Annotated in this window: 196 protein-coding genes, 1 tRNA gene and 5 pseudogenes (2 of these 202 running past the window's edge); 114 read left to right on the top strand and 88 right to left on the bottom strand. The window is 63.9% G+C overall.

Annotated features, from left to right (window positions below):
* A protein-coding gene (locus BLU88_RS14395; RefSeq protein WP_092015349.1) for an arylsulfatase crosses the window boundary here: on the top strand, positions 1 to 1,445 show its 3' portion. Its footprint begins 880 nt before the window's first position; 1,445 of the gene's 2,325 nt are visible here — the last part of the coding sequence; its start codon lies off the left edge, out of view; its stop codon occupies positions 1,443 to 1,445.
* A 366-nt stretch (positions 1,446 to 1,811) separates the two neighbouring features.
* On the opposite strand, the gene BLU88_RS14390 is transcribed toward BLU88_RS14395, so the two are convergent.
* The 3 genes from BLU88_RS14390 to BLU88_RS14380 all read right to left on the bottom strand — a co-directional run bounded on the left by BLU88_RS14390 (position 1,812) and on the right by BLU88_RS14380 (position 5,048).
* Entirely contained in the window at positions 1,812 to 3,440 is a 1,629-nt protein-coding gene (locus BLU88_RS14390) for a SulP family inorganic anion transporter (RefSeq protein ID WP_092015346.1), read from the bottom strand.
* Positions 3,437 to 4,393, bottom strand: a complete 957-nt coding sequence (locus BLU88_RS14385) for an HAD family hydrolase (protein WP_092017534.1) — start codon at positions 4,391 to 4,393, stop codon at positions 3,437 to 3,439. The genes BLU88_RS14390 and BLU88_RS14385 overlap by 4 nt, the downstream gene beginning before the upstream one ends.
* A gap of 235 nt (positions 4,394 to 4,628) precedes the next feature.
* Entirely contained in the window at positions 4,629 to 5,048 is a 420-nt protein-coding gene (locus BLU88_RS14380) for a DUF7144 family membrane protein (RefSeq protein ID WP_092015342.1), read from the bottom strand.
* A gap of 295 nt (positions 5,049 to 5,343) precedes the next feature.
* Here BLU88_RS14380 and BLU88_RS14375 point away from each other — a divergent pair, with 295 nt between their 5' ends.
* Together BLU88_RS14375 and BLU88_RS14370 are read left to right on the top strand one after the other, a co-directional pair.
* On the top strand, positions 5,344 to 5,628 hold the full coding sequence (locus BLU88_RS14375; RefSeq protein ID WP_167356896.1) for a hypothetical protein: 285 nt from the start codon (positions 5,344 to 5,346) through the stop codon (positions 5,626 to 5,628).
* Between the two features lie 220 nt (positions 5,629 to 5,848).
* Complete coding sequence (locus BLU88_RS14370; RefSeq protein ID WP_231939442.1) at positions 5,849 to 5,989, top strand: type II toxin-antitoxin system YoeB family toxin; 141 nt, start codon at positions 5,849 to 5,851, stop codon at positions 5,987 to 5,989.
* A gap of 693 nt (positions 5,990 to 6,682) precedes the next feature.
* On the opposite strand, the gene BLU88_RS14365 is transcribed toward BLU88_RS14370, so the two are convergent.
* A complete protein-coding gene (locus BLU88_RS14365) occupies positions 6,683 to 7,063 on the bottom strand; it encodes an acyl-CoA thioesterase (protein ID WP_092015332.1) in 381 nt (126 codons plus the stop codon).
* A 421-nt stretch (positions 7,064 to 7,484) separates the two neighbouring features.
* The gene (locus BLU88_RS14360; protein WP_092015329.1) at positions 7,485 to 8,087 is read right to left on the bottom strand and encodes an HIRAN domain-containing protein; all 603 of its coding nucleotides are present in this window, start codon (positions 8,085 to 8,087) and stop codon (positions 7,485 to 7,487) included.
* Positions 8,088 to 8,318: 231 nt separating this feature from the next.
* On the opposite strand from BLU88_RS14360, the gene BLU88_RS14355 reads away from it, so the two are divergent.
* Positions 8,319 to 8,660: a histone-like nucleoid-structuring protein Lsr2 gene (locus BLU88_RS14355; protein WP_157689131.1), complete on the top strand. Its 342-nt coding sequence runs from the start codon at positions 8,319 to 8,321 to the stop codon at positions 8,658 to 8,660.
* Between the two features lie 149 nt (positions 8,661 to 8,809).
* Here the strand turns inward: BLU88_RS14355 and BLU88_RS14350 are convergent.
* Positions 8,810 to 8,886 (bottom strand) — tRNA-Leu (locus tag BLU88_RS14350).
* Positions 8,887 to 8,976: 90 nt separating this feature from the next.
* On the opposite strand from BLU88_RS14350, the gene BLU88_RS14345 reads away from it, so the two are divergent.
* Positions 8,977 to 10,263, top strand: a complete 1,287-nt coding sequence (locus BLU88_RS14345) for an MFS transporter (protein WP_092015323.1) — start codon at positions 8,977 to 8,979, stop codon at positions 10,261 to 10,263.
* Positions 10,264 to 10,330: 67 nt separating this feature from the next.
* The gene (ppk2, locus tag BLU88_RS14340) at positions 10,331 to 11,233 is read left to right on the top strand and encodes a polyphosphate kinase 2 (RefSeq protein WP_092015320.1); all 903 of its coding nucleotides are present in this window, start codon (positions 10,331 to 10,333) and stop codon (positions 11,231 to 11,233) included.
* Positions 11,234 to 11,418: 185 nt separating this feature from the next.
* Here ppk2 and BLU88_RS14335 read toward each other — a convergent pair whose 3' ends face one another.
* The 5 genes from BLU88_RS14335 to BLU88_RS14315 form a co-directional block, all read right to left on the bottom strand.
* Positions 11,419 to 12,594: a TIGR01906 family membrane protein gene (locus BLU88_RS14335; RefSeq protein WP_092017531.1), complete on the bottom strand. Its 1,176-nt coding sequence runs from the start codon at positions 12,592 to 12,594 to the stop codon at positions 11,419 to 11,421.
* A gap of 165 nt (positions 12,595 to 12,759) precedes the next feature.
* Positions 12,760 to 13,686, bottom strand: coding sequence for an AEC family transporter (locus BLU88_RS14330; RefSeq protein ID WP_092015317.1), 927 nt, complete (start codon positions 13,684 to 13,686; stop codon positions 12,760 to 12,762).
* A gap of 63 nt (positions 13,687 to 13,749) precedes the next feature.
* Positions 13,750 to 14,067 carry a hypothetical protein gene (locus tag BLU88_RS14325; RefSeq protein WP_231939441.1) on the bottom strand — a complete coding sequence of 106 codons (318 nt, stop codon included), beginning with the start codon at positions 14,065 to 14,067 and terminating at the stop codon, positions 13,750 to 13,752.
* A gap of 120 nt (positions 14,068 to 14,187) precedes the next feature.
* Entirely contained in the window at positions 14,188 to 14,535 is a 348-nt protein-coding gene (locus BLU88_RS14320) for a DUF202 domain-containing protein (RefSeq protein WP_092015310.1), read from the bottom strand.
* Positions 14,535 to 14,927, bottom strand: coding sequence for a YidH family protein (locus BLU88_RS14315; protein ID WP_092015307.1), 393 nt, complete (start codon positions 14,925 to 14,927; stop codon positions 14,535 to 14,537). Before BLU88_RS14315 ends, BLU88_RS14320 begins: the two co-directional genes overlap by 1 nt.
* A gap of 51 nt (positions 14,928 to 14,978) precedes the next feature.
* Here BLU88_RS14315 and BLU88_RS14310 point away from each other — a divergent pair, with 51 nt between their 5' ends.
* The 3 genes from BLU88_RS14310 to hrpA all read left to right on the top strand — a co-directional run bounded on the left by BLU88_RS14310 (position 14,979) and on the right by hrpA (position 21,422).
* A complete protein-coding gene (locus BLU88_RS14310) occupies positions 14,979 to 15,566 on the top strand; it encodes a DinB family protein (protein ID WP_092017529.1) in 588 nt (195 codons plus the stop codon).
* A 186-nt stretch (positions 15,567 to 15,752) separates the two neighbouring features.
* Complete coding sequence (locus tag BLU88_RS14305; protein WP_092017527.1) at positions 15,753 to 17,075, top strand: Nramp family divalent metal transporter; 1,323 nt, start codon at positions 15,753 to 15,755, stop codon at positions 17,073 to 17,075.
* 51 nt (positions 17,076 to 17,126) lie between these two features.
* A complete protein-coding gene (gene hrpA, locus BLU88_RS14300; protein WP_092015304.1) occupies positions 17,127 to 21,422 on the top strand; it encodes an ATP-dependent RNA helicase HrpA in 4,296 nt (1,431 codons plus the stop codon).
* A gap of 38 nt (positions 21,423 to 21,460) precedes the next feature.
* On the opposite strand, the gene BLU88_RS14295 is transcribed toward hrpA, so the two are convergent.
* A complete protein-coding gene (locus BLU88_RS14295) occupies positions 21,461 to 21,829 on the bottom strand; it encodes a hypothetical protein (RefSeq protein WP_092015301.1) in 369 nt (122 codons plus the stop codon).
* Positions 21,830 to 21,954: 125 nt separating this feature from the next.
* Here BLU88_RS14295 and BLU88_RS14290 point away from each other — a divergent pair, with 125 nt between their 5' ends.
* The 11 genes from BLU88_RS14290 (at position 21,955) to BLU88_RS14240 (ending at position 34,748) form a co-directional block, all read left to right on the top strand.
* Positions 21,955 to 23,547, top strand: coding sequence for a peptide chain release factor 3 (locus BLU88_RS14290; protein WP_092015298.1), 1,593 nt, complete (start codon positions 21,955 to 21,957; stop codon positions 23,545 to 23,547).
* Between the two features lie 153 nt (positions 23,548 to 23,700).
* The gene (locus BLU88_RS14285; RefSeq protein ID WP_092015295.1) at positions 23,701 to 24,786 is read left to right on the top strand and encodes an inositol-3-phosphate synthase; all 1,086 of its coding nucleotides are present in this window, start codon (positions 23,701 to 23,703) and stop codon (positions 24,784 to 24,786) included.
* Positions 24,787 to 25,088: 302 nt separating this feature from the next.
* Positions 25,089 to 26,672: an AbgT family transporter gene (locus BLU88_RS14280; RefSeq protein ID WP_092015292.1), complete on the top strand. Its 1,584-nt coding sequence runs from the start codon at positions 25,089 to 25,091 to the stop codon at positions 26,670 to 26,672.
* Between the two features lie 196 nt (positions 26,673 to 26,868).
* On the top strand, positions 26,869 to 27,663 hold the full coding sequence (locus tag BLU88_RS14275) for a Bax inhibitor-1/YccA family protein (RefSeq protein WP_092015287.1): 795 nt from the start codon (positions 26,869 to 26,871) through the stop codon (positions 27,661 to 27,663).
* Between the two features lie 230 nt (positions 27,664 to 27,893).
* Positions 27,894 to 28,790, top strand: a complete 897-nt coding sequence (locus BLU88_RS14270) for a dihydrodipicolinate synthase family protein (protein WP_092015284.1) — start codon at positions 27,894 to 27,896, stop codon at positions 28,788 to 28,790.
* Positions 28,787 to 30,277 (top strand): aldehyde dehydrogenase family protein, encoded by a 1,491-nt coding sequence (locus BLU88_RS14265; protein ID WP_092015281.1) that lies wholly within the window; start codon positions 28,787 to 28,789, stop codon positions 30,275 to 30,277. The genes BLU88_RS14270 and BLU88_RS14265 overlap by 4 nt, the downstream gene beginning before the upstream one ends.
* A 75-nt stretch (positions 30,278 to 30,352) precedes the next feature.
* Positions 30,353 to 30,679, top strand: coding sequence for a hypothetical protein (locus BLU88_RS14260; protein WP_092017525.1), 327 nt, complete (start codon positions 30,353 to 30,355; stop codon positions 30,677 to 30,679).
* Positions 30,680 to 30,698: 19 nt separating this feature from the next.
* Entirely contained in the window at positions 30,699 to 32,255 is a 1,557-nt protein-coding gene (locus tag BLU88_RS14255; RefSeq protein ID WP_092015278.1) for a molybdopterin-dependent oxidoreductase, read from the top strand.
* 159 nt (positions 32,256 to 32,414) lie between these two features.
* Positions 32,415 to 32,627: a hypothetical protein gene (locus tag BLU88_RS14250; protein WP_092017523.1), complete on the top strand. Its 213-nt coding sequence runs from the start codon at positions 32,415 to 32,417 to the stop codon at positions 32,625 to 32,627.
* Complete coding sequence (locus BLU88_RS14245) at positions 32,624 to 34,162, top strand: sodium/proline symporter (RefSeq protein ID WP_092015275.1); 1,539 nt, start codon at positions 32,624 to 32,626, stop codon at positions 34,160 to 34,162. Before BLU88_RS14250 ends, BLU88_RS14245 begins: the two co-directional genes overlap by 4 nt.
* A 1-nt stretch (position 34,163) precedes the next feature.
* Positions 34,164 to 34,748: a hypothetical protein gene (locus BLU88_RS14240; protein WP_092015272.1), complete on the top strand. Its 585-nt coding sequence runs from the start codon at positions 34,164 to 34,166 to the stop codon at positions 34,746 to 34,748.
* Positions 34,749 to 34,776: 28 nt separating this feature from the next.
* On the opposite strand, the gene BLU88_RS14235 is transcribed toward BLU88_RS14240, so the two are convergent.
* A complete protein-coding gene (locus tag BLU88_RS14235) occupies positions 34,777 to 35,199 on the bottom strand; it encodes a VOC family protein (RefSeq protein WP_092015269.1) in 423 nt (140 codons plus the stop codon).
* Between the two features lie 18 nt (positions 35,200 to 35,217).
* Between BLU88_RS14235 and BLU88_RS14230 the strand changes: the two genes are divergently transcribed.
* Positions 35,218 to 36,117 (top strand): helix-turn-helix domain-containing protein, encoded by a 900-nt coding sequence (locus BLU88_RS14230; RefSeq protein ID WP_092015266.1) that lies wholly within the window; start codon positions 35,218 to 35,220, stop codon positions 36,115 to 36,117.
* Here the strand turns inward: BLU88_RS14230 and BLU88_RS14225 are convergent.
* Positions 36,104 to 37,485: pseudogene (locus tag BLU88_RS14225) on the bottom strand (malate:quinone oxidoreductase). The gene BLU88_RS14230 and the pseudogene BLU88_RS14225 sit on opposite strands and share 14 nt — an antisense overlap.
* A gap of 163 nt (positions 37,486 to 37,648) precedes the next feature.
* Here BLU88_RS14225 and BLU88_RS14220 point away from each other — a divergent pair.
* Positions 37,649 to 38,560, top strand: coding sequence for a LysR family transcriptional regulator (locus tag BLU88_RS14220; RefSeq protein WP_092015263.1), 912 nt, complete (start codon positions 37,649 to 37,651; stop codon positions 38,558 to 38,560).
* A gap of 70 nt (positions 38,561 to 38,630) precedes the next feature.
* On the opposite strand, the gene BLU88_RS14215 is transcribed toward BLU88_RS14220, so the two are convergent.
* A complete protein-coding gene (locus BLU88_RS14215; protein ID WP_092015259.1) occupies positions 38,631 to 39,551 on the bottom strand; it encodes a LysR family transcriptional regulator in 921 nt (306 codons plus the stop codon).
* Between the two features lie 113 nt (positions 39,552 to 39,664).
* Here BLU88_RS14215 and BLU88_RS14210 point away from each other — a divergent pair, with 113 nt between their 5' ends.
* Both BLU88_RS14210 and BLU88_RS14205 read left to right on the top strand, forming a co-directional pair.
* Entirely contained in the window at positions 39,665 to 40,798 is a 1,134-nt protein-coding gene (locus tag BLU88_RS14210) for a PrpF domain-containing protein (RefSeq protein ID WP_092015256.1), read from the top strand.
* Positions 40,799 to 40,868: 70 nt separating this feature from the next.
* Entirely contained in the window at positions 40,869 to 42,233 is a 1,365-nt protein-coding gene (locus BLU88_RS14205; protein WP_092015252.1) for an SLC13 family permease, read from the top strand.
* Positions 42,234 to 42,436: 203 nt separating this feature from the next.
* On the opposite strand, the gene BLU88_RS18415 is transcribed toward BLU88_RS14205, so the two are convergent.
* The 4 genes and pseudogenes from BLU88_RS18415 to BLU88_RS14185 form a co-directional block, all read right to left on the bottom strand.
* Positions 42,437 to 44,008 carry an alpha/beta fold hydrolase gene (locus tag BLU88_RS18415; RefSeq protein ID WP_197678142.1) on the bottom strand — a complete coding sequence of 524 codons (1,572 nt, stop codon included), beginning with the start codon at positions 44,006 to 44,008 and terminating at the stop codon, positions 42,437 to 42,439.
* A 51-nt stretch (positions 44,009 to 44,059) separates the two neighbouring features.
* Positions 44,060 to 46,131 (bottom strand): annotated as a pseudogene (locus tag BLU88_RS19185) (iron ABC transporter permease).
* Between the two features lie 66 nt (positions 46,132 to 46,197).
* A complete protein-coding gene (locus BLU88_RS14190) occupies positions 46,198 to 47,241 on the bottom strand; it encodes an ABC transporter substrate-binding protein (protein WP_092015249.1) in 1,044 nt (347 codons plus the stop codon).
* Between the two features lie 86 nt (positions 47,242 to 47,327).
* The gene (locus tag BLU88_RS14185) at positions 47,328 to 48,152 is read right to left on the bottom strand and encodes an ABC transporter ATP-binding protein (protein ID WP_092015246.1); all 825 of its coding nucleotides are present in this window, start codon (positions 48,150 to 48,152) and stop codon (positions 47,328 to 47,330) included.
* Positions 48,153 to 48,274: 122 nt separating this feature from the next.
* Between BLU88_RS14185 and BLU88_RS14180 the strand changes: the two genes are divergently transcribed.
* The 3 genes from BLU88_RS14180 to BLU88_RS14170 all read left to right on the top strand — a co-directional run bounded on the left by BLU88_RS14180 (position 48,275) and on the right by BLU88_RS14170 (position 52,366).
* Complete coding sequence (locus BLU88_RS14180; protein WP_092017519.1) at positions 48,275 to 49,408, top strand: metallophosphoesterase family protein; 1,134 nt, start codon at positions 48,275 to 48,277, stop codon at positions 49,406 to 49,408.
* Positions 49,405 to 52,008: an ATP-binding protein gene (locus BLU88_RS14175; protein ID WP_092015243.1), complete on the top strand. Its 2,604-nt coding sequence runs from the start codon at positions 49,405 to 49,407 to the stop codon at positions 52,006 to 52,008. Before BLU88_RS14180 ends, BLU88_RS14175 begins: the two co-directional genes overlap by 4 nt.
* Positions 52,009 to 52,114: 106 nt before the next feature.
* Positions 52,115 to 52,366 (top strand): hypothetical protein, encoded by a 252-nt coding sequence (locus tag BLU88_RS14170; RefSeq protein ID WP_092015240.1) that lies wholly within the window; start codon positions 52,115 to 52,117, stop codon positions 52,364 to 52,366.
* 99 nt (positions 52,367 to 52,465) lie between these two features.
* On the opposite strand, the gene BLU88_RS14165 is transcribed toward BLU88_RS14170, so the two are convergent.
* From BLU88_RS14165 to BLU88_RS14150, 4 genes are all read right to left on the bottom strand, one after another.
* On the bottom strand, positions 52,466 to 54,196 hold the full coding sequence (locus tag BLU88_RS14165) for a class I adenylate-forming enzyme family protein (RefSeq protein WP_092015237.1): 1,731 nt from the start codon (positions 54,194 to 54,196) through the stop codon (positions 52,466 to 52,468).
* 85 nt (positions 54,197 to 54,281) lie between these two features.
* Positions 54,282 to 55,487 carry an acyl-CoA dehydrogenase family protein gene (locus BLU88_RS14160; RefSeq protein ID WP_092015234.1) on the bottom strand — a complete coding sequence of 402 codons (1,206 nt, stop codon included), beginning with the start codon at positions 55,485 to 55,487 and terminating at the stop codon, positions 54,282 to 54,284.
* A gap of 84 nt (positions 55,488 to 55,571) precedes the next feature.
* Positions 55,572 to 56,363, bottom strand: a complete 792-nt coding sequence (locus BLU88_RS14155; RefSeq protein ID WP_092015231.1) for an SDR family oxidoreductase — start codon at positions 56,361 to 56,363, stop codon at positions 55,572 to 55,574.
* The gene (locus BLU88_RS14150; protein WP_092015228.1) at positions 56,360 to 57,382 is read right to left on the bottom strand and encodes a phosphotransferase family protein; all 1,023 of its coding nucleotides are present in this window, start codon (positions 57,380 to 57,382) and stop codon (positions 56,360 to 56,362) included. The genes BLU88_RS14155 and BLU88_RS14150 overlap by 4 nt, the downstream gene beginning before the upstream one ends.
* A gap of 176 nt (positions 57,383 to 57,558) precedes the next feature.
* On the opposite strand from BLU88_RS14150, the gene BLU88_RS14145 reads away from it, so the two are divergent.
* Positions 57,559 to 58,530 carry an NADPH:quinone oxidoreductase family protein gene (locus BLU88_RS14145; RefSeq protein WP_092015225.1) on the top strand — a complete coding sequence of 324 codons (972 nt, stop codon included), beginning with the start codon at positions 57,559 to 57,561 and terminating at the stop codon, positions 58,528 to 58,530.
* A gap of 182 nt (positions 58,531 to 58,712) precedes the next feature.
* Here the strand turns inward: BLU88_RS14145 and BLU88_RS14140 are convergent, their stop codons facing one another.
* The 7 genes from BLU88_RS14140 to BLU88_RS14110 form a co-directional block, all read right to left on the bottom strand.
* On the bottom strand, positions 58,713 to 59,570 hold the full coding sequence (locus tag BLU88_RS14140) for a nuclease-related domain-containing protein (protein ID WP_092015222.1): 858 nt from the start codon (positions 59,568 to 59,570) through the stop codon (positions 58,713 to 58,715).
* A gap of 131 nt (positions 59,571 to 59,701) precedes the next feature.
* Positions 59,702 to 61,084 carry an MFS transporter gene (locus BLU88_RS14135; RefSeq protein ID WP_092015219.1) on the bottom strand — a complete coding sequence of 461 codons (1,383 nt, stop codon included), beginning with the start codon at positions 61,082 to 61,084 and terminating at the stop codon, positions 59,702 to 59,704.
* Positions 61,085 to 61,443: 359 nt separating this feature from the next.
* Positions 61,444 to 62,166, bottom strand: coding sequence for a DeoR/GlpR family DNA-binding transcription regulator (locus tag BLU88_RS14130; protein ID WP_092015216.1), 723 nt, complete (start codon positions 62,164 to 62,166; stop codon positions 61,444 to 61,446).
* A 68-nt stretch (positions 62,167 to 62,234) separates the two neighbouring features.
* Positions 62,235 to 63,281 carry a 4-hydroxythreonine-4-phosphate dehydrogenase PdxA gene (pdxA, locus tag BLU88_RS14125; RefSeq protein ID WP_092015213.1) on the bottom strand — a complete coding sequence of 349 codons (1,047 nt, stop codon included), beginning with the start codon at positions 63,279 to 63,281 and terminating at the stop codon, positions 62,235 to 62,237.
* Positions 63,282 to 63,342: 61 nt separating this feature from the next.
* Positions 63,343 to 64,752 (bottom strand): four-carbon acid sugar kinase family protein, encoded by a 1,410-nt coding sequence (locus tag BLU88_RS14120; protein ID WP_231939438.1) that lies wholly within the window; start codon positions 64,750 to 64,752, stop codon positions 63,343 to 63,345.
* A complete protein-coding gene (locus BLU88_RS14115; protein WP_197678141.1) occupies positions 64,749 to 66,194 on the bottom strand; it encodes a GntP family permease in 1,446 nt (481 codons plus the stop codon). Before BLU88_RS14115 ends, BLU88_RS14120 begins: the two co-directional genes overlap by 4 nt.
* A 362-nt stretch (positions 66,195 to 66,556) precedes the next feature.
* Positions 66,557 to 67,618 carry a 2,3-butanediol dehydrogenase gene (locus BLU88_RS14110; protein WP_092015205.1) on the bottom strand — a complete coding sequence of 354 codons (1,062 nt, stop codon included), beginning with the start codon at positions 67,616 to 67,618 and terminating at the stop codon, positions 66,557 to 66,559.
* Between the two features lie 213 nt (positions 67,619 to 67,831).
* On the opposite strand from BLU88_RS14110, the gene BLU88_RS14105 reads away from it, so the two are divergent.
* A complete protein-coding gene (locus BLU88_RS14105; protein ID WP_231939437.1) occupies positions 67,832 to 69,922 on the top strand; it encodes a heavy metal translocating P-type ATPase in 2,091 nt (696 codons plus the stop codon).
* 92 nt (positions 69,923 to 70,014) lie between these two features.
* Here BLU88_RS14105 and BLU88_RS14100 read toward each other — a convergent pair whose 3' ends face one another.
* Positions 70,015 to 70,974, bottom strand: coding sequence for a VOC family protein (locus BLU88_RS14100; RefSeq protein ID WP_092015199.1), 960 nt, complete (start codon positions 70,972 to 70,974; stop codon positions 70,015 to 70,017).
* A gap of 102 nt (positions 70,975 to 71,076) precedes the next feature.
* Complete coding sequence (locus tag BLU88_RS14095; RefSeq protein ID WP_092015196.1) at positions 71,077 to 71,829, bottom strand: IclR family transcriptional regulator; 753 nt, start codon at positions 71,827 to 71,829, stop codon at positions 71,077 to 71,079.
* Between the two features lie 157 nt (positions 71,830 to 71,986).
* On the opposite strand from BLU88_RS14095, the gene BLU88_RS14090 reads away from it, so the two are divergent.
* From BLU88_RS14090 to BLU88_RS14025, 14 genes are all read left to right on the top strand, one after another.
* Positions 71,987 to 73,348 (top strand): RraA family protein, encoded by a 1,362-nt coding sequence (locus BLU88_RS14090; protein ID WP_231939436.1) that lies wholly within the window; start codon positions 71,987 to 71,989, stop codon positions 73,346 to 73,348.
* A complete protein-coding gene (locus BLU88_RS14085; protein ID WP_092015190.1) occupies positions 73,345 to 74,766 on the top strand; it encodes a TRAP transporter large permease subunit in 1,422 nt (473 codons plus the stop codon). Before BLU88_RS14090 ends, BLU88_RS14085 begins: the two co-directional genes overlap by 4 nt.
* Before the next feature lie 28 nt (positions 74,767 to 74,794).
* Positions 74,795 to 75,073: a hypothetical protein gene (locus tag BLU88_RS14080; protein WP_092015187.1), complete on the top strand. Its 279-nt coding sequence runs from the start codon at positions 74,795 to 74,797 to the stop codon at positions 75,071 to 75,073.
* Complete coding sequence (locus tag BLU88_RS14075) at positions 75,060 to 76,031, top strand: cyclase family protein (protein ID WP_092015184.1); 972 nt, start codon at positions 75,060 to 75,062, stop codon at positions 76,029 to 76,031. The genes BLU88_RS14080 and BLU88_RS14075 overlap by 14 nt, the downstream gene beginning before the upstream one ends.
* A gap of 67 nt (positions 76,032 to 76,098) precedes the next feature.
* Positions 76,099 to 76,893, top strand: coding sequence for an IclR family transcriptional regulator (locus BLU88_RS14070; RefSeq protein ID WP_092015181.1), 795 nt, complete (start codon positions 76,099 to 76,101; stop codon positions 76,891 to 76,893).
* A 276-nt stretch (positions 76,894 to 77,169) separates the two neighbouring features.
* Complete coding sequence (locus BLU88_RS14065; protein WP_092015178.1) at positions 77,170 to 78,438, top strand: cytochrome P450; 1,269 nt, start codon at positions 77,170 to 77,172, stop codon at positions 78,436 to 78,438.
* Between the two features lie 11 nt (positions 78,439 to 78,449).
* Positions 78,450 to 79,547 carry a PEP/pyruvate-binding domain-containing protein gene (locus BLU88_RS14060; RefSeq protein ID WP_092015175.1) on the top strand — a complete coding sequence of 366 codons (1,098 nt, stop codon included), beginning with the start codon at positions 78,450 to 78,452 and terminating at the stop codon, positions 79,545 to 79,547.
* Between the two features lie 70 nt (positions 79,548 to 79,617).
* Positions 79,618 to 81,498, top strand: coding sequence for a PEP-utilizing enzyme (locus BLU88_RS14055; protein ID WP_231939435.1), 1,881 nt, complete (start codon positions 79,618 to 79,620; stop codon positions 81,496 to 81,498).
* A 3-nt stretch (positions 81,499 to 81,501) separates the two neighbouring features.
* A complete protein-coding gene (locus BLU88_RS14050) occupies positions 81,502 to 82,248 on the top strand; it encodes an SDR family NAD(P)-dependent oxidoreductase (RefSeq protein ID WP_092015169.1) in 747 nt (248 codons plus the stop codon).
* Positions 82,249 to 82,311: 63 nt separating this feature from the next.
* Positions 82,312 to 82,632: a 2Fe-2S iron-sulfur cluster-binding protein gene (locus BLU88_RS14045; RefSeq protein ID WP_092015166.1), complete on the top strand. Its 321-nt coding sequence runs from the start codon at positions 82,312 to 82,314 to the stop codon at positions 82,630 to 82,632.
* Between the two features lie 28 nt (positions 82,633 to 82,660).
* Positions 82,661 to 83,977 (top strand): NAD(P)/FAD-dependent oxidoreductase, encoded by a 1,317-nt coding sequence (locus tag BLU88_RS14040; protein WP_092015163.1) that lies wholly within the window; start codon positions 82,661 to 82,663, stop codon positions 83,975 to 83,977.
* Positions 83,974 to 84,735, top strand: a complete 762-nt coding sequence (locus BLU88_RS14035; RefSeq protein WP_092015161.1) for an HD domain-containing protein — start codon at positions 83,974 to 83,976, stop codon at positions 84,733 to 84,735. The genes BLU88_RS14040 and BLU88_RS14035 overlap by 4 nt, the downstream gene beginning before the upstream one ends.
* Positions 84,732 to 86,249, top strand: a complete 1,518-nt coding sequence (locus BLU88_RS14030) for an aldehyde dehydrogenase family protein (RefSeq protein WP_092015158.1) — start codon at positions 84,732 to 84,734, stop codon at positions 86,247 to 86,249. The genes BLU88_RS14035 and BLU88_RS14030 overlap by 4 nt, the downstream gene beginning before the upstream one ends.
* Before the next feature lie 94 nt (positions 86,250 to 86,343).
* Positions 86,344 to 86,859, top strand: a complete 516-nt coding sequence (locus BLU88_RS14025; protein WP_157689129.1) for a hypothetical protein — start codon at positions 86,344 to 86,346, stop codon at positions 86,857 to 86,859.
* A gap of 12 nt (positions 86,860 to 86,871) precedes the next feature.
* Here BLU88_RS14025 and rraA read toward each other — a convergent pair whose 3' ends face one another.
* The 5 genes from rraA to BLU88_RS14000 all read right to left on the bottom strand — a co-directional run bounded on the left by rraA (position 86,872) and on the right by BLU88_RS14000 (position 90,852).
* Positions 86,872 to 87,339: a ribonuclease E activity regulator RraA gene (gene rraA, locus BLU88_RS14020; RefSeq protein ID WP_092015152.1), complete on the bottom strand. Its 468-nt coding sequence runs from the start codon at positions 87,337 to 87,339 to the stop codon at positions 86,872 to 86,874.
* A 37-nt stretch (positions 87,340 to 87,376) separates the two neighbouring features.
* The gene (locus tag BLU88_RS14015) at positions 87,377 to 88,399 is read right to left on the bottom strand and encodes a D-cysteine desulfhydrase family protein (protein WP_092015149.1); all 1,023 of its coding nucleotides are present in this window, start codon (positions 88,397 to 88,399) and stop codon (positions 87,377 to 87,379) included.
* 83 nt (positions 88,400 to 88,482) lie between these two features.
* The gene (locus BLU88_RS14010; RefSeq protein ID WP_092015146.1) at positions 88,483 to 88,923 is read right to left on the bottom strand and encodes a hypothetical protein; all 441 of its coding nucleotides are present in this window, start codon (positions 88,921 to 88,923) and stop codon (positions 88,483 to 88,485) included.
* Positions 88,924 to 89,134: 211 nt separating this feature from the next.
* A complete protein-coding gene (locus tag BLU88_RS14005; protein ID WP_092015143.1) occupies positions 89,135 to 90,442 on the bottom strand; it encodes a dicarboxylate/amino acid:cation symporter in 1,308 nt (435 codons plus the stop codon).
* Positions 90,443 to 90,609: 167 nt separating this feature from the next.
* Positions 90,610 to 90,852: a hypothetical protein gene (locus BLU88_RS14000; RefSeq protein ID WP_092015140.1), complete on the bottom strand. Its 243-nt coding sequence runs from the start codon at positions 90,850 to 90,852 to the stop codon at positions 90,610 to 90,612.
* 188 nt (positions 90,853 to 91,040) lie between these two features.
* On the opposite strand from BLU88_RS14000, the gene BLU88_RS13995 reads away from it, so the two are divergent.
* Positions 91,041 to 92,867, top strand: a complete 1,827-nt coding sequence (locus BLU88_RS13995) for an acyl-CoA dehydrogenase (protein WP_092017515.1) — start codon at positions 91,041 to 91,043, stop codon at positions 92,865 to 92,867.
* A gap of 7 nt (positions 92,868 to 92,874) precedes the next feature.
* Here BLU88_RS13995 and BLU88_RS13990 read toward each other — a convergent pair whose 3' ends face one another.
* The 3 genes from BLU88_RS13990 to BLU88_RS13980 all read right to left on the bottom strand — a co-directional run bounded on the left by BLU88_RS13990 (position 92,875) and on the right by BLU88_RS13980 (position 95,908).
* Positions 92,875 to 93,609 (bottom strand): phosphatase PAP2 family protein, encoded by a 735-nt coding sequence (locus BLU88_RS13990; protein ID WP_231939434.1) that lies wholly within the window; start codon positions 93,607 to 93,609, stop codon positions 92,875 to 92,877.
* Positions 93,610 to 93,717: 108 nt separating this feature from the next.
* Positions 93,718 to 94,383: a response regulator gene (locus BLU88_RS13985; RefSeq protein ID WP_092015135.1), complete on the bottom strand. Its 666-nt coding sequence runs from the start codon at positions 94,381 to 94,383 to the stop codon at positions 93,718 to 93,720.
* A 103-nt stretch (positions 94,384 to 94,486) separates the two neighbouring features.
* Positions 94,487 to 95,908: a sensor histidine kinase gene (locus BLU88_RS13980; RefSeq protein WP_231939433.1), complete on the bottom strand. Its 1,422-nt coding sequence runs from the start codon at positions 95,906 to 95,908 to the stop codon at positions 94,487 to 94,489.
* Positions 95,909 to 96,068: 160 nt separating this feature from the next.
* Between BLU88_RS13980 and BLU88_RS13975 the strand changes: the two genes are divergently transcribed.
* Positions 96,069 to 96,884, top strand: coding sequence for a DUF4352 domain-containing protein (locus tag BLU88_RS13975; protein ID WP_092015129.1), 816 nt, complete (start codon positions 96,069 to 96,071; stop codon positions 96,882 to 96,884).
* A gap of 2 nt (positions 96,885 to 96,886) precedes the next feature.
* Here BLU88_RS13975 and BLU88_RS13970 read toward each other — a convergent pair whose 3' ends face one another.
* Positions 96,887 to 97,675 (bottom strand): fructosamine kinase family protein, encoded by a 789-nt coding sequence (locus tag BLU88_RS13970; RefSeq protein ID WP_092015125.1) that lies wholly within the window; start codon positions 97,673 to 97,675, stop codon positions 96,887 to 96,889.
* Positions 97,676 to 97,775: 100 nt separating this feature from the next.
* Between BLU88_RS13970 and BLU88_RS13965 the strand changes: the two genes are divergently transcribed.
* The 5 genes from BLU88_RS13965 to BLU88_RS13945 are packed head-to-tail and all read left to right on the top strand — an operon-like array spanning position 97,776 to position 102,111.
* Positions 97,776 to 98,789: a zinc-dependent alcohol dehydrogenase gene (locus BLU88_RS13965; protein WP_092015122.1), complete on the top strand. Its 1,014-nt coding sequence runs from the start codon at positions 97,776 to 97,778 to the stop codon at positions 98,787 to 98,789.
* A gap of 22 nt (positions 98,790 to 98,811) precedes the next feature.
* Complete coding sequence (locus tag BLU88_RS13960) at positions 98,812 to 99,267, top strand: 6-pyruvoyl trahydropterin synthase family protein (protein ID WP_331712440.1); 456 nt, start codon at positions 98,812 to 98,814, stop codon at positions 99,265 to 99,267.
* Entirely contained in the window at positions 99,264 to 100,343 is a 1,080-nt protein-coding gene (locus tag BLU88_RS13955) for a glycosyltransferase family 4 protein (protein WP_092015119.1), read from the top strand. Before BLU88_RS13960 ends, BLU88_RS13955 begins: the two co-directional genes overlap by 4 nt.
* The gene (locus tag BLU88_RS13950; protein WP_092015116.1) at positions 100,340 to 101,245 is read left to right on the top strand and encodes a class I SAM-dependent methyltransferase; all 906 of its coding nucleotides are present in this window, start codon (positions 100,340 to 100,342) and stop codon (positions 101,243 to 101,245) included. Before BLU88_RS13955 ends, BLU88_RS13950 begins: the two co-directional genes overlap by 4 nt.
* Before the next feature lie 20 nt (positions 101,246 to 101,265).
* Positions 101,266 to 102,111, top strand: a complete 846-nt coding sequence (locus tag BLU88_RS13945) for a lysylphosphatidylglycerol synthase transmembrane domain-containing protein (protein WP_157689125.1) — start codon at positions 101,266 to 101,268, stop codon at positions 102,109 to 102,111.
* On the opposite strand, the gene ribA is transcribed toward BLU88_RS13945, so the two are convergent.
* Both ribA and BLU88_RS13935 read right to left on the bottom strand, forming a co-directional pair.
* Positions 102,026 to 103,414: a GTP cyclohydrolase II RibA gene (gene ribA, locus BLU88_RS13940; protein WP_092017511.1), complete on the bottom strand. Its 1,389-nt coding sequence runs from the start codon at positions 103,412 to 103,414 to the stop codon at positions 102,026 to 102,028. The two genes, BLU88_RS13945 and ribA, sit on opposite strands and share 86 nt — an antisense overlap.
* A 28-nt stretch (positions 103,415 to 103,442) precedes the next feature.
* The gene (locus BLU88_RS13935) at positions 103,443 to 104,189 is read right to left on the bottom strand and encodes a CDP-alcohol phosphatidyltransferase family protein (RefSeq protein ID WP_092015110.1); all 747 of its coding nucleotides are present in this window, start codon (positions 104,187 to 104,189) and stop codon (positions 103,443 to 103,445) included.
* Positions 104,190 to 104,448: 259 nt separating this feature from the next.
* Here BLU88_RS13935 and BLU88_RS13930 point away from each other — a divergent pair, with 259 nt between their 5' ends.
* Entirely contained in the window at positions 104,449 to 105,450 is a 1,002-nt protein-coding gene (locus BLU88_RS13930; protein ID WP_231939432.1) for a formylglycine-generating enzyme family protein, read from the top strand.
* Positions 105,451 to 105,468: 18 nt separating this feature from the next.
* Here the strand turns inward: BLU88_RS13930 and BLU88_RS18815 are convergent, their stop codons facing one another.
* Positions 105,469 to 105,960, bottom strand: coding sequence for a LysR substrate-binding domain-containing protein (locus BLU88_RS18815; protein ID WP_231939736.1), 492 nt, complete (start codon positions 105,958 to 105,960; stop codon positions 105,469 to 105,471).
* On the opposite strand from BLU88_RS18815, the gene BLU88_RS18810 reads away from it, so the two are divergent.
* Positions 105,959 to 106,678 carry a hypothetical protein gene (locus BLU88_RS18810; protein WP_231939431.1) on the top strand — a complete coding sequence of 240 codons (720 nt, stop codon included), beginning with the start codon at positions 105,959 to 105,961 and terminating at the stop codon, positions 106,676 to 106,678. The two genes, BLU88_RS18815 and BLU88_RS18810, sit on opposite strands and share 2 nt — an antisense overlap.
* Positions 106,679 to 106,688: 10 nt before the next feature.
* On the top strand, positions 106,689 to 108,194 hold the full coding sequence (locus BLU88_RS13915; protein ID WP_092015100.1) for an acetyl-CoA hydrolase/transferase family protein: 1,506 nt from the start codon (positions 106,689 to 106,691) through the stop codon (positions 108,192 to 108,194).
* Between the two features lie 39 nt (positions 108,195 to 108,233).
* Here BLU88_RS13915 and BLU88_RS13910 read toward each other — a convergent pair whose 3' ends face one another.
* Positions 108,234 to 109,499 carry an SLC13 family permease gene (locus tag BLU88_RS13910; RefSeq protein ID WP_092015098.1) on the bottom strand — a complete coding sequence of 422 codons (1,266 nt, stop codon included), beginning with the start codon at positions 109,497 to 109,499 and terminating at the stop codon, positions 108,234 to 108,236.
* A gap of 314 nt (positions 109,500 to 109,813) precedes the next feature.
* On the opposite strand from BLU88_RS13910, the gene BLU88_RS13905 reads away from it, so the two are divergent.
* The 4 genes from BLU88_RS13905 to BLU88_RS13890 all read left to right on the top strand — a co-directional run bounded on the left by BLU88_RS13905 (position 109,814) and on the right by BLU88_RS13890 (position 114,531).
* Complete coding sequence (locus BLU88_RS13905) at positions 109,814 to 111,187, top strand: purine-cytosine permease family protein (RefSeq protein ID WP_231939430.1); 1,374 nt, start codon at positions 109,814 to 109,816, stop codon at positions 111,185 to 111,187.
* Between the two features lie 124 nt (positions 111,188 to 111,311).
* Positions 111,312 to 112,604 (top strand): sensor histidine kinase, encoded by a 1,293-nt coding sequence (locus BLU88_RS13900; protein WP_092015096.1) that lies wholly within the window; start codon positions 111,312 to 111,314, stop codon positions 112,602 to 112,604.
* Entirely contained in the window at positions 112,601 to 113,251 is a 651-nt protein-coding gene (locus BLU88_RS13895; protein ID WP_092015093.1) for a response regulator, read from the top strand. Before BLU88_RS13900 ends, BLU88_RS13895 begins: the two co-directional genes overlap by 4 nt.
* A 104-nt stretch (positions 113,252 to 113,355) precedes the next feature.
* Complete coding sequence (locus BLU88_RS13890; RefSeq protein WP_231939429.1) at positions 113,356 to 114,531, top strand: fatty acid desaturase family protein; 1,176 nt, start codon at positions 113,356 to 113,358, stop codon at positions 114,529 to 114,531.
* 82 nt (positions 114,532 to 114,613) lie between these two features.
* On the opposite strand, the gene BLU88_RS13885 is transcribed toward BLU88_RS13890, so the two are convergent.
* Entirely contained in the window at positions 114,614 to 115,441 is an 828-nt protein-coding gene (locus BLU88_RS13885) for an MBL fold metallo-hydrolase (protein ID WP_092015089.1), read from the bottom strand.
* Positions 115,442 to 115,546: 105 nt separating this feature from the next.
* On the bottom strand, positions 115,547 to 116,731 hold the full coding sequence (locus BLU88_RS13880; RefSeq protein WP_092015086.1) for an ABC transporter permease: 1,185 nt from the start codon (positions 116,729 to 116,731) through the stop codon (positions 115,547 to 115,549).
* Between the two features lie 91 nt (positions 116,732 to 116,822).
* Between BLU88_RS13880 and BLU88_RS13875 the strand changes: the two genes are divergently transcribed.
* Entirely contained in the window at positions 116,823 to 117,425 is a 603-nt protein-coding gene (locus tag BLU88_RS13875) for a TetR/AcrR family transcriptional regulator (protein ID WP_157689119.1), read from the top strand.
* Between the two features lie 31 nt (positions 117,426 to 117,456).
* Here the strand turns inward: BLU88_RS13875 and BLU88_RS13870 are convergent, their stop codons facing one another.
* Both BLU88_RS13870 and BLU88_RS13865 read right to left on the bottom strand, forming a co-directional pair.
* A complete protein-coding gene (locus BLU88_RS13870) occupies positions 117,457 to 118,173 on the bottom strand; it encodes an MgtC/SapB family protein (RefSeq protein ID WP_092017503.1) in 717 nt (238 codons plus the stop codon).
* Positions 118,174 to 118,316: 143 nt separating this feature from the next.
* Positions 118,317 to 120,707 (bottom strand): ABC transporter permease, encoded by a 2,391-nt coding sequence (locus BLU88_RS13865; protein ID WP_092015083.1) that lies wholly within the window; start codon positions 120,705 to 120,707, stop codon positions 118,317 to 118,319.
* 133 nt (positions 120,708 to 120,840) lie between these two features.
* On the opposite strand from BLU88_RS13865, the gene BLU88_RS13860 reads away from it, so the two are divergent.
* Complete coding sequence (locus BLU88_RS13860; RefSeq protein ID WP_092015080.1) at positions 120,841 to 121,497, top strand: TetR/AcrR family transcriptional regulator; 657 nt, start codon at positions 120,841 to 120,843, stop codon at positions 121,495 to 121,497.
* Positions 121,498 to 121,607: 110 nt separating this feature from the next.
* On the opposite strand, the gene BLU88_RS13855 is transcribed toward BLU88_RS13860, so the two are convergent.
* From BLU88_RS13855 to BLU88_RS13845, 3 genes are all read right to left on the bottom strand, one after another.
* Positions 121,608 to 122,342: a DsbA family oxidoreductase gene (locus BLU88_RS13855; protein WP_092015077.1), complete on the bottom strand. Its 735-nt coding sequence runs from the start codon at positions 122,340 to 122,342 to the stop codon at positions 121,608 to 121,610.
* Between the two features lie 46 nt (positions 122,343 to 122,388).
* Positions 122,389 to 123,465, bottom strand: a complete 1,077-nt coding sequence (locus BLU88_RS13850; protein ID WP_092015074.1) for an Rv2578c family radical SAM protein — start codon at positions 123,463 to 123,465, stop codon at positions 122,389 to 122,391.
* Positions 123,466 to 123,526: 61 nt separating this feature from the next.
* On the bottom strand, positions 123,527 to 124,057 hold the full coding sequence (locus tag BLU88_RS13845; RefSeq protein ID WP_092015070.1) for a flavin reductase family protein: 531 nt from the start codon (positions 124,055 to 124,057) through the stop codon (positions 123,527 to 123,529).
* Between the two features lie 294 nt (positions 124,058 to 124,351).
* Between BLU88_RS13845 and BLU88_RS13840 the strand changes: the two genes are divergently transcribed.
* From BLU88_RS13840 to BLU88_RS13815, 6 genes are all read left to right on the top strand, one after another.
* Positions 124,352 to 125,683: an MFS transporter gene (locus BLU88_RS13840; protein ID WP_092015067.1), complete on the top strand. Its 1,332-nt coding sequence runs from the start codon at positions 124,352 to 124,354 to the stop codon at positions 125,681 to 125,683.
* 57 nt (positions 125,684 to 125,740) lie between these two features.
* Positions 125,741 to 127,120, top strand: coding sequence for an LLM class flavin-dependent oxidoreductase (locus BLU88_RS13835; protein WP_092015064.1), 1,380 nt, complete (start codon positions 125,741 to 125,743; stop codon positions 127,118 to 127,120).
* A gap of 89 nt (positions 127,121 to 127,209) precedes the next feature.
* Positions 127,210 to 128,493 carry an MFS transporter gene (locus BLU88_RS13830; RefSeq protein WP_092015062.1) on the top strand — a complete coding sequence of 428 codons (1,284 nt, stop codon included), beginning with the start codon at positions 127,210 to 127,212 and terminating at the stop codon, positions 128,491 to 128,493.
* Positions 128,494 to 128,591: 98 nt separating this feature from the next.
* A complete protein-coding gene (locus BLU88_RS13825) occupies positions 128,592 to 130,082 on the top strand; it encodes an MFS transporter (protein WP_231939428.1) in 1,491 nt (496 codons plus the stop codon).
* Positions 130,083 to 130,437: 355 nt separating this feature from the next.
* Positions 130,438 to 131,955: an NCS1 family nucleobase:cation symporter-1 gene (locus BLU88_RS13820; protein ID WP_092015058.1), complete on the top strand. Its 1,518-nt coding sequence runs from the start codon at positions 130,438 to 130,440 to the stop codon at positions 131,953 to 131,955.
* A gap of 13 nt (positions 131,956 to 131,968) precedes the next feature.
* Complete coding sequence (locus tag BLU88_RS13815) at positions 131,969 to 132,760, top strand: aspartate/glutamate racemase family protein (RefSeq protein ID WP_092015055.1); 792 nt, start codon at positions 131,969 to 131,971, stop codon at positions 132,758 to 132,760.
* Here BLU88_RS13815 and BLU88_RS13810 read toward each other — a convergent pair.
* The gene (locus BLU88_RS13810) at positions 132,685 to 133,443 is read right to left on the bottom strand and encodes a GntR family transcriptional regulator (protein WP_092017501.1); all 759 of its coding nucleotides are present in this window, start codon (positions 133,441 to 133,443) and stop codon (positions 132,685 to 132,687) included. The genes BLU88_RS13815 and BLU88_RS13810 overlap by 76 nt on opposite strands.
* A gap of 13 nt (positions 133,444 to 133,456) precedes the next feature.
* Positions 133,457 to 135,130 carry a DUF885 domain-containing protein gene (locus BLU88_RS13805; RefSeq protein WP_092017499.1) on the bottom strand — a complete coding sequence of 558 codons (1,674 nt, stop codon included), beginning with the start codon at positions 135,128 to 135,130 and terminating at the stop codon, positions 133,457 to 133,459.
* A 118-nt stretch (positions 135,131 to 135,248) separates the two neighbouring features.
* Between BLU88_RS13805 and BLU88_RS13800 the strand changes: the two genes are divergently transcribed.
* From BLU88_RS13800 to BLU88_RS13790, 3 genes are all read left to right on the top strand, one after another.
* Entirely contained in the window at positions 135,249 to 136,445 is a 1,197-nt protein-coding gene (locus tag BLU88_RS13800; protein WP_092015052.1) for an MFS transporter, read from the top strand.
* 122 nt (positions 136,446 to 136,567) lie between these two features.
* Complete coding sequence (locus tag BLU88_RS13795) at positions 136,568 to 137,365, top strand: carbon-nitrogen hydrolase family protein (protein WP_092015049.1); 798 nt, start codon at positions 136,568 to 136,570, stop codon at positions 137,363 to 137,365.
* A gap of 60 nt (positions 137,366 to 137,425) precedes the next feature.
* Positions 137,426 to 138,121, top strand: coding sequence for a TetR/AcrR family transcriptional regulator (locus BLU88_RS13790; protein ID WP_092015046.1), 696 nt, complete (start codon positions 137,426 to 137,428; stop codon positions 138,119 to 138,121).
* Positions 138,122 to 138,156: 35 nt separating this feature from the next.
* On the opposite strand, the gene BLU88_RS13785 is transcribed toward BLU88_RS13790, so the two are convergent.
* Both BLU88_RS13785 and BLU88_RS13780 read right to left on the bottom strand, forming a co-directional pair.
* On the bottom strand, positions 138,157 to 138,531 hold the full coding sequence (locus BLU88_RS13785) for a hypothetical protein (RefSeq protein ID WP_231939427.1): 375 nt from the start codon (positions 138,529 to 138,531) through the stop codon (positions 138,157 to 138,159).
* Positions 138,528 to 140,108 carry an acyl-CoA carboxylase subunit beta gene (locus BLU88_RS13780; protein ID WP_092015043.1) on the bottom strand — a complete coding sequence of 527 codons (1,581 nt, stop codon included), beginning with the start codon at positions 140,106 to 140,108 and terminating at the stop codon, positions 138,528 to 138,530. The genes BLU88_RS13785 and BLU88_RS13780 overlap by 4 nt, the downstream gene beginning before the upstream one ends.
* Positions 140,109 to 140,175: 67 nt before the next feature.
* On the opposite strand from BLU88_RS13780, the gene BLU88_RS13775 reads away from it, so the two are divergent.
* Together BLU88_RS13775 and BLU88_RS18805 are read left to right on the top strand one after the other, a co-directional pair.
* Positions 140,176 to 141,048 (top strand): biotin--[acetyl-CoA-carboxylase] ligase, encoded by an 873-nt coding sequence (locus BLU88_RS13775; RefSeq protein WP_092015041.1) that lies wholly within the window; start codon positions 140,176 to 140,178, stop codon positions 141,046 to 141,048.
* Positions 141,048 to 142,763, top strand: coding sequence for an adenylate/guanylate cyclase domain-containing protein (locus tag BLU88_RS18805; protein ID WP_231939426.1), 1,716 nt, complete (start codon positions 141,048 to 141,050; stop codon positions 142,761 to 142,763). The genes BLU88_RS13775 and BLU88_RS18805 overlap by 1 nt, the downstream gene beginning before the upstream one ends.
* A gap of 61 nt (positions 142,764 to 142,824) precedes the next feature.
* Here the strand turns inward: BLU88_RS18805 and BLU88_RS13765 are convergent, their stop codons facing one another.
* The 3 genes from BLU88_RS13765 to BLU88_RS13755 form a co-directional block, all read right to left on the bottom strand.
* Positions 142,825 to 145,587, bottom strand: coding sequence for a DNA gyrase/topoisomerase IV subunit A (locus BLU88_RS13765; RefSeq protein WP_092015038.1), 2,763 nt, complete (start codon positions 145,585 to 145,587; stop codon positions 142,825 to 142,827).
* A gap of 147 nt (positions 145,588 to 145,734) precedes the next feature.
* Entirely contained in the window at positions 145,735 to 146,289 is a 555-nt protein-coding gene (locus tag BLU88_RS13760) for a TetR/AcrR family transcriptional regulator (protein WP_092015035.1), read from the bottom strand.
* A 277-nt stretch (positions 146,290 to 146,566) separates the two neighbouring features.
* Positions 146,567 to 149,239 (bottom strand): bifunctional acetate--CoA ligase family protein/GNAT family N-acetyltransferase, encoded by a 2,673-nt coding sequence (locus tag BLU88_RS13755; protein ID WP_092015032.1) that lies wholly within the window; start codon positions 149,237 to 149,239, stop codon positions 146,567 to 146,569.
* An 80-nt stretch (positions 149,240 to 149,319) separates the two neighbouring features.
* Here BLU88_RS13755 and BLU88_RS13750 point away from each other — a divergent pair, with 80 nt between their 5' ends.
* From BLU88_RS13750 to manA, 8 genes and pseudogenes are all read left to right on the top strand, one after another.
* Positions 149,320 to 149,907 carry a DUF5998 family protein gene (locus BLU88_RS13750; protein ID WP_039212707.1) on the top strand — a complete coding sequence of 196 codons (588 nt, stop codon included), beginning with the start codon at positions 149,320 to 149,322 and terminating at the stop codon, positions 149,905 to 149,907.
* Entirely contained in the window at positions 149,907 to 151,097 is a 1,191-nt protein-coding gene (locus BLU88_RS13745; protein WP_092015029.1) for an alkaline phosphatase family protein, read from the top strand. Before BLU88_RS13750 ends, BLU88_RS13745 begins: the two co-directional genes overlap by 1 nt.
* A gap of 14 nt (positions 151,098 to 151,111) precedes the next feature.
* Positions 151,112 to 152,314 carry a 5-(carboxyamino)imidazole ribonucleotide synthase gene (locus BLU88_RS13740; protein WP_092015026.1) on the top strand — a complete coding sequence of 401 codons (1,203 nt, stop codon included), beginning with the start codon at positions 151,112 to 151,114 and terminating at the stop codon, positions 152,312 to 152,314.
* An 84-nt stretch (positions 152,315 to 152,398) separates the two neighbouring features.
* Positions 152,399 to 152,926: a 5-(carboxyamino)imidazole ribonucleotide mutase gene (gene purE, locus BLU88_RS18410; RefSeq protein ID WP_092015023.1), complete on the top strand. Its 528-nt coding sequence runs from the start codon at positions 152,399 to 152,401 to the stop codon at positions 152,924 to 152,926.
* Between the two features lie 37 nt (positions 152,927 to 152,963).
* A pseudogene (locus BLU88_RS13730) lies at positions 152,964 to 154,111 on the top strand (acyl-CoA dehydrogenase family protein).
* A gap of 332 nt (positions 154,112 to 154,443) precedes the next feature.
* Positions 154,444 to 155,964: an LCP family protein gene (locus BLU88_RS13725; RefSeq protein ID WP_092015020.1), complete on the top strand. Its 1,521-nt coding sequence runs from the start codon at positions 154,444 to 154,446 to the stop codon at positions 155,962 to 155,964.
* 265 nt (positions 155,965 to 156,229) lie between these two features.
* A complete protein-coding gene (locus tag BLU88_RS13720; RefSeq protein ID WP_231939424.1) occupies positions 156,230 to 158,989 on the top strand; it encodes an NlpC/P60 family protein in 2,760 nt (919 codons plus the stop codon).
* Positions 158,990 to 159,279: 290 nt separating this feature from the next.
* Positions 159,280 to 160,599 (top strand): mannose-6-phosphate isomerase, class I, encoded by a 1,320-nt coding sequence (gene manA, locus BLU88_RS13715; protein WP_092015013.1) that lies wholly within the window; start codon positions 159,280 to 159,282, stop codon positions 160,597 to 160,599.
* 361 nt (positions 160,600 to 160,960) lie between these two features.
* On the opposite strand, the gene BLU88_RS13710 is transcribed toward manA, so the two are convergent.
* From BLU88_RS13710 to BLU88_RS13695, 4 genes are read right to left on the bottom strand one after another with little or no spacing between them, the layout of a single operon-like run.
* The gene (locus tag BLU88_RS13710) at positions 160,961 to 161,623 is read right to left on the bottom strand and encodes a CoA transferase subunit B (RefSeq protein WP_092015010.1); all 663 of its coding nucleotides are present in this window, start codon (positions 161,621 to 161,623) and stop codon (positions 160,961 to 160,963) included.
* A gap of 12 nt (positions 161,624 to 161,635) precedes the next feature.
* Positions 161,636 to 162,406, bottom strand: a complete 771-nt coding sequence (locus BLU88_RS13705; RefSeq protein WP_092015007.1) for a CoA transferase subunit A — start codon at positions 162,404 to 162,406, stop codon at positions 161,636 to 161,638.
* Positions 162,394 to 163,086, bottom strand: coding sequence for a hypothetical protein (locus BLU88_RS13700; RefSeq protein WP_092015005.1), 693 nt, complete (start codon positions 163,084 to 163,086; stop codon positions 162,394 to 162,396). Before BLU88_RS13700 ends, BLU88_RS13705 begins: the two co-directional genes overlap by 13 nt.
* A 35-nt stretch (positions 163,087 to 163,121) precedes the next feature.
* Positions 163,122 to 164,249: a coenzyme F420-0:L-glutamate ligase gene (locus BLU88_RS13695; protein ID WP_092015002.1), complete on the bottom strand. Its 1,128-nt coding sequence runs from the start codon at positions 164,247 to 164,249 to the stop codon at positions 163,122 to 163,124.
* Positions 164,250 to 164,597: 348 nt separating this feature from the next.
* On the opposite strand from BLU88_RS13695, the gene BLU88_RS13690 reads away from it, so the two are divergent.
* The 3 genes from BLU88_RS13690 to BLU88_RS13680 are packed head-to-tail and all read left to right on the top strand — an operon-like array spanning position 164,598 to position 169,587.
* Positions 164,598 to 165,038 (top strand): WhiB family transcriptional regulator, encoded by a 441-nt coding sequence (locus BLU88_RS13690; protein ID WP_407922834.1) that lies wholly within the window; start codon positions 164,598 to 164,600, stop codon positions 165,036 to 165,038.
* The gene (locus tag BLU88_RS13685; protein ID WP_092015000.1) at positions 165,035 to 168,133 is read left to right on the top strand and encodes a glycosyltransferase family protein; all 3,099 of its coding nucleotides are present in this window, start codon (positions 165,035 to 165,037) and stop codon (positions 168,131 to 168,133) included. The genes BLU88_RS13690 and BLU88_RS13685 overlap by 4 nt, the downstream gene beginning before the upstream one ends.
* Complete coding sequence (locus tag BLU88_RS13680; protein WP_092014997.1) at positions 168,130 to 169,587, top strand: DUF5719 family protein; 1,458 nt, start codon at positions 168,130 to 168,132, stop codon at positions 169,585 to 169,587. The genes BLU88_RS13685 and BLU88_RS13680 overlap by 4 nt, the downstream gene beginning before the upstream one ends.
* A 62-nt stretch (positions 169,588 to 169,649) precedes the next feature.
* Here the strand turns inward: BLU88_RS13680 and BLU88_RS13675 are convergent, their stop codons facing one another.
* Positions 169,650 to 170,012 carry a metallopeptidase family protein gene (locus BLU88_RS13675; protein WP_092014995.1) on the bottom strand — a complete coding sequence of 121 codons (363 nt, stop codon included), beginning with the start codon at positions 170,010 to 170,012 and terminating at the stop codon, positions 169,650 to 169,652.
* Between the two features lie 88 nt (positions 170,013 to 170,100).
* Between BLU88_RS13675 and BLU88_RS13670 the strand changes: the two genes are divergently transcribed.
* The 3 genes from BLU88_RS13670 (at position 170,101) to ahcY (ending at position 173,494) form a co-directional block, all read left to right on the top strand.
* Positions 170,101 to 170,457, top strand: a complete 357-nt coding sequence (locus BLU88_RS13670; RefSeq protein ID WP_092014992.1) for a DUF3499 domain-containing protein — start codon at positions 170,101 to 170,103, stop codon at positions 170,455 to 170,457.
* Entirely contained in the window at positions 170,454 to 171,938 is a 1,485-nt protein-coding gene (manB, locus tag BLU88_RS13665; protein WP_092014989.1) for a phosphohexomutase domain-containing protein, read from the top strand. The genes BLU88_RS13670 and manB overlap by 4 nt, the downstream gene beginning before the upstream one ends.
* A 95-nt stretch (positions 171,939 to 172,033) precedes the next feature.
* Positions 172,034 to 173,494 (top strand): adenosylhomocysteinase, encoded by a 1,461-nt coding sequence (gene ahcY, locus BLU88_RS13660; RefSeq protein WP_092014986.1) that lies wholly within the window; start codon positions 172,034 to 172,036, stop codon positions 173,492 to 173,494.
* A 59-nt stretch (positions 173,495 to 173,553) separates the two neighbouring features.
* Here ahcY and BLU88_RS13655 read toward each other — a convergent pair whose 3' ends face one another.
* Positions 173,554 to 174,378, bottom strand: coding sequence for an RDD family protein (locus tag BLU88_RS13655; RefSeq protein WP_231939422.1), 825 nt, complete (start codon positions 174,376 to 174,378; stop codon positions 173,554 to 173,556).
* A gap of 113 nt (positions 174,379 to 174,491) precedes the next feature.
* On the opposite strand from BLU88_RS13655, the gene BLU88_RS13650 reads away from it, so the two are divergent.
* Positions 174,492 to 175,490: a stage II sporulation protein M gene (locus BLU88_RS13650; RefSeq protein ID WP_092014983.1), complete on the top strand. Its 999-nt coding sequence runs from the start codon at positions 174,492 to 174,494 to the stop codon at positions 175,488 to 175,490.
* Positions 175,491 to 175,502: 12 nt separating this feature from the next.
* Here BLU88_RS13650 and BLU88_RS13645 read toward each other — a convergent pair whose 3' ends face one another.
* Genes BLU88_RS13645 through BLU88_RS13625 form a run of 5 tightly spaced genes read right to left on the bottom strand, consistent with a single transcriptional unit; the run spans position 175,503 to position 180,905 of the window.
* Positions 175,503 to 176,789, bottom strand: a complete 1,287-nt coding sequence (locus BLU88_RS13645) for a DUF58 domain-containing protein (protein WP_092014980.1) — start codon at positions 176,787 to 176,789, stop codon at positions 175,503 to 175,505.
* Positions 176,790 to 177,818 carry an AAA family ATPase gene (locus tag BLU88_RS13640; RefSeq protein WP_092014977.1) on the bottom strand — a complete coding sequence of 343 codons (1,029 nt, stop codon included), beginning with the start codon at positions 177,816 to 177,818 and terminating at the stop codon, positions 176,790 to 176,792.
* On the bottom strand, positions 177,815 to 179,071 hold the full coding sequence (locus tag BLU88_RS13635; RefSeq protein ID WP_092014974.1) for a DUF4350 domain-containing protein: 1,257 nt from the start codon (positions 179,069 to 179,071) through the stop codon (positions 177,815 to 177,817). Before BLU88_RS13635 ends, BLU88_RS13640 begins: the two co-directional genes overlap by 4 nt.
* Positions 179,068 to 179,859: a DUF4129 domain-containing protein gene (locus BLU88_RS13630; RefSeq protein ID WP_231939421.1), complete on the bottom strand. Its 792-nt coding sequence runs from the start codon at positions 179,857 to 179,859 to the stop codon at positions 179,068 to 179,070. Before BLU88_RS13630 ends, BLU88_RS13635 begins: the two co-directional genes overlap by 4 nt.
* A complete protein-coding gene (locus BLU88_RS13625) occupies positions 179,856 to 180,905 on the bottom strand; it encodes a hypothetical protein (RefSeq protein ID WP_092014971.1) in 1,050 nt (349 codons plus the stop codon). The genes BLU88_RS13630 and BLU88_RS13625 overlap by 4 nt, the downstream gene beginning before the upstream one ends.
* A gap of 284 nt (positions 180,906 to 181,189) precedes the next feature.
* On the opposite strand from BLU88_RS13625, the gene mtrA reads away from it, so the two are divergent.
* From mtrA to secA, 8 genes are all read left to right on the top strand, one after another.
* Positions 181,190 to 181,870 (top strand): MtrAB system response regulator MtrA, encoded by a 681-nt coding sequence (gene mtrA, locus BLU88_RS13620; RefSeq protein WP_062861422.1) that lies wholly within the window; start codon positions 181,190 to 181,192, stop codon positions 181,868 to 181,870.
* Positions 181,867 to 183,843: an MtrAB system histidine kinase MtrB gene (mtrB, locus tag BLU88_RS13615; RefSeq protein ID WP_231939420.1), complete on the top strand. Its 1,977-nt coding sequence runs from the start codon at positions 181,867 to 181,869 to the stop codon at positions 183,841 to 183,843. The genes mtrA and mtrB overlap by 4 nt, the downstream gene beginning before the upstream one ends.
* Positions 183,840 to 184,655: a GerMN domain-containing protein gene (locus BLU88_RS18800; protein ID WP_231939419.1), complete on the top strand. Its 816-nt coding sequence runs from the start codon at positions 183,840 to 183,842 to the stop codon at positions 184,653 to 184,655. Before mtrB ends, BLU88_RS18800 begins: the two co-directional genes overlap by 4 nt.
* Complete coding sequence (locus BLU88_RS18795) at positions 184,652 to 185,563, top strand: LpqB family beta-propeller domain-containing protein (RefSeq protein WP_231939418.1); 912 nt, start codon at positions 184,652 to 184,654, stop codon at positions 185,561 to 185,563. The genes BLU88_RS18800 and BLU88_RS18795 overlap by 4 nt, the downstream gene beginning before the upstream one ends.
* Positions 185,564 to 185,642: 79 nt before the next feature.
* Entirely contained in the window at positions 185,643 to 186,365 is a 723-nt protein-coding gene (locus BLU88_RS13605; protein WP_092014968.1) for a ComF family protein, read from the top strand.
* Between the two features lie 66 nt (positions 186,366 to 186,431).
* Entirely contained in the window at positions 186,432 to 187,094 is a 663-nt protein-coding gene (gene hpf / locus BLU88_RS13600; protein ID WP_092014965.1) for a ribosome hibernation-promoting factor, HPF/YfiA family, read from the top strand.
* 86 nt (positions 187,095 to 187,180) lie between these two features.
* Entirely contained in the window at positions 187,181 to 188,422 is a 1,242-nt protein-coding gene (locus BLU88_RS13595; RefSeq protein WP_092014962.1) for a winged helix-turn-helix domain-containing protein, read from the top strand.
* A 54-nt stretch (positions 188,423 to 188,476) separates the two neighbouring features.
* A complete protein-coding gene (secA, locus tag BLU88_RS13590) occupies positions 188,477 to 191,167 on the top strand; it encodes a preprotein translocase subunit SecA (RefSeq protein WP_092014959.1) in 2,691 nt (896 codons plus the stop codon).
* An 18-nt stretch (positions 191,168 to 191,185) separates the two neighbouring features.
* On the opposite strand, the gene BLU88_RS13585 is transcribed toward secA, so the two are convergent.
* Together BLU88_RS13585 and BLU88_RS13580 are read right to left on the bottom strand one after the other, a co-directional pair.
* Complete coding sequence (locus BLU88_RS13585) at positions 191,186 to 191,590, bottom strand: Rv3235 family protein (protein WP_231939417.1); 405 nt, start codon at positions 191,588 to 191,590, stop codon at positions 191,186 to 191,188.
* A 62-nt stretch (positions 191,591 to 191,652) separates the two neighbouring features.
* Positions 191,653 to 192,492, bottom strand: coding sequence for a LysM peptidoglycan-binding domain-containing protein (locus tag BLU88_RS13580; RefSeq protein WP_092014952.1), 840 nt, complete (start codon positions 192,490 to 192,492; stop codon positions 191,653 to 191,655).
* Between the two features lie 149 nt (positions 192,493 to 192,641).
* Between BLU88_RS13580 and BLU88_RS13575 the strand changes: the two genes are divergently transcribed.
* On the top strand, positions 192,642 to 193,157 hold the full coding sequence (locus tag BLU88_RS13575; protein WP_092014949.1) for a hypothetical protein: 516 nt from the start codon (positions 192,642 to 192,644) through the stop codon (positions 193,155 to 193,157).
* A 37-nt stretch (positions 193,158 to 193,194) separates the two neighbouring features.
* Here the strand turns inward: BLU88_RS13575 and BLU88_RS13570 are convergent, their stop codons facing one another.
* Entirely contained in the window at positions 193,195 to 193,416 is a 222-nt protein-coding gene (locus BLU88_RS13570; protein WP_025780784.1) for a helix-turn-helix domain-containing protein, read from the bottom strand.
* Positions 193,417 to 193,575: 159 nt separating this feature from the next.
* On the opposite strand from BLU88_RS13570, the gene BLU88_RS13565 reads away from it, so the two are divergent.
* From BLU88_RS13565 to BLU88_RS18785, 4 genes are read left to right on the top strand one after another with little or no spacing between them, the layout of a single operon-like run.
* A complete protein-coding gene (locus BLU88_RS13565; RefSeq protein WP_092014947.1) occupies positions 193,576 to 194,223 on the top strand; it encodes an SAF domain-containing protein in 648 nt (215 codons plus the stop codon).
* Complete coding sequence (locus tag BLU88_RS13560) at positions 194,223 to 195,500, top strand: AAA family ATPase (RefSeq protein ID WP_197678140.1); 1,278 nt, start codon at positions 194,223 to 194,225, stop codon at positions 195,498 to 195,500. The genes BLU88_RS13565 and BLU88_RS13560 overlap by 1 nt, the downstream gene beginning before the upstream one ends.
* A gap of 10 nt (positions 195,501 to 195,510) precedes the next feature.
* Entirely contained in the window at positions 195,511 to 195,780 is a 270-nt protein-coding gene (locus BLU88_RS18790; RefSeq protein ID WP_231939416.1) for a DUF6912 family protein, read from the top strand.
* Positions 195,781 to 195,818: 38 nt separating this feature from the next.
* On the top strand, positions 195,819 to 195,986 hold the full coding sequence (locus BLU88_RS18785; RefSeq protein WP_231939415.1) for a hypothetical protein: 168 nt from the start codon (positions 195,819 to 195,821) through the stop codon (positions 195,984 to 195,986).
* A gap of 114 nt (positions 195,987 to 196,100) precedes the next feature.
* Here the strand turns inward: BLU88_RS18785 and BLU88_RS13550 are convergent, their stop codons facing one another.
* Positions 196,101 to 196,565 carry a DUF2505 domain-containing protein gene (locus BLU88_RS13550; RefSeq protein WP_092014944.1) on the bottom strand — a complete coding sequence of 155 codons (465 nt, stop codon included), beginning with the start codon at positions 196,563 to 196,565 and terminating at the stop codon, positions 196,101 to 196,103.
* A 141-nt stretch (positions 196,566 to 196,706) separates the two neighbouring features.
* On the opposite strand from BLU88_RS13550, the gene BLU88_RS13545 reads away from it, so the two are divergent.
* Together BLU88_RS13545 and BLU88_RS13540 are read left to right on the top strand one after the other, a co-directional pair.
* Entirely contained in the window at positions 196,707 to 201,587 is a 4,881-nt protein-coding gene (locus tag BLU88_RS13545) for an NAD-glutamate dehydrogenase (RefSeq protein WP_231939414.1), read from the top strand.
* Positions 201,588 to 201,721: 134 nt separating this feature from the next.
* Positions 201,722 to 203,235: pseudogene (locus BLU88_RS13540) on the top strand (sensor histidine kinase).
* Between the two features lie 225 nt (positions 203,236 to 203,460).
* Here the strand turns inward: BLU88_RS13540 and BLU88_RS13535 are convergent.
* Positions 203,461 to 203,709: a WhiB family transcriptional regulator gene (locus tag BLU88_RS13535; protein WP_009374875.1), complete on the bottom strand. Its 249-nt coding sequence runs from the start codon at positions 203,707 to 203,709 to the stop codon at positions 203,461 to 203,463.
* Between the two features lie 284 nt (positions 203,710 to 203,993).
* Between BLU88_RS13535 and BLU88_RS13530 the strand changes: the two genes are divergently transcribed.
* The 4 genes from BLU88_RS13530 to BLU88_RS13515 all read left to right on the top strand — a co-directional run bounded on the left by BLU88_RS13530 (position 203,994) and on the right by BLU88_RS13515 (position 207,835).
* Positions 203,994 to 204,545, top strand: a complete 552-nt coding sequence (locus BLU88_RS13530; RefSeq protein WP_092014938.1) for a gamma carbonic anhydrase family protein — start codon at positions 203,994 to 203,996, stop codon at positions 204,543 to 204,545.
* Between the two features lie 125 nt (positions 204,546 to 204,670).
* Entirely contained in the window at positions 204,671 to 206,095 is a 1,425-nt protein-coding gene (locus tag BLU88_RS13525; protein ID WP_092014935.1) for an NAD(P)H-quinone dehydrogenase, read from the top strand.
* A 121-nt stretch (positions 206,096 to 206,216) separates the two neighbouring features.
* Positions 206,217 to 206,558 (top strand): YciI family protein, encoded by a 342-nt coding sequence (locus tag BLU88_RS13520; protein WP_092014932.1) that lies wholly within the window; start codon positions 206,217 to 206,219, stop codon positions 206,556 to 206,558.
* Entirely contained in the window at positions 206,558 to 207,835 is a 1,278-nt protein-coding gene (locus tag BLU88_RS13515; RefSeq protein WP_092014929.1) for an RNA polymerase sigma factor, read from the top strand. The genes BLU88_RS13520 and BLU88_RS13515 overlap by 1 nt, the downstream gene beginning before the upstream one ends.
* Positions 207,836 to 207,909: 74 nt before the next feature.
* On the opposite strand, the gene BLU88_RS13510 is transcribed toward BLU88_RS13515, so the two are convergent.
* From BLU88_RS13510 to BLU88_RS13500, 3 genes are all read right to left on the bottom strand, one after another.
* Positions 207,910 to 209,721 (bottom strand): acetyl/propionyl/methylcrotonyl-CoA carboxylase subunit alpha, encoded by a 1,812-nt coding sequence (locus BLU88_RS13510; RefSeq protein ID WP_092014926.1) that lies wholly within the window; start codon positions 209,719 to 209,721, stop codon positions 207,910 to 207,912.
* A 123-nt stretch (positions 209,722 to 209,844) separates the two neighbouring features.
* Entirely contained in the window at positions 209,845 to 210,573 is a 729-nt protein-coding gene (locus tag BLU88_RS13505) for a Maf family protein (protein ID WP_092014924.1), read from the bottom strand.
* Positions 210,570 to 211,577 carry an SGNH/GDSL hydrolase family protein gene (locus BLU88_RS13500; RefSeq protein WP_231939413.1) on the bottom strand — a complete coding sequence of 336 codons (1,008 nt, stop codon included), beginning with the start codon at positions 211,575 to 211,577 and terminating at the stop codon, positions 210,570 to 210,572. The genes BLU88_RS13505 and BLU88_RS13500 overlap by 4 nt, the downstream gene beginning before the upstream one ends.
* Before the next feature lie 63 nt (positions 211,578 to 211,640).
* On the opposite strand from BLU88_RS13500, the gene BLU88_RS13495 reads away from it, so the two are divergent.
* Complete coding sequence (locus tag BLU88_RS13495) at positions 211,641 to 213,065, top strand: AI-2E family transporter (protein WP_092014922.1); 1,425 nt, start codon at positions 211,641 to 211,643, stop codon at positions 213,063 to 213,065.
* 66 nt (positions 213,066 to 213,131) lie between these two features.
* Here BLU88_RS13495 and greA read toward each other — a convergent pair whose 3' ends face one another.
* Both greA and BLU88_RS13485 read right to left on the bottom strand, forming a co-directional pair.
* Positions 213,132 to 213,626, bottom strand: a complete 495-nt coding sequence (greA, locus tag BLU88_RS13490; RefSeq protein WP_092014920.1) for a transcription elongation factor GreA — start codon at positions 213,624 to 213,626, stop codon at positions 213,132 to 213,134.
* 188 nt (positions 213,627 to 213,814) lie between these two features.
* Positions 213,815 to 214,240 carry a DUF4307 domain-containing protein gene (locus BLU88_RS13485; protein WP_092014918.1) on the bottom strand — a complete coding sequence of 142 codons (426 nt, stop codon included), beginning with the start codon at positions 214,238 to 214,240 and terminating at the stop codon, positions 213,815 to 213,817.
* 123 nt (positions 214,241 to 214,363) lie between these two features.
* On the opposite strand from BLU88_RS13485, the gene mca reads away from it, so the two are divergent.
* Complete coding sequence (mca, locus tag BLU88_RS13480; RefSeq protein ID WP_092014915.1) at positions 214,364 to 215,374, top strand: mycothiol conjugate amidase Mca; 1,011 nt, start codon at positions 214,364 to 214,366, stop codon at positions 215,372 to 215,374.
* 56 nt (positions 215,375 to 215,430) lie between these two features.
* Positions 215,431 to 215,748 carry a hypothetical protein gene (locus tag BLU88_RS18780; RefSeq protein WP_231939412.1) on the top strand — a complete coding sequence of 106 codons (318 nt, stop codon included), beginning with the start codon at positions 215,431 to 215,433 and terminating at the stop codon, positions 215,746 to 215,748.
* Positions 215,749 to 215,854: 106 nt separating this feature from the next.
* Here the strand turns inward: BLU88_RS18780 and trhA are convergent, their stop codons facing one another.
* Complete coding sequence (gene trhA / locus BLU88_RS13470; protein ID WP_092014913.1) at positions 215,855 to 216,640, bottom strand: PAQR family membrane homeostasis protein TrhA; 786 nt, start codon at positions 216,638 to 216,640, stop codon at positions 215,855 to 215,857.
* A 103-nt stretch (positions 216,641 to 216,743) separates the two neighbouring features.
* Here trhA and BLU88_RS13465 point away from each other — a divergent pair, with 103 nt between their 5' ends.
* On the top strand, positions 216,744 to 217,505 hold the full coding sequence (locus tag BLU88_RS13465) for an isoprenyl transferase (RefSeq protein ID WP_092014910.1): 762 nt from the start codon (positions 216,744 to 216,746) through the stop codon (positions 217,503 to 217,505).
* Between the two features lie 234 nt (positions 217,506 to 217,739).
* Complete coding sequence (locus BLU88_RS13460; protein WP_092017488.1) at positions 217,740 to 219,047, top strand: PhoH family protein; 1,308 nt, start codon at positions 217,740 to 217,742, stop codon at positions 219,045 to 219,047.
* A 171-nt stretch (positions 219,048 to 219,218) separates the two neighbouring features.
* Here BLU88_RS13460 and BLU88_RS13455 read toward each other — a convergent pair whose 3' ends face one another.
* From BLU88_RS13455 to glpX, 3 genes are all read right to left on the bottom strand, one after another.
* Entirely contained in the window at positions 219,219 to 220,622 is a 1,404-nt protein-coding gene (locus tag BLU88_RS13455) for a class II fumarate hydratase (RefSeq protein WP_092014907.1), read from the bottom strand.
* 89 nt (positions 220,623 to 220,711) lie between these two features.
* Positions 220,712 to 221,338: a carbonic anhydrase gene (locus tag BLU88_RS13450; RefSeq protein WP_092014904.1), complete on the bottom strand. Its 627-nt coding sequence runs from the start codon at positions 221,336 to 221,338 to the stop codon at positions 220,712 to 220,714.
* A 60-nt stretch (positions 221,339 to 221,398) separates the two neighbouring features.
* Entirely contained in the window at positions 221,399 to 222,523 is a 1,125-nt protein-coding gene (gene glpX / locus BLU88_RS13445) for a class II fructose-bisphosphatase (protein WP_197678139.1), read from the bottom strand.
* Between the two features lie 198 nt (positions 222,524 to 222,721).
* Here glpX and BLU88_RS13440 point away from each other — a divergent pair, with 198 nt between their 5' ends.
* Positions 222,722 to 223,291 carry a DUF4245 domain-containing protein gene (locus BLU88_RS13440; protein ID WP_231939411.1) on the top strand — a complete coding sequence of 190 codons (570 nt, stop codon included), beginning with the start codon at positions 222,722 to 222,724 and terminating at the stop codon, positions 223,289 to 223,291.
* A gap of 19 nt (positions 223,292 to 223,310) precedes the next feature.
* Here the strand turns inward: BLU88_RS13440 and BLU88_RS13435 are convergent, their stop codons facing one another.
* Both BLU88_RS13435 and xseA read right to left on the bottom strand, forming a co-directional pair.
* A complete protein-coding gene (locus BLU88_RS13435; protein ID WP_092014894.1) occupies positions 223,311 to 223,550 on the bottom strand; it encodes an exodeoxyribonuclease VII small subunit in 240 nt (79 codons plus the stop codon).
* Between the two features lie 52 nt (positions 223,551 to 223,602).
* Positions 223,603 to 224,910, bottom strand: a complete 1,308-nt coding sequence (gene xseA, locus BLU88_RS13430) for an exodeoxyribonuclease VII large subunit (protein WP_092014890.1) — start codon at positions 224,908 to 224,910, stop codon at positions 223,603 to 223,605.
* 91 nt (positions 224,911 to 225,001) lie between these two features.
* Between xseA and BLU88_RS13425 the strand changes: the two genes are divergently transcribed.
* A complete protein-coding gene (locus BLU88_RS13425) occupies positions 225,002 to 226,018 on the top strand; it encodes a 4-hydroxy-3-methylbut-2-enyl diphosphate reductase (RefSeq protein ID WP_092014887.1) in 1,017 nt (338 codons plus the stop codon).
* Positions 226,019 to 226,024: 6 nt separating this feature from the next.
* Here the strand turns inward: BLU88_RS13425 and BLU88_RS13420 are convergent, their stop codons facing one another.
* Positions 226,025 to 227,221: a DNA recombination protein RmuC gene (locus tag BLU88_RS13420; protein WP_092014885.1), complete on the bottom strand. Its 1,197-nt coding sequence runs from the start codon at positions 227,219 to 227,221 to the stop codon at positions 226,025 to 226,027.
* Between the two features lie 72 nt (positions 227,222 to 227,293).
* On the opposite strand from BLU88_RS13420, the pseudogene ychF reads away from it, so the two are divergent.
* Positions 227,294 to 228,378, top strand: a pseudogene (ychF, locus tag BLU88_RS13415) (redox-regulated ATPase YchF).
* A 273-nt stretch (positions 228,379 to 228,651) separates the two neighbouring features.
* Here the strand turns inward: ychF and BLU88_RS13410 are convergent.
* A complete protein-coding gene (locus tag BLU88_RS13410; RefSeq protein ID WP_092014883.1) occupies positions 228,652 to 228,999 on the bottom strand; it encodes a VOC family protein in 348 nt (115 codons plus the stop codon).
* A gap of 227 nt (positions 229,000 to 229,226) precedes the next feature.
* Here BLU88_RS13410 and BLU88_RS13405 point away from each other — a divergent pair, with 227 nt between their 5' ends.
* Both BLU88_RS13405 and BLU88_RS13400 read left to right on the top strand, forming a co-directional pair.
* A complete protein-coding gene (locus BLU88_RS13405) occupies positions 229,227 to 230,456 on the top strand; it encodes an alpha/beta hydrolase (RefSeq protein WP_092014880.1) in 1,230 nt (409 codons plus the stop codon).
* Positions 230,457 to 230,559: 103 nt separating this feature from the next.
* Positions 230,560 to 230,686, top strand: partial view of a YtoQ family protein gene (locus tag BLU88_RS13400; RefSeq protein WP_092014877.1) — the 5' portion only. Its footprint extends 314 nt past the window's final position; 127 of the gene's 441 nt are visible here — the first part of the coding sequence; the start codon lies at positions 230,560 to 230,562; the stop codon falls past the right edge of the window.

The raw sequence follows: 230,686 nt of genomic DNA, 5'->3' as shown, positions 1-230,686 counted from the left end.
AGCCTTGGGATGAGCTGTCAGAGGAGGAGAAACGCCTTTTCAGCCGCATGGCTGAAGTCTTTGCTGGCTTCAGCGAATACACTGATGCGCAGATCGGTCGGTTGATCGATTACTTAGAAGAAACGGGGCAGCTCGACAACACCCTGATCTTCTACTGTGCGGACAACGGTGCCTCAGGTGAAGGGTCTCCCGACGGATCGGTCAACGAGAACAAGTTCTTCAACGGGTTTCCGGATGACTTGGCGGAGAACCTATCAAAGATCGATGTCCTTGGTGGGCCGGAAACGTACAATCACTACCCCACAGGATGGGCAGCGGCATTCTCTTCACCATTCCAGATGTTTAAACGCTACTCGCAGTTCTCCGGTGGAACATGCGACCCGATGGTCATCCACTGGCCGGCGGGGATCAAAGCCAAAGGTGAGATCCGGCACCAATACCATCACTCGGTGGATGTCGTGGCCACTGTGCTGGACGTCATCGGAATTGAGATGCCCGAAGAGTTTCGTGGCATTGAGCAGCGTCCACTTGACGGTGTCTCGATGAAGTACTCTTTCGATGCTGAGCCTGATGGGCCGACCCAGAAGAGTGTCCAATATTACGCAATGCTCGGGACCCGTGGCATCTGGAAGGACGGATGGAAAGCCGCCGCAATCCACGCACCTCTGACCGGCCACGGTCGATTCGACGAGGACCGGTGGGAGTTGTATCACACAGACGAAGACCGGTCGGAATCCAAGGATGTGGCTGCAGACTACCCAGAGAAGCTACGGGAACTTGTCACCGCGTGGAACGAGCAAGCTGAAAAGAACCATGTTCTTCCGCTCGACGATCGTTCAGCTCGTGACCAGCTCACGATCGAACGACCACAGTCCGAACCGCCCCGTAATCGATACATCTACTATCCAGGTACCACTCCCGTTCCTGAGAGCGTTGCTGTCAATGTTCGGGGCAGGTCCTTTAAGATCATTGCTAATGTCGAAATAGAAGCTGATGCACAAGGAGTGATATTCGCTCACGGTTCACGGTTCGGAGGGCATGCTCTATTCATAAAAGACAATCGCCTCAACTATGTGTACAACTTCCTCGGCATACCGCCCGAGCAGACCTACACATCGGGAAAGCTCGAGCCCGGTAAGCACTCGCTCGGCATGGAGTTTAACCGGCTGAAGTCTGGCGAGCATGGTGAGTCCGTCGGTCAATGCACACTGTTCATCGATGATCTCGCCGTCGCAGAAGGGCCGATGCGTGCGCAAGTCGGCAAGTTCACGCTTTGCGGCGACGGTTTGTGCGTTGGATATGACAGCGCCGACACAGTCAGCACCCAGTACACGAATCCTTTCCCATTCACGGGCGGGACGATTCAGGGGGTCGGGATCGACGTCAGCAGCGAACAGTATTTGGACTTCGAGCTTGAAGCACTCGGTGCGTTCGCCCGCGAATAGAATCATCGAGGTACGAGATGGGGCAGGTCACGTCGATCCTGCCCCGTTTTCGTGTCTGTCACAAGGAGCGTCAAAGCACAGAAGTCCCGTACCGTTGAAAGCCTCCACGAGTCAGTGCGAACCTGCTGTCAGGATCCAGCGCACCACTAATTGTCGGACAGAGTATCGCAGTTTCAATCGGAGACAAGCGCAGGAGTGCAATTCCCAAGGTGACAGATTCCCGTAGATTCTGAAAGACAAAGACGCCACTATGTTGCTGAGCACAAGTGTGAGACGTTTCAACCGAATTGCGAAGCTTGCAGGATTTCGAAGGCAGGCGAGCACCTCATGAGCGTTGGCTGGACTTCACCTAGGCTAGTCCGACGCTTACTGATTGGCTTCAAATGCCTCATCGACATCGGTGTGAATGCGACCAGAAGCAACCAACTGCCGAAACCAGGAAGTCTTTGCTGCGAGCGTGGTCGCTCGTACGGGTAGCCCGGCAAGGTGCAGGCAAATTCCCTTGTCGGCCAACTCGTGGTCGAGATCGGTGAGTGTGTCAAGGACGGTGATGGTCATGACATTTATTCGTCGGACATCGAGAATCAGCTGAGAGACTGGGTCGGCCTCTTCAGTGGCCAGTTCGATGATCGCCTGTTCGTTGCTCCGTGCGTTCGCAGTGTAAAGGCCCAGCCCGAGATGGAGGGCGAGCGTGTTACCTCTTTGTTCAACGATTTCGATCCTAGGCGTGTTGATTTCTCGTAGCACGAGGAAGAGCGTGACGATCACTCCGGCCCCCACCGCTGGAAGCAGGCCTGCAGTCAGTCCAATCGCGGCCACAACGAGAGCGATCCAGAAATCGGTGGGGCTAATGTGTGCCCAGCGGATTAATGTGGGTACATCGATCAGGCTCGAAACAGCGACCACGACCATAGCGGCAAGTGTCGCTTGCGGAAGCATCGAGATCACGGGTGCGAAAAGTATGGCAATGAGAACGGCAAGCGTTACCGTGACTAGTCCGGCAAGCTGCGTTCGAGCACCTGCAGCCCGATTGACCGCGCTCTGCGATAGCCCGCCAGCGGCAGGCAGTGTGGAGAAGAATGCGCCAGCGATATTTGCTACTCCGGCCGCTAGCAACTCTCGATCTGCCTCTATCGGTGGTTCGGATGGCTTCCGAATACCCCGCGCGACAGTTGCCGACTCGAGGAACACCATCATTGCGATTGCCAATGCGCCAGGTACTAGTGCTATCAAGTGCGAAAGATCGGGAATCGCGGGAATCGGCAAACCTGAAGGCACTGGATCAATGAGAGCGACTCCGGCTTCGTCAATTTTGACGAATCCAACCAGTGCTATTCCTGCTACAGCCACGACGAGGGTGCCCGGGATCCTGGGCGCAATTCGGTCTAACAGGACCATAACGAGGATCGATCCGACCGAGAGCATTACAGTAGGAAGGCTAATACTCTCGAACGATTTCACTGCGGCGGATAGAACACGAATGAAGCCTTCGCCTGAGGGCTCTGTGTCCTCGCCAAGCAATTTCGGAAGCTGTCCAATTGCTACTGTGCCGCCTACGCCGATCTTCACACCCAGGACTGTGGCAACGCTGATGTTCTCGACGAGGGAGCCGAGGCGAAGAATCCAAGCGCCTAACAGAATCAGACCGACCATCAAGGAGAGCGCCATGAGTGTCCCAGTAGCATCTTGAGTTCCCGATGCAATGCCGGCTGTAACAAGCGTTGTTGCTGTTAGAGTGGCAACTGTAGAGGTCGTGGAAACGCTCATTGCTCGAGACCCACCGATGAGAGCGTATGCCAACATGGGAACGATGCATGTGTAGAGTCCGATTTGGACGGGGAGCTTCGCGATCGTTGCATACGCCATCGCTTGAGGAACGACAACAGCGCCTGCAGTCAATCCGGCGACGATGTCGGGACTCAGCCATTCTCGGCGATAGCCGGCGAGCGTGGGCAACAACCAGCGGGATCCGTCCGATGCTCTCAGCGCAGTCATTGGTCTCGCCGCTGTTGGACGGTAAACGGGAACAGTGTCGTCCAATCATTCTTCACGCTCACCCGGATATAAGGACGGTCGGCTGCCGCCGCAAGAGCACTTTGAGCCCCAGCGTCGTAGGGAGGGTCTCCTCGGTTCGTGTCGTCGTCGTGATGAATTAAAAGCGAGAGCCCACGCCGCGGGCCGAACTTTGTGAAATCGAGCATCGGGACGTCGCCGTTGGAATTGCCCACTGCGAGAAGGGGGCGTCGTCCTATTCGGCTCCAAATGCGTTTGGGCTTTTCCTCTCCGTCGTCGAAGAAGCTCAACGAAGCGGCATATCGCAGGGAGGACGACTCCCAATCGTAAGTCAGGCCGTACGCTGAACCAATGACTCGCTCCGGCGGAATACCGTAATACTCTTCGGTTATTGAACGCATGAAGTCACGTTCTCCGCCGGAGACTATATAGCACGTGAAACCGTGTGCTTCGAGATACCGAAGCAGTTCGACCATCGGCTGGTAGACGGTCTCCGCGTACGGCCTTTTCAGGCTCGGATGCTGGGCTGTTCGATAGAATTCCTCGACCGATCGCGCATAGTCTTCTACCGAGTTGTGTTCGACAAGACCCACAATCGCTTTGACCAGCAGTTCTAGATCGGAATCGTTGCCGTCATAGTGCTTGTCAATCGCCCGTCCCAGCCAGGCGAGATCACCGTCCTTCACTGCGCGGTATGGCTGTCGCTTGGCCAGCGACGGATCAGCTTTGATCGCATCCTGCCACTGTTGCACCACGTAGTGCAGCTGAGTCGGCATCGGCTTCTCCGACCAAAGCGTACCGTCGTTGTCGAAAACGGCGATGCGCTCCGGCAGGGGGACGGCTTCTGGCCCGTCGACGGCCGAAGCGACGAACTCCTCGATTGAGTGCTTGGCAACCGACTCCTCCCAGGAAACCAACTGAAGATTGAGTGACATCTCTTTTACCATCCTTCGTATTCGTTGACAGGCAGTCTGCTGGTTAGCGCGGGGGCTGGTGACGACGCTGAGGTAAAGGCGCTCGTGGTCCGCGGTTCTTGAAATCGGGGGCAGAGCCAACCGGAGGATGGACGTGACTGCCTGTGGACTCGGCTGATTGTCGCAGCCAACAGTTCTTGTCAGTGTCTGCGGCGGACAACGTGTACGTTCTGCTCTTTGGTCAGCCCGACGGCAGTCAGACCCAGTCGCCCAGCAAACCTGATTTGGTCACTGCCCAGAGTGCGAAGAAATCAATCCCCAGAAGCACTATGGACCACAACGGATAGATAGGGAGAAACAAGAAATTGGCGCTCGCTCCGAGACACAAGAAGAAGATTGACGCCCAAGCGGCTACTCGGTTCCGGGCCGCCAACGCGATGCCGGTCGCTATGAGCACAACACCGAGTGTCAGATGAATCCATCCCCACACGGTGAAATCAAAGGCGAACAGGTAGTTAGGGAGGCTGACGAGTAATTCGTCGTTGATGAGCGCAGCAAGCCCTTGAACGAATTGAAGTACACCAACAAGAGTTTGTGACACTACCGCAAGTGCTATCCCTCCGGTCACCCAGTCTGAGGCAACCGTGCTGCGTCTGGACTCAGTGTATTCTGACATCGTATTCACCCTTCAAGCACCGTTTTGGGTTGGCCCTGACGGCGATATTCAAAGAATGTGTGACGAACAGTTATGCCGTAAGAACCGTAAAACCGACAATTCCACAATCGTCGTGCTGAAAATCGTGAAGGTCACCCGCGAAAGGTGATAATTAATGCGTCTGTGTGCTCGTGCCCGATTCGGGAGGGGGCGAGAAGTAGCGAATCTGTGGCTCGCAGGTATCAGGACTGCTGACATCTTGCGAGGAGAAAGATTTCTCATGAACAAAGGTGGACCCACCAGTTTGGGTAACGACATGACTGATTTCATGTCTAGCATCGACTACCTGCCAGCGCCCATGGCAAGGACTACCGTCAAACGGACAGAGACGTACAAGAATGGGAAGACGAGCATGGAGGCCGCCAGCCCATTTGACGGTGGACTCTACTTGATGGTGCTCATGGCCCGGGGGTCGTCCCCGTTGGTCGAGAACTGCCACCGACGCGTTGGTGACCTACCGGACGGCGACGCCGGGAAAGCTACCGGTGATCTCGAGTCCGTGCTCGTCACGCGATTGACGGCGCTCAACAACGATGCCTGATTATAGGGAAGGGATCGGGATGGCGCTGAGCCCACGGAGGCTTTCGAACGCAGATGCGAGGTGCGTGGGACGACCGAGATCCTGACGTTCGAGGACGACTATACACAAGTGTGGGACTTTCCGCCGCGCATGCTGCAATGGAGTGCCATTAGTCCACGTAAAAGTCGGAAGTGTCCGGTGAGACTTACCTCCTGGTGGGCAATGGCTATGAATGGTCACTATGCCAGACAGCTTAACCCCGACCAACGGGAAGTGCGGGGCGCAGGGACCGTGGTCGCGGCGGATCAATGAGGAGCACCGGCATTTCTACCTCGTGGACGCCTACGACAACGTGATCCGGCGGGCCCAATACCACTACTGAGCAAGACTGCCCTACGTATGAGCAGGTGGTGGAATGGAGCTTTTCACTCCATCTACTGGCGAAGCAGGTGCCTGATTCCGGCTTCAGTGCTTGCGGAGTTCAGTCGCGCAGGTAGCAGTCAACGTCGCGAAGAGCAGCATCCATTCCAGGGCAAGGGAGTTGGGTTTGGCTATGTCGACAGGTTGATGGGCGGCGCGACGTCGAGGGAGAGTTCCTCGAAGCCGAGGGTAGGCTCTCAGACCCGGTTGCGGCGGGTGGCCAGGACCTCCCGCACATTCTCGTTCTTCAGCGTAGATTCCAAAGACTTCTGCTAGCATCGATCTACTGCACCCATGCTGTCGGCCTTGCGACTCTCGCAATGCGCTTTTGGTTGAGTCGCAAGGATGTTCCTATTCGATAGCTTCCAGGTTTCGTGGCGTCATCGACTGAAGATTTCTTCTGGTCGTGCATTTCTCATAAGCGAAAGCATCAACGCGCCGTCCCGTTTACTCACAGTCATCTTGGCAGCTCGAACCATGGACCGTCGGAGGGGCTTCATTCGGCGCAAGGAGGTCTGGGAGCAGATTTTAAGTTTCGTTTTGCGGGGCTGTGGCCGCGGTGATCGTGTCTGGCGACGGAGTAGTGCCATCGCCATCCGTGAGGTGCAGGCCGTCTGGAGCTGGGCAGAGAATTATGTAAACGCCATTCCTCGAGCTAGGTTGGCAACTTGAGGCCAGACGGCGGCGAGCCGAACACCTTAATCATCTCGTCTTTGGCGATCGTTCCAGCCTCAGAGATGATTTTAGTGGCGACGGAGGCGCGAGCGTAGATCTCTCCGTCGACGACGATCCGGCGCTCGAAGCACACAGCACGCTCATCAACCCCGGAGATCTTGGCTCCGATGCAGTAGCGTTGCCCGAGTTTGAGCGACTTACGAAAACGGATGCTCTCCTCGCTGACCACTCCGCTCCGACGTCTGGCTCTGAGGGCGTCCCAGACTCCGCTTCGGACCATCATGTCGAGCCGACTAAGGTCCATCATCGTGAAGTACATACCGTTGATCACGTGCGTGTATATGTCGATCTCGTCTGACAAGCGAGTAGTTCTCCCAAATACCTTGTCCTCCGCGATGACGAGATTTCAACAACTGCAATATCATTCGTGCGAAGTGCGTGCAGGCAATGTTGTTGGTTCGTAGCAAGTTGCGAAACATCGCCAACCATGCTGTTCATTGCTTGATGGCAATCACAGGCATCTGATTGAGCGGGTGCGCCCGCCCTCTACGGCGAGACAGTTAGCACGCGCTCCATTCGGCTTCCGACTCAGTTCGAGGCGTGCTCGTCAGTGATTTCTCGAACGCTGACGTCCGTGTAATCGAATCTATCTGTGTGAATCGTCGCTCGTCAGTCCAGGGCGGGTAAGGTCATCCGGGGCGTGGCCGACTGAAGCCGCCGGTGTTGACAAGCAGTAACATGACCATCCTCGAAAAGGTACGTTAACAGAGCATCAACGATTGCTACAGGTCTAGTTCCTCAGCGACCGCAACAGGCATGATCGCGATCGTTACGCCAGCTCGACCCATGACCACACCGACGAATTCTCTGCCGGAGTCGAGGGGTTTCGCGAGGCGACGAGCGAATCCTTTGTTGACGTATCCGTAGATGTGTTTCGAGCCGGGACGAGCGACAGCTATCGCATGGGGGTCGTGCTTGTTCTCAAGTTCCCGGCGAAGATCAATGCGATCTCCGACCTTCAGTCGTGCAGCGGGGTAGTTCTTCCATCCTCGAACGTTCAAGTAGAAGATCCCAAGTCGTGCCAGCGCCAGGTTGCCAGGGGCGGGCTGTTTTCCGGATTCTTGGCTGACAAATCGGAACTCGCCTTCGCGCCGCTCGACGCGGAAGGCAAGGGTGCCGCGCTCGTCGCGAACCAGCTCGGAATCGGCTTCTTCCTTCGACAACCACGTCTGGCTCGTGGGCGCAACATCGTTTGTCGGGGCCTGACCGGGCACGTTGGAGAGCGCATCGTCTGTCTGCGGCTTATGGGCAACCGACGACACCACCTTTGCAACCAGCCAACATCCAAGTGCTATTGCCAAAAGGATGCCGACTGCGACCCACATGAGGTGACCTCCATGTCCACCGTTACCAGAATCTTAATCGAACCGGCGATCAGTAGGGGCCAGCTAGTGCGAAAGAACAGACACTCAAGCCCTGACGCATCACACGAGTAGCTTGACGCGCTGGTTGAGAAGTGCCCGCCGTCTGGTCGGATCGGGGGCTCGTCCTTATGGACCGCAAGCTAACGGTGACGTCCTACCTCACACAGCCCGCGAACTCGATAGAATATGTCGATGGCGAGAAGACTCATTGAGCACATCTACGACGACCTCGACGGCACACTCATCTCCGATCCCAGTGAGGGCCGGACCGTCACTTTCGCGATCAATGGAACCAGCTATGCGATCGACCTCACTACAGCTCACGCTGAGGAGTTGGAAGAGAGCCTTCGACCGTTCACGAGAGTGGCTAGAGCGGTAAAGAGTTCGCAGTATAAGAGGCGTACCCGTGACTCTCGGCGAGGACAATGCGACCTCGAAGAGATTCGGAAGTGGGCGCGAGAAAACGACTATGACATTTACACTCGTGGCCGCATCCCAGCAGCTGTTGTCAAAGCCTACGACAACGCTCATTAACGCCAATCTCGCGCGAAAGCCCGGCAAGCTCGCCATCGAATCGGCAAGAACCGAAACGAAGAAGATGGGTAACCGTGGGGTTCGCGACTCCACATCGGAATCGGCCAAACGATGCAGAATGTGTAATTGCAGGTCAGAGGTGATTCCTATGGTCCCCCCAGTGGGACTCGAACCCACACTGAATCGATTTTAAGTCGACTGCCTCTGCCGATTGGGCTATAGGGGGAATGCTCAGAACACACTTTATCGGCAAAGCCCGGCCACCGCGATCTGAGACATTCCGCGGACGATCCGGGCACGTGGCTAACCTGGAACGATGACGACGAACGGACCCACCCGGCAGGCCTGGGTGATCCTCGTCGTCGGCGTTCTCACGCAGATGGCGGCGACCATCGCGATCGCCGGACCCGCCTTCCTCATCCCCTATATGCACTCCGACCTCGGGTTCACACTCACCCAGGCCGGCACCGTCGCTGCCGCACCGAGCTTCGGACTCATCCTCACCCTCATCGCCTGGGGCGCATTCGCCGACCGTTTCGGCGAACGCCTGGCCATGACTTTGGGGATCGGGCTGACCGCCGTGTTCTCGGCCGCCGCCGTCCTCGTCGTCGACTCGCCGATCTGGATGGTCATCGTCATCGCCGCCTCCGGTGCCGCAGCCGCCTCCGTGAATTCGGCGTCCGGCCGCGTCGTCATGGGCTGGTTCCCCCGCCACCGCCGCGGGCTGGCCATGGGCATCCGCCAGATGTCCCAGCCACTGGGCACGAGCGTGGCCGCCGTGACCATCCCACCGATCGCCGCGGCCGGCGGATTCCCCGCCTACCTCTGGTTCGTCGCCGCCGTGACCGGCGTACTCGCCCTCGTCTGCTTCGCCCTCATCCGCAACCCACCGGACCCGACCCCCACTCGCGCCGAGGTGGCCGACCCCGACCGCGACACCGAACCGGAGACGGAACGCCACGGACAGAACGAACCGGGCACCGCCTCGGCGGGGGAGGGGAAGCCCAGCGCCGCCTCGGCGATCAATCCCTACCGCAGCGATTCCTTCCTGTGGCGCATCCATGCGGTCTCCGCGCTCCTCGTCGTCCCGCAGTTCGCGTTCTCCACCTACGGGCTCGTCTGGCTCATCGTCGTCCAGGGGGTCGGCGCGGGCGCCGCCGGAGCGATCGTCGCGATCGCGCAGATCGTCGGCGCAGTCGGCCGCATGGTCATCGGCGCGCTCTCCGACCGCACCGGATCCCGCGTCGGCCTCATGCGCATCGTCGCCGTCGCTGCCGTGATCGTCGTGGTGGCCATCGCCATCCTGTCGCTGACGGAGCTGCCAGCCGTCGCCGCTGTCGTCTTCATCCTCGCTTCAGCCGTGTCGGTGGCCGACAACGGACTGGCCTTCGCCTCCGTGGCAGAAGCCGCCGGCCCGCGGTGGTCGGGCAAAGCGCTGGGAGCCCAGAACACGGGACAATTCGTCATGTCGGCCCTGCTCGGCCCCGGATTCGGTGCCCTGGTGACCGCCTTCGGCTATCCGATCTCCTTCGGAATCATCGCACTTGCCCCATTGCTGAGCTTCGGAATCATCCCGCGGCGTGACGTCGATCGCATAACCTGATATTCACCTCGGCACATTATCGTGCACGAGGCGCAACCTCGTGCCGACAGCGAAAGGGAAGGATCTCGTGAACAACCTGTTCCAAGAGAATCTGCGGGAGTACATCGACAAACTCCGCCTCGAAGGGTACACGGTCGAGGACAGCCAGACCACGGATCCGCACCTTATCGACCCCATGGGCCGAGCCGTCGAAACGTGGCGGGAGGGGTACCCGTATGACGAACAGATGGACCGCGAAGAATACGAACTCGAGAAGTACAAGCTGCAGGTCGAACTGCTGAAGTTCCAATACTGGGGTCAGGACACCGACGCCAAACACGTCATCGTCTTCGAAGGCCGTGATGCCGCCGGCAAGGGCGGAACGATCAAACGCTTCACCGAACACCTCAACCCGCGAGCCGCCCGCGTCGTCGCCCTCAACAAACCCTCCGACCGCGAGGCCGGACAGTGGTACTTCCAACGCTACATCTCCCACCTGCCCACGAGCGGAGAGATCGTCATGTTCGACCGGTCCTGGTACAACCGGGGCAACGTCGAGAGAGTCATGGGATTCTGCACCGACGACGAATACGAGACTTTCATGGAGCAGGCTCCCGTGTTCGAGAAGATGCTCATCGACTCCGGAGTCCACGTCACGAAGTTCTGGTTCTCTGTGACCCAGAGAGAGCAGCGCACCCGATTCGCGATCCGGCAGATCGACCCGGTGCGTCGGTGGAAGCTCTCACCGATGGACCTCGAATCCCTCGACCGATGGGACGACTACACGAAGGCGAAGGAAGAAACATTCCGCCGCACCGACACCGACCACGCTCCGTGGATCACGATCAAGAGCAACGACAAGAAGCGCGCCCGCCTCAACGCGATGCGCTACTTCCTCAACCAGTTCGACTACGAGGACAAAGACACCTCCGTCGTCTATGACGCCGACCCGCTGCTCGTCCGCCGCGGCCGCGACGCCGTCGACGACTGATCAGCGTTCGTTCGCCGTCGCCGAGGCGGTGGACCGACAGTCCGGTCCGTGTCTGATTCCGGGAAGAAATTCGGCCGGGTGGAAGGGGAAAGACCACCCGGCCGGAACCGTGGAGCGGGACCGCAACCCGCTGTGCAGTGCTGCGCGGCTGTGCGCCTTGGTGTCAGACTCCGGGCAGCGGCGAATCAGGAGTGTTCTTCGGCGTTCCTGCGCGCCTTGCGCAGCGCCCGGCGCTTCTTATGACCGGCGAAGCTCCAGAAGAAGAGGACGATTGCCAGGAGTACGAACAGTCCGCCGCCGGCGATGCCCGCATCGACCCAGAACTGTGGCGGGAAGAGGCGGATGAGCGAATCATCGGCGTAGAACTCCCAGGTCCCATCGGCGAAGAACACCTTGTGGAATCCGCGGAAGAAGCTGTCCCAGCCGAGCACGGCGACAACGGCGACAGCGGCCATGAAGACGATGCTGAAGATCGAGCCCAGGCGCACGCCGGCGTGGATGCCCGAACCGCCCTTGCGGCACATGTAGATCCCGAAGAGCACGGACCCGATGATGCCCACCAGCGCCACAAGGTAGAGCAGCGAGATCAGACCCTTGACGTCGGCCATATGGCTGAGCTCATCGGAGATGAAGATCGGCTCTCCATTGGGCATGACGATGTCGGCGAGGTAGCGCCGGGAATCGAAATTGTGCAGGTAGTCGATGACATAGGTCCCGTAGTGCTCGCGGTCGGCGGCACTGAAACCGAACTGGTCGGCCGGGAATCCGGGCCGGAAGTACTCGAATTTGAGGAAGATCCCTGAGGCGACGAAGCGCACCGCCAGAGCCAACAGAACGAATGGTGAAGCGAGCATGATCCAGATCGTTCCGATGACATCGAGGACCGACCGGCGCCGCTCGGGCACCTCGGGATCACGGACATCGGTCGACGTCGCTGCCTTCGACACCGCCGCCCAGTCTGCTTCGCTCATCACCGCGGTGCGCGCATCCTGCGGCACCTCACGGGTGGCTCCGGTATCTGTCGAGGTCGACGATGCGGCAGCCGAATCCGTGCCGGCGGACTTCTGCGCGGCGTTCTGTTCGGCGGCACGCGTGCTCGCCGTCGCGGGCTGAGAATGCGGATTCGACGAATGGGCGGGAGTCACCCTCACCGGGCCGGTCGAGGGCTTCGCATCCGCGGAATGCTTGGGGGCATCCTCGGCGATGGGATCCGTGATCGGATCGAATGCCTCGGTGTCGGTCGAGGGATCATTGGCCGCCTCCAGAGGAGCCTGCGACTGCTTTTCGGCAGCACTGGCAGACCCTGAACTCATCCGCCTGCTCAGGAGGTCTTCGGTCTCGTTCTTCTCGTCTCTGGACACATCCCCATTGTCAGTGACCACGGGGTCCAAGCGGGGGAGGACACGCCACAGCGGCCGATTTCACCGGGCCCCTCGCCGAGGCGGCGCTGCCGTCATCGTTTCCATGACGGTGGGTGCGGGGTCAGGTGCGGGCCGTCGTGGAGGCAGCGGTCGGAGGTTTCGGAATCAGCCGAGCAGGGCGGCGATGATGACGAGAGCCGGAACGGAGAGCACAGTGGTGATGAAGACGGCATCGCGCATGAGCGCCTCCGACTGTCGATACTGCATCGAATAGATGTAGACGTTCTGCGCGGTCGGCAGGGCGGAGGTGACGACTATGGCGAACAGGTCGATTCCGGAATAGCCGAGCAGGGGACCGCCGATCGCCCAGGCGATGACCGGTTGAGCGATGAGCTTGGCGCCGGAGATGTAGCTCAGCTGTGCGCGGCTGCCCTTGACGGGGATTCCCCACCCGTCCTTGAGCGAGATGCCGAAGGCCAGCAGGGCACCGGGGACTGCGGTCGCACCGATCATGTCGATAGGTTCGAAGACGAACCGCGGCAGTTCGAAGCCCGTCGCCGAGGCGGCCACTCCGGCTGCGGCACCGAGGACGATGGGGTTCTTGAGCACTTGGAGGGGCGCGGAATACCAGTGCGAATCATGCTGCTTCTTCCCGGTGCCGTCGAGCACGGCCATGCCGATGGGAGCGAGGACGAGGAGTTGGAAGAGCAGGACCGGGGCGACGTAGCCGATGTCGCGGAGGACGTACGCGGCGATCGGGATGCCGAGATTGCCGATGTTGACGTAGCTGGTCGCCCACGCGGAGAACATCGCTTCACCGGTGCTGCGCCGCCTGATCCATTTGGTGAGGACGAAGAGAGCGGCACCGACGATGAGCGCCGAACCGCCGGTGGCGAAGAGAGCGGTGTTGAAGATCAGCCCGAGGTCGGTCTCGGCGACCGTGACATAGAGCAGGGTTGGGGTGCCGGCGTAGAAGACGAGCTTCGCGATGACCTGCTGGCCGTGGGGTCCGAGAACGCCGGAGCGGCCGAGGATGAACCCGACCAGAATGACTCCGGCGATGACGGCGAAACCTTCGAATACGGCCAGCATGGGCTGCTCGGGTCCTCGCTTCCTGCAGCTGGGAGGGTCGGTGCCTGAGTGAGGCGGACGGTGTCAGTCCGTCTCGGCGATATCGGAGACGATATAGGACGCCGCGGCGCTGATCGCACTGACGGTGAACACAGCCGGCCATGCACCGATCTTCTTCGCCAGTGGGTGGGAGGCGCCGAACCCGCCTAGGTAGGCCAAGCTCAGTCCGGTGGCGGCCGGCCAGCCCTTCTTCACATACCAGGAGCGGGCAGCGTAGGCACCGGCTGCGGCGAGGACGACTCCGCCGAGTGGGCGGATGCCGGTTTCGCGGGCGGTGAGGAAACCGCCGATGAGGCCGACGGCGACGAGTGGGGCGGTGGAGACTTCGCGTGCATCCTTCATACGCACCAGTTTAGGCGTGCAGGTCAGCGGACCGGACGGCGGTCTCATAACGCGGTTTGCGCGGCGGGCGTGCGCGGTTCCGACCCGCGGGGGCCTGCGCGGTCGCGGCGGTGGAGAGGCTCAGAGCAGGCTGATCTTGATGACCGAGGCGATGCTCAGCACCGCGATGAGACACACTGAGGTGGTGAGGAAGATGACGGCCCACGGGGTCGGGCGGCCGCGTTCGATTCGGATCGAGGCCGAACCGAGCCGGTAGCGTCTGACCTGCATGGCGATGGCGACGATGGCCATGCCCAGGCAGACGACGAAGATCGCCACTGACCAGCCTTGGAAGACGTTGATGTAGCGCATGAAGACGAGGCTGACGACCGTCAGTGTCAGGCTCGTGCGCAGCCATGATTGGACCGTGCGTTCCGGCTGCAGAGCCGGATCGTCATGCGGCTGCGGTCGCGGTGAGCGGGTCGGCATCACAACAGGCCGGCGAACACCAGGACGAGCAGACCTGCACCCAGCGCCGAGGCGAGGCTGACGATAGGAATGATGAGCGGCAGCGGCAGCGAGGTCTTGCGTCGCATCGCCGATTCGATGCGATGCCAGCGGACGGCGGCGCCGCCGGCGAGGATGAAGCCGATGACCATGAGGACGATCGACAGGGTCGCCCGCAGGCCGGGCGTGAATATCTCCGAGGTGAAGGCCTCGACGGCGATTCCGCCGCCGATGAACGCCAGAGCGGTGCGGATCCAGGACAGGAACGTCCGCTCGTTGGCCAAGGTGAAGCGAGGATCGGGATCGACGCCGTCGGGAAAGAGCCGACGGGCGATGCGGCTGCGGGATTCCTGCGAAGAATTGTTCTCACTCACCCTTCGAGGATAACCGTAGACGGAGCGGGGCAGGTATGGAACTCTATGCTGATGAGCGACGATGAGATGATGAAGTCCGTTCTGCGGCAGTCCCTGCACCGGGGGCGGAAGAACCTGCGATGGAAGCTGTCCGGACTCGATGAGAGGTCCCTGAGATGGCCGCGCACCCCGACCGGATTCAACCTCCTCGGCGCACTCAAACATATGGCGCAGGTCGAGATCGTCTACTTCGGCGATACTTTCGGCCGACAATGGCCGAATCCGGGGGAGCTTGTCACCAACGCCGATATCGACCTCGACCCGCAGGCGGACTGGTGCGCGACCGAGTCCGAGTCAACCGAATATCTGTTCGACCTCTACACCCGCGTCGCTGACTTCGCCGACGAGATCATCGATTCGCTCAGCCTCGATTCGCCGGGACGCGTGCCGCACTGGCCCGACGGGCGCGACGAGACCACGCTGGGCGGCATCATGGTCGACGTCCTCGTCGAGCTCGCCAGGCACCTGGGGCAGTTCGACATCGTCCGAGAAGGCATCGACGGCGCCGCCGGACTCTCCGAGGCGGCTCCGAACCTGCCGGAGGACTTCGACCACGACGCGTATCTCGAACGGCTGCGAACCATCGCCGACCGATTCTGAGGCGCGGCGGGCCGGGGCCGGCCGTCGCGAAGTGTGGTGACCGATGACGCGACAACGCCGTTGTCACCTATCATGACTGTGGACATACGGTGACCGCTGCGCCGCCGATGCGCGGGAGAACCCGATGGAGGATCCCCGACCACATGGTGAGTCCGTGCGCGGCCGAAGATGAAAGCGAAGAACACCATGAGTGAGCAGCCGAACGGTTCGAGTTCCGGAAACGCGAGCGACCCCGAGGCCGTATCCGGAGTCGAAGAGGCTTCGGGTCCCGCCAAATGGAAGGTCATCGGTCCCGGTCTCGTCGTTGCGGCCACCGGTGTCGGTGCTGCCGATATGGTGGCAACCCTTGTGGCCGGCAGTCAGTTCGGCTATGGACTGCTGTGGGCGGTGATCGTCGGCGTCATCCTCAAGATCGTCCTCGTCGAAGGTGCCGGCAGGTTCAGCCTCGCTACGGGCAAGACGATCTTCGAAGGCTGGCGTTCTCTCGGCCGCTGGACCACGTGGTACTTCGGCCCCTACATCATCATCTGGGGCTTCGTCTACGGAGCCACGGCGATGAGCTCGGCGGCACTGCCGCTGGCAGCGCTGTTCCCCGGGGTCAGCCTCACCGTGTGGTCGGTGCTCATGGGACTGGCCGGATTCGTCATGGTGTGGTTCGGCAAGTACGGAATCTTCGAGAAGATCACTGCCGCGCTCGTCGGCATCATGTTCATCACCGTCGTGGGTCTGGCGATCATCGCCCTCCCGAACATCCCCGACATGCTCACCGGGCTGATCCCGATCATCCCCGAAGGCGGAGTGATCTACACGCTTGCGCTCGCCGGCGGCGTCGGCGGCACGATCACCTTGGCCGCATACGGCTACTGGCTGCGGGAGAAGGGCTGGCACACTCCGAAGTGGATGCGGGTGATGCGCATCGACAACTCGATGGCCTACGTCATGACCGGCATTTTCGTCATCGCTATGCTCATCGTCGGCGCCGAGGTCGTTCGCGCCGCCGGAGTCTCCATCTCCGCCGAAGACAAGGGACTGCTCGACCTCGCCGACGTTCTCAAGGCCCGCTACGGCGAGGTCGTGGGCATCGGATTCCTCGTCGGATTCTGGGCGGCTTCGTTCTCCTCGATCATCGGCGTCTGGAACGGAGTGTCCTTGATGTTCGCCGACTTCTGGGGTCATATGCGCAAGAAGCCAGGCGGACACCCCGACACCCTGACCGGCGGCAAGTACTTCAAGTTCTACGTGCTGTGGCTGACGTTCCCTCCGATGCTGCTGTTCATCCTCGGCAAGCCGATCGGCCTCATCCTCGCCTACGGTGTGCTCGGTTCGCTGTTCATGCCGTTCCTCGCCATCACCCTCCTCGGTCTCCTCAACGGCAAGAAGATCCCGAAGGAATGGGCGAACAAGCTGCACACGAACATCGCCCTGGCGATCACTGCGCTGCTCTTCATCATCCTCGGTCTCCAGCAGCTCTACTCGGCGCTCGCGCCGCTGTGGGGCAGCGGGGAGTGAACCGCCTCGGCGGGGCCGGACACCGACATTGCCGCTAAGCTGGGACACGCAATGTCAGATCAGAACCCGACCCCGTCGACCACTCCCTCGGATCAGAATCCGCAGCGGCCGCCTCGGCGACGGAAGAGCGGACGCGGACGCACGCAGCAGCGGCGTGCGAACACCGCCGCCCAGCATCAGCAGCGAAGTGCCCGCCTCAAGGAGGCCCGCGCGGCCCATCCGGTGACCGTCTCCTACCCCGAAGATCTGCCGGTCACAGGGGCGAAGGACGAGATCACCGAGGCGATCCGGGACAACCAGGTCGTCATCATCGCCGGAGAGACGGGATCGGGTAAGACCACCCAGCTGCCGAAGATCTGCCTCGACCTCGGCCTCGGGGTCGACGGACTCATCGGCCACACCCAGCCTCGGCGAATAGCCGCTCGGACCGTCGCCGAGCGCATCGCGGACGAACTCGATGAAGAACTCGGCAGCACCATCGGCTACCAGGTGCGGTTCACCGCGCAGGTCGCCGACTCCACCCGGGTGAAGGTGATGACCGACGGCATCCTGCTGTCCGAGCTCTCGCGTGACAAACTGCTGCGAGACTACGAAGTCATCATCATCGACGAGGCGCACGAACGCAGCCTCAACATCGACTTCCTCCTCGGCTATCTCAAGGAAGTCCTCGACCGACGTCCCGATCTCAAGGTCATCATCACCTCGGCGACGATCGACCCCGAATCGTTCTCCGCTCACTTCGATGACGCTCCGATCATCTCCGTCGAAGGCCGCACCTTTCCCGTCGAGGTCCGTTACCGGCCGCTCGGGGATGATCCGGCCGATGACGATGTCGACGGGCCCGGCGAATCCGGGAACTACGAAACCGGAGTCGAGGAGCAGACCGATGGAATCATCTCAGCAGTCGACGAACTCGCCGCCGAAGACCCCGGTGACATCCTCGTCTTCCTCTCTGGCGAACGTGAGATCCGGGACACAGCCGACGCCCTGACCGACCATCTGCGCAGACGTCCGCGGATGAGCAATTGGGAGGTCGTTCCGCTGTTCGCCCGGCTCTCGGCGGGGGAGCAGCAGAAGGTCTTCCAAGCTCACTCACGACCCCGCATCGTCCTGGCCACGAACGTCGCCGAGACCTCGCTGACAGTGCCCGGGATCAAATACGTCATCGACGTCGGCACTGCCCGCATCTCCCGCTACTCCAACCGCACCCGGGTGCAGCGTCTGCCGATCGAGCGGATCTCCCAAGCCAGTGCGAACCAGCGCAAGGGCCGCTCCGGGCGCACCAGTGACGGCATCTGCATCCGCCTGTACTCGGAAGACGACTTCGACTCGCGTCCCGAATTCACCGATCCGGAGATTCTGCGAACGAACCTCGCCAGCGTCATCCTCCAAATGGCCTCACTGGGATTCGCCTCGAGCGATCAGGAGATCCTCGACTTCCCGTTCCTCACCCCTCCTGAAGCCAGGGCCGTCCGTGACGGACGCACGATGCTCACCGAACTTGGGGCGCTGAACAGCGATTCTGCAGGCAGGATCCACGTCACCGAGATCGGTCGGAAACTCACCGTGCTGCCGATCGACCCCCGCCTGGCCCGAATGGTCATCGCCGGTGCAGAGGCCGGCTGCGGGGGAGAGGTCATCGTCATCGTCGCCGCCCTGTCGATCCAGGACCCCCGGGAACGACCAGCCGAGGTCCGCGCCGCAGCCGATGAGAAGCACGCCCGTTTCACCCATAAGGGCAGCGACTTCCTGTCCTACCTCAACCTGTGGAACTACCTGCAGAGTCTGCAGGCGGACATGGGATCCTCGAAATTCCGGCGCCGCTGCAAGGAGGAGTTCCTCAACTTCGTGCGCATCCGCGAATGGCAGGACCTCGTCGGCCAGCTGCGCTCACTGCTCGGCTCCGCCGGAATCCGGATCGAGAAGTCCGTCTGGCAGCCGACCGACGACGGAGACGCGGCCGAGTCCTGCCACGGAGCGGGCTCCGGGAAGGCGAACACGGTCGTAACCGGCGATGTTTCCGAGCGTGGTCAAGCCGGTCGTGGCGGTCGTGGCCGTGAGGGTCAGAATGCTCGTGGCGCTCAGAATACTGGCAGTCGGAACGCTCAGGGCGGACACGGCGCGAACGGCAAGATCGGATTCGCCGAACTCAGCGCCGCCAAACGCAGTGCGAAGAAGCAGGGGGCGGCCGGCCCCGCAGGGGACACCGGGAAGCAGGTGGCCGCGGCCAAGCTCGATCCGCACGCCGCCGCGATCCATCGGTCTCTGCTGACCGGACTGCTGACGATGATCGGCTCACGTTCCGAGAGACACAAGGACTATCAGGGGGCCCGCGGCACCCGGTTCGCGATCTTCCCCGGATCCGGACTCTTCAAGGTCAATCCGGACTTCGTGATGGCCGCCGAGCTCGTCGAGACCTCCCGTTTATGGGCACGCACCGTGGCCGCGATCGATCCGGACTGGGTCGTCGAAGCCGCTGGTGACCTAGTCACCCGTCAACATTCGGATCCGCACTGGTCGACGAAGGCCGGCGCCTCGATGGTGTACGAGAAGATCTCCCTCTACGGGGTCACACTCGTCAGCGACCGCCGCGTCGGCTACGGCACCATCGACGCCGAGGCCGCCCGTGATGCGTTCATCCGCAAGGGGCTCATCGAGGGCGACTGGCACGAACGCTTCGGCTTCCTCGAACACAACGCGGCCGTCATCGACGAGGCCGAGGAACTGGCTTCGCGGACACGGAATCGTCGCGTGCTCGACCAAGACGATGCCCTCTACGAATTCTTCGACGAACGGATTCCGGAGGGGATCACCTCGGCGGCGGATTTCCGGGGATGGTGGAAGAAGCAGAAGCGACGGGACACGCACCTGCTCGACCTCACCACCTCGGTGCTGCTCAGCGACGACAGTGAGGAGCTGACCGCCTCGGTGGCCTCGGACTTCCCGATGGAATGGGAACTGACCGACGGTACGCGGGCGAAGCTGCGCTACTCCTTCGACCCCGGCAGCACCGAGGACGGGGTGACCGTGGAGATCCCCGCCGAGGCGGTGCCCGCGGTCGACGCGGACGAGTTCAGCTGGCAGGTCCCCGGGCTGCGCGAAGAACTCGTGGCCGCCTATATCCGCTCACTGCCGAAGAACAAACGCCGCTACTTCGTTCCCGCTCCCGACGTCGCCCGTGAGATCCTGCCCGCGCTCACCCCGTACCAGGGGAGCCTGCCGGACGTGCTCGCTGCGTATCTGAGCGAACGCGCCGGCGGGGGAGGGCTGAATGACCTCGTGCCGATCACGGTCACCGCCGATGACTTCGAACGGTCGCGGATTCCCGCCCACCTGCGGCTGACTTTCCGGGTCGTCGACGGGAAGAAGACCGTCGGCCTCGGCGAGGACCTGACCGCGCTGACGACGAAAGCCAAACCGCAAGTGCGCAAGGCCCGCCAGAAGCAGAGCGCATTCAACCCTCAGACCGGTCTGACGAGTTGGTCGTTCGGTGAACTGGGCGACCCAGATCAGGCTCCGGCTGGTGTCGTTCCGGGGCTTGCGGACCGGTCGATGTCGGTCGACCTCGTCGCCTTCGATACCGCAGCGCAAGCGCGACTGGCCACGCGAGAAGCGATCATCACACTGCTGGCACAGCACACCAGTGAGGCGCTGAAATACCTGCAGGACGGGCTGACCACCCAAGAGAAGCTCGTCCTCGCCGGTCACCAGAAGACCGCCGACGAACTGCTGGTCGGGCTGATTCGGGTCGGAATCCGAGGACTCGTCACCGACCGGCTGGGGCCGGCCGAATCGTCGTGGGTGGCCACCGCCGATGAGTTCGCCAGCCTGCGTAAGCACGTCGACGCCGAGCTGCCGCTGACGTGTTCGTCGCTGCTGCCGTCCCTGATGAAGGCGCTGACGGCGGCTACCGAGCTCGACAAACTCGTGTCGAAGGCATCCTCGTTGGCGGTCCTGTCCAACCTCGCCGATGTGCAGGCATGGAGCGCCTCCCGGACGAGTACCGCTGCCATTGCGGCGATGACTCCGCAGATGCTGCGCGAGCTGCCCCGGTGGGTGCGGGCCGAAGTCGTGCGCATCGGAGGGATGCAGGATTCACCGATCCGTGACAAACAGCTCATGGACCGAGTCACCGGCTGCGGCAATGATGTGCTGAAGAAGATCGGGAATCGTTTCCCGCCACTGGCGAAGGCCGAATGGTCGCATCTCATCGTGTCGCTGCCAGCCGCATGGGTAGAGGTCGTTGTGATGCTCGAGGAGCTGCGAGTCTCACTGTTCGCGAATTCGCTGGGCACCGCGCATCCGGTGTCCGAGAAGCGCATCGCGAAGGCTCTCGCTCAGCTCTGAGCCCAGCATCGCTGGGAACCGCCGCGGCGAGCGGAGGGCTAGATGTCGGCGAAGAAGCCGCTGAAGAGCCACCACAGCGGCAGAGCCCCGGCGGCAAGCAGAGTCGCGGCACCCCATGCGATGCGCCACTTCCACGTGCGACGGCGGGTGCCGATGAAGAGGAAAGCAATATAGAAGATGAGGCAGAAGGCCCCGGAGAGACTGAGCAGCACCATCCCGGCCGCCTCTGCGCCAGAAGTGCCGAGATCGAAGAGGTACTTCGTCGTCTGCGCAATCTGCCAGGAGAACCAGATCGCCGCGCAGAGCAGGGGGACGCCCAGGACTCCCGCGACGATGAGCGGCAGGGCCTTGAGCCAGCGTTCCTTCGGCTCCGAGCGGCCGGCGTATTCGACGAATTCCTCAGACATCGCACCCCAGCATATGGGCAGAATCCGTTAAGACGCTGGACGCAACGCTCACCGGCAGGCCGGACCCCAGCCACTGTGACTGAACGGACATTCGGGACACGGGCGAAGAGCGATAGGATATTGCGGTGACTTCTGGCCAGTATTCCGACAAGGACATCCGACACGAGGCGTCCCGCCGCCGCACGTTCGCTGTCATCTCGCACCCCGACGCGGGAAAATCGACGACCACCGAGGCGCTTGCCCTCCACGCTCGCGCCATCGGCCAGGCAGGAGCCACCCATGGCAAGGCCGGTCGCCGCGCCACAGTCTCCGACTGGATGCAGATGGAGCAGGACCGCGGAATCTCGATCTCCTCGGCCGCGCTGCAGTTCGAGTACCGCGACGCCGTGTTCAACCTCGTCGATACTCCCGGCCACGCCGACTTCTCCGAAGACACCTACCGAGTGCTCTCCGCCGTCGACTGCGCCGTCATGCTCATCGACGCCGCCAAGGGCCTCGAAGCACAGACGATGAAGCTCTTCGAAGTCTGTGCCCACCGCAACATTCCGATCATCACTGTCGTCAACAAGTGGGACCGTCCCGGCCTCGACGCGCTCGAACTCATGGACGAGGTCCAGCAGCGCACCGGTCTCCTGCCCACACCGATCACCTGGCCCGTCGGCCAGTCAGGAGATTTCCGGGGAGTCCTCGACCGCACCAGCGGCGAGTACACGAAGTACACGCGCACCGACGGCGGCGCCACGATCGCCGGTGAGGACACGTATTCCGCCGAGGCGGCCGCCGACCTCGAAGGTGATGCATGGACGACCGCTGTCGATGAATCCGATCTGCTGGAGATGGAAGACCAGAACTACGATCAGGAGACCTTCCTCGCCGGGAAGTCGACCCCGGTGATGTTCGCCTCGGCCGTGCTCAACTTCGGCATCCACAAACTCCTCGACCTCCTCGTCGACCTTGCACCGCCGGCCGAAGCCCGCCTGGACAAGGACGATCAGCCCCGCCCCGTCGATGATCCCTTCTCCGGATTCGTGTTCAAGGTGCAGGCCGGAATGGACTCCAACCACCGCGACCGTCTCGCCTATATCCGAGTCTGTTCGGGAGTCTTCGAACGCGGAACCGTGCTCACTCATACCAGCACTGGCAAACCCTTCGCCACGAAGTACGCTCAGCAGGTCTTCGGTCGCGACCGAGACGTCGTCGACGAAGCGTTCCCCGGCGATGTCGTCGGACTGGTCAACGCCTCCGCGCTGCGCGTCGGTGACTCCCTCTACCTCGACAAGAAGGTCGAGTTCCCCGGCATCCCGACGTTCTCGCCCGAACACTTCATGGTCATCCGCGCCAAGGACTCCTCGAAGTACAAGCAGTTCCGTCGCGGCATCGAACAGCTCGACCACGAAGGCGTCATCCAGGTGCTGCGCTCCGACCTGCGCGGCGATCAGGCACCCGTGCTCGGTGCCGTCGGACCGATGCAGTTCGAAGTGGCCGAAGACCGGATGACCCACGAATTCAACGCTCCCTGTACCCTGGAGCGCCTGAACTTCTCCCTCGCCCGACGCACCACCCCCGAATGCGTGCCGACCCTGGCCCGGGAGCGCTCGGTCGAGGTCCTCCACCGTTCCGACGGAGAGCTGCTGGCTCTGTTCTCCGACCGGTGGCGGCTGCAGGGCGTGCAGAAGAACCACCCCGACCTGGTCCTCGAACCTCTGGTCGTCAGCTGAGATAACAGCTGCTGCGTTCGGATGCCGGTGTCCGGCATTTTGACGCGGACATTAATATGGATAGTTGGGGCCGAAGCGAAGCCCTGCAGGGCCAACCGCCCGCGTGGGACTCCTCCCGCCGCTCGGTGAAACCCAAACAGACAAAGGAGAATTGTGGGAACGAAATCGATTCGAGTCGCGATTGCCGGACTGGGCAACTGCGCCTCGTCACTGATCCAAGGCGTGGAGTACTACCGGAACGCGTCGCCAGGGACGAAGGTTCCCGGCCTGATGCACGTGGAATTCGGGGACTACCACGTCGGTGACATCGATTTCGTCGCTGCCTTCGACGTCGACGGCAAGAAGGTCGGCGTCGACATCGCCGAAGCGATCACCGCGAGCGAGAACAACACCATCAAGCTCGCCGATGTGGAGCCGACAGGCATCGAGGTCCTGCGCGGACCCACCCTCGACGGACTCGGCGAGTACTACCGCGACACGATCGTCGAATCCGACCGCGACGCCGTCGACGTGGTCAAGGCTCTCAAAGACGCCGAAGCGGATGTTCTCGTGTGCTATCTGCCCGTCGGTTCGCAGAAGGCCGTCGAGTTCTACGCTCAGGCCGCCATCGATGCGAAGGTCGCCTTCGTCAACGCTCTGCCCGTGTTCATCGCCGGCACCAAAGAATGGGACGAGAAGTTCCGTGCTGCCGGCGTCCCGATCGTCGGTGACGACATCAAGTCCCAGATCGGTGCGACCATCACCCACCGTGTGATGGCGAAGCTGTTCGAAGACCGCGGCGTCGTCCTCGACCGGACCTACCAGCTCAACGTCGGCGGCAACATGGACTTCAAGAACATGCTCGAGCGTCAGCGCCTCGAGTCGAAGAAGATCTCGAAGACCCAGGCCGTGACGTCGAACACCTCCGCCCAGTTGTCCGACCGCGACGTCCACATCGGACCCAGCGACTACGTCGAATGGCTAGACGACCGAAAGTGGGCCTTCGTCCGCCTCGAGGGCCGCAACTTCGGCGACGCCCCCGTGTCCCTGGAGTACAAGCTCGAGGTGTGGGACTCGCCGAACTCCGCCGGAGTCATCATCGACGCCGTGCGTGCGGCGAAGATCGGCCTCGACCGCGGAATCGGCGGGGCCCTCATCTCCGCCTCCTCGTACTTCATGAAGTCGCCCCCGGAGCAGAAGGACGACGACGCTGCCCACGAGGCCGTCGAAGCCTTCATCCGCGGCGATATCGAACGCTGATATCGCCGAGGCGGCCCACCCCCCCAGCCCGGGTGCTGAGTCGCCTGCCGGCTGAGAGGGCGCCGATTGCAGTTACCTGCGGTCGGCGCCCTTGTTCATTCACCGACGTCGGCGAGCATTGAACCGCACCGCCGCCTCGGCGGGGGACCGGTTCGTCCGGCAGTGTCCGGGCATCCGGAATATGAGATTCCCGTGACACAACGTTGATTGTCCATGACACTTGCTCTTTGAGGTGATCGCGCTCACATGGGCGACACCCGGCTCAACGCATGCGCCAGTGCCACCCCGACCGAGGAGACCTGATGTCGAACACCACACCTGCGGCCGCAGAGAAGAGGAATGACAGTTCCGAACTGAGCTGGCTGATGCGCCTGCTCGTCATCATCGAAAAAGCCGGCAACAAACTGCCGCACCCGTTCTGGCTGTTCCTGTCGCTGGCCGTCATCGTCATGTTCCTCTCGGCGATCTTCGCATCCACGGGCCTCAACGCCGTCAATCCGGCCACGGACGAGAAAGTGACGGTGACGAACCTCTTCTCCACCGAATCGCTGCGTGAGATCGTGGCAGGAGCCACGAACAACTTCGTCACTTTCCCACCGCTGGGACTCGTCCTCATCGTGCTCATCGGTGTGGCCGTGGCCGAGCAGTCCGGGCTGATCCCGGCGATGCTGCGCGGAACCATCGCCGGGGCCTCCCCGAAGTGGATCACGTTCATCGTCGCCCTGGCCGGAACCGCCTCGTCGATCGCCTCCGACGCCTCCTACATGATCATGATTCCCCTCGGCGGACTCGCATTCAAAGCCGTCGGCCGCAATCCGCTGCTCGGCTGCCTCGTCGCGTACGCCGCGACCTCGGGAGGCTATTCGGCGGCGCCCATGGTCAATTCGCTCGACACGATCCTCGGCGGTCTCTCGACCTCGGCCGCACAGATCATCGACGCGGACTACTCTGTCAGCCCGGTCGCGAACTTCTACTTCAACTTCGTCTCCATGTTCGTCGTCGCTGCCGCGGTGACGCTGGTGACCGAGTTGGTCCTGTCCAAGCGAGCCGACCAGATCGAACTCGACGAGGAGGCTGACGACGATCCGGACAACTTCGATGTCAAGATGGCCCTCGACGCCGATGAGAAGCGCGGAATCGTCATCGCTGTCATCTCCATCATCGTCTGCGCCGGCGTGCTGTTCGCCCTCGCCTGGCCCGCCGGATCATTCCTCCGCGATGAAGCCGGGGGATTCGGTCCCGAATCGGGACTGATGGCCGGAATCGCCGCGATCATCGGCTTCGGCTTCTTCATTGTCGGCATCGTCTACGGATACGCCACAGGGTCGATCAAGCACACCGCCGATATCCCGGAGATGATGGGCAAGGGACTGCTGCCGTTCGTACCGGTCATCGTCCTGTTCTTCGCGGCCAGCCAGTTCCTCGCGCTGTTCAAGATGTCCAACCTCGGCGAGATCCTCGCGATCAAGGGCGCGGAAGTCTTCGGGGCACTCAACACCGGTCCCTTCGTCATCCTCCTCGGCGGATGGCTGCTCGTAGCACTGGGTGCCCTGTTCCTCACCTCCGGTTCGGGTCTGTGGACGCTCATGGCACCGGTGCTCGTGCCGATGTTCATGCTGCTGTCCATTGCCCCGGAGACCACTCAGGCCCTCTACCGCATCGGTGACTCGACGACGAACATCATCTCCCCGATGAGCCCGTACTTCGTCGTGGTCCTCGGATTCATCCAGCGGTACAAGAAGGACGCAGGCATCGGCACGGTGCTCTCGTTCACGATCCCGCTGTCGTTTGCCATGTTCATCCTCTGGGGACTCCTGTTCTTCATCTGGTGGGCCACCGGCATTCCGTGGGGACCGGGCGCGGCCACTCACTACCAGATGGGCTGAGCCGGGAATTCTGAGCGCGACGCGAGCGTTGTCCACCACAGCATCACGATCGTGCGACGTCGGACTCTGCTGGCCGGAATCCTCAGTTCCCGTCCAGACCGTCCGGTTAGACTGTGAACGTGAACGATCATCTGCGCGGCCTCCCGGCTGTGCATATTCTGCTCAGATCGAAAGGATCTCGACCGTGAGTAACCCCATGATGAACCGGGCTATCAACCAGGGAGCCCAGGCCGGACGCAACCAGCCGGTGATGTCCGATCAGGAACTCAACAACCTGTTCAATCAGCCGGCCGCAGAGAACCGCAACGCCGGGCCCCAGGTCGCCGACCGTGCGATGACCTATGACGATGTGATGATGAAGACCGGTGTGCTCTTCGCCATCCTCCTCGCCGGTGCCGTCGTCGGCTGGTTCGTGCCGATGCTCGCGCTGCCGGCTGCACTCATCGCCCTCGTCCTCGGGCTTGTCAATGCCTTCAAGAAGGAACCGAGCAAGGCCCTCATCATCGGCTATGCCGCATTCGAAGGTGTCTTCCTCGGCGGCATCTCAGGAATGTTCGAGGCGACGTTCCCGGGCATCGTCGTCCAGGCCGTGCTCGCTACGCTCAGCGTCTTCGGCGTCATGCTCGCGCTGTTCAAGTTCAAGGGCGTGCGCTACGGCTCGAAGATGATGAAGTTCATGATGATCGCCGTCGGCGGTTACGCGATCTTCTCGATCATCAATTTCTTCTTCGCCATGTTCACCGGCTCCGGCGGTGCTCGCAGCGTAGAAATCTCGCTGTTCGGAATGACCTTCCCTCTGGGAGTCATCATCGGCATAGTCGCCACCGTGCTCGCCGCGATGACCCTGATCATGGACTTCCAGATGATCGAAGAGGGTGTCAAGCACAAGATTCCGGAGAAGTACTCCTGGATGTGCGCCTTCTCGCTTATGGTCACCCTTGTGTGGCTCTACATCGAGATCCTGCGCCTCATATCCTACTTCAGAGACTGAGTGACGGTCTCGCCCCACGCCTGTGGGCTGAGGCCGAGCGCTGAACGAAGGGCGGATCCCCGAATCGGGGATCTGCCCTTCGTCGTATCCCGCAGCGTCGATCACAGACCTCCCCATTGCTTGTGATCACTTTTCTGCCTATCGTCTGAAATGCCGATGACAAGCGTCGGCGGACCGCCTTCATCGGTGAAGCGCGGTACCTAGACCTCACGGCTTGAGAGGACGGTTCAATGACGAATCCGATGCGCGGCGTGTTCGCCGTTCCGACGACTCCCTATACCGAGGACGGAGACCAGAACCTCGACGCCCTGAGCGGTCGCATCGAGGAGGTGCTCGCCGCAGGGGTGACCGGCATCCTCGGCCTCGGCGCCACGGGGGAGGCGCTGGCGCTTCGCGCCGCGGAACGGGAAGCGCAGATCAAGACCATCGTCTCTGCCGCCGACGGTCGAGCACATGTCGTCATCGGATGCATGGCCTACACCCCAGCGGAGATGTCGGCCCAGATCTCGAATGCCGCAAGCTGGGGCGCTGACGCCGTCATGGTCACACCTCCCTTCTACGGCGGACTCGAACCCGACGCCGTCATCGCGGCCCTGCGGCCGGTCCTCACCGCATCCGAACTGCCGGTCATGGTCTACAACAACCCCCGCTCCACCGGCACCGACCTCCTCCCGGACCACCTCGCCTCGCTCCAGGACACCGGCCGACTCTGGAGCGTCAAAGAGACCTCCGGCGCAGCCACTCGCTTCCGAGAGCTGCGCAGCCGCCTCGGCGAGGACACCGAGATCTTCGTCGGCGCCGACGGAATCGCCCTCGAAGGCTTCGCCCAGGGTGCCAGCGGCTGGGTGGCAGCCTCGGCCTGGCTGCTGCCCGAGCACTGCCGGAGGCTGTGGGTCCTGGCCGACAGCGGTGATTGGGCCGGTGCTGTCCAACTGTGGAAGAGCCTGGGGCACGCGCTCGGACTCATCGAAGGCGACTCCGCCTTCATCTCGCTCATCAAACAGGCGCTCAGCCGAACCGGCCGCGAACAGGGACCGGTGCGTCCACCCCTGCCGACCGCTGGCCCTGAGGCACTGGCGACGCTGCTCGACGCGATCGCAGAACTGGAGAGGAAACACACGCCATGACCACGACATCAGCACAGAACACCCTCGTCGGCCGCGGTCGAACTGCTCTGCGGGCCATCGTCGACGGCAACCTCGGACAGTGGATCGGCGGCCGGGGCGTCACCGGCACCGGAGAGGAGATCGGTCTCATCTCACCGAGCGACGGCACGGTCATCGGAAGCCTCTCCGCAGCGAGCGAGCAGCAGCTCGATGAAACCGTCGCTGCGGCACGCACCGCCTTCAACGAAGCCGACTGGGCCGAGGACGCGAAGCTGCGGGCCCGCGTGCTCCGCCGCCTCGCCGACCTCGTCGAAGGCGACGCCGAAGTGATCGCCTATCTCGACGGCATCGAAGCCGGAAAGGTCGCGCTCGGAAGCGTCGAGGAAGACGTCCCCGACGTCGCCGCGAACCTCAGAATGAGCGCGGACCTCATCTCCCATAATGACGGACGCTATCTGCAGAACCCCGATGGCTGGGGCTGGGTGACGAAGGTGCCCAGCGGAGTCGTCGGAGCGATCCTGCCGTGGAACTATCCCGTGGCCATGCTCGGCTGGAAGATCGCCCCAGCTCTGGCCGCCGGCAATGCGATGGTCGTCAAGACCTCCGAGGACTCGACGCTCAGCGCCCTCCACCTCGCCAGGCTCGCCACCGAGGCAGGGGCGCCCGACGGTATCCTCAACGTCCTCACGGGCACCGGAGCGGGAATCGGATCCGCCATGGGCCTGCACAACGGCATCGACGTGCTCACCTTCACAGGTTCAGGCTCCGTCGGCAGGTCTTTTCTCGAATCCTCGGCGCGGTCGAACCTCAAGAAGGTGTCCCTCGAACTCGGCGGACGAGCCGGCTACATTGTCGACTCCGCACACGCCACGGACTTCCCAGCCATCGCCGCCGACATCGCCGGCGCCGCCTTCGGCACCAGCGGCCAGAACTGCACCGCCGCATCTCGGGTGATCTACGTCGGCGACGATGACGAGAGATTCGCCGAATTCCGCACCGCACTCATCGACGCGACCGAGGCACTGACCGTCGGAGATCCGTTCGAGGCCGAAACCGACGTCGGACCGGTGATCAACCCCCGCGCCCGCGACCGCATTACCTCCTGGATCGACGAAGCAGTGGAGAAGGGAGCACGAATCCTCAACACCCGCGCCGACGTCCCCGACACCGGAAGCTGGTACCCGCCGACCGTCATCGAGAACGTGCCCGACGACAGCGAACTCGGCCGCGGAGAGATCTTCGGCCCCGTCACCCAGCTGCTGCGACGCACCAGCCGAGACGACGCCGTCGACCTCATCAACGGCGAGCCCTACGGGCTCGCCTCGAGCGTGTGGTGCGAGGACATCGCCCAAGTGAGGTGGTGGGCCAGCCGGATCCGCGTGGGCACGCTGGCCGTCAACGGCTACAGCGAAGGCACCGAAGCCACGCCGTTCGGCGGAATGCGACAGTCCGGATTCTGGGCCGCGACAACGGTCCGGAAGCCCTGGAGACCTATCAGGAGACCATGACCGTCTGGGTGGCCGACAGCTGAGCATCGCCTGAGATCCGCCGCTGCTGCGATGGCCGAGGTCTATTATGGGTCCATGACCACAGCAGCGGCGGAACTCGAGACCGAGGTGCGCCGTCTGCGCATCCGGATCATCTCCCTGACCACTGCCCAACTCGACGAGGCGGCCCCGCCGGCACACAGTAGACGCGCAGCCATCCGTGAGGCCCTGACCGAATTCTCGCAGATCGGCTCCGACTCACGTCCGGTCCCGGCGCTCGGCGATCAGAACCTCGCCGACCAGGTCGTCGTGCTCCTCGAACACGGACAGCGTTCGGCTCAGACCCTGCCCGAGCCCGACCGTGAGAACCGCATCGACACCCTCACCGAGGCGGCCGTGCGTCTGCGTCGCACCCTGGCCTGAGAATGATGACGGGGACGGCATGACGGAGAGCATTCGACGCACGCGGCTCTCCGTGATCGCCGGCATCGTCGCCACCCTCATCTACTTCGGCGCAGCCGAACTCATCGCCCGCAGCCTGGATGTGGCCTCAGCACCGGCGCTGGTCATCGGTCAGGCTCTCATCCCGCTGATGCCCACCGTGCTCATCAAATCCGCGATCGCTGTCTTCGGCACTCACGACAAACTCGCCCTCGTCATCACCATCGTCGCAGGCGGTGCCGGACTCGGAGCCATCATCGGGTGGATCGGCGCCCAACGCCGAGGCCTTGCCCTCGTCCTGCTCATCGGCTTCGGACTGCTGCCGGCCGTCGTCGGCCTCAGCTCCGGTGCCGGGCTGGTGGCCACTCTGCCGAGCCTCGGCGGAATCGCCGTGGGAGCAGCAGTCTTCCTCGTCCTCCTCCACCTCGCCGATGCTCCGGGGCCAGGAACCGACACGCAGGATCAATCGCCTGCCCAGCCCGGGCGGAGGGCCTTCTTCGGACTGGCCGCGGGACTGAGCGTGGTCGGCATCGCCGCCGTCGCGGCCGGACAGTCCGCGGCCACACTGGCGCGCAGCGCGGCAGGAACGGTGACGAAGCTCGTCCTGCCACGGCCGGCCGCCTCGGCGCCGGAGATCCCGACGGGTGCCGAACTCGACGTGCCCGGACTGACCCCGCTGGTGACGGAGACCTCGGACTTCTACCGCATCGACACGGCGCTCTTCCCACCGTCGATCGACGCGGGAACGTGGATGCTGCGCGTCCACGGCATGGTCGAGCACGAATTTACGATCACGATGGCCGAACTCCTCGACCTCCCGCTTCAGGAGCACTATGTGAGCCTGGCCTGCGTCTCGAACGAGGTCGGCGGCGACCTCGTCGGCAACGCGAAGTGGTTGGGCTATCCGATCCGGGACCTGCTCGCCCGGGCGAAACCGCTCTCCGGCGCGGACATGGTGCTCTCGGGCTCCGACGACGGATTCACCGCCTCCACCCCGCTCGAAGTGCTCACCGACGACCGGGCGGCCCTGCTGGCCGTGGCCATGAACGGCCACGCCCTGCCACGCGACCACGGATACCCGGCGCGGCTGGTCGTTCCCGGACTCTACGGATACGTCTCGGCCACGAAATGGGTGACCGACATCGAAGTGACGAAATTCGCGGACAAGGAAGCGTATTGGACGACCCGCGGTTGGTCGACCCACGGTCCCGTGCTGGTGGCCTCACGTATCGACGTGCCCCGCCCCGGCGCGACCGTCTCGCCCAAGAGCGGCGACCGGGTCGTGACCGCAGGCATGGCCTGGGCGCAGCACACGGGCATCGAGAAGGTGCAGGTGCGCATCGACAACGGGGACTGGGCAGAAGCCGAACTGAGCGAGGAGCTCACGGCAGACACCTGGCGCCAGTGGCGATGCGAGCACACGGGGCTGAGCACGGGCACGCATACGGTCAGCGTGCGCGCGATCGACCAGGAGGGAAACGTGCAGACCTCGGAACGCCGACCCGCCATCCCGGGTGCCGCGACTGGACTCCACGAACGCCAGTTCACCGTGGAGTGAGGCCGCGCTGCGGGCCAGACAGGTCATTCAAGTGCGGTCATGCAGTCCGTTACTCGTTCCCACCATGCGAACCCGAAATGGCAGTCTCAGGCTTCTCGCGATAAGTTGTCATCTCACTTACAGAAGCTGTTTCTCTCACGTCACAACGAGGTGGTCAACGTGTTCGGTCTCCCGACGGCGACGGTCGTCATCATTGTCGGCATCCCTGCGATCTGGGTGATCTACACCCTCGTCTTCGTCTTCCTCTCCCGCGGATGGAAGGCCGAGGACGTCGCCGAGGATCAAGCCCTGGCGAACTCCCGAACCGGAGTCGACGGTTTCCCGACCAGCGGCGGGGCCGCCTCGGCGAACGGAAACGGGGGAGCGGCATGAACATCGAAACCTGGTTCCTCGTCATCTACTTCGTCGCCATGGCCGGGATCGGTGTGTGGACGCTCAAGATCGGGTCGAAAGGCAGCGAGGGGTATCTGCTCGGCGGGCGCAGCCTGGGCGCAGCGGTCACTGCTCTGCGCCTGCAGTCGTCGTCGATGTCGGGCTACATGTTCCTCGGTGCGGGATCGCTGGCCTATACGAAGGGCTACTTCTCGCTCTGGTATGCGATGGGCGATATCGGCGGCGGTGTCCTCAACCTCTCGATCCTGGGCCGGCGGATGCGCAAGCTCTCCCAGATCCTCGGCTCACTGACTTCGATCGAGTATCTCGAACATCGGTACCCGTCGAAGTGGATCCGCGCGATCGCCGCACCGGTCGCCGTGTTCTGCATCTTCTTCTACGTGATGAGTCAATTCATCGCCGGTGGACGCGGTCTCGAGATGGTCACCGGCATCCCGTACGCATGGGCGCTGCTCATCGCCGTCGGCGTCATCGTCTTCTACACCTTCCTCGGCGGCTACCTGGCCGTGGCCTACACGGACTTCGTGCAGGCGATCATCATGCTCATCGGCATGGTGTGGATCCTCATCGCCTGCCTGCAGGCTGTGGGCGGATGGACGGCCGGCAACGAGGCTGTCGGGCAGATCAATCCGAACCTGCTGACCATGTGGGGGCCGGACGGGATCGAATCCGTCCAATGGGGAGTCATCGTCGGTGCCGTCCTCGTCTTCTCCATCGGATATATGGGTTGGCCGCACGTCAATGTCAGCCATATGGCGATGAAGCGTCCTTCGGTGGCCAGGCGCGCCAGCCTCTACGCCACCGGCTTCAACCTGCTGTTCATCCCCGCTCCCTACATCGTCGGCATCATGGCGCTCGTCCTGCTGCCGACCCTGGACAACCCCGAACTCGCAGTCTTTGAAGTCGCCGACACGGTTCTGCCGGACTTCGCCGTGGGCATCGTCATGGCCGGAATCATGGCCGCGATCATGTCCACCGCAGATGCTCTGCTGCTGCAGTCGGGCACCATCGCCAGCCAGGACCTGTTCCAGCGCTTCTTCAAGAAGGACATGTCCGACCAGCAGTCGGTCTGGGTCTCTCGGTTCACCGTCCTCGTCCTCGCTATCATCGGCTACATCGTCGCCGTGAACGATCCGCCGGCCGTCGCCGAGGTGGTCATCTTCTCTACAACGGTCCTCGGCGCAGCGTTCGTCCCCGTCTACATCGCCGCCGCGTGGTGGAAGAAGGCGAACGTGCCCGGTGCGATCACCTCGATGATCGCCGGCACCGTGTCTTCCGTCGTGTGGCAGCTGACCGGGCTCGTCGACGTCACTGGAGTCGACCCGATGGGAATCGGAATCGTGTGCTCGGCGTTGGCCCTCATCCTCGTCTCGCTGGCCACCCAGCGTTCGCATCCGGTTCCCGTCCACGTGCTCGAGGCCATGAAGGAGACCGACAAGATCGGGGCGATCCCAGCACACATGCTCACCGGGCAGAACGATTCCCTGGCCGGTCAGGTTCCGAAGGACGTCTGAGATGAGTGCCGAGATCGGAACCGGGCACCCGGCTGGGCCGGATCTGCAAGTCGAGGATCCGGTGCGAATGGATCCAATTGTCACCGCCGCCGAGGCGCTCGCCGTCTTCCAGCGAAAGCTTCCAGGCGCTGTCGCCGAGGCGAGAGTCGTCCATCATCCGTTCTGGTGGGCCGCCCTCGAGGTGCGAACTCGCGGGCTCTTCCGTCGGAGTCCGACCGGGTCGGGGCAGCGTCTGGATGTGCTCGTCAATGCCGTGTCAGGGCGGGGCATGATTGCGGACTTCACCCCTCACGGTGTCTCGGTGGTGGCGGAAGAGTGGTGGAGTCTGATCGGCGAGCAGTCGGGACCGCTGCCGAGCCGGGGCGAGGCCGAGCGGTCTGCGCGATCATTGGCGCGTGCGAAGGTCGTCAAGACGGTGAAACTCGGAATGGGCATCGAGATCACTCCCGTGGACGATCTACGCGGGGTGCTCAAACCCAATTGGATCGTCACCGGAGGGAACGAGAAGCATTCGGCGACCATCCTCGTCGACGGTCTCGACGGGTCGCACTACATCGTTAGGGCGGACAGAGCCGGACGGAGCTGAGAACCCGCTCAGATGACTGTTGGGCTGTTCAGCCCCAGTTCTTAGCGTCCGAGATACAGAACGGGTGACCGGCCGGATCGAGGAGCACGATCCAGGTCTCGCCCGGCTGGGGCTCGGCTCGAGTGGCGCCGAGTTCGACGCAGCGATCGGCCGCCGCGTGGATGTCGTCGGCGGCGAGGTCGAGGTGGAACTGCTTGCGTCCGCCGTCGGGCCAGCTCGGTCGCTGGTAGTCCGGGATTGTGCCGATGCCCAGAGCATGGCTCGGACCGGTGAGCATTGCATAGTTCTCGTCCGAGTAGGCGAGGGGCCATCCGAGGACGGCGGAGTAGAACTCTCCGAGAACAGTTGAGTCCGGGGCGTCGAGAGTGACCATCGCCAAAGTGGCGACTGGTGCTGCGATGGTGGTGTCGGCAGTGGTCGAGGCGGTGTCGGTCTTCTGTGTGTCGGTCATGTCTGCCATTCTTGTGCCATGGACGATGACGTCACTAGGAAGAATGCGTCACTGCCGCAGCATTTCTTCGGGCGCGTACTCAAGCCGGAGGAGATGCTCGAGCACGCGCGCTATTCGTCCGTTCGTGTCGTCGCCGAGCGTCTGCGTCCCTTCGTCAAACGCTATTGGGCCGTCGAATGGGACCTGGCGGACGGCGAGAGCTACCAGACGGCGACCTTGTCCGAACCGACCATCCATCTGACCTTCGAATTCGGCAACAGCCACAGGGCTCACGTCGACGGGCCGGGAGCATGGGTGACCGGTCCGGTCACCAAGCGGCGATTCGATGTGGGGATCTTCGGTCGCGGCAGAGTCTTCGGCGTGAACTTTCAGCCGGGTGCGACACTGGCCTTCTCCGACCAGAAGCCTGCGAGCATCCGTGATTCGACGGTCCTTGCCGAGCTGTGGTTTCCGCGTTTGGAGGCCGACCTCGGACTGGCGGAGAGGTTTTCGCAGTCGCAGAGTGCCCGGGTGCCGGAGCTGGGCGAATTGGCCGCGTCTGTGGAGAGCTGGCTGCTGGCATGGAGGCCACAGATGACGCCGTCGTTCGAACGGTTGAAGCGGGTACTCGACGTGCTTGCCGATCCTGAAGTCGTGAGTCTGAAGATCCTTGCGGAGAGAACCGATATCGGTGAGCGCACTCTGCAGCGGATGTTCGCACGCTTCTGCGGGGTCGGGGTGAAGAAGATCTTGGCCCGGGCACGGGACATCGACGCGGTCGCAGCGATCGATCGCGGCTGGGACGGCACTCTGGCCGACCTCGGCGCGCACTTCGGATGGTTCGACCAATCGCATTTCAGCACGGACTTCGTTCGCGTCACCGGATTCAGCCCTGCCGAGTACGCGCAGCGGAAGTCTGCGCGGGTCACGCGAGGCTGACCGGGGACAGGCCGAGCGCCTCATCGGTTGTGGCGTGGGAACGAGCGACCGCCTCGGCGGTCCAGTCGGTGCGATCGAGGTCGGGGACCGCCTCGGCGATTTGGGACTTCCAGGTGCCGTGCCATTGGGCGGGGAAAGCTCGTTTGAGCAGATCGAACATGATCGGCACCGCTGTTGATGCTCCGGGGGAGGCCCCGAGCAGACCCGCGATCGAGCCGTCAGCGGAGACGACGAGTTCGGTGCCCTGCTGCAGGACGCCGATCTTCTTCCTATCCGGTTTGACCAGCTGTGCCCTTTGCCCGGCCGGCAGCAGGGTCCACTCATTGCGTCGCGCCTGCGGCAGATAGCGTCGCAGCTGCGCGAACTTCCGGGACGGACTGGCGGCGAGCTCTTTGACGAGGAATGACACGAGGCTGAGGTTCTGCAGACCGGCGGCCGCGATAACGTGCAGGTTGTCGGGCCGCACCGTCGTGAAGAAGTCGGAGAGTCGCCCGTGCTTGAGCAGCTTCGTGCTGAAGGTCGCATACGGGCCGAACAGCAGATGCTCCTTGCCGTCGACGACTCTGCGGTCCAGATGCGGCACCGACATCGGCGGGGCGCCCACATCGGCTTGACCATAGACCTTTGCATCATGACGGGCGACGACCGACGGGGTCGAGCACCGGTAGAAAGCAGCCCCGACCGGCAGGACCGCGTAGCCGCGGACTTCGGGGATCCTTGCCTTCTGCAGGAGTCGCAGCGCGAAGCCGCCCGCGCCGACGAACACGGTCTTCGCGTACACGGCGAACGGTCCCGCCGACGTCGATCCGCTGACCCTCCAGCCCGATGTGAGCGGTTCGAGCCCGGTCACTGCGTGACCTGTGCGCATTTCGGTGGAGCCGATACTGAGTAGTGCTGAGGTCAGTGCCCCGAAATCGACATCGGTGCCGCGAGGATGACGGGCTGCCGCCATGGGTTCGTTCATATCGTCTCGTCCCTCCATCGTCAGCGGCGCCCAGCGTGCGATGGTGTGCGGATCTTCCGAGTACTCCATCTCTGCAAACAGCGGATCGGCGCTCAGGGTATCGACGCGTCGCCGCAAGTAGGTGACGTCCGTGTCCCCGAAGACGAGGTTCATGTGTGGGCTCGGGTGGATGAAGCCCGCTGGGTCGAGGCGCCCGAGCCGGACGAGATGGGCCCACCACTGCCGGGTGAGGTGGAACTGCCCGGCGATCTCTGCCGGTTTCGCTCCGTTTGCCGGATCGGGCATGTAGTTGAGCTCGCAGTACCCGAATGCCCGGTGCCGGCATTGTTCCAAGGGTCGCTGCTCTCTCCGGCAATGTCTTCGGACTTCTCCAGAACGAGGATCCGCAGATCGGGGTCGAGCATGGTCAGCATCGAGCTCAGGGTCGCTGACATGATGCCCGCGCCGATGAGGACGACATCGGCGTCGGGGAGCTGATTGGTGTGCTTGGGGTTCGCAGTCATGTTCTCACCATGCGCGCACATCAATCATCCGTCCAATGAGTGATCGGAACTGTATGATCCGGATATGGAACAATCATCCGACCCCCGCGCGGCGCCGCTGACGGCGCTGCGGGAACTCGTCGAACTGGTCGATCAGGACGGGCACCTGACCGAGGCCGCAGCTGCCCTCGGCATACCCCAGTCCACGATGAGCCGGCGCCTCCGCGCACTCGAGGGCCACCTCGGCGTGCCGTTGACCGTCCCGCGCGGCCGCGCGATCGGACTGACGAGGGCGGCACTGGACCTTGTGGCCGTCGTGCGCTCCCCGCTGGCCGAGATCGATGCGGCTCTGGTCGATCTCGCCGAGGCGGCCGACCCCGAGCACGGCACGATCCGATTCGGATTTCCGCTGACGATGGGGGCTGGCGAGGTGCCCGATCTGCTCGCGGCCTTCAATCGCGCTCACCCGGGCATCCGTCTCGATCTCAAACAGGCTCACGGTGCCGAGCTCGTCGCTGACCTGCAGATGGGCACCCTCGACCTCGCGATCATCATTCCGCCGCCGCCCGAGGTCAATCATGAGGTGTTTGCGCGGCAGACGATCCTCGCGGCCCTGCCCGACGTACACCCGCTGGCGGGGGCAGGCAGCATCACCCTTGATCAGCTGGCAGGCGAGGAATTCATTGCCACCCCCGCGACCTACAACCTGCGGGCGCTCACCGACCGGTGGTGTCAGGAATGCGGATTCGACCCGGAAGTGAAGATCGAAGTCACCGAATTCTCGACGATCCGCGAATTCGTCGGCCGCGGAATGGGAGTGGCACTGATCCCACCCGCGGTGCGCCGGGTCGAGGGAATCACCGAGGTGACCCTGGACGGGCCCGATCACGTCCGGGAGATCGCACTGTGCTCGGCCGTCCGCAGGCCCGGCCGTGTGGTCGAGCGTCTGCGCGACTTCATCCGCGAACACGCTGCGAACTGGTCGAACGAGGACTGATCCTCATGCGCGTACGCTGCCGAAAACGTCGCGGACCGAAAGCGCCTGCCTCTGAAGCCGGTAGGGCCAGTCAGATCCGCCATTCTCTGGCGCTGGCGATCTTGCGGAAGGTGCGTACCAGTGACAACACGGCGGGTGATGGCACTCGCTCAGGCAGTTGAGAAAGGACGATGCGTCTCGGTGCAGGATTTCCTCTGATGGAGACGACCTTGACATCGGGGCCATGGGACTGGACGGCAAGGCGAGGAGCGATTGCCACGCCGAGTCCAGCGGCCACCATACCCAGAAGCTCTTGGTAGTCGTTGGCCTCAAAGACGATGCGGGGTGCGAATCCTGCATCACCGCATATCCGTCCGAGCACCGATGCCACTGGATGTGACGAGCGGGTGATCCATGGATTGTCTGCCACTTCTTGAAGCTCCACGACCCTGCGTCTTGCGAGGGCATGAGTAGACGGCAGAAGCAGCATCGTTGGCTCTTTGAGCAGTGTCGTCGTCACCGGAATCTGGTCATCGATCGGGGCCCAGGGGTAGTCCCACAGTGTCGCGAGATCGACTTCGCGTCGTTCGAGTGCTTCTTGGATGCGGTCGAGGCGGTAGCTCTTGACCGTCACATCGAGGTCGGGGTGCAATTCATGGAAATGCTGAAGGATCTTCGGCATCACTGACGCTGCGAAGGTCGGGAATGTGGCTATCCGCACTTCGCCTCGGTCCAATTGGGCAAACGCGGACATGTCGTTTCGTGCGGCCGTGAGCGCGTTGTCGATGGTCGCCGAATAAGCAGAGAGCCTGACTCCGGCATCTGTCAGCCGCATGCCCTTCGAATGTCGCACTACCAGCGGAAGGCCGACCTCACGTTCCAGTTTGCTGATCTGCTGTGACACTGCGGAGGTCGATAAGGCGAGTTCGTCGGCGGCCGCAGAGAGACTCCCCGTCCGAAAGACGAGAAGCAGGAGGAGAAGCCGATCGACATTATAGGGCGCTGAACTCATGATTTAAGCGTAGCTTATATAGAGGTTAATAAGTGTTGATTGAACTTAAATGGCGGATGTGAAAACTTGATGTTCGTCGTCGCAGAGAGCGGCGACGAACCAAGGAGAAGCGAGTGGAAAGTCAACTCCACGGCCAGTGGTACAGGGGCGGAACGTCCAAGTGCTGGTTGTTTGCCAATGACGAGTTGCCCGCGGACAGAGCTGGGATCTCACAAGCCTTGTCTGCGGCTTTCGGGTCGGGGGATGACCGTCAACTCAACGGAGTCGGCGGGGCTTCCTCAACGACCTCCAAAGCCGCTGTGATCTCGCCTTCGGCGATCCCCGGCATCGACATCAGCTACCTTTTTGCGCAGGTCGGTATCGGGCAGTCGGCGGTTGAGTTCACGTCGAACTGCGGCAACTGTGCTTCGGCTGTTGCGCTCTACGCCATCCAGAACGGTCTGGTGCGGCCCTGCGGCGAAATCACTGAAGTGCGAATGCTGAACGAGAACACTCGCTCCGTCGTGGTTGCTCAAGTGGCCACACCGGGCAAGCGAATTCCGGCTCACGGCTCAGAGACGATTCCTGGGAGCTCCATGCCGGGCATTTCAGTCAACGTCTTCTTCGAGAATGTTGACGGTGCTTCCACCGGAGAACTGCTGCCGACCGGAGAAGCGGTCACGCAGGTGAGCATCGACGGTTCCTCGATCGCGGTCACCTGCATCGATGCCGGTGCTCCGGCCTGCTTCGTCAACTCTGCTGATCTCGGACTCTCCGGGTCAGAGCCGACTGCGGAGGTTCGCCTGAGACTCCAGGAGCTCATTGCGATCCGGACAGCGGCTTCGAGATCGATGGGACTGAGTGCGGAGAGCGAGGAACCGAGCCCTGCCGTGCCCAAAGTGGGACTCATCGCACCACCGTCCGACTACACCAGCATCTCGGGGGAGAAGATCTCAGCCGGAGACTACGACATCTCTGCGTGGATGGTGTCGATGTTCGATCTGCATCCTGCTATCGGGATCACCTCGGCGATTGCCCTGGCTCGGGCTTCGTTCGTCGAAGGAAGTCTTGTCAATGATGCCATCGACAAGCGGATTCTTCAGAACACCGATGCCGCCAACGAAGTGTCTGTCCGAATCGGCACCCCAGTCGGCATCATCGTCTGCCGAGTCCAGCTCACCGAGTCGGGGGAAGTCGCTCGTCTCGGAGTCAGGCGAGTGGCGCGACGGATTGCGCACGCAGACATAGATCTGCCGCTGGTCTCATAGACGACCGGCCCTAGGTATACCTGAATCCTTTCGAGGAAGATCAACTGACAATGAAGTTGGAGGAACACCCATGTCCCTAGTTCAGATACTCATGCTCGTGGTGTTGGTGGTGATGTTCATCGCCGCTACGAAATGGCCCATCAACATCGGGATCATGGGCCTCGTCGGGGCGTTCGTCTTCGGCACTTTCGTCTTCGGCATGGATGACAAAGAGATCCTCGAAGAGTTTCCCGCGAGCATTGTGCTGACGATCGTCGGCGTTACTTTCTTCTTCAGCATTGCCCAGAAGAACGGGACTATCAGGATCCTCGTGGATCTGGCAATCAGAGCAGTCCGGGGTCGCATCAATATCGTGCCGTGGATCTTCTTCGTCGTCTCATCGCTGTTGACGGCCATGGGCACCTTCTCTCCCGCCGCCGTTGCCCTGTTGGCGCCGGCAGCCATGGGGTTCTGTGCATCGACCGGGTACAGCGGAGTGGTCATGGGTGCCATGGTCATCAACGGCGCACACGCTGGCGGGTTCTCTCCGATCTCCGTATCCGGAAACATCGTTCGTGACATTGCGGAGGCCAATGGCTTCGAGATCAACGGCGGCGCTCTCTTCCTGGCTGCCTACGTTGTCAATCTGCTGGTCACGATTCTGACTGTCGTCGTGATGAAAGCTCTCGGGCGACTGCGCACTGTGCCCGATCCGGACACGCTAGAGAGTTGGAGCGGCCCTCGAAACGCCGGTTCGGGAAGCAAGGAGCCTGACTATGAAGGCGGGATGCCTGCGCCGAACAGCGGTTCCGGAACGGTAATGGCTGTTGAAACCGAGGTGCCCACGATGACATCGGCGGTAACTCCGCAGGTGTGGCTGACGATCAGTCTCATCGTCGTTATGGTCATCGGCGCAGTCGGATTCGAGTTGCCGATCGGTTTCCTCGGGCTGGCGTGTGGGCTCGTACTGGCGTTCACGTCATTGAAGAACTCCGAGAACCTCGTATCCGGAATCTCGTGGTCGACCGTTCTCTTGGTGTCGGGCATGATCGTCTATGTCAGCTTGCTCACTCACGCTGGAGTCATTGATTCGCTATCCAAGATGGCAGTGGCAATTGGTGCGCCACTCATCGTTGCGATCGTTCTCTGCTATGTCATAGGAGTGAGTTCAGCTTTCGCGTCGTCGACTGCGCTGCTGACCGCGTTGATTCCGATGTCCATACCTCTATTGGAACAGAGTGCCCTCAGCGCGACTGCAGTCATGTCGGCGCTCGCCGTGTCGGCGACGATTGTCGATGTCTCGCCTTTCTCAACGGACGGTGCTCTCATCATTGCTAACACACAGGGCAGCGAGGTGAAGACGATCTGGCGTGACCTCATGATCTACGCCGGGTTCGTCGTCCTCATCGCCCCGCTTCTCGCATGGGCACTGCTTGTGCCTACAGGCATCATCTGACGGTCGAACCGTAGAGAGGAGCCGCCGAATCCATCTCGATTCGGTGGCTTCCTTTCGTCGCCAGCACGTGCGCTGCAGAAGCAGAGCGGTACTCAGGCCTCCTTCTCAGCGATCACGGCGGGTGCCTCAACGCGGCGGCTGGGAACGTTCCCGCATCCCACCTCACACAGGCACACATCGCCGAATCCCGTCACGATTCGACCTCATTCGTGAACGTTCTCGGGACTGGAGGCAGGCCCAGCGCAGGCGGCCGACGGCTGAGAATCTGCACGGGCGAGCAGGAGGGCACCCGGCGAAGGATCAGCGGGACGAAGAGCCAACTCAGAGATCACCGTGAAGCCGGCGTCGCGCATCCACTGTCCGACGGTGTTCGGATGTCTCAGGAAGCTGTCGAAGCTGACGGCCCGTCCGGAATATCCCCGTGACGTGTGTTCCGCACCGTCGCCGACGTGGAACCCCACGAGCAGCAGTCCTCCGGAACGCAGAACCCGTCTGAACTCGGTCATGACGTCGGGCATGGCACTGTCGGGAACGTGCACAATCGACCAGAAGGCGACGATTCCCGCCAGCTGTGCATCCTCTGCGCTCAGCTGCGTCATCGTGCCGATCTCGAAATGGCATGAGGGATGATCGTGGCGAGCGATCTTCAACATTTCAGGAGAGATGTCGATGCCGAAGGCGTTCACTCCCAGATCATTGAGATAGCCGGTCACGTAGCCCGTGCCGCAGCCGACGTCGGCCACGCGTTCTCCCGTGTCCTCGCCGATCAGCTCCGCGAAGACGCGCAGACTTGCCCGAAGGTGGGGGCTGCCCTCGAGCAGCCCCTCCACTTCGCGGGCGTAGCTTTCGGCGTCGATGTCGTAGCCCCTGTGGATATCGTCCAACCAGCTGGAGTCGGAAGATGGGACGTCGCCGACGCTTCCGACCGGACCGGTCGGTTGCCGCAGGTGAGTGAGCAGTCGGGGAATCACTGTGCTCCACTGGCTCGGAGGAGGAGCTTCGTGGCCCGTTCCCTCGAGCATGAGAATGTCGCAGTGGGGGATCATCTCGGCCAGTGCCCGACCATGTGCTGCGGGAAACAACGGGTCCGCGGTGCTGTGGATGACAAGGGTAGGGGCGGCGATAGCGGCGGGATCGACATCGGGGCCCGAGGCGACGAGGAAATGATTGGTCATCGACGATTCCATGTCCGTGGTCCGGTCAACCTCAGTTGCGGCGATCTCCCGAGTGCGGCGGACGTCGAATCCCGACGTCCCAGCATACGAGCGTTCGACGTTGACTCGATGGTCGACGACGGCGGCCCGGTCGCACCAGTCGATGTTCGGGGGATCTGCGGCGAAGGTCGATTGGACTTCGGCTGTCGGCGGCGGCAGATGTCCAGGGTCTCCTCCAGCAGGCGAGGACTCCATGAGCGTCAGGGTGCGCACCCGCTCGGGGAATCTGACAGCGATGACCTGGGCTATGCCGCCTCCCATCGACAGTCCGATGAGATGAGCGCACGCGATTCCTAGCTGGTCGAGGATGCGAAGGGGATCGGTGACGAGATCCTCTCCTGTGTACCTCGGGTGACCGGGCGAACTCGCAGTCGACCGACCGGTGTCGCGATGGTCGTAGCGGATGACCTGAAAGCCGTGCCCACTGAGCGTCCGGCAGAAATCGGGCGTCCACCAGTCCATCGACTGTCCGCCACCGGCGATGAGCAGCACCACTTCATCCTGGCACGCCCCGAATCGATCCACGGCCAGCTCGATGCCGTCGAACTTGACGAGCTCCACCAGACGCCCCTGTCGGAGATGGATGAGAATAAGACAGATCCTACACCGCGTTCACGCCCGCGACCGCGCCAGCAAGTAGACGAAGTACGGGGCGCCGATGAGGGCGACGATGAGACCGGCCGGAATCTGCGCTGGAGCGATGACCGAGCGCCCCAGCGCATCGGCGGCGACGAGGCCTATGGACCCGACGAGCATCGCCGTGGGCACCACCCGGATATGGCGGGCTCCGACCAGAGCACGTGCGGCGTGCGGGGCGACGAGGCCGATGAACCCGACGACGCCGACGGCCGATACGCTCACCGCCGCGAGCACGGCAGCGGTGATGAGGACCGCGAGACGTACCGGTTCACGCGCAACTCCGACCAGCCGTGGGGTGTCATCATCAAGCGCGAGCAGGTCGAGCTCGCGCGTCCACACGAACGCCACCGGTACGGCGACGAGCAGTGCGAGGGCAACCGGAGCGATATCGGCCCACGTTCTTCCGTACGTCGACCCGGAGAGCCAGGTGAAGAGGGCCGGAGTGTCCCATGGGTTCGCTCGGACGAGGAACAGTGTGGTCAGGGCCGTGAAGCCGAACCACAGCCCGATGCCGATGAGGACGAGGCGGTCCGTGTTCATCCCGCCCCGCCACGAGAGTCCGTAGACGATGGCGAAGGCGACCAGGGCGCCGACGATGCCGACCGCAGAGACGAGGCCGACCCCGGCGCCGGGAATGAGGGTGACGACGATGACGGCGCCCAACCCGGCCCCACCGGTGATGCCGAGCAGGCCGGGTTCGGCCAGGGGATTGCGCGCGCTGGCTTGGACAAGGGTGCCGGAGAGTCCCAGCGCGGCACCGGCGGCCAGGGCAGCGGTGACCCTCGGCGCTCGTGAGTCGAAGGCGAAATCGATGACGGGTGCCGCCCGGTCCTGGAACCACAGCAGCACATCGCCGAGGAGGTAGAACCGTTCCCCGGTGAGCAGACCGGTCACGGCGACGAGGATGAGGACCACGACGCCGACGCCGATGACGAAGCCGGCCCGTCGCGGACCGACCACGGTCGAGTTCGCCGCCGAGGTGGCCGCGGCCGGTGATGCCGTGCGCATTGATCGCGCCAGAAGAACGAGGACGACCGCCCGAGCACGGTCGTCGTCACACCTGATGGCAGGGTGATCGCCTCGTTGGCACCGACGATCGCGCGCAGGAGGGCATCGGCGACGATGACGATGATCGCGCCGATGAGCCCGGCGGACGGAAAGAGCACGGCATGACGCCCGAAGCCCGGTACGACGCGGGCAAGGAGTCGGGCGATGACCGGGGCACAGAGGCCGACGAAGCCGATCGGGCCGGCCAGGGTCACCGCAGTGGCGGTGAGCATGACAGCGAGGAGGATCCCGATGGCCCGCGTCGACCTGACCGGAACCCCGAGCACCGAGGCGGCATCATCGCCGAGACCGAGCAGGTCCAGACGCCTCGACAGCAGGATCGCACCGCCGGCGATGACGGCGATGACGGGAATGCTGCGCAGGGCTGCGGTGCCGTCGAGCTGGTTGAGAGTGCCCGAACCCCAGGAGAAGAGACTCGTCGTCTCTTCGGCGAAGAGGATGAGCAGAGTCGACGTCGCCGCCTGCAGCGCCATCGCCGTGGCCGTGCCCGCCAACACGAGCCGAGTTGTCGAGGCTCCTGCGCCTCCGGCCAGGCCGAGGACCAGGGCTGCGGCAAGCAGGCCGCCGAAGAAGGCGACCCCTCCCGAGGCCCAGATCGGAATCGCAACGCCGAAGGCAGTGACCACAGTGACGGCGAAGTACGCACCACCGGTGACCGCCAAAGTGTCCGGCGATGCCAAGGGGTTGCGCGCCAGCGATTGGAACAGGGCGCCGGCCACACCCAAGGCGAGGCCGACGAGGATGCCCGCACCCACGCGCGGCAGCCGGGATCCCAGCAGGATGTCACGGGCGCTTGGGCCATCCTCGGCGGGGGAGAGCGTGCCGGTCACGGCCGTGAACAGTTCCCTGATGCCGATGCCCGAGGTTCCCTGCGTGATGTGCCAAGCGGACGCGATGACGAGGACGACGACGAGTCCGAGCAGGGCGGCAGTGGTCGAGAGGGCACCGACGGCACCGCGACCGCGGACCGGAACCATGGCCGGTTCCGGAGCCGCGGTCGTCTGTTCGGAGGTCATCCGGCGGGTCAGGGGAGTGGTCACGGATTACTTCGTCAGAGCGTCGACGTAGGCGTCAAGGGCCTGCTCGGAGGACTTGGGTCCGCCGAAGGTCCAGATCCCCGAAGGGAATGCCGTGGTGCGGTCCTCTTTCACAGCGGGGATGTTCGCCCAGATGTCGTTCTTCTTCAGCAGCTCCACATAGTCCTCGGACTCTGGGTCGTCGGTTCCGGTGTAGAAGAAGTTCGCGTCGCCGACCTTCGAGATGCCTTCGATATCGGTCTGGCCGAGTCCGTAGGCGGGGTCGACCTCACCGGTCCAGGCGTTCTTCAGCCCCAGCTCCTCACCGAGTTCGCCGATGAGCGAACCCTGGCCGAAGGGACGCAGCGCCACATTCGAACCGTTGACCCAGCCATCGAAGTAGACGAATTCGGTGGTCTCCGGGTTCGCCTCGGCGATGGCCTTCTTCGATTCTTCGAGCTTCTCATCGAAGTCGGCGAGGACGGTTTCGGCACGTTCGGTGCGACCGGTGGCTTCGGCGACAGTGGTGAACGTGTCCTTCATGTACTTGACGGGATCCTCTCCGTCGGCGCCGGCCATCGCCATCACGGGGATTCCCTGGTCCTCGAGCTGACCGACGATCTTGTCCTTGCGGTTCGTCGTTTCGATGATGACGAGATCCGGGTCGGCCGACAGGATCGATTCGACATTGGGCTCTTGGCGTGTGCCGACGTCGGTGGTCGACTCGGGCAGCTTCTCCGCTGTGTCCCAGGTGGTGAAGCCCTTCGCATCGGCGACTGCGGCGGGGTCTACGCAGAGGGAGAGCAGATCCTCGGTGTACTGCCATTCGAGGGACACGACCTTCGCTGCCGGCTTGTCCAGCTTGATCTCGTGACCGGTGTCGTCGGTGACCGATACCGGATCCGCCGAGGTGGTGCTCGAGTCGTCCGCGCATGATGCGGAAGCCTGCGACTTCGTATCAGCGGGAGCATCCGTGTCGGTCGTCCCGCACCCGGTGAGAGCCAGTGTGCAGATTGCCGTTGCCGAAGCGAAAGCGGCGAACGAGGTGCGCGACAGAGGTGGTGTGGTCATGGTCTTCTTTCTGTGGGCCGATCGGTGATCGGGATTGAGGCGATGCGATATCAGGGTGTGAACGTCATGGGGTTGAGGGCGGGCGCTCAGAGGGTGGCGGCCGGGCGGCGGGACCGTCGGTGGAGGGCCTCGATCCGGACCAGGCCCGTGTCCGCGTCGATCCGAGTCGTGATGGGCAGCCCGTAGACCTCGCTGAGGACCTCGGTTGTGAGCACGTCCTCGCAGGTGCCGACCGAGCGGATGCGGCCCTGTTCGAGCAGGACGACGTGGTCTGCCACGGTGGCCGCGTGCTCGAGATCGTGGAGGACGACACCGACGGCGATGTCGTGGTCATCGGCGAGTTCGCGCATGAGGTCGAGGATCTCGACCTGGTAGCGCAGGTCCAGATGGTTCGTCGGTTCGTCGAGCAGCAGCACGCCGGTGTCCTGCGCCAGGCAGGTCGCCAGCCATACGCGTTGGAGTTCTCCGCCGGAGAGCTGGTCGACCGGGCGACCGGCCATCGCCGTGGTTCCGGTCAGCGTCAGCGCACGATCGATCGCACTGTGATCGGCCTCGGTGAGTCCGGCGAAGCGCTTGCGGTGCGGGTGGCGGCCGAAAGTGACGATCTCACGGACGCTGAGGCCCGACGGGTGCGGGCGCGACTGGGACAGCAGGGTGACGAACCGGGCGAACTCTCTGGCCGTCAGATTGCTTGATGGAGTATCTGCGTCCGCCTCGGTGATGACGACGTCGCCCGAGGTGATCGGGTGCAGACGGGCCAATGAGCGCAGGACGGTCGACTTGCCCGACCCGTTGGGTCCGAGCAGGGCGGTGACCCGTCCGGGGACGATCGTCAGGCTCACGTCATGGACGACCTCGGTACGGTCGTAGCCCAGATTGAGGCCGGTGGCTGTCAGTGCAATCGCGTTCACAAATGATTAGCCTAACCTAAGTCTCGATTTGAGGGTATGTATGTGGGGCAGATCACTTGAGTCAGTGCCTGCCGATAGGGTGAATCTGCGACCGTAAGATGGGAGCGATCGAGGAGGGACAGATGAGATTCATCGCCACGGGCGACTGGCAGCTGGGTATGACCGCGCACTACCTCAGCGAAGAAGCGCGACCGAGGTTCCACCGCGCCCGTCTCGACGCAGTCGCTCGCATCGGTGCGCTCGCCGTCGAGGAAGGTGCGGAGTTCGTCCTCGTCTGCGGAGACGTGTTCGAAACGAACCAGCTTGACCGAGCGATCATCGCCCGCACCTTCGAAGTCCTCAATGCGTTCACCGTGCCAATCGTGTTGCTTCCCGGAAATCACGACCCTCTGGATGCCGCATCTATCTATGACTCCCCGGCCTTCTCCTCACGGGTGCCCGCCCACGTGCACGTCCTGCGCAACAGCGACCCCTTCACCGTCGTCCCCGGGGTCGAGATCATCGGCGCCCCCTGGTCCTCCAAACATCCCCAAGGTGATCTCGTCGCCGCAGCGACGAACGATCTCGGAGAGGTGGCCGCCGGTGATATCCGCATCATTGCCGGCCACGGGGCCGTGAGCACCCTCGACCCGGACAGAGAATCGTTGGCGACGATCGATACCGATCATCTGCGGGCCCTTCTGGATGAGAACCGTGCCCAGTTCGTCGCTCTCGGTGATCGGCATGCGACCTTCGACGTCTCTGACCGAATCTGGTACCCGGGAGCACCGGAGGTGACTTCTCGGCGTGAGACAGACCCGGGCAATGTTCTCCTTGTCGATATCGACGCCGACACTCACCACGCCGAGGTCGAGAAGATCCACGTCGGCACCTGGGCCTTCACCGTCATCGAAACCGACCTCAACTCTGCCGAGGATGTCACCGAGTTCGAAGAGCGGATGAGCTCCATTCCTGATAAGGACCGGACAGCGGTGTGGCTGATCCTGCGCGGCACTCTGCCGACGGCAGCGAAGGCCCGCCTCGATGAACAGCTCGACCATTTCTCCGACCTGTTCGCCCTCGTCTCGCTCTGGGAACGGCACATGGACTTGGCCGTCGTCGCCGCAGACGAAGACTTCGCCGATCTCGGACTGAGCGGATATCTGCAGGAGACCCTCGACGAACTCTCCGCACGAGCCGCTGCAGACGACGAGTCAGCAGTCACGGCTCAAGACGCACTCGGTCTGCTCTTCCGATTCGCAAGGAGCGGTTCTTGAGACTCCATTCCATTCGCCTCATCAACTATCGCGCCATCAGCGACGCCACCGTCGACTTCAGCTCCGGCGTGACGATCGTCGAGGGACCGAACGAGGTCGGGAAGTCCTCGATCCACCAGGCCATCACACAGCTGCGGGAAGACAAGGACAGCTCCCGCAAAGCCAGTGTCAAAGACACCCAGCCAGTCGGCTCGGACGTCGGTCCGCAGGTCGAACTGCACCTGAGCACCGGGGACTACGAGGTCCGGTACGGTAAACGCTGGATCAAACAGCCCTTCACCGAACTGAGCATCCTCAAGCCTGTGCCTGAACAGCTCAGCGGCAGCGAAGCACACGAGCGCTTCTTGGCGATTCTGGATGACACCGTCGACGTCGACCTACTCGACGCGCTCGACGTCGCGCAGGGCCGCAGCCTCGATCAGGCGTCCTTAGCCGAGATCAAGGCTCTGCACGGTGCTCTGGGTGAGGCAGGGGAAGAGCCGGCTGACCACGACGCCTTCTTGGACAGAGTCAACGCCGAATACCAGAGATTCTTCACGGCCAAAGGCAAGGAGACGGGTGAGCTGCGTAGGCTCACGGAGGAACTGCCCGGCGCGGAAGAGCTGTATCGTGAGTTGGAGTCTCGCAGCGCCGACATGGACGGACTCGTCGACCGGCATGCTCGAGCAGCTGAGAGGCTGAAGAGCGTGCGCACCCAGCTGGAATCGGCAGTGACCGAACGAGAAGACGCCGAAGCTGCCGTGCAAGCCGTGTCCGGGCTCAAGAACGAACTCGATCGAGCTCTCGAACGCGCGAGTGCCGCACAGAGAGAACGTCAGCGTGCCGAGGAAGCTCTCGACCGCCGCCGGACACTCATCACCGAGACAGCCACGGCCGAAAAGGCGGCCAAGGCTGCCGACGATGCCCTCGAGAAGGACACCGCGACTCACCAGGAAAAGGACTCGGCTCTCGCCGAAGCACAGAAGAGCCTGGAGGACCGACAGACCGAACTCGTGAGCGCCCAGGAAGAGGCGAAGACCGCATCTGCTGAACTCGCTCGTGCCCGCGCACGCAAAGAGGTCGAGGCTCTGCGGAAGAGACTTGCCGATATCCGCGAACAGGAGCGCAGAGCCGTCGAAGCGAAAGCGACGATCGGGTCGATCGCTGTGACCGCCAAAGACGTCGAGAAACTCGGCGGACTGTTCACCGAGCTGCGCATTGCGCAGAACGCGAAGACCGCGGCCGCCGCACAGATCGTGGCTCGCCGGCTAGGCCACACCTCCGTGAGCATCGACGGCGTGGACGTGCCGAAGGATTCCGCTGAGGAATTCGCCGTCACATCCGACCTGCGGATCTTCGTCGACTCCGTCGTCGACATCACTGTGCGTCCGGGACAGTCACCGGCCGAGCTCGACCGGGAGCTCGAATCCGCGCAGAACTTGCTCGACACCGAACTCGACCGGCTCAGCGTGACCACGCTTGAACAGGCACGAGAACGCAGCGAGGTGCGCACTGATGCCGAGGCCGTTTTGGCAGAAGCTACGTCGACTCTGCGGGTACTCATCGGTGACGATGACCGCGACGAACTCGATGCCGCACTCACCCGAGCTGAACACGTGGCGGGGGACCCCGCCGATACGAGCGAAGCTGCCGCGTCGATCGATGACCTCGAAGCACGAGTCGAATCGACGACGGCAGCCGTCGACGACGCGACTGCACTCGTTGAGACGGCCAGAACCGCGCTCGAACGTATCCGTGCCGACCGAGACGAAGCGCGAATGGCGGCCGTGCGCGCGCAGTCGACGCATGAGCAGGCGGCGACGACGCTGCAGAACCTCAGCACCCGCCTGAACACGGACAGGGAAGCGATTTCCGATGAGTTCCTTGAGGAAGCCCTGAGCGCCGCAGCGTTGGCCCACACAGGGTTGGACGACGAGGCCGAAGCCGCACGGTCCAACTACGAAGCCGCCGACCCCGACACCCTGGAGATGCGACTGCAGAACGCTCGTCAGCTTGTCGAAAGCAAGCAGAAGCAGCAGGAGAAAGACCGGCAGGAAGTCGACCAACTCTCGGCTCTCATCGATGATCGTGCGGCCGAAGGCATCTACGACAAGCTCAAGGTCGCGGAGCAGAACGTCGAGTCCATCCGATCCAAGCTGACTCGCGTGCAACGTCAGGCGAATGCGATCCGGCTGCTGCGCGACACTGTGCTCACGCGCAAGGAAGAGGCTCAGCGGAGGTACGTGGCCCCATTCAAGGAAGCGATCGAGAAGCTGGGACGAGTGATCTTCGGCCAGGGGCTGTCGGTGGAGATCTCCGAGGATCTCGAAATCGTCTCCCGCACTCTCGACGGACGAACCGTCGCCTTCGACGCGCTCTCCGGCGGGACGAAGGAACAGCTGGCGCTCATCGGCCGCCTCGCTGTGGCCACCCTCGTCGATGCGGAAGCCGGCGCGCCAGTCATCCTCGACGATGCCTTCGGATTCTCCGATGAGCAGCGCCTGGCCGCCCTCAACGTCATCCTCGGCAATGTCGGGCGCACCGCTCAGGTCATTCTGCTCACCTGTCAGCCCAATCGCTTCGCCTCCATCGGCGGCGCCGAAACCGTCAGCTTGAGCTGAACCGCAGCCATCTCACCTGAGTCGCCGAGGTTCGAAGGCTCCGTCGGCAAACAGCCGCAAACTGGAACTGCTCGCAGCTTGATTCCCTCGCATCTGGCAAGGAGGCATGAGCTATCCTGAGGCCATGAGCGAGAAGACCTATGCCGATGAAGTCATCGTCCGCTGCTCCGGCGGCGGATACTATCGCACTCGCTGGATTCCGCTGGTCTCTTTCAAATCGATCCGCTTCGGTGCGTACCGCTTCCAGCGTTGCCCGGTCCATGGCCGCTGGGAGATGGCAGGAATCGTCGAGGAAGCCGACCAGACTGCTGCGATCATCAGCGAAGCAGACAAGCACCCGGCATCACGCGTCCCCTGAACACCGTGGTCGTTGCCCGAATGAAGGAGTTGCGGACGTTCCGTGCGGGATTCTGCTTAAAATCCGGCACGGAACGTCCGCAACTCTAGGCAGCCGCCCTCAGTCGGCGGGAGCTGCTGACTTCTCAGCGGCCTCTTTTGCTGCTCGGGCGGCTTCGACGGCATCGGCGCGGATGGTCCGTCGCAGGATCTTACCGGAACTCGTCTTCGGCAGCTGATCGATGAACGTCACCTGGTGCGGAGCCTTATAGGAGGCGAGCTTCTGCCGGCAGAATGACATGATGTCCTCAGCGGTCGCCTCGGCGCCGGGCTGCAGGGTGACGAAAGCCGACACATCCTCGCCACGGTAGTCATCGGGGATGCCCACGACAGCTGCCTCCTGGACGGCCGGGTGCATGTAGAGCACATCCTCCACTTCACGGGGCCAGACCTTGAACCCGGAGGCATTGATCATGTCCTTCTTCCGGTCGACGATGAACAGCCACCCGTCTTCATTCATGAACCCGACATCGCCGGTGTGCAGCTCACCGTTGGGGATCTGCTCGGCGGTGGCCTGCGGATTGTTGAGGTAACTGGAGACCACCTGCGGTCCGGAGATCGCAACCTCTCCGACCTCCCCGGGGCCCACGGGCTGACCGTCATCATCGAGGATGCGGATCATGGTGTCCGGCTGCGGCAGACCGCAGGCGAGGTTCCCGTTGTCCGGGTCGACCGGGGCTTGGAATCCATGCGGCACGGTGGCGACCTGAGCGCAGGTCTCCGACAGGCCGTACCCCTGACCGACATAGATCTCGGCTCGCTCTTCGAACTTGTTGACCAATCCTTCGGGCAGAGGTGCGCCGCCGGACATGAGAGATTTGAAGGATGCGAACTTCTCGGCGCTGAAGTCGGGGTGCGCCATCATCGCCGTGTAGATCGTGGCCGGGCCGGCCATGTACGCAGGCTTCTCCCGATCACACAGGGAGATGAGCGAACCGGGCTCGAAACGATAGTTGAGGATGAGCCGGGCACCGCCGGCCACGGCCGCCAGGAACTGGCAGATGAATCCGGTGATGTGGAACAGGGGAGCCAGTGAGACGTAGCCGTCACCGGGGCCGAGGATCGGATTGCGCAGGCAATAGCGCGAGTTGCTCGAGATATTCGCATGGGTCGCAGCCGCTCCCTTCGACCGTCCCGAAGTGCCGGACGTGTAGGCGATGAGACCGAGGTCCGACGGAGCGGGGGAGCATGGGGTGAAATCGGTATCGAGGTTGTCCTCCACCGCCTCTGCGAACGCAAAACGTCCTTCGAGCGGCGGCAGGTCCTCGAAGCCCGGCAGCTTGTCGAACATTGCGAAGATCGGTTCGGGGCCATCCGTCTGGAAACTGCGGTCATCGCTGAGCACGACGAGTGGCACGTCCGCTGTATAGTCCTTGACCCGGTCGAGATATGCGGCCTGAGAGACGACGAGTCCCTTGACCCCCGAATCGGAGAAGATGTGCTCGAGCTCGCCGCGGTACATGGGGTTGAGGGGGACGACGGTGCCTCCGGCCTTCCAGATCCCGTAGGCGGAGATGACGAACGCTGGGGTGTTCTGGTCATAGATGCCGACACGGTCGCCGGGCTTGATCCCGTGGGCCGAGAGGAACGCGGCGAAAGCTGTAGACCACCGGTCGAACTCCGCCCAGGTCAGGGTGAATCCGTAGTAGTTGATGCCCTCCTCGTCGCCACGGGCGTCGACTGTGTCAGCCAGGTCGGCCAAGGGCGTGGAATCCGGCAGCACATAGGGCTCCTGAGCGAGATCGCCCAAAGTGGTGATCCATGGGCGATCCTCAAACCAATTGTTCGTCATTGAACATCCTTTCGCAGGCGGTACCGGGCCCGTGCACACTGCTGCGGGCCCAGTGGGGTCTCACTGTATCGCGGAAGAGCCGACCTCAGCCGCGGTATTTCCTGATCTCATTGCGGGCGATGGAGCGCTTGTGCACTTCATCCGGTCCATCTGCCAGACGCAGGGTGCGCATATGCGCCCACATCCGGGCCAGTGGGAAGTCCTCGGTGACTCCTCCGCCGCCGTGGACCTGAACCGCCCGATCGATGACCTTCAACGCCATCGTCGGTGCGACGACCTTGATCTCGGCGATCTCGTTCTTCGCGACCTTGTTGCCGTACTTGTCCATCATGTCCGCGGCGTGCAGAGTCAGCAGGCGGGCCTGATCGATTTCGATCCGGGATTCGGCGATCCAGTCCTGGATGTTCGCTCGGTTCGACAGCTTCTCACCGAAAGTCACGCGAGAGTCGGCGCGCTTGACCATGAGCTCGAGTGCCCGCTCGGCGGCACCGATGGCACGCATGCAGTGGTGGATGCGGCCCGGGCCCAGGCGTGCCTGGCTGATGGCGAAGCCTTCGCCCTCACCCTTGAGGATGTCCTTGAACGGCACGAGCACGTTCTCGAAGATGATCTCGGCGTGGCCTTCCCGGTCGGCGTAGCCGTAGACAGGAAGATTGCGCACAACGGTGACGCCGGCAGCATCGATCGGCACGACGAGCATCGACTGCTGGCGGTGCACCTCGGCGGTGGGATCGGTCTTTCCCATGACGATGAGCACCCGGCAGTTCGGGTGCATCGCGTTCGACGCAAACCACTTGCGGCCGTTGAGTACAAAACCGTCGTCGGTGCGCTCCATGCTCATCTCGACGTTCGTTGCATCGGAGCTGGCCACAGCCGGCTCGGTCATCGCGAACGCCGAAGCGATCTCACCTGCGAGCAGAGGTTTGAGGTACTTCTCCTTGTGCTCATCGGTGCCGAAGACCGTGAAGACCTCCATATTGCCGGTGTCTGGGGCATTGCAGTTGATCGCCTCGGGAGCGATCTCCAGGCTGCGACCGGTGATCTCGGCCAGCGGAGCATATTCGAGGTTCGTCAGTCCGGGGCCCCATTCCGGGTGCGGGTGGAAGAGGTTCCACAGCCCCTGCTTCTTCGCTTCGGCCTTGAGCTCCTCGAGGATCTGCGGCTGTGTGTGAGGGCTGGCCGCCGCGGCCATCTGCTCGGCGTAGACCGGCTCGGCCGGGTAGACGAACTCGTCCATGAACGCATTCAGGCGCTGCTGATATTCGCGTCCGCGTTCGCTGATTTCCAACACGTGTGCTCCTTGCTTCTCTCGGTGTGTCTCAGACTGTTGTGAGGCTGGGTCACAGGCGGGTCTCACTCGGTGGCGGGTTCGGTGTCACCGTTCCTCGAGCCGCGCCTGGTAGCGGGACATTCCGCGCAGCCAGCGGTCGTAGTCGCTGCCTTTCATCCGGTACATCTCGAGGACCTCGGGATGCGGCAGGATGAGGAACTGCTCGTCTTCGACGGCGTCGAGAACGATGACGGCCACCTCGGCGGGTTCCAGGACAGTCCCGGCTGAGGTCACAGCCTTCTGGGCGGCGCCGCCGGCTCCGGCAGCGTCGAGCAGATTCGTGTTCACGCCCATCGGACAGATCACCGAGGCGCGGATACCGTCTTCGCGATAGGTCATGGCCAACCATTCTGCGAAACCGACCGAAGCGTGCTTAGTCACCGAATATGCGGCCGAGCCGATCTGTGTGAGCAGCCCCGCCGCCGAGGCGGTGGCGACGAAATATCCGGAACCGGCTTCTTGCCAACGGGGGACGAGCGCCTGGGCGGCCCGGATATGAGCGCGCATATTGACGTCGATGATCGCATCCCAGTCCGCATCGTTCTCGCCGAGCATCGCCGGACCGATGATCCCGGCATTGGCGAAGTACAGATCGATCCCGCCGAGGCGGTCGTCGGCGAATTCGATGAGCGCAGAGATTCCCTCGACCGAAGACACGTCTCCGATCCATGCGAATGCCGATGGGCCGAGCCCGGCGGCGGTGCCGCTGACTTCAGGGGAGAGATCGGCGAGGACGACTTCGGCGCCGCGGTCGATGAGTGCAGCGGCCAATGCTGCACCGATTCCTCCTGCCGCTCCGGTGACTACGACGCGCCTGCCGGTCAGGGTCGAGGTCATGATCTCTCCAGCAGGTTGAGCGCCTGACGGGCAAGGTCTTCGACTCCGGCTCCGGCTTCTTCCGGGTCGAGATCGAGGTCGCCCATCTTTCCCGTCGCCAGCCGCGTGTACACGCCTTCACGGATGCAGGCGAGCTTCCACATCGCAAAGGCCGAGTAGTAGCCGACATCGTGGACTTCGTGGCCGGTGGCGTCCTGGTAATGGTCGATGAGTTCGTCTGTGGTCGGGAAGCCGTCCTCGGCACGGGGAACCCAGATGCTCGTGTACCGGTCCGGCACCGTGAGCATGGCGACGAAATAGCCGAGGTCGGTGAGCACCTCGCCGATGGCGGTGAGCTCCCAGTCGACGACGGCGTTGACCGACCCGCCGGGAGCGAAGAGCATATTGTTCGGTTTGAAGTCCCCGTGCGCGATTCCCACAGGTGAGCGTGCCGGGTCGGGCATGGACTCGCGAAGCGCGTCGTGAACCTCATGGATGATCGGGGTCCCGCGCATCGCGATCTTCTCGACCTGTCCGATCCAGCGCCGCAGCTGGCGGTCGATGAGTCCGCCCGGTCGGCGCAGATCGGACAAACCGACGGCATCGACGTCGACGGAATGGATCGCGGCCAATGCATCGACCATGCCGAAGGCGCAGTCGCGGCGGTTCTCGGCAGGGACGGACTCCCACTCAGCCGGGGTGTTGATCGGGAAGCCGGGGCAGTGGTCCATGAACACGAAGGGCACGTCGAGAGCCTTGGGATCATCGACGATGTCGAGGACCGTCGGCACCGGAACGCCGCTGTCGTTGAGGGCGGCCATGATCCGGCCTTCACGGGCGACGTTGTGAGCGCTGCCGCCTTCGTGACCCAAGGGCGGGCGGCGCAGAACCCAGCGCGGGCTGCCGTCGACGAAGATGGTGAACGTGAGATTCGATCGACCGACAGACATCACTTCGACGTCGAAATCGCTGACTCCGAATCTCTGCTCGATCCATCTGCCGATGCTGTCCGCATCGAACCCTGCCGGTGATTGCGTCATCTTCGACCTTCCCGAGTGAACAATCGTTCAGTTGAGTTCACATTATTCATCCCCGGCGGGGGAGTCAAGCCGTGAGGGTGATCACACTCATAGCCGTTCGGTGTGATAGAGGTGAGAAGACCGCCGACACCGGAGCCGCGTGGCTCTGTGTGCGCCAAAACGATAGCGAGGAAACAATGAAAGCCATTCGCGTCACCGCTCTGACCGGCCCCGATGATGTGGAGCACCTTGATGTGGGGCGTCCGGTTCCGGGACCCGGCCAGGTGCTCATCAAGGTCGCCTATGCCGGCGTGACGTTCCCGGAGGTGCTGCAGACTCGCGGGATGTATCAGGTCAAGCATGACCTGCCTTTTACCCTGGGTTCCGAAGCCTCCGGCGTGGTCGCCGAGGTGGGCCCGGATTCCCGCTATTCCGTCGGCGACCGTGTCGCTGCGATCACCGGGAAAGGCACCTTCGCCGAATACCTCATCGCCGGTGACGATGCCACAGTGAAGATCCCGGATTCGGTCTCTCTGGCCGCTGCCGCGGGTATGCCGATGAACGTGCTCACTGCTGACTTCGCACTGCGCGTGCGCGCGAATGCCCAGCCTGGCCAGAGTCTCCTCGTCCATGGCGCCGCCGGCGGACTCGGTTCGGCCGCAGTGCAGCTGGGCCTGGCCATGGGCCTCGAGGTCGTCGCCGTCGTCTCGACCGACGCGAAGGCCGAAGCGGTGCGGGAACTCGGTGCGACTCACGTCGTCCTCGCCGATGGTTTCAAAGACGCCGCGAAGGAGCTCTATCCCAAGGGCGTCGACTTCGTCTTCGACCCCGTCGGAGGCGATCGCTTTACGGATTCGACGCGAGCGCTCGCACCGTTCGGGCGTCTCCTCGTCCTCGGCTTCACCGCCGGAGAGATCCCCACGATCAAGGTCAACCGTCTGCTGCTGAAGAACATCTCCGTCGATGGCGTCGCTTGGGGCGCGGCAGCTTGGGGACACCCCAGCTATATCCATGAGCAGTGGGAAGCCGTCCTCGACCACGTCGCCGCAGGCAGCCTGAATCCGCGCATCCACGCGAACTATCCTCTCGCCGAGGCCTCTTCTGCGATCAATGAACTCGACGGTCGCTCCGTGATGGGCAAGGTCCTCCTCGAAGTCGCCGGAGAGTAGTCGCCGACGCTCTGTGCGTCTGTAGGCATCTGCTCGATCCGGAACTGGTGACGAGCTGAGCGATCAATTGTCGTAGATTTCGTCGAAGATGCTGAGATCACCGATGACGATCGCTCGCGACATTCCGACGTAGAGCATGTCGATGGCCCGCTGATGGTCTCTGAATCCGTTGAGACAGAGCATCACAGCGGGCTCTTCGAGCCCTTTGAAGCCGAGTACGTGACCGGAGAAGACATCCCCCTCGGCGAAGAATTGGTCCCAGTAGGCAGCGATTCCTTCGTTCTCAACGATCTCCTTCTGCACCGGATGCCTCGAACCGGTGGATCTGTCCGGCCACCCAGCTGTCGTCCATGAGTGCTTCCACCTGCCCATCCGCTTCGGCTATGGCAGCGTCGAGGCCGACGTCGACCCACTCGATCTCTTCGCCCAGTCCGTTGCGGGCGATCGGAGGCTCTGAGCGCGAAGTTCTCCGCTGCTTGGTTCGTTCTGCGGAGGTTCTTCAACACGAATTCGTGCCCGGCGGCAAGGTCGTGGCGTTCGGGATCGAAATCGAAGCGCAGCTGAGTCGCGATCTTCGACGACAGGGAATCGATCTCGTTGCCATCAACGAGTTGCGGCCTCGGCGCATCCGGCTGGTCCCAGTTGTTCGGCAGCTCCGTGTAGGGCAGGACCGCAAGATGGCTGATCGGCCCCGGAAGGCGGGAGAGTCGTGGTCGCAGATAGGCCACGATCGTATGTTTGGCGATCATCGCCTGCTCGAGAGGAGGCTCGGGAAGGTGGTTGCGCTTTCCCTGAGCGCCGGAGGTGAACCACTTGCCGTCGACGACATCGACTCGTCCGCCCTTGACCTCGATGACGGCGATGCCGGCATCTGGCCGCAGGATGAGGAAATCGATCTCAACGTCCTTGTCATCGCCGGTCAGCCGTTGACCGTGGATGATCGTCACCCCGTCGGGAAGCTGACGGCGCAGCGCATTCCACACGACTTCCTCGGCGGTGGATTCGTTGAAATCAGGCTGTTCGGGAATCACCGTGACCATGGTCTGAGACTAACCCAGACCCAGTCGCAGGAGACCGGCGACACTGCATCGGAAGTTCCGATGCGGTATCGCCGGTCTGCCCTGTCGGAGTCGGCGCGTTGCTCAGATGCGGTCGCCAGCAGCCGGGACGATCACTTTGCGTTGTCGACGAGGTCGGCTTCGTCGAGGACGACGTCCGCTCCGGTCTCCGGCAGTCCGCAGCCGCGCAGCGAAGCACCGTTGGTCTCCTTCATGAAGATCGTGGCGATCAGGCCGATTGCACACGCCGCCATGACGAGGTAGGCGGGAATGATGTTGTTTCCCGTTGCGCCGATGAGTCCATCGCTGATCGATGGGGCAGTTCCGCCGAACAGTGCAGTCGAGACGTTGTACGAGATCGCGAAACCGGCGAAGCGCACAGGTCCGGGGAACATCGCAGGGAACGTCGCGGAAATCGTTGAGATCTGCGGAATGTAGAGGATGCCGAGGACGGCCAGTCCGATGAGCGCCCACACGAAGCCGTTGGCCATGAGCATGAACATCGGAATCGCTGCGACGAAGAGGCTGATGAGGGAGAAATACCAGACCGGCTTGCGACCGACCTTGTCGGAAAGCATCCCGCCGAACGGGATCAGGATCATCATGAACGCCTGGGCGAGGAACATCACGGTCAGTGACGCGTTCGGACTCATGCCGACGGGATCCTGCAGATAAGTGGGCATGTACGACAGCAAGGTGTAGTTGACCACGTTGACCGCGACGACCATGCCGCCGAGGACGAGCAGCTGCTTCTTGTAGTTCGCGAAAAGGGTCGCGAAGACCTCCTTGACCGACTTGTCCTGGCCGCCGTCATCGAGTTCCTCATAGACGGGGGACTCGTCGAGCCGAGACCGCAGGTACAGGCCGACGACGCCGAGGACACCGGCGAAGATGAACGGAATGCGCCAAGCCCAGTCCGTCATCGTCTGTTCCCCGAGGCCGAGCTGCAGGAGGAGGACGAACAGCGAACCGGCGGCCATACCTGCCAGAGTGCCGAATTCGAGGAAGCTGCCGAAGAATCCGCGCCGATTGTCCGGAGCGTATTCGGCCATGAAGGTGGCGGCACCTCCGTACTCGCCGCCGGAGGAGAAGCCCTGGATGATGCGGAGCAGGACGAGGATGATGGGAGCGGCAACGCCGATGGTGGCGTAGCTGGGCAGAAGGGCGATGCAGAAGGTGGAACCGGCCATGAGCAGGATCGTCAGCGCCAGAACACGTTTGCGGCCGAGGCGATCGCCCATCGGGCCCCAGACGATTCCGCCGAGGGGACGGAAGATGAAGGACACGGCGAAGGTCAGCAGCGCCATCAGCTGCGCATGCTCGCCGGGGAAGAAATGTTGGGCCAGATAAGTGACCGAGACGGCGTAGAGACCGTAGTCGAACCATTCGGTCGCGTTGCCCAGCGCCGAGGCGGCGACGGCTTTGCGGACCGTCTTGAGGTCGGGCTCGGGCGGGGAAGCCGGTGATGCGGATCCTGAAGTATTGGGGATACTCATGAATTCCTCCAGTCATGTGGACCACTGTCGAAGTGATCCATCTTTCGAACCGAAGCCACGTTACGAGCACGTGTTCAGCTTCTCAATCGAGGAATCGTGTCAAATCATCGGCGTGTCACTAGAAGAATATTCATCAACACTATATCTGACCAGGAGGAATGCACAATGTAATCAGATTCGGAAAGGTAAGTCGGCTTCACAGGGAACAGTGAAGTTATCGTTATCGAAAGCTTGTTGACAGAAAATTCGTTCAATGCCGGAATTTGTATGAGCGTCGCTGACGAGTATCGTTCTCGTTCGCGTTATCCGAACCATTTCTGAATTAGACGACAGAACCACCGATCGACCCTCTGCGCGGCTCAGCTCTGTGCGTGCTCCCCGTGCTCGTCGATCCACGTCCAGCCAGTCGGCATTGGTGCCCATGCAGCGACATCGCGGCCGGACTTCGAACTGTCCGCGAGGACGATGACGGTTCCGGCTCGCTCGGCGATGAGCTCCTTCGTGCGTGCTTCGTCAAGGCTCGGTTCGCCGAGCCCTTGCGTGGGGTCGACTGCGTCGGCGCCGAGGAACGCGATATCGACATGGATACGGGACAGCGCGTGATCGGACAGTGCGCCGGTGGTGCCGTGCGACAGGGTCGAGACCTCGCCGCCGACCATGATCGCCCTGGGGCCGGCGGGATGAGCCAAAGCCAGCGCGATCTCTAGGCCGCGGGTGAAGACGGTGAGATCGCTGCGGTCCCTGATCCGCTCGGCTAGGCGCACCGTCGTCGAGCCGGCATCGAGGAAGACGGTGCGCGCACCGTCGTCGAGCCGCTCGAGAGCCAGTGCGGCGATGGCGTCCTTCGCCTCGGCCTGCTGCTCCATCCGCTCGCCCAACGGCGGCTCGACATATCCGCCCGCAGCTGCTCCGCCGATCGTGCGGATGATCTGCCCGTCTGCGGCCAACTCACGCAGGTCGCGGCGGATCGTCGACTCCGAGGTTCCGAGTTCCCCCGCCAGCCGAGGGATGCTCCATGAACCGGTCTTGAGCATTCCGAGAATGGCGTCGCGGCGTCGCTGAGTCCCCGATCGGATCGCCATCTGTCTCCCTCTCTGTCGGCACGGATCTGACCGCAGCGAAAACGCCTCGGTTGGCCATACGACTCAGCCTACTTCGGAAGGTACTCCGCGCGGATGCCGTCGACGAACGGAGCATATCCGATGGCGGCGCGGTAGGCCGAGCGCATGGTTCCCGCATCCGCGATACCCTGACCGGCGATGTCGAAGGCGGTGCCGTGATCGACGGAGGTGCGCAGGATCGGCAGGCCGACTGTCACGGAGATGGTGCCGTCGAAGTCGAAAGTCTTCGACGCGATGTGTCCCTGATCGTGGTACTGCGAAAGGATGCCGTCATAACGGCCGATCAGCCCTTGGTGGAAGACGGAGTCGGCCGGAATCGGTCCGGCGACTTCGAAGGCACCATCGGCATTCACTTTCTCAATGGCCGGGCGGAGGATCTCGATCTCTTCGTCGCCGAAGGCCCCACTCTCTCCGCCGTGCGGGTTGAGGGCTGCCACGGCCAGCCTGGGCGAGGCGACGCCGTACAGCTGGAGTGCGCGGTGGGCGCGTTCGATGGAATCGACCTGGGTGTCCACTGTGAGCGCGTCGAGAGCCTTGCGCAGAGACATGTGGCGGGTGGCGAAGAAGATCTGGAGTTTGTGGTCGGGGACCTTCGTGTTCTCCACGACGAACATCGTGTCCTGCTTCGTCACTCCGGTCAGCTCACCGAGCATCTCAGTGTGCCCGAGGTGTTGAGAACCCGACTTCCACACGGCTTCCTTGTTGATGGGGCCGGTGACGATGCCGGCGACCTTCTCATCCATGGCCGCTTGAGTGGCGATCTCGATAGCAGTCACCGAAGCCTGACCGGCACGGGCGTCGACGACGCCCCAGTCGGGAAGGTCGTCGCCGAGGACGCCGATATCGAAGACGTCGATGACGCCTTCACCGGCCGCCGGCGTCGACCAGTCGGAGATGGCGCGCAGTTCGACATCGAGTCCGAGGACGTCGACGGCGCGTTTCATCACGGCCAGATCTGCCACGGCGATTCCGTGCTGATCGTCTCTGCCGGCGAACTCCGAGAGCACGGTGGCGGTGATCTCCGGTCCGATTCCGACGGGATCGCCCACGGTCACGGCGAGTGCTGGTGCTGTCATTGCTGTCTCCTCAGTTCGGTTGTTTGTCGGTGGGTGGGGCGCTGAGTTCGTCTGCGCTGCGTCAGTCTCGCCTGACGCGGGCAGTGGTCGAGAGGAATTCGAGGCATTCGACGGCGGTGCCGGCGTCTCCGATGAGCCCGCCCTTCGTGACGATCGGAAGTCCGTCGGCGCTCCCGCCGACGAGGCGACCACCCACGGCCAGCGGCACGATCTCCTTATCGATCTCCATACCCATCGCGCCGAGCTCGCGCATCACAGCGGCGGTGACGTCCCCACCGGTGGTGTAGAGGCCGGAGACCGGCAGTGCGGACATGACCGCTGAGGCGATCAGTGCCAAGCGCTGCGTTGTCTGTTCGGATTCCGCATCGGTGAGTTCCCGCAGATCATTGGTTTCGAGGACGGTGGCGATGATGATCGCCCGTGCCGAGGCGGTCCGATCGATGAGGGTGAGCGTGGCCTCGACATCGGGCAGGCCCGCATCGTCCAGCGGAGCACGGAGGACCGTGACCGTGGAGTCCTCGGCCAACGCCGCAATCTGGGACCGGGTGACCTCGGTTGCCGATCCCGAAATGCCGAGCAGGACGCTGTCGTTCCGGGCAGGCATCCTGGACAGGGCCAGGGCGAGGCTGCCGGGTCCCGGATCGATGCTCACCCAGTCCAACTGCACACCGTCGGCCAAACCTGCGAAGTTGCGCATATCGGGGTCGGCCGCCCCGGCGAGGTTCTGGCTGATCTCAGCGATGACAGAGCCGACGAGGTCGATGTGGTCATTGGTCAGGGCATCGGCGACGAGCACCTCCGCGCCCCCGCCGATGGCTTCGAGCACGGCGGCGCGGACGGCCTCACGGCCGGCCAGCACCGTGGCGATATCGATGAGATGGCAGTCGAGGTCCGCACCGGCGGCAAGGATCTCCTCGATGACGGAGGTGCGCATGGGGGAGCGGACATCGTAGGCGAGCTCGGTGTGTTCGAGCAGGCGACCGCCCAACAGCTGCCGCCCCTGCACGGTGGTCCTGCCAGCGGCGGGGAAGGCCGGAACGCAGAGTCCAAGCACGCGGTGGTTCCGGCTGCCAGTCGCGGCGAGTGCCCGTCTGCGTGCCGAGATGGCGGCGGCCGCGGCAGGGCCGACATTGCCGCGCAGAGTGGTGTCGATGCGGCATGCCACGTGGTCGACGGCGCCAGCGGACTCGATGAGATCGGTGTAGAGCTCGCTTGCTTCATGTGCGGTCATGTGCCGGGAATCGGTGTTGACGACGACCGCGTCGAAGTCATCGAGCAGACCGCTGATGTCGATGTTGCCGGCCGGGCCGGTACTGGTGATGGTGATCGTTCGCAGCCCCGCCTCGGCGAACAGGGCTCCGCAGGCATTGCCGCCGGTGAGGTCGTCGGCGACGATGAGGATGCGCGGACTCGCCGGTGCCGAGGCGGCAGGTGCGGTCGGGTTGGAGTCGGTCATGCGAGAGGAGCTCATACGACCAAGTCGAGCACGAACAGGAGCGGAAGGGAACAGATCCACACCGCCGTGGTGATTCCCGACCAGCCCTTGATGGCGTTGATTCCGTCGAGGCCGGCGAACCGCGTGACGACCCAGAAGTAGGAGTCGTTGAAGTAGGAGAAGACCATCGAACCGGCGGTGCAGGCCATCACGGCCACGAGCGGATCGAGTCCCAGCGGGGCGATGAGCGGAGCCGTCACCGAAGCGGCGGTGATCATCGCGACCGTGCCCGAACCCTGCGCCAAGCGGACGAGGGAGGCGATGAGGAATGGCACGAGGAGGGCCGGCAGGCTGATCGAGGCGATCGCCTCGGCGAGGGCGTCACCGACACCCGATTCGCGCAGCACGAGGCCGAAGCTGCCGCCGGCGCCGGTGATGAGCAGGATGAGTCCGGCCGAGGCTGCACCGTCGGCCAGCCAGTTCTGCACCTTGTTGCGCGGAGTCACGCGGGGCAGCAGGGTGTAGACGGCGAGGACGAGACCGATGATGAGGGCGACGACGGGGTTGCCGAGGAAGGCCAGAGGCGCGACCCACGCGGAGGGTTCGTAGGCGTCTCCGGCGAGTTGGCCCTGAGCGTTCTTGTCGATCGCGGTGCTCACGGTGTTGGCGACGATGAGCAGGAGCGGGACGATGAGCGGAAGGAAGCCGAGGAAGGCGCCGGGCTTCTTCGACGAGTCGGGAGCGTTATCGGTTCCGGCAGAGTCTCCGCTTTCGGCTGTGAGGACGTCGCCGCCGCCCGAACCGGATGCGGTTTCGACGACCACCTCGGCGTAGACGTCATGCTTGACCTGGGCGTTGAGGACCGGTTCGAGTTTCGGACCGATCCAGCGGGCGTAGACGACGACAACGGGCAGAAGGACGACGGTGAAGACGAGCCCGGCCAGAATGACCGAACCGATATCGGCACCGAGGATGCCCGTGGCCGCCAGTGGGCCAGGCGTCGGCGGCACCATATGGTGGGTCAGCGTCATTCCGCACCCCAGAGCCAGCGCGAGGGTGACATAGCCGCCCTTCTTCACGCGGGCGATCGAACGCGCCAGCGGGTTCATGATGACGTACCCGGAGTCGCAGAAGACCGGGATGGAGACGAGCGAGCCGACCGTGCCCATCGCCCAGGGCTCACGTCCCTTGCCGAAGGCGCGCAGGAAGGCTCGGGCCAGGGAGTCGGCGGCACCGGAGACCTCGAGGATCTTGCCGATGCCGACACCGAGCCCGATGACGATGCCGATGCTGGCCAGGGTGTCGCCGAATCCGGTGGTGATGGAGTCGACGATCGAGAGCAGGTCCTGACCGGCGACGATGCCGGTGACAACGGCTGCCAGGAGCAGAGCGATGAATGCGTCGAGGCGGGTCGCGAGCACGATGACGACGATCGTCGCGATTCCGGCGATCAGCGCCAGGATGAGTTGCAGGTCCATAAGGTCCTCCGCAGTGAGGCCGGCTCAGGGAGCCAGGGTGTGTGGTTCTCAGTGGCTTCGACTCGATCCGCGACAGCCGAGGGCAGTCGAAGGCCATCATCAAAGTTGAACAGTATGAGCAAGTATGTGCCATAACTGCGCATCCATGCAATGTAGGCGGTCAACACCTTCCTTCGGGGAGGGGGCGTGAGCGCGGAGTCAAGCGTGTGACTGCGGGGGTGCGAGCGTGAATTCGGAGGCGCTCGCGTGAATGCAGAAATTCGAGGGAGCAGAATGTAGATTTGTTCCGCTGAGATCAACATTCCGCTCCCTCGAATCTGCGGGGTGCTCGTGGAGAGGGCACCGAGGAGGTTCCTGGTGGCTCAAGCGCGTGGGTCGACGATGATCTTCACATGGTGTTCGTTGTTGTTGATGAGTTCGTCGAATCCGCCGGAGATGAGCTCGTCCAGACCGATGCGTGCGGTGATGAATGCCGAGAGATCGATGGTTCCGGTGGAGGCGAGTCTGATTGTCTCGGGGTGGTCGCCGGAGTAGCCGATCGTCCCTCTCAGATCGATCTCCTTGAGGACCAGCTTCGGCATGTCGACCTCCGGCTTATGTCCCCAGATGGACACGTTGACGATGACGCCGCCCGGGCGGACAGCGTCGATGAGCATGTCCAAAACCGCAGGGACGGATGAGCACTCGAATCCCGCGTCGGCTCCTCGTCCGCCCGTGCGCTCGTGGACGGTTTCTGCGACGTCGGATTCACGCGGGTCGAAAACCTCGTCGGCAACGCCTGTTGACAGTGCCATCTCCTTTCGCGCTTCGGAGAGTTCGGAGATGAAGACGGTCAGCCCTTTGGCCTTGAGGACGGCGGCAGTGAGGAGGCCGATCGGTCCCGCGCCGCCGACGATGGCGATCTGTCCGGCTTCAGCGTCTGATCGTCTGACTGCATGGTGGGCGACTGACAGCGGCTCGATGAGTGCTGCCTGATCGAGCGGAATGTCGCCGATGGAGTGCACCCAGCGGCGTTGAACGACGATCTTCTCCGCTAATCCGCCACCGTGGCCGCCGAGCCCGATGAAGTTCATGTCCTTCGACAGCTGATAGCTCTGGCCGGGGCTGGTATCGACGTCCTCGGCAATGATGTAGGGCTCGACGACGACGTTCTGGCCGACTTCCAGGTCAGTGACACCTTCGCCGAGTCCAGTGATCGTGCCGGAGAACTCATGCCCCATGGTCACGGGTGCGGATTCGCCGGAAATGGGGTGGGGGTGTCCGGCGGGCGGGACGAAGATGGGCCCCTCCAAGTATTCGTGGAGATCCGTGCCGCAGATCCCGCACCAGGCCACATCGATCGCGACTGCGCCTGGTCGCGGTTCGGGTTCGGGGATGTCTTCGATCCGGATGTCTTTGCGATCGTGGAATCGTGCTGCCCTCATGCTGTGTCCTTTCGTGGGTCTTGCGTTCGGCGTCCTTCGACGCTAGAGCGCTGACGACGCGAGAGCCATAGTTGCATCGGATTGCAGGTGAGGGGAATCACCATTGCTTTATACCCCCTAGGGGTATAGATTCGGAGTATGGACAAACAGCAGAAACATCAGCATCACGGAGTCCAGCCTGCTGAAGCGGGGCATCTCGAACACACTGTGACCATGGATCACGCTGACCACGCTCATCATGACCACGGTGGCCATGGCGGGCACTCCGGTCATTCAGGCCACATGGGGCATGCCGGCCACAGTGATCATGTTGCGCAGTTCCGGCGACTGTTCTGGATCATGCTCGTCGTCGCCGTGCCCGTCGTTGCGTTCAGCCCGATGTTCGGCCATCTCGTCGGATACGAGGTGCCGGAAACCGGCATCCTCGGCGCGCTCCGATGGCTCGCTCCGATCCTCGGCACCGTGATGTTCATCTGGGGCGGCAAGCCGTTCCTGGCGGGCGGACTCGACGAGATCAAGGGGCGCAGCCCGGGTATGATGCTGCTCATCGCATTGGCGATCTCGGTCGCCTTCATCTCCTCCTGGGGCTCGTCGCTGGGTCTGCTCGACCCCCAGCTCGACTTCTGGTGGGAGCTGGCGCTGCTGGTCGTGATCATGCTGGCCGGACACTGGATGGAGATGCGCTCACTGGCGCAGACCACCTCGGCGTTGGACAGTCTCGCCGCGCTGCTGCCGGACGAGGCCGAGAAGGTCGTCGACGGGGAGACAGTGAGCGTCGCTCCGGCCGAGCTCGTCGTCGGTGACATCGTCCTCGTCCGACCCGGCTCATCGGTTCCGGCCGACGGTGAGATCATTGACGGTTCGGCCCATATGGACGAATCCATGGTCACCGGAGAATCTGCCGCGGTCCGACGGGGCGAGGGTGAATCCGTGGTGGCTGGAACCGTCGCCACCGACTCCGGACTTCGCGTCGAGATCACCGCAATCGGTGACGACACGACTCTGGCCGGAATCCAGAAGCTGGTCTCCGATGCTCAGAACTCATCGTCGCGGGCTCAGCGCATCGCCGATAGAGCGTCTGCCTGGCTGTTCTGGTTCGCGCTCGGCACCGCCGTAATCACCGCGGCCGTCTGGTCGCTCATCGGCATGCCGGACTCGGCGGTCGTCCGCACGATCACCGTGCTCGTCATCGCCTGTCCTCACGCCTTGGGCCTGGCCATTCCGTTGGTCGTGTCGATCGCCACCGAGCGTGCCGCCCGCGCCGGCGTCCTCGTCAAGGACCGGCTCGCACTCGAGACGATGCGCACGGTCGATTCCGTGCTCTTCGACAAGACCGGCACCCTGACGAAGGGTGAGCCGACGGTCACCGGCGTCGAGGCGGTCCCGAGCAACGGAACCACACTCACCGAGGACGAGGTGCTCGGTCTGGCTGCCGCGGCCGAAGCCGACAGTGAGCACCCGCTGGCCACTGCCATCGTCAAGGCTGCGGCTGAGCGGGGGATCAATGTACCGAGCGCAATCGATTTCTCCTCGTCACCTGCGGTCGGAGTCTCGGCCGTCATTGCGGGCGAAACCGTCGCGGTCGGCGGTCCCAGGCTGCTCGAGGCGCACGGTGCCGCTGAGGCAGCTGTGGCGGAGTCGTGGCGAAGCGAGGGGGCCATCATCCTCCATGTGCTCGTCGACGGGTCTGTCGTCGGTGCTCTGCGGTTGGCCGACGAGATCCGGCCGGAATCTCGCGACGCCGTCAATGCGCTCCACGCCGTCGGTGCGCAGGTCGTGATGATCACCGGAGACGCCGAGGCAGTCGCCCGGTCCGTGGCCTCCGAGCTCGGTATCGACCGTGTCTACGCCGGTGTTCATCCCGCTGACAAGGCGGCGAAAGTCTCCGAGCTGCAGGGGGAGGGGCGTCGAGTTGCTATGGTCGGTGACGGAGTCAATGACGCTCCCGCCTTGGCCCAGGCAGACGTCGGCCTGGCCATCGGAGCTGGAACGGATGTGGCCATCGGCTCTGCCGGGGTGATCCTCGCCTCCGATGATCCGCGCTCCGTGCTTTCGGTCGTCGACCTCTCTCGGGCAACCTACCGGAAGATGAAGCAGAACCTGTGGTGGGCGGCCGGATACAACCTGCTGTCGGTGCCGCTGGCCGCAGGGATCCTCGCGCCCATCGGATTCGTCCTGCCGATGAGCGTGGGGGCGATCCTGATGTCGATCTCGACGATCGTCGTCGCTCTCAACGCCCAGCTGCTGCGCCGACTCGACCTGCACCCGCAGGCGGCGGTCGAGCGAGTGCGCTCCAAGAGCTGAGCTAAGCAGAGCCACGTGAGGCGGGTGATGCCTTTGAGCATCACCCGCCTCGACGGATGCCGGCCGGTGGACCTGTTCGCACCGGCGGAATTTCAGCGAGCCAGCGCCTCGTCGATGGAGCTGGCTCCGGTGGCCAGGGTGACCTGAGTGCCCCACGGATCGGTGACGTGAACGGAACGTCCGTCATCGGCGTAATCGAGGTTGTGCGCACGCAGTCGTGCGACCAGGGCGTCGAGGTCCTCACGGCCGGGAACGGTGATCGCAACATCGCCGAGACCGAGACTGGCGGCCCTGGGGCCGGCACCGCGGCTGTTCCAGGTGTTCATGGCGACATGATGGTGGTATCCGCCAGCTGCTGCGAAGAGGGCTCCGGGCATCGATGACAGGGAGGGCTCGAAGCCGATCGCGTCGACATAGAACTCGCGAGCCTGCGCGATGTTGCCGACCTGCAGGTGGACGTGGCCCACGATTCCGGCCTCCGCAGCAGTGTTCGCGAGGACATCCTCGTTGAGGTGGCGTTCGAGGAATCGGTTCGGATCGAGGTAGAGCGTGTCCATCTGGACCTCACCGTCGAGAGAATGCGTCCATTCCGAACGAGCGCGGTCGACGTAGAGTTCGATGCCGTTGCCTTCGGGGTCGGTGAAGTAGAAAGCCTGGCTGACCAAGTGGTCGCTGGAGCCGACGAAGGTGCTGTTCGTGTTCTGCGCGGCGTGGGCGACCGTTGCAGCCAGGGCTTCCTTGGTATCGAACAGGAACGCTGTGTGGAACAGCCCGGCCTGCTTGGGGTCGACGCCGGGCAGGCCCGGGGTGGCCACGAGCTTGACCAGAGGAGTGGTGCCGCGACCGAGCACACGGTGGACTTCGCCGTCGTAGGAAGTCTCTTCGAGCGATTCCATCGCCAAGGCGTTCGAGTAGTAGTTCGACATCTTCTCGAGATCGCCGACGCGCAGGGTCACTGCGTCCATACCGGTGGCCGTGCTGAGTCGCTTCTCATCGACGACAGGCGTCTTCAGGGCGTCAGGGGGCGGCGCATGGGTGGGGGTGGTGGGCATGCTGTTCTCCTGTGCCGATGGGATGTTGATGCCAGTGTAGATCGAGGTAGTTTAATATTCAACGTGTAATCCCTGCTAGAGCGGCGCCTATAGTCTTTGGGGTCAGAAGGGGTGTGACTCCGGGAGTCCGTGGCCGATCGAGATTGCGGCTTGTCGGACTTGGCGTCCCATCGAGTGCGTCTTCTCTTCAGGGAAGTCGTCGATCGTGCCGGTGATCTGGATTGCAGCGAGGATTCCATATTCCGCAGGGACGGCTGAGGCCACGCTGGCAACTCCCGGTTCCCGCTCTTCTCTCGAGATGGAGAAGCCGCGCGCGCGGATACCGGAGACGTCGTCGAGCAGAGCGTGTAGGTCGGGGGTGTTGTCATGCATGGATGACTCTTCGCATAGCGCTCTGATGGATTCGTCGTCAAGCTGGGCCAGGATCGCTTTTCCGCCGCCAGTTGTCAGGGGCAGTCGCGAGCCGACGACTAGCTCGTAGCCGAAGTTGCGGGCAATTCCTGCGCGGGACAAAGCGACTCGCTGTCCGTTGTGCTCTCGGTAGAGGGTGGATGTCAGCCCGGTCAGGGATGCGAGCTCGATGAGGACCGGTCGGGCTGCGCGGATCAGCGGGTTGGTCGTGGAAAAGGCGTGGGCGCCGAAGGTCAGTGCGATGCCTGGACGGTAGCCATTGCTGTCCCTTTCGACGCGATCGCGGGACTCGAGTACAGCGAGAATGCGCTGAGTTGTGGCGACTGGGAGTTCTGCGCGGCGAGCGATCTCATTCAGGCGAAGTGGCCCTCTTGAACTGTCGAGGATTTCGAGAACGTCGATGGCTCTCTCGAGCGATCTCATCGGCGATTTCTGGGTGGCCATATGCCTCCTGACGTCGGGTGACTCATCCGTGCGATTCCCATGCAGTGAGATTCTACTCCTCGGAAATGAAGTTCCGTTTTCAGCTACTGGATTCGATGTGTTGACAATCACTCGCGAACCCTGCAGTATTTCGTACTGCGAAAATAAGTCTCATAGAATGGTTGCGAAGATGCATGTAGCGGTAATTGGATTGGGTGAGGCGGGGGCTCTCTACGCTGAAGGCCTTGTGGGCCTCGGGTGGGAGGTGACCGGCTTCGACCCAGCGGACGTCCCGACTCCGCGCGGTGTCGCACGAGCGGAGACTCCTGAAGCGCTCGTGGCGACCGCTGATGCGGTGATGTGTGTGGTCGGCGGGCGGGCCGCTGTGCCCGCAGCGGAATCTGTTGCGGGCTTCCTGCCGGAGGACGCGATCTTCATCGACATGAACTCAGCCGCTGCCGCCGTCAAAAACGAAGTCGGCGAGACTGTCGGAGCTAACCGCTATGCAGACGTAGCGGTAGTCGGCTCAGTTCCTGAACACGGAGCAGCGACCCCTCTGGTCATCAGCGGTGAGGCTTCGGCGCATGCGGCGAAGGTATTTTCTCGACTCGGCGCGCCCGTGGAAGACATCGGTGGTGAGCCAGGCGACGCGGCCAAACGCAAACTGCTTCGCAGCACTTTCATGAAAGGTCTCGGCGCACTGATCGTCGAAACCCTGCACGCCGGTGAAGCCATGGGCGCCCGGGAGTGGGTGCTCGAGCAAGTCTCGGCTGAGCACTCGGGCGGAGTCGAAGCAGTCGAACGGCTCTTCTCGGGAACCATCAAACACGCAGTCCGCCGCGGTCACGAAGCTAGGGAAGCGGCGGAAATGATCGACTCTCTCGGTGCGCAGTCGACGATGTCTCGCGCTGCCGCCCGTTCCCACCAGCTCATCGCCGCCGCGTCCATGATGCCGACGAACGAGATCCTGGCTGCCTACTCGTCAGTGCCGGCCGCCAACATCGGCGATGCTCGTGAGCGGATGGGCTTGGTCGACGGGGGAATCAAGGCGCTGTCGCCCGGGGTGAAGGCCGTCGGGCGAGCCAAAACGGTCGTTGTCCCGGCAGGTGACAACCTTGTGCTGCGACAGGCTCTCGAAGAAGTCGAGCCCGGAGACTTCATCATGGTCAACGGCCAGGGGCACACCGACCGTGCGCTGCTGGGGGAGCTCATGGCCGAACGCGCCCGCAAACGCGGCGCGGTCGGAATCGTTGCCGACGGAGCGCTGCGCGATGTCCGTGACCTCGAAGAGATGGGTTTCCCCGCATGGGCTCGGGCGGTGAATCCGGCGGGTCCGTATAAGAATGGTCCAGGGCAGATCGATGTGCCGGTGGCCATCGGACGCGTGGTGGTCGAGCCCGGTGACCTTGTCGTCGCCGATGACGACGGAATCGTCGTCGTTCCTTGGGCAGAAGCGGCCGAGACGCTCGGCCTCGCTCAAGCCGTTCAGAACGACGAAGCCAGTCGTCGGCAGAAGATCATCGGAGGTGACCTGACATGATCGCCATCGCGGCTCTTGTCGCATTCATCGTCGTCATCATCGTCTGGAATGCGGTGGTCGGGCGCAATATCGGTGAAGCGATGACCTTGGGGTTCCTGGCTATCTGCATCTTCGCCGTCTTCGTCGGAGGAACGGCGGAGACTTCGGTACCCGCAATGATCAGGACATCGATCACTGATGCCTTGACCGAAGAGATCATGTTCGCGGCTCTAGCCTTCGTGTTCGTCTCCTACGCACTCGAACACACTCCGGTGCTGGCGAAGCTCGTCGATCTCCTCAACTCGCTCCTCGGCAGATTCCGCGGCGGTCATCTCTATACAACTACCGTTGCTGGGGCTATCTTCGGGGCAATCGCGCACATCGGCGCGGCAATCACTGCCGCCGTCGGTTCGATCACGATCCCATGGATGAAGAAGGCCGGCGTCAAACCTGAGATCGCAGCTACGGTAGCCTCAGGGCTGGCTGGCTTCGGCGTCAGCTTCCCGTTCTCGGGAACGATGTTCATCCTCGTCGGAGGACTTGTTGCCCAGGGGGCAATGGAATCCGACGAAATCGTCAAACCTTTGTTCTTCGCCGGTCTGTGGGCTCTGGCCTACCGTCTCATCATCGCCTTCTGGATCGTGCGAAAGTACAAGATCCCGGTTGTGCCCGCCGCGGAGCGCCTACCGGTCCGCACCAGTCTGACGAAGGGGTGGACGACGGTTCTCCTTGCCGTGCCGATCGCTGTTCCCCTGTTGATATCGTTCGGACCGCTCGCCACCGTGCTCGGTGAGTTCACCGGCGTAAGTTCGGAACTCGCACCGGGCCGTGAACTCGCCGACGGGACGGTCCTCGATCCGACGCCGTACGCTATGTCAGACGTCATCAGCCTGCTCACCTGGATCCCGGTCCTCATGATCGTGTGTGTTCTGTTCCTCGGGAGGAAATCTCTGCCGAAGAGTGCATCTGGCTGGTGGAAGCTGGTTCAGGGTTCTGCTCCGTCGTTCGGAGTCATCGGAATCACCATCTTCGCAGCGTTCTCAGCATCAAACCTTCTCGGCGAAATGGGTCTGGCGACCGAACTCGAATCCCTGCTCGCGCTCCTTGCGGTTCCGAAATGGCTCATGGCCATCGCCATCGGCGCGATCATCATCCTCATTGCAGTGCCGCTGACCGCCAGCGCAACCATGGCCGCTATCGGCCCGGTCGCCGTGATGACCATGGCGAGTACGGGTATACCGGTCCCTGTCGCGGCGGCAGCAGCGCTGATCTTCGCCTCGACTGAGGGGGCCTCGCCGCCATCGGGGGCACCGATCTATGTTGCGGCCGGCATCGCCGAGGTGGACCCAGGCAAGACATTCATCCCGCTGCTCAAGTACTACTGCGTGCCGCTGTTGGGTGTCGGCACACTCATCGCCCTCCAGATCCTTCCTGTCTGACCGTGCACAGCCAACGAAAGGCGCAATCATGAATGGCAATGCGGAATCAGCAGTCAAGACGGAACGTGGACGTTTCGAATCGATCTGCTCGCACCTGTTCGCACTCTCCACTGTCATCTTCCTTCTCGGCGGGGCCGTGATCGTCATCTGCCAGATGGTCCTCATCGTCGGGGCGAAGGGAATGATGGCCATGGTCATCGCGGAGACGGTCGGACCGTACGCGTTCGGCATGTCCTCGATCGCGGGCCTTCTGGCCTTCGTTCTCACTTACTTCCACAAAGGAGCGCCGAAAGATGGAGAAGACTGAGCACCCGAACTATGCGCAGCTGGAGACGAATACCCCGTCCGGATCATCGTGGGGAGTCTTCGGCGATCCCGACCGGGGCACGGCCAACTTCGCCGGTGCTACCGAGGTGCGCGAAGCAGCTGCTGCGGTGGTCAGGGGCGAGGTGTTCAACCTCGACTATTCACTCAGTGCCTTCGACCCGCCGATGGCTCGCGCCAGGCGTGCACCGGAACACGAGATCCTGTCGGCTCACTCGGAGTCCCGAGATGATGTGCTCCATGAGTTCTTCCTGCAGGCGACGTCACAGGTCGATGGACTTCGGCACCGCCGAGCCTCCGGGCACGGATTCTACGACGGAGTGGACGACGACGCGATCCAGGCGGGCGCTCCCGCCCTTGGCGTCCAAGCCTGGGCAGAACGGCCGATCGTCGGCAGGGGAATCCTCCTCGACATCGCGGGCCTCCTCTCTGATGAGGGCGCACCGCTCGATCACCGAGCCGGCCCTGTCCTCGAGGTCGACCACTTGGAACGAGCGTGTGCACGGCAGGACGTGAGCGTTCGTTCCGGTGACATCGTCATGGTGCACACCGGTTGGTCCTCGTGGTTCATCGGCTCCGGCAACGAGATCCGCGATGAGGTCCGTTCCGGGCGGCGCGCCACCGGTTTCCGGCAGTCAAGGGACCTGGCGCGTTGGATCTGGGACCACAAGGTGGCGACCTTCGCCACCGATACGTTCGCTGTTGAGGTCCTGCCGGTCGTGGAGGACAGCGACTTCCTCGAAACTGCGCCGGAGGACAGCGGGATGATGCATCAGGAGCTCATCGCGAAGCTCGGAGTGCCGCTGGGGGAGCTGTGGAACCTTGAGTCGCTGCTCGCGGACTCCGAGCAGACCGGACGCTGGGACGCGATGTGCATCATCAAGCCGCTCAACCTCGTCGGAGGAGTCGGATCGCCACCGAACGCTACTGCGATTCGGTGATTCGGGTGCCCCGCAATCCGTGATCTTCGCCGGTGTCGACGTTGACAGATCCGATAGATTCTCGGGCATGGAGCACAATCAGCGTCCGGAGGTGCCGAAAGCCGGCCGCACCGTCACTCACAAGGTCCTCAGTCTGCTGACGACCTTCGAGGAGCCGCGGCGCAGCTTCACACTCACCGAACTGGCCGAGGCGGCCCAGATTCCCCTGAGCACCGCGCACCGTCTGGTCAACGAACTCGTCGAGTGGGAGTTTCTCTCTCGCACTCCGCAGGGGCGATATCAGCTGGGACTGCGGCTGTGGGAGATGGGGCAGAACGTCGGCCGGCAACTGCGCGAGACGGCCCGACCCTTCATCCAGGATCTCTATTCGTTCACGGGCGAGACCTCCCAGCTCGCGATCCGCGATGGCCGTGAAGTGCTCTATATCGACCGAGTCTACGGAACGGAGCGGGTCCCGCGAGCATCACGGGTCGGCGGGCGCCTGCCGATGCACTCCACTGCCGTCGGGAAGGTGCTGCTCGCCTTTGAGGAAGACTGGCTCTCCGAGGCCTACCTGCGGCAGCCGCTCGACCAGGTCGCGCCGCGGACCGTGACGAATCCCGGGCTGCTTGCCGAGCAGCTCGAGCAGATTCGGACCGAGGGATTCTCTGTGACGAATGAGGAGCAGCGGCCAGGTGCATGTTCAATCGCAGTCCCTGTCTTCCATACCGGTCGAATCGGTTCGAGCATCGGCCTCGTCGTCGCATCCGAGAAAGCTGGTACATTGACTCGGCATCTGGCGGCGCTCAAGGGAATCAGCGAGCGGATCGAGGCGGCAACCGCGAGAATTCCTCTCGAGACGCTGCTGGGCTCACACCGCTGAGAGGACAGACCAGCAAGATCGGTTGTCGGTCACCAGTTTGCCGTCGGCAGGTTCGTCGAGCCTGCGTGCAGTCTCGGCCAAGGTGCTGCGCCGAAGTTTCGTCGGTCTTCCTTATAGTTCGCTGACCTCGGGAAAACACATCCGACGTCGTGTGAGGCGGCGAATTCAGCGCTTTCAAGTCGCTTCCGTTGAATGGAAGACAAGCCATCGAGAATCCCAGTCGCACCTGTAGGGTGATCATCACTGTTAGCAGTGACCCGCATCACAGGAGATGGAATGACTTTGCAATCCGCAGCAGAGACCGGCAAGTGCCCCTACAGCGGCGCGACTCAGGGGTCTCACCACGGGTACGAACCCTTCGACATGAAGAACCCCTTCCCGGCCTACGCCGAGATGCGCAAGGAAGAACCCGTGATGTTCGATGAGAGGGTCGGCTACTGGGTCGTCACGCGTTACGACGACATCAAGGCGGTCTTCGAAGACTGGGAGACCTTCTCCTCGGAGAACGCACAGGCCCCGGTGCGCAAACGCGGCCCGCAGGCCACGAAGATCATGAACGACGGCGGCTTCACCGCCTACTCGGGGCTCTCGGCACGTATCCCGCCCGAGCACTCCCGCATTCGTGAGATCGTGCAGAAGGCCTTCACGCCGCGACGCTTCAAGAAGCTCGAACCGGAGATCCGGGACAACGTCGTCAGTCGCGTCGAAACGATGCTGGAGCGTCCGGACAAGGACGGTGAGATCATCCGCGACCTCGCCTACGACATCCCAACCATCACCATCCTCACGCTCATCGGCGCCGATATCGGCAAGGTCGACACCTACAAGCGCTGGTCCGACTCACGGGCCGCCATGACGTGGGGCGACCTGTCGGATGAAGAGCAGATCCCACATGCCCACAACCTCGTCGAGTATTGGCAGGAATGCCTGAGCATCGTCGCCGATGCCCATGAGCACGGCGGAGACTCGATGACCGCCGACCTCGTCAAGGCGCAGTCCGAAGGCGCGGAGATCAGCGATCATGAGATCGCCTCCGTCCTCTACTCACTCCTCTTCGCCGGCCACGAAACCACGACGACGCTGATCGGCAACACCCTGCGAGTGCTGTTGGCTCATCCGGACCAGTGGCAGACGCTCATCGACGATGAGAAGAAGATCCCCGCAGCGGTCGACGAGGTGCTCAGGTATTCCGGCTCGATCGTCGGATGGCGCCGCAAAGCGCTGAAGGACGCCGAAGTGGGCGGAGTGAAGATCGCCGAAGGTGACGAACTGCTGCTGCTCATGGGTTCAGCCAACCGCGACGAATCCCGCTTCGACGGCGGAGAGGACTTCGACATCAGCCGGCCCAACGCCCGCGAACACCTGTCCTTCGGATTCGGCATCCACTACTGCCTGGGCAACATGCTCGCGAAGCTCCAAGCGAAGATCTGCCTGCAGGAGATCACCCGTCTGGCACCGAATCTGAAACTCGTCGACGACGCGGACATCGACTTCCGGGAGAATCTCTCGTTCCGCGTGCCCACATCCGTCCCGGTGACCTGGTGAAGGAGAAGACCATGAGTCTCGTGCAATCATTCGACTCCGCAGCCGAACCCCGGCTGGCCGACCTCGGCGGCAAAGGCGCCTCACTGGTGACCATGACCCAGGCAGGAATGCCCGTGCCGCCCGGATTCGTCGTGACGACAGAATCCTTCGACAGCTTCGTCTCCGAATCCGGCATCGCCGAAGAGATCGTGACCGAACTCGGAGCACTCAATCCCGATGACGTCGCCGAGGTGGATGAGATCTCCGCGCGCATCCGCAGCCGACTCACCGACTCCGAGGTGCCCGAAGCGGTTCGAACAGCCACGAAGACCGCCTTTGACGAACTCGCTGCCGCCTGCGGGGGCGAAGTGCCCATGGCCGTGAGGTCCTCGGCCACGGCAGAGGACCTGCCCGATGCCAGCTTCGCCGGTCAGCAGGACACTTACCTGTGGCTGACGGGCTACGCCGCGGTGACCGAGCACATCCGCCGATGCTGGGCTTCCCTGTACACCTCCCGAGCCATCATCTACCGACTGAAGAACAACATCCCCGATGAGGGTCTGTCCATGGCCGTCGTCGTGCAGAAGATGGTGAATGCGAAGACCGCGGGAGTGGCGATCACGATGAACCCCGCCAACGGCGACCGGTCGAAGATCGCAGTCGATGCCTCTTGGGGAGTCGGGGAGACCGTTGTCTCCGGTCTCGTCACCCCCGACAATGTTCTGCTGGACAAGATCACCCTCCAGATCGTCCACGAACACATCGGGGAGAAGCACATCGAACTCGTCCCCGCCGACGGGGAGCTCGCCGAACGCGAAGTCCCGGCCGCCCGTGCCGAGGTCCGGTGCCTCTCCGACGAGGAGCTGACGGAGGTAGCGACTTTGGCCAAACGGGCGGAGAAACATTACAAATGTCCGCAGGATATCGAATGGGCGCTCGATCGGGACCTGCCCGACGGCGAGAACCTGCTCCTGCTGCAGTCCCGGCCGGAGACAGTGCATTCCTCTGCAGAGAAGAAGACCGACAGAGAGCCCGACGCAGCGTCGAAGCCGGCCGCACCGGCGGCAGCGTCGACCGGAGGAATCGACCTCGGCTCGATCACTGCCTCCCTGATGAAGAAGAGCGGCTGAACCCGACCGCAGCGAACCTCACACACCACCGAACTCACGAACCACCGATGCAATGGAGCAGACAATGTCAATGAAGTCGTTTCCTCGTCCCTCCGATCTTCCCGTACCCGCGGGAGCCGAAGGCTGGGAGAAGATCTACCCCTACTACCTCGTGTTCCAGGACAGTCTGAAGGAGATCGAGGACGAGAAGTTCTGGTTCTGCGATTCGCAGCACTGGCCGACCGTGTTCAAGCCGTTCGAGACCATCGGCGGAGAGTTCGCCGTCAAGTGCCTGGGCCAGTACAACGCCCGCCACCTGATGATCCCCAATGCCAACGGCATCGACTTCCGCATCCACCACGGTTACCTGTACATGTCGCCCATCCCTGTGCCCGAAGACCAGATCGAGGCTCGACTGCCGGAGTTCCAAGCGCGCATCGGCCACTACTTCGCCAACTGGGAGCCGCTCCTGGAGCAGTGGAGGACGAAGGTCCGCGGAACCATCGATGAGATCGAAGCGCTCGACTTCTCGAAGCTTCCCGATATGGTCCCCATGGATGACATCCTCTCCGGCAAGGCCAAGGACGGATCCGAGCGACTGCTCGAGAACTTCGACCGGCTCATCCAACTCGCTTACCAGAACTGGCAGTATCACTTCGAATTCCTCAACCTCGGCTACATCGCCTATCTCGATTTCTTCAACTACTGCAAGGAGATCTTCCCCGACATTCCCGACCAGTCGATCGCGACGATGGTTCAGGGCGTGGACATGGAGCTCTTCCGCCCGGACGACGAACTCAAACAACTGGCCACCACGGCCGTCGAGCTCGGCCTGCAGTCGGCGTTCGACAACACCGACGACGCCGAGGCGACGCTGCAGGCCATCGCGGCAGCCGATGGAGGCACGGCCTGGCTGGCCCAGTGGGAGAAGGCACAGGACCCCTGGTTCAACTTCACCACCGGAAACGGCTTCTACGCCCACGACGAGTACTGGAAGGAGAAGTTCTCGATCCCGCTCGGTTTCATCGCCGATTACATCCGCCGCCTCGATGAGGGGCAGACGATCATGCGTCCCACTGATGCTCTCATCGAAGAGAAGGAACGCATCGTCACCGAGTATCGCGATCTCCTCGATGACGAGCAGGGAGCGACCTTCGAAGCCAAACGGCAGCTGGCCGCCACCGCCTACCCGTACGTGGAGAACCACAACTTCTACATCGAGCACTGGACGATGGGAGTGTTCTGGCGCAAGGTCCGCGAGCTCGCCGCAACTCTCGTCGAGCACGGAGTCTTCCCCGAAGCAGGCGACTTCCTCTACCTCAACCGCAACGAAGTCCGGGATGTCCTCTTCGACCTCGTCACAGCGTGGGGTGTGGGCGCCCCACAGGGGCCGATCGCCCCGGCCCACTGGCCGCCGATCATCGAAGAACGCAAGAAGATCGTCGCAGCTCTCAAGACAGCTCGTCCGCAGCCGGCACTGAACACCCCGCCGGAGGCCATCACCGAGCCCTTCACCCGGATGCTGTGGGGAATCACCACCGAACAGGTCCAGTCCTGGCTCGAAGCCGACTCCGACAACGTCACCGGTCTGTGCGGAATGGCCGCCTCGCCCGGCGTCGTCGAAGGAGTGGCCCGTGTGGTCATGGACGCCTCGCACATCCACGAGATCGAACAGGACGAGATTCTCGTCGCCCCGGTCACAGCACCCAGCTGGGGACCGATCTTCGGCAAACTCAAAGCCACCGTCACCGACATCGGCGGAATGATGAGCCACGCCGCCATCGTCTGCCGCGAGTACGCGCTGCCGGCCGTGACCGGCACGGGCAACGCCTCGACGACGATCCAGACCGGTCAGCGACTGCGCGTGGACGGAACCCGCGGCACCGTGGAGATCCTCGACCTCGAGGACACCGTTCCCGAAGTCAGTGGTCCCGGTGCTCATAGCCACGCCCACGCCACGGCAGCGAGCTGAACGATGGCTGATCCACGCACGGTGCTCATCACCGGCGCCGCCGGGGGATTGGGCCGCGCCTTCGCCGAAGGGTTCGCAGCGGCCGGCGACCGAGTGGTCGTCGCCGACATCAACCTCGCCGGCGCGGAGGAGACGGCCACGGCTCTGCGCGCCGCCTCGGCGGACGCCCTGGCCTGCGAGGTCGACGTCACCGACCGTGATTCCACGGTCAGCCTCGCCGAGGCAGCCGCGAACTTCGGGGGCGGCAGCATCGACGTCGTCGTCAACAACGCTGCGGTCTACGCCGGGATCACCCGGTCTCCCTTCGAGGGCATCGCCGAGGCCGAATGGGACCTCGTGATGGGGGTCAACCTCAAAGGCCCCTGGCAGGTGACGCGAGCAGTCAGCCCCCACCTGCCAGCGGGAGGAAGGGTCGTCAACCTGTCCTCGGCGACGGTGATGTCCGGATCCACCCAATGGGCGCACTATGTTGCGTCCAAGGGCGGGGTCATCGCACTCACCAGGGTGCTGGCAAAGGAACTGGGCACCAGGGACATCACGGTCAACGCAATCGCTCCCGGGTTCACACTGACCGAAGCCAGCTATGAGCTCATGGACGATGCAGCGACCTACGGAGTCGACCGCGGCGCCATCCGCCGTGCCAGCCAACCCGACGACATCGTGGGCGCCACGATGTTCCTCGCGTCACCCGAGGCCGGATACATCACCGGCCAGACACTCGTCGTCGACGGCGGCCGACAGTTCATCTGAACGCCTCAACCCGATGACACATCAACCACAGACCACCAGCACCACTGTAGGAAAGGGAATGACATGCCGACCGTACATTTCACCGATTCCGAAGGCACCACCCGCGATATCGACGCCAAAGTCGGCGACTCCGTGATGGAGACCGCTGTGCGCAACGGCGTGCCCGGCATCGTCGCCGAATGCGGCGGGTCCCTGTCGTGTGCCACCTGCCACGTCTTCGTCGCCGAATCCGACCTTGACGGGCTCGACCCGATGTCGGAGATGGAAGACGAGATGCTGTGGGGTACGACCGAGGACCGGGAGGAAAACTCCCGCCTGTCCTGCCAGCTCAAGATCACCGACGACACGGACCTGCACGTGACCACTCCGGAAACCCAGGTGTGACATGACTACGACAACACCCAGGTGTGACATGACTACGACAACGCAGCCGAGACCGGCCGATGCACAGAATCGACCGGCTCGCACACAGACCGGGATGCTCATCATCGGAGCCTCCCAGGCCGGAGTGCAGCTGGCGATCTCACTGCGGGGGACCGGATTCACCGAATCGATCACCCTCCTCGGCGAAGAAGATCATCGGCCCTACCAGCGCCCGGCCCTGTCCAAGGAGTTCCTGCAGGGCACGGTCGACAAAGAGAACCTCATCTTCCGCAGCGCCGAATACTGGGACGAACACAACATCGAACTCGTCAAGAACTCGCGCATCGAGAAGATCGAGAAGAACCCGGACGGCTCCGGAGTCGCCGTCGCCACCGACGGTGAGGAATACCCCTTCGCCCGTCTGGCACTGGCCGTTGGCGCGCGAGCCAGACCTCTCGAAGTGCCCGGCGCCGACCTTGCAGGAGTGACCTATCTGCGCAGCGCCGATGACGCTCTGTCGCTGAAGGGCAGCCTCGATGACTTCACCGATGTCGTCGTCATCGGCGGCGGATTCATCGGCCTCGAAGTCGCCTGTTCCCTGCACGGAATGGGCAAGAACGCCACCGTGCTCGAACACGGCCCCCGACTTATCGGACGCGCCGTCGGAGAGGAGACCTCCGAGTACTTCTATCAGGCACACCGCGAACGCGAACTCGACATCATTCTCAACTCCCGAGTCGAATCTCTCGTCGATGACGGCAGCGGACGTGTGTCCGGAGTGGCACTGGCAGATGGGACCGTGGTCCCCGCCCAGCTCGTCATCGTCGGCATCGGCGTCATCCCGAACACCGGATTAGCCGATCAGTTGGGTCTTAAGACCGACAACGGAATCGTCGTCGACCGCTATGCGCTCGCCTCCGACGGCACCACCATCGCAGTGGGGGACGTGGCGAACATGCCCAACCCGCTGCCGGATGCACCGGAGGGTGAGCGGATCCGCCTCGAGAGCGTGAACAACGCGATCGAGCATGCGAAGGTCGCGGCCTATTCGGTCTCGGGACGACGTGAGGAATACGCCGGCATTCCCTGGTTCTGGTCGAACCAGGCCGATATGAAGCTGCAGATCGCCGGACTGTCGATGGGCTTCGACTCCACCGTGGTTCGTCGCGACGACGAGAAGGGCAAGTTCAGCGTCCTGTACTACCGCGATGGGCAGATCATCGCAGCCGACTGCGTCAATGCTCCCCTGGACTTCATGGCCGTGCGCTCCGCTCTGGCGAAGAACCAGCAGATACCTGCCGACCAGGCCGGCGATATGAGCGTCATGCTCAAATCCATCGCCGTCGACCGAGAGGATCCCCGATGAACACCCGAACCGACAGCAGCAGCCGCGAACAGGACTACCCGAGCTGGGCGGCAGCAGAGTCCGGTGACACTGCAGCCGACCCTCGGGCCGTTCGCTTCGCCGCCGACTATCCCGTTCGACCCATCCCGATGGAGGGGACGGTCGACACACAGCCGATCTGTTCGACTCCGGGCAGCGGATTCGAGAAGCTGTGGAAGCTGATCGAACCGGAGACGCGCACCCGCGGCAATGATGTGCACCTGCCGATATCGGCCGCCTATGCCGAGCGTCTCTGCGAGGCCTACCCCTCGGCCGACCGTGAACTCGTGCTCGTCACGATCATCCTCCACGACACCGGCTGGGCACATGTCGACGAATCCCGGATCATCTCCGAAGGCTTCGGCGGTGACTGGCGCAGGGCCACGATCCGCTTCGAACATGAACGCGAAGGCTGCCTTGTCGCACGACGGGTATTGCCGGACCTCGGCTATTCCGAGGAATTCATCGAACGCGTCTGCGAGATCATCGACGGCCATGACACCCGCCCGGTAGCCTACAGCCTCGAAGACGCATTGGTCCGTGATGCCGACCGTCAGTGGCGCTTCGACCGGGCCGGAATCGCCCTGTCCGCATCGTGGTTCGATATGGACATGGCCACCTACACCGACCGGCTGCAGAGAGAGATCATCCCCGAACTCATCACCGAAGCAGCAGTGACCATGGCCGAAGAGGACCTGCGCCGTCAGCGCGATCTCCTGCGCACCGAGGTCATCCGATGAGCACCGTCGACACCGTCTCCACGACCCTGAGAAGGGCCGACCTGCGCAGAGACCTGCCGTACAGCCATGTCGATGACCATTTCATCGACGGGGCGTGGACGGAGTCAGCCGATTCCGAGCGCAATCCCGTCATCGATCCGGCGACGGACGAAGTGTGGGGCTCGGTGCCGGCCGCCACCTCGGCGGAACTCGATCGGGCCGTGACGGCAGCACAGGAATCGATGACCGAATGGGCGAGCCTGACCGCGGCCGAGCGGGCGGAATACCTGGTGCGGATCGCCGAGGAGATCGAAGCGCGAGCCGAAGACCTGGCACGGACGAACACGCTTGAGAACGGCACCCCGATCTCCGAGACCAGGGGAGCAGCGGCAAATGCTGCCGGAATCTTCCGCCACTTCGCCACCCTGTCCGGATGGATCGACGATGAGGACGTCCGTGACTTCCCTGCAGCCGCCGACTCCTATTCGGTGGTGCGCAAGGACCCGATCGGAGTCTGCGCACTCATCGCGCCGTGGAACTTCCCGATCAACCTCGTCGTCGTCAAGCTCGCTCCCGCGCTGCTGGCCGGGTGCGCCGTGGTCATCAAACCCGCCTCGGTGACCCCACTGTCCATCCGCTTCATCATCGACGCCGTAGCCGCGGCCGGAGTTCCCGCCGGTGTGGTCAATCTGCTCACCGGTCCCGGACGATTCGGCGATGCCCTCGTCCGACACCCGGGAATCAGCAAGGTCGCTTTCACCGGGTCGACGCCGGTGGGACGCCGCATCGCCGCCGTCTGCGGTGAGCTGCTGCGTCCGGTGACTCTAGAGCTCGGCGGCAAATCCTCAGCGATCGTGCTGCCGGACGCGGACCTCGACGCGATGGGGCGGGTGCTCGTGCGATCGTGCATGCGCAACACCGGGCAGACCTGCTATATCTCCACCCGGATCATCGCCCCGGCGTCCCGGTACGACGAAGTCGTCGAGGTGGTGCGCCGGACGATCGCCGAGGGCCGTCAGGGAGATCCGCTCGCCGAGGACACGATGTTCGGGCCCGTGGCCTCACGGTCACAGTACAAGACCGTTATGGAATACATCGCTTCCGCACACGAGGAAGGAGCGAGACCTGTCACCGGGGGAGCCGCAGCCGAGACCGATATCGACGGAAAGGCCGGCATGTTCATCCAACCGACGGTCTTCGCCGAGGTGACCCCGCAGATGCGCATCGCCCGGGAAGAGATCTTCGGCCCCGTGATCTCGGTGCTGCGCTACGACGATTCGCAGGGACCTGACGAAGCCATCGCCCTGGCCAACAATACGGACTTCGGGCTCGGAGGAATCGTCTTCGGCGGCGATGCCGCCGCCGCTCAAGAGGTGGCCGAGAAGGTCGACTCCGGTTCGGTGGGGGTGAACTTCTTCGGTTCGAACCATTCGGCGCCATTCGGCGGGCGTCACGATTCGGGACTCGGTGTCGAATACGGCATCGAGGGGCTCAGCCAGTACATCACCTATCAGTCGATCCATCGGAAGCGGTGAGCACGACTAAGGGGTGATCGCGCTCTGTGTGACCACGCGCAATGTGACCGAGGCGATGCGGCACCAGTCGATACTCGCCGATAGGCTGGTGCCCATGAGGTTCGATTCGAAGTCCACCCCTGCGCTAGTCGTTGCGGGACTCCTGACGGCCACACTCATCGGGCTCAGCGGCTGCGGCTCTGAAGCGGACTCTTCAGCCGAGCCCGAGTCGACGCCGGCGGCGACCGTCGATGTCGTGGAGCAGGGCTTCGATTCCCTCGATGAACTCTCGGACTATGTGGCGCAGTCCTTCGATGGAGTCGAGGTGAGGCTCGAATCCGAGACGAACCCCGACTTCAACGAGGAGACCGAGCCCGAACGCCTCCATGTCGAATTCGCGTCGGACGAGAACGCGGCAAAGGACAAGGAGGCCACCGCAATCATCGTCCAGGCGGCCTCAGATGCGGCCTTCGACTACGACATCCTCATGGTTACCGGAGTCGTTTCGGCAGGGGAGTGGTCGTACCTCTACGACCGATCGACCGTCGAGGATCTCAGCGCTGAAGGTCAGATCGTCGTCGCCGACATCTGGGACTCAGCCGTACAGAGCTTCGACACTATTCATCGGTGAGTCTCTGCCGCCCTACTTCTCGACGGCGACTCCGTCGGCGTCTGCGAAGACCATCGCTCCGGGGCGGATCGTCGCACCGCCGATCTCCACGGTCACGTCGATCTCACCGGCGCCGTCCTTTGCGCTCTTGCGCGGATTGCTGGCCAGGGCCTTGATGCCGAATTCCATCTCAGCCAGTGCCTCACGGTCGCGGACGGCGCCGTTGATGACGACACCGTTCCAGCCGTTTCGGACCCCCGCCTCGGCGATCATGTCACCCATGAGGGCAGTGGCGATCGAACCGTCACCATCGATGACGAGCACGGCGCCGTCGCCAGGCTGATTGAGGGTCTGCTTGACCAGGGCGTTGTCCTGGAAGCAGCGGATCGTGCGGGCCGGTCCGGAGAAAGAGGTCTTAGCCCCGAAGTCGCCGAAGTTCAGGGCGATCGAATACAGCTCCTCGCCGCGTTCGTCCCACAGGTCTGCTGTCGAAACTGTCATCTGTCTGCCTTCCGTTGGTGATGGGCGATTGGGGTACTCAGGCGAACGCTTGGGTGCGGGCAAAGAGTCCGGGGACTCCGCCGGAATGGATGAAGACGACCGCGTCCTCGGAAGAGAAGCGGCCGGATCTGATGAGGTCGATCAGGCCGGCCGCTGCCTTGCCGGTGTAGACAGGGTCGAGGAGGATTCCCTCGGTGCGGGCGAAGAGACGCACAGCCTCGACCATCTCAGGCGTCGGCAGAGCATATCCGGTCCCGAAATAGTCACCGAGTCCCTTCGCAGCATCGCGGGGTACAGGGGGCAGGTCGAGGAGCCGTGCCGTGGAATCGACGAGGTCGACGATCTTCGGTTCCTGATCCGCCTGTGTCCTGCTGACGTTGATGCCGATGACCGGAGCATCGCTTCCTGCGCTGTGGAGGCCGACGATGAGTCCGGCCTGCATCCCGGCCGAACCGCTGGGCGTCACGATCGTAGGGGAGCCCAGCCCCGCCTCGGCGAATTGGTCGAGCAGCTCGTGTGCACAGTCGACGTAGCCGAGCGCACCGATCGGATTCGACCCGCCTACCGGGATGACATACGGGTTCCTGCCTTCGCCGCGCAGCTTCTCGGCTAGAACCTCAGCCTCGCCGAGGAGGTCGGCCCCGTGACCGAGCACCGTGACCGAATCCGCGCCGAGGAGATCGAAGAGCAGGAAATTGCCCGTGTACTCCGGCGGATTCGACCCCGCCGGACCAAGGGCGGTGCCCTCCGCGCCGAGGTCTTCTTCGACGATGAGGTGGCAGTCGAGGCCCTCGACGCGTGCAGCGGATAGGGTCAGTCGGCAGTGGTTGGATTGGACCCCGCCGACGGTGATGAGCGTGTCCGCACCCTGGTACAGGGCCTCGGCGATGAGGAACTCGAGCTTGCGCGTCTTGTTCCCACCTTGGGTCAGCCCCAGCTTGTCATCACGTTTGATCCAGATCTGCGGCCCGCCGAGTTCTGCGGACAAGCGCCGCAGATGCTCGAGCGGCGTCGGGCCATCGGTGTACCTGCGACGAGGGAGTTCATTCAGGGCGACCATGGTTCCCGAGTCTACCGAGCGTGTCGGCCGTGCAAACAAGACGCTGGTCGGAATCTGGTCAATAGGATGACGGCGGGGCGTCCTCAGCTCACGAACTCGACCTCACGAACGGCATCGCCGATTCCCTCTGCCGCGATGGCGTTTCTCACCGTCAGGGTCATGACTTCATGGGTGCGAAGGTTCGTATAGGACACCCAGGTGTAACCCTTGCCGGAGTCGGCCGAGGTGCGGTGCCAGCGTTTGGTGTGATCGTCGCTGTGCTCGGCGAGGGCGTCGACGACGGTGCGTGTGGCGAGATGATTGATCATCACGTCGTCGCCGATGCCATAGGCCGCGACCAGTCTGTCCGCGTATTCGGCTGCATGGATCGGGTATCCCGAGCTCTGAGGTGCCTGTGCAGAGCTGGTCGCGGATGCAGCATCGTCGGACGCCGTTGCAGGTCCTGCGGCGACCCCCAGAGAGGTGAAGCCGGCAATTGCGGCGATTCCCCACACTGCGGCGTGACTGCGAATGGTGATGGGCATGGTGACTGCTCCTCTTCCAGGTCAGGATCGTTGCTGGAGAAGAGTATCGTCGGCCCAGGTGAGGGTCGGTTCCAGGAATCTGAGCAGAAGCTGAGAGGCCGAGTCGCAATTGCGGAAGTTCTATTGCGTTCCTATGACATCTCTGAGACATTCGGCCGGAAGGGGCCTTGTCCGAATCCGTGGGTTCGGAAGTATGACAGATTCACTGAGCTTACGGAATCGAATCGTGATCACCTTCGGCCTCGTCCATCCAGTCCTTGCCGTCGAGGATGCGGGCGACGATCATCGAACTCGCTTGATCTCCGACCGCGTTGACCGTGGTGGCCGGGGGATCGATGACGGTGCCGATGATCTGGATGATCGGCAGTGCCGCCGCCGGGAAGCCGTAGAGGGTGATGATCATGAGTTCGCCGATGAAGCCGCCGGACGGGATCCCCGCCATGACCATTCCGGCCAGCAGCGCCACCGCAATGGCGATGAGGATGTTCTCCGGCGTGAAGAAGTCGCGCTGGAACACTGCGAAGAGGAACGCGATCTTGAGGATCGCAGACAGGCTTGAGCCTTCCATGTGGATCGTGGCGCCGATCGGCACGATCGTCTCGCGGATGTCCCGGGGGACTCCGATCTTCTCCCCCGCGCGCAGGTTCGCCGGGATCGCCGCCACCGAGGAGGACGTGCCCAAGGAGATCGCGGTGGGCTCGAGGATGTTGCCCCAGAACCGGGAGACGCCTCGGCGGCCGCCGGCGAGGTACGAGTATAAGGTGAACGCGAGGACGAAGTAGGCGATCGCCACCGGATAGTAGACGAGGAAGGCGCGAACATAATCCCCCACGAGCTGGGAACCGAGGTCGCCGATGAGGGCGGCGAAGTAGGCGCCGAGGCCGATCGGGGCGTAGTACATGATGATCGAGGTGAACTTGAGGAACACCTCGGTGCCGGAGTTCAGGAACTGAGTGAACGGCTTGCCCGCATCGCCGATCCTGCTGGTGGCGAAGCCGACGATGACGGCGAATACGATGAGGGCGAGCATATGCTCGGCGGACAGGATCTTCGAGAAGTCGTCGACGACGACGGTCTGGACGAGCTGGTCGCCTATGGATCCGACGTCCTCGACGTTCTCCGGCTCCTGCATCTCCACTTGGACGCCGTCGGTGGCGTTGAAGATGCGCAGCGCCGCGACCATGACGATGGAGGCGATGACGCCGGTGACGGCGAAGACGCCGAGCATGCTGCCCATGATCTTGCCCAACCTCGCGGCCGAGGACATTCCCGCGACCGCGGACGAGATGGAGAAGAAGACGAGCGGCACAACGAGAGTGAACATCATGTTGATGAACAGGGTGCCGAACGGCTTGATGACAGTTGCACGCTCACCGAAGACGAGGCCGATGATCGCACCGATGACCACGCCGGTGAGGATGAAGAGCGGGAAGCGGTAGTTGCGGAGGATCCTGAGGAATCCCGACGGCTGCGACTTGGTGCCGGAAGACTGCGCCGGCGAGGCAGCAGGGGAGGACATAGGCTCGGCCTTTCTTTTCAGCTTCGCAATTCCGCAGACTCTGCGGCGTGGCGTCATGGCCCTCGCGATCCTACCTGGGCACAGCGAAACCCGGCACGCGGAGGACCGTGAACCGGGTTGTCGATGTTCACTCGAGCCGGAGAACCAGCTCTCAGACCTATTGACGCTCAGTCATCGTAGCTCGAGTGGGACTCGTCGACGGCGAGATGCGAGCCGTCGGGATTGCGGTAGAGCTTCACTCCTTCGTGTTCGGCCGTGGCTTGCAATCGTTCTTCAGAGCTGTCCTCGCGATAGCCGACTTTCTGCCCCTGGCCGATGTTGGCGCTTTTGAACGCCTTCGAGATCTGCTTGATCGTGTTTTCAAGCTTTGACGGTCGATTCATTTCTGCGATCATGATCGTTCGCCCCATTTCCACGCGGACTGTAGAGAGAATTATAGCTCTCTCGGACTGCCGAACCCAGGGGTGAGGAGCTTCAGAGGGACCTCGCCCTGGGCAATAGCCGCACTCGAGCACATTGACAGGGCGAATCGCTTTACTTAACGAGCGATTAGCTCTAATTTGGTCTCGTGACTGAACGGAACAAAGGCAATGGCGTCTTGACGACTGCGACCGAGTCCATCCTCTCCGCCGAAGACATCGAGTTTCAGCTCTATGACTGGCTCAAGGTCGACGAGCTGTGCGAACGGCCTCGCTTCTCCGACCATTCGCGTGAGGTCTTCGACTCCGTGCTCGACGCCAGTGAGGAGCTCGCGAAGGAGCGGTTCGCCACTCACGCCCGCAAGTCCGACCTCAACGAACCGACGTTCGACGGCACTGCGGTGACGCTGATTCCTGAGATCAAGTCTGCGCTCGACAAATTCGCCGGCATCGGCCTGCTGTCGGCGACGATGGATGAGAGCGTGGGCGGCATTCAGCTGCCGCAGACGGTCGCGAAGGCCTGCTTCGCCTGGTTCCAGGCGGCAAACATCGGCACCGCCAGCTACCCGATGCTCACCATGGCCAACGCCGATCTGCTGCTCGAATACGGCACCGAGGCGCAGATCGAGAAATATGTTCTGCCAGAACTCGACGGCCGCTTCTTCGGCACCATGTGCCTGTCCGAACCCGAGGTCGGCTCCTCTTTGGGCGACGTCACGACGAAAGCCGTCCCGGACCCCGAAGGCGGCGACGATGCGTTCCGCGTCCACGGGACGAAGATGTGGATCTCCGGCGGTGACCACGAACTCTCGGAGAACATCGTCCACCTCGTCTTGGCTCGTGCCGAGGGTGACCAGCCCGGAGTCAGAGGCTTGAGCCTGTTCCTCGTCCCGAAATACCTCGTCAACGACGACGGCAGCCTCGGTGAGCGCAATGATGTCGTCCTGTCCGGACTCAATCACAAGATGGGATGGCGCGGCACGACGAACACTCTGCTCAACTTCGGCGAGGGCGCGCACGCCCCGGCCGGGTCCGCCGGTGCGGTCGGCTACCTCGTGGGGGAGCGGGGCAAGGGCCTGGCCTGCATGTTCCACATGATGAACGAGGCTCGCATCGGCGTCGGTGCCGGTGCCGTCGGACTGGGCTACCACGGATACCTCGATGCCCTCCGCTATGCCCGAGACCGCCGTCAGGGTCGCCCCGACGCTGCCAAGGGATCCGATTCTGCGCCCGTTCCCATCGCGAAGCACCCCGATGTCCGGCGCATGCTGCTGTCCTCGAAGAGCTATGTCGAAGGTGGGCTCGGGCTCATCCTCTATGCCGCACGTCTGCTCGACGAATCCGAAACAGCTGATACCGAGGAAGAGCGTGATCGTGCCGCACTGCTGCTCGATGTGCTCACCCCGATCGTCAAGACCTGGCCGAGCGTATGGTGCCTGAAGGCCAACGATCACGCCATCCAGGTGCTCGGCGGAGCCGGTTACACCCGCGATCACGATGTCGAGCAGCTCTACCGCGACAATCGGCTCAACCCGATCCACGAGGGCACGCACGGCATCCAGGCCAAGGATCTGCTCGGCCGTAAGGTCGTCATGAAGGGTGGGGCTGGTTTGCAGGTGCTCCTGGAGCAGATGCGGGAGACCCTCGCCGAGGTGGCCGACCGCTCCGATTGGTCCGCTGAGACTGCTGCGCTGACGTCGGCCGTCGACCGCATCGAATCCGTGACAGCCACCGTATGGGCGAGCGGAGATCCTGCGGTGGCCCTCGACAACGCGTGGACCTATCTGGAGGCGGTCGGCCACACCGTGATGGCATGGTTGTGGCTGCAGCAGGGAATGGCGGCCGAGGCGGCCGCCGGCGAACGTGGCGATTCGGCGTTCCTCAATGGCAAGGTTGCCGCGGCTAGGTACTTCTTCGCCCACGAACTGCCGCAGACCGGACCGTGGTTCGATCTCGTTGCAAGCGCAGCGACGACGTTTGCTGACCTCGACGACTCCTGGCTGTGAAAGCCTGTCAGGCGCTGGGGCCGGGTATCCGCTTGTCGGCGATGACGAGCAGTCGAAGGAAGACTCCGCCGATCAGCAGACCTCCGATGAGGTCAGTGGCCCAGTGCCAGCCGAGAGTGAAAGATACGACCACGGAGTTCACGCTGACTGCGGCGACTCCCCACCACAGCAGGCGCACGGTTCTGGTGGAGACGTCGCTGTACGTGGCGATGAGGTAGGCGACCGCGCCATAGATGAGCACGGCCTCGGCGGCGTGGCCGGACGGGTAGCTGATTCCACGGCCGCCGATTTCGATCAGACCGCCGTGGAAGAACCGCGGGTCGTGAAGGGTGGTCGCCGGTCGGGCGAGGAGTACTTTGAGCGAGCCGATGCCGAGATAGAAGGCCGCTTCAACAGCGATGGCGAAGACGATCGGGCGCCAGGACCGACGTCTGCGTGCCAGAACGATCGCAGTGATCGCCAGGACTGGAAGGCAGACTGCCTGGCCGGCGATGGGGTCGAGGATGTGTTGGAAGAACCAGACGAGGTCGGGTTCGACGAGGTAGAGCCACCGTCGATTGAGCTGGTAGTCCCAGACTCGCAGGGGACCGGCCGCGGCGAGGGTGACGACGACGAAAGCGATCGCCAAGACCCAGAAAGAGGTTGCCCAGGACAGCAGCCCCTGTGCTCGTACTGTCCACCGACTGCGATCTGAGGAGCTGCTGATCGTCTTCTCGGATTCGATATAGGACTCAGCAACCATCAGACTCGATTTTAGACGGAGTGAACAATCACTTCTGCTGTGGGGGATAAAGAAACGGTGAATTCTTGCGAGGCGTTGCTGAAAGTCGGTCCGACCGAGTAGTCGGAATCAGCGCCCGCGGGCACGAACCACCATCGTGGCGATGCGCACGCGATTGTTCGTGTCGAGTTTGATGTTGATCCGGTTGAGGTGAGTCTTAACCGTGGCCAGACTCATGAACGTCTCCTCAGCGATCTCCTGATTCGACAGACCTTCGGCCACGAGTTCGGCGATCTGCCGCTCGCGGTCGGTGAGCCCGGCCAACAGTGACTCGGCCTCTCGCTGCAGACGCCGGTCGGGGCTCGACGTGACCTTGGCGATGACCTGCCGCATGGACTGCGGAGCGAGAATGGGTTCACCGGCGTGGACCTTGCGGACCGCGACGGCAAGATCCACCGGGCCGATGTCCTTGAGCAGGTAGCCGGCGGCGCCAGCTTCGAGGATCCGGAAGAGGTGGTCATCGCCGCTCATGCTCGTCAGCGCCACTACTTTCGGCGGACGTACGCTGTTGAGCAGGCGTTGAGTGGCTTCGATTCCCCCGATTCCCGGCATCAGTATGTCCATGAGCACGACATCGGGGTAGTGCAGGGCCGCTGCTGCGACAGCGTCCTCACCGCTGGCTGCAGAACCGACGACGTCGATGCCCTCGGCCGCCTCGAGGATTCCTCGGATTCCGGTGATGACCATCGGATCGTCATCGACGACCATGACTCGGATCGGGGCGGATTGGTTCATGGGCGTCACATTACCCGAGGCTCATGACATGGTTTTCCGCAGGTGCACCCGACTCGCAGCGATCGTTCAGGGCTCTTGGGCGGACGACTGCTTACGGCGCGCCTCAGTTCTGGGCAGAGAAAGGTCGAAAGCTCACCTGGACTCGGAACTCGTTGTCGAACGCGCCGATCGAGGCCTCTCCGCCGAACATCTCGGTGCGCTCCCGGATGCCGATCAGCCCGGCTCCGGACCCGGTTGACTCCAAGTGAACCTCCTGCGCCTCCGGGCGGTGACCGGCGAGCCTCCTTCCGTGCGCGGACGCGTGGACCCCTGGTTGCAGCGCAGAACCTGGCGCATGGCGTGGACGTGGCGGAACATCGACCTGGCCAGGTTCGCAGGGGAGCGGATTGCTCACCGAGATCTGAATTCCGCGAACTGCCGAGACCGCGACGTTCACCGACACCGGCACATTCGGTGCATGCTTCATCGCATTCGTCAGAGCCTCCTGAACGATGCGATAGACTGCCCGGTCGAGTGCGGGCGGGCAAGCATCGACGTCCTGGAGGACGACGAGAGGATAGACGACCGTACCCGTGGACGTCACAGAGGAGATGAGCTCGGGAATCGCTGCCATCGTCGCGCGGCTCGGCGGTACCGAGCTCTCCTCACTGGGCCGAGACCCGGCCAGACTGCCGTTCCTCACCCCACCGACCAGGTGTCGCAGATCCTCCATTGACGCGCGGGCCTCTGCCCGCAGAGCAGACGCCGTCGAAGCGACTTCGGGGTCGGTCTGTGCCCCGACTTCAAGCGCGCCGGTATGCAAGGAGATCACCGACAGCCGGTGGGAGAGCGTGTCGTGAAGCTCGCGTGCCAAGAGTTCTCGTTCGGACTGCCGGGCGATCTGGGCCGTCAGCGATTCATTGCGCAGAGTCTCCCGTTCGGCGATCGACTCGACCGCTCTCATCCTCCGTGTCCGACGCAGAAGCACACCGACCCCCACCGCCGTACACAATCCGATCACGCCGGCTGCGATCGTGATGATTGTGATCGCCAAATGCGAATCCTCCGGCGGGATGGTCGCCTCGAGGCCTGTGACCTGTGCCGGGTCTGGCAGGAAGAAGATGCTGAACGGGTTGTGCTCAGCCGGGGCCAGGCACATCCTCACTGTGGAGAACACAACCAGTCCGACGGCCACCGCCGAGGCGGCGATCGCCTGACGTCGGGGTGCTCGGATGACGAGGTGGAAGACCGCAATGAGCAGCATCAGCGCATCTCCCCACCCCGCTGTGAGCAGTCCGCCGGAGATGAAGGGCACCCACGGCCACCTGTGTCGGAGGAAGACGAGGCCCCATATGAGGAGCAGCAGCAGGACGGCCACGATTCCGGTGTCGTTGAGTTCCCCATCGGAGAAGGCCCAGGTATTCGCCGTCAGCGCCATCGCCGAGGTGAAGAGTCCGATGAGGTAGACAATGACGCCGACGAGGATGCTGCCGGCGATGCGCACGCCGCGCGGGATCCTGCGGCGAGGGACGGATTGTTCTGACACAAGAGAATCGTAACCGCGGGGTCTGACACACGTAGTCCACCTTCCGGCTGTCAGCGGTCAACCGTTCGGCTGGCAGAGTCGAGCCCGAATGCGGACGTGCCGACGGTGCCGGTGGGACGAGGCTGGAGCAGTCAGCCAGATCCAGCCTCGAAGGAGCGTCATGTCCCACCCGCAGAATCCTCAGAACACCCCGCAACAGCCGCAGTCACCACGGCCTCAGCACCAATGGTCCCCGCAGCACCAGCCCCCTCATCACAACCAGCACCAGTACGAACCCCAGAACTTCGGCCCCCAGCAGTGGGCACCCGCACACAACGCACCGGCATACGGAACCGGCGGCTACCAGCAGCAGCCCTTTGGCCAGAAACCGCCGAAACAGAAGAAGCCGCTCCTCAAACGCTGGTGGTTCTGGCTGCTCGTCGTCATCGTTGTCATCATCATTGCCAGCGCTCTCGGAGGCGGGGGAGGCGACACCGGCGCTTCGGAGGGCAGTTCGGCCGACGCTCAGCAGTCGGGAGAGACTGCGAAGAAGAAGCCTGCGGAGAAGAAAGCCGCCGACAAGTCTGTCGAGGAAGCTTCGTACGGAATCGGAGACACGGTGGCCTCCGATGACTGGGAGATCACAGTCGCCAAGGTCGACGATGGTGTCTCACAGGTCGGCGACGAATTCCTCAACGCCCGAGCACAGGGGCAGTTCGTCCAGATCGAACTGTCGGTGAAGAACACCGGATCGGATCCGACCTACTTCTTCGAAGACGACATCAAACTCGGTGATGATTCCGGCAACACCTACTCTGCGGATTCAGAGGCCGGCATCTATGCGGCTGAGGACAACATCCTCTTCCTCGAAGAGATCAATCCCGGAAACACAGCCGAGGGCATCCTCGTCTTCGATGTGCCCGAAGACGCTGACCCGAGCAAGCTGACCTTCGCCGGTGGACTGTTCTCCGACCCGGTGGAGATCTCCTTGAAGTGACCTCACCGATCCAGCTGTTCCGCCCGGGCGATGATCGACCGGGCGGCACGGACCGTCTGCCCGACGAATCCGAGCCCGAACAGGCGGATATGAGCGAGAAGAGCGAAGAAGCTGTGCGCAGGCAGGTCCTCCTGCCAGCCGGCCGGCATCGGATGGATCTGTTCGTATCCGGAGAAGATCTCCTCGAGGAACGGGGTGCCGAAGAGATCAAGCAGGGCCAGGTCCTCCAACCGGTGACCGCCGTGCGCGGCCGGATCGATGAGAGCGACCCCGGCCTGTGTCCACATGAGGTTGCCCGCCCACAGATCCCCGTGGAGCCGTGCCGGCGATTCCTCGCCGTCACCGCAGATGCCTGTGAAGGCTCCAGTCGAGATCGAATCGATGGCCGAGGCGACCGTGGCCTCATCCTCGCCCGTGAGATCCCCGGCAGCCGCCGCAGCCAAAGGACGCAGACGCTGCTCGACCCAATAGTCGGTGAAGTCGCCGACAGACTCGGCGGGCACCTCGAAAGGTTGGTCGAGAGGGCCGAAGAATGACTGCGGTGCCGGTGACCAACCGAAGCCGGGAGCGCCCGCATCGTGGAGTCGGGCCAGCTTGCGACCGAAGGAAGCGGCCGCCTCGGCGGAGGGACCGACCTCGTCGAGACGGCGCAGCCGCAGAAAATCCACACCATGATCGATGACGTCGACAATGGGAACCACACCCGGTTCGGCCAACCATCTCAGCCCTGCGGCCTCTGCGGCGAAGAATCCGTCCGGGGCGGACTTCCGCAGTTTGAGGAAATCAGTCATGGCCACAGGGTAGTGGTTCGGTCGCCGGCTATCAGCCTGATCACGGTCACGGGCGTCGTCGGAGCACACCGTAGGGCAGGGGCGCCTGTACGATCGAGATATGGCTTGGCAGTACTGGACCGAAGCCGCCCGGCAAGGGGGCTGGCGTGAAGTGCCCACCCCGCGCGCGAATCCCGACGCAGGGAACGAGCTGCGGATCACCACCACCGCCTCCGCGGTTTCGAAAGGCACCGAATCTCTCGTCCACACCGGTCGTATCCCCGCCCGCGTCGAAACCCTGATGCGGGCTCCTCACCAACTCGGAGACTTTCCGTTCCCGGTGTCGTACGGCTACCTCGGTGTCGGCGTCGTCGACGAAGGACCGCGGGACTGGATCGGTGCTCGAGTCTTCGGCCTGCTGCCGCACCACTCCCACCACATCGTGACCACCGAGGATGTCCACCTCATTCCCGAGGGCATCAGCGATCATCGGGCGCTGTTGGCCGGCGCCGTCGAAACCGGCCTCAACATTCTCTGGCAGCAGCCGCCGCGTTTTGCCGACCGCGTCGCCGTCATCGGTGCGGGCATGATCGGTACGGCCACCGCACTGCTGGCCACCAGAATGCCGCTCGACCGTCTCGAAATCGTCGAAACCGACCCACACCGGCGCACACTGCTGGCCGACCTCGGCCTCAATGCGGTCGCGCCGGACGATGCCTCCGCCGACTGCGACGTCGTCATCCATACCTCCGGGAGCCAAGTGGGGCTGGCTCGCGGACTCGAGATCACCGGCGACGACGGCACCCTGATCGAAGCATCCTGGTACGGCAGCGACAGTCCCAGCGTGCCTCTCGGCGCCGACTTCCACGCCCGCCGACTGAGCATCATCGCCTCGCAGGTCGGAGAGGTCGCCGCCGGGCACCGAGCTCGCCGCACCCGCGCCCAACGGATGAGCGCCGCACTGGCCGCTCTGAACGATGACCGTTTCGATTCCCTGATCACCGGACTCTCCGACTGGAGAGATCTGCCGACGGTCATGGACGAACTCAGCGGCAAGAGCGGCAGTGACCGCAGCGGCCTCGCCCGGTCCGCGCTCTGTCATGTCATCGACTATACGGGCGCCCACGCCCGCTGACCGGTTCCCCGGGACAGCAGACGTGCTGGCCCGCAATTATCTGCAGCCCGGCGGCGAAGAGCCCGACCGGCACCCTGACAAGAAGGAGAAGACGATGTTCGGACTCACCGTCAACGACCACGTGATGATCGCCCACAGCCTGCCCGACGAATTCTTCGGATCTGCCCAAGGCATGCACGGTGCCACACTCGACGTTTCGGCATCATTCACCCGCCCGAGCCTGGACGAGCATTCCGTCGTCCTCGACATCGGCGAAGCCATGAGCATGCTCGACGCTGCCCTGTCCCCACTGCGCTATGCGAACCTCGACGAACACCCGGACTTCGCAGGGAAGCTGAGCACAACCGAAGCCATCGCCGAATACATCGGACAGCGCCTGACCGAATCCCTGGCGGATCGCCCCGAGATCGGCATCAGCATCGAGCTGCGGGAGAATCCGCGCGCAGCGATCACCTACACCGTCCCGGAGTCGGCGTGAGCCCTCACCTCATCGAACCCGAACTCGGCCGCATCAGCGGGGGAGCGGCATTCAACCGAGCACTCGCCGAGGCGGCTGGACCCCGGATCATGCTCCACTCGGCGCCCGGGTCCTGGACTGAGCCGGGACCAGCCGAGTCAGCAGCCGTGCAGAGTCTCATGGCCGCAGTGTCCGGTCCCGTCCTCATCGACGGTCTCATTGCCACCCGACTGCCCGAGGTGGTGACCGATCCTGCGCACGAGATCTGCAGCGGGCAGGGTCCGCTCATCCCACTCATCCATTGCCTGGCCGACCCTGATGACGCTGACTTTCTCGACCGTGAACGGCGGGTCATCAGCGCCGCCCCCGCTGTCATCACCACGAGCCGGTTCACTGCGGCAGGCCTGGAATCCCGGTATGGGATCCGCGCCGAGGTGGCTGTGCCCGGAAACCCTGCACGCCCACAGAGCTCGGGCAGCGGTGGAGGACATTTCGTCTGCATCGGCGCAGTCGAGGAGAACAAGGGGCAGCTGCTCATCGCCGAAGCCCTAAGAGAGCTGAAAGCCGAGGAACAGCCGTGGCGGGTCACCTTCGCCGGCCCGGTCGCAGATGCAGATTACGCCCGCCGGCTGCAGTCGGCCTGCCGTGGTCTGCCCGCGGGCATAGCCGATATCGTGGGCGAACTCACCGCCGCAGAGATCGACGCCTTGTACGACCACGCCGACCTGCTGTTGCTGCCATCACGCTCGGAGGCCTACGGACTGGTCGTCGCCGAGGCGGCCGCCGCCGGAATCCCCGCCTTCGTCACCGCCGGGACCGGAGCCGAAGAACCCCTGAAAGCCGGACTCGGCCTGCCCCGCACCGTCGGCGCGTGGACACAGGCACTGCGCCGCTGGCTGTCCGACGACGAGCTCCGCGACGAACTCGCCGAATCGGCCCGCCGGAATCGTTCCCACGCCGTACGTTCATGGACCGACACCGCCGCCGAGGTTCTGCGCGTTGTCGCCGAGCACACGCGTCCGGCCGCACCACCTGCCTCGGCAGAACAGCAGGAATCGACCGCCGCGGCGGACATAAAGCAGAGGAGCAATTCGTGACCGCGGCCGAACCCGACTGGCTGGACCTGCGCCGCCCCGTCGACGACGCGGCACGTCAGGAGTCGCTGCATCTGCTCGACGACGCAGTCGCTCGACTGAGTAATGGAACAGAGCCTAACCCGAAGACACTGCTCGCCATCGATATCGGAGCCGGCACCGGGAATTCGGCGCTGTGGTTCGACGCCGCACTGCGCGCTCGCCTGCCCGACTGGGAACTCAACTGGATCCTCCTCGACTCCGACCAGGCGTCCCTCGACCTGGCGGCAACAGCGCTTCCGCACGCACGCACGATCTGCGCCCCGATCAGCGCGCTCCCGACTCTCAGCACCGAACTGCTTGCTGCTTCGGAGTTCCGGGAATCGAAGCTGCTGCTCACCTGCAGCGCCCTCCTCGACGTCCTCACTGAAGCCGACCTCACCGCCGTCGTTCGCTCCCTAGACGACCACGACGGCATCGGGCTGTTTCTGCTCAGCATCGTCGACGGGTGGGAGCTTGACCCGGACCATCCCAGCGATGCAGTCATCGATGCAGCCTTCACCGCCCACCAGCACCGCGATGGCAGGCTCGGTCACCATGCACCCGAACGCCTCATGGACCTTGCCCGCAGACACGGACTCACCGCAGTCGAAGGCCCCAGCCCCTGGCGTCTCGCGGCTCCAGCCGACCGGACCTTCCTCAACAGATTCCTCTCCGAACGACTCGACGCGGCCGTGGATGAGCACCCTGCGCTCTCTGCAGTCGCACAAGACTGGTGGACACAACGGCAGGAGCAGCTGGGCTCGGGACTCAGCGTCAGGGTCAACCACCTCGACGTGCTCATTGACGCCGTCGGCCGTGCATGCGGAGGAGAGACACCAACGGTTCGTGCAATCACCCCACCGACCGGGACCAAAGCGACGTGACCTGGGCTAAGAGGGCCCTCATGCTCGCCATCACTGTCGCGCTGCTGGCGCTGACGGTGAGAGTCGTCGGTGTCCAGGCACTCGCCGAAGGATGGCAGGTCCTCAACGTCTGGACAGTCCTAGCCGCTCTGGCCTGCGGATTCATCATGACCGGCGCCCAGGCGCTGCGCTGGACAATGCTGCTTGAGCATAGAGGCACTGCCATCACCTGGTCACGGGCGCTCGCCGACTGCTATTCCTCGTCACTGCTGAATATGGTCCTGCCCGGCGGACTCGGCGGTGATGCCGCCCGAGTCGCCGTCTACCGCCACACCGGGGCGAAGAAGTGGCTGTCACCGCTGGCCGCCGTCGGCGCCGAACGATTGAGCACGACGACGCTGCTCTTCGCCACCGCCACCCTCTGCCTCATCGACGTCTCCGGTCGTCTGGCAACCACGGCCGCGGCCGTTTCCGTGGCCACTCTGGTCATCTCCGTGTGGGGAATGCGCGGAATGGACTGGCGGCAAAGCCTCACCGTCTGGGCGTCCTCTGCCCTGGGCATGGCAGCCCTCTTCGTGCTCTTCCTCATCGCCATGGCCGCGCTCGGAGGACCCGTCGTGCCGGTGCTCGCTGTCGTCGGACTCGCCGCGATGAGCATCCCGATCGGCGTCGGAGGATGGGGTGTGCGTGAACTCAGCGTCAGCCTCATCGCAGCCGGAATCTCAGTGTCGATGGAAACCGCGGTGACGGCCTCGACCGGCTACGGTCTGCTCGCTACGATCTCCACCCTGCCGGGAACCGTCACTGTGTGGGCTGCGGGGACTCGACGGAAACAGAATCCTGCACGCTCGGATTCGTCTGCGAATGAGCAGCCGCAGCCGGACTGAGCAGATATTCGGTGCACATATCCTCACCGAGTTCGAACCGACGGAACGGCGTCCGCAGAGCTTGCGCCATCACCTCGGACCCCTGGAAGCGGATGCCCGGCACACCATCGCCGATGAACACCGGAGCGGTGGTGAGGAACAGACGGTCGAGAGCACCCGCGGCGAGAAATGCTGAGACCGTGCGCCCTCCGCCCTCAACGAGGATGGACCCGGCCACCTGGCCACGGATGACGGCGATGATCTCCTGCGGGGTCGCCGCTGCGGGAAGACTGACCACACGGACGTGGTCACCGACATTCGAACTGGGAACCGCCTCGGAGCCGATCAGCCACACGGTCGGTGTCGGACCGGTGCTCAGCACCGTCGAGGTGACCGGAACTCGGGCGTGCGGATCGAGGACGACGCGAACCGGGTCGGTGCCGGGCACCGCTCGCACGGTCAGCTGCGGATCATCGGCGATGACGGTCTGGGCGCCGACGAGGACGGCACCCACATGCGCTCGGATCTGGTGCAGATGGGTCCGATCCGTGATTCCGGAGACGAAGCAGGCATCGCCGGTGCGAGTCGCAATGAACCCGTCCTGACTCTGTGCGAGTTGGGCGACGACCTCCTCGTTCGCGGCCAGAGCTGCGTAGACGTCCGGGTCGACACCCCGCAGCTGCGTACTCGATTCCTCTGTATCCGTTTCGGGTGGGACATCGTGGTTCATCCGCAACCTTTTGCTGGTGAGATAGGCGCTGTTCTCCGGTCGATCGGCCACCGGCAGTCGAACGCGGGACACGACGTCGATGCCCAGCTCCTCGAGCGCTTCCTGCTTGTTTGGGTTCGAGGTCAGCAGCCGGATGCGCGGGCAGCCGAGCTCACGCAGAATCGCGGCCGCCGCAGTGTAGTCACGGGCATCGTCGGGCAGACCGAGGGCCCGATTGGCACTGACAGTGTCCAGGCCTTCGTCCTGGAGCGCATACGCCTGCAGCTTCGCGGCGAGCCCGATTCCGCGACCTTCATGTTCGGCCATGTAGACGAGCATTCCGTGCCCTTCGGCGGCGATCGCGGCCAACGCGGCACCGAGTTGGTCTCCGCAGTCGCACCGATGCGAACCCAGGGCATCACCGGTGAGGCATTCGCTGTGCACCCGCACCAGCGGCCGGGCGCAATCGGCTGGGTCGCCCATCGTCAGGACCGCATGGGTGACTGCGTCGACGGTGAACGACCTGATGGCGAATATCCCATGGTCCGTGGGCAGCGAACTCACCGGGCCCGCCACGAGGCGTTCCTGGCCGGTGCTGGTGTGCGTCGACGTCATGCCCGCAGTATAGGAGGGCGGAATGTGGTCACCGCGCATGTCGCTCGAGCCAGATGATATCGCGGCCGAATGACCAGGTGAGAGAGGCTAATGCCAGTCCGGCGGCTCCGAAGCCGACCCATTCGTGGGCTTGGGCGAGGGGAGAGCCGGCCGTGATGAGGAGGATACCCTGCGCCGCGGCCACTACCTTGCGCATCTGCGAAAACGGCAGCCGCTGCTGCCACCGGAGCCGGAACGCCGTGATGCAGCGGAAGACGTAGTAGTACAGGCCCGGCAATGCCGTCCACCACCCCCACAGCGGGACGAGGGCGAGCGCGAGGATGAGGACGAACAGGGCATCGACCGTCTCGTCGAATCCGGCTCCCGCCTCGGTGATCTGGGTGCGGCGGGCGACGAATCCGTCGACCCCGTCGAGAGCCAGCGCGAGCGCACCGATGATCACGGCAGACCAATTCAGACCGGGAGGCGAGTGGATGATCTGGCAGGTGCAGACGACGATCAGCGCCAGTCGGCAAGCCGTCACCGTATCGGCCGGCGTCCACGGGCGACCCCGACGCAGGCGTGGACCGACGCCGATTGCCGTGACCGCGGCTGCGGCGAGCACCGTCACGACGGCAGGGTTGAGGATCACAGAGGCGATCGCCGAGGCGGCCAGAAGAGACGCTGCCACGGTTCCGCTGCGTACGGCGCCGGTCAGCGGGCCGGTCCCGATTCCGGGAACGCCGGTGTCGGTGCCGCTGACTGTGCTGGCGGCGTCGGTCCGTGACTGGGTCACAACAAGCTCTCCTCCTCAAATGCCGGCAAGCGTGCCTGACGGTGTGATCGACGTGACAGACTCTGAACTTTCACCTTAGACGATGTCGGCACAGATCGGCCGTGCTGGGAGGCTATCGGTGGGAAAATGGCCGGAATTACCGGGAGAGCCGTGGTCACGGCTCCGGGCCGGACTGTCCCCGGCATCGGCCGACGTCATAGGGTGTTCCCAGAGTCCGCACCGCACAGAGGCGGACCCGGGACGAAAGGGGCACCCACACGTGACGAAGTGCGCAGACCGCAGCGCCGCCGAGGCGCAGAACGACCATTCGTGCTGCGCCCCGGCGACCATCCGCGCCGAGGCGGGCGACAACCATCCGACGACCGTTGCCGCTGTCCCTGTCGCAAATTCCGAGTCGAGCCCTGAGCTCAGTTTCGACTTCGTCACAGCAAGCGGTCCCTTCGATATGGGTGATCCTTTCGGCGACGGGCATCCGGCCGATGGTGAGGGGCCACGTCATCGTGTCGACCTCACGGAATTCGAGATCGCGACGACAAGCGTGACGAACGACGATTTCGCCCGATTCGTCGCCGACACCGGATTCGTCACGACGGCAGAACGTCTGGGCACCTCGGCTGTGTTCGCAATGCTCTTGGAGGACAATCCCGGAGCGCGCTCTCACGTTCTCGGCCAAGCTCCGGGCGTGCCCTGGTGGGTCGAAGTCTCCGGGGCGAACTGGGCAGCACCCGAAGGATCCGGCTCCACCATCGAGGACCGGAGCGACCATCCCGTCGTCCATATCAGCTGGGACGACGCCCAGGCGTACTGTGCCTGGTCCGGCACCCGGCTGCCGAGCGAGGCCGAGTGGGAGCTCGCCGCCCGTGGGGGCCTCAAAGGTCGTCGCTATCCATGGGGCAATCGGCTGCTCATCGACGGGGAATGGAACTGCAATATCTGGCAGGGCGAGTTCCCGCGCACGAACACCTTCGACGACGGCTTTCTCGGCACCGCCCCGGCCCGGCACTTCGCCCCAAACGGTCTGGGCCTGTTCAACACCGTCGGCAATGTATGGGAATGGTGCGCCGATTGGTTCGCCCGCGACTACTACCAGCATTCCCCGCAGTCAGATCCGAGCGGCCCCGACACCGGAGACAAGCGGGTCATGCGCGGTGGATCGTTCCTGTGCCACGACTCCTACTGCAACCGCTATCGGGTGGCCGCCCGCTCCTCGAACACACCGGATTCCTCGGCTTCGAACATCGGCTTCCGAGTCGCCCGATAAGTGCTCTGAACTCTGCGTTCAGTCCCTGAGATCGGCCTCGAGGCGGCTCATCAGATGCTTCGTCTCGATTGAGAGCGTCTCGAGAGCGAACGCCACTGTCTCTCGGGCGTCCGCTCCGGTCCGAGTGACGGCCGTGATGTGTCGTGACGGGAAATTGTCGCCGCTGATCGGGATTCGGCGCGCCGGGTGGAGATCCTGCGACCGCGACAGCCTCGAGGCCAAACACACTCCGAAACCGCCGTTGACGAGCGCGGTTCCGGTGCTCCAGTCATCGGCGAAATGCCCGATGCGGGGTGCGAAACCGGCCGCCGCACAGCTGGCCCTGACGAGCTGGTGGTAACCGGTGCCGGGCCTGCCCAGAATCCACGTCTCATCGACGGTGTCGGCGATCGTGACCGATGTGCGGCTTGCCAACTGATGGTCGAGAGGAACCATGAGGTCGAGAGGATCGTCGATGAGGAAGTGGTGACTGAACCGATCGTCACCGCCGGCGGGGATGCCGGGCTCCATGCGCACAAGCTTCAATATAGCCACTCTGACCGGCTTCATCGGCTGGACGGCGCTCGGCTTGTACCTCGCTCTGCTGCCATCGATGGCGCAGCCGATCATTCCGAACTCGGGCCCATTGGCTTCCGGCCTCATCGTCGGCACAGTTCTGGTCGTCTCGGCCGCAAGCCAGTTGATAGCGCCGAAGTTCCAGCCTCGGGCAGCGCAGATCCTGGGACTGACGCTCATGGGCCTCGGAGCGGCACTTCTGCTGTCATCGAATCTGCCGGAGATCGGTCCGGCTGCGGTGAAGATCTTCATGGGAACCGCGGCGGTGGACACGGGCATCGGGCACGGTCTGAGTTACTGGGAAGCCAACCGGGAGATCGACGTGCTCACTCCTGCGAAGAATCGTGCTGGCATATCCGCAGCGCTCTACCTCGCCTTCTACCCCGGGGCCGGTGCTCCGGCGGTGGTCGTCGGGGCGTGGGCGCTGAGTATGCCGCTGGTCATCGGCACGATGATCTTCACCTTGGCTCTGCTGTTGGCGACGATCGTCATGATTCCAGTGCCCAGTCTGTCTCAGACAGTGATTCGGCAGTCGAAAGCTGAGACTGCGGCGCTGCACACCGAGCCGGAGTCGGCTTTCGGCGTTGTGAGAGCAGACCGGTTCGACATCGGACACCGCGGCTGGGACAACGATGGCGGGACCGCCTCGGCCGGGCACATTGGCGCCCGATAGACTTCGAATCATGTCGCGAATCACATGTCCCGAACTGAGCAAGAAGACCGTCACCGCGGAGGAAGCGGCCCGCCATATCGACAATGGCCAACGGGTGGCGATGAGCGGATTCACCGGCTCGGGGTACCCGAAGGCGGTGCCGGGTGCCGTGGCGGCACGTGCTCAGGTGGCACACGATCGGGGCGAAGACTTCCGCGTCGAACTGTGGACGGGAGCCTCGACCGCACCGGAACTCGACGGAGTTCTCGCCGAAGCGAACGCGGTGAGCAAACGTCTGCCGTTCCAATCCGATCCGGCGATGCGGGCCTCGATCAACTCGGGTGACACTGCGTATGTCGACACTCACCTCAGCCACTCGGCTCAGCAGGCCTGGTTCGGCTTCTACGGCAACCTCGACGTCGCTGTCGTCGAGGTCGCAGCAATCCTGCCCAACGGTCTGTTGGTGCCCGGCAGCTCCGTCGGGAATTCGAAGACATGGCTCGACCTGGCCGATAAGGTCATCCTCGAAGTCAACGACTGGCACCCCCGTGGGTACGAAGGCTTCCACGATGTCTACTACGGAACCCGGCGCCCGCCCGAGCGGTTGCCGATCCAGCTGCTCGAGCCGATGCAGCGCATCGGTGATCCCTATCTGCGCGTCGACCCGTCGAAGGTCGTCGCTGTGGTGGAGACGAACGCCCCGGATCGGAACCTGCCGTTCAAACCCGCCGACGAGGACTCGAAGGCGATTGCGAGCCACCTCGTTGATTTCCTTCGGCACGAAATCGCTGCCGAACGACTGCCGCCGGAGCTGCTGCCGCTGCAGTCGGGTGTCGGAAATGTCGCCAACGCGGTGATGGGCAATCTCGCCGACAGCGAGTTCGAGGGACTGACTGCCTATACCGAAGTCATCCAGGACGGAATGCTCGACCTCATTGACAGCGGAAAACTCACCTCCGTGTCGGCGACGGCGTTCTCGCTCTCGGCCGAGCGGGCAGCCGACTTCAACGACCGGATCGAGTCGTACAAGGGCCGGATCCTGTTGCGTACCCAGGAGATGTCGAATCATCCCGAAGCCATCCGCCGGCTCGGCGTCATCGCGATCAACGGGATGGTCGAATCCGATATCTACGGGAATGTGAATTCCACGCACGTGACCGGGTCGTCAATCATCAACGGCATCGGCGGCTCCGGTGACTTCGCCCGCAACGCGTATCTCAACTTCTTCGTGTCGAACTCGCAGGCCAAGGCGGGCGCGATCTCTGCCATCGTGCCGTTCGCCAGCCATATCGACCACACCGAACACGACACCCAGATCATCGTCACCGAGCAGGGCCTGGCCGATCTGCGCGGACTGCCGCCGGTGGCCAGGGCGCGGAAGATCATCGACAGCTGCGCTCACCCGGACTACCGGGATCGCCTCACCGATTACCTCGAGCGTGCGATCGCCGCGAACCCGACCGGTCGGCACACTCCGCACATCCTTGCCGAAGCCCTGTCCTGGCACGAGAAGTTCATGACCACAGGTCATATGTGAGCTGCAGCGAGGGCCGCTCGGCCCCGCTGCAGGGGCTCTTCAGCCGGAGATCGCGGTCGGCACTGCGGCGACCACCCACGCGAGTCCGGGCCCGATGAGGCACATGAGACCGGCGTAGCCGATCATCTGTCTGTAGCAGCGATCGCGAATGCTCGGATGGACGTTGGCCAGGAGCATCGCGCCGTTGGTCGAGAACGGACTGATGTCGACGATGGTGGCGGCGATCGCCAGAGCCGCGACGAATCCTCCGATATGCACGTCCCCCGATTCGAGGAACGGCACCGCCAGCGCGATGACGACTCCTATGATCGCCAACGACGAAGCCAGCGCCGAGATCAGGCCTGACATGTAGAACAGCAGCAACGCCGCCAGCAGCGGTACGCCGATAGCTGAGATGCCGGCGGACACCCATTCGACTGTTCCGGCCTCCTGAAGAACTGCGATGTAGGTGAGCACACCGCAGATGAGGACGACGATCGACCACGAGACCTTCGACATCGCGGCCTTGCCCGCGCGCGGGTCGATGACAGCGAGCACAACCGAGATCGTGATGGTCACCAGGCCCACATCCCAGCTGAAGATGATCACAGACAGCGCCATTGCGATGAGCCCGATCAGGGTCGGGACCTGAGACCGTGTGAGACGGACGGTCGCTGCCCCGTCGACTGCGGACTCGGGTGTCATGAGTGTGTCATCGGCGTCGGCACGCAGTCCCGGCCTGCGATGGAGGACGAGCCAGACGACGGTTGCGAAGACGGTGTTGAACACGAACGGAGCGAGGAACAGGGTCAGCGGCGTCGGCGTGAGACCGTTCGTCGTCAGATAGTCATTGATGAAGATGCCGTAGACGCTGATCGGAGAGAAGGCGCCGGCCAATGCTCCGTGCACGACGAGCAGTCCGACCATGAACTGATTGATCCTGTGTCGGTGTGCGAATTTCAGCGCCAGAGGGGCGATGATGGCGACTGCGAAGAGCGCTCCCAGCGAGATGAGGACTGCCGTCAGCGCGAAGAAGATCCACGGCATGAGCCCGATGCGTCCACCGACGAGCTTCACACACCAATGGACGACCACCTCGATGGCGCCGTTGTTCTGGGCGAAGCCGAAGAGACAGGTCAGTCCCACGAGTGTGAGGAAGAGGTCGGCGGGAAATCCTGCCAGGAATTCGTCAGGGGCTTGGTGGAGGACGAGTCCGCCGACTCCGGCAGCCGCAAGGAAGCCGAGCAGGCCCATATTGATATCTCGCCAGGTTCCGATGACGAACATCAGTCCGAGGACGACGACGCAGATCAGTTCCGCACTCATGGGTTCAGCTCCTCCTTGGATCCATCGCCGGCCTCTACTCGCCGTCGACTGGGCACGCGAATCAAGCTAGTGAATGTCACTCGACGGGATCGGCCGCATTCGGCATATGAGCTGATCAGGTCGTTCGGTGGGGTGAACAGACCACGGACCTGCCGATCTGTACAGAGGTGCGAAGAATTCGTCCGTCACGGATAGTGCGCCAGGCCACAGGCTCGTTAATGTGTCATTCAGCCCTGGTCGCCGACGATCGTCGGCACTGAACCTGCTCTGCCGCAGGGGGGGGGGGGCGCCAACGACACCCAGGAGGCCGCACTGTGAACTGGTACCGCCGTCTCGAGCATCGATTGGAATCCGGCCACGACTCCGGAGTCATCCGCGGGACCCTGAGCGGGGGACGGATGTTCATGATCTGGCTGGCCGCGAACCTCGTCGTCACGACGCTGCTCACCGGGACTCTGTTCGTCCCCGGCATCGACTTCACCGCAGCGGTGATCGTCATCATCGTCGGCACGATCATCGGCACCATAGTGCTCACGCTCATCGGCAACATCGGCACCCGCACGGGCCTGGCGACCATGGCCATCACCCGCGGTGCCTTCGGTGCCAAGGGCAGCTTTCTGCCGGTCGCCGCCAACGTCATCATCCTCATGGGCTGGAGCTGGGTGCAGGCCATGTTGGCGGGAATCAGCGTCAATTACGTGGTCGCCCAGACAACGGGGTTCTCCAATCCGATCCTCTTCTCTGTGCTCTGCCAGGCGCTCGTCGTCGGATTGGCGATTCTCGGCCACGAGGGGATCGAGAAGGCCGAACCCTGGTTCGCTCTTCTCATCCTGCTGGTCATGGCCTACGTGTTCGTCATCGCCTTCACAGGACACTCGCCGAGCGAATATGCAGGAATCGAAAGCCTTCCGAAGCTCGAGTTCACTCCCGTCCTCGCGCTCGACATCGTCATCTCCACAGCCATCTCCTGGACCGTGCTCTCCGGTGACCTCAACCGTTTGGCCGGCACCCAGAAAGCCGGAATCGTCGGTTCGGGACTGGGCTACCTGACCTCGACCGTGCTTGCGATGCTGCTGGGTCTCACTGCCTTCAGCTTCATTCTGCTCGACGAGGGAGACCCGGCCGAATTCGACCCGACGGCGCTGGCCGCTGAGTTCGGATGGGCACTGGCCATCGTCATCTTCCTGTCTGTCATGGCCACGAACACAATGGTCGTCTACGGAATGGTCAACTCAGTCGTCGGCGCCCAGAGCCGAACGAAGCTGAAGTTCCTGCCGACGGCGCTCATCCTCGGCGCGATTTCGATCATCGGGTCGACGTGGCTGGCGCTGCTGGATCAGTACACCGACTTCCTGGTGATGATCGGAGCCTTCTTCGTCCCTGTCTTCGCCATCCTCATCGTCGATTACTACATCATCAAACGTCGTGCCTACTCACCTGATATCCTCAAGGACTCCGGCGGCGTGTACTCCTACACGCGCGGAATCAATTGGGTTGCTGTCGGCGTGTGGGTCCTCGGGGCACTGGCGTCCTATGTGCTCACCTACGCCTATTCGAGCCCGATCGGAGCGACGGTTCCGTCCTTCGCCATCTCCTTCGTGCTCTACCTCGCGCTGTCCTGGGGCAGCCGGGGGAAGTTCGCGGGAACTGAACACGCGCACCTGGCCGAGGCGGTTCGCGGAAGCTGAACGAGGAGTTATCGATTCCGGGCCGGGAGCTGACCACCATATGCCGTTCCCAGGTGATGAAGCAGTACAAGCGCTATGATCGCAACGGTCGGCCGGAATCACAGAAGGGAACCCGGTGTCTGTGATGGTCACGAAAATCTTCGACAGGTTCATGCCCCCGAACCGTCGACTCAACCCCGAGGCGCTGGCCTGGGTCGCGGTGATCGTTCTCGCCATCGTCATGCTCGCGGTGGAATCGTCGATCGCCGTCTCGATCAACGAGGCCCCCGTCGCATTAGCCTTCGTCGTCACCGTCGTCCATGTCGGGTCCATGCCGCTGTCCCTGCTGCGTCCGCTCTTCGGCACGCTCATGTCGATCGCCGCCTGCACCGTGCTGCCGTTGTTGGGGCCTCTCGTGTCCGGTGTGCCGTGGCCGTGGATGGTCCCGATGATGATCACTCAGATCGTCATCATCCTCATCATCGGACTCCGCGCCCATTGGGGAGTGGCCCTGGCCGCGCTGCTCGGCAGCATTGCAGGCTCGGCTGCCGCTGTACTCATCACGCATCTTCTCATCGCAGACACCCGCACCGACGGTGCCATCGTCAACATCCTCATCTACTCCTGCATCGCCGGCGGCGTCTACCTCGCCGCAGTGATCATCCAGCAGTGGCAGCTCATACGCTCACAACTGGTCCAGGAGAAGGAGAACACCGCAGAGGAGCACTCCAAGCGAGTGACCATCGAGGAGAAGGCGCGCATCGCTCGGGAACTCCACGACATCGTCGCCCACAGCATGTCGATCATCAACATCCAAGCCTCCAGCGCACCGTTCCGCCATGCCGGGATCGACTCGGAGGTGGCCAAGGAGTTCGCAGACATCTCCGCCTCCGCCCGCACCGCGCTGACGGAGATGCGCGGACTGCTCAGCGTCCTGCGCAATGATGAAGGCGGAGGCGAACTGGCACCGCAGCCGAAGTTCTCAGAGATCGACCCGCTCGTCGACAAAGCCCGACAGGCGGGCGTACAGGTCACCGTCGAACGCAGCGGCGAACCGATCGACCACCTCATGCGCGACAGCACCGGACTGGTCGGCTATCGCATCATCCAAGAGGCCCTGAGCAACGCCATCCGCCACGCCCGCAATTCCGCCATCGCCATCCGCATCCGCGGCGGCAGCTCAGCGGTCTGGATCAGCGTCGTCAACGACCACGGCGACGGCCCCAGCGAAGCGGCGAAGCACGATAAACATGATCGGCAGGGACTGATCGGCATGCGTGAACGGGCCGCCTCCGTGGGAGGGCAGATCCGCAGCGGATCCACTGCCGACGGAGGCTTCGAGGTCGAAGCGGTGCTGCCGCTCGCACCCCGTGAACGTCTCGCCGACGGCGCCGAACCGACAGCTGACGCACCGGCCACGGACAAGGAGACCTCATGATCAGGATCGTCATCGCCGATGATCAGGCGATGGTGCGTGCCGGTTTCGCCGCACTGCTGAATGTCCATGCCGATATCGAGGTCATCGGGCAGGCCGAAGATGGAGCACAGTGTGTCGAACTCGTCGCCGAACTCGACCCCGATATCGTCCTCATGGATGTGCGGATGCCGCTGATGGATGGAATCGAAGCGACCCGCACGATCGTCGCCGCGGACGCCGACACCCGAATCATCATGCTCACCACCTTCGATATCGACGACTACGTCTTCGACGCCATCCGAGCCGGGGCCAGCGGATTCCTCCTCAAAGATGCTCCGCCCGGTGAACTCGCCGAGGCGGTCCGCATCGTCGCCGGAGGCGAAGCGCTGCTGGCCCCGAGCGTGACCAAACGGGTCATCGAACACTTCGCCACCGGCGGGCAAAAGCCCAATCGCACAGCGCTGCCCGAACTCACCGAACGCGAACGTGAGATCCTCGTCCAAGTCGCCCGCGGAGCCTCGAACACAGAGATCGCAGCGATCCTGCACATCGCAGTGCAGACCGTGAAGACACACGTCTCACGGATCCTGTACAAGCTCGATGCCCGTGACCGTGCCCAAGCAGTCATCGCCGCATACGAATCCGGTCTCGTCATCCCCAACAGCTGATTCCACGCGCACGTCTTCACCGCGGACCCCATACCCGAGTAGGGGGTGAAGAACGGCTCCCAGGGGTGACGAAAAACCCGGCGGGCATCCATACGGTGGGAACCATGAACCCGTCTGACCTCATTACCTCCGAACCGTCTTCCCCGACTGCGACCGCGCTGCCGACTCCGGCACCGGATCGGGCGACCCGGGCCGAAGTGCTCGAACGCAGAAGAGCGAAGCGGGGAACCGCCGAACAGGAATTCACCAGCGACTTCAGCGCGCTGATGGCTCAGGTCAAGGAAGCGGGGCTGCTGGCCAGGCGGCCGGGCTGGAACGCAATGCGCTTCATCCTCCTCGGGCTCGGCTACGTCATGTCCTTCGCAATGCTCTTCCTCATCGGTGAGAGCTGGTGGCAGATGGCGACCGCAGTCGTCTTCGCCGCACTGTTCACTCAGACCGCCTATGTCGCCCACGATGCGGCGCACCGTCAGATCTTCACCAACGGAAAAGTGGGGGAGTGGGTGTCGACGATCATCGGCAACCTCTTCATCGGTCTGAGCTACGGATGGTGGCTGAAGAAGCACAATGCGCTCCACCACGCGAACCCGAACAAGGCCGGAGTCGACGGCGACATCGCTCCCGGTGCGCTCGTGTTCACCGCCGAGGACGCGAGGGAGCGCACTGGCATCGCCAAATGGTTCGCCGCCCGCCAGGGATGGTTCTTTCTGCCTCTGCTCACGCTGGCCGGTCTCCAGCTGCATGTGAATTCGGTCCAAGCGATCATCAAGGGCCAGTCTTCGATCAAGCGCCGGTGGATCGAAGGCGTCTTCATCGCCGTCCGACTCATCGGCTTCCCGCTGCTGGCGATCTGGGCGGCCGGTCCGCTCATCGGCAGTGTCCTCGTCATCGTCCAGGTCGCGGTCTTCGGAGTCCACATGGGAGGATCCTTCGCCCCGAACCACAAAGGGCGGCCGATCGTTCCCAAGGACGTGAAGATCGACTTCCTCCGCCGCCAGACGCTGATGTCTCGCAATATCTCCGGAGGCCGTCCGATGGGATTCCTCATGGGCGGACTCAACTACCAGATCGAACACCACCTGTTCCCGAGCATGCCGAGCGTCAACCTCCACAAGGTCCAGCCCATGGTGCGCGAATACTGCCGCCAGAAGGACATCGCCTACACGGAGACGACTCTGCTCGAGTCCTTCCGCATCATCATCGCCTACCTCAACCGGGTGGGCCTCGGCGAAGCCGATCCCTTCGACTGCCCCGTCACTGCGCAGTTCCGGTCCCGCTGACCGGCGGAGAAACGATCAGCTCCGGCTCTGCTGACCGGCTGCGGCACATTCTGTTCCGACCGGGCCGCGCTGGGGAGGAACCTCAGGTGAGGTGATCGTGGTCGCCGGAGACCCATTCGGCATAGCGCTTCGCAGAAGTCTGCACCGCCGAGTGGGCCCCGGAGTCGATCGACTGACCGAAGTTGCCGTACATGCGGTCGAAATCGAGATCGATCACCGAGGCGGCGATGCGCCTGACGACCGCGGCCGACAGCGGCAGATAGTTCGGAAAGCTGCGCATGAACGTCACCCACCCCGACCGTGCCACCGGACCGATGGAATCGCCGCTGAGCATGACCCCGGTGCCGTCGGCACCCGTCCACATCGCTACTGCGCTGCCAGGGAAATGACCGCCGGTGCGGCGGAGTCTCACACCCGGAACCGGCTCCGACTCGTGGAAATAGGGGCAGATGACCCACCCGGTTCGCTGCACCCAGTCGAGATCGGCCCGGCAGACGAAGACGGGAGCGTCATCGAAGGCGGCACTCCATTCCAACTGGGTGCCGAACATATGCGGGTGGCTCGCGGCGATGGCGGAGACTCCGCCGAGGTCTCGGACCGCTGCGACCGCCTCGGCGTCGATGAAGGCGGGAACGTCGAAGAGCACATTGCCGGAATCGGTGCAGGCGAGATAGCAGGTCTGTCCGATCCCGAGCTTCGGTTCGACGCGGAGGGCGAAGAGGCCGGGCTCGCGTTCCGTGATGGTGATGCGGTGGCCCTCGGATTCGAGTTCGTTCCGAGTCGTCCACTGCTGCCCGGAGGCGGGAACCCATTGCCGGTCATCCTCGCAGATCGGACACAGCTCGGGCGGAGGGGTCGTCGTCTCCACCCCGCAGGTGCGGCAGATCGTCACATCGTTCAATGCCACCATGTCATCCTCTCGGTCCCACAGGTGAAACCACAGACTCCCACCGAGCCTAGTCCTCACATGAAGTGAAGACCAGGATCGGTGGGAGTCCGACCACATGCGGTGGGGTCAGTGGGCAGCTGCGTGCGCCTTCCTGTGGGCGATGACATGGCCGACGAGGATGAGCGCGATGCCGACAGCGAGCCAGGCGCTGAGCACCCACCACTCAAGCGACATGGGCGCGTCCGGGAAATAGGAGAGATCACGCAGCAGGGTGCCCGCCGCGCCCGGGACGAAGAACTGACCGATATCGCCCCAGGCGCCGGCGAGAAACTCCTTCGGCTGATTGAGTGAGGCGATCGGGTTGCCGATGAGCATCGTCAGCACCGCCCCGATGGCAATGCCGGCAGGACCGATGAGTGAGACGAAGCCGTTGATCAGCCCCACGGTGGCCGCGATCGAGAGTCCGATCGCCAGCGCGTTGAGGCCGAAGTTCCCCTGCAGGATCCCGAACCAGGTCTGCATGATCAGCGCCAGAGCCAGTCCTCCGACGGTTCCGTAGACGATGGTGCCGACCAGGCGCATCCGCCTGGAGCGGATGCCCATGCTGGTGAGTACACCGCCGACGATTCCGCCGAGGGTCAGCGGCAGACCCGCGATGGCCAGTCCCGCACCGGAGGGGTCGTCGTCGGACAGCGGCACGACGTCGGTGACCTTCACCTGGGGAACTTCCATCGCCGAGGCGGCCGGATCAGCTTCCTCTCCTGCCGGGTTTCCCTGTGGCGGGGCCTGACCGGAGGCAGCAGCTTCGAGGGCCTTCTGCATCTGCTCCTGCATCTTCTTCGTGCCTTCCTGGAGGCCCGAGATCGCCTGCTGGTCGATGCTGTGCTGCATCTGGGTGCCGATCCCGCTCAGTTGCTGTGCGACTGCGGGGGAGGCGGCCTTGGCGATGAGGACCTCCGGTTCGTCCTCGAAGACGAAGGCTCCGTAGACCTCGCGTTCCTCGATGAGTCGAACCGCCTCGGCGCGGGAGTCGACGGTCTTGAGGTCGAGCATTCCGTCGGGGGCGTTCTGAGAGATCTGGTCGATCTGCTCCTCGTCTCCGACGGCGGCAATCGGCAGATCCTTGGGATCGGAGGTCACGGTCGGCCAGCTGAAGGCCAGCAGCACGAGGCTGACGACGGCTGCGGCGAGGACAGCGATGAGGATGGCCCGCCTGAACTGCGGGGGAGCTTCCTGCGCCGCCTGCTCCGGAGACTCGCTGACGGCCGAACGGTCGGCCTTGTCTTCTCTGCTGAGTATCTGGGTCGGCATGTCAGTCCAATCATCGAAAACGAATACTCGTTCATTATGAAACCATCGGCTACGATATATCAAGAATGTTCATTCGTTTTATGGGGGAGATGTGCCGAAGGTCACCGAGGAGCACAAGGACGCGATGCGCACTAGGATCCAGGACGCGGCTCTGACATGCTTTGCGCGCAAAGGATTCGCCGGTGCGTCCATGGCCGATATCGTCAAGGAAGCGGGACTGTCGGCCGGAGCCGTCTACGTCTACTATGCGTCGAAGGCCGATCTGATGATCGACGTCGCCCGTCGGGTGATGGGGCCGCGCATGGCAGTGCTCGATGCGGCCAAGGCCGGTGGTGAGGTGACGGCTCCTGCCGAGCTGTTCGTCGAGATCATCGATTCGCTTCTCATCGACAACCCGTTCTCGCCGGTGATGGTTCAGGTGTGGGGTGAGTCCTCATATGACGATGAGTTCGCGAATTTTGCCAGGGGTGCCTTTGAAACGCTCATCGCAGAATTCACCGATTACCTCGCCCTCTATCTGCAGGATCAGCGAGGAGCGGGCCCAGAGACCGCGCGGGATCGTGCCTCGGTGATGGTGCCGGGGCTGCTGGCCATGGTCCAGGGTGCCGTCGTCCAGACGACGGTCTTCGGTGACTCCTCCAGGTTGAGGGTCCGGGCCGGAATCGAAGCCGTGCTCTCCAGCGTCGAATTCTGAGCCGGCGTCGAATTCTGAGTTCGTCGGCAACTCAGACGGAGTCGCCGTCGTCGTCGACGGAATGGACGCGGTCTTCGCGCATGCTTACCGTGTCGACACCGTTCAGCTCCATGAGTGGAGCCACAAGCAGGTGCAGTGGTCGTCTGCCGTCGAACCTCACATCGACCTGCACCATCCGCGTGCCGTCGGCGGACTCGAAGCGCCGTGAATCGACGATGGTGTTCGAGAATCCCATTCGGCCGGCGAGGGCGAGGATGTCACGGAGGACTCCCGCTCCGTCGTGGTAGGTCACCCGCAGCAGCTTGCGATGGTCGCTGTTGGGGATCTTGCGGACCAGAGGAGCGATGACGAAGAGCGTGAACAGGTGGAGGGCGGTGAGCATGGTCGCCAGAAGCAGCATTCCGGCGCCGCACGCCATGCCGACGGCCGCAGTGACCCAGATCGTCGCGGCAGTGGTGAGTCCGCGGACCATGTTGCGTCCCTTGAAGATGACTCCGGCGCCGAGGAAGCCGATCCCGGACACGATCTGCGCGGAGATCCGTGACGGGTCGAGGCGGACGTCGTTCTCGAGCACTCCCGCGAATCCATAGGCGGAGATCAGAGTGAAGGCGCAGGTGCCGATGCCCACGAGCACGTGGGTGCGGTACCCGGCGGCCTTCTGCCTGAACTGTCGCTCGAAGCCGATGAATGAGCACAGGACGAAGCTGGCCAGAAGCAGACCGGCCTGGGCCAGTCCTGTGCTGTTCATGATGTTCTCAAACGACGAAGAGTAGACCATAGTCACTTCACCATATCCCCGCCTCAACAAATAAAACCCCTTATTGCTACCTGACGGCGGCTCAGCAACCTGGCGCGAGGTAGCTGAGCCGCCGTCAGGTAGTCCCGGTGGGGTCAGACTGTGGAGGGGATCTTCTCGTCAGAGGGTCGGTGGGTCAGGCCGTCACCGGCGGTCGGGGCTCTTCGGAGTGATTCCGAGTCTTCGGAATCGTCGTCCACGACGGATCCTTGAACCGTCTGGTGGGAACCGTCGCCTTGTGACGACTCTTGGTCGGCCGCCTCGTCGTCTGTGTTCTGCTGGGAGGGCGACACGCCCAGTGCCAATGCCTGCTTGCGCTGTTCCCTGGCGATCTCTCGTTCACGTTCGAGGTGAAGATTGCCGAAGTCATGGGCCGTGCGCGGAGGCTTGACCCCGTCGATGAGGAAGACCAGCGCAACCGAGACCAGCCCCCACAGCCCCAGCACCTGAAGATGCTCGGTGACGACATCGCCATCGAAGTACAGAATCGAGCGGATCGTCTCCACCGAGGCGGCCATCGGCAGGAAGTCGTGCAGAGTGGTGAAGAACTTCGGCACCATGTACTGCGAGAGCGCACCGTTCGATGACGGCACACCGGCGAACATGAGCGTGCCGATGACGGGGATGATCGCGAACATGCCCAGCAGCCTTTCGAAGACCATGGCGAACATGGAGATGCAGGCGATAGCGATGATGCCGGAACCCCACAACTGCGCGAAATGCCCGTCGACTGCGCCGGTGATCGGTCCGGCGATGGTCGCGACGACCAGGGACATGAATGGTGCGTAGGCGACGATGATCGGCAGCATCCGCTTCAGCGGCCTGGTCCACGGGTTGGCATTGGCGGCAACGATGATGACCATGAAGCCGGCGAGGATCCAGCCCATCGCCACGTACATCACGACCACGCCGTACTTGTCCCGATCGGGAAGGGGCTTCAGGTTGTCGACGGTGAGATCGGAGTCCTGCGCCTGGGCTACCTGCTCGAAGACCTGTACGGCCACACGGTAAGAGGCGTTGTTGCCGGCTTGGTTGGCCAGGAGCTCGAAGTCCCGGCTCTTCTCGCTCGGCAGGACGAGGGCAGCGACCTCATCGCGGTTCTCGACGAGTCGACGTGCTTCGCCCTTGTCATCGAGCGCGGTGAACTCAAACTTTCCGTCCATCTTCTCATTGAGCTGCTTGATCGTGTCCTCGGCTTGCTCGACGGAGGACCCCACGACCGCTACCGGCATATCCTTCGGTGTGGGGGAGTGCATCGCTCCGAGCATGAACGTGATCATCATGGTCACCATCGCCAGTGGGAACAGCGTGAGCGAGATATAGCGCATGAGTTTCGTATCGGGCCTCCGCCCGCCGTGGATCGCAGCCACATTGACGTCCAGAGGCACCGAATGCGAATTGCGCTTGGCATAGAAATGGTCATAGATCTTCGTCAGCAGCAGACCGGCCACCGTTCCGAGGGCAAGCACGAACAGGTGTCCGGTGACCCCGTCGCCGTCGAAGTAGAGGACGGAGCGCAGCGACTCGCCGATCGCAGGCATCGGCAGGAACTCGTGGGCGAAGCGGAAGAACTTCGGCATGCTGTAGACCGGCATCGCCATATTCGACGACGGCATGCCGAGGACCATGAGGAAGAGGATTCCGAGGATCACACCAAGAGCACCGACGAGGCGGGTGATGAAGAGCTGGACAGAGGAGATCGCGAAGACTCCCAACCAGGCGATGCCGAGCACCGCCACTGTGTCCTTGGCGTCGACAACGTCGAGGATCGGGCAGGCCACGGTCCACACGAGGCCGGCGATGGCAGCCGACCACCCAGCGAGGATCGGCACGATGCGATTGAACTTCAGCAGTTCAGGCGAATTCGACCGAAGAACGCTGAAGGGCATGTAGCCGGCCATGACGATGGAAGTCATGAGGAACATCGCCGCCATTCCGGACGGATCGTTGTCCGGCAGCGGGACGATGTCGTCGGTCTTGACCGTGAAGCCGTCTTCAGCGAGCGCGGGACGCACGAGCTGCTCGACGGTGGTCGACTGTTGGACTCCGGCTCCGCTGGCGGTGACGATCGTCGCGGTATCGCCCTTGACGATGATCGCCGCCGAGGCCTCCCTGTCATAGACGTCCTGGCGGGCGTCGTAGACATCATCGGTCGTCTCGATATCGAAGGCGTCGGGTTCGGCGCCGTTGATCGCAAATGTCACATCATCGGCCTTGGCCGATGACCCCGCCACCACGATGGGCATGTCGTTGGCTTCTGGGGAGTGCATGGTTCCCAGATAGCTCGTGATCATCATCCCCACGAAGACGAGCGGCATGAGGAAGATCGCAACGGTGCGGCCGATGAATTCAGCTTTCGCGCGTTTGGCCGCTGCTTGATCCTCGGTGGTCACAGTCGAGCCGGCCTCGGAGTCGGACGCCGGGTGCGATGTCGGGTGCTCGGACTCGAGGGCCTCTTTTCTCGTTCGCGGTTGGCTATCGGACATTGTCGTCCCCCTGGCGGATCGGAAGTCGTGTGATCTTCGTCGATCACGGTGAACTTCGCCAGTTTAAGACACATGACTTAATATCGTAAAACCGAGAAGTTGTGATTTCGCGAGCGAATGGAAAGATGAGGGAATGGCCAGTCAGGGTGACCGAGCGCGCGATGCGCTGCTCGACGCTGCAGAAGAGCTGTTCGCGCGCAATGGGATCGATGCGGTATCGAATCGGCGAATCGTCGAACATGCCGGGGCGGCGAACCATTCGGCAGTCGCCTACCACTTCGGCGGCCGAGACGGACTGCTGCGTGCGCTCGTGGAGCGCCACCACGAGGAGATGTCCCGACGCAGGCGCGAGCTGATGGAGCAGCTGGGTGAATCGCCGAACATCCATGAGCTCGTCACGGCTCGTCTGCGCCCGCTCATCGAGCTGCTCGACAGCCTGCCGAAGCCCAGCTGGAGAGCGCAGTTCATGTCTCAGATCTCGGCGGTCCCATCCGCCGTCGCGGTGGCCAAAGAGGTGATCGGGGACGCGAACCTGCCTGACGATCTGCGATTCATCAACGGAGCGGTCGACGGTATCCCCGAGAGCGTTCTGCGGGGTCGCGCCTACCTGCTGGGGAGCATGGTCGTCGGCGTCTGTGCCGACCAGGAGGCGAAGATGAATGAGGATGCAAACAAGGGAAACTGGGAGCAGGTCGGACGCTTCCTCATCGATGCTGCGGCCGGGATGATCGGCGCGCCGGTGACCGACCCGGACGGCGCCGTGCGCTACCCGAACGTTCCGCTGATCTGATCAGCTGAAAGTTCTGCGCGGACCTCCTGTTGCTACCTGTCGGCGGCTCAGCAACCTCGCGCGAGGTATCTGGGCCGCCGCCAGGTAGTAATAAGGGGGAGGTGTTGTGGTCAGTGGCAGCCGTCGGGGCCGCAGACTGTGGCCCCGGCGAAATCCTCTGCCGAGTCCTTGCCCGTTGACTGCGGAGTGCCGGCGAGGACTGTGAGCTTCTGCCCTTCGTCCCATGCAGTCTCGAGGGCCTGGGTGAAGACCTCGGCAGGCTGTGCCCCGGAGATTCCGTACTTGCGGTCGATGACGAAGAACGGGACGCCGCCCGCGCCGAGCGAGCGGGCCTGACTGATATCGGATCGCACCTCGTCCGCGTATTCATCGCTTGCGAGGACTCGGCGGACTCTGTCGGAGTCGAGGCCGATCTCTTGGCCCACCTCGGCGAGATAGTCGATGTCACCGATGTCGCGCCCCTTCTCGAAGTGGCCCGACAGCAGCGACTCCTTGGCTTCAGACATGAGTCCGTGAGTCTTGGCGAAGTGGAGGAAGCGGTGAGCGGTGAAGCTGTTCGCCACGACGATCGAGTCGAAGTCGTAATTCAGGCCGACTTCGGCGGCCTGCTGCCATACATGATCGAACATCTGCCGCACCTGAGCGGCGGGCATGCCCTTCATCTGGCTGAGGTATTCGGTCTCGGTGCCGTCGAAGTGATCGGGCAAGTTCGGGTCGAGCTGGAAGCTGCGCCATTGGACGTCGACATCGTCCTTGTGTGCGAAGCCGTCGAGGGCTGCCTCGAAGCGGCGTTTTCCGATATAGCACCAGGGGCAGGCGATGTCCGACCAGATCTCAATCTTCATAGCAATGTCAACCGCGCCCGTCCCGTGGATATTCCGCGGCTCTGGTTCAGAACAGTGCCTGCTGAGCCGGGGCAGTGAACTGCTGGGCCGGTGCCGCCTGCGCGCCTGTCTGCTGTGGAATTCGGCCCGAGTCCGTGCGGCCGCGCATCCGGGACGTCGCCGGGTAGTCGTCATCGCTGCGGCCGCGCAGGCCATAGCGGTCGATGAGCGGGTTGATGCGCTCACCGAGCCACCGACGATACTCCTTCGACGCATAGGACGACCGGGCATACATCGTGCGGTACCGGGGGAGGAGCTCGGGGTGTTCGCGTTCGAGCCATTCGAAGAACCACTCGCGGGCTCCGGGGCGCAGGTGCAGCGCTCCAAAGACGACTCGTGCGGTCCCGGCGTCCTTGATCGCTCGAAGTGCGGACTCGAGGCGGTCGCGGGAGTCGGTGAGTTTGGGCATGATCGGCATCATGAACACGGTGACATCGAACCCGAGTTCGGCGGCCGCGCGCACGGTGGCCAGACGGGCCTTCGTCGTCGGGGTGCCGGGTTCGATGCTCTGCTGCAGTGCGTCGTCGTGGACAGCGATCGACATGCTGATCTCCACAGGAGCGTCTTCGGCGACGCGGGCCAGCAGCGGCAGATCGCGGCGCAGCAGAGTGCCCTTGGTCAGAATCGACATCGGCGTCGACCGTTCGGCCAGGGCGGTGATGATCCCCGGCATCAGGGAGTAGCGGCCTTCGGCCCGCTGATAGGGGTCGGTGTTCGTGCCCAGTGCGACATGATCACGCGACCACTTCGGGCGCGCCAGTTCGGCAGAGAGGACCTCGGCGATATTGACCTTGACGACGACCTGGCGATCGAAGTCGGACCCGGAGTCGAGATCGAGATAACGGTGGGTGTTCCTGGCGAAGCAGTACACGCAGGCATGCGAGCAGCCGCGGTAGGGGTTGACGGTCCAGGAGAAGGGCATGGAACTCGACCGCGGAACCCTGTTCAGGGCAGACTTCGCGAGCACCTCGTGGAAGGTGATTCCTGAGAATTCCGGCGTCTGCACCGACTGGATCAGTCCCTTCGTTCCGAAGAGGACCGGGGAGCCCGAGTCAGTGCTGTCGCTCGCTTCGTTCCACCGCATGACTTAATTCGAACATGTGTTCGAAGGCAAGTCAAGGATGCGACACCGAGGCCGGACAGGGTCAGGAGACGCGTAGGCTCTTGAACTCGCTGCGGTGGAAGACCAGGGCCTCGGGTCCGTCGTCATTGCGGGTGCCGAGGATCTCGAGCAGAGCCACCGTGTGATCGCCGGCCGCGACCTCCGCGTAGAGCCGGGTCCAGAGGAAGGCCGAGCTGCCGGGAATCGTCAGGCCGCCGCCGGCTGTGACCTCGGGGCTGACGCCGGTGAAGCGTCGGCTGCGGTCCTTCGCCGCCAGCTGCCTGGCCAGGTGCTCCTGGTCGGAACCCAGCAGGGAGATCCCGAACTCAGGGGCCCGACGCAGAGTGGGCCAGGTGGTCGATGAGTTCTGGACCGCGATGCTGACCAGCGGTGGGTCGAGCGAGACGCCGACGGTGAGGGTAGAGGCGACGAGTCCCGTTGGTGCCCCATCGATCTCGGCGCCGATGAAGGCGACTCCCTGCGGGAAGTGGGAGAAGGTCTCACGGAGAGTATCAGGCGTTGCGGGGATCACCGGTGCCGGTGATTGAATGGTGGGGTCTGCCAAGAGTGTCATTCCTTCACCTCTGTGTTCGTGTGCTCGTCGGTGTCTCAGGTATCTGTAGTTCTGTTGAGCAGACAGAGCCGACGGGGTCGTCTGCTGGTGCCGTTGAGGTCGATCATTGCAAAGCAGAAGCGCCGACGGCGTGGCCGGGGTCATACGAAGACGACTTATGACCACATATGACGCTGAGAGTCGGGACGTGACACCAATGTGCAGGTACCGGCGGAGTCCGGGCATAGATTGCTCAGCGAAACATGCGCTCGTCTGGAAGCGAGCCGCCCGAACCCCGCCGCAGAGGAGCACCACATGACGCAGACTCCGGTCACCGGACCGAGCACCCAGGATCCACCCCAGCGGCTCCTGTCCGGAAAGACGCGAGTGCTGGCCTCGGCATTCGCCGGGACGACGATCGAGTGGTACGACTTCTATCTCTACGGCACCGCCGCAGCCCTGATCTTCAACGTCCAGTTCTTCCCCTCGGACAGTGAACTCGGCAGCCGACTCGCCTCCTTCGCCACCCTCGCCGTCGGGTTCTTCGCCCGCCCCTTGGGCGGAATCGTCGCCGGCCACCTCGGGGACCGTGTCGGACGCAAGGCTCTGCTCGTCGTCTCCCTGCTGTCCATGGGGACGGCATCGACGCTCATCGGTCTGGTCCCGAACTTCGATGCAATCGGCTGGTGGGCCGCGGTCTCCCTCGTCGTCCTGCGTATCGTGCAGGGACTGTCGGCCGGAGCCGAATGGGGCGGATCGGCTCTGCTCTCGGTTGAGCATGCACCTGCCCGCAAGCGCGGGCTCTTCGGGTCCTTCACCCAGATCGGGTCCGCAGCGGGAATGCTGTTGGCCACCAGCTCCTTCTTCGTCGTCCAGAATCTCATGAGCGACGATGCGTTCGAAGCATTCGGCTGGCGCATCCCCTTCCTCGCCTCCGCGCTGCTCGTGGCACTGGGCTTGTGGATCCGCCTCGGCGTCTCCGATGCACCTGAATTCCAGGAACTCAAGGACTCCGGGCAGGTCGCCAAGGCTCCGCTGCGGGAAGTGCTGACCGCTCATCCGCGAGTCCTGCTCGTCACCATCGGGCTGCGCCTGGCACAGAACAGCGTCTTCTACCTCATCACCGTCTACATGCTCAGCTACCTGGCGGAGAACCGCAGCGACTCGACCTCGGGTGTCACGGCGGTCATGATCGCCTCGGCGGTGGGTCTGGTGACCGGACCGGCCTGGGGCTGGGCTTCCGACCGGGTCGGCCGCAAACCCGTGACCATCTTCGGGCTCATCGGCATCGCAGTGTTCGGATGGTTCTTCTTCGCCTTCCTCGACGCGGGCCCACTGGGACTTCTTCCACTGGTCGTCATCCTCGGCATGAACCTCGCTCACGATGCTGTCTACGGCCCGCAAGCCGCCTGGTTCGCCGAACAGTTCCCCATCGAAGTCCGCTACTCGGGAGTGAACATGGGCTACCAGCTGGGCACCGTCATCGGCGGCGGAATCATGCCCATGGTCGCGGCGCTGCTCTACGTCGCCGGAGGACACTCGCCCTGGCTCATCTGCGGCTACCTCACCCTGCTGTGCGTCCTCTCGCTCATCGCAGCCATCGGCGCAATAGATCCTGCCCGAGCGCTCGCACGCACCACGGACTGAACGCCCCTGCCGATACCTCGGCCACACTCATCGCACCACCACGATTAGGAGACACCCATGACGAAACCGATCCTGCTCAATGCCTTCGACATGATGACCCCGGTCCACCAGTCGCCTGGACTGTGGCGCCACCCGGAATCACGAGTCGACGAATTCACCCAGCTGTCCTTCTGGACAGACTTGGCCAAGACCCTCGAAGACGGAGGATTCTCTTCGCTCTTCCTTGCCGACATCCTCGGCGTCTACGACGTGTACGGCGGCAACGCCGATGTCACGAACCGCGGGGGAGTGCAGTTCCCTCTGCTCGACCCCCTTGTCGCAGTTCCCGCCATGGCAGCAGCGACGAAGACGCTGGGATTCGGTGTGACCGCCTCGGTGACCTATGAGAAGCCCTACCTGCTCGCCCGCACCCTGACCACCCTCGATCACTTCACCAACGGTCGTGTGGCCTGGAACATCGTCACCAGCTATGTCGACTCTGCCGCCCGCAACCTCGGACTCAAGGGCCAGATCCCGCACGACGAGCGCTACGACAGGGCCGATGAGTTCATGGAGGTCATGTACAAACTGTTCGAGGGCTCGATCACCGCGGATGCACTCAAGGCCGATGCCGAGAACAACGTCTTCGTCGACCCGGATGAGGTCCGCGACATCGGCCACGACGGCAAGTTCTTCACGGTTCCCGGTCAGGCGCTCGCTGTCCCCGGCCCGCAGGGCACCCCGCTGCTCTTCCAGGCCGGCGCATCCAAACGAGGGCAGGAATTCGCACTCGACCACGCCGAGGCGATCTTCTTCTCCGGACCGACCCCGGAGATTCTGCGCAGCTGGGTCGACAAGGTCCGTCACGGACTCGAAGAGCGCGGCCGCGCCCGTGACTCGGTGAAGATCTTCGCCCTGGCCACCGTCATCGTCGACGACACCGACGAAGCCGCCGAGGCGCGTCTGGCCGACTATCGTCGCTACGTCGACACCGAATCCGCGCTGTCGCTGTTCGGCGGATGGACCGGAGTCGACCTCTCCGGAGCCTCACCCGATGACACCCTGGAATACGTGTCGACCGAAGCCAACCAGTCCGCGCTCGCCTCCTTCACCACCATGGCCGGAGACAAGCCCTGGACGATCCGTGACCTCGCGGAGTTCGTCGCCCTCGGCGGGCGCGGACCGGTCATCACCGGCTCACCGGAGACCATTGCGGACGAATTCCAACGGTGGATGGACGATGCCGATATCGACGGATTCAACATCGCCGCGGCCGTGCGCCCGGCCGATGCCGAACGCTTCACGAAGTACGTCTCGCCCGAACTGCGCCGTCGCGGGCTCCTGCCCGAGCCGACCGTCGGCGCCACACTGCGCGAACAGCTCACCGGCACCGGCCCCCGCCTGGCCGATGATCATACGGGTGCCCGGTACCGCCTCGGTGAGGGCGCTCGCGTCTGACTGAGCAGGGACTGAAGAATCGGTGAACGGTCGTGGGGCATAATGGTCTGCGGCCGTTTTCCGATCCGTGAACCGAACTGAGACCGCGTATGAGTGCATCGACTCCGCTGACCACCACCGATGATTCGGACGATCGCGGTTACCGGCGCAGAGCGCTCGTCGCCGCCGCCGTCGGCTACGGACTTGACGGATTCGACCTCCTCATCCTCAGCTTCGCCCTGTCGGGCATCATCGCCTCCTTCGGGCTCAGCGACGTCGCAGCCGGATCTCTGTCGACGATCACTCTGCTCGGCGCCGTGGTCGGCGGAATCGTCTTCGGCGCCCTCGCCGACCGCCACGGTCGGGTGAGGGTTCTCACCTGGACGGTTCTCATCTTCGCGGTGTTCACCGGGCTGTCGGCGCTGGCGCAGGGGTATTGGGATCTCGCGGCCTACCGGTTCATCGCCGGAATCGGAATCGGCGGTGAGTTCGGCATCGGCATGGCCTTGGCCGCCGAGGCGGTACGTGCCGATCAGCGAGCGCGGGCGACGTCATGGGTGGGAGTCGGATTCCAACTCGGCGTCTTCGCCGCAGCCGTCGTCTCGGCTCCCGTCATCGCCCTATGGGGGTGGCGGGCACTGTTCGTCATCGGCCTCGTCCCCGCCGTCTTCGCCTTCGTCATCCGCCGCGGAGTCGAGGAGCCGGAGACATTCGTCAAGGCACAGGAAGCAGAGGAGAGCTCCGCCGAGGCGGCCCGTGGCGAGGCCGATGCGGGTGGGGTGCCGGCAGCCTTCGGTGCGAAGATCGCTGCACTGATCAAGGATCGGGAGACGGTGAAGATCACCCTGGCTCTGACGATCCTCACCAGCGTGCAGAATTTCGGCTACTTCGGCATCATCACGTGGCTGCCGAACTACCTGTCCGAACAGATGGATCTGGGAGTCACCAAGGGCTCGCTGTGGACGGCGGTGACGGTCATGGGAATGCTCGCCGGGATCCTCATCTTCGGTCAGGTCGCCGACCGCCTCGGTCGCCGCCCCGCCTTCTGGATCTTCCAGGCGGGAGCCATCGTGACGATCCTCGCCTACAGCAAGTTCACCGACCCGAGTGCTCTGCTGGCCGGCGGATTCTTCATGGGCGCCTTCGCCAACGGAATGCTCGGCGGACATGGGGCGCTGCTGGCCGAGCTCTATCCCACGGCGATCAGGGCGACGGCACAGAACGTCATCTTCAACATCGGTCGTGCGATCGGGGGACTGGCCCCAGTCGTCATCGCCCTGCTCGCCGGTCATCTCGGATTCGGCTTCGCCCTGGCGCTGCTGCCGATCGTCTACTTCATCCAGTTCCTCGCCATGTTCCTCATCCCGGAGAGACGGGGCCACAGCCTCGACTGAGCGGTTCGTCCAGCGGCACAGCCTCCGCTGTGGTGCTCGTGACGAACTGTGACATCAGGTGACAGCGCCGGGCCGCCGGAACACCATACTTGTCGACTGTGACTTCGACAGACCCCGCCGTGAACGCGGCACAGACCCCATCCGCGCCCGTTCGGAACGGGCAGACGGCAATGCAGACTCCGCGCATCGTCTCCTCCGCGGCCGATATCCATTCGATCCTGGCCGAGTTCGGCTCCCAGGGGACGAAGACGACGGCAGTGATCATCCTCGCCCTTGGGGGGATCTTCATGGATGCCTATGACTTCTCTTCCCTGGCCTTCGGCATCACCGCCATTCAGGAGCAATTCGGCCTCTCCGGATTCATGACCGGGCTCGTCAACGCCTCGATCATGGTCGGAGCCGTCATCGGTGCGCTCTTCGGCGGCTACCTCGTCGATCGGTTCGGGCGCTACCGACTCTTCATGGCTGACATGGTCTTCTTCGTCGTGGCTGCCATCGGCTGTGCCGTGTCACCGAACGAATGGGTCCTCATCGCGTTCCGCTTCGTCATGGGCATCGGCGTCGGACTCGATCTGCCGGTGGCGATGGCTTTCCTCGCCGAATTCTCGAAGCTCAAGGGCAAGGGCAACCGCTCGCAGCGGGTCAATGCCTGGTCACCGGCCTGGTACTTCGCCACCGGTATGGGCTACGTCATCGTGCTCATCATCTTCATCGCCCTGCCCTATGACCAGCATGCGATCCTGTGGCGCATCGTCGTCGGCTTCGGTGCGGTGCCGGCCCTCATCGTCCTCCTCGTCCGCCGTCGGTATCTTGCCGAATCGCCCGAGTGGCTGGCCAACCAGGGCGATCTGCGCGGCGCCGTCGAGGTCATGCGCAGTCACCATAATCTCAATGTCGAGCTCGCTCCCGCCAAGGAACGCGAGACGGTGAACTCGTCGGCCGCCCCGGTCAGGGGCGGCCGGTGGGCCGGATTCGCCGAGCTCTTCTCCCCTCGCTACCGGGTGCGCACCATCGTCGCACTCTGCGTCTCGGTGTTCTCGACCTTCGGCTACAACGCCGTCGCCTATGGCACACCGCTCATCATCACCACGCTCTTCCACCAGAGTCCGCTGATCACGATCATCGCCTCATTGGTCATCAACCTGGGCTTCGGCACGCTCGGCGGACTTCTGGGCATGAGCATCGTCAACCGCTTCGGGACCAGGAAGATCACCCTGTTCGGATTCGTCATCCAGGCCGTGGCGCTGGGGACGCTGGCCATCGTCGGCATCCCGAACGGAGCCCTCGTCCTCGTCGCCGTAGCTATGCTCGCAGCCTTCGTCTTCGCCCAGGCCGGGGGACCGGGAGCGAACCTCATGAACTATGCGACCCTGTCGTACCCTACTCGGCTGCGCGGAATCGGCATCGGATTCAACCAGTCCGTTCTGCGCGCGTTCTCGATCGTCTCGCTCATCATGTTCCCGATCCTTGCGGCCTCTCTGGGCACAGGAGTGTTCTGGATCGTCGCCTGCGCACCCCTGGCCGGTGCGATCGCCGTCGGCATCGTCGCATGGGACCCAACCGCCAAGGACGTCGAACACGAAGACTGAAGCAGTCGGCCGCGAAGTCCGAAGACGGCGACAGCCGATCGCCAGCAGTGCCGGTGTCCGTGTCGATCGCCGGCCGCGGCACCTGCGATGACCAGCCGGGACACGCCATCGCCACTCAAATGGTATTCCATCCAATGGATGGCCGGGGTTGATCTCGCGGCGATCGGCTTCGGATCTGCACCCAGCTGCAGTGGGCCATGGCAGCAAAGGCAACAGCGAAATCTTTCGGCTCGCTCATTGCCAGGGGCATGTGAGCTGGGTTACTCTGAATTGGTCAGATTATCGGTGCCACAGAGCTGTGTTTACTTTTTTGGTATCCCAGTCGGGCAGTGACCGGATCCAAGGAGTGGACTGCATGAGGAAGACCGAATCAGCGGAGGTGCCCGTGCCCACACGGCTGGGACCCAGCCCCGACCAGTTGGCGGCCCACCGCATCAGCCCGCGCTTCTACAACGCGGACCTCGCACCGGCCCGCAAGGAGGGGCGCAGCTGGACGGCCTACAGCGTCTTCACCCTGTGGGCCAACGATGTGCACTCTCTGGGCAACTACGGTTTCGCGCTGGGACTCTTCGCACTCGGCCTCGGCGCGTGGCAGATCCTCGTGGCGCTCCTCGTCGGTGCAGCTCTGCTGTTCTTCCTGCTCACCCTCTCCGGATTCATGGGATACAAGACCGGAGTGCCGTACCCGGTGATGAGCCGGATCTCGTTCGGCATCCACGGGGCCCAGCTGGCCGCCTCGGTGAGGGGAATCGTCGCCATCGCCTGGTTCGGCATTCAGACCTACTTGGCCTCGAGCGTCCTCAACGTCATGCTGCTGACGATGTTCCCGGGACTGCAGTCCTGGGCCGATGCCGAATTCCTCGGACTCTCCGGACTCGGCTGGTTCTCCTTCACGCTGCTGTGGATCGCCCAGGTGATCATCGTCAGCTACGGCATGGAGATGATCCGGCGCTACGAAGCCATCGCCGGTCCGGTCATTCTCGTGACCTTCCTCGCCCTGGCCGTGTGGATGCTCATCCGCGTCGACTTCTCCATCGCCTGGTCGACCGACGATGCTCTCAGCGGCTGGGAGATGTGGATGCACATCCTCGGCGGAGGAGCGCTGTGGGTGTCGATCTACGGTACCTTCGTCCTCAACTTCTCCGACTTCACCCGGGCCGCGAAGAAGCGGGGATCGATCGTCGTCGGCAACTTCTGGGGCATCCCGGTCAACATGCTCGTCTTCGGACTCGTCGTCATCTCGCTCGCCGGCGCTCAGTACAAGATCGACGGCACCGTCATCACCTCACCGGCCGATATCGTCCAAACCATCGGCAGCCCGGTCCTGCTCCTGCTGGCTTCCCTGTCGCTGCTCCTGCTCACCGTCGCGGTCAACCTCATGGCCAACTTCGTCGCCCCGACCTATGCGCTGACGAACCTGTTCCCGCGTCACCTTAACTTCCGCAGCGCCGCTATCATCTCCGCTGTCATCGGCTTCGTCATCCTGCCCTGGAACCTGTACGACTCACCGGTGGTCATCGTCTACTTCCTTGGTGGCCTCGGCGCCCTGCTCGGACCCCTGTTCGGCGTGATCATGGTCGACTACTGGGTGGTGCGCAAAACCAAGGTCAATGTGCCCCAGCTCTACACCGAAGCCGGCGACGGCGAGTACTTCTACCACCATGGAGTCAACTGGCGGGCGATCGGGGCGTTCATCCCTGCCTCGGCGATCTCGCTCGTCTTCGCTCTCGTGCCGGCATTCTCCGGCTTCAGCGAGTTCTCCTGGTTCTCCGGCGCCGCGATCGCCGCGCTCATCTACTTCGTCATCGCTCGCCGCGACTTCACTTTCCGTGAGGTCGACGGTGAGGAGATCGCCGTCCCGACCCACCACTGATCGGAGCCGAACTATGAGAATCCTCGTCGTCAACGTCAACACGACCGAGTCCATGACAGAGGGCATCGCCCGAGTAGCACGGCAGGCTGCCTCGGCGGGCACCGAGATCATCGGTCTGACCCCTGAATTCGGGGCCGAGTCCTGCGAAGGCAACGTCGAAAGCCATCTCGCAGCGCTCGGTGTCATGGACGCGGTCATGAAGTATCCCGGCGAATTCGATGCCGTGATCCAAGCCGGGTACGGAGAACACGGCCGCGAAGGTCTGCAGGAGATGCTCGATGTGCCTGTCATCGACATCACCGAGGCGGGGGCGGCCCTGGCGATGTTCCTCGGCCGCCGTTTCTCCGTCGTCACCACGCTGGACAGGACCGTTCCGCTCATCGAGGATCGGCTCCTGCTGGCCGGTCTCGACTCCCACTGCGTGTCCGTGCGGGCATCGGGGATGGCCGTGCTCGAACTCGAGGAGGATCCGCAGGCCGCGATCGAGGCGATCACCGATCAGGCCGCCGAGGCGGTCGACCGGGACCGCGCCGAGGTCATCGTGCTCGGCTGCGGTGGGATGGCGGAGCTCGGGGAGACGATCACGAGGCGCGCTTCCGTTCCCGTCGTCGACGGGGTCGCGGCCGCCGTGCGCTTGGCCGAATCCCTCATCGGATTGGGACTGAGCACGTCGAAGGTGCGCACCTATGCTCCCGCACGAGAGAAGAAGCTGAGCGGCTGGCCGCTCGGTCAGTCGGTGTCGGCCGAATCCTCTGTGGCCGGATCGGCATCCACCGCCGCGGGACCGGCGGCCGGATCGGGCTGAGTCGCCTGAACTGTCCGAGCCTGGTCAGGTTCGGCTTGGGCCAACCGCTTCGAATGCTTGTCGTGCTGTTCCTGACTCGTTCCCAGATGGCGGCCTGCCAGTGACCCTGCCAGCGCCTGATCCCGGCGGGCGATGGCGTCGAAGAGCTCGGCATGCTCGGTGGCGACGACCGCGAGGTCATCATGCTGGCTCAGCTGCCAGCGCATGCGTGAATCCAGCAGCGCACCGATCTCACCGAGGAGTTCATTGCCCGAAAGTTCGGTGACGATGGCATGGAACTCCGCGGCACAGCGGTGGGCACCGGCGACGTCTCCCGCCTCGGCGAGTTCCCGCCCCCGGAGCATCGTGGCTTCCAGCCGGGCCAGCCCCTCCCGGGTATGGCGTTGTGCGGCGAGTTCGAAGGAGAGGACGTCGAAGACCGTGCGCACCTCATTGAGGTCGGCGATATCGCTGGGGGAGAACTCCCTGACCGTCGACCAGGTGTTGGGCCGGTTCGTCACCAGACCCTCCGACGCCAGCTTCTTCAGCGCCTCGCGGATGGGCACTCGAGAGACTCCGAGTTCGGTGGCGAGGTTGCGTTCGACGAGCCGCGAACCCGGTCGCCGGTGGCCCTCGATGATCTCATTGCGCAGCGCCTCAGTGACCCGCATGGTCTCCGACTGGGGAGTTTCAGTTGACTTCATCTCGTCCTTCACCTCACTGTGAGCGCTTCATAGCGCGACCCAGAGTATCGAGCCCGACCGAGCCGAGTCCCAGTGCCCGGGTGTGGAAGTCCTTGAGATCGAAATCGGCTCCGGCCGCCGCCTTCGCCTCGTCACGGTACTGCTCCCACAGACGCTGACCGATCTTGTAGCTCGGCGCCTGTCCGGGCCAGCCGAGGTAGCGGTCGAGTTCGAAGGCGAGGAACGACCGGTCCATGGCGACATTGTCGGTGAGGAACTGCCAGGCCTTCTCTCGGTTCCAGATCCCTCCGCCGAGGCTCGCCGGAGCCTCCAGCCCGAGGTGAAAGCCGATGTCGAGGACGACGCGGGCGGCACGCAGCCGCTGCGAATCGAGCATACCCAGATAGTCGCCGGGGTCGTCGAGGAACCCGAGATCGGCCATGAGCTTCTCCGCGTACAGCGCCCACCCCTCACCGTGGCCGGACACCCAGCACATGAGGCGGCGCCAGCGGTTCAGAGTTTCGGAGACATAAGTGGCCTGACCAATCTGCAGATGGTGTCCGGGAACGCCCTCGTGATAGACGGTGGTCTTCTCCTGCCAGGTGGCGAAATCTGTGACGCCTTCGGGCACCGACCACCACATGCGGCCGGGGCGGGAGAAATCATCGGTCGGGCCCGTGTAGTAGATGCCTCCGGTGGACGAAGGCGCGATCATGCACTCGATCGTGCGCACGGGGTCGGGAATATCGAAATGGGACTTGCCGAGTTCGCGGATCGCCTCATCGGCGACTCCCTGCATCCAGGTCCGCAGGGCTTCGGTCCCGTGCAGGGTCCGCTGCGGGTCGTTGTTCAGGGCGTCCATGACCTCGAACAGATCGGCGCCGGGCATGATCTTCTCGGCCACTTCACGCTGTTCGGCATCGATGCGCTCGAGTTCCTCGAGACCCCAGGCATAGGTTTCATCGAAGTCCACCTCGGCGCCGAGGAAGTCCCGGGAATACAGAGCATAGGCTTCTCGACCGCAGGCTTCGTCGTCTCCGGCCGCGGGCAGCACCTGCTCGCCGAGGAAATCGGCCAGTTCCGCTGCGGACTGCCGAGCCGCCTCGGCGTGGGTATCGAGATCCGAACGCAGGGCGTCGGGAACATCGGCTCCGGCGACGAGCCGATCGAAATTGCTGCCGGGCTCGGCCAGGGCGCGGGCCTGTTCGATGACCTTTTCGACCTGGATGCGGGCGGCGACGCGGCCGTTGTCGCGCGCCATCGTCAGGGACTCCTGGTAGCCGGCCAGCGATCCGGGCACCGCGGCCAGAGTCGTCGAGATCGTCTCCCAATCGGCCGTGGTCTCCGTAGGCATGAGGTCGAAGGCGTCGCGGACCTGCTGCAGCGGGGATTCGATGACGTTGAGGCTGGCGTGCTTGATCCCGGCGGCGAAGTAGTCGCGGTCAACCCCGAGGCGATCACGCATCGCATCGATGGTCACGAGGTCGACGTCGTCGAGGTCGGAACTGTCGGCGACCTCATCGAGGCGGGCCAGGGTCCTATCGGTGACGTCGTTGACGGCGGAGAGTCCGGCCGGAGAGAAGTCGTCGAAGCCCTGTGCACCGTCGAGTCCGAGGTAGAGGGCGAGGGAGGGGGAGAGTGCGAGCATGTCATCGACGTAGTCTTCGGCGACCGTGTCGACGGCGGTAGGGGTTCTCTTTTCAGTCATGATGACCACCCTATCGCGAGCCGATTCACATCCGCGGTGGACCGGACCGCGCAATCGCGGCAAACCCGCTAATGTGTCACTGTTCCCCGCAGGCAGCAGAAAGTGAGATCGATCTCCCGTGGCACGAGCGAAGCTGTGGACGAAGGACTTCATCGTCGGAATCGGACTCAACCTGACGATGTCGATGGTCTTCTACCTGCTCATGACGTCGATGGCCGGGTACGCGGTGGCACGGTTCTCCGCCGGTGAGGCCGCCGCGGGCTTCGCCTCCTCCTCGTTCGTCGTCGGTGCCGTCGTCGCTCGCGTGCTCACGGGCAAGTATCTCGACTTCATCGGTCGGCGCAAGCTGCTCATCATCACCATGGCGGTGTCCGTGCTCGCCTCCCTAGCCTATATCTTCGCCGGTGAGCTCACCCTGCTGCTGACGCTGCGGATCGTCCACGGAATCGCCTTCGGCGCCGGGAACACCGCGATCATGACAGCCATCCAAAGCATCATCCCCGCCTCACGCCGAGGCGAGGGCACCGGATATTTCGGCACCGCGACGACCCTGTCGACGGCGCTCGGACCGTATCTGGGGGTCATCCTGCCCCGTGAGTTCGACTACGTCATGCTCTTCGTCGCCTCGGCGTTCATGTCCGTCCTCGCCCTCATCTGCTGTTTCCTCATGCGTCTGCCGGTGCAGGAGATCAGCGACTATCAGCGGCGGACGAAATGGCACCTCAAACTTGGCACCCTCGTCGACCGGGATGGGCTGCGGATCGGCTCGGTCATGCTCCTGGCCGGCATCGCCTACGCTGCGGCGCTGGTGTTCCTCGCCGGCTATGCGGCCGAACACGGGGTCGCCTCCGCCGCGTCCCTGTTCTTCGTGGCCTTCGCCGTGGCGTCGCTGTTCGCCCGCCTGTTCGTCGGAAGGCTGCAGGACACCCTCGGCGACAATGCGGTGATCTTCCCCGTCTTCGTCGCCGATATCGCCGGCAATGTCCTGCTGGCTCTGTGGCCGACGATGACGGGCATCGTCCTGGCCGGAGTGCTCATCGGCCTGGGGTTCGGCTCCCTCATGCCGTGCATGCAGGCCATCACCGTCAAATCCGTGCCGATGAGCCGCGTCCCCGTCGCCACCGCGTCGTTCTTCCTCCTCCTCGACGCAGGGTCCGGAATCGGCCCGGTCGTCCTCGGCTTCCTCTATCCAATCACCGGCGGAAACGGAATGTTCCTGGCCTGCGCGGGACTCGTCGTGGTCGCCATCGGCGTATACGTGTGGGTGCACGGACGTCGCCGAGGCGGTCGCCCGGGCCGCGAATACCTCACCTGATCCACCCCTATTGCTACCCGACGGCGGCCCAGATACCTGGCGCGAGGTTGCTGAGCCGCCGTCAGGTAGTGCTTGGAGGGGGTGAGCACGATAGCCTTGAGGGAAACGACCGGAGGATGAGAATGAAGTTCGCGCTCGCTCAGATCAACACCACCACCGAGGTGGCCGACAACCTCGAGAAGGTCCGCACTTATACCCGCGAGGCGGCTGCGGCAGGAGCCCGGTTCGTCGTCTTCCCCGAAGCCACGATGTCGGCGTTCGGATCCGGACTGCGCACGATCGCCGAAGTGCACACGGAGTCGTGGCGGAAAGCGCTGAGCGAGCTGGCCGTCGAGACCGGAATCACCGTCGTCGTCGGCGAATTCGCGACCACAGCGGATAAGGTCATCAACCTGCTCGCCGTCTATTATCCTTCTGGTGAACGCAGCGACTACGCGAAGATCCACCTCTACGACGCCTTCGGATTCAAGGAATCCGACACCGTCGAAGCAGGGGAGGAGCCGGGTCTCTTCACCGTCGACGACGAGGACATCGGACTGGCCCTGTGCTACGACATCCGGTTCCCGAAGCTCTTCGCCGAACTCAGCCGCCGGGGCGCACGTTTGACCGTTGTGGCGGCCTCGTGGGGTGCGGGACCGCGCAAGGCCGAACAGTGGGAGATCCTCGCCCGAGCCCGGGCCCTGGACTCGAACATGTTCATAGCCGCCCTCGGCCAAGCCGATCCCGAAGTCACTGGGGTCCCCGTTCCGAAGAAGGGGCCGACCGGAGTCGGTCACAGTCTCGTCTCCGACCCGCTGGGGAAGGTGCTGAACTCGCTTGACGGTACCGAACGACTCGAGTTCGTCGAGGTCGACCTCGTTGCCGCCGACTCCGCTGCGGAAACGGTTCCGGTGCTCACGAACGCCAAACTCGGATACTGACCTCGGATCGGGCGCTCGGCGCATTTCCGATCAAAATGCACCGACTGCAATACTGTTCCCATGAGTTCCAGTTCAGAGGTCCAAGCGTCACCGCGAGTCGAAGGACTGCGCGAACGCAAGAAGCGCGAGCGCGGTCAGGCTCTGCGCCGTGCCGCCATCGACCTGGCCCTGGAGAAGGGCTATCACAACGTCACCGTCGAAGACATCTGTGAACGCTGCGGAGTCTCGAGGCGGACGTTCTTCAACTACTACTCATCGAAGGAAGAAGCGCTGCTCGGTCGCGCGGACACCGTCTTCGACGAAGAGGACCAACCGGCTATCGCGGAGTTCGAAGCCGGGGGACCCCATGGACGCCTCGTCGCCGACCTCGAACATCTGCTCGCCTTCATCGTCGCCACTCGATTGAATAAACGCGACGATATGCACCAGTACCATCTGATGCTCAAACAAGACCCGTCGCTTCTTCCGCTGCAGATGGCGCGTATGGGCAACAACGAACGGCTCTTCCGGCAGATCATCCAACGTCGACTCGACGGGACCGTCTCGGCGCCGGTGGATATCACAGGGGCGCATTCCGGTGACCCCGCCGACGACGACATCGAAATCTCGCCACGTGCCGAAGCCGTTGCGGCCCTGGCGATGATGGTGCTCAAGGCGACTTTCACCCGGATGCGGCAGGTCGACGGCGATCCGAGCCCCGTGATCGACAAGCTCTTCGACGAACTGCGCGCGCTCTTCCGCGAGGAGAACGACTGAGCTGACGACTTAGCTGAGGATCGTCAGCTGAGTCGTCAGCGGCCCAGGTGCTGGTCCCAGGTCTGGAGGAGACGCCTGCGCACATTGCGGCGTGGAGCCCGGAAGCCGGCCCGATCGCCCTTGCGGGTCTCGGATTCGGCCTCCGCGCTGGCCTGCTGGGCCGCGTAGGCGATAGCCACCTGACGGATCGCCACGACCGCGGCCACAGCCGCTGCGCTGGCCATCTCGTCACTGATCGGTTCGCCGTCATCGGCACGTACCTGTGACCGACCCTCCACCGACGGCACCCGCAGCGCCTCGTCCGCCGTCGGGGCCGCCTCGGTGCGGGTATCCTCACCGGGGGCGGTCGCCTCGGCGTCGAATTCGCCGGGCAGGTTCGCCTCGGCGTCGGTCTGAAGATCATCCCTCATAGGGGGATGTTACCGTGCTTGCGCGCGGGCGCGTCGACGTGCTTGTTCTTCAGCGCACGCAGGGAGCGCACGATCCGGCTGCGGGTCTCGCTCGGTTTGATGACGGCGTCGATATAGCCCTCTTCGGCGGCCAGGTACGGGTTGAGCAGCGCATCCTCGTAGTCCTGGATGAGTTCGGCACGTGCGGCCTCGACGTCCTCACCGGCCTCTTCGACGGCTTTGAGCTTGCGACGGTAGACGATGTTCGCCGCACCCTGGGCGCCCATGACCGCGATCTGCGCGCTCGGCCATGCGAGGTTGATATCGGCACCGAGCTGCTTCGAACCCATCACACAGTATGCGCCGCCGTAGGCCTTGCGGGTGATGAGAGTGACGAGCGGAACGGTGGCCTCACCGTAGGCGTAGATGAGCTTGGCGCCGCGGCGGATGATGCCGCCGTACTCCTGATCGGTGCCCGGCAGGAACCCGGGCACATCGACGAAGGTGAGGATCGGCAGATTGAAGGCATCGCAGAGGCGCACGAAGCGTGCGGCCTTCTCCGAGGCATCGATGTCGAGAGTGCCGGCCAGCTGCATGGGCTGGTTGGCGATGATGCCGACGCTCACGCCCTCCACGCGGCCGAAGCCGGTGACGACGTTCGGAGCGAAGAGCTCCGAGACCTGCAGGAAGTCGCCGTCGTCGACGACCGTGGTGACGACATCGAGGATGTCGTAGGGCTGCGACGGCGAATCCGGCATGAGAGTATCCAGCGCCTCATCCTCGGGAGTCACCGACAGATCGGACTCGAACTCATCGGCATCGGCCGGGTCGAGGTTGTTCTGCGGAAGGAACGAGAGCAGATCGCGCACATAGTTGAGCGCATCGTCCTCATCGGCGGCCAGGTAGTGGGCGTTCCCGGACACGGTGTTGTTCGTGCGTCCGCCGCCGAGCTCCTCATGGCCGACCGATTCGCCGGTGACGGTCTTGATGACGTCGGGGCCGGTGATGTACATGTGGCTGATCTGATCGACCATGATCGTGACATCGGTCAGCGCGGGAGAGTACACGGCACCTCCGGCCGAGGGGCCCATGATCAGCGAGATCTGCGGGATCACACCGGATGAGGCGACGTTGAGGCGGAAGATCTCGGCGAAGAGCGCGATCGATCCGACACCTTCCTGGATCCGGGCGCCGCCGGAGTCGTTGATGCCGATGATCGGGCAGCCGAGCTTGAGTGCGAGCTTCTGCACCTTGACGATCTTGCGTCCGTTCGCTTCGGCCAAGGATCCGCCGAGGACGGTGAAGTCATGGGCGAAGACCGCGACGGTCTTGCCTTCGATCGTGCCCAGACCGCAGACGACTCCGTCACCGTCGGGGCGGTTGTCCTGCATCCCGAACTGGTGGTTGTGGTGGCGGGCGAATTCGTCGATCTCCTGGAAGGAGTCGGTGTCGAGGAGAGCGTCGATGCGTTCACGGGCGGTCTGCTTGCCGCGCTTGTGCTGATTGTCCACCGAGCGCTGATTGCCCGTGTGGGCGGCTTCTCGGCGCTGGGTGAAAGCGTCGATGCGCTCGGCTGTGGTCCGTGGAGTATCCGTCATGTCTCCACAATAACGATGACGTGAGACTTCGTTGTGCACTCTCACCAAAAGAATCTAGAGTGGACTGGTGAACAGCCAACACAATTCTCTTCTCGTCGACGTGGACTCAGTGCGCCGCACCATTGCGGATCGTGGTCTCACGCTCCCGCCGCTGATCTGGGACGATAGCTGCGCGTCGACGAATGACGAACTCGCGCGGTCGGTCCGGGAGGGCGCCGTCTCCGGTTCGCCCGTTCCCGAGTTCACCATCCGCGGCACGGATTTTCAGAACGCCGGACACGGCCGCCTGGGCCGGACCTGGACGGTGCCCGCCCGCCGGTCGCTGACCTGGTCGATTCTGCTCACACCCCCGGCCGGATTCTCCCAGTGGGGATGGATCCCGCTCATCGCCGGTGAGGCCGTGCATTTCGCCGTCGCCGAGGCGGGGGTGCCCGCCGCGATCAAATGGCCCAACGATGTGCTCACCGCCGATGGAAAGAAGCTGTGCGGAATCCTGGCACGCGTCGAACCTTTCGCCGGCGGCGCGCAGATCGTGTTGGGGATGGGACTGAACACCAGGTTGGAGCCCGCGGACCTGCCGCGAGAGGACGCGAGCTCCCTGGCGATCGAAACCGGAGTCGACGGTTCAGAAATTGATCATGAAGCGTTGCTAGTCTCCATTCTGAGCACATTGATCCCCTGCTACGGAGAGCTGATCGACTATGGAGACGAAGATTTCCGCGACAGCCGCACAGCGCAGAGAGTGCGTGAACATATGGTGACGCTCGGATCCAGGGTTCGTGTCGAGAAGCCCGACGGCACCGACATCATCGGCACTGCCACGGGGCTGGACTCCGGAGCCGACCTCATCATCGATGATCGGGTGTCGCTGAGCGCCGGAGATGTCCATCATCTGCGTCCCGTCGCATCACCGACCGTTCCGGAGAGGAGCGATCGCTGATGGCGGTTTCGGACTTCACCGCCGGATTCGACATCGTCGAACCGGACAGTCTGGGCACACCCGAGGTCGGAGATTCCGAAGGCGCTTCCAGGCACGCTCAGTTACCTGGCGACGGATCACAGTCGGACGACGGATCAGCACAGACCGCCGACGAACCAGCCCAGACAGCTCACGAATCACAGCCGGCTGCCGCACCTAGTGCCGAGGCCGAATCCCAGACCGGTTCGGAGGATCCGTCCGATTCCGACCCTTCGACGAATATTGTCCCCGAGCCGGGCGGTGAGAGCTCGTCCCGCGCCGAGGCGGACGACCGTTCCGCGGACAGGTTCATCGATGAGGACGTCGAGTCCAGAACCGACGAACCGTCTGACGAGGCCGGAGGCGACGACGAACCAGTCGGCGGTCTGACCGGCTCCGCTCCCCAAGCCGGGGAGGTCGGCGCCGAGCTCGCCGACGAGGTCACGGCCGGTCCGGAGACATCCTCCGCAGACACAGCCTCTGCAGACGCGGCCTCTGCCGATGCGGAACCGGGCGTCGACGTCGATGAGGACTTCTTCAGCGGACTGCGCGAGGATCCGCGCACCACAGCGCTGCCGATCATCGATGAAGACGACGTCGAGGGTGCTTTCGACGACGATGGTCCCGACTTCGACGACACGATCTATGAGACCCGCACGGCTGCCGAACGGCTCGAAGAGATCCTGCTCGACGGAAAACGCGTCCTCGATCGACGCGAGGCCGCGAAACTCGGTGGAATCTCCACTGTCTCGGCGCGGAAGATGTGGCGGGCACTCGGCATGTCTCAGGCGAAGCCGACGGACAAGGCCTACACGGTCAGCGATGCGCACGCCCTGCGGATCTGGGCCAAACCCGTCGCCGACGGACTCATCGACCAGACCACCGCACTGTCCCTGGCCCGGGCGATCGGACAGACGACGGACCGCCTCGTCGTCTGGCAGATGGAGACCCTCGTCGAGTTCCTCACAGAAGAGAAGGGACTGACCGATCCGGAAGCACGCCGGGACGCCCTGGCCGTCGTCGAAGAGATGATCGACCCGCTGCAGAAGATGCTCACCTACTCCTGGCGGCGCAACCTCGCCGACGTCATGGGGCGCCTCAACGTCAACGTCTCCGACGGACTGGCCATGGACAACAGGCAGGGCTGGTACGACTCGTCGATGCCGTTGGCCCGCGCCGTCGGATTCATCGACCTCGTCTCCTTCACTCGACTGTCACAGAAGATGGAGCCCAGGCAGCTGGCGGACATGGTCCAGGAGTTCCAGGGCATGGCCTACAACATAGTCGCCACCGGCGGCGGACGAGTGATCAAGACCGTCGGAGATGAAGTGTTCTTCGCCGCCTCAACCCCACTGGCCGGAGCCGAGATCGCCATGACGCTGATGGAACGCGTCACCGCTGCCGAAGATCTGCCCCAGGCACGAGTCGGCTTCGTCTGGGGCAGGGTGCTCTCCCGCCTCGGCGATATCTTCGGCTCCAGCGTCAATCTCGCCGCACGCCTGACGGCTGTTGCCGATCCCGGAACGATCTTCACCGACGAGGAGACCGCACGAGTGCTCTCGGCCTCGGACGACTACGTCTTCGAACCCCGCGATTCGATCTCGCTGCACGGGCTCGGAGAGACCTCCATCGGTGAGATGAAGCGCGGCACCGCGGCCCAGATGCGCCTGGACCTCGACGACGAAACCGAGAGCTGAGACCGGCGACCGACTGCGCGGGGAGATGACCGAGCAGAGGTCAGACCAGACGGAGTCGAGATCAGAACAGAGCGGAGTCGTCGTCTCCGTCGTCGTCATCGTCGTGTGAGACGATCACGGCACTTTCGGTGTCGAACTTCGACCGCGCGATTTCATCCTTGGCCTCATCGAGGTCGAGGTTGAGCTCGTCGAGATTCGTCGCCAGCCCCTGCTGGCCCCGCGCTGCTTTGCCTGACGACCGCTTCTTCCCGGACTTCGCCGTCTTCGTGTCGGTGCCGGTCGCGGAATCCGCGGTCGCCTCGGCGCCATCGGAAGCGTCGGCAGAATCATCAACGGCTGTCTGGGAATGGTCAGCGGATTCGGCGCCGCCGAGGCGGGGCAGGGTGCCGATGACATCGATCTTCGACTCCAGCGGCGATCCCGTTCCGTCGCGACGGGACAGTTCGGCCGGAAGCGTGCGTGCACCGCCGGCGGTGGCGGCGGCCTGCGGAGAGTCGCCGACCCAGGCCAGCGACAGCTCGGTCTCGCCCTTGAGGAACTTGTGGGCGCGCACCCCCGAGGTGGCTCGACCCTTGGTCGGGAACTCGGAGAATTCGCTGACCTTGATCGAGGACGACGGGGCACCGTAGAAGTTCTCACCGCTGGCGATCGTGACAACTGCGAAGCTGCCGAGCTCGGCATCCGCGGCACCGTCCTCGTCGGTCTTCGCTGCCTTGGGTGTCATTCCGAAGAAGATCACCTTCGCCTCGGCGGCGACCTTGATTCCGGCCACACCGGAGGCGTTCCATCCCTGCGCGCGCAGACCAGAGGCGTCGAATGCGAGCAGCTGGGCATTCGAGGTCACGAACACGGCGAGGGAATCGTCGATGTCCTCGAGCTGAGCGACTCCGACGACGGAGTCCTTGCCCTTGAGGGTGATTGCCTCCCATTCGTTCTTGTTCGGCCGGCCGGCCACCGACACCCTCTTGACGACGCCGTCGGCGGTGCCGAGGACGAATTCGCGGTCCAGGTCGACCAGCCCGATGATCTTCTCGTTCTTCTCCAGGGCCGTGTATTCGGCGATCTTCACACCGCCGGCGACATTGGGCCGTGCCGCAGCCGGCGGCAGGGCAGGCAGATCGACGACATCGACCATGTGCAGGCGGCCGGTGGTGGTGATGGCACCGACCTTGCCCTGAGTGGTGGTGACGATCTCCGAGACCAGCGCATCATGGCTGGAACGTCGACCCTCGCGGGCCAGCGCAGCGACATCCGAGGTGCGCGCAATGCGTCCCGACGTCGACAGCAGCACCCGGCAGGGGGAGTCGGCGATTCTGAGGTTCGCCGGAGCCTTCTTGCCCTTGGCCGACAGCTCCTTCATCGACCCTTCGATGAGGACGGTGCGCCTCGGTGAGCCGATGATCTCGGCAGTGGATTCGAGTTCGGAGGCGACGAGCTCCCGCAGCTTCGCCTCATCGGCCAGCAGTGATTCGAGGTAGTCGATCTTCTTCTTCAGCTCGTCACGCTCGGCCTCGAGTTCGAGGCGGGAGAACTTCGTGAGTCGACGCAGCTGCAGATCGAGGATGTAGGTCGCCTGCAGCTCGGAGAGCTCGAAGACGTCCATGAGGCGGGTCCGCGCCGCGGCCGCATCGTCCGAGGAGCGGATGAGTTGGATGACCTCATCGATGTCGAGGATCGCAATGAGCAGACCTTCGACGAGGTGGAGCCGATCCTTGGCCTTGCGCAGCTGGAAGACCGTGCGCCGGCGCACCACGTCGATGCGGTGGGAGAGGTAGACCATGAGCAGCTCGCGCAGCCCCAGGGTCCGCGGCTGCCCCTCGACGAGGCAGACGTTGTTGATGCTGAACGACTCCTCGAGTGGAGTCTGGCGGTACAGCTCGGCCAGCACCGCCTCGGGGTTGAAGCCGTTCTTGACGCCGATGACCAGACGCATGCCGTTCTTGCGATCCGAATAGTCATCGATCGAGGCGATTCCGGTCAGCTTTTTCGCCCCGACCGCGTCCTTGACCTTGGACACGACTTTCTCCGGTCCCACGAGGTAGGGCAGTTCGGTGACGACGATTCCCTTGCGGCGGGCACTGATGTTCTCGATGGACACGGTGGCGCGGGTGCGGAACGTGCCGCGACCGGTCTCATAGGCCTCACGCACTCCGTCGAGGCCGATGATCCGCCCGCCGGTGGGCAGATCCGGGCCGGGGACGAAGCGCATGAGCTCTGAGAGCCCGGCTTCCGGATTGCGGATGAGGTGGGCGCACGCGGCAATGACTTCACCTGGATTGTGCGGGGCCATATTCGTGGCCATGCCCACGGCGATGCCTGAGGCGCCGTTGATGAGCAGGTTCGGGAAGGCGCTGGGCAGAACCTCGGGCTGGGTCAGCGTGTTGTCGTAGTTCGGCACGAAGTCGACGACGTCTTCGTCGAGCCCAGCGATCATCTGCATCGCCGCGGTCGTCAGCCGAGCCTCGGTGTAGCGAGGGGCAGCGGGACCGTCGTCGAGCGAGCCGAAGTTGCCGTGGCCGTCGACCAGGGGCACACGCATGATGAAACCCTGGCTGAGGCGAACGAGGGCGTCGTAGATCGCAGTGTCTCCGTGCGGGTGGAGCTTGCCCATGACATCGCCGACGATTCGGGAGGACTTCACATGACCGCGCTCGGGGCGCAGGCCCATGTCGCCCATCTGGTAGACGATGCGACGCTGGACGGGTTTGAGACCGTCCCTGGCATCAGGCAGGGCGCGGGAGTGGATGACCGAGACCGCATATTCGAGGAACGAACTCTCCATCTCTGAGGAGACGTCGACTTCGATGACTCTGCCTTCGGGCATGGTACTCCTTTGACGCACGAACTGTTCGATTCGAACACCCGCCCGCGCCGAGGCCTGACCTCAGTGGGGGAGGGCACCCGTCGATTCTAGCGTTCGATTTGCGTTCTCCGGCTCAATCGAGCGTTCCCGGAGGGGTCGTGTCGGAGTTCAGGCGCTTTCGCGGCCGCCGCGAAGCCATTGGAAGAACTCCGTGAGGTAGGACTCCACATGCGCACGATCTGCCGTGCCGGCGACGAGTTCGCCGACCATCATTCCCGCGACGGAGCTGTTGACCCGCTGCGCATATTCGGCGTCGATGCCGGCGAATCGCATGATGAATTCCTTGATCGCGCGGAGGTTCTTCTCCTTGGCGATCACTGCCTCAGGCGGCAGCGCCGGATCCAGGCTGAGCATCATCATCGTGTAGAACCGGTTGCGGTCCGTGGTCAGCCAGTTCATGCAGAAGTCGATGGCGACTTCGATGGGATCGGCGCCCGGAGCACGCACGAGCTCCGGCAGGCGTTCGAGCTGCTGGGAGTTCAGCTCGCCGATGCGCTCCATGATTCCGGTGATCAGGGCATCGCGGGTGCGGTAGACATTCGAAGTCGACCCCACCGGCAGTTCGGCCAGTGCATCGACTGCCCGGTGGGTGAGTCCGCGGACTCCTTGTTCGGCGACTACGGCGATCGCGGAGTCGGTGACGACGTCTCTGCGCGAAATCATGACTGTGAGGCCTCGCTCTCATGGGGCGCCCGCTCAATGCGGCCGCCTGGGACGGTGGATGGCCTGTGACTGGCCACAGACAGTGGCCGCCGGAGCGGCCACTCATTTAAACACGAATTCATAACATTTCGTGGTGAACGGATACAGACACTACCCGTCAAGTCTGCGAATTGGTATAGGACGCGCCAATCTGGCGCTCTGACGGTGAAACTCGAAGACAGCCTGCGGCGGGTGTGGATTCTCCTTTCAGCTCAGCGGGTCGCTTCTCTGCGTCGTCTCAGCTCAGCAGGCGACGGGTGCCGTCGATCCGAGTCGGGTCGCGCACAAGGTCGACGTGGGCGCTGAGCACATGGGACTCGGTCTCCGTGGCGACCATCGGATGGATGACGAGTTCGAGGATCTGCGGGTGGTTCTCCACGAGCACCGAGAGCCTCTCCAGCACATTGCGCAGCGGTTCGATGTTCATCGGAGGCAGACCGCGATAGCCGAACAGCCGCGGGGAGGCCTTGATCGACCGGATCATGTCCCCGGCCTCTTTGTCGGTGATCGGGGCGACCCGATGAGCGACATCTCCGAGCAGCTCCGTGGTGTCTCCCGCCAATGAGAACGCCAGCAGCGGACCCAGCAGCGGGTCTTCTCCGGCGCGGAGGACGCAGGGGACGCCGTGCGGGGCCATGGCCTGGACGTCGACGAGCGGCTCCTCCTCGCCGGTCAGCTGCCGGATGGTCTCCTGGATCGCGGCGAAGTCCTCGGCCAGCTCCTCGGGAGTGTCGATATTCAGCCGCACACCGCCGAGCTCCATCCGGTGCCGCAGCACGTTCGTCACGGCCTTGAGGGCGACGGGATAGCCGATCTTCTCCGCCGCGGCGAGGCCTTCGTCCACCGAAGAGGCTGCGATATAGGGCAGCACTTCGATTCCGTAGGCGCTGAGCAGATCTCGGACGTCGTTGCGTTCGAGCCGGACGGGCGTTCCCGGCGGCGCTCCCTCCAGAGCGGATTCGATGATCGTCCGCACCCTCTTGTCATCGATATCGTCGAGTTCGGTGTAGCGCCCGTGATCGGCGGCCCTCCACAGGGCATAGTCCGTGGCCCGAGCCAGAGCCCATACGGCGTCTTCGGGACCGATGTAGCTGGGGACGGTGTGGGAGACCCGTTCGCCGTCCTCACTGGTGAGGTAGGTGGTCAGTTCGTCCTGGACGCCGTGGATGCCGAGGAAGCAGGCGACTGTGGTCTTTCCGGAGCGTGCCGCGGATTCGGACAGCAGTCCGGCGATCTCGGTCTCCTCCGCACCGGTCGATGGAGTGAAGGTGACGATGACCGAATCGACATCGTCTCGGGCATACATCGCATCGAGCTCGGTCCGGAAGGTCTCCGCATCGACCTCGGGATGCAGGGACACGGGATCGGTGTCGACGCGGAGCCCCTCGGAACGGGCCCGCTGCATGATCAGGGTGCTCATCGCCGCAGAGTTGCCGATGAGCCCAACGCGTCTGCCTGCCGGCAGCTTCTGCGTCGAGAACACCTGGGCGAGGTCGAAGAGCTGGTGGATCGTATCCGCGCGGATCACTCCCGCCTGTTCGAGCACCTGGTCCAGGGTGTTCGGCGCCAGTGACGAGGTGCGCACGATATGCCCCGGCGGAAGCTCCCTGCCCGTGAGGTCGGACTTGATGACGACGACTGGTTTGACGCGGGAGACACGGCGGGCGATGCGCGAGAACTTGCGTGGATTGCCGATGGATTCGAGGTAGAGGCCGACCGTCTGAGTGGCCGGATCCTCCTCCCAGTACTGGAGGAGGTCATTGCCGGAGAGGTCGGCGCGGTTGCCTGCGGAGACGAAGGTGGAGATGCCCAGTCCGCGATTCTTCGCCGCCGCGAGCAGGGCGGTGCCCAGTGCCCCGGACTGGCTGAAGAGCCCGAGGGTTCCCGAGGCGGGGAGGAACGGAGCCAGGGAGGCGTTGAGCGAGATTTCGGCGGCCTCGTTGACCAACCCGAAGGAGTTCGGCCCGACCACGCGCATTCCGTAGGCACGGGAGGTGGCGACCATGCGACGCTGCAGTTCGGCACCCTCGGAGCCGGTCTCGGCGAAGCCGGAGGAGATGACGAGCACGGCCTTGACCCCGTGTACAGCACAGTCCTTGACCACCTCGGTGACGGATTCGGCCGGAACGGCGATGACCGCGAGGTCGGCCTTGCCCGGCAGATCGGCGAGGCTCGGATACGCCTGCACTCCGGCGATCTGATCGGCCTCGGGGTGGACGACCCAGAGATCGCCGGTGAACTTCGCGGCTGTGATGTTGCGGATGAGAAGGTGCCCGGTGGAGTTGCGTTTGCGGCTGGCGCCGATCACCGCCACCGAGGTGGGGTGGAGGACCGTGCGCACGCTCAGTGCTTCGGCTCTGTGCTCCCGCGAGGCCTGCACTTCGATGGACCGCGCCGTGGGATCGATGTCGAACTTCACGGCGACGACGCCGTCGTCGAAGCCCCGGGAGACCTCGTAGCCGGCTGCCTGGAAGACCTGCAGCATCGAACGGTTCTGGGGCAGCACCTCGGCGGTGAAGCGCTGGATCCCGGATTCGCGCGCGGCCGCGGCCAAGTGCTCCAGCAGGATCGAGCCGACCCCGCGGCCCTGATGGGCGTCGGCGATGTTGAAGGCCACCTCGGCGTCGGTGTCGCTGATCCGGTCGAAGCGACCGACGCCGATGATGTCATCACCGACGAGCATGATCAGCGCCACCCGGTCGCGGTGATCGACGTTGACGAAGCGATCGAGGTCGCGTTGGGGAAGCCGGGGCAGCGGAGCGAAGAAGCGCAGGTAGACGGATTCCGGCGACTGGGCCTCGTGCATGCGGGCCAGGGCCGCGGAATCGTCGGGAGTGATCGGACGCAGATGGGCGGTGCCGCCGTCGCGGAGGACGACATCGGCTTCCCACCCGGCAGGATAGTTTTCCATGGTCCCAGCATATGCGTCGGGCGCCCGGATATGGCCGACCTCGCTGGGAAGTGTCAGGGGAGTGGGGCACAATGGTGGGCATGGCATTACCCGAGGTTCTCGTTCATGATCTGCAGTCGGCCGGATACTATCCCCAGCTCACTCAAGGCATACTCGCCGACTCTCTCTACGACGAACCGGTATTGGCACACTTCGTCCACATCGACACCCATGTCGACATCGAATCCATCCACCGGCACGTCACCGCCTTCGTCCTCACCGAAACCCGGCTGCTGCTGGCCCACGTCGATGACGATCCGAACGCGGAACCCGGCTCAAAGCCCCGCGCGGTCACGAGCAGCGAGGACATCGAGCTCGACCGCTTGGGCACCGTGATGGTCGGCCGCACCTTCGCCGATCCCGCCGCATTCAAGCCCGGCGACAAACCCGTCGAGGTCTCGCTGACCATGTCCTGGGGTGCGTCGAAGCGCATCGAGGCCTTCCCCGAGACCTGCGGAGACCCCAACTGCATGGGCGATCACGGCTACGGCGGATCGATCTTCGCCGAGGATGTCATGCTCCGTGTCTCGGCCGAAGCCGAGGGGCAGGCCGCCGTCGACCGCATGGCCGACTTCGCCGGGAAGCTGCGTGCCGCAGTCTTCCACGCCCGGCTGCGGTCGCGTCGCTGATGAGCGAGGACTCGACGCGGCACGGACCGCAGTCCCAATCCGGCACTGAGCCCTTGGGGCCTCCGGACTATGCAGGCTCCATGCTCTCCGACGTCGTTCCCGCAGCGGCACTGAGCCTCGGTGCAGCCGAGGCTCTCGACGCACCGATGTCCGATCGCGCACGAGCGCTCGGTCTCGACCGAGAGTCCCGAGCGACGATCGTCGTGCTCGTCGACGGTCTCGGCGAGCAGCAGCTGCGCCGCTTCAGCGGATACACACCCTTCTTCCGGTCACAGGCCGGGACGCGCCGAACACTGTCCGCAGGGTTCCCGTCGACGACGGCGAACTCTCTGTCGTCTCTGGCCACGGGGCGCCTGCCCGGTGCACACGGAGTGGTCGGCTACCGCGTCCTGGATCCGGAGAAGGATGCGGTGCTCAATCAGCTGACGTGGAACCTCGACGTCGATCCTGTCGCCTGGGTCCCCGACGCAACGCTCTTCGAACGCCTCACTGATGTTGGGGTCGATGTGGTCAGCCTCGGCGAGAAGAAGTTCGCCGGACGCGGGCTGAACCGGGCTTCGCTGCGCGGCGGCAGATTCCGGGATTCGAAGACCTTGGAGGAGCGCTGTGCCCAGGCTCTGGCCGAGGCGAAGGCTCCCGGTCGTCGCCTCGTCTACCTCTACTGGGGCAACCTCGACAAGACCGGGCATGTCCACGGTGCTGACTCCGCGGCCTGGACCGAGGAACTCGAACGCGTCGATCTCGCTCTGTCCCGGCTCGCCTCCGACCTGCCGAACGACGCGACGATGCTCATCACCGCCGACCATGGAATGGTCGACGTCGACCACGAACGCCGCCTCGACCTCGCTGAGCTCCCCGAGCTCAAAGCCGGTCTGCGCCACGTCGGCGGAGAGCCGCGCGCTCTGCATCTCTACGCCGCTGACGGCGCCGAGGCGGACGTGCTCGCAGCCTGGCAGGAGACGATCGGCGACCGCGGGCTCATCCTGCCGAAGTCTACGGCGATCGACCGCGGCTACTTCGGTCCCGTCGCCCCGCACGTCTATCCGCGGATCGGGGACTTCCTCGTCATCTGCACCGATGGCTTCGCCGTGGTCGATTCGGATGTGGAATCCGCCTCGGCGCTGGCGCTCATCGGTCATCACGGTTCCACCACGGAACAGGAACTGCAGATCCCGCTTCTTCTCGTCTGACTGCCCGCGTTAGGATGGCACACGTGACTTTTCCTCGAATCGGTGTCATCGGCGGCGGCCAACTGGCACGCATGATGGTCCCCGCCGCAGAAGCCCTCGGCGTCCGTTTCTCCGTTCTCGCAGAGACCGCCGACGCCCCTGCCGCACAGGTCATCAATGAGGTGACCGTCGGCGACTATACGGACTATCCGACGCTCAGGGCCTTCGCCGAGACCGTCGACGTCATCACCTTCGATCACGAACACGTCCCGCCGGAGCATCTGCAGGCCCTCGTCGAGGCCGGACACGCTGTGCGCCCCGGTCCCGATGCCCTCATCTTCGCCCAGGACAAGATCCGGATGCGCGCGAGGATGGACGACCTCGGTCTGCCCAACCCCGTCTGGGCAGAGATCACCTCTGCTGCCGATGTCGAGGCCTTCGCCGCTCGCGTCGGATACCCCTTCATCCTCAAGACTCCCCGCGGTGGCTATGACGGCAAGGGCGTGCGCGTCATCGACAGCCTCGACGAGGCCGTCGAGTGGCTGAACGAAGTGCCTCAGCTCCTTGCCGAGGAGAAGGTCGACTTCACCAGAGAACTCGCTGTCATGGTCGGACGCTCTCCGATGGGACAGACTGCGGTGTGGCCGGTGGTCGAGACCTGGCAGCAGAACGGCGTGTGCAAGGAGGCGATCGCTCCGGCCCCCGACCTGTCCGCCGAAAAGGCGCGGGCCATCACCGAGGCGATCCTCACGGTCGCCGGCACCCTCGAGGTCACCGGCGTGATGGCCATGGAGATGTTCGAGACTCCCGAGGGTTTCCTCATCAACGAATTCGCGATGCGACCGCACAATACGGGCCACTGGTCCCAGGACGGAGCGGTGACGAGCCAGTTCGAACAGCACCTGCGCGCGGTCCTCGACCTTCCCCTCGGCAGTCCCGCGGCCCGTGAAGATGTGTCCGTGATGGTCAACATCCTCGGCGCCGATCACGAAGACCTCTACCAACCGTACCTGCATGTCATGGCCCACGACCCGGCGGTGAAGGTCCACCTCTACGGCAAGGGCGTGCGCCCGGGCCGGAAGGTCGGACACGTCAATGCCTACGGCGAGGATCGGCAGATCGTGCTCGCCCGGGCCCGGCATGCCGCGGACTTCATCGCCGGAGTCGATGTCGATCCGCATCCGCAGATGCCCACTCCCGAGGACCTCCGGGCAGAGGGCGAGCCCGGCACACGCTGAGACTCGGCGCCCGGTTGGCACCGGTGCCGCCCGCATCTCGTCCGCACGGACGGGACCGTACCGCCTGCAACGAAGGAAGCACAGATGACCACAGCGAATGAAGGCTCCACTCCGACGGCGGCTCCGGTCGGCATCGTCATGGGCTCGGACTCGGACTGGCCGACGATGAAGGCCGCAGCCGAAGCCCTCGACGAACTCGGCATCGAATCGAGCGCCGCGGTGGTCTCCGCCCACCGCATGCCTGAGGACATGATCGACTGGGCGAAGTCCGCGGCCGATCGCGGCGTCCGAGTGATCATCGCCGGAGCCGGGGGAGCGGCCCACCTGCCCGGGATGATCGCGTCGATGACCTCGCTTCCGGTCATCGGGGTTCCCGTGCCTCTGAAGTACCTCGACGGAATGGACTCACTGCTGTCCATCGTGCAGATGCCCGGCGGGGTTCCCGTGGCCACCGTCTCGATCGGCGGTGCCAAGAACGCGGGCCTGTTGGCGGCACGCATCCTCGGTGCCGGTCAGGGGACCGAAGCCGAGGCACTGCGATCCCGTCTCGACGACTATCGGGCGCAGCTGCGGCAGGTCGCCCTCGACAAAGGACGTGCACTGCAGGGATAATGACCTTGCTGAACGTTTGATAAGTCTTAGGAGAATGATGTTCGACCTCTACCAGCCCAGCGAAGAGCACGAAGAGATCCGCGCCGCAGTCCGCAACGTCGTCGAGAAGAAGATCGCGCCGTTCGCCGCCGAGGTCGACGCGGACTCCCGCTATCCGCAGGAAGCGCATGACGCCCTCGTCGAGACGGATTTCTTCGCCGCGCACATCCCGAAGAGTACGGGGGTATGGGCGCCGATGCGCTGGCCGTGGCGATCATCATCGAAGAGGTCGCACGCGGCTGCGCCTCGTCGTCTCTCATTCCGGCCGTGAACAAGCTCGGCAGCATGCCGGTCCAGCTCGGCGGCAGCGAAGAGATCAAGAAGAAGTACTTCCCGTCGGTGGCCGCCGGTGAAGCAGGCTTCTCCTATGGCCTGTCCGAACGCGAAGCCGGATCCGACACCGCATCGATGAAGACCCGTGCCGAACGCGACGGCGACGACTGGATCCTCAACGGAGTCAAGACCTGGATCACCAACGCCGGAGAGTCCGAGTACTACACAGTGATGGCCGTGACCGACCCCGACGGAGCACGCGGACGCAACATCTCCGCCTTCGTCGTCGAGAAGTCCGATGAGGGCTTCACCTTCGGCGAGAAGGAGCGCAAGCTCGGCATCAAGGGTTCGCCCACCCGAGAGCTCCTCTTCGACAATGTGCGCCTGCCCGGTGACCGCATCGTCGGAGAGCCCGGACAGGGCCTGAAGATCGCTCTGCGCACCCTCGACCACACCCGAGTCACGATCGCCGCGCAGGCCGTCGGTATCGCCCAGGGCGCACTCGACTACGCGTTGAACTACGTCAAGGAGCGTCAGCAGTTCGGCAAGTCGATCGCCGAGAACCAGGCGATCCAGTTCATGCTCGCCGATATGGGTATGAAGCTCGAGGCCGCCCGCCAGCTCACCTACACCGCCGCCGCCAAGAGCGAACGCGGCGACGATGATCTCACCTACTTCGGGGCTGCCGCGAAGGCATTCGCCTCAGACGCCGCCATGGAGATCACCACGGACGCCGTGCAGCTGCTCGGCGGAGCCGGCTACGTCGTCGACCACCCGGTTGAGCGGATGATGCGCGATGCGAAGATCACGCAGATCTACGAAGGCACCAACCAGATCCAGCGCATGGTGATGGGACGCAAGCTCATCGCCTGAGTCGAGTTCGGAGCCTGTGCCCGGGCCGCGGACGGTGTGGGCCGGGACGCCGTCGAACGGGCGCTGCGGAATCCCCGGAAGGGAGTCTGCGGCGCCCGTTCTTCTGCCTGTGAAGAATCGCACACGCGACGAATGCGACATGCGCGGCACGGATGTGCCGGAATCGACGGTTCTCACGCGACACAATAGGTGAACACAGTGGACTCTGAAGTGTCTTTGGCACAGTTGTCTGCTGTGGGCACCCGACGAGGTGAAGCAACCTGTGCGTGGCCACCCGCGGATGTCGACGTCGGAATCAGTCCGTGAGCAGAGCCCGGAACGAAGGGAAGTCAGTGGCCGAAACGAGATATGTGGACCCGATCCGCCACCCGTCGTATGCTTCGCAGCCGACGCGTGATGTGCGGGCGTGGCTCCTGCTGCTCGTCACGGCCATCGTGCCCGGGGGAGTGCAGCTCCTCTTCGGACATCGCCGCTGGGCGAAGATCTCACTGTCGATCACCGCCATCAGCTGGATCCTGGCAATCATCGCCGGTGTGATCGTCCTCATCAGTCGGACGTTCCTGTTCACCATCGGCACGAATCCCTTCATCCTCACCTTTCTGACCATCTGGGTGCCCGTCATCGCGGTCAATTGGGCGCTGTGCCTTTTCGACACCCTGCGCCGCATCCGGATCGTCACGATCTCACGGAGAGCCCGCAAACGCTTCGTGGCGGCTTTCTGCGCCCTCATGCTCATCGTCGTGGGACCTCTGGCCTGGGGGACGACGATTCTCAACTCACAGCGCGGACTGATGAGCGACCTGTTCGCCTCGGGCAAGGCGCTCAAGCCCGTCGACGGCCGATACAACATCCTGCTGCTGGGATCGGACGCCGGAAAGGGGCGGACTGGAATCCGCCCGGACTCGCTGTCGCTGGTCTCGATCGATGCGAAGACGGGCAAGTCGGTCATCATCGGTCTGCCCCGAAATATGGAGAACGTGCCGTTCCCCGACGATTCCCCGCTGCACAAGCACTATCCGCAGGGATACAACTGCGGAGACGAATGCCTTCTCAACGCCGTCTTCCAGCAGGGCGAGCGGCACAAAGACGAATTCGAGGAGCCGAAGAGGGCCGGAGAGCAGGCGACGATGGACGCAGTCTCGGGCGTCACCGGTCTCGAGGTCCAGTACTACGCGATGATCAACCTCAAGGGGTTCGAGAACCTCATCGACTCCCTCGGCGGAATCACTCTGGTCTCCGGCAAGAGGGTGCCGATCTCCTCGAAGGTCGATCCGACCACGGGTCAGCACGGACCGGTCAAGGGATGGATCGAACCGGGCAAGCAGAAGCTCGACGGTTTCCATGCGCTGTGGTTCGCGCGGTCCAGAGAGTTCTCCAGCGACTACGAACGGATGATTCGTCAGCGCTGCGTGCAGACCGCGATGGTCAAACAGCTCGACCCGGCCACCGTGCTCACCCGCTACCAGTCGATCGCCAAAGCCACACCGGGGGCCGTGTCGACGGACATCCCGTCGTCTCAGGTGGACTCGTTCGTCGACCTCGCGCTCAAGGTGAAGTCGCAGAAGATCGAATCCGTCGACCTCACCCCGCCGCGCATCACTCCCTCGCAGCCGGACTTCGATGTGGCACATCAGCTGGTAGCCGATAAGATCGAGGAGTCGTCGAAATCCTCGGAAGAGGACGAAAGCGCGTTCTCGGTTCCCGGAAGCGACCTGTCAGCCGCCGCCGGAGTCGATGCGGGACTCGAACCGACCCCCGGTTCAGGGCCGCAGCTGCTGGCACAGGGTGCCGGCGACAGCTCTGCTGACAACGGCGAAGAAGCCGACGCAAAGGCGATCTGCTACGTGCCCTGAGGTGTTGCTGTGGGGTCGGTCGTGATCGGATCAATGACCGAGTCGATCGAGCCCACGACGATTCCGGGAAAATCTTTTGCTCGGTGTGTCCCCTGCCATTACTGGGAACCACACTCGTGTAATTAGAATATTCTGCTCTGTGGCTAGTCTGACACGCCGAAAATGTGTAACAATTTTGAGATGTTGGGGTTGCCCGCCGTTCTGCCAACGGTGCAGGGGACCTCGAGGCCTGAACTTCCCTGTCTTCCTCGAAAAGGCTGTAACGATGAAATATGTATTGCCCACTGTTGCGGGCTGCGCTTCTGCAGCGCTGGTCGGCACCTTATTGGTCTCGGCACCGACGGCTTCCGCAGCCGCGACGTCGCCGGATGTCTCCAAAGAGGCGCTGAACGTCAGCAAAGAGGGACTCAACGTCCCCGGTGCCCGCGATTCCAGTGATCCCAACGCCACTGCCGCCAACCAGAGCGCCACGAGCAATCTGCCGAACATCTTCAAGTCGCAGACGGCCCTGGCCTCGGCCAAGGTGCCCGACATCGTCAACGCCTCGGCGTCGGCGACGACGGGTTCGGTCAACAACGACTCCGCCGGACTGACTTCCGGCACCGACGAGGCCGCACCGTCGCAGGGTTCGGCTCCTTCAGGTACTGAGCAGGCTCCCGCCGAAGATGCGGAGAACGAGGCCCCGAAGTCGGAGGACGAGAAGTCTGACGAGGCCGGGGACGAGGGTGCGAAGGACTCGGCCGAGGAGTCGAAGACTCAGGACGAGGACGACATCTCCGGTTCGGTCCGTCAGAAGACCGAAGACGGAGTGAATATCGCGCTCATCTCCGATGTCCTCGACGTTCCCGACGACCACCCGAGCCTCATCGGCTTCACGTTCTCCGAGTCGAAGTCCAATATCCGCATCCAGGTCCGTACCAAGCAGGGTTCGGAATGGGGCAATTGGAACTCCCTGGACGAAGAGGAGCAGGAAGAGGCCCAGAACAAGGGTTCGGAACCGATGACGGTGTCGAACGCTTCCGCTGTCCAGATGCGCATCCTCGGCGACTCCGCACCCAGCGAGGCCGAACTCGTACTCGTCGATTCGAAGCAGGGTCCGGGCGACGCTCAGGCCGTCGCCGAGAACGATCCTGTCGAGCTCGACAACCAGGCCAGCGGCGACTCCGCCGACGCTGAGTCCGCACCGGAGCAGTCGACCGAAGACTCGACCGGCGCCGAGGCAGCATCTGCTGAGAACGTGGACGCGGCCGCCGGTGCGACGGTGACCAACCAGAACTACGTGCCCGGATCGTCGACGGTGGATACCGTGGCGAAGAAGGTGTCGAAGCCGAAGATCGGTTCGCGCAGCTCGTGGGGTGCCAAGGCCTACAACGGCAGCCCCGACTACGCCAGCGGCATCAAGCAGGCCGTCGTCCACCACACCTCCGGCTCGAACAGCTACTCGGCTGCCGACGTTCCCGGAATCATCCGCGGTATCCAGGCATACCACCAGCAGGGCCGCGGCTGGGACGACATCGGATACAACGTCGTCGCAGACAAATACGGTCGCCTCTGGCAGGCTCGCGGCGGTGACATCGAGAAGGCCGTGATCGGCGCTCACGTCGCCGGACACAACACCGGAACCTTCGGCATCTCCGTACTGGGTACCTACAACAGCGCGGCCCCGCCGAAGAAGACCCGCGATGCCGTCTCATCGGCGATCGCCTGGAAGTTCTCGATCAACGGAATCTCGAAGGCCACCTCGTCGAACATGGTCGGGCACCGCGACCTGGGACAGACCGACTGCCCGGGTGACGCCTTCTACGCCAAGTTGGGCGAAATGCGTTCGACGGTCAACTCGATCCTGAAGACCGGCGAACAGCCCAGCGACAGCAAGGATGACTCCAAGAAGGACGATTCCAAGAAGGATGACGACAAGAAGACCGAGAAGCCGAAGTCGAAGACCTCGATCGAGAAGTACGCCGAGAAGCACAAGCTCGGCAAGGCTCTCGGCAAGGAACACGACGTCAAGGGCATCTCGGGCGCCAAGGCGCAGAAGTTCGAGAAGGGCACCGTCTACTGGTCCAAGAAGACCGGAGCTTACCACCTGTCCGGAGCGATCGCTTCGGCATACAAGGGCAATGCAGTCACCGACTTGGGGCTGCCCACCTCTGCGGAGAAGGGCGGCCTCAAGGACGGGGGCGCCGCACAGCGCTTCGAAAAGGGCTCGTTCTATTGGTCGAAGGCCACCGGCGCTCACTACACCTCCGGCAACATCATGAAGTACTGGGGTGACAAAGGGACCGTCAAGGGTCACCTCGGTTACCCCAAGTCGGACGTGGCCTACAAGAACGGCCGCGGTGAGCAGCTCTTCCAGGGCGCACGTCTGGTCTGGGCCGAAGGATACGGAACCACCGAGTTCTCGCCCAAGGGTTCGATCGCCGGCGGAGTCAGCGACGACAATGCTCCGGGCGGCACGACACCGCCCGGAGACGATTCCACCGATGACAAGTCGCCTGCAGACTCCGGGGAAGGTTCTGCAGACGACAAGGACTCGAAGGACGACAAGTCCAAGGACGCTTCGGACGACAAAGACTCGAAGGACGACAAGTCCAAGGACGACTCCAAAAAGGACGACTCCAAAAAGGATGACAAGAAGAAGGACGAGCCGAGCAAGGCCGAGAAGATCGCGGCCCAGCGTGCGTCCATCATCAAGGATGCGAAGGCCAACCTCGGCGTCAAGTACGTCTGGGGCGGCACCTCGCCGAAGTCCGGCTGGGACTGCTCGGGCTACACCCAGTACGTCTACGGCAAGAACGGAATCAAACTGCCGCGAACAACCAGCCAGCAGCGGTACGCCGGCAAGGAGATCTCGCTCAAGGATGCCAAGGCCGGCGACCTGATCTGGATCCCAGGACACATCGGAATCATCTCCGAGACCAAGGGCCAGATGTACGATGCGGGCTCGACGCGGACGAACACCACGAAGCGCAGCTACAGCTGGATGCTCGATCGCGGAGCCAAGGTCATCCGCGTGGTCGGCTGATCCCCGGCATCGAGGACAGGGCGAACAGCGTCTGACAGACAGTGCCCCGAGGACGATCCCACTGCGGATCTCCCTCGGGGCACTATCTGGTTCTCCTCACGATATTGCGGGCGCCGCTGTCAAGGGCGAAAGCATCAGCCCAGGTGACAAGCGGTGAATAGATTGTGACTTGGGCTGAACAGTCAGTGAAGTGCCTGCTTCGCGTCTGGTGGTGGGATTAGGCTGGACGGAGCACACCCGGAACCGTCCGGATGTGGAATCGATCCGCTCCAGTCAGAAGGGGGCCCACAGTGCATCGTCTTCTCAATACGGTGAAGAACTTCGAATGGGGCAGCACCGACGCGATTCCCGCGATCCTCGGCACTGTTCCGGACGGCACCCCCTGCGCAGAACTCTGGCTCGGAGCTCACCCAGTCAGTCCCTCTCGACTCGACGTCGACCACGCCCGGACTCAGGCTCCGCTGGAACGGCAGAACCGCCTCGGCGGACAGTCGACGAAGGGCAGCGTGGCGACCGAAGCCGAGCCCCGGCTCGGACCCAACCTCATCGAATACCTGGCGGGGGACCCGGTGGGTCTGCTCGGTCACGACTCACTCGAACTCTTCGGTGACCGACTGCCGTTCCTGCTCAAGGTGCTTTCGGCCAGCAAGGCCCTGTCGATCCAGGTGCACCCGAATCGCGAACAGGCTCGAGCAGGATTCGCCGCCGAGGAAGCAGCCGGACCGGCCCTGGATGCTCCCGACCGGAACTTCAAGGACGCCTCGGCGAAGCCGGAACTCATCTATGCGCTCACGGACTTCCACGCACTCACGGGATTCCGTCCGCGCAAGGCCGTGCGGGCGACGTTCGAACGGATGCTCTCCCAGCCGCTGACTCCGGCGTCCCTGGACGTCCTCGGAGCGATCATCGGCGCGCTGAAGTCCTTCAGCGAGTCCAAGGCGCTGTCTCGCGCCGTCGAAATCATCCTCAGCGACCCGCGCACGCCCGGCCTGGTCGATGAGGTGGCAGTCCACGGAATCGACGAACTGCCGGCCGGTCACATCAGCCGTTCCGGCAGTGCGGTCGACCCGGCGCAGACATTCTGCGAACTCGTCACCGACTACCCCCACGATCCGGGCGCGCTGGTCGGACTCATGCTCAACCGGGTCCACCTGCAGCCGGGTGAGGCACTGACCATGGACGCCGGGGTGCTGCACGCCTACCTCTTCGGCACGGGAATCGAGATCATGGCCTCGAGCGACAACGTCGTGCGCGGCGGACTGACCTCGAAGCACGTCGATATCGAACAGCTCGCGGCGATCACGGACTTCCACTCCGGCGCACCGCGGATGGTCGAGCCTGACCACACCGGGATGCTGCTCGGACCCACCGATGATTTCGCTCTGCAGGCTCTGCGGTGCCCGCAGACGACGACAGTGGAGCGTCGCGGTGCCGCGATCGCGCTGTGCACCGCGGGCACCGTCACACTCAGCTCGCTCGGTTCGAAGATCACCCTCGAACGTGGGCAGAGCGCCTTCATCGCGGCCAACGAACCAACGGTCACGGCCGACGGCCACGGCGACCTGTTCGTGGCCACTACCGGCCTGAACTCCGGAGCCGCCGGCCGCTGAGCTCGCGCTTTCCGCCATCACCGGCCATGGAGACTGACTGCTTACTCACCCCTGCGAACCGAAGTGCAGGCCCCTGAACCGAGATTGTCGGGTCGATCCACGATGATTTCTTCAACGAACTCACCGTGGATCGACCCGACAATCTGCGTTTCCACCGGAGTCGAGCAGCGTCCGACGCCTCTGACGGGCGAGTAATCCAGTGTTCGGCGATGGTCAACGCAGGGGAGAGGCAAGTGGCCGCATACGAAAAGAGTGGTCACGATCGGATGCGGAATCTGAGATTCCCTATCCGATCGTGACCACTTCTGTTTCGAGACCGCGGTCGGTCAACTCTGAATCAGGTGGTGCCTCCGCCGGTGATTCAGGCGGCGACCTCGATGGTGGGGACGTCCTTGGGGACGATCACCTCGGCGCCGGTCTTCTCCTTGACCTCGTCGACGGTCACACCGGGGGCGAGTTCGACGAGCGTGAAGGAATCACCGCTGACGTCGAGGACGGCGATATCGGTGATGATGCGCTCTACGACTCCCTTGCCCGTCAGTGGCAGTTCGCAGGACTTCAACAGCTTGTGCGAACCGTCCTTGGCGACATGGTCCATGATGACGATGACGCGCTGGGCACCGTGGACGAGGTCCATCGCACCGCCCATACCCTTGACCATCTTGCCCGGAATCATCCAGTTCGCGATGTCGCCGTTCGTGGCCACCTGCATGGCGCCGAGGATCGCGGCGTTGATCTTGCCGCCGCGGATCATGCCGAAGCTCGCTGCCGAATCGAAGTACGCGGCGCCCGGGTTCATCGTGACGATCTCCTTGCCCGCATTGATGAGGTCGGGATCGATCTCATCCTCGGTCGGGTAGGGGCCGACGCCGAGCAGGCCGTTCTCCGACTGGAGGACGAGGTGGACGCCCTCGGGCAGGAAATTCGGAACCAGGGTCGGCATGCCGATGCCGAGGTTGACGTAGCTGCCGTCTTCGAGCTCCTGGGCGGCGCGGGCCGCCATCTGATTGCGTGTCAATGACATTTCTGTGTCTCCTCAGGCTTCTCGTACGGTGCGCTTCTCGATGGGCTTGTCCGCCACCTGCTCGGGTGTCAGCGGCACCACGCGGTGGACGAAGACGCCTGGCACGTGGACCATGTCCGGATCGATCTCGCCGGGTTCGACGAGCTTCTCGACCTCGGCGATGGTGATGCGAGCCGACTGTGCGGCCGGGGGATTGAAGTTCCTGGCCGAGGAGTGGAACACGAGGTTGCCGTGACGGTCACCGACGGCTGCGCGCACGAGCGCATAGTCGGGAGCCAGCGACTTCTCGAGGACGTATTCCTTCTCTTCGCCGAAGGTGTCGAATACCTTCGTCTCCTTGGCCGGAGACTCCTTGACGACGTTGCCGTCCGAGTCGTACTTCCACGGCATTCCGCCCTCGGCGACCTGCGTCCCCGCGCCTGTGATGGTGAAGAAGCCCGGGATGCCGGCACCTCCTGCGCGCAGCTTCTCTGCCAGAGTGCCCTGCGGGGTGAGTTCGACCTCGAGTTCACCGGAGAGGTACTGGCGGGCGAATTCCTTGTTCTCACCGACATACGAGGCGATGATGCGGCGGAGTCGTCCGTCGGCGAGCAGTATGCCCAATCCGCGGCCATCGACGCCGGCGTTGTTCGAGATCACTTCGAGGTCTTTGGCTCCCTGGTCCTGGAGAGCCCGAATGAGGAATTCGGGCACGCCCACGACACCGAAGCCGCCTACGGCGATCGATGATCCATCTGCAATGTCGGCCACCGCTGCTGCGGGGGTATCAACTACTTTGTCCATGTGCCCAGTGTGCCACGGACCACTCCCAACCCGTCGGCCAGGTCCGTGATGCGAGCATCGTCCATCTGTGTGGTGAGCAGGACCTCGCCACCGCCGAGGAGGTGCTGCAGAAAGCGCGGCCATTCGCCCGGCAGCGGGGTCGAGTTCGCGACGAGCAGTCCCTGCGGGCGGGTCCCGTCGTTCGACTCGGAGCCAGTCCAATCGATGACCTGCCCGTCGATCTCGAGGACTCCGGAGGCGTCGAGGCGGCGGCTGGTGACATCGGGGTAGGAGCGGATAGCGGAGTTGACGTCGACGAAGTCGGAGCCGACCGGGGTGCTCAATGCCAGGGCCGGGGGATTGAAGACGAAGACCTCGTCTGCATCGGCCACTGCGTCATCATCCTCATGTCCGAAGGGAACGACGGCCATGAAGTCCTCGTGGGGTGGTTCGGCCGCGATGACGACGCGGCCGCCGGCCAGCAGAACGCTGAGGATCGCGACGAGTTCGCGCCAGTGCAGGCCCTCCGGAAGGGGAGCGAAGAGGGTGAAGTCCGGTCCGAGGTCGAAGTCGCCGAAGAGACCGACTCCCTTATTCACCCAATTCGAGACGACCGGCCCGGTGAGGTCGAGGCGATCGAAATCGGGTCCGCGCCAGATCAGGACGGGGCCGCCGGTGTGCGCGATGCCTGAGAGATCCATATCCGCTTCCATGGTTGTGTTTCGGGTGGGGTGGGTCAGGGAACGATGAGGCCGATGTCGATCGTCACCCCGCGGGGGAAGGCCCCGAGTTCGCCATCGACCCAGTGATAGCGCGTGGAGGCGCTGAGATCCTCGGCGAAGAGGGCCGTGTGGAGGCGTTCGACGAGAGACCCGAGCCCGACCATCGCTTCGAGCAGCGGCGGGCCGCCGGACTGAGCGGTCGCCGGCGAGTCGGAGGGGCTCAGCGTGATCCGCGACCCGGACCCTTCGATGCGCATCCGCCAGGCCGCATGGCCAGGTGTCCTCGACTGCCCGGCCCGGACGACCCTTATGGCTCGGGAGACCCGCTCGAGGATGTCGTCGCTGTTGTCGCCGGCCGGGGCGCTGCCGGGCAGGTCGGTGACTCCCAGTCCGCGTTGGATGGCTTCGACATGACCGTGACGGAACCAGTCCTCGCCGAGGCCGCGGGAAAGCGCGCGGGCGCCTTCACGGCCGTTGTCGAGGTATCCGCCGGCGCCGCGGACCAACGCCATGGGCAGTCCGCGGGAAGATCCCTTGACCAGGTCGGCGGCAGCCGCGATCTCATCGGCGATCGCCCGCACTGTCACGGTCTGGACGCGCCCGTCGTCGTCGGGGCGACCGCGTTGGTCGTCCAGTCCGGAGAACCCGGACAGGCCGATGGCGATATCGCCGACACCGACCCGCCACGGCCGTGAGCTCGTATCCGAGATGACCAGACCGATGCGCACTTCGAAGGCCTGTTCGACCCGCCGACGCAGGCCACCGGCGGACCGGTCGCTGTCGAGGGGATGGAGGATGACGGCACCGCCGGAGTTCGACTGGTCGAGGCCTGCTGCCGCCTGGACGGTGCCCGACGGGGTGCGCACGACCTGAACCGTGGTGCCGGAGCGATAGGAGCGTTCGGCGACCAAGTGGGTGCCGGTCTCCGCGACGAGCTCCTCGAACTCGGCGCGATCTGCGACGGTGCGAAGACGCCCCTCGGCTTTGGAGACGACCTTCGAGGCGACGACGAGGATATCGCCGTCCTTGAGGTCGATGCGGTTGCGGCGCAGAGCGTTGATGAGGATCGCAGAGAGGTCGGAACCCTGCGCGATCTCTTCTTCGACGGGAGGCGCGTAGACGGTGAGCAGACGATCATTCATGCCAGGCCACCGGTGATTCCACTCTCATTCCTCCATGATCCCATTGCGGGCGCTCACTTTCTAAATTCTCCAGGTTTGTTCAGGCGGATCCCACAGGTTGTGCCGCATGACTGGGCCATTACCTATATATGGGGTTCTGGGTGCGTGTGCATGTGAACGCGCGTTCGAATAGTGTCTCAGGGGGTGTCTCAGTACTCCATAAGGGCTTGACGGGGCGGTAATGACACGCGTGTAATTTATACCTAAGGGGAACGCGCCGAGCATGGATTCTGTGGATTCGACCGTACATCGGACTGATCGGCTCAGTCACGGCAACGGACCTGCTCGTGCGTGAGAAAGGGGAAAACCGTGCAAAGTGCACAGAGAGAATGGCGGGAGAGAGAAGACTTCACCGCCGCACCGGGAGTCACTTCCCGTCGTGCCGAAGACTGGTTCATCGAACCGGGAGCGCGTACACCCGAGACGTTGCCTGATCCGCTGGCCGTCGATCCAAGTGATCTGACGCCGCTGCAGCCGGACAGCTCCGCCGTCTCTCCGCTGTCGCTGCTCCTGGGCGCCGCAGACGACGGCGAACTGTCCTGGCAGGACCAGGCCCTCTGCGCTCAGACCGACCCCGAGGCGTTCTTCCCTGAGAAGGGCGGATCGACTCGTGAGGCCAAGCGGGTCTGTGCCTCCTGCGACGTCCGTTCCGAATGCCTCGAATATGCACTCGCCAATGATGAGCGCTTCGGGATCTGGGGCGGAATGTCCGAACGCGAACGCCGCCGGCTCAAGAAAAAGGTCGTGTGAGTCAAGCCGTCACCATCGTCGTCGTCTCCGGCGACGATGCCAGCAAGGTCGAGCTCGAAACAGCTCTTCGTCCGCACTTCCCCGAGGTCCCCGTGGTGGATCTCGGGGGACGGACGGTCCGCGAAGCCGGCGAGATGCCGGAGATCGCGGAATCGGATTTCCTGTGGTTCCTCACCCCTGACTCCCGTCCCGAACCCGACTGCCTCGATGAGCTGCTCGATGCCATCGGGGAGACCGAATCCATCTCCGCAGTCGGACCGAAGCTCATGTGCTCCGGCCGCATCGTCTCCGCCGGAGTGAGCACCACCTCGGCGGGGGAGCGTTTCAACCCCGTGGGCTCCGGGGAGATCGACCAGGGCCAGCGCGACAGCCAGATCGAAACCCTGGGCCTCGACCTGCCGGGCCTGCTCATGGCCACCACGGAACTCGAGCGCATCGGAGCACCCTCCAGGGTGCTCGGACCCGCCTATTCCGGTCTCGAATACTCCCGTCGTCTCCGCGACCTCGGCGCCCGAGTGCTGCTGGCACCTCGTGCGCGGGTGGAGATCTCCTCGACTTCCGCCGCCCGACTCGGCTCCTCACCGCACCCGCCGACATCGAAGACCCAGATCCGGACCGAGCAGCGCTATCGCCTCAGTCTCGCCGGACGGGGACTGCTCTCCCTCTTCTGCCTGCTCGCCTTCGGCCACCTCGGCCGTATCGTCGGCGGGCTACTGTCGAACAACTTCAGACCCGCCGGGTGGCACCTCTCCGCGCTCTTGGGCCTTCCGACAGACGTGTCGACCACCGCCCCGCTGCGACGCGCCAATGCCCGCCGCAACCGAGTGGCCAAACGCTCGAGCACCTCCCACGTCGCCGCGCTCTATGCCGATGACGAGGAACTCGCCGTCCAACGCCGGACGATGAGCGGCGAGAGCGACGACTCGCGCCCGGCAGAGGTTCCCACCGGCGGCCCCGACGCCGATGCCGAACTCAACCCGGTCGGCGACACGGAGGAGGCCATCGACTCCTTCTCCCGCCTGGAGATCTCCGGCGGTTCGAGCCTGCTGCGCGCACCCCTGACCTATGTGTTCCTCGCCGCCGCGGTGATGAGCGGCGTCATCAGCTTTCGGCTCTTCGGCCCCGGCCACCTCGACGGCGGAGCCCTGGGCTCGACGAACGTCGGCCTCGGCGAGATCTTCGACCGACTGCTCGGCCGCCACCTCGACGTCTCGACCGGTACGGCGGTGCCGGCCGACCCCTACCACCTCGTCATCGGCGTCCTCTCCCTCCTCTTCTTCGGCCATGTCGACGTCATGGTCCGCTCCCTGCTGTTGGCCGCACCGATCCTGGCCGCCATCGCCGCCTATGCGGGCGCAGGCAGCGTGCTGGCCCGGCGTTGGGTGCGCGGTTTCGCCGCTCTGCTGTGGATCGCCTCTCCGCTGTTCACGACCGCACTGTCGGACGGTCGCCTCGGTGTGATCCTCGTCTGGATCTGCGCGCCGCTGGTGGCGTTGACTCTGCGCCGCAGCCTGACCACCGGATCGATCGCGGCGGCAGCCGGCACCGGCCTGCTGCTGTTCGTCATCACCGCAGGCGTTCCGCTCCTTTTGCTCGTCACGATCCTCGGCACGGCGGTGCTGCTGGCGGCAGGTCGCGGCGTGCGGCATCTGTGGCTGCTCGCCCCGACTCTGTTCCTGGGATGGCCATGGCTGTGGGCTGTGGTCCGCGAGCCGGGAACCCTGCTGACGATGCCCGGGCAGACCACGGCCACGGAGTCCGCACCGACGTACCTTCTGGCCCTCGGATTCCCTGCGCCCATCGACATGTCGTGGCTGTCGGGCCTCATCGCGGACCTCGGGCTCGGCGAGGTCCCGGCAGGCATCCTCCAGCTCTGGGCGCCGGTTCTGATGCTGCCGATGCTCATCCTGGCCTTCTTCACCCTCATCGAAGCTCGGCTCGAACTCTCCCGTCTGTCCTGGGCAGTCGGCCTCTACCTCAGCGGTCTCGTCCTCGCAGCGATCCAGGTGCATCTGCCCGCGCAGACGGGACCCTTCCACCTCATCGGCTCCTACCCTGCCGCGGGATTGACCCTGGTCAGCCTCGGATCGATCCTGCTGCTGTCCCTCGGTGCCGACCGCACAGCCGGGCGCCGGCCAAGGCGCAGCCGGAACGCCGGTTCGACATCTGCGAAGAGCGGTGCCAAGGGACTCTCCGCGGCTTCCGGCCGACTGCCCATGCGCGGCCTCGTCGCGCTCGTGACCGTGGCCGCCATCGGCCTCATCGCCATCGGTGCAGGACGGACCACCTCCACGGCCGAGGCGGTCACCGCGACCTCCGAGAGCAACGTCCCCGCTCTGGCCGCCGACCGTGCCGAAGGTGCGACGCAGGCGCGTACCCTGCGCTTGGACAATGTCGACGGAGAGGTTCTGGCCACACTCGTATCCTCTGCCGACGGCACAGTTCTGGGCACGTCGACCGTGAGCTCGGCCGAAACCGTCGGCGGATGGCCGTGGCAGCGACGTCCCCTGCCGATCACCCCCGACCAGGTGCTCGTGGCACAGGCGGCGTCCGCGCTCTCGGCCGATGACGCCGGAGACGTCAGCGGCATCCTCGGCGAGCTCGGAGTCGACTTCGTCCTCGTCGGACCAGGTGCGGGCAGCCTGACCAACTCGGTGTCCGTCTCGGAGGGTCTGCTGCCGGTCGGCCCCACCTCGTCGGGACAGCTGTGGCGCGTCGACAAGCCCTACAGCGGCCGGTTCCTCATCCGCGATTCCGAAGGGCAGGTCTCCACGGCGGCGATGAGGGGCACTACTGCGAAGGTCCCGGCCGGCAAAGAGGGGCGCACTCTGACCGTCGCCGATGCTGCGGACGGAATCACCGCGAGCATCGACGGTGAGCCGCTGCCGCAGCCGAGGCCTGGAGAAGAGGCGTGGGCGAGCGAATTCGACCTCCCCGCCGCGGGGGGAACGGTCGAGATCTCCCTGAACTCACCGCTCTACCCGGTCGGCGTCATCGCCGGATGGGTGCTCGGACTGCTCAGCCTCATCGTGGCCATTCCCTTCGGCCGCGTAGGGAATACGGCGAAGACCGGCCGCCGGGAGGAGAAAGCATGAAGCACCAGCGCAGCATCGTCACCTTCGCGGCCATCGCCGTGCCCGGAGTGATCGTGGCCACGACGTCGTTCCTCACTCCGTTGACCCCAGGCACTCTGGACCGCAGCCCCGAACAGGTGCGCATGCCCACCGCGGACACCCGCGTCGTCTGCCCCGGACCGCTGCTGACAGCGAGCGAGGCCGAAGGCACCGACGCCGAGTTCGTCGACGATTCGAAGGTCTCGACCCGCGTCGTCTCCGCATCCGCACCGATCGGCGCCGCGGACGGGTCGACCTCCTCGGCACGCCTGCAGGTCGCTGATCTCGGCGGTTCGATCGACTTCGACAATCCCTCCGGTCAGGGCTTCGTCTCCGGAGACGACAGCATCGACTCGACGAAGCTCGTCACCGGTTTCGCCCGTCCCGGTGCGCCCGCACTGACGACCGGCCTCGAAACCGTCGAGGGCACCTCCGGTGACCTCACCGGGCTTGCCACGCTCACCTGCGCCCAGGCGGCGAGCAACTTCCGGATCGTCGCCGGATCCGGTGCCACGGGCTCGAACTCACAGCTGCTGCTGAGCAACCCGGGCGACGTTCCCGTCCAGGCGAAGGTCGCCCTCATGACTCCCGGCGGCGAATCCGCCGAACCGACCGAGCTGAGCATCAAGGCTGGTCAGCAGCGTGCCGTCCCTCTGGGCGGTCTCGCCGGAGGAGCCGAGGCCCTGGCCGTCGACGTCACCGTCGATGGGGGAGTCCTGGCCGGTTCCATCCAGGAGACCGTCCTCGACGGACTCAAACCGCAGGGCATCGACCTCGCCGCCGGCGGCGTCGGGGCCGATCGTCAGCAGGTGCTCACCGGACTCAGCGGCAAGGACGTTCGAGTCCGGGTCGCGAACCCGGGCAGCGACCTCGCCGAGGTGTCACTGAAGGCCTATGGGCCCGACGGCGAGATCGACATTCCCCGTTCCTCGATGACCGTGGTCGGTCGCGGTGTCGCCGAAGCCGATCTCGGCGACCTCGATGCCACGAGCCTTGTCCTCGACTCATCGAAGCGCATTCAGGCGGGCGCCTTCATCGGCAAGGACGGAGCGAAGGGAGCCGCCGACTTCGGCAGCATCCCGTCCACCGACACCCTCGCCGAGACTCAGATCCTGGCGCTTCCGCGCACCGGTGAGTCCTCCCTGCAGCTTTCGCCCGGTCAGGGGCACGTGCAGGTGCAGGGAATGCTCGACGACGGTTCTCTGACCGATCCGCAGTCGATCGATCTCAACCCGACGGGCACGACAGTACTCGACCCGAGCGACGTCTCCGACGATTCGGTGCGCGCGCTCGTCCTCAACGGTTCCCAGGCCTCGGGTTCGCAGGCCGACGGTGTGCATGCGACTCTCGTCGTCACCACCGAGGACGGAATCTCCACGGTCGTCCCGGCGCCGGCCCCGGCAGGTGTCGCCTACCGAGATATCCGGCTCGGCTGAGCTCGAGTCTGCCGAGTTCCCGTGAACTGAGCTCCTGCGAACAGAGTTCCTCCGGTCGGCTCTCAGGCGCGACGGAGGATATCGACCTGGTCGGCCACCACCTCGGCGATGAGCGCATCCCGGGCCTCGCTGCCGGCATGATCTTCGATCACCCGGCGATAGAGGACGATATGGGTGGGACGGTCGCCGGCGGCCGGGAACACACGGCCGAAGCTCGGTTCGGTCGAACTCGCCGGCGGGACGGAATCGACGGCCAGCACCACCTCGGCGAGGAGATCGGGTTCGCGTCCGCGCATCCGGGCGAACTCAGCGGCTGCGACCTTCGTGAAACTCTCCGCTCGACTCAGTCGTGCGGGCACCTCGGCCCGATACAGCGGAGACCGCAGACCCCGCCCATGTCGGTCGCGATGTCGCCTTGATCTCATAGGACTTCATTCTACGTGCGTGGCCGCCGTGCCTGAGCGAATCGGCAGGGCGCGGCGTGTAGAGTGTGGGACTGTGTCAGCCGTGAGAATGTGTTCAAAAGTCAGCTGTTCGCGCCCCGCCGCCGCCACTATGACGTACGTGCACGCCGATGCGACCGTCGTCATCGGACCTCTGGGCAGGCGAGCCGAGCCGGGCGCTCATGACCTGTGCGCCGAACATGCGGCGAAGCTGACTCCACCCGTTGACTGGCAGCTCATCCGCATCGACTCCGGGCAGGCCCCGCCCGAACGCAGCCACGATGATCTGCTGGCCATCGCCGACGCCGTCCGCGAAGCCGCAGACCGTGCCGATCAGACCCCGCCGCGGACCGCACCTGGATCGGCCGACGATTCGGCGGCCACGGGACGCCGACACGGTCACCTGCGCATCATCGGCGACTCATGAGCCACTCCGAACCGAGGCCGACCGGAGGCGACCCCGCACCGCAGATCCTGACCGATTCGGAACTCGGACGTGCCCGGACGGCCGCCCTCGACGCTGCCGTCGGCGCCTATGACATCCGCGGTCGCATTCCCGACCAGCTCGACGAGGACATCCTGTTCGCCCTCGGCTGGGCGACGGCACTCACCATGGCGGAGATCCACTCCATCGCCGAGGTGGTCATCGGCCACGATATGCGACCGAGCTCTCCCGGATTCGCCCACTCCTTCGCCGCCGGAGTCGACGCCGCCGGATCGAAGGCAGTCCTGCTGGGACTGTGTTCGACCGATCAGCTCTACTTCGCCTCGGGCATCTTCGACCTGCCCGGTGCCATGATCACCGCCAGCCACAATCCCGCCGACTACAACGGGATCAAGATCTGCGGACCTCGCGCCGCCGGCGTCAGCCTGGCCTCCGGTCTCTCGAGAATCAGAGAACTCGCGATCACCGCACCGCAGAACGACGGTCGCAGCGTCGTCGAGGATGAGAATGCGGCATCCCGGATGCGCGAGCAGTATGCGGCACGGATCCGCGAACTCACCCGCGTCGATGAGGTCACGGGACTGACGATCGTGCTCGATGCCGGAAACGGCATGGCCGGGCGCCTCCTCGGGGAGATCTTCGGCACGGACGCGGGAGCCGCCTCGGTGCCCTTCGACGTCATCGGCCTCTTCACCGAACTCGACGGCACCTTCCCCAACCACGAAGCGAATCCGCTCAAACCTGAGAACCTCGTCGACGCCGCACGCGCGGTCGTCGACAACGGAGCCGACCTGGGGCTCGTCTTCGACGGGGACGCCGACCGCTGCTTCTTCATCGACGAGACGGGAGCGACGATGTCGGCCTCGGCCGTCGGCGCACTCGTCGCCGAACGGGAGATCGCAAGGGCCCGGGCTCTCGGGGATGACCGACCCACTGTCATCCACAACCTCATCACCTCCCGCAGCGTGGCCGAGACGATCACCGCCGCGGGCGGACGCGCACTGCGGTCGAAGGTCGGCCATTCAGGCATCAAGACCCTCATGCGCGAAACCGGAGCCGTCTTCGCCTGCGAACACTCCGCGCACTTCTACTTCGACGAATTCTTCGGCGCGGACTCCGGAATGCTCGCGGCCTGCCACCTCATCGCCGCCCTCGCTGAATCACAGGCTCCCGCATCCCGGCTGGTCGCGGACTACGACAGGTTCGTGCAGTCCGGGGAGATCAACTTCACCGTCTCCGATCCCGACGCCGTGCTCGCCGACTTCGTCGCTCATGCCGCAGACTTCCCCGAGAGCACTGTCGACGACCTCGACGGAATCGGTCTGCAGGGCTCGGACTGGTGGGTCAACCTGCGCAAGTCCAACACCGAACCACTGATTCGACTCAACGTCGAAGCCGCCGATGCGGCGCAGGTGGACGCGCTCACTCGACAGGTCTCGGAGTTCGTCACCACTCGCGCCTGAATCCTCGCCTGTCCGCAGATCGGGCACGAGGCGACAAGCCTCCTGCCCGGGAATAGACTCGAAGCCGATCAGACAGCCCGCCGTATGGAGGTACCGTGCTTGATTCCACTGACTTCAAGGTCGCCGATCTCAGCCTGGCCGAGGCCGGTCGACACCAGATCCGCCTCGCCGAAAGGGAGATGCCGGGCCTCATGGAGCTGCGTGAGGAATACGCTTCGACCACACCGTTGGCCGGGGCCCGCATCGCCGGCAGCCTGCACATGACCGTGCAGACCGCAGTGCTCATCGAGACCCTTGTGGCACTCGGCGCAGAAGTTCGGTGGGCCAGCTGCAACATCTTCTCCACCCAGGACGAGGCCGCGGCGGCCGTCGTCGTCGGTTCCGGCACACCCGAAGCCCCGGCCGGAGTTCCGGTCTTCGCATGGAAGGGCGAGACTCTCGAAGAGTACTGGTGGGCCGCGGACAAGATCTTCGACTTCGCGGACGGACCGAACCTCATCCTCGACGACGGCGGCGACGCCACCATGTACGTGCTCAAGGGCACCGAATTCGAAGCCGCCGGGGGAGTGCCCACCGCCGGCGCCGAGGATCCGGAGGAGTACAAGGTCCTGCTCAAGCAGATCGCTGCGTCCATCGTGGCCGCTCCCGGTCGGTTCGCTCAGCTGGCCGCGGGGATCAAAGGCGTGAGCGAGGAGACGACGACAGGAGTCAACCGCCTCTACCGCCTCGCCGAGCAGGACGGACTGCCGTTCCCGGCCATCAACGTCAACGACTCGGTGACGAAGTCGAAGTTCGACAACCGCTACGGCATCCGCCATTCGCTGCCCGACGGACTCAACCGCGCCACCGACGTGCTCATCGGCGGAAAGATCGCCGTCGTCATCGGCTACGGCGACGTCGGCAAAGGCGCCGCAGAGGCTCTGCGCGGGCAGGGCGCACGCGTCATCGTCACCGAGATCGACCCGATCTGTGCGCTGCAGGCGACGATGGACGGCTACCAGGTCGACCTCCTCGCCGAGGCGGCTCCCCAGGCCGACATCATCATCACCACGACCGGCAACACCCGGGTCGTCGACGTCAAGGTGCTGCAGACGCTCAAACCCGGCGCCATCATCGGCAACGTCGGTCACTTCGACGACGAGATCGACCTGGCAGGTCTGTCCCGCCTGCCCGGAGTGGAGAAGATCGAGATCAAACCGCAGGTCCACGAGTGGAGCGTACCCGTGCCCGCCGAGGCGGGACTCGGCCGTGATCGCACGGACTTCCTCGTCCTCTCCGAAGGTCGACTGCTCAACCTGGGCAACGCCACTGGCCATCCGTCATTCGTGATGAGCGCATCGTTCAGCAACCAGGTGCTCGCCCAGATCGAGTTGTGGAACGCTCACGACGACTACGGCAACTCGGTGCACCGGCTGGCGAAGGAGCTCGACGAGAAGGTGGCGCGACTTCACCTGCCCGCTCTGGGAGCGAAGCTGTCGGAGCTGAGCAAGGAACAGGCCGAGTACATCGGCGTCGACGTGGCGGGACCCTACAAACCCGAGCACTACCGCTACTGATCAGGCACCGCCGCTCATCAGTCACTGCCGCTCATCAGGCACTGCCGCTGCTGATCGAGTCAGCGGCGGGTGAGGCTGAGGCCGAAGGGGAGGGAGTCGACTCCGGACCGGAAGGCGTTCGCACGGTCCGCGCGCCGGCGTTGCTTCTCGACCTCGGCGATGCGCTGCCGGTGGATGATCGCGGACAGGAACTGTTCGGGAAACGTTCCCTCCGGCGGAGCCGGAGCCACATAGGGGTTGAGCTCGGTGGCGAGCTCGATCGCTCGCTGCCACCTCGACTCCGCGCCGAGCTGCGGCGCCGTAGCGAGGAACGCGACGATGCGCCGATGCAGACCGTCGGGGATCGTCGTCACGTCGGTGCGGTTCAGCCAATTGTGCAGGTGCGGGGCCACATGAGTGTGCATGGGCGGCAGCGGTCGGCTGCGTTCGCTCACGGCGATGGTTCCGGCCAGATAGTCGCCGAGGCGCTTTGCCTGCGGTGAGAGGAGGCCGGACAGAGCCGCGATTCCGCCGCTGCTGGAGACGATCTCGAATGGCCACAACAGGGCTCGGATGAAGGAATGCCTAAGCCGCACGGCACCGCCGTCATCGCGGACCACACGCAGCCCGAGGATGAGCTTGCCCAGCGACCGACCGCGGCTGAGCACTTCGACGAGCATCGGCAGCAGCACGAACACGAAGATCGTCATGACGGTCATGAGCGAGCCGAGGAGCAGGCCGTTGAGATCGAGGACCTTGAGCATCAGCCAGAACATGGCGACGAGCAGTCCGATATTCACCAGTGAATAGACGATGTAGTCGATCAGGCAGCTCAGTGCCCGGGCCGCCAGAGCGGCCGGTTGGACATTGAGTTCGACGGCTTCGCCGGTGATCAGAGTACTCACCCGTCCATCGTGTCATATCCGAAAGCACCGAGGCGGGCGTTTCGCCGAGAGCATGCCGTCGGCCTCTCGCCGCGTCGGAGGTGTCCCTGCGCTGTCTCCGATAGGCTGGAGGAATGGATCCGAATCTGCTGGCCCAGCTGCACGGCGATGACTGGCTGGAGCTGTCGGCATTGGCGAAGAGGAATACGCTGACACCCGAGCAGACGACTCGTTTCCTTCAGCTGTACAGAGCCGCGTCGAAGGATCTCTCGCGGATCACGACCGTCGCACCGGATTCCCTCGAAGCCGCCCGACTCTCGGCCATCGTCCACCGCTCCCGCAATCATCTGTCCTCCGTGCCCAGCGGGGGACTGTCGGGATTCGCACGGTTCTTCGTCGTCAGTCTGCCGCTGTCGCTGTATCGGCTGCGGTGGGACTTCGTCATCGCGGCCGCCGGGTTCCTCGCAGTCGCCGTCCTGTCAGGCATCTGGGCGGGAACACATCCGGAAGTGCTCGACACCTTCGGAGATCGTGAGTTCCGGCGGCAGTTCGCCGAACACGATTTCGTCGACTACTACAAGGAGAACCCGAACGGATTCTTCGCCGTCGGCGTGTGGACGAACAATGCGTGGATCGCCGTCCAGTTCGTCCTCCTCGGCATCACCGGCGTCTATGTCATCGTCGGACTGTTCTCGAACGCGGTCAACGTCGGCTTCTCCGGGGCGATGATGTTCGAGTTCGACCGGGCCTCCGACTTCTTCCTCTACATCCTGCCGCACGGGATCCCGGAGATCAGCTGCATCATCCTCGCCGCTGCAGCGGGCCTGCGTCTGTTCTTCGCCTGGGTGGTTCCGGGACCGCGCCTGCGCCGTGACAAGCTCGCCGGTGAGGCTCGGTCGCTGCTCGTCGTCGCCGGAGGCCTTGTGCTGCTGCTGTTCGGTTCGGGTCTCATCGAAGGCTTCGTGACCCCGAACCCGATCCCGCCGGCACTCAAGATCGCCATCGGCGTGACCTATACCGCCGCGGTCGTCGTCTACGCCTGGCACTTCGGCAGACGCGCTGCCGCTGCCGGCCTCAGCGCCGATCTGGACGAGCACCAGGCAGGATATTCGGTCATCTCCACCGACCGCTGACCAAACGTGCGGTCACAGTCCGCCCGTGACCTTGAGCCGGATGTAGAGATCGGCCAACGCACCGGGAAGCTTCTCCGGCAGAACATGGACCGAAGCGATCCCGAGCCCGCGCAGGCGAGTCTGGAGCGACGCCGTCGTCAGTCTCTCCGCCTCAGCGGCCGCTGCCGAATATACGTCCTCGACGTCTCCGCGCTCGGCGACCAGTGTCTCCAGTGTGGGATCTTCGACTCCGGCGACGACGACCCGGTGATGAGTCGTGAGCGTCGGCAGCACGGGCAGGATATCCTCGTCGACGGTCGCTTCGTCGAGCTGCGTGACCAGCACGACGAGCGCCTGCTGCCTCGACGTCTGCATGACTGCAGCGGCGATCGATTCCCAGTTCGCCTCATAGAGTTCCGGGTGCACGGGCGTCAGCGTCACCGACAGGTCGTGGACCGGGTCGTGAGCCCGATGGCTCGACGCGATTGCACGCACCCTGGCATCGGCGACGATGACATCGACCCGATCGCCGGCGCCCGTGGCCAGAGCCGTCAGCAGCAGTGACGCCTCCAGGGCGGCATCGAAGACCGTGCCCTCGCCGCAGCGGCGGGCGGCGAATCGGGAGGAGTCGACGACGATGACGACGCGACGATCCTTCTCCGGTCGCCAGGTCTTGACGACGAGATTCTGGGCACGGGCACTGGCCCTCCAGTCGATGGAGCGGACGTCGTCACCGTCGACGTAGTCGCGCAGCGAATCGAATTCTGTGCCCATCCCGCGGATCATCACCGCTGACCGTCCCTCGAGCTCACGCAGCTTCTGAGTCTTCGATGGCAGTTCCCGCCGGGACACGAACGGAGGCAGCACCCGCACAGAGGCGGGGACGTCGATGCTCTTCTGCCGGTGGATCAGCCCGAGCACGCTGCGACTGCGCACCGTGACCAGGTCGCCGGGCAGCGCCCCTCGTCGCGTCGGCTCCAGCTCGGTGGTCACCTGAGTCTGCTCGCCCGGTTCGAGCACATGACGAGACCGGGTCTGGACGGCTGCGGCACTCGGCGCCCAGGCGTCGCGGACGTGCAGCCGCAGTCGACGGTTCGTCCCGTTGACCAGAGTCAGTGTGCTGTGGGTGCCGTCGCCGAGGCGGACCATCGGTCCCGGTGTGCGCTGGAGTTCGAGTCCGTGGATCCGGGGGACGAGAAAGAAGTCGATGACCGCGACCACGATGATCGCCCCGGCCACGATCAGCGCCGTCGGCCACGTGGGCACCAGCATGACCGGCACCGAGCCGAGAAGGGTGAGCAGGAACAGCCTGGTGGTCATTCAGCGAGGCACTTCGGTCGTGGCGATGATCGAGTCGAGGACCTGACCGACGTCCAGACCGTCCATCTGCGCCTCGGGACGCAGGATGACCCGGTGCGACAGCGACATATGTGCGAGCGCCTTGACGTCGTCGGGGGTGACATAGTGCCGACCGCTGAGCCACGCATGGGCACGGGCGGCACCGAGCATCCTCGTTGCTCCGCGCGGTGAGACGCCGAGCGCCAGCGACGGCGTCCGGCGGGTGGCTCGTGCGAGGTCGACGATGTAGGTGATGATCTGCGGGGCGATGTAGATCTTCGCGATCGCCTCGCGCGCCCGGCCGATGAGGTCGGCATCGGCGACCGGTCGCAGACCCGCCGCCGCCAGTGACCCTGCGTCGAAGCCTCGGGCATGGCGGTCGAGGATCTCGAACTCGTGATCCCGCTCGGGCAGGTCGAGGACGAGTTTGAACAGGAACCGGTCGAGCTGGGCCTCCGGCAACGGATAGGTGCCCTCGTATTCGACGGGATTCTGTGTGGCCGCGACGAGGAACGGCTCGGGCAGCTTCCGGGAACGTCCGCCGACGGACACCTGATGCTCTTCCATCGCCTCGAGCAGAGCCGACTGGGTTTTCGGCGGGGTGCGGTTGATCTCATCGGCGATGAGGATGTTCGTGAACACCGGGCCGGGACGGAAGGAGAAGTCCGAAGCGGACGCGTCGAAGACCAACGATCCGGTGACATCGCTGGGCATGAGATCGGGAGTGAACTGCACACGTGAGCTGTCGAGACTGACAGCGGCCGCGAAGCTGCGCACGAGCAGAGTCTTCGCCACTCCGGGCACCCCCTCGAGGAGCACGTGCCCCTGGCACAACAGTGCGATGAGCATTCCGGTCACTGGCTGGTCCTGTCCGACGACGGCCTTGGCGATCTCGGCGCGCACACCGTTCAACGCCGCACGGACCGGGTCCGGTTCCGCCTGCGGGGTGGCCGACGGCTGTGGCGCGTTCGGTTCCTGAGGATTCGTGGGGTCCTGGGGCGGCTGGGTCATGGGATCTCACTTTCGATCTTGGTGAGCTGATGGACGAGGTCGGTGAGTTCGGCGTCGGTGTGTGCCGAAGCGGAGACGAATACGTGGTTGAGATAGCCGGGGTCGGCTCCCGTGGTGGACGCGATGCGGGTGATGATATCGGGGGTGCGGGCATCGGGACTGAGACTCAGTCGTTTGGCGATGCGCAGCAGCGCACCGGTCCGCAGAGTGTGCAGCGCACCGTCCCGGTCGTGGCTGCGCGAGCTCAACGCGGCCCGACCGTGTACGGTCTCCACCGCCGGCACGATGACAGGCAGACGTTCGAGAGCCAACGGCCCGAACCGGCGCCCGATGACGAACAGAAGGACGAGCACGCAGGGGATCAGCCACAGGACTCCGGCGAGGAACCACCCTGGCACGAAATCGATCGTAGAGGGAGGCGACTGCTCATCGGATCCGTCGAAGGTCGGATGGTAGACGACGACATTCTGCCTCTGGGACAGCTGCGAGAGGACGAGCGAGGCGTTGCCTTCTTCGTCGATGTGCTCATTGGTCACCCAATCGGGATTGCCGAGCACGGTCAGCGGTACGGAACCGCCCGAATCGGTGACGAACTGTCCGCGGGCGGACCCGGGGGCCACCTCCGTGTCGTCGATCTCATCGACCCCGAGTCCGGCGAACGGGTAGCAGGCGGTGATTCCGTCGGTGTCCTTCTTCGCCTCCGCGTATTCGACGTCGCCCGTGGTTACGGCCCCGGCGCTGTGGGCAATCGGTGAGTCGCACGTCGGAGTGGACGTGGAATCCGGGTCGGCGAGCGGGCTGAGGTTGTCATTGACGGTGATCCGGTCGGTGAACTCCGTGATCGTCGGTCCCGGGTCGACGAGGACGAGTCGGTTGCCGTGGGTGCGCAGGGCGTACTGGAGGCCGGCGATGTCCCCGGGCGACAGCGCTGCGGTGTTCGTCGGAATGAGCAGGGTGGTGTCGGGTCGGGCGGCGGCCGTGCGGGCCTGTTCCTGATCCTCGGTGGTGGTGACGTCGACATCATGGTCGCGCAGGGTCTCGACGAGTGCCTTCGTTCCGGTGCGCGCAGTCGAATCATAGTGCAGGGGCTCTTCGGATTCATCATCTCCGGTCAGCAGCACGAGAGCGATGACGGTGATGAGGATGACGAAGGTTGCAACGATCCATACCGAAGCCGAACGCAGTCGGGCGCGCAGCGGGATCCGCGAGCTCGACCGGGTGCCGCGAGCGGCGACATCCAACTGTGCGCTCATGCCGGTGCCTCCTCGCGGCGGGCACCCTGGTGACCTGTGCTTTGGTGGTCCGTGCCGTGGTCGCCAGTGGCTTGGAGGGGGCGGACCGGCAGTGCGCTCAGGTTCCGGTCCAGTACGCACAGGTCGGCATAGACCTCGTCGAGGCGCTTCGCACGTGCTTTCCGCGCGGTGTCCTCCCCGTAGCGGAGGTCGTTGAAGACCTCGGCCACGCCGTGGACGGCGGGTCCGTGCTCGGGCAGGGCCGCCTCGGCGGAACGGGCGATCTCACTTGCCGTAGCCGATGATTCGAGGGAGACGATCTGCTTGACGGAGAGGACCGCGAAGATCGCACGGGACTCGTCGATGACGGCGGTCTCGAAATCTCCGGCACGCGAGGCTCGGGCCGCGCTCTCGCGCCACGGTCCCGGTTCCGGTTGGGATACGACCGGGTCGAATGCCGACAGCGGGACTCCGACACGGCGGAATCCTGCCCGGCGCACCCGCCAGACGATGAGGGCGATGATCGCGGCGAGACCGAGGACGACGAAGACGAGCAGCCAGGGTGAGTTCGCGCCCAAGGCAGTCCTGACGAGCGAGTCCCACAGAGAGCTCAGCCACCGGCCGATCTGCTCCAAGGGGGTGAGGTCGTTCGCGGCGTATTCGGGTTTCGTCAGTTCGTGCTCGACCCATTCGCGTCCGGTGTCACGGCCGATGTTCGCCGAGGCGGCGCGCAGTCCTGCCGCGCCCGGCTGGGAGGCCACGGCGGTGTGGAGGTGGCCGGCCGCCTCGGTCATGGGGGAGAGGATCATCGGTCCTCCTCGGCGCGGATGAGGACGAGGTCGAGACCTTCGGAGCGCATCTGCTGATCGAAGAAGCAGACAGTCACCAGGCAAGCGAAATAGGCGAAGAGAACCGCCGAGGCGATGAGTGTGAGTCCGAGCAGCAGACCGACGGAGACGATCGCTATGGCCGCCTGCGCGCTCGTCGACTCGCTGGTCGTGGTCATACCGATGCCCAGGAGGAGCGAGATGATGAAGACGAACGGGGTGATGATGAGCTGGACGAGCTGATTGGACAGGAAGTAGCCGAGTGCCAGTTGGCCGAGAATCCGCCAGAAGCCGCGCCCGGTCAGCTTCCAGGAGCGCGCGATCGCGCCACGCACGCTCAGATTCTCCACCGCGATCGCCGAACCGAGGAACGCCAGCCGCAGGTTGACCCAGATGAGTGCAGCGAACCACAGCAGTGCGGCCAGCCCGGCCCAGACGAAGGCGAGGACCGCTGAAACGGCGCCCAAGAACAGCAGCGTCGGAGCGGTGAGAGCCAGCAGCAGACCGAGGTTGATTCCGCTCATCAGCAGTGTGGCGGCGATGAGGCGCCAGCGGCGACCGGACAGGGACTTCCATGCCATCGACAGGGTGGTTCTGCGGGCGCCGAAGGAGGCGCGGGTGCCCGTGGCGATGAGCCCGGAGAGCAGATGGGCCAGCCCGAGGCTGAGCAGGCTCAGAGCCAGCGACCCCACTTGGGCCAGAGCGATGAAGCCGGAGGCGGCATCCTCGTTGCCGCTCAGGTCATTGAAGAACGGCAGGAACTGCACGGCGATGAGTGCGCCGATCGCGGTGAGCAGCAGACTCCAGAGGGCGAAGACGATGAGAGAGGAGCCGACGGACAGGGCCGGGATGAAACGCAGCAGGCGGAAGCCGGAATCCAGTGCCTCGATGAACGTCAGCGGACGTTTCGGCAGAAGACCGCGCGGGGGAGGCGGCTGCCAGCCGCGTGCGGGCGGGGACGGTGCACGTCGTTGCCACCTGCCGGTGTGCCAGTCGACCTCCGAGGTCCACGCATTCGTCTGTCCCATCACGCCAATCCTGCCATGATTCACCGGTGCGTGCCGAGAAGTCTCCCTGCCTCGAACGATCTTCGTCGACCCTTTCGATCTCTGCCGCCGGGAGCTGTACAAGTAGCGTGATCGGCACTCTGCGGGGCTCCGTTCGGGGCCGTGCTCGGGGTCGAGCCGGAGGCGTGGGGCATCGCCGTCGTCGGACGCGGTGGATGAGGTGGTGCATGAGGTCGTCGACATCGCCCGATAGGGTAGGAGTGTCGAGAACCGAAGAACACGCGAACATAAGGGACAATGGGAGCATGAACGCTCGAATCCTCGTAGTTGATGATGACACGGCTTTGGCCGAAATGATCGGAATTGTGCTCAAAAGCGAAGGCTTCGAGCCCTTCTTCTGCGCCACCGGAGACCAGGCCTTCGAAGAATTCCAGAAGGTCAATCCGGACCTCGTGCTCCTCGACCTGATGCTTCCCGGCAAGGACGGACTCGAAGTCTGCCGGGAGATCCGCGAGATCTCCTCGGTGCCGATCATCATGCTCACGGCGAAGTCCGACACGGTCGATGTCGTCCTCGGTCTCGAATCCGGTGCCGATGACTATGTGCCGAAGCCGTTCAAGCCCAAAGAGCTCATCGCCCGTGTCCGTGCTCGGCTGCGAATATCCGAACCGCAGGCTCCCGAGCTTCTGACCGTCGGCGACGTCGTCGTCGACGTCGCCGGTCACACGGTGACCAAAGGCGGATCACCGGTGTCGCTGACTCCTCTCGAATTCGACCTGCTCGTCGCACTGGCCCGCAAGCCGTGGCAGGTGTTCTCCCGCGAGACCCTGCTCGAAGAGGTGTGGGGCTACCGCCATGCCGCCGACACCAGGTTGGTCAACGTCCACGTGCAGCGTCTGCGCTCGAAGATCGAACGCGATCCGGAGAAGCCGGACATCATCGTCACTGTCCGCGGCGTCGGCTATAAGGCCGGCCGAGCCGCGTGACCTCCGTGTCAGCCGCGGACGGACCCGTCCGCACCGCGGCCTCGGCATTGAAGACGTTCTGGAACTTCATACTCCGTTCGTTCAGCCACTCCCTGCAGGTCCGCATCGTCGTGCTCACGATCGTCCTCACTTCGGTGGCGATCTTCGGCGTCGGCACCTACATGTCCCAGCAGATCGCGCGCGGACTCTTCGACACTCGCCTGGACGCCCTGTCCTCGCAGACACGGTCGATCCTGGCCGAGCTGCGATCCCTGGCGCCGGTCGACGGCCAGGCGGTCACCCAGGACACGCTGAGCTCGCAGCTGTCCTCGATCTACAACCGTTCCGCCGGATCCGTGTATTCGCTGACCCTGCAGCCGAAGGACCCGAACTCTTCGTTCTCGACGATCACCGCCGGTGGGCCGAACGAGGATGGTGAGGCATCGCAGGTGCCCGTCACCGAAGAGCTTCGCGAAGCCATCCGCAAAGCCCCGACCGATGACAAGCTCTACCAGTCGGTGAGCCTGCCCGACGGCTCGGGACCGGGCCTGCTCATCACCCAGGAGCTGCAGATCCCGGGCGCCGGTCAGTTCCAGCTCTACTATCTCGGTGACCTCAGCGAACAGCAGGACACTCTGAACTTCGTGCAGCGGTCGATGTTCGTCGCCGCCCTCGTCCTCGTCGTCCTCGTCGGCGCCGTCGCCTGGATCGTCACTCGGCTCGTCGTCACCCCGGTGCGCACCGGCGCCGAGGTGGCCAGACTCATCGCCGATGGTGACCTGGACGAACGCATGCCGGTGCACGGCAACGATGAGATCGCCGTCCTCGGTGAGAGCTTCAACGATATGGCCGACACTCTCCAACACCAGATCGAGCAGATGGAACGACTGTCGGTGCTGCAGCGGCAGTTCGTCTCCGACGTCTCCCACGAGTTGCGGACACCGCTGACGACGATCCGCGCTGCCGCGGATATCATCTACGACTCCCGTGAGGACCTCGACCTCGTCACCGCACGCAGCGCTGAGCTGCTGAACTCGCAGGCCGAACGCTTCGACAATCTGCTCTCCGACCTGCTGGAGATCTCCCGCTACGATGCCGGCGCCGCGGCACTGGTGCCCAAGCCCGTCGATATCGGCGCGATCGTGACCTCCGTAATCGAAACCGTGTCGATGGTGGCCGAACAGATGTCGACAGCCATCGTCGTCCATGCTCCGTCCTCACCGGTCATGGCCGAAGTCGACCGTGTGCGCATCACCCGGATTGTGCGCAACCTCGTTGTCAACGCCATCGAACACGGTGAGGGCAATCCCGTCGACGTCTATGTCGCCTCCAATGCCGAGGCGGTGGCCGTGAGCGTGCGCGACCACGGAGTCGGCATGAACGAAGAGCAGGTCGAGCACGTCTTCGACCGGTTCTGGCGTGCCGATCCAGCCCGCAAGCGCACCCTCGGCGGATCGGGTCTGGGCCTGGCGATCTCGCTCGAGGACGCCCACCTGCACAACGGCTGGCTGCAGGTCTGGGGCAAGCTCGGCGAGGGGTCGTGCTTCCGGCTGACGATGCCTCGGCGTCCCGACCAGGAGATCACGTCTTCGCCTCTTCCCCTGCCGCCTCGCGATGCGCAGATCCGCGGTTCTGCGCTCGTGGCCGGACCGCTGTCCTCGGACGGCTCCGTTCGCATTCAGACCGGGTCGATCCCGATCGTCGTCGAAACCGAGCCGGAGATGCTCGAGGAAAACCATGACACCGCCGCCGAGGCGGACTCGCAGTCCGCATCACCTCTGCCGACCACGACGACTGTCGAATCGACCGCCGATGAATCGGACGCCGGCGAGGAGATCGGTGCCGAGGCCGACACCGCCGAGCCTGATGCTGCGGACGCGGACATCGATGAAGCAGACACTGCTGAGGCAGGGGAACGGTCCGTGGACGTCGGCGAGCCTGACCAGGACGGCGCCGGAGACGGCCCGAACGACAGTGAAGGAGGACGGCCATGACGCGCACGATGTACAGAGGCTCCCGCGTGAAGACCATGCTGGTCGCCGTCTTCATGGCACTGGCCCTCGTCGGCTGCTCGTCGATCCCGACATCATCACCTGTCGGCCATATCGAAGACGACTCGAGCGATCCGGGCGCGAACAACGCACGGATCCCCGACGGACCCGAGCCCGGCGACAGCCCATCCGACATCGTGCGCGGATTCCTCCGTGCCGGAGCGGGCACCGGCAACAACTTCTCCGTGGCTCGATCATTCCTCACCGAGGGCGAAGCGCAGAAATGGAGCCCGCAGGAATCGGTGTCGGTGCTGCCCAACGGCACGGACATCGACTCCTTGAACGTCGGAACCACCTCCGATCAGAAGACGATGAACATCTCGGCGCCGGTCGTCGGCCTCGTCGATTCCTCCGGCGTCTACAACTCCACCAAACCGGGCACTCAGTCGACCCTGGAGTTCTCGCTGCGGCAGGAGAACGGGGAGTGGCGGATCGCCTCGGCGCCGGACGGGCTGCTCATCAGTCAGACCGACTTCCGCACGATCTTCCTCAACTATTCTCTGCAGTTCTTCACCTCCGACTATTCGTACCTCGTCCCTGACTCCCGCTGGTTCCTTCGGTCGTCCTCGACTCCGACGGTGCTGATGAACGAGCTGCTCAGCGGTCCCGCTCCCTATCTGTCCGGTGCGGTGATCACCTCTATCCCCGACGGGGCGAAGCTGAGTGATTCGAATGTGGTCACGATCGAGAACGGCGTGGCCCAGGTGTCCTTGGGGGCGCAGAACCCGGCCCGTCGGACCGTGAGAAGGGATTGATCCGCCAGCAGATCGCCACCACTCTGCAGGTCATTCCCTCGATCTCGGCAATCGAGCTGAGCATCGGCGGACAGACGGTTCCGGCCAGTCTGCAGCCGAAGACCGACTCGTCGGTCCAGGTGGACGGACCACCCGTGGTCCTCGCCGACGATCACCTCTCCCGAGTCTCCGGAACGACTGTCGCGAAGGTCGAGAACAGTCCGAACCTGAAGGAGGCGAAGGCCAGCGATCCTGCGGTGTCCTTGGACGACTCGATGTACACGTATCTCGCCGATGACGGCAAGCAGCTCATGCGGTTGAAGGCCAATGCCGTCGACGCCACTCCGATCCTCAAGGGCAAGAAGCTCGTGCGGCCGAGCATCGATCGCTTCAACACGACCTGGACAGGTGAGGCGAGGAACAAGGGCGAGCTCAAGGCCGTCGGGCGCGACGGAGAATCCTTCACAGTGGCCGCCGATTTCCTCAACGGCCGACAGCTCATCGATATCGAGGTCTCACGAGACGGAACCCGTGTCGCTCTGCTCAGCCGACACAAGGGGGAGCCGGACCGCGTCGACGTGGTCGGTGTGCCCAGGGACAAGGCAGGCAATCCGTCCGGCCATGTCTCCGAAACACCGATCGAAGTGGGCGCGAACTTCGACGAGGTCAAGGACGTCTCGTGGGCAGGATCGACGTCTCTTGTTGCTCTGGCCGCAGAGGAGGGCGAATCCGTCCAGCCGTTCCGCATCGGAGTCACCGGGCCTGCAGAGCAGCTCGGCGAGGTCTCGGGCGGAAGCCGCATCGCCGGGGGAGTGGACGGACGCTCGATCCTGGTCACCAGTTCCGACGGCGCGCTGTACAGCTACAACTCGAACGCCTGGCAGAAGCTCGTCGACGTCGCCGCGAAGGATCCCTCCTATCCCGGCTGACCAGAAAGGCCACGCGCAGTTGTCCCGGAAGGCAGTTCATCGCCGAACCGTCGTGCAGGGCATGGAGTAGATTGCTTCCATGGGGCTGCTCGGGGAGTTCGGCGAACTGCTCCTGCCTCGTCGGTGCGCCGGATGCGGGCGGGAGAACGTTTCCCTGTGCACCCGCTGCCTGCAGCTGCTCGGTGGGATCCCGCGGGCGATGGAGCCACGGTACGGAACGATCCCGATCGTCGGGGTCTGCGAATACAACTCGCAGATCTCCAAGATGGTCGTGGGCTTCAAGGATGAGGGGCGCCGTGACATCCTCGACCCCCTGGCTCTGGCACTGACCCGTTCGATCGTCGCGGCCCTCGACCTCATCGGCTACTCGGGCGGCGCGGTCCGTCTCTTTCCGGCACCAAGTTCGGATCGGGCCAGGCGTCGTCGGGGCGGATCGCATACTGCCGCCCTGGCGCAGCGGGCGAAGGAGCTGTCACCGGAGCTGCCTCTGGAGGTCCATGATGTGCTCGCGGCGAAGCGATCACGTGACCAGGTCGGACTCGGGGCGATCGAGCGGGCTGAGAATGCGCAGCGGACTCAATATCTCGACCGGAGGAGAATCGCTGAGATCTCGGAATCCGGCCCCGTGTCGGGCACCGGCTCCACATCTGCGGATCTGCTCATCGATGACTTCTCCACCACCGGCGCAACGCTGGCAGAAAGCGCACGTCTGCTAGCATCGGTGCAGATCAGACCCGCTGTCGGAGCTGTTCTCGGTCTCGGTCGCGGGGGCACTCGATTTGTCTCTCCCTTTACTGTATAACGGTGTTTACCCATCCAAGGGCATGGGATCGGATGAATCCGACGAGCGAGTCGCTAAGGACACATCATGGACATCGTTGTCAACGGCCGTCAACTGACCATCTCCGACAGCTTTCGAGCCCACATCGAGGACAAGATCGCCAAGGTCGAACAGCTTGCCCCTCGCGCTCAGCGTGTCGAAGTGCATGTCACTCACGAGAAGAACTCCCGTCAGCCCGAGACGAGCGAGCGAGTTGAGCTCACGGTTGTGGCGAAGGGACCGGCAATTCGGGCAGAGGCCATGGCAAGCGACAAATATGCGGCACTCGATCTGGCATGGGCGAAGCTCGTCGAACGACTGAGGCGAGCGAGGGACCGACACAAGGTGCCGCGGTCGGGTCATCACCGCAAGGAGTCCACTGCAGAGGTGCTGGCGAAGATGCCGGTGACCGAACCGATGGTTCCCGATGCTGACGCCGATGACGCGAAGCATGAAGAGGACCGCAGCGTCGATCAGACGAACGGCCGGATCAAGGCCGAAGGTGATTCGCCGGTGGTGCTGCGTGAGAAGACCTTCAATGCCTCACCGATCGGCATCGAAGAGGCGCTGAACCGAATGGAGCTCGTCGGACACGACTTCTACCTGTTCATCGACGAGGAGTCGAGCAAACCCTCCGTCGTCTACCGCCGCAAGGGGTGGAGCTACGGAGTCATCGCCCTCGACCACGAACTCGAAGAAGCCATCGACTGACCCACTTGCTACCTGACGGCGGCCCAGCAACCTCGCGCGAGGTTGCTGGGCCGCCGTCAGGTAGCAAGTGGGTATAGGTTGGGGGCATGCAGAGGATGACACGGGCCGCGGCCCGCAGGACTGCGATCGCTGCGACGGGACTGGACAGGCCACGGCCGGCGAAGGTCACGGCGCGGCACCTGAAAAAGGTCTTCTCCACCCTGGGACTGACCCAGATCGACTCCGTTGCCCGAGTCGTCCGCTCTCACTATCTGCCCTTCTATTCCCGCCTGGGGCCTTATCCGCGAGAGACCCTGGACCGCCTCTTCTATACTTCGCCGCGCATGGGCGTCGAATACTGGGCACACGCCGCTGCCTTCGTGCCACCGCAGACCTGGAAGCACTTCGCTCGTGCGCACGCCGAATGGTGGCGCAACGACTTCGGTCAGCGTCATCCGGAGACCGGAGAGCAATTCCGCAACCTCCAGTCGTCCGTCCTCGATGCCCTGTCCACCCGGCCGATGACGGCGCGGGAAGTCGCCGAGGTGGTCGACCACGATCTGCCGGAGATCCACCGCGGCCATTGGGGCTGGAATCCCAGCCAGGTGAAGGTCGCCCTCGAAGCGCTGTTCGCCGGAGGAGTCATCTGCGCATCGGGACGCAACGAACACTTCGAACGCATCTATGCGCTGGCCAGAGACGTTTCACCCGAGCTGCCGCAGCTTCCTCTGACCTATGGGTCTCCGGAGGATCCGCAGCTGGGCTTGGATCCGAATGCGCAGCTTCCGCGCGGAATATCCGGGGCCGAGAACAATGTCTTCGAACTCACCCGCATCGCAGCACGGGCTCTGGGCATCTCCCGACCCGGGGATATCGCCGACTACTTTCGGCAGCGGCGCGCACCGACCGACGACGCGATCACCGAACTCATCGCCTCAGGCGAACTGCGCGAAGTCGACGTCGAAGGGGCCCGCGCTCTGAAATGGCACGAGGCACGGACCCCACGGACCGTCAACGCTCGAGCGCTGCTGGCTCCGTTCGACCCCTTGGTCTTCTACCGGCCGCGCATCGAATGGCTATTCGACTTCCACTATCGCATCGAGATCTACACTCCGGCGGCCAAGCGCGTGCACGGCTACTACGTCACTCCGTTCCTCCTCGGTGATCGACTCGTCGGGCGAGTCGACCTGCACCGGGACCGAGCGGCAGGAATCCTGCGCGCTCACAAGGTGACATGGGAGCCGGAGGAGGAGCACACCATGGAGCTGGCCGAGGAGCTCATGACGATGGCCACGTGGCTGGGACTGACCGCCGTTGACCTCGAAGGTACTCACCTGCCATTAAGCTAGGGGCTATACAGTCGTTCGAGTCGTTGTCCGGCAGACATGCCGATTAGGAGAAAAGTGGCTAATTTCCTCGAGAAGCTTCTGCGCACAGGTGAAGGCAGAACTCTGAAGAAGCTCCGCCGATACACGGATGCCATCAATCAGCTGTCCGATGAGTTCAGCGAGATGACGGACACCGAACTGCGGGAGGAAACCGGCCGGTTCAAGGAACGCTACAAGGACGGCGAGAGCCTCGACTCCCTGCTTCCCGAAGCCTTCGCCACCGTACGCGAAGCATCGAGCCGGACCCTGGGGCTGCGACACTTCGACGTTCAGCTCATGGGCGGCGCCGCACTGCACCTGGGCAACATCGCCGAGATGAAGACCGGTGAAGGCAAGACCCTGGTCGCCACGGCACCGGCCTACCTCAACGCTCTCACCGGCGATCCGGTCCACATCATCACGGTCAACGACTATCTGGCCACCTACCAGTCGGAGCTGATGGGCCGCGTCTTCCGCTTCCTCGGGATGGAAACCGGCTGCATCCAGGCGAACATGCCCTCGGATCAGCGCCGCAAACAGTATGCCGCGGACATCACCTACGGCACGAACAACGAATTCGGCTTCGACTACCTGCGCGACAATATGGCTTGGTCGGCCGACGAACTCGTCCAGCGCGGCCACGCCTTCGCCATCGTCGACGAGGTCGACTCGATCCTCATCGACGAGGCCCGAACCCCGCTCATCATCTCCGGTCCCGCCGAAGGCGATGCGAACCGCTGGTACGGCGAATTCGCCAAGGTGGTCAAGCGTCTGAAGACCGACCGCGATTACGAAGTCGATGAGAAGAAGCGCACGGTCGGCGTCCTCGAACCCGGAATCGAACGCGTCGAGGACTACCTGGGCATCGGCAACCTCTACGACGCGGAGAACACCCCGCTCATCAGCTTCCTCAACAACGCCATCCGCGCCAAGGAGCTGTTCAAGAAGGACAAGGACTACGTCGTCCTCGACGGCGAAGTCCTCATCGTGGACGAACATACCGGTCGCGTGCTCAAGGGCCGCCGCTACAACGAAGGTCTCCACCAGGCCATCGAGGCGAAGGAAGGGGTGAAGGTCCAGGCAGAGAATCAGACCCTGGCGACGATCACCCTGCAGAACTTCTTCCGCCTCTACGAGAAGCTCTCCGGAATGACCGGTACGGCCGAGACCGAGGCCGCGGAGTTTATGTCCACTTACAAGCTCGGCGTCGTCCCGATCCCGACGAACAAGCCGATGCAGCGCGTCGACCAGTCCGACTTCGTCTACAAGAACGAGGTCGCGAAGTTCGACGCGGTCGTCGACGACATCGTCGAACGCCACGAGATCGGACAGCCCGTCCTCGTCGGCACGACGAGCGTCGAGAAGAGCGAATACCTGTCGAAGCATCTGGCCAAACGCGGCGTCAAGCATGAGGTCCTCAACGCGAAGAACCACGCCCGTGAGGCTTCGATCGTGGCGATGGCCGGTCGCAAGAGCGCCGTCACGGTGGCCACGAACATGGCCGGACGCGGTACCGACATCATGCTCGGCGGCAACGCTGAGTTCCTCGCGGTCGCGGAGATGGAACGGCGCGGCCTCGACCCGGCCGAGAACGAGGACCAGTACGAGTCCGAATGGCCCGAGGTGCTCAAGGCCGCCGAGGATAAGGTCAAGGAAGAAGCCGAAGAGGTCGTCGAGCTCGGAGGCCTCTACGTGCTCGGCACCGAACGCCACGAATCGCGCCGCATCGACAACCAGCTGCGCGGACGCTCCGGACGTCAGGGCGACCCCGGCGAATCCCGGTTCTACCTCTCGCTGACCGATGACCTCATGCGTCTGTTCGGTTCGGGTGCCGCCGAACGGATCATGGCCACGGCGAACGTGCCCGATGATGTGCCGCTGGAATCGAAGATGGTCTCACGCGCCATACTCTCGGCCCAGTCGCAGATCGAACAGCGTAATGCCGAACAGCGCAAGAACGTGCTCAAATACGATGACGTTCTCAATCGTCAGCGCACCGTCATCTACGACGAGCGCCGTAAGGTGCTTGACGGCGCCGACCTCGAAGAGCAGGTCGCAAACTTCCGTGAAGAGGTCATCGACGCCTATGTCGCCCAGGCGACGACGGGACCGGTCGAGGACTGGCAGATCGACGAGCTCTTCGAAGCTCTCGGCAAGATCTACTCACCGTCGATCACTTCCGAGGACCTCGCCGAGGAACTCGGCGGACTCGGGAACCTCTCGAAGAACCGCCTCAACAAGGAGATCCAGTCCGACCTCGAAGTGTTCTACTCCCAGCGCGAAGAGGAACTCGGAGAGGATGCCACTCGCGAACTCGAACGTCGTGTGGTGCTCTCCGTCATCGACAAGCGCTGGCGTGAGCATCTCTACGAGATGGACTACCTCAAGAACGGCATCGGACTGCGCGCCATGGCCCAGAAGGATCCGCTGGTGGAGTACCAGCGCGAGGGCTTCGAAATGTTCAAGACCATGCAGGATGGGATCAAGGAGGACGTGGTCCGCCTGACCAACACGCTGAAGGTCCAGGTGACCTCATCGGCAGGCTCCGACGACGGCGAATCCGAGGTCGAGGTCGACGCCGAAGAGCTGCGGCACAAGACTCCGAAGATGCAGTTGTCGGCTCCGTCCGAGACCGGTTCCGCAACTGTCTCCGAAAACGAGGATGAATACGAACCGGCTCCGGCCAACCGCGCCGAACGTCGCGCGAAGAAGAAGGCCAAGAACTGACGCAGAGCCCTCAGCGGCTCACATCGTCTGCAGCGCAGTCAGCGTCCACCGGGTGGTGAGCAGTTCCAAGCGGACTGCCACCGCCCGGACGCGATTCGCGGCAGCGACGATGACCGTGACCTCCGCGATCTCGGGGCTGATCTGGCAGACGTGCGCCGTTCCCGGCCTCACCGTCCGGGCACCGGGCACGGTAGCCCGGTGAGGTGCGACTTCGGCCCGCAGCTGACAGCGATGATCGATCTTCGCCAGCAGCTCCGGCTCGACCCAGCGGGCGATCGTCTCGCTGCGCCTGACTCCGGAGAGGACCTCGAGGCAGGCAACCGCCAACGAGGTGGCCGTAGCCGCGATCCGCGCCCGGTCGTCTGCGTTGTCCTGACCTTGGACCTGCCGAGTGCCCCGGCGAGGGGACTGGGCCGTGGACACCGATGCAGCCTTTCGCCGAGGCGGCGCCGAAGCTTGTGGTCGTGTGAGGGTGAGCGGGGCGGTCATTTCTGGATCTCCAATCTCTGACCAGCGAGGATGAGGCTCGGATCGGGTCCGATGGTGTCCTCGTTGGTGGCATAGACGTCAGCGACGAGCTGTGGAACCTCCGCAGAGGTATCGGCCAGGTCGGCAGCGATCGACCAGAGGCTCTCGCCTTGGGCAACAATATGTGTGGCGGCCCCGTAACCGGCAGGATCTGCGGCATCGTCGCTGTCACCTGACCTGTTCGATCTGCTGCTGCGGTCGGGGTCGTCAGCTCGATCTGATTCTTCGGACTCATCAGGGTGCTGGTCGTCCGGAGGTGGCGCAGGAGCATCGCCGGACGGAGGTTGGGTGGGCCACCCGGGATCGGGCGGACGCCCTCGACCAGGGGACTCGGACGCCTCCGGGGAATCTGCGTCCTCGGACCGCTCCGCTGTGTCGGGGGAGTCCGCAGACCGCTCGTCGTCGATCATCGGCCAACCGGGGTCGGCCGGGGCGGATGGCGCCTGCGACGAGGATATGGGGTCGGTCCCGAAGTCCTCGACCGGTGCAGCTTGAGCGGAGTGGACGACCAGACCGGCAGAGAGGACGGCGAGTACGCTCGACGCGAGAATCCGCGGCATCGCCTTGACGACCATTTCTGCAAGCGTCGACCGGAAGCGACTGGAGGGAAGAACTCGCAGCAGCAGTGCCAGCAGAGAGATGAGCCCGATTCGCGCGAACAGCATCACTCCAGCGCCGATGATGACGAGGACGACGATGTCGCTGGTCGTCCGCGGTTGGGGCAGCAGTTCCCACGCAGTGAAGAGCGAACCGAGCAGAACCAGCCATGAACCCGCACATGCAATCAAGAGATACATCTAGACATCCTCCGTTGGATATTGATCGTAATGATGCCGTTAGATGCAATTTGATGTCAATAGAGCGATTCTAACTACATGACTGTAGTTCGATGCGGATTCGTTTCAAGCCTTGAAAGCCGACTACAGCTGGGGCAAGCTTAGCGACTATGGACGATCGTATCGATGCGCTCCTGGCGGATATCGAAGCCGCCGACACGGCGGCGCAGGCGCATGCCAGGAGAGGCGAATTCGGCGACGAGGTCGCCGGCCAGGCAGTCGAAAGGACGCTGCTTGAACGGCTGCGCGGATCATTGGGGTCGACGGTGCAGGTGATGATGTCCGATCGCGACATCACGGGAACCGCCAGCTTCCTCGGTCGGGACATCGTCGTCCTCGCCGGGACAGAGTTCTCCGCCATTGCGATCAGCGCCATCCGCGGACTCAGACTGACCACGAGGGTGCATCGGTTCGAAGTCGGCGGGCTGGAGCGATTGGGGATGGGATCTGCGCTGCGCCGCTGGTCAGCCGCTCATGAAGAGGTGTCGATCGACATTGTCGACCGTGCGGGAGGGATTCGCGGGCGATGCGCACTCGTCGCTGCCGACTACGTGGAAATAGCCGGCCGGATCATCCCCTTCGCGGCGATCGGTGCCGTCCACGCCCGGATCAATCCCTTCGAGTGATGCGGGCGTGATGGTGATCAGAGTCGAAGCGAGAGGGTCAGTCCTCGATGGATCCGGTTTTGATCTGGTATTCGGTGCGCTCGTACATGCGCTGGATATACGCTTCGATCTCGGATTTCTCGACCCGCCACTGGCCGCGCCCGCCGACTTTGATGGCGCGGAGATCACCAGAGCGGACCAGGGCCCGGGCTTGAGCGATCGAGACATTGAGCAGCTCGGCCACATCGGTCAGCGGCAGGAAGCGACTTTCGACGGCCATGAGGTGACTTCTCCCATTCCAGATGTCCATCTGCCACCAGATGTCCATCTGCTTGTTGATGCACTTTGCCAAAAACAATGCTTTGACATCATTTGGTGCCCTATATTATCACTGAGAAACAGTTTCTGTCAGTGAAACTTCTGCGAATCTGGAGATGCAATGGAGCTCTCGAAGCGAATCCGACGCCCCCGCTGGACCGATGCACGGCTCTTGGTCGGAGCGATGCTCGTCATCCTCGCGGTCGTCGGAACCTATCTGCTCGTCACCTCGGCGAATTCGACCACCCGAGTCTGGGCGAGTGCACGCGTGCTCGTCCCCGGTGAGGTCCTTGAGCCGGCCGACCTCAGCATTGCCGAGGTCAACCTCGCCGATCTCGGCAAGAAGTACCTGTCGGCCGATTCCGAGCTGCCGGCGAACACGAGCGTGCGCGGCGTCGTGGCGGCGGGAGAGCTGCTGGCCGCCTCGGCGGTGGCACCGCTGTCCGAACTCAAGGGACGAGTCGTGGCGATCGACGTCGCCGGCTCGGTGCCGAGCGTCGTCGACTCGGGCAGCCTCGTCGACGTCTGGGCGCAGCCGGAGCAGAACGGACTCGACGACGACGGAAGACCGCCCGAGCAGATCGTCGATTCGGCCCCGGTTGCCCATATCAATCGCGACGTCGGCAGCTTCGGGGCAGGCGACGGCGCCCGCATCGAAGTGTTCGTCAGCTCCGTTGACCTGCCGGGAGTGCTCGCCGCCCTCGACGGACGCAGCGTGCTCTCCGTCGTCGGCGCTCCATCAGTTCCGGCCGGCGAGGGCGAACAGTGATGACACAGGTCCTCCTGGCCGTCGACTTCGAATTCGACCTCATTCTCTTCGAGCTGCTCAGCGAGATCGACGACGTCACGATCGTCGCCCGCCCCGCGGACGAGGTGGAGCTGCTGGCCCACTGCCGCACCGGCGGGGCTGACGTGGTTATCGTCGGCCGTTATTTTCCTGGCCTTGACGCCGAGGTGGTCGCGGCGATCAGTGCGTCCGGGGCGAAGGTGCTCGGCTTCGGCGACGATGCGTCAGCCCTCGAGACTGTCGGCATCACTTCCATCGTGGCAACGGACGCCGACGCGACGGCGATGGCCTCGGCGATCGACGACATCCGTGCCTCCACCGTGGTTCCGCCGCGCCCTGTGACGCCTCCCGGTCCCGTCGGAGGAGCCGGAATGATCATCACGGTCTGGGGGACCGGTTCTTCTCCCGGACGCACTCTCACGGCCGTCAACCTCGCCGATCAGGCTTCCCGCCAAGGCAGACGCAGCGTCGTCGTCGACGCCGACACCGTCTCCGGAATGGTCGCATCCACTCTCGGACTGACGGAGGAATCCTCGCACCTGGCCAGTCTCTGCCGATCAGAGACGGACCCGGTGAACCGCCTCGGCCAGCATGCGGTGCCGCACGCGTCGATTCGTGAGACCTTCCATGTCGTCACTGGGCTGACCCGGCCCGAGCGTTGGCCGGAGATCCGCGCCTCCGTCCTCGAGTCGGTGCTCAAGCGATTGGCCAAGATCTACGACGTCGTGATCGTCGACGTCAGCGACCGCATCGATCCCGATGATGACCTCGCCGACCCCTTCTATGACCGGCACTGCGCCACCCGCGCCGCTCTCGAAGCCGCCGATACCGTGCTCGTCCTCGCCGCGGGAGAGCCGATAGGTCTGCAGCGTCTGGTGAAGCTCCTCGGCACACCGCGGGCAGAGGCCATCCGAGAGAAGATGCGGCTGGTGATCACGAAAGTGCGATCGAGCGCGGTCGGTCACCCCGCCGAGACGCGGATCAGAGAAGTCCTCGACCGATTCGTCCGGATCAGTCCGGACTTTCTGCTCAGCGATGACCGCTCCACGGCCGATGCCGCGATGCTCGCCGGCCGCACCCTGCACGAGCAGAACCCGAAGTCCGTCCTCGTCGGCGATCTGGCGCGGATGATCGACGAACTCCTGCCGGGTCGTCGTCGGACTCGCAGATCCGGTGGAGGACGCGAACGTCGCGGCGCCGGCCGTCGCGGACGCACGCAGAAGGTGCGGGTGGGGCAGGGGAACGGGCCGCGGGATTAGGATGAGGGGCATGGCCATTCGCTGCTACATTCCCACCACCTTGACCGCGCTGCGTTCGACGCTGACGGGCGTCCGCGCCGTCGCCCCTGATGCTCAGGGGCGCAGCCTGCGCGGTGAGGAGTTCGAATCCGCTGAATTCGACGCTATGTGCATCGCCGCCGCCCTGGCCGCGAATGCGGTGTTCGACCCCGCTGATACCGGGTCCGGCACCGAGGCGGCTCCCGAACGCCGTGTCATCGTGGCCTATGATGCCCCGAGTCCAGTCCGGCCGAACCGCTGACCGAGGGCTTCGACCTCCTCAGCCTCGGTGACGTCGACTTGACCCGAGTCGCGAGCTTCCACCTGGACGAAGACGTCGTCTGGCAGGAAGCGGTGCATCTGGCCCAGGAGAGCAGCTCCAGCGCAGCCGAGGACTACCTCGGCGCTTCCGATCTGCTGTGGTACGACTCGTCGGAACTGGATCAGCTGCTCGGCGAAGCAGGCTGAATCGACCACGATCCACGACGACTCAGACTGAACCGACGGCGACGCACAGCGACTCAGACTGAGCCGCTGAACTGACAGACGAACTTTTCAGTCAGTGCCGACGGTCGTTGAGGCTCAGACGGATTCAAAGCGGCGCAGCCGGTCGCCCAGCCGCTTCTCCAGGATCGGAACCACTGCCTGTTCGATCATCGCCCCGAACATCGGGATCGATGAGCTGATCTCAGCGTGAGCGGCCAGCTTCGTCACTGACTCGTCCTCGCGCAGAGCGAGGACCGCATCGATCTCGACTGGGACTCCCGCGGCACGTGCGGTCATGCGGATCTCGGCCTCGTCTCCCAACACATCCCCGGGAATCATGTACACCTCGACCAGCACGGTGTTGTCCGGAAGCCTGGAGGCCAGAGCCGCGGGAAGCTCGGCCTTGGGCATCGGCGTCCGCACGGTCATCTCGGTATCGGGGTCGATATATTCGGTACTGGCGTCGGAGCCGAGCTTCTCCCACACGCCGGGGTCGGCGAGTTTGGCCAGGAATGTCGACAGATCAACCGAATATTCGTGATTGAGAGTCAGAGATCGCATGGCTCCAGTCTGCCAGCGAATGAACGGTACACCACCGTATGCCGCTCGGCGTGCCTTTCTCGATATTTGGGCATAGTGTGGGGAATGACGATTCGACGTCGAATCGCGTGACGAATGCTCGTTGATCATAGAGGTGAAACAGTGACTCAGGTCTCAATTTCGAACGTTGCAGAAGAGTGGAGGAAGCAGAGGGGACAATCTGCTCCCGAGAACTTCCTCGAAGCGTACTATCCGCGATTCGAAACAGGGGCCCACGACCCCGAGGCCTACGCGGCCGCAGCGGCCCGTCACTTCGCCCTCGGCACCGAATATGACGGTAAAAGGCCGGCGGTCGCGATCTACAACCCCAGCGTCGACTCGCCGGAATTCCGCGACAACCACACGGTCATCGCCATCGTGCTCGCCGATATGCCCCACCTCGTATCCTCGATCGTCAGCGACCTCGCCGCGAACGGCAGGGCGATCCGCCGCGTCCACCACCCGATCATCACCGTCACCGGAACCGGCCCGGGAGAGAAGATCCTCTCCCCGGCAGAAGCACCCGCACTCAGCGCGGACACCGCGAGCATTCCGACGGTCTCCGAAGCCTCCGGCGACAGCGCAGACGGCGCCCCTCAGCAGCAGTCCTGGATCCGCCTCGAGATCGACCGCATCTCCGAAAGCGACTTCGACGCACTCGAAGAGCGCCTGCGCGGAGTCCTCGACTATGTGTCTGCGGCAGCCCGCGACGCCCAAGCGATGGCTGCGAAGGCCAAAGACATCGCCGTCGAACTGAACGCACACGCACCTCGCCCGGAGCTGGCCTCCGAAGCCGAATCCGCCGCCGCCCTGCTCACCTGGCTCGACGGTCACTTCACCTTCCTCGGGTACCGCGAATACGACTACACCCACGACGCCGAACACAGCAGCCTCGAACCGATCGAGGACACCTCGATGGGCATCTCGGCCCTGCGCCCCCTCGTGAAGTCACCGCTCAGCCGGGCGGTCGCGGACAAAGCCCTGGAACCGCATGTGCTGGTGCTGACGAAGGCGAACTCCCGCTCCCGCGTCATCCGGTCCTCCTTCATGGACTACATCGGCGTGAAGACCTTCGACGCCGACGGTGAGATCGTCGGTGAGCGCCGCTTCGTCGGCGTGTTCAAACCCGAGTTCTACAACGACAGCGTTCTCAACATCCCGGTCATCGACCGGAAGGTCGCCAAGATCCTCTCGGCCAGCGGATTCCCCGCCGGCTCCCACTCGGCCAACGAACTCCTCGGAGTGCTGGAGAACTACCCGCGCGAAGACCTGCTGCACGAGGGCACCGAGGAGATCTATGCCGTCGTCATGGAAATCGTCGATATGCAGGAACGCCGGGAATCCCGAGTGTTCGTCCGCACCGACCCGTACCAGCGCTTCGTCTCGGTCATCCTCTACCTCCCACGCGACCTGTACAACACCGACGCCCGCGTGCGCGTCCAGGAAGTGCTCCGCAAGTTCTACAACGCCGACAGCGTCGACTTCGATGTGCTGCTGAGCGAATCGGCGCTGGCCCGCATCCACTTCGTAGCCCGGGTCGCCCGGGACTGCGAACTGCCGCAGATCGGCGCCGATGAGGTCGAGGCCCGCATCGTCGGAGCCGTTCGCTCCTGGTCCGAAGACGTCCACGCGTTCCTGGTTCCCGCCGAAACCGGGGACTCCGGAGCCTCGCAGGCCCGGGCCGACTTGTGGTCGAAGGCGTTCCCGCCCAGCTACGGTGAGCATCACACCCCCGCCGAGGCGGTCGCCGACGTCGGTCGGTTCGAAGCCCTCGAGGCCGGCCACGGTCCGGCCGTCCGGCTCTACCGTCCCGAACAGAGCACCGACGCCTCCGTCCGACTCGTCCTCTACCGCCGTGACCGGATCAGCCTGTCCGAGGTCCTGCCCTACCTCACGGCATTCGGTGCCTCCGTCGTCGACGAACGTCCCCACGAGATCGACCTCGCAGACGGAACGCATCGCTATATCTACGACTTCGGACTCAGCTTCTCCGAAGAGCTGGCCGATGACGACTATGACCGCATCGCCGAAGCCTTCATGGCCGGCTGGGACGGCAAGAAGGAAGCGGGAGTCTTCGACCGCCTCGTCGTCGCCGGACTCTCCTGGCAGCATGTGACGATCATCCGCGCCCTGGGCAAATACCTGCGTCAGGCGGGTTTCACCTATTCCGACGCCTATGTTGGTGAGGTCTACAGCGAAAACCCGCAGATCTCGAAGCTGCTCGTCGACTACTTCATCGCCAAGTTCGATCCGGACTTCGACGACGCCGGACGCGAAGGGGCGATGTCGGAGATCGACGACGCAATCGAGTCCGCTCTCAGCGAGGTGGCCAGCCTCGACGCCGACCGTGTGCTGCGCTCCTCGCTCGAGCTGTTGCGGGCGACACTGCGCACAAACTACTACATCGACGAATCCGGTGACCTGCCCACGGCGCTGGTGCTCAAGATACGGCCCGACGAGCTCAGCTTCGTGCCGAAACCGAAGCCGGCGCTGGAGATGTGGGTGTACTCCCCACAGGTTGAAGGCGTGCATCTGCGCTTCGGCACCGTCGCACGCGGCGGACTTCGCTGGTCGGACCGTCGCGATGACTTCCGCACCGAGGTCCTCGGCCTCGTCAAGGCGCAGATGGTCAAGAACGCCCTCATTGTGCCCACCGGCGCAAAGGGCGGGTTCTTCCCCAAGCAGCTGCCGCCGATGAGCGACCGGGACGCCTGGATGGCCGCCGGTCAGGCCGCCTACGAGGTGTTCATCGAAAGCCTGCTCGAGGTCTCGGACAACCTCACCTACGGCAGCGATGACTCCAGCGTCGTCGTCCACCCGGACCGCGTCGTCCGCCACGACGGAAACGACTACTACCTCGTCGTCGCCGCCGACAAGGGCACGGCTCGGTTCTCCGATGTGGCCAATGCGATCGCCGAACGCCGAGGTTTCTGGCTCGGCGACGCCTTCGCATCGGGCGGATCGGTCGGCTACGACCACAAGGCGATGGCCATCACCTCCCGGGGTGCGTGGAAGTCCGTCGAACGACACTTCCGCGAACTCGGGCTCAACACGGCCGCCGAGGACTTCACGGTCGTGGGCATCGGCGATATGAGCGGCGACGTCTTCGGCAACGGAATGCTCCGCAGCGAGCACATCCGCCTCGTCGCGGCCTTCGACCACCGGGACATCTTCCTCGATCCGAATCCCGACGCGCCGCGCAGCTTCGTCGAACGCCGGCGTCTCTTCGACCTGCCGCGCTCGAGCTGGCAGGACTACGATCGGGATCTCATCTCAACCGGCGGCGGAGTCTTCTCGCGGTCGGCGAAGTCGATCGACCTGAGCGCAGAAGCCGCCTCGGCGCTCGGAATCGAACCCGGGAAGCGCAGCCCGGCCGACCTCATGTCCGAAATCCTCAAGGCACCCGTCGATCTCGTCTACAACGGCGGAATCGGCACGTATATCAAGGCCTCGTCCGAGAGTCATGCCGATGTGGGAGACAAGGCCAACGACGCCATCCGGATCGACGGTGCCGATGTCCGGGCGCGCGTCATCGGCGAGGGCGGCAACCTCGGTGTGACTCAGTTGGGACGTGTCGAGGCTGCACTCGGCGGTGTCGAGGTCAACACCGATGCCGTCGACAACTCTGCAGGCGTCGACAGCTCCGACCACGAGGTCAACATCAAACTGCTGCTGCGTACGCTCCTGCACAAGGGTGCCTTCGCCGCCGAGGAGCGGGAGCAGGTTCTGCACTCGTTCACCGATCAGGTCGCTGACCGGGTGCTGGCTAACAACTATTCCCAGAACGTCGTCCTCGGCGAGGCTCGAGCCCAGACCGAATCCATGTCGGGCACCTACGGCCGGATGCTCAGCTACTTGGAGAAGAACGCCGATCTCGACCGTGCGGTCGAATTCCTGCCCAGTGCCGACGAACTGGCCACTCGCGAGTTCAGCTACTATGTCTCACCCGAACTCGCCGTCCTGCTGGCTTATGTGAAGATGCACGCAGCCGATGAGGTCCTCAGCAGCACCGTGCCGGACGAGACGTGGATGCGGCGTGAACTCGTGTCCTACTTCCCGGAGGCCTTGCAGGAGAAGTACGGCGAACTCATCCCCGAACATCCCCTGCACCGGGAGATCGCGACGGCGAAGCTCGTCAACCGGCTCGTCGACCGCGGTGGACTGACCTACATCTACCGGATGTTGGAAGAGACCCCGGCCTCCGTACCGCAGATCGCGCGCGTGTTCGTCGTGGTCTCGGAGATCTTCGGACTCGACGACTTCTTCGACGCGGTGTGCGCACTCGACAACCAGGTGCCGACCGAGGTGCAGGTGAAGCTCCAGCACGACTACGTGCGCGTCCTCGATCGCTCCTCGCGCTGGCTCGTGCAGCAGGCGCCGGACAGCCTCGATGTCGATTCCGGCATCGAGATGTACGGCAAGGTCGTCGAGGCGCTCCGCTCCCGGGTCCCCGACCTCGTCGACGGCTACGATGCCGAGACCATGCAGGCCAAGGCTCAGAGCTACATCGACGAAGGCGTGCCCAGCGAACTCGCTTGGCGGTCCGCCGCTCTGCTCGACGAATTCGTGCTGCTGGACATCACCCAGCTGGCCGCCCGGGCGAACGAATCCGCCGAGGACGTCGCCGAGGTCTACTACGCCGTGAATGAGCGCTTCTCCGGTTCGCAGATTCTCACCCTCATCGGTGATCTCGACCGCAGCGACCGGTGGTCGGCTCTGGCCCGCGGATCCATGCGCGACGACTACTACGCCGCGATCCTGTCGGTGACTGGAACGGTCCTGGCCGCCACGGATTCGCCGATCTCCGGCACCCCCGACGAGCGGGCGAAGCAGCGGCTGGCCGAATGGCTCGAACGCAACGAGACGGTCGTGGGCCGCGTGTTGGAGACGACGGAGACGATCCTCGGACTCGACACCGTCACCCAGGCCCCGCTGTCGGTGCTGCTGCGCTCCCTGCGGTCGATGGTCCGTTCCTCGGCCTGGGAGAGCGAACACAACGGCTGAGCCGTTTCCGGCCGGACAGGACCGCCTCTGCGCGTGCAGACGCAGGCCGATTAAGTGGTAGCGTCTGAACATCGACATCTCAGCAGACCCGCGGTCAACGCGGGTCTGCTGATCTCACCTGGGAGGAACAAATCGTGCTCAACGAACTGCTGGCGGCCGAGGGCCTCACGGATGAGTCAGACGTCGAACACATCCATCTGCTCGTCGGAGACTGGCAGCTGTTGGCAGACCTCTCCTTCGCCGACCTCGTGCTGTGGGTGCCGTCGCCCAGCGGCGCCTACACGGTGCTGGCGCATGCCCGATCGACGACTGGGGCGACGCTGTTCAACCGGGACCTGATCGGAGCGCGGGCGACCGGTCTGGAGAAGGAGCTGCTCGACCAGGCCCGCAGCACCCGCAGCTATGTCACCCACGTCGCCGCAGCCCGAGAGATGGGAATCAGTGCGGGATCCTCCGACTTCGACATCCTCGCCGAGGCGGTGCCGATCGTTCGTCACGACGAGACCATCGCCCTCGTCGTCCGATATTCGGAAGAGGTCCGCCGCCGGGGTTCATCCCGGTTGGAGAAGTACTATCAGGAAACGGCGATGGCCCTGATGCGGATGATCGTGCAGGGGACGTTCCCCGACCGCGATGCCCCGTCCGGAGCTCGACACGGAGAACCCCGGGTCGGTGACGGCATCTTCATCCTCGACCGCGATTCGCACGTGCAGTACGCCTCTCCGAACGCCGTATCGTTGATGCACCGGCTCGGCTTCGGAGGCGAGATCGAAGGCAGCTACCTCTCCGAGGTGGTCTCGAGCCTCAGCGCAGAGCTGCGTCAGGTCGACGAGACCCTCCCGCTGGTCCTCACCGGACGCGCGCCGTGGCGGACCGAGCTCGAAGTCGGACGCACGAGTGTGTCCCTGCGCGCGATTCCGCTCACGGACGAGGGGAGCGGATCGGCGCGATCGTCCTCGCCCGTGACGTCTCCGAGATCCGCCGCCGCAAACGAGAGCTGCTCTCCCGCGACGCGATGATCAAAGAGATGCACCACAGGGTGAAGAACAACCTGCAGACCGTGTCGGCCCTGTTGCGGCTGCAGACCCGCCGCATCGACAGCCCCGACGCCAAGAGCGCGCTGACCGAGGCGATGCGCCGCGTCTCGATCATTGCCGTGGTCCATGACGTGCTCAGCCAAGGCGTCGAATCGGAGGTGGACTTCGATGAAGTCGTCGACAAGGGACTTCGACTGACACCCGAGCTGACCAGCCCCCTGGTGCACATCGAACTCAAACGGTGCGGAAGCTTCGGCACCATCTCCTCGGCCGATGCCACGTCGCTTGCCCTGGCCATCACGGAGCTGATCACGAACGCGATAGAACATGGATTCCCCACCGAGAACCTCGAGAGCCTCGAACCCGGGGAGACGCTCAACGGCCATGTGTGGGTGACTCCCGAGCGCAATGGGGACCGACTGAGCGTGACGATCGCCGACGACGGCATCGGGCTGGGGGAGACGCAGAACCCCGGCAACGGTCTGGGCACTCAGATCGTGCGCACCTTGGTCTCGGCCGACCTGGCCGGTTCGATCCAATGGCAGCCGCGCGACGGCGGCGGTACCGTTGCTGTCCTCGATGTGCCGCTGCGCCCGGACTCCTACGACTGAGCTGCGCGCCCGACCGGCTGGTTGCCGGTTCGTCCGAGCCGCCATGGGCGGTCTTCGGCCGGCGCCTGGCGGAACGCGCACGGCCGCGCACACGACTGAGCCCCTTGTTCTGACGACGATCATTCGCCGTTGGGACAAGGGACTCAGTCTTCGGTGAGGGTGCGCCTCGGAGATTCAGATATGAATTCGGCAGTTCAGGGGACTGCCACCCCTATTGCCAGCTGCTCAGCCGGCGCGGCGGGCACGAGCGGCGCGACGCTTGAGGGCGCGACGCTCATCTTCGCTCAGACCGCCCCAGACTCCGGCATCCTGACCGGATTCGAGGGCCCACTGAAGGCAGGTCTCTGCGACTTCACAACGGCGACAGACAGTCTTCGCTTCCTCAATCTGGAGCAGCGCGGGTCCGGTGTTGCCGATCGGGAAGAAGAGCTCCGGATCCTCATTGAGGCATGCTGCACGGTGTCGCCAATCCATGGTGACCTTTCGACGAATTCAAGTGAACGCGGTTGATCACGCCCGAATTCCGGGCGTGCAACTCTCACAGTCAAGGTTCACATAACGCAATTGGGCGCACAAGGGTCCGGCAGTGTGAAATTTCTGACAAGAATTTTCCCCATTGTCCTGCTATAGGGGCGATCGTGCAAATCGGTCCGCTATTCGTCTTTTCGGGTCTGTCGGGGCGTCTCCGCCTAGACTGTCAGGCACATGCAGACAGCAGGTGAATGCACACGGACTTCTCGTGAACCAATGGAGGACTCATGACCAACGATCTCGCCCAACCCCGCATCGTCTCCGTCGGCGGCCACACACCGCAGGTCGATCCGGAGGCGTTCGTCGCAGCCGGTGCCACCCTCGTCGGTGATGTGCACGTGAAGAAAGGCGCCAGTGTCTTCTATGGCTGTGTTCTGCGCGCCGAGGCTGCTCCGATCACCATCGGTGAGGACTCGAACGTGCAGGACAACACCGTCATGCACACCGACGCCGGCAAGCCCGTTGTCATCGGCGCCCGGGTCTCCATCGGCCACCAAGCTCTCGTCCATGGTGCCGTCGTCGACGACGATGTGCTCATCGGCATGCACTCCACCGTGCTCAACGACGCCCATATCGGCAGCGATTCCCTCATCGCCGCCGGCGCCGTCGTCCTCGAGGGCACGCAGATCGCCGCACGGTCCCTGGTCGCCGGTGTCCCCGCGAAGGTGCGCAGGGAGATGACCGACGACGGAGTGGAGAAGGTACGGCAGAACGCACAGTCCTATGTGCGCCTGTCGACCCTGCACAAGGACACCGCCGAGGTGGTCGACCCGAGCTGATCGGATCGGTGCCTGAGCGACTGCGGACCGGTCCAGGACCGACCTCCACCAGATCCCTAAGGAACCATTCGGTCGTTCACCAGGGGGCGTTCGCCAGCATCGTGGCGATTTGAGACAATCTGTATGTGAACACTGAATTTGATTCCACTGCAGATCGCGTCGTCATCATCGGCGGCGGCCCCGGCGGCTACGAAGCCGCGCTCGTCGCGGCTCAGCTCGGTGCCGATGTCATGCTCATCGAGGAGAATCGGTGCGGTGGTTCCGCCGTGCTCACCGACGTCGTACCGTCGAAGTCGCTCATAGCCACCGCGGAGATGATGGACGAGATCGAGCGCTCTGACGGGCTCGGAATCCGGATCGAGAACACCGAGGACACCGAGGCCGATACGCGCCGCGTGACCGCAGACCTCGAAGCGGTCAACAAGCGCATCCTCTCGCTCGCCGACGCTCAGGCCAACGACATCTACGAAGGTCTCATCCGGGCCGGTGTCAAAGCCATCCAGGGCAAAGCGACTCTGGCCGGTCGCGACCAGGTCCATGTCGTCGAATCCGGCGGCACCGAATACACGCTCGAGGCCTCGACGATCCTGCTCTCGGTCGGTGCCCACCCGCGTGAGCTGCCCACTGCGCAGCCCGATGGTGAGCGCATCCTCACCTGGACTCAGCTCTACGACCTCGACGAACTGCCCGAGCACCTCATCGTCGTCGGCTCCGGTGTCACCGGTGCCGAGTTCGCTTCGGCCTACCGGGCATTGGGCACCGAGGTGACCCTCGTGTCCTCGCGTGAAAAGGTCCTGCCCGGCCAGGACGAAGACGCGGCCGATGTGCTCGAATTCGTCTTCCGCAACAAGGGCATGAATGTCCTCTCCCGCTCCCGCGCCGCCTCGGTGACCCGCACCGACGACGGAGTCGAAGTGGTGCTCGCCGATGGTCGCCGTGTCGAAGGATCCCACTGCCTCATGGCCGTCGGCTCGATTCCGAACACCGAAGGTCTCGGCCTGGAGAAGGCCGGTGTCCGCGTCAGCGAGTCCGGACACATCGTCGTCGACGGCGTTTCGCGGACCTCGCGCGCAGGAATCTACGCGGCCGGTGACTGCACCGGTGTGCTGCCGCTGGCCTCGGTGGCAGCGATGCAAGGGCGGATCGCCATGAATCACGCGCTCGGCGACGCCGTGCAGCCGCTCAAACTGCGCAATGTCGCATCGAACGTGTTCACCGCGCCCGAGATCGCCACCGTCGGCTTCACTCAGCAGAACTACCGCGAGAACCCGACGGACATCGACACCGTGATGCTGCCGTTGGACACGAACCCGCGCGCCAAGATGCTCGGCATCGAGGACGGCTTCGTCAAGATCTTCGCGCGGCGCGGATCCGGCTCCATCCTCGGCGGAGTCGTCGTCGGCCCCCGAGCCAGTGAGCTCATCCTGCCGATCACCATGGCAGTGGAGAACCGGCTGACCGTCGATCAGCTCTCCGCCTCCTTCGTCGTCTACCCCTCCGTGAGCGGTTCGCTGACCGAAGCGGCACGGAAGCTTCACCGTCACCTCTGAATCGTCGAATCGACGATCGCAGCAAAGTTTTTCTCCGCAGCTGTCGATCCGGTCGCTCCTCGACCGTCATCATGGTGTCAGGCCGCCCGGCATGACATGAGGAACGACGAAGGAGAACGACATGAAGTACGCACTTCTGCTCATGGGACGCACACAGGATCCTGACTGCGGTGAGGACGGCGGAGCGGATCCAGAAGAATTCATGGCATTCGACAAGGAGATCAGCGAGGCGGGGATCGTCATCGGCGGCTTCGCCCTCGAAGGACCCGAACTCGGGGTGCGGGTCAGCGGATCCGGCGGCGAATCGCTTGTCACCTCGGGCCCGTTCGCCGAATCGAACGAGTTCGTCGGCGGCAGCTACGTCATCGACGTCGCCGATATCGACGAGGCGATCGCCTGGGCGAAGAAGAGCCCCGCAGCCAAGGCCGGACACATCGAGATCCGTCCGGTGTCCGACTACTGATGGACCCCGAACCCGATGCGGCCGCCCGCGTCCTCAGCGCCATCGGCGAGGAGGACTACGGGCGGCTGCTCGCGGGGCTGGTCACCCGGTTCCGTGACTTCGACCTCGCCGAGGAGGCCCTCCACGACGCCGTGCTGCGAGCGGTCGAGACGTGGCCGGGCCGGGGAGTGCCCGAACGCCCACAGGCGTGGCTGATGGCCACGGCGAAGAACCGTGCCATCGATCTCATCCGCTCCGACGAGGTGCGCACCCGGCACCTCGCCCGCCTGCGCATCGAGGACGAGCTGCGTCCGGGCGACCACGACGATCACGCGGAGCGCCTCGGCGAGGAGATGGATGCCGCGGATCTGCCCGACGAGCGCCTCGGACTGTTCTTCACCTGCTCCCACCCGACCCTGCGCGAGGACGAACGCATCGTGCTCATCCTGCGCTTCCTCTCGGGGCTGACCACCGCCGAGGTGGCCGCCGGGCTCCTCATCGAGACCGCGACGATGCAGCAGCGGATCGTCCGTGCCAAGCAGCGGATCCTCAAGACCGGGATTCCCTTCGGCCGCCCCGCGCCCGATGAACTCGGCGACCGGCTGCCCGGAGTGCTGCGCGTCCTCTATCTCATCTTCACTCAGGGCATCAACGCCACTGCAGGACCCGCACACACTCGAGTCGATCTGCAGCACGAAGCCATCCGACTGACCCGACTGCTCGTCGGATACCTGCCCGAGCAGACCGAAGCCCGTGGCCTGCTGGCTCTGCTCCTGCTCACACGGGCACGTGAGACCGCTCGTGTGACGCCGGATGGCCGGCCGGTGCCGCTGGCCGAGCAGGACCGCAGCCTATGGGACTCACGCCTCATCGCCGAAGGGACCGGACTCGTTGACGTGGCCGCCGGCGAATCGGGAGCCGGGGCCTTCACCATCCAGGCGGCGATCGCGGCCCTCCACGCCGACGCCGCGCGATTCGCCGACACGGACTGGAAACAGATCCTCGTGCTCTATCGGATGCTGTCCGACCTCGAGTCGTCGCCGGTCGTCGCTCTCAATACCGCGATCGCCCTCGGGCAGGTTTCGGGTCCCGAGGCGGCCATGAGCGCCCTCGACGAACTGGCCGACGACCCGCAGCTGCTGAGGCACAGGCCATTCCACATCGCCAGGGCCATCACGCTGGACGAACTCGGCCGCACGGCGGAGGCCGAGGACGCCTATGCCGCGGGTCTGGACTGTCCCGGCAACGATGCCGAATCCGAATACATCACTGCCCGGATCACCGATCTTCGACGGTGATCCGGGCAGGGACTTCTGTGTTCGTGACTGCTGACCTCGGGCCGGAGCGAACGGAGGCAGGAGGGGGGAGCGGCTCAGGCGGCGAAGCGGATGATCGCCTCACCGGACTTCACCGAGGCGCCTGCGTCGACGAGCACCTCGGAGACGGTGCCGGAGTGGCCGGCCTTGAGCGGCTGTTCCATCTTCATCGCCTCGATGACGGCAAGGGTGTCACCGGCTTCGACGGTGTCACCGGGGCTGACGGAGACGGAGACGATGGTGCCCTGCATGGGAGCGTTGAGGGCATTCGAGTCGTCGGCGATCTTCGTTCCCTTGCGGCTGCTCAGTCCGCGCTTGCGTCGGGGCACGCTGGGGCTGGGAACATGACCGAGGTCCGAGATGACGTCCTTGGGGACCGAAACGGTCATTCGGCGGCCATCGACCTCGACCACAACGCTGAAGCTGTCGGTTGCAGTACTCATCTGTTCTCCTAGTTGTGGATCGACAAGCGGATTGACGAAAGCGGTTTCGAGCCAGTTGGTCCAGACCTTGAAATCGATGGCGAACGCCTTTTCGTCGACGAGCACGCGGTGCAGAGGCAGCAGCGTCGAGACTCCCTCGATGCGGTACTCGGACAGCGCTCGGCGTGCTCGCGCCAGGGCCTCATCACGAGTGGCGCCGGTGACGACGAGCTTGGCCAGCATCGGATCGAAGTCGGTGCCGACGACGCTTCCTTCGCGGATTCCCGAGTCGAGACGCACTCCGGGACCCGACGGTGCGCGGTAGTTCTTCACCGCGCCGGTGGCGGGGAAGAACGTCGTGGGATCTTCGGCGTTGATGCGGAACTGCAAGGAGTGTCCGCGCGCGGCAGGGAATTCGTCGGGCAGGGTCTCACCCGAGGCGATGCGCACCTGCCAGCCGACGAGGTCGACTCCGGTGACCTCCTCGGTGACGGTGTGCTCGACCTGGATGCGCGCATTGGCTTCCATAAAGATGATGGTGCCGTCTTCGCCGAGGAGGAACTCACAGGTCGCAGCGCCGACGTAGCCGACGTGGGCGAGCAGGCGGGCCGAGGCTTCGGAGACGATGCGCTCCTGCTCGGCGGTGAGGAACGGGGCGGGTGCTTCCTCGATGATCTTCTGGTTGCGACGCTGCAGAGTGCAGTCACGGGTGGACACGATACGCACATTTCCGTGAGCATCGGCCAGGCACTGCGTCTCGAGGTGGCGGGGACGCACGATCTGCTTCTCGATGAGGCACTCACCGCGACCGAAGGCACTCTGCGCCTCTCGGGTCGCGGCAGTGTACGCGGCTTCGAGGTCCTCAGCCGCGGCGCAGGCACGGAATCCACGTCCGCCTCCGCCGTGGACGGCCTTGACGACGACGGGGAACCCGATCCGGTCGGCCACCTCGGAGGCTTCGGCAAGATCGGCCACGGCTCCGTCGGAACCGGGTGCGACCGGAGCATCGACCGCTTCGGCGACGGCGCGGGCTCCGGACTTGTCACCGAGGAGTTCGATAGCTGCAGGGGGAGGACCGACCCAGATCAGACCGGCGTCGATGACGGCCTGTGCGAACTGGGCGTTCTCGGCCATATAGCCGTAGCCGGGGTGGACGGCATCGGCGCCGGAGCGCTTGGCCAGGGCGAGGATCTTCTCGATGTCGAGATACGTCTCTCCGGGTCCGGAGCCGTCCAGCAGCCATGCGTCGTCGGCGAGTTCGACGAAATCAGCATCGGAATCGGCGCGGGTGTACACGGCGACGGCCTTGATTCCGAGGTCGTGTGCGGCCCGGATGATGCGCAGAGCGATCTCACCGCGGTTGGCGATGAGGACTCGGCGAACGGCTCCGGTCGGAACAGTGCTGCTCAGTACTGGGGCCGGGGAGTCGGAGAGGACTGTGGTCATGGTGCTCCTTTGTATGATCACAGAACAATTTAGAGAACAGCACCAAGGGTTTGTAGGACAGCGATAAAAAATTGCGGCGAGAACTTCAATGTCCTCGGGCGTGTCACTGGAACAGGGTTGAGTCTACCGCCGGAGGGTCCACAGATCGGGCCACAACAGGCCCATGTCGGTGACCAATTCGCGTACCACGGGCAGGCTGAGCCCGAGCACGGTGAGATGGTCGCCGTCGAGCCGGTCGACGAAGGCCCCGCCGAATCCGTCGATCGTAAGTGCCCCGGCCACGTGGAACGGCTCCTCTGTGGCGATGTACGCTTCGAGCTCCTCTGAGGTGGGGGAGCCGATGAGCACCGAGGTGGTCGACCGTTTTGAGCGCAGAGCACTGAGCTCGAAGTCCGTCGAGGCGGTCCGTTCGGCGCTGTCGTCGGGGTCGCCGGTTCCAGGTGGGTACGTTTGGCCGTTCGCTTGCGACGTGCGGGAGAGCACGGCGACCGTATGTCCCGAATGCAGCTGTGTCCATTGACCGGCGATCGCCGACCACACGTCGCGAGTGCGTTCGGCCGTCCCCGGTTTCCCGATGGCCTGCCCGTCGAATTCGAGCAGTGAATCCCCGGCAATGACGACGACGGTGTCCGCGCCGTGGAGAGCCGGGGGAGTGGCGGCGATGATCCGGTCGATGACCGCGCGGGCTTTGGCCTCCGACAGAGCCGTGGTGAGATCGCCGACTGAGCCGGTGAATTCGTCTTCGATGGCACGTTCGTCGACCTCTGAGACGATGACGACCGGGTCGATACCGCCGTCTCGGAGGATCTGGAGACGTGACGGGGACTGGGAGGCGAGCACCACAGCAATCACGAGGCTGCCTCCGAATGATTCGGAACTGGTGCGGCAGTGCCGTCCTGCCTCGCCGGTGTTTCTACTGCGGCGTCGTCCTGTGCCGTCGGCTCTTCTTCGGCAGAGTGGGCTTCGGCGCCGGGAACGAGGTCCTGGCGGCGGGCGTTTTCGCCTTTCTCCGGGATATCCAGGCTCCGGTCGACGACGACCGGTGCTTCGATGCGTTCGGCGATCGCCGACAGCAGAGTCGAGGACAGCTGTGCATATCCGAGTTCGCTGGGGAACCGCCCGGAGCCATTGAGCAGCGACCGGCGTGTCGTTCCGCTGAGAGAGCCCGTCGACCGCAGCGGAACCGCGTGTGCGGCCAGCGCTGCCAGCCATTGGGAGCCGGCGAGGACACGGGACGTCCGGCGCAAGGAGGTCTTGAGCGGATCGCGCAGCCCCGGCAGGCCGCCGAGGTTGGGGCAGACGAGGACGAACACGGTGTAGCGACCCTCGCGCTGAAGCCGGTTGATGGCCTGGTTGAGCACGGGAACGCCGATGGTCGCCTGGATCGGGTGGATGATGTCGCCGGTGCCGATCGAGATGATCGCAAACCGGCGGTCTTCGCTCCAGCGGTCCGAGAGCTGACGGGAGAGCCAAGGAGAGCGCAGGACCTCGTCGACCTGTCGGTGCAGATCATCCGACAGCGCCGAGGGGCGAGCGGTGGTCTGGACCCGGACGGTGGTACCGAGCATCCGTGCCAGTCCGCGGCCGATGAGAGTCGGAGGTGCCTGCTCCGGGTCGACATCGACCCCGCACAGCCAAGAGTCGCCGATGATGGCCAGGGCGGCGGAGTCGTCATCGTCGTTGTCGCGTGGGGCGGCGATCGCCTCGGTGAAGGTGGAGTAGCGACGATTCTTGTCGTCGTCGAAGGAGCGGCGAAGCGAGCCGGCTTGGTGGCGGAGCAGCCCTGCCGCCGAGGCGCCGGCGCCGACGACGGTCGCGCCCATGGTCGCCAGCGTATAGATCAAGCGTCTTCCCACTGATTCCCTCCTCCGGCGTCATCATTGCACCTTTGTCAGTGCATCAACAACTATTGTTGGAGCATGAGCGAAAACGATCAGCAGCATCCTCCGAACCGATTCCGAGGGGCATGGCACGCGCTTCGGCGCGGACGCGGATCCTCTCATTCCGAGTCCGAACCCGAAGTGACCCCGTCACAGGCGGTCAGTCCCGAGGAGATCGCACTCAGCCGAATCGAAGCCGAGGCCAAACCGTATGTGGCTCCCGGTCTCAAGCTCGCTGCCGCGTGGTCGTGGCGGTCGATCGTCGTCCTCGTGGCCATCGGCGTGGCTCTGTGGCTCCTGTCGAAGATCTCCAGCGTCGTGCTTCCCGTGCTTATCGCTCTGCTGCTGGCCGCGCTGCTTGCGCCGCTGACCGGGTGGCTGAACAAGAAGGGTGTGCCTCGAGGCGGGGCCGCGGCGATCTCCTTCATCGGGTTCCTCGTCGTCGTCCTCGGACTCTTCGGCCTCGTCGGCCAGCAGATCTATTCCGGGATGCCCGACCTCGTCAAACAGGTCATCGCCGGTGTGTCCGGAATCAGCGGATGGCTGGCCACGAGTCCCTTCGGCATCGATGCTTCGACGATCTCGAGCTATATCGACGATGCGATCAAGACCGCGACGGACTTCTTCCAGAACAACAGCAGCCAGCTCCTCGGCGGTGCCCTGCAGGCCACTTCCTCGGTCGGCACCTTCCTCACCGGCTTGGCCGTCTGCCTGTTCACGACGTTCTTCTTCCTCTATGACGGACAGAACATCTTCAGGTGGGTGATGAACCTGCTGCCGGTCCCCGCACGCCCCGTCGCCACGGGTGCCGCTCTGCGCGGATGGACGACCCTCGTGCAGTACGTGCGGGTCCAGATCCTCGTGGCCGCCGTCGACGCGATCGGCATCGGCATCGGCGCCGCGTTCCTCGGGATCCCGCTGGTCATCCCCATGACCGTGCTGGTCTTCCTCACCTCATTCGTCCCGGTCGTCGGCGCCATCGCCTCCGGTGCGGTCGCCGTGCTCGTGGCACTGGTCTCGAGCGGCCCGATCAGTGCGATCATCATGTTGGCTGTGGTCATCGCCGTCCAGCAGATCGAAAGCCAAATCCTGCAGCCGTTCCTGATGGGCAAGGCCGTGTCCGTCCATCCGCTGGCTGTGATCCTCGCGGTCACCGGAGGCGGCTTCCTCTTCGGCATCGTCGGAGCGCTCTTCGCCGTTCCCCTGGTGGCCGTGCTCAACAGCGTCGTCAGCTATATCGTGCGCACGAATGCCGGTGATACCGAAGACGCAGAAGAGGACTCGCAGCGAGATCCGAACGAACGCGAAGCCACCGCCGTCCTCGAGACAGCGAAGGAACGACTCACCGATGCCGTTGACGAGTCGGCAGAAGACAAAAGTGCATCGGGTTCCGGAACGACTGACTCCGGTGAGTCAGACACTTCGGCAGAGTCAGGCAAGAAGGATTCGTCTGAACCGGAGTGAATAGATATGTGAATAGACAAGTGGGCGGGTGCGAAAACGCATCCGCCCACTTCGGTCTGTACTCGATCAGCCGGTGAAGGCCTCGACGGAGTCGACCTTGACCTCGATGGTCTTGCCGTTCGGAGCTTCGTAGGAGGACTTGTCTCCGGCCTTGACACCGAGGACAGCCGCTCCGAGCGGTGACTTCTCCGAGAAGACGTCGATATCGGAGTCTCCGGCGATCTCGCGGTTGCCCAGCAGGAACCGCATACTGTTGCCGGCGACGGTCGCGGTGACGACGGTTCCCTGGGTGACGGTCTTGCCGTCGCTGTCGTTGGAGCCGACCTTCGCATTGCGCAGCAGCACCTCAAGCTGGCGGATGCGTGCTTCCTGCTTGCCCTGCTCGTCACGCGCTGCGTGGTAGCCGCTGTTCTCCTTCAAGTCACCCTCGTCCCGGGCGGCTTCGATCTTCTCAGCAATCTCTGCACGACCCGGTCCGGAGAGATGCTCGAGTTCCTTCGACAGGCGGTCAAAGGCTTCCTGGGTCAACCATGTCTCTTCCTGGGTGACTTCCTCGGTCATGACTTCTCCTTCTTCGGTCGGTGCACTGACGGGCGTGTCAGGCAACGAAAAAACCGGGCGTATGGGCACGCCCGGAAGTTGAATGAAACTACAGTGTAACGCATCAGCTGAGAAAAACGATGAGTTCGATCACGTTCCCGGCTGCGAGTCGGCGGTTCGTGACCGCAAGGCGAGTCCTCGTGCGAGAACTATTCGAACCAGCAGGATTCCGCGTGACCTGAGGCGGCCAGCTGTGTCGTTGCCAGGTCGACATCGACGCGCTTCGGCGAATTCGGATCGGCGTTCGGATCGGTGGGTACGGTCACCTCGGTGAAGCCGACGACCGCTTCCTGCTCATTGGTGGCCTGGATGATGCAGTGAACGTCGCGTTCCTGATCAGGAAATATTCCGACGCTGACGCGCGTTGAAGAGTCGTCGACAACCGAATAGTCAAGAGTGCGCGGTGTTGTGGGACTCGCCTGCGGGCTGAAGGCCCAGACTGCGATGACGGCGACCACTGCGGCGAGGACGATGACGCCGATGACCTTCGCGCGACGGCTCAGTTCTCGCTTGGGTCTGCGGGTCCGGCCGTAGCGATCATCATGCAGCGGTGGTGCCACTGTTACCTCAGTCATTGAATTCCTCTTTAAGTACTTCGCGCACTAATCTAGAGTAGTCGATCCTCTGCCGGCGATCATGTCAGCCGCAGCGCCGGCAGCAGGTGGCCACCAGGCTGAATCGAAAGGGACATTTAGGATATGACTTCGCTTCCGTACCATGGGCTGCGCCTCTTGGCCGTCCATGCCCACCCCGATGACGAATCCTCCAAGGGTGCGGCAACGAGCGCGAAGTACGCTTCTCTGGGTGCCCGGGTGCTCATCGCCACCATGACCGGTGGTGAGGCCGGAGACATTCTCAACCCTGCGCTTCTGCAGAGCCCGAAGGCCAGCCGTGACATCGCCGGTCTCCGTCGTGAGGAGATGGCCACCGCCGCTGCAGCTCTCGGCGCCGAACATGTCTGGGTCGGCCACGTCGATTCGGGACTGCCTGACGGCGATTTCGACAACCAGACTCCTCCTGGATGCTTCTATCGGGTTCCCGACGAGGTGGCGATGCTTCCTCTCGTGCACATCATCCGCACCTTCCGTCCGCAGGTGGTGACCACCTATGACGAACTCGGCGGGTACCCTCACCCCGACCACATCAAGAACCATGCCGTGACAATGGAAGCCGTCGAGGCCGCCGCGGATGCGACCTCCCACCCCGAGCTCGGCGAACCGTGGCAGGTGCAGAAGATCTACTACAACCAGGACCTGTCGGCGAAGAAGTGGATCACCATCCACGAGAAGATGCTCGAAGCAGGACTCGAATCCCCGTTCGCCGACCATCTCGAGGATTTCAAGAAGCGAGACAATCAGCGCCACAACTGGCTGAGCACCCGCATCGCCTGCTCAGAATTCTTCTCTGCCCGCGATCGTGCGCTTCTCTCCCACGCCACCCAGATCGATCCCGAGGGCGGGTTCTTCTCTGCTTCCCGCAAGGCCGCTCGCACGTACTGGCCGACCGAAGAGTTCGAACTGGCGCTCGACCTCACCGGCCGTGAGCCGCTCAACCGGGAACTCGACTTCCAGGAGACCGACCTGTTCGCCGCCGTGACCTTCGACGACGGTCGGAGAATTCCGGATGAGGGGATGCTCCCTGAATCACCGGTGGCAGACGATTCCGCTGCTGATTCCGCCGTCCCGACCGAAAGCGACACCCGCGCATGATCTTCGCGTCCTCTCCAACGCCGACTCCGGACGGAGGTACGCCGGACCCGGATCTGGTGACACCCGGAACCATCGGCTTCCTGGCGACCCTCGCAATCGTCGTCCTGACGATCTTCCTCATCCGGGACGCCCTGCGCCGTGTCCGTCGGGTGCGAGCGCGCTCCGGCACCAGCGACGCCTATCCGATCCCGCTGCGCAAGCATGTGGTGCCCAACCAGTCGAAGCTCTCAGGTCCGGAATCACCCGAACCGGAGTCCGCTGACAGCGAATCTGATGAAGCGGGCAGCGGAACCGGGAGAGATGATGCAGATCGCCGAGGCGGCTCGACGGAGGAGCCGACGGATTCCTCCGAATCCTCCGACGATCGGCCCTGACTCCTCAGCAGACAGACAACGGCGCGATCACCGATAGGTGATCGCGCCGTTTCCGTATACGCAGATCCTGCCGATGGATGGTTGTTCCGGGCCGAGCCGAGTGAAATCAGTAGGCTGCGACGGCAGCGACGATGAGCGCGGCGAGGTGGCAGCCGTAGCCGAGGATCGTGAGGATATGGAAGATCTCATGGAAGCCGAGCCACTTCGGCGACGGGTTCGGTCGTTTGATCCCGTAGATCACGGCGCCGGCGATATAGCACACACCGCCGAGGACGACGAGGAGACCGACGGCGAAGTTCGTCGCCCAGATCTGAGGGATGTAACCGACTCCGGCGACCCCGAACCCGACGTAGATGGGGACGAAGAGCCACCTCGGCGCGGTTGTGAAGATCGTACGGAAGGCTGCGCCGAGGGCGGCGGCACCCCACAGCACGGACAGGAGGAGGACCTCCTGGTCGGTGCGGAGCATAAGCACTGCCAGCGGTGTGTACGTGCCGGCGGTGATGAGGAAGATGTTCGCGTGGTCGAGCCGTCTCAGGATCAGGCGGACGCGGGTGCGCCAGCGGCCGCGGTGGTACACGGCGGAGGTGCCGAAGAGCAGCATGCCGGTGATGGCGAAGATCGCGGCGGCGATACGAGATTCGATCGTCGGGGAGATGATCACCAGCGCGAGGCCGCCGATCATCGCCAAGGGGAACGCCCCGGCATGGAACCAGCCACGCAGCTTCGGCTTGACCTGACCCGCCAGTTTCGTCAGCTCGGCCCGCAGCGCCGAGCGGCGACGGGCGATGCGGTGATCATCGGCCGGCGGCGCATCATCCGCACCTGCTGAACCGACCGACCTTGAGCCGTCGGGAACGACTGAAGAGGAATCGGTGAGCGAAGCATTCATAGCTCCATAGTAGACACCGGCCCTGAGGCCTCATTCAGCATCCTCGGCTAGTAGTCTGTACAGTGTTCGATCCGACCGACGACCCATATGGAAGAGGACAGCTGTGGCGCGACCCGTGAACCTGCTCTATCGGCTGTATGAGCGACGGCTCAAACGTGAGCTCGACAAGTCGGTACCGGTTCCGCGACACGTCGGCGTCATCACCGACGGCAACCGCCGATGGGCGAAGGAATTCGGTGCGACGACCGCCGACGGCCATCGGGCAGGAGCGGCGAAGATCGTCGAATTCCTCGGCTGGTGCCACGAGATCGACGTGGAGATCGTCACCCTCTACGTCCTGTCCAAGGAGAACCTCGCCCGTTCGGCAGAAGAGGTGTCGATCCTCATCGAGATCATCTCCGATCTGGTCGAGAAGATCGCCGCCCTCGACGGTGTCGGCGTCCAGCTCGTCGGTGATCTCGATATCGTTCCACCCGATCTGCGGGCCCGACTGGAAGCGGTGACGACGACCGAGGACTGCGGAATGCGAGTCAACGTCGCCGTCGGCTACGGCGGCCGGCAGGAGATCGTCAACGCGGTGAAGTCACTGCTTCGGACTCGGGCCGACGATGGCACAGATCTCGAGACGATCATCTCCGAGCTGTCTCCCGAGCAGATCGGCGAGCACCTCTACACCAAGGGCCAGCCCGATCCCGACCTCATCATTCGCTCTTCCGGAGAACAGCGGCTCTCCGGCTTCCTCATGTGGCAGAGTGCCTATTCGGAGTTCTACTTCTGCGAGGCCTATTGGCCGGACTTCCGCCGCACGGACTTCCTCCGTGCCGTACGCGACTACGGTCTGCGGCAGCGACGCTTCGGCAAATAGACCCTGCCCGCGGCCGGAATGGACTTCAGGCCGTGGCCGGCGCGGATTCCGGGCTGTCTTGCGCTGGAATCCCGCATTCATTCGAAGTTCATGACCTCGACTTGCCCGGGCACGCGTGCCGCTACCGGCTGCGGGGGAGAACCGGGTTAGGTTGGCTGTAGTTGGTCGACACCAACCCGAGATCGGGGGATGTCAGAACCGGATCTCGGCGGAACTCACGCCTCAGAGGTCCTCATGGCTGAAAAAGTCCACACCTACGTTCTCGACACTTCGGTGCTGCTGTCGGATCCTGGAGCGCTTCTGCGCTTCGCCGAGCACCACGTCGTCATTCCACTCATCGTCGTCTCTGAACTCGAGGGCAAACGCAACCATCCCGAACTCGGTTTCACGGCTCGCAAAGCCCTCCACATCCTCGACGACTTCCGGTCAGACTTCGACCGACTGGATGAGCCCATTCCGGTCGGTGACGCGGGCGGAACGCTGCGGGTCGAGCTCAACCACATCGATGCCTCCACGATGCCGGTCGGCTTCGATCGGACGGAGAACGACACTCGCATCCTGGCCGTGGCCCGCAACCTCTCCGCCGAAGGCTGCGACGTGGTAGTCGTGACCAAGGACGTTCCGATGCGAGTGAAGGCATCTGCCCTCGGCCTGCACGCGGAGGAGTACCTGGCGGAGCTGGCCGTCGATTCGGGGTTCACCGGGATGAGCGAGCTCGGACTCGACGATGAGCAGATGAGCGAATTCTACGATTCGGGATCGGTCGTCACCGAGGAGGTCTCCGACGAGGTGGTCAACACCGGGGTCGTCATCACCTCACCGCGCGGATCCGGATTGGGACGGGTGCGCACCGGCAACCGAGTGTCGATGGTGCGCGGGGACCGCGACATCTTCGGAGTCCACGGCCGATCGGCAGAACAGCGGATCGCCATCGATATGCTGCTCGACGACGCTCTGGGGATTGTGTCGATGGGAGGGCGAGCCGGAACGGGGAAGTCCGCGCTGGCCCTCATGGCCGGTCTTCAGAAGGTGCTCGAGGAGAATAAGCACTCGAAGATCATGGTCTTCCGCCCCCTCTACGCCGTGGGCGGGCAGAACCTCGGTTACCTGCCCGGCAGCGAAGGGGAGAAGATGAACCCCTGGGCTGAGGCCGTGTTCGACACCCTGAGCGCCTTGGTGAGCAAGAACGTCATCGACGAGGTGGTCAACAGGGAGATCCTCGAGGTGCTTCCGCTCACCCACATCCGAGGGCGGTCCCTCCACGATGCCTTCGTCATCGTCGATGAGGCACAGTCGCTGGAACGCAATGTTCTGCTGACCGTGCTCTCACGCATCGGAATGAATTCGAAGGTGGTGCTCACGCATGATGTCGCCCAGCGGGACAACCTGCGGGTGGGCAGGCACGACGGAGTCGCCGCGGTGATCGAGAAGCTCAAGGGCCACGAACTGTTCGCTCACGTCACTCTGACGCGGTCGGAGAGGTCGGAGATCGCGGCTCTGGTCACCGATGTGCTCGAGGAATTCGACCCGTTTCGCTCCTGAGCTTCTGCTCTGGTCGCCGATCGCTGACGTTGCCGCCGAGGTATCGCGCTACGCGGTGAGCGGTCGAAGCTGCGGCGAGCGGTCGCCGGAAGTGTGAGTGGGTCGAGAGCACGAAACGGCGCCCGGACGATTTCACGTCCGGGCGCCGTTGTGATCAGTCAGACTGACAGCTTACTTGTAGTTGCCGATCATCGTGGTGACATCGAGGGCCTTGTCGAGGTCGGCCTCGGTGATGGATCCGTTTTCGACGAAGCCGAGCGCGATCGTCGCTTCCTTGACCGTCATCTTGTTCGCCACAGCATGCTTGGCGATCTTCGCAGCGGCTTCGTAGCCGATGACCTTGTTCAGCGGGGTGACGATGGAGGGGCTCGCCTCGGCGAGGAAGCGGGCGCGCTCCTCATTTGCGGTGAGTCCGTCGATCATCTTCTCGGCCATGACGGTCGAGGCGTTCGCGAGCAGGCGGATCGACTCGAGCAGGTTCGAGGCCATGACCGGGATGCCGACATTGAGCTCGAAGGCGCCGTTGGTCGACGACAGCGACACGGCGGCATCGTTGCCGATGACCTGAGCGGCGACCTGAATGGTGGCCTCACAGATAACCGGGTTCACCTTGCCGGGCATGATCGACGAACCTGGCTGCAGATCCGGAATGGCGATCTCGCCGAGACCGGTGTTCGGTCCCGAACCCATCCAACGCAGGTCGTTGCAGATCTTCATGTAGCCGTAGGCGATAGTCCGCAGCTGACCGGAGGCCTCGATGAGTCCGTCGCGGTTGGCCTGTGCCTCGAAGTGGTTGCGAGCCTCGGTGATCGGCAGGCCGGTTTCCTCGGCGAGGATTTCGACGACTCGGGAGGAGAAGCCGTCAGGGGTGTTGATTCCGGTGCCCACGGCCGTTCCGCCCTGCGGGACCTCGGCCACACGGGGCAGGGAAGCCTCGATGCGCTCGATGCCGTAACGGACCTGTGCGGCGTAGCCGCCGAACTCCTGACCGAGCGTCACCGGGGTGGCGTCCATGAGGTGGGTGCGACCGGACTTGACGATGGAGGAGAATTCCTCCGCCTTCTTCTCCAGGGAGGTCGCCAGGGTGTCCATGGCCGGGATGAGGGTGTTGACCAGGGCCTTGGTCACAGCTAGGTGGACCGAGGTGGGGAAGACGTCGTTCGAGGACTGTGAGGCGTTGACATGGTCGTTCGGGTGAACGTTGACACCGTCGGCTTCGAGTGCCTTCGTTGCCAGAGAGGCCAGGACCTCGTTGGTGTTCATGTTCGATGAGGTTCCGGAACCGGTCTGGAACACGTCGATGGGGAAGTGTGCGTCGAACTCACCGGAGATGACCTCATCGGCTGCGTTCTGGATTGCTGTGGCGCGGGCCTCGTCGAGGACGCCGAGTTCGGCGTTGGTCTTCGCCGCCGCCTTCTTCACCTGAGCCAGCGCTGCGATGTGAGCGGATTCGAGGGTCTTGCCTGAGATCGGGAAGTTCTCGACGGCACGCTGTGTCTGTGCACTGTAGAGGGCGTCCTTGGGGACCTTGACCTCACCCATGGTGTCGTGTTCGATGCGAAATTCTTCGGTCATTGTTGTCCTTTCCGTTGGGTGCCTGGGAGCTGATTGCGGACTTCAAGCTCGCTGGAGCCTGAAGGCTGACCACCGAGGTGGCCGATCGTTCAGGAAGCGTAGGTGGAGACCGCGGCCTCGTTGCCTCCGTATTGGGCCACGACCGTGGTGCGGCCGTCATGGAGCTGGTAGGTGAGTCCGACGATGATGAGCCGGCCGTCGTCGACAGCGGTCTTGATGATCGTAGACAGCTGCATGATCTTGTCGACCGTGTCCATGGTGTTCTGACCGACGGTCTCGTTGATCGTGGTGCGCCCGTTCTTTCGCGCCCGGGCCACGGTCGGCAGGATGCGGGCGACGACATCGGAGATGAATCCCGGGGGAGTCTCACCTGAGTCGTAGGCATTGTAGGCAGCGGTCACGGCCCCGCAGCTGTCGTGTCCGAGGACGACGAGCAGGGGAGTGCCGAGCATTTCCACACCGTATTCGAGCGAACCCAAGGTGACCGGGTCGATGACCTGTCCGGCATTGCGGACGACGAACATGTCGCCGAGACCGACATCGAAGATCATCTCAGCGGCGACTCGGGAGTCCGAACAGCCGAAGAGAGTCACGAACGGGGTCTGGCTGTCCGACAGTGACTCGCGTCGCGCCGTGTCCTGATTGGGGTGCCGGGGGACATCGTCGACGAAACGCTGGTTTCCCTCGAGGAGTCGATTCCACGCCTGATTGGGCATTGCTTGCACACCTGCTTCCGAATTGTGTGAATCGCGCCCGGGACCGGGTGCGATTGAAGGTCAGACCAGTCCGCGGCGTGCGGCCTCTTCGGCGGCCTCCACGTAGGAATGCGTCTTCGCGGCCTGGTGTTCGGCGAAGACCTGACGGACGGTTCCCGACTTCGATCGCATGACCAATGAGTGCGTCGTGACGTGGCCGCCCTGGAATTTCACTCCGTCGAGCAGGTCGCCGTTCGTGATGCCGGTGGCGACGAAGTAGCTGTTGTCTCCGGTGACGAGGTCATCGGTGTTGAGCACCTGGGTGACATCGAGGCCGGCCTTGGCGGCGGCTTCGCGTTCGGTGTCGTCCTGCGGCCACAGACGGCCCTGGATGACTCCGCCGAGTGCCTTGATAGCGCAGGCGGTGATGATGCCTTCCGGGGTGCCGCCGATGCCCATGAGCATGTCGACGCCGGTTCCGGGACGACAGGCGGCGATGGCTCCGGCGACGTCGCCATCGGTGATGAGTTGGATGCGGGCACCGGCGGCGCGGATCTCATCGATCATCTGCTGGTGGCGCGGACGGTCGAGGATCATCACCGTCACCGAGGCGGGATCCTTCGTTCCCTTCGCCTTGGCGACGCGACGGATGTTCTCAGCGATCGGCAGACGCAGGTCGACGGCGTCGGCGGCGTCGGGGCCGGTGACGAGCTTCTCCATGTAGAACACGGCAGAGGGGTCGTACATTGCACCGTCTTCGGTTACGGCCATGACCGAGATCGCGTTGGGCATGCCCAGGGCGGTCAGGCGGGTGCCGTCGATCGGGTCGACGGCGACATCGCAGTGCGGACCTCCGCCGTCGCCGACCTGCTCTCCGTTGAAGAGCATGGGAGCTTCGTCCTTCTCGCCTTCGCCGATGACGACGGTGCCGGCCATGCGGACGGTGGAGATGACATTGCGCATCGCGGCAACGGCTGCGCCGTCGGCTGCGTTCTTGTCGCCGCGGCCGACCCAGGGGGCGGCGGCGATGGCGGCGGCCTCGGTGACTCGTACTAGCTCCAATGCCAGGTTGCGGTCGGGGGCATCCGACTCGACCTGAGCCTTCTGTGACCATGAGTCGGTCACTGCGACAGGTGGAGCCTCCTCATCAACTCGTCCTCGATCATGGTGAGATTTCACGTCAACAGGCTCTTTGGAGTCACTCATGCTTCCAATTGTGCCACCCCTGTGATCCGGGTCGCGACAGAGGTGTCCGCTTGTGGTCGCAGTCACGCCTGCGGGTCGGGATTGGCCCTTCGCGCGCGAGCCGAGGACAATGGCGGTGTGAATGTCCGAAATGCTGTCGACGAGACGGGTGCTCGAACGGTCGCCGACGAGGTGACGCAGAGTCCCAAGGGAGAGCCCATGGCTGACGAGTCCGGAGTGATGCTCCCGGGATCCCGCGAAGAGATGCGCTTCCTGCGCAAGAACTCGAACTGGGTCAATATGATCATTGCGATCCTCGCCTGCCTGGCGGTCGTCGTTGGGATCCTGTTCCTCGCCCCGCAGCCCGAAGTCGACTCCGAACGTGTCGTCGACTACCAGGGAATCGCCGAGCAGTCACAGGGAAATGCCGAGTTCGATCTCATCGTTCCCCAGATCCCGCGTGGATGGACCTCGAATGAGGCCAGCCTGGATCGGGTGGGCGATTCCGAGTACACCTCGTGGTACATGTCGTTCATCGGCCCCGACGACCAATGGGTGAGCATCGAGCAGGCCGAAGCGAGTGAGAACTGGGCGAAGCGGAAGACCGATGAGGCCGCCGCAGCCGAGAAGGTGACTGTCGGCGGTGCCGACTTCCAGATCTATCGCACCGAAGAAGCGAAGGAATACTGGGTCACGCACAAGGGCGATATGTATGTCGTCATGAGCGCCACCGCTGCGCCGGACACCATCAACAGCTTCGCCGATCAGGTGGCCGCCCAGCTGAAGTGACTCCGGCTGCCCCGAAATTCTACTCGGTGTCTTCCGAAGTCTCCTCACGGGCTTTGTCGAGGCGTTCCCGCGCGCCATCGAGCCATGCCTGGCATCGGTCGGCCAAAGCTTCGCCGCGTTCCCATAGTCGCAGTGACTCTTCGAGCGGCAGATTGCCGGTCTCAAGTCGTTTGACGGTCATGACGAGTTCTTCCCGAGCCTGCTCGTAGCTGAGCGTGCTGATATCTGGCTGATCCTGTTGGGTCGTCGGTTCGGTCATTGGCGTCTCCTTCGCAGAGTGAGTGAAATGTGGGCGGAGTGCGGAGCTGTGGTCATTCGCCGGTCGTCGAATCCTCCGTCTCCGGGGTGACATCGGTGATCTCCGCATCGAATCGACCATGAGCGACCCGGACGTGGACGGTGTCACCGCTGGTGACTTCGTCGGCATTGCGGACAGCTTGTCCCACGTCGGTCTGCACAACGGCGTATCCGCGCTCCAACGTCCGCAGGGGAGAAAGTGATCGGGCCTGGGAGCGGAGATGCTGGATCTCGTTCTGTGCTTGGACGATCGACGCATTCGTCGCCTGCAGACTGCGGCGGCGGATCATCGCCAGTTCGTTCTCGTGCGCAGTGATCATCGTCTGCGGTTCGGCGAGGACCGGGCGTGATCGCACTGCGGTGAGCATCTCCTGTTCGCGGTCGAGGATGCGATTGACGGCCGCCTCGAGCTCGGCGCGGGCGCGCAGCAGATTCATGCCTTCTTCGGCGACATCCGGCACGATTCGTTTCGCGGCATCCGTCGGCGTTGATGCCCGCATGTCAGCGACCTCGTCGAGGATCGGTCGGTCGGCCTCGTGCCCGATCGCCGAGACCACTGGCGTCTGTGCTGCAGAGACGGCACGGACGAGTGCTTCGTTGGAGAACGGAAGGAGGTCTTCCATGCTGCCGCCGCCGCGGGCGATGACGATGACGTCGATCTGCGGGTCCGCGTCGAGCTCGGCGAGGTTCTTCATCACTCCGGGCACGGCATCCGGACCTTGGACGGCACAGTTGCGAACTTCGAATTCGGCGGCGGGCCAGCGCAGGTGCACATTGCGCATGACATCCTTCTGTGCATCCGAATCCCGTCCGGTGATCAGGCCGATCCGGTTCGGCAAGAACGGCAGGCGCAGCTTCCGACTGGGGTCGAAGAGTCCTTCGGCGCCGAGCTGCTTCTTCAGTCGTTCGAGGCGGGCGAGGAGTTCGCCGAGGCCGACGGCGCGGATATCGTTGGCCCTCATCGTCAGTCGACCGGTCTTCGTCCAGAAGTCGGCTTTGAGGTTGGCGACGACGTGGCTGCCCTCGGTAAGAGGCGCACCGGTGCGTTCGAGGACGTTCTTCCAGATCTGGACCGGCAGGGACATCTCGACATCGGTGTCTCGCAGGGTCAGGTAGCTGGCCTTGCCTCGATGGTTGAGCTCGACGACCTGCCCTTCGATCCACACGCTCGACATGCGGTCGATGTAGGACTTCATCTTCGATGACAGCAGGCTCAGCGGCCATGGATTCTCCGCCGTGGTCTCGGCTGCTGTGGCGGCGAGCTCCTTCAGCTCGACGGATTCGCCGAGCGTGCCGGGAGTGCCGGAAATTCTTTGCGCCATTTAAGTCCCTTTCCGAATCCCAAGCCTAACGAACGGCACGGACGCAGCCCATTCCTGGCCGTCGTCGATGTCTCCGGCTTAGACTGAACGGGTGACTGTCGTTTCAGTACCTGCCCCGACCATTCCTCGCCGGCGTTTGGCCCCTGGCGAGATCCGCACTCCGGTCAATGCCGACAAGAGAGTGCTGCTGGCCGCGCCGCGCGGCTATTGTGCCGGTGTCGACCGGGCCGTCATCGCCGTCGAACGAGCCCTCGAACACTACGGTGCACCGATCTATGTCCGCAAGGAGATCGTGCACAATCGGCACGTCGTCGAGACCCTGTCCGAACGCGGAGCTGTATTCGTCGATGACACCGCTGAGGTGCCGGAGGGCGCTCGCGTCGTGTTCTCCGCCCACGGAGTCTCACCGGCCGTGCACACCGAGGCCGCTGAGCGTTCGCTGTCGACGATCGATGCGACTTGTCCGCTGGTCACCAAAGTCCACAAGGAAGCCATCCGATTCGCTCGGGACGGCTTCCGCATCTTCCTCGTCGGCCATGCCGGACACGAAGAAGTCGAAGGCACCATGGGAGAAGCGCCGGACCATATCACTCTGGTGCAGAGTCCCGAAGAAGCTCGGATCATCGAGGTGCCTGATGCCGAGAAGCTGGTGTGGATCTCGCAGACGACGTTGAGCGTGGACGAGACGATGGAGACCGTCGAGATCCTGCGTGAGCGCTTCCCGCAGTTGCAGAATCCACCCAGCGATGACATCTGCTACGCCACACAGAACCGGCAGGTCGCCGTGAAGAAGATCGGGCCCGAAGCGGATCTCGTCATCGTCGTCGGGTCGGCGAACTCCTCGAACTCCGTCCGCCTCGTCGAAGTCGCACTCGAACACGGAGCGAAGACGGCCCACCGGATCGATTTCGCTCGTGAGATCGATGAGACTTGGTTCCACGACGTCGCCACCGTCGGTGTCACCTCGGGCGCGAGCGTTCCCGAAAACCTTGTCCAGGACGTGCTGCAGCTGCTGGCCGACTACGGGTTCGACACGGTCGAAGAAGTCATCACCGCCGAAGAAGATCTCATCTTCTCCCTGCCGAAGGAACTGAGAAAGCTCGGCTGATGATCCTCAGCTCGTCCCCGTCTGCCGATCGCGCAGACGAGTCGGACCGCGATCATCAAAATCGATGGTCCTCGGTCGGCTGAGTTCCTCGGCGCTGATGCCCCGAGAACGGGTATCGAGTTCGGCCACTGCATCGAGTTCGTCGGCTGCGATCCCGGTCGATGGGAACTTTCTGGCAGTGACGAGGAACCGGGACTCCAGGGACGAGACGAACCTGTTGTAGTCGTCGACGGACCGGTCCAGACTGGCTCCCATCCGTGACACGTGAGTCACCAATGTGCCAATGCGTTCGTAGAGTTCCGTGCCCAGCCGCAGCACTTCGGCCGCTGAGGTCGACATATCGGCCTGCCGCCAGTTGAGGGCAATGGTCTTCAGCAGCACCAGAAGTGTCGCCGGTGAGGCGAGGACGACGTTCTTGCCCAAGGCATGGTCGATCATCTTCGGGTAACTCGCCGCAGCTGCGGAGAGCAGTCCGTCGGTAGGGACGAAGCAGACGACGAAGTCGGGGGAGGAGTCGAATGCCTTCCAGTACTCCTTCGACGCCAGAGCATCGACGTGTCGCAGCAGCGCACGGGCATGATCGTGACCATCTGTGCCCGAGTCGGAAGCCTCGCCAGAGTCCCCGTTCATCCGTGCTGACAGCGGAGTCTTCGCATCGATGACGATCGTGCCGCCTCCGGGCAGATGGACGACCATATCGGGGCGGTGGCGCTTGCCGTCCCGGTCGGCACTGACTTGGGTGTCGAAGTCGACGTGGGGGAGGAGGCCGGCATATTCGACGATGCGTTTGAGCTGGACCTCGCCCCAGTCTCCGCGGTGCGTCGTCGAGTTCAATGCGTTGGCCAGTGATCCGGTGGATTCCTGGAGCCGGAGGTTCTGTTGGCTGAGGTGCCCGATTTGGGAGTTCAGGCGGGTGATCTGTTCGATCTGAGTGCGGTCCTGAGTCTGCAGATTCTCCTGCAGACTCTTCACACTGGCGGCCAAGGGTCCGATGGCTGCGGTGATCTCCCCGGCCATCTGCGCATCAGCCTCGAGGTCTTCCGTGCGCTGGTACAGGATGCGTGACGTGGTTTCTGCGCGGGTGAGTCTCTCGAGGTAGCGGGACCGTGTGAGAGTGCGCCCGAGGAGGAATCCGAGCGTGGCGGCGAGGATGATCGCCACGGTGAAGGCGATGATGACTGCGGATGCGGGGAAAGCATTCATGGTTACAGGGTGACAGAGGGCACTGACACGAGAATTCGAGGACCACCTCGGCGACGGCTAGACTTGGATACCGTGGCTTTGACAATTGGAATCGTGGGACTGCCCAACGTCGGCAAGTCGACCATGTTTAACGCACTGACCAAGAACCAAGTTCTCGCGGCGAACTACCCGTTCGCGACGATCGAACCGAACGTGGGCGTGGTCCCTCTGCCGGACGAGCGTCTGACGCGACTGTCGGAGATCTTCTCCTCCGAGCGCATCCTCAATGCCACCGTCGACTTCGTTGACATCGCCGGAATCGTGCGCGGTGCTTCCGAGGGCGAAGGCCTGGGCAACCAGTTCCTCGCCAACATCCGCGAAGCCGATGCCATCTGCCAGGTGATCCGTGGATTCGTCGACGACGACGTCGTCCACGTCGACGGAAAGATCAGCCCTGCTGATGACATCGACACGATCAACACAGAGCTCATCCTCGCCGACCTCCAGACTCTGGAGAAGGCGCGGCCGCGGATCGAGAAGGAGGTCAAGGGCAAGCGCGCCCCGGCCGAGCAGCTGACCGCGATCGACGCCGCCACTGAGATCCTCGAGGGCGGGCGGACGCTGTACCAGGCGATGCAGGCCGACAAGTTTGACGTCAGCGCCCTGCGTGAACTGCAGCTGATGACGGTCAAGCCATTCCTATACGTGTTCAACGTCGATGACGAAGTGCTCGCCGACGAGGACAAGAAGAACGAGATGCGAGCCCTCGTGGCACCCGTCGAAGCCATCTTCCTCGACGCGAAGTTCGAGTCCGAACTCGCCGAGCTCGACGAGGAGGAAGCTCGGGAGATGCTCGAATCGACCGGTCAGGAGGAGAGCGGACTCGACCAGCTCGCCCGTGTCGGCTTCGACACCCTCGGTCTGCAGACCTACCTGACTGCGGGGCCCAAGGAATCCCGTGCGTGGACGATTCCGAAGGGTGCCACCGCCCCGAGGCGGCCGGAGTCATCCATACCGACTTCCAGAAGGGCTTCATCAAGGCCGAAATCGTATCGTTCGACGATCTCGACGCGAACGGTTCGATGGCTGCTGCGAAGTCCGCCGGCAAGGTCCGGATGGAAGGCAAGGACTACATCATGGTCGACGGCGACGTCGTGGAGTTCCGGTTTAACGTCTAGCGTTATTGACACGCTTCGATATGTGCTGGACTCGTGATCAGATCGTTCGGCAGCAAGGACACCGAGCGCATCTGGCATTTAAGCCTGCATGACCGTCGAGACCAGATCCCTGCTTCGGCAGATCCTGTTGTTGGCGTGAGCTGCACCGGAGTTGTACCTAATTGAATTGCCTGTAGATCCGACTGCGCTTTTCCTCGGGTGTTGGTGGAAGCTAGGCAGTGCAGCATCGCTGCGCCGCACGCGATGACCCTGTTGACTGGCCCGTGTGGCGACTCAGGGCCTGACCGGGCACCCAGGGTAGCGGTTGAAGTCTGGCACAGCGCAGTGGAGTTCCTTATCAAAGTGTGACCGGTATTGAGGAAGAGGCTTGGTCACCTGACGTTCTGTACGACCTGAACCAGATGCCCCGTCAAGGTCCTCGACCCACGCGATGAGCAGCCGGTCGAACCATGGTTCTGGTGGCTTGACCGGCCTTGCTCCGAGCTCGATGAGGCGCTCATAACCGGCGGACACGTCGTCCGTCCAGAGGATCACCGCCGCATGTTGGCCGTCGGCGACAGGTTCGAGTCCATGGTCGTCGCGGGTGAACAGCACAATCTGAGGCGTGCGAAAGAGCGACATGTCGCTACATTGCCAACGTGCTGCTGACGTCGTCAAGGATAAGAGGGAACGCCCGGGGCGAAACGGGGGCCGCCTTCGAGACCCCGACTAGGCGCTGCGCTCGATTCATCAAGGTCGTGAGAATCGGACTGCGTTAGAGTGACCCCTGGCGTCGGCACGTGGCCGCAGCCAAGGGACCTGCCGCAGAGGGATTCTCAACCCGAGAGGTCGAAAGTCGAGGACCGAAGATGACAGGCAACAAGAGTTCGCTACGGCACTCGGTGCCGCAGTCTGTCGCCAAGACGGTTCGCGCAGCAGGCCTGATCCTCGCACTCGTGCTTGGAGTGATCGCTGCGGTCATCGGCCTCGCTTCGCTTATTCCCGGGCTTGGTCCGCTCAGCTCGCTCGCGGCTCGGTGGGCGCCTACCGTGGCTCCGCCGACGGCCCTTGTGGGATTAATCGTGTTCGTGATCGGAATCGCCGCGGTACGCAGGGGAATCCGACGAGGCGGAATAGCCACCACAGTATTCGGCGGGGTCGCCGCCGTCACGAACGTCGCGGTCATCATCGTTCTCGTCGGTGCCATCTCGGCTGCGGGCGGCTCGGTGAACCTTTTTACTGCCACGTTCGGTCTCTCTGCAATCGACTCGGCGTCGCCTGATCGTCAAGAGGTGTACGACAAGTCGACCTCCGGTGACGACCTTTCCGTATCGATCTACGAGCCGAAGGAGGCGAAGGGTCCGGCTCCGACGATCATGTACGTCCACGGCGGCGGATGGATCGCCGGCGAACCGAACGCAGCGAGTTCAGAGCTCCGCGAACTCGCTGATCACGGCTACCTCGTCGTATCGGTCGAATACGAACTCGCCACCTTGGATAACGCGACCTGGCAGAGCGCGCCTTCGCAGGTCGCGTGTGCGGCAAGCTGGATTCAGACCCATGCAGACGGGCTCGGCGCAGATATGGACCGATTGGCGTTCTGGGGCGAGAGTTCGGGAAGCAACATGGTTGCCAACACCGCCGGTGCCGCAGCGCAAGGCACCGCCGAGTCGTCATGCGGAGGGAAGGTCCCGGTTCCGGAGGCGGTCATTGCAGATTACCCCGCGTTCGATGTGACCGGCCTCTACGAGAACGCTCCGACCGGGCCAGGTGCGGGAACCGGAACGCGCTTGTTTGCGACCAGCTATACGGGCGGCACACCCGAAGAATACCCGAAACGTTACGCATCCGCCGATTCCGTCACACATCTCGAAGCACCCGCGCCGCCAGTGCTCATGATGACAGCAATGCGCGATGACGTCATCACCCCGGTCGACCAGCTGACATGGGCGGAATCGGCCCGAAGTCGTGGAGTTGACGTCCAGACAGTGCGGATTCCTCTCGCGAATCACGCCTATACGCAGAAGGCGAAGAACTCCATCGGCAGCCAGGGGCATCTGAGCATCGCAGAGGCTTACCTATCCGAACGTTTTCGCTGACCTCGGCTTCCAGTGAGAGCCCGACGACTACCTCCAATTGGCTATGGTGGTTCTGAAAGGGCCGTGGCGGCCCTCCGCTTAGTGGAATCAGGAGTATTCGATCATGAGCTTCAATGTCTATCTGTCCGGTGAGATCCACACCGATTGGCGTGAGGAGATCAAAAACGGCGCCGAGGCGGCCGGGCTCGACATCGAGTTCACCGCACCGGTAACCGATCACCCCGCCAGCG

It is taken from the genome of Brevibacterium siliguriense (assembly GCF_900105315.1).
Taxonomy (GTDB): Bacteria; Actinomycetota; Actinomycetes; order Actinomycetales; family Brevibacteriaceae; genus Brevibacterium; species Brevibacterium siliguriense.
The sequence above is the reverse complement of the archived record's forward strand: the minus strand, read 5'-3'. Positions and strand labels throughout refer to the sequence as shown.

Bases quoted from the DNA above. Each gene is read 5' to 3' on its own strand.
- BLU88_RS14390 (WP_092015346.1), bottom strand. From the start codon at position 3,440: ATGACTGCGCTGAGAGCATCGGACGGATCCCGCTGGTTGTTGCCCACG.
- BLU88_RS14385 (WP_092017534.1), bottom strand. From the start codon at position 4,393: ATGTCACTCAATCTTCAGTTGGTTTCCTGGGAGGAGTCGGTTGCCAAG.
- BLU88_RS14380 (WP_092015342.1), bottom strand. From the start codon at position 5,048: ATGTCAGAATACACTGAGTCCAGACGCAGCACGGTTGCCTCAGACTGG.
- BLU88_RS14375 (WP_167356896.1), top strand. From the start codon at position 5,344: ATGACTGATTTCATGTCTAGCATCGACTACCTGCCAGCGCCCATGGCA.
- BLU88_RS14370 (WP_231939442.1), top strand. From the start codon at position 5,849: ATGCCAGACAGCTTAACCCCGACCAACGGGAAGTGCGGGGCGCAGGGA.
- BLU88_RS14360 (WP_092015329.1), bottom strand. From the start codon at position 8,087: ATGTGGGTCGCAGTCGGCATCCTTTTGGCAATAGCACTTGGATGTTGG.
- BLU88_RS14355 (WP_157689131.1), top strand. From the start codon at position 8,319: ATGGCGAGAAGACTCATTGAGCACATCTACGACGACCTCGACGGCACA.
- BLU88_RS14345 (WP_092015323.1), top strand. From the start codon at position 8,977: ATGACGACGAACGGACCCACCCGGCAGGCCTGGGTGATCCTCGTCGTC.
- BLU88_RS14330 (WP_092015317.1), bottom strand. From the start codon at position 13,686: ATGCTGGCCGTATTCGAAGGTTTCGCCGTCATCGCCGGAGTCATTCTG.
- BLU88_RS14325 (WP_231939441.1), bottom strand. From the start codon at position 14,067: ATGAAGGATGCACGCGAAGTCTCCACCGCCCCACTCGTCGCCGTCGGC.
- BLU88_RS14320 (WP_092015310.1), bottom strand. From the start codon at position 14,535: ATGCCGACCCGCTCACCGCGACCGCAGCCGCATGACGATCCGGCTCTG.
- BLU88_RS14310 (WP_092017529.1), top strand. From the start codon at position 14,979: ATGAGCGACGATGAGATGATGAAGTCCGTTCTGCGGCAGTCCCTGCAC.
- BLU88_RS14305 (WP_092017527.1), top strand. From the start codon at position 15,753: ATGAGTGAGCAGCCGAACGGTTCGAGTTCCGGAAACGCGAGCGACCCC.
- hrpA (WP_092015304.1), top strand. From the start codon at position 17,127: ATGTCAGATCAGAACCCGACCCCGTCGACCACTCCCTCGGATCAGAAT.
- BLU88_RS14295 (WP_092015301.1), bottom strand. From the start codon at position 21,829: ATGTCTGAGGAATTCGTCGAATACGCCGGCCGCTCGGAGCCGAAGGAA.
- BLU88_RS14280 (WP_092015292.1), top strand. From the start codon at position 25,089: ATGTCGAACACCACACCTGCGGCCGCAGAGAAGAGGAATGACAGTTCC.
- BLU88_RS14275 (WP_092015287.1), top strand. From the start codon at position 26,869: ATGATGAACCGGGCTATCAACCAGGGAGCCCAGGCCGGACGCAACCAG.
- BLU88_RS14270 (WP_092015284.1), top strand. From the start codon at position 27,894: ATGACGAATCCGATGCGCGGCGTGTTCGCCGTTCCGACGACTCCCTAT.
- BLU88_RS14265 (WP_092015281.1), top strand. From the start codon at position 28,787: ATGACCACGACATCAGCACAGAACACCCTCGTCGGCCGCGGTCGAACT.
- BLU88_RS14260 (WP_092017525.1), top strand. From the start codon at position 30,353: ATGACCACAGCAGCGGCGGAACTCGAGACCGAGGTGCGCCGTCTGCGC.
- BLU88_RS14255 (WP_092015278.1), top strand. From the start codon at position 30,699: ATGACGGAGAGCATTCGACGCACGCGGCTCTCCGTGATCGCCGGCATC.
- BLU88_RS14245 (WP_092015275.1), top strand. From the start codon at position 32,624: ATGAACATCGAAACCTGGTTCCTCGTCATCTACTTCGTCGCCATGGCC.
- BLU88_RS14240 (WP_092015272.1), top strand. From the start codon at position 34,164: ATGAGTGCCGAGATCGGAACCGGGCACCCGGCTGGGCCGGATCTGCAA.
- BLU88_RS14235 (WP_092015269.1), bottom strand. From the start codon at position 35,199: ATGACCGACACACAGAAGACCGACACCGCCTCGACCACTGCCGACACC.
- BLU88_RS14230 (WP_092015266.1), top strand. From the start codon at position 35,218: ATGGACGATGACGTCACTAGGAAGAATGCGTCACTGCCGCAGCATTTC.
- BLU88_RS14220 (WP_092015263.1), top strand. From the start codon at position 37,649: ATGGAACAATCATCCGACCCCCGCGCGGCGCCGCTGACGGCGCTGCGG.
- BLU88_RS14215 (WP_092015259.1), bottom strand. From the start codon at position 39,551: ATGAGTTCAGCGCCCTATAATGTCGATCGGCTTCTCCTCCTGCTTCTC.
- BLU88_RS14205 (WP_092015252.1), top strand. From the start codon at position 40,869: ATGTCCCTAGTTCAGATACTCATGCTCGTGGTGTTGGTGGTGATGTTC.
- BLU88_RS14190 (WP_092015249.1), bottom strand. From the start codon at position 47,241: ATGACCACACCACCTCTGTCGCGCACCTCGTTCGCCGCTTTCGCTTCG.
- BLU88_RS14180 (WP_092017519.1), top strand. From the start codon at position 48,275: ATGAGATTCATCGCCACGGGCGACTGGCAGCTGGGTATGACCGCGCAC.
- BLU88_RS14170 (WP_092015240.1), top strand. From the start codon at position 52,115: ATGAGCTATCCTGAGGCCATGAGCGAGAAGACCTATGCCGATGAAGTC.
- BLU88_RS14165 (WP_092015237.1), bottom strand. From the start codon at position 54,196: ATGACGAACAATTGGTTTGAGGATCGCCCATGGATCACCACTTTGGGC.
- BLU88_RS14155 (WP_092015231.1), bottom strand. From the start codon at position 56,363: ATGACCTCGACCCTGACCGGCAGGCGCGTCGTAGTCACCGGAGCGGCA.
- BLU88_RS14150 (WP_092015228.1), bottom strand. From the start codon at position 57,382: ATGACGCAATCACCGGCAGGGTTCGATGCGGACAGCATCGGCAGATGG.
- BLU88_RS14145 (WP_092015225.1), top strand. From the start codon at position 57,559: ATGAAAGCCATTCGCGTCACCGCTCTGACCGGCCCCGATGATGTGGAG.
- BLU88_RS14140 (WP_092015222.1), bottom strand. From the start codon at position 59,570: ATGGTCACGGTGATTCCCGAACAGCCTGATTTCAACGAATCCACCGCC.
- BLU88_RS14135 (WP_092015219.1), bottom strand. From the start codon at position 61,084: ATGAGTATCCCCAATACTTCAGGATCCGCATCACCGGCTTCCCCGCCC.
- BLU88_RS14130 (WP_092015216.1), bottom strand. From the start codon at position 62,166: ATGGCGATCCGATCGGGGACTCAGCGACGCCGCGACGCCATTCTCGGA.
- pdxA (WP_092015213.1), bottom strand. From the start codon at position 63,281: ATGACAGCACCAGCACTCGCCGTGACCGTGGGCGATCCCGTCGGAATC.
- BLU88_RS14120 (WP_231939438.1), bottom strand. From the start codon at position 64,752: ATGAGCTCCTCTCGCATGACCGACTCCAACCCGACCGCACCTGCCGCC.
- BLU88_RS14115 (WP_197678141.1), bottom strand. From the start codon at position 66,194: ATGGACCTGCAACTCATCCTGGCGCTGATCGCCGGAATCGCGACGATC.
- BLU88_RS14110 (WP_092015205.1), bottom strand. From the start codon at position 67,618: ATGAGGGCAGCACGATTCCACGATCGCAAAGACATCCGGATCGAAGAC.
- BLU88_RS14105 (WP_231939437.1), top strand. From the start codon at position 67,832: ATGGATCACGCTGACCACGCTCATCATGACCACGGTGGCCATGGCGGG.
- BLU88_RS14100 (WP_092015199.1), bottom strand. From the start codon at position 70,974: ATGCCCACCACCCCCACCCATGCGCCGCCCCCTGACGCCCTGAAGACG.
- BLU88_RS14095 (WP_092015196.1), bottom strand. From the start codon at position 71,829: ATGGCCACCCAGAAATCGCCGATGAGATCGCTCGAGAGAGCCATCGAC.
- BLU88_RS14090 (WP_231939436.1), top strand. From the start codon at position 71,987: ATGGTTGCGAAGATGCATGTAGCGGTAATTGGATTGGGTGAGGCGGGG.
- BLU88_RS14085 (WP_092015190.1), top strand. From the start codon at position 73,345: ATGATCGCCATCGCGGCTCTTGTCGCATTCATCGTCGTCATCATCGTC.
- BLU88_RS14080 (WP_092015187.1), top strand. From the start codon at position 74,795: ATGAATGGCAATGCGGAATCAGCAGTCAAGACGGAACGTGGACGTTTC.
- BLU88_RS14075 (WP_092015184.1), top strand. From the start codon at position 75,060: ATGGAGAAGACTGAGCACCCGAACTATGCGCAGCTGGAGACGAATACC.
- BLU88_RS14070 (WP_092015181.1), top strand. From the start codon at position 76,099: ATGGAGCACAATCAGCGTCCGGAGGTGCCGAAAGCCGGCCGCACCGTC.
- BLU88_RS14065 (WP_092015178.1), top strand. From the start codon at position 77,170: ATGACTTTGCAATCCGCAGCAGAGACCGGCAAGTGCCCCTACAGCGGC.
- BLU88_RS14060 (WP_092015175.1), top strand. From the start codon at position 78,450: ATGAGTCTCGTGCAATCATTCGACTCCGCAGCCGAACCCCGGCTGGCC.
- BLU88_RS14055 (WP_231939435.1), top strand. From the start codon at position 79,618: ATGAAGTCGTTTCCTCGTCCCTCCGATCTTCCCGTACCCGCGGGAGCC.
- BLU88_RS14050 (WP_092015169.1), top strand. From the start codon at position 81,502: ATGGCTGATCCACGCACGGTGCTCATCACCGGCGCCGCCGGGGGATTG.
- BLU88_RS14045 (WP_092015166.1), top strand. From the start codon at position 82,312: ATGCCGACCGTACATTTCACCGATTCCGAAGGCACCACCCGCGATATC.
- BLU88_RS14040 (WP_092015163.1), top strand. From the start codon at position 82,661: ATGACTACGACAACGCAGCCGAGACCGGCCGATGCACAGAATCGACCG.
- BLU88_RS14035 (WP_092015161.1), top strand. From the start codon at position 83,974: ATGAACACCCGAACCGACAGCAGCAGCCGCGAACAGGACTACCCGAGC.
- BLU88_RS14030 (WP_092015158.1), top strand. From the start codon at position 84,732: ATGAGCACCGTCGACACCGTCTCCACGACCCTGAGAAGGGCCGACCTG.
- BLU88_RS14025 (WP_157689129.1), top strand. From the start codon at position 86,344: ATGAGGTTCGATTCGAAGTCCACCCCTGCGCTAGTCGTTGCGGGACTC.
- rraA (WP_092015152.1), bottom strand. From the start codon at position 87,339: ATGACAGTTTCGACAGCAGACCTGTGGGACGAACGCGGCGAGGAGCTG.
- BLU88_RS14015 (WP_092015149.1), bottom strand. From the start codon at position 88,399: ATGGTCGCCCTGAATGAACTCCCTCGTCGCAGGTACACCGATGGCCCG.
- BLU88_RS14010 (WP_092015146.1), bottom strand. From the start codon at position 88,923: ATGCCCATCACCATTCGCAGTCACGCCGCAGTGTGGGGAATCGCCGCA.
- BLU88_RS14005 (WP_092015143.1), bottom strand. From the start codon at position 90,442: ATGTCCTCCCCTGCTGCCTCGCCGGCGCAGTCTTCCGGCACCAAGTCG.
- BLU88_RS14000 (WP_092015140.1), bottom strand. From the start codon at position 90,852: ATGGGGCGAACGATCATGATCGCAGAAATGAATCGACCGTCAAAGCTT.
- BLU88_RS13990 (WP_231939434.1), bottom strand. From the start codon at position 93,609: ATGGTTGCTGAGTCCTATATCGAATCCGAGAAGACGATCAGCAGCTCC.
- BLU88_RS13985 (WP_092015135.1), bottom strand. From the start codon at position 94,383: ATGAACCAATCCGCCCCGATCCGAGTCATGGTCGTCGATGACGATCCG.
- BLU88_RS13975 (WP_092015129.1), top strand. From the start codon at position 96,069: ATGTCCCACCCGCAGAATCCTCAGAACACCCCGCAACAGCCGCAGTCA.
- BLU88_RS13970 (WP_092015125.1), bottom strand. From the start codon at position 97,675: ATGACTGATTTCCTCAAACTGCGGAAGTCCGCCCCGGACGGATTCTTC.
- BLU88_RS13965 (WP_092015122.1), top strand. From the start codon at position 97,776: ATGGCTTGGCAGTACTGGACCGAAGCCGCCCGGCAAGGGGGCTGGCGT.
- BLU88_RS13945 (WP_157689125.1), top strand. From the start codon at position 101,266: ATGCTCGCCATCACTGTCGCGCTGCTGGCGCTGACGGTGAGAGTCGTC.
- ribA (WP_092017511.1), bottom strand. From the start codon at position 103,414: ATGACGTCGACGCACACCAGCACCGGCCAGGAACGCCTCGTGGCGGGC.
- BLU88_RS18810 (WP_231939431.1), top strand. From the start codon at position 105,959: ATGCGCACAAGCTTCAATATAGCCACTCTGACCGGCTTCATCGGCTGG.
- BLU88_RS18815 (WP_231939736.1), bottom strand. From the start codon at position 105,960: ATGGAGCCCGGCATCCCCGCCGGCGGTGACGATCGGTTCAGTCACCAC.
- BLU88_RS13915 (WP_092015100.1), top strand. From the start codon at position 106,689: ATGTCGCGAATCACATGTCCCGAACTGAGCAAGAAGACCGTCACCGCG.
- BLU88_RS13910 (WP_092015098.1), bottom strand. From the start codon at position 109,499: ATGAGTGCGGAACTGATCTGCGTCGTCGTCCTCGGACTGATGTTCGTC.
- BLU88_RS13900 (WP_092015096.1), top strand. From the start codon at position 111,312: ATGGTCACGAAAATCTTCGACAGGTTCATGCCCCCGAACCGTCGACTC.
- BLU88_RS13895 (WP_092015093.1), top strand. From the start codon at position 112,601: ATGATCAGGATCGTCATCGCCGATGATCAGGCGATGGTGCGTGCCGGT.
- BLU88_RS13890 (WP_231939429.1), top strand. From the start codon at position 113,356: ATGAACCCGTCTGACCTCATTACCTCCGAACCGTCTTCCCCGACTGCG.
- BLU88_RS13885 (WP_092015089.1), bottom strand. From the start codon at position 115,441: ATGGTGGCATTGAACGATGTGACGATCTGCCGCACCTGCGGGGTGGAG.
- BLU88_RS13880 (WP_092015086.1), bottom strand. From the start codon at position 116,731: ATGCCGACCCAGATACTCAGCAGAGAAGACAAGGCCGACCGTTCGGCC.
- BLU88_RS13870 (WP_092017503.1), bottom strand. From the start codon at position 118,173: ATGAACAGCACAGGACTGGCCCAGGCCGGTCTGCTTCTGGCCAGCTTC.
- BLU88_RS13865 (WP_092015083.1), bottom strand. From the start codon at position 120,707: ATGTCCGATAGCCAACCGCGAACGAGAAAAGAGGCCCTCGAGTCCGAG.
- BLU88_RS13860 (WP_092015080.1), top strand. From the start codon at position 120,841: ATGGCCAGTCAGGGTGACCGAGCGCGCGATGCGCTGCTCGACGCTGCA.
- BLU88_RS13855 (WP_092015077.1), bottom strand. From the start codon at position 122,342: ATGAAGATTGAGATCTGGTCGGACATCGCCTGCCCCTGGTGCTATATC.
- BLU88_RS13850 (WP_092015074.1), bottom strand. From the start codon at position 123,465: ATGCGGTGGAACGAAGCGAGCGACAGCACTGACTCGGGCTCCCCGGTC.
- BLU88_RS13845 (WP_092015070.1), bottom strand. From the start codon at position 124,057: ATGACACTCTTGGCAGACCCCACCATTCAATCACCGGCACCGGTGATC.
- BLU88_RS13840 (WP_092015067.1), top strand. From the start codon at position 124,352: ATGACGCAGACTCCGGTCACCGGACCGAGCACCCAGGATCCACCCCAG.
- BLU88_RS13835 (WP_092015064.1), top strand. From the start codon at position 125,741: ATGACGAAACCGATCCTGCTCAATGCCTTCGACATGATGACCCCGGTC.
- BLU88_RS13830 (WP_092015062.1), top strand. From the start codon at position 127,210: ATGAGTGCATCGACTCCGCTGACCACCACCGATGATTCGGACGATCGC.
- BLU88_RS13820 (WP_092015058.1), top strand. From the start codon at position 130,438: ATGAGGAAGACCGAATCAGCGGAGGTGCCCGTGCCCACACGGCTGGGA.
- BLU88_RS13815 (WP_092015055.1), top strand. From the start codon at position 131,969: ATGAGAATCCTCGTCGTCAACGTCAACACGACCGAGTCCATGACAGAG.
- BLU88_RS13810 (WP_092017501.1), bottom strand. From the start codon at position 133,443: ATGAAGTCAACTGAAACTCCCCAGTCGGAGACCATGCGGGTCACTGAG.
- BLU88_RS13805 (WP_092017499.1), bottom strand. From the start codon at position 135,130: ATGACTGAAAAGAGAACCCCTACCGCCGTCGACACGGTCGCCGAAGAC.
- BLU88_RS13795 (WP_092015049.1), top strand. From the start codon at position 136,568: ATGAAGTTCGCGCTCGCTCAGATCAACACCACCACCGAGGTGGCCGAC.
- BLU88_RS13790 (WP_092015046.1), top strand. From the start codon at position 137,426: ATGAGTTCCAGTTCAGAGGTCCAAGCGTCACCGCGAGTCGAAGGACTG.
- BLU88_RS13785 (WP_231939427.1), bottom strand. From the start codon at position 138,531: ATGAGGGATGATCTTCAGACCGACGCCGAGGCGAACCTGCCCGGCGAA.
- BLU88_RS13780 (WP_092015043.1), bottom strand. From the start codon at position 140,108: ATGACGGATACTCCACGGACCACAGCCGAGCGCATCGACGCTTTCACC.
- BLU88_RS18805 (WP_231939426.1), top strand. From the start codon at position 141,048: ATGGCGGTTTCGGACTTCACCGCCGGATTCGACATCGTCGAACCGGAC.
- BLU88_RS13765 (WP_092015038.1), bottom strand. From the start codon at position 145,587: ATGCCCGAAGGCAGAGTCATCGAAGTCGACGTCTCCTCAGAGATGGAG.
- BLU88_RS13760 (WP_092015035.1), bottom strand. From the start codon at position 146,289: ATGATTTCGCGCAGAGACGTCGTCACCGACTCCGCGATCGCCGTAGTC.
- BLU88_RS13755 (WP_092015032.1), bottom strand. From the start codon at position 149,239: ATGGAAAACTATCCTGCCGGGTGGGAAGCCGATGTCGTCCTCCGCGAC.
- BLU88_RS13750 (WP_039212707.1), top strand. From the start codon at position 149,320: ATGGCATTACCCGAGGTTCTCGTTCATGATCTGCAGTCGGCCGGATAC.
- BLU88_RS13745 (WP_092015029.1), top strand. From the start codon at position 149,907: ATGAGCGAGGACTCGACGCGGCACGGACCGCAGTCCCAATCCGGCACT.
- BLU88_RS13740 (WP_092015026.1), top strand. From the start codon at position 151,112: ATGGCACACGTGACTTTTCCTCGAATCGGTGTCATCGGCGGCGGCCAA.
- purE (WP_092015023.1), top strand. From the start codon at position 152,399: ATGACCACAGCGAATGAAGGCTCCACTCCGACGGCGGCTCCGGTCGGC.
- BLU88_RS13720 (WP_231939424.1), top strand. From the start codon at position 156,230: ATGAAATATGTATTGCCCACTGTTGCGGGCTGCGCTTCTGCAGCGCTG.
- BLU88_RS13710 (WP_092015010.1), bottom strand. From the start codon at position 161,623: ATGTCATTGACACGCAATCAGATGGCGGCCCGCGCCGCCCAGGAGCTC.
- BLU88_RS13705 (WP_092015007.1), bottom strand. From the start codon at position 162,406: ATGGACAAAGTAGTTGATACCCCCGCAGCAGCGGTGGCCGACATTGCA.
- BLU88_RS13700 (WP_092015005.1), bottom strand. From the start codon at position 163,086: ATGGATCTCTCAGGCATCGCGCACACCGGCGGCCCCGTCCTGATCTGG.
- BLU88_RS13695 (WP_092015002.1), bottom strand. From the start codon at position 164,249: ATGAATGATCGTCTGCTCACCGTCTACGCGCCTCCCGTCGAAGAAGAG.
- BLU88_RS13680 (WP_092014997.1), top strand. From the start codon at position 168,130: ATGAAGCACCAGCGCAGCATCGTCACCTTCGCGGCCATCGCCGTGCCC.
- BLU88_RS13675 (WP_092014995.1), bottom strand. From the start codon at position 170,012: ATGAGATCAAGGCGACATCGCGACCGACATGGGCGGGGTCTGCGGTCT.
- BLU88_RS13670 (WP_092014992.1), top strand. From the start codon at position 170,101: ATGTGTTCAAAAGTCAGCTGTTCGCGCCCCGCCGCCGCCACTATGACG.
- manB (WP_092014989.1), top strand. From the start codon at position 170,454: ATGAGCCACTCCGAACCGAGGCCGACCGGAGGCGACCCCGCACCGCAG.
- BLU88_RS13650 (WP_092014983.1), top strand. From the start codon at position 174,492: ATGGATCCGAATCTGCTGGCCCAGCTGCACGGCGATGACTGGCTGGAG.
- BLU88_RS13645 (WP_092014980.1), bottom strand. From the start codon at position 176,789: ATGACCACCAGGCTGTTCCTGCTCACCCTTCTCGGCTCGGTGCCGGTC.
- BLU88_RS13640 (WP_092014977.1), bottom strand. From the start codon at position 177,818: ATGACCCAGCCGCCCCAGGACCCCACGAATCCTCAGGAACCGAACGCG.
- BLU88_RS13635 (WP_092014974.1), bottom strand. From the start codon at position 179,071: ATGAGCGCACAGTTGGATGTCGCCGCTCGCGGCACCCGGTCGAGCTCG.
- BLU88_RS13630 (WP_231939421.1), bottom strand. From the start codon at position 179,859: ATGATCCTCTCCCCCATGACCGAGGCGGCCGGCCACCTCCACACCGCC.
- BLU88_RS13625 (WP_092014971.1), bottom strand. From the start codon at position 180,905: ATGGGACAGACGAATGCGTGGACCTCGGAGGTCGACTGGCACACCGGC.
- mtrA (WP_062861422.1), top strand. From the start codon at position 181,190: ATGAACGCTCGAATCCTCGTAGTTGATGATGACACGGCTTTGGCCGAA.
- BLU88_RS18800 (WP_231939419.1), top strand. From the start codon at position 183,840: ATGACGCGCACGATGTACAGAGGCTCCCGCGTGAAGACCATGCTGGTC.
- BLU88_RS13605 (WP_092014968.1), top strand. From the start codon at position 185,643: ATGGGGCTGCTCGGGGAGTTCGGCGAACTGCTCCTGCCTCGTCGGTGC.
- hpf (WP_092014965.1), top strand. From the start codon at position 186,432: ATGGACATCGTTGTCAACGGCCGTCAACTGACCATCTCCGACAGCTTT.
- BLU88_RS13595 (WP_092014962.1), top strand. From the start codon at position 187,181: ATGCAGAGGATGACACGGGCCGCGGCCCGCAGGACTGCGATCGCTGCG.
- BLU88_RS13580 (WP_092014952.1), bottom strand. From the start codon at position 192,492: ATGTATCTCTTGATTGCATGTGCGGGTTCATGGCTGGTTCTGCTCGGT.
- BLU88_RS13575 (WP_092014949.1), top strand. From the start codon at position 192,642: ATGGACGATCGTATCGATGCGCTCCTGGCGGATATCGAAGCCGCCGAC.
- BLU88_RS13570 (WP_025780784.1), bottom strand. From the start codon at position 193,416: ATGGCCGTCGAAAGTCGCTTCCTGCCGCTGACCGATGTGGCCGAGCTG.
- BLU88_RS13565 (WP_092014947.1), top strand. From the start codon at position 193,576: ATGGAGCTCTCGAAGCGAATCCGACGCCCCCGCTGGACCGATGCACGG.
- BLU88_RS13560 (WP_197678140.1), top strand. From the start codon at position 194,223: ATGACACAGGTCCTCCTGGCCGTCGACTTCGAATTCGACCTCATTCTC.
- BLU88_RS18790 (WP_231939416.1), top strand. From the start codon at position 195,511: ATGGCCATTCGCTGCTACATTCCCACCACCTTGACCGCGCTGCGTTCG.
- BLU88_RS13550 (WP_092014944.1), bottom strand. From the start codon at position 196,565: ATGCGATCTCTGACTCTCAATCACGAATATTCGGTTGATCTGTCGACA.
- BLU88_RS13535 (WP_009374875.1), bottom strand. From the start codon at position 203,709: ATGGATTGGCGACACCGTGCAGCATGCCTCAATGAGGATCCGGAGCTC.
- BLU88_RS13530 (WP_092014938.1), top strand. From the start codon at position 203,994: ATGACCAACGATCTCGCCCAACCCCGCATCGTCTCCGTCGGCGGCCAC.
- BLU88_RS13520 (WP_092014932.1), top strand. From the start codon at position 206,217: ATGAAGTACGCACTTCTGCTCATGGGACGCACACAGGATCCTGACTGC.
- BLU88_RS13515 (WP_092014929.1), top strand. From the start codon at position 206,558: ATGGACCCCGAACCCGATGCGGCCGCCCGCGTCCTCAGCGCCATCGGC.
- BLU88_RS13510 (WP_092014926.1), bottom strand. From the start codon at position 209,721: ATGACCACAGTCCTCTCCGACTCCCCGGCCCCAGTACTGAGCAGCACT.
- BLU88_RS13495 (WP_092014922.1), top strand. From the start codon at position 211,641: ATGAGCGAAAACGATCAGCAGCATCCTCCGAACCGATTCCGAGGGGCA.
- greA (WP_092014920.1), bottom strand. From the start codon at position 213,626: ATGACCGAGGAAGTCACCCAGGAAGAGACATGGTTGACCCAGGAAGCC.
- BLU88_RS13485 (WP_092014918.1), bottom strand. From the start codon at position 214,240: ATGACTGAGGTAACAGTGGCACCACCGCTGCATGATGATCGCTACGGC.
- mca (WP_092014915.1), top strand. From the start codon at position 214,364: ATGACTTCGCTTCCGTACCATGGGCTGCGCCTCTTGGCCGTCCATGCC.
- trhA (WP_092014913.1), bottom strand. From the start codon at position 216,640: ATGAATGCTTCGCTCACCGATTCCTCTTCAGTCGTTCCCGACGGCTCA.
- BLU88_RS13460 (WP_092017488.1), top strand. From the start codon at position 217,740: ATGGCTGAAAAAGTCCACACCTACGTTCTCGACACTTCGGTGCTGCTG.
- BLU88_RS13455 (WP_092014907.1), bottom strand. From the start codon at position 220,622: ATGACCGAAGAATTTCGCATCGAACACGACACCATGGGTGAGGTCAAG.
- BLU88_RS13450 (WP_092014904.1), bottom strand. From the start codon at position 221,338: ATGCCCAATCAGGCGTGGAATCGACTCCTCGAGGGAAACCAGCGTTTC.
- glpX (WP_197678139.1), bottom strand. From the start codon at position 222,523: ATGAGTGACTCCAAAGAGCCTGTTGACGTGAAATCTCACCATGATCGA.
- BLU88_RS13440 (WP_231939411.1), top strand. From the start codon at position 222,722: ATGGCTGACGAGTCCGGAGTGATGCTCCCGGGATCCCGCGAAGAGATG.
- BLU88_RS13435 (WP_092014894.1), bottom strand. From the start codon at position 223,550: ATGACCGAACCGACGACCCAACAGGATCAGCCAGATATCAGCACGCTC.
- xseA (WP_092014890.1), bottom strand. From the start codon at position 224,910: ATGGCGCAAAGAATTTCCGGCACTCCCGGCACGCTCGGCGAATCCGTC.
- BLU88_RS13420 (WP_092014885.1), bottom strand. From the start codon at position 227,221: ATGAATGCTTTCCCCGCATCCGCAGTCATCATCGCCTTCACCGTGGCG.
- BLU88_RS13410 (WP_092014883.1), bottom strand. From the start codon at position 228,999: ATGTCGCTCTTTCGCACGCCTCAGATTGTGCTGTTCACCCGCGACGAC.
- BLU88_RS13405 (WP_092014880.1), top strand. From the start codon at position 229,227: ATGACAGGCAACAAGAGTTCGCTACGGCACTCGGTGCCGCAGTCTGTC.